This window comes from Acinetobacter sp. RIT698 (assembly GCF_009668065.1).
GTDB lineage: Bacteria > Pseudomonadota > Gammaproteobacteria > Pseudomonadales > Moraxellaceae > Acinetobacter > Acinetobacter guillouiae.
The window spans coordinates 1-187,919 of the sequence record NZ_WJYH01000001.1; the positions used below are offsets into that span (position 1 = coordinate 1).

Below are 187,919 nucleotides of genomic sequence, written 5' to 3' on the forward strand. Positions count from 1 at the left end.
TCAATCAATACAATTGATTATTTATTATTGTTTTTGATATTCATGATTCCATGCCCATACATGATCTAAGTACCCATTAAAGATCTTTCATAAATCAAAAAATGACCATGTTGAGTGAATCAGATTGGTATTGAAAGTCCCTTCTCCCTTTGGGAGAAGGCTAGGATGAGGGGGATTTTATGATGATCTATGGCTTTAAAAAGGACTAACGTAAGAAGTCTATTGTTAATGACGCTATAACCAAGAATATAGCTTGATAATCAAAACAATTTAACCATCACTAAAAATAGTGATTATTAAAACACCATCAGGAAACACAGCAGGGATTAAAAAAATTCACCCAATACGCATTTTTATAATCCCTAAATGCTTTATTTTTGTGGTGGAACAGAATAAGTTCCTGTCACATGTGCAACAGGATCATCCGAACCTAAAGAATAAATCCAGACCTCACCTACAATTAAAGCTTTACCCACTTTCATCAATTTACACACGCCACGAATATCAACACCACCCGTTGGCTTGCGTAAAAAATTAATATTCATATTGGTCGTAACCGTCAAACCAACTAAACCAATTTCACCCATAATCGCAACATAGAGTGCAAAATCGGCCAAGGCCATCATGGTTGGACCTGAAACAGTTCCACCTGGTCGTATATCTTGATCACTGACATGCCAAACCAAAGAAGCCCCTTTTTCGGTTACTTCTTCAATTTCACAACGTTGTAAGCTAGGTGAAAAAAATTGCTGTAAGAATTCTACGATTTCAGCTTTCGAGCTTTTCATAATTAAAGTCTTTATATCCTTGACCTAAAACAATATAAAGACTTTTTCGGTCCAAAACATTAACGCTATCATTCAAATCAACAGAATAAATTGCTCAATTTCACTTATGTAGAGGATTGATTGGTATTTATTTTAAGTAGTTCAACGCCTCAGCAAATACTTGCTCTGGTGCTTGAGTCGCATCTAAACGTTTCATTCGTTGAGAATCACGCAAATGAATTTCAGAAAAACCACTGCGTACCGATTCAAAAAACACCACTTTTTCTTGTTCAAAGCGATCTAAGGCACCACGCGCACGTGCACGGTTCATTCCCAATTCAATTGGCGCATCCAACCAAAAAGTAATATCTGGCATTTTAGAGACAAAATTTTCATTGAGCAGTTGTAACTTCTCTCGACTTAACCCGCGACCAGCACATTGATAAGCAAAGCTTGAATCGACAAAACGGTCACACAGTACAATCTTGCCCTCTGCCAAGGCAGGTAAAATCACAGCTGCCAAATGTTGTGCTCGTGCTGCATACATCAGCAATAACTCAGTGTCATTACTCATCTGTTCTTCATGATTAACAGACAGCAATAATGAACGGATTTGTTCAGCTAAAGGCGTACCGCCAGGCTCACGTGTTAATACAACCTGTTGACCTTGTTGTTGAAAGTAATCAAATAACTTTTGAATGAGCGTGGTTTTTCCTACACCTTCAGTACCTTCAAAACTTATAAACATGCTCATTCCTTAATTCTTAGACCGCATAACTTGAATATATTCTTGCACTGCACGATTATGATCATTCAGATTGGCTGTAAATTTGTGCCCACCATTACCGGTGGCAACAAAGTAAATGTTTTCAGAGTTATCTGGATGCATCGTTGCTTCAATGGCTTTTTTACTGGGTAAAGCAATCGGTGTTGGCGGTAAACCATTGATCGTATATGTATTATAAGCAGTCGGAGTACGTAAATCCTGCTTTGAAATCTTACCCGTATATTTATCACCCATCCCATAAATCACGGTAGGATCGGTTTGTAAACGCATGCCCAGTTTTAAACGACGATAGAACACACCTGAAACCTGACGTAACTCGCTGTCTACACTGGTTTCTTTTTCAATAATCGATGCCATGATTAAGGCTTCATATTTATTTTTATAAGGTAAATCTGGCGCGCGTTTTTCCCAAGCTTCATCTAAAATTTTCATTTGACGTTGGTACAGGTCAGTCAAGATTTGCTTATCAGTTGCACCTTTATCAAAGAAATAAGTATCAGGTGCAAATAAACCTTCTGGGTGATCATAAGGAATATTTAAGGCTTTCAGCATTTCACCACTCGGAAGCTGAATCACCGATTTTTCAACCAATGGATCTTTTTTTAATGACTGAATTAATTGCTTCGTTGTCGTCCCTTCTATCACCAAAAGTCGACTCATCTGGGCATTTTCAATATTAGAAACCATTTCTAATACTTGGCGTACATTCATACCTTTAGTGACTTCATACACACCAGCTTTCATGGTGTCATGAATGAAAATTTTCCGATAAAGCTTAAGAATGATTGGAAAACTGACCTTATCTTCTTTGGCCAATTGATCAATAAAACCGGTATAGGTTTCACCATTTGAAATAGACAGCTTTTGTTTTAGACCCGTCACTGGATACGCTTTAAAAATACTCATTTTTAAAATGATTGCAGTAATAATCAAAAAAACAACCAGAACGATCGCAATGCCTTTATAGATGTTATTGCTCACTTGGGCTTGAGTTTTCTTTTTAGATTTTGGCTTAGGTTTGGTTTTAGGCATGAGAATTAAACTGACTTAAATTTAAAGTATTAAATAACTCAACACAGGATTGAGTGTCTAGATGTTGATGATTCAACGTTTCGACCACTTTCATTGGACTGAGGGCATTGCAAAAGAACAGGCTTTGAAAATGTCGAATTTCATCCATATCGATAAAACGCTGTTCACAGGTGACACCATAATAATGCATCCGTGACAAAATTTCGGCACGCATCACACCATGTACGCCATTATAACGAAGTTCAGGCGTAATCCATCTATTGTTTATCCGAATAAAACAATTACTGCTCACACCTTCAACAACTGAACCTTGTACATCTGTGACTAATGCTTCTAACCAGCCTTTTGCTTGAGCTTCTTTTTTTAGTAACACTTGTTCTAAACGGTTTAAGGTTTTTAAACCCACCAAATTCGGCATCAATAAACCAATTGCTTGATCTAATACACCACTGTGAATTAATTCAGGCTGGAAGCATGCAGTTGTTTTTGGATAATAAACCACATAAAGATCGGCCTCATGCTCAGGCATCGCATAACCACGATCACCATCACCCCGACTAATGATAACCTTCAATGTGCCATTTAATATTCCATTTTTTTGTCTTAAACATTCCAGAGTCTGATCCAATAACTCAAAATTCACATCTAAAAATAAACGTTCAGCCGCCAACTTCAATCGAGCACGATGTAAAAGTTCCAACTCCATAACATCTTGATGTAATCGTACTGTGGTAAAACAACCATCTCCATAATGAAATGCTCGATCTAAAAGTGAAATAGAATCAACAAATTGAGCATTTTTAAAACAGATCATTAAGCAATTTCCTATGGCTTTGCACGAATACTATAAGCAATATAAGCATTTTCTTTTTCTCTTTTATTCATATAAAATTCGTTTTTTATTATTTTTTATGGATAAAGACTAGCGTTATGCTCACTCCATCTTACCGAACTTCAGAATTAAATGGGGCAAAAAAATGCAGTTCTCTAAACTTAAATTCGCTGTGGCAGCAGTACTGATCTCAACCACATCTTTCAGCGTTGCTGCAAAAGATTTTTTAAATGTATCTTATGATCCAACACGAGAATTGTACGATAATTTTAACAAACAATTTGCAACGTTTTGGAAATCTAAAACTGGTCAAGACATCCAGTTTAAACAATCACATGGTGGCTCTGGTAAACAAGCGCGTGCGGTTATTGATGGTTTGCAAGCAGATGTTGTGACTTTAGCATTGGCCGCAGATATCGATGCGATTGCACAAAATACAAATTTATTGCCAAAAGACTGGCAGAAGAAATTCCCACAAAACTCTACACCGTACACATCAACAATCGTTTTCCTCGTCCGTAAAGGTAACCCGAAAGGCATCAAAGACTGGGGCGATTTGGTAAAACCAGGTGTAGAAATTGTAACACCAAACCCTAAAACTTCAGGTGGAGCACGCTGGAACTATTTAGCAGCATGGGCTTGGGCAAAACATAAATATGGTTCAGACGCAAAAGCACAAGAGTTTGTACGTCAAATTTATAAACAAACTAAAGTACTCGATTCTGGTGCACGTGGTTCTACGACGACATTTGCAGAACGCGGCATTGGTGATGTGTTATTGGCTTGGGAAAATGAAGCGTATTTATCTACACGTGAACAACCAGGTAAATTTGAAATCATTACCCCATCACTATCGATCTTGGCAGAACCACCTGTCGCAATTGTTGAAAAGAATGCTGAAAAAGACGGTAACTTAAACTTAGCAAAAGCATATTTAAATTATCTGTATTCACCTGCTGGTCAAGACATTGCAGCGAAAAACTTCTACCGTCCGCGTAATGCAGCAATCTTGCAAAAGTATTCGACAACATTCAAACCGTTAAAATTGGTCACAATTGATAAAGAGTTTGGCGGTTGGACTAAAGTTCAAAAGCAACATTTTGAAAATAATGGTGTTTTTGATCAAATCGTAAAAGCCAATGCAAGCAGCAAATAACTGTTTAAAATAAACTTAAGCGAAAGGAAACAGGAGCATAGACATGATTCATACAATTATTGTTCCAGGCGTTGGTGGTAGTGATTACGATCACTGGCAATCTAAATTACAACGTGAACTCATGTCTTGCTCGCGCGTACAACAACAGGATTGGAATTTACCTATTCTTAAAGACTGGATTGCCCAATTTGTTGCGACTGTCGTCAATGCTACGCAACCTGTTCAAATTGTTGCACATAGTTTCGGATGTTTAACCACGGTTGCTGCTTTGGCTCAGCATCCTGAAATTGTAGCTAAAGTAAGAAAAATTATTTTAGTTGCACCAGCTAATCCAGCACGTTTTGGTGAGGCTGGTTTTGCTCGAAACAGTATCAGTGACTATGAAGCTTATTTTCATGAGTTGAAAATTACGGTCCCTGCTGAAATGATTATTTCTGAAAATGATCCTTGGTTAAATTTTGAAGATGCACAGAAGCTTGCGAAAGCGTGGAAAATTAGGCCTCGAAATTTAGGTCAGGTTGGGCATATCAATGTTGCATCAGGCTTTGGACACTTTCCTGAAATTTATGATCATTTAATTTTTGATAAGCAAAACTTCTTTATCAGTAATACTGATGACAACAAGTTGTTATTTAAATTTGCAATTTAATCATTGCCTTTTAAGCTTGCAAAATCGTTTTAAATTTGCTTATTGATTTCAATAAGCTTTCTCTCTTTTGAGGAGTCATCATGTCGCAGCGATCCCGAGTGCTGCCAGGTTTTGGTCTTTCACTAGGCTTCACCCTAGCGTATCTATCATTAATCGTACTGATACCACTGTCTGCCGTATTCATAAAATCATTAGGCGTAGGTTGGGATGGTTTATGGGAAATCTTGAGCTCTGAACGTATTTTAAAATCATTACAGCTCAGTTTTACCACCGCCCTGATTGCAGCCTTGATCAATGTCATTTTCGGCTTTTTATTGGCTTGGTGCTTAGTCCGTTATTCATTTCCTGGTAAACGTATAGTAGATGCATTGGTGGACTTACCCTTTGCATTACCTACAGCGGTCGCAGGTATTGCGTTAACCTCTTTATATGCATCAACAGGTTGGATTGGTCACTTGCTCGAGCCTTTAGGGATTAAAATTGCCTATACCTCACTAGGTATTACGCTTGCTTTAATTTTTATTGGTATTCCTTTTGTGGTTCGTACAGTACAGCCAGTTTTAAGTGATCTTGAAACTGAGCTAGAAGAAGCCGCTTCTGCATTGGGTGCAAATCGTTTTCAGATCGTGACAAGAATCATTTTACCGATTTTGTTTCCGGCCTTACTGACTGGCTTTGCATTGGCATTTGCTCGCGGTGTGGGTGAATATGGTTCGGTCATCTTTATTGCAGGCAATATTCCTTACGAAACTGAAATTGCTCCGTTAATGATCATTACCCGTCTTGAAGAATATGATTATGCAGGTGCAACGACAATTGCAGTGGTGATGCTGGTGATTTCTTTCTTTATCTTGTTCCTGATTAACTTGGTACAAGCTTGGGCAAGTCGCCGTACTGGGAGAACCGCACGATGAGCTTAAATACCAACAGCAATGCTTTGGCTGAAAAACTGCAATCTCGTGATGCGACACGTGAACCTGCCTGGGTACGTAATACCCTACTAATTATTGGTCTGATTTTCTTTTTAGGCTGCTTAATTCTACCGTTGGTGCTTATTTTTGTTGAAGCATTTAAACAAGGGATTCAAGTCTACTTTGCTTCACTGGTTGATCCTTATACCCTATCTGCGGTCAAACTCACATTATTGACTGCAGCCATTGCAGTACCTTTGAATGTGATTTTTGGTGTTACAGCAGCATGGTGTGTTGCCAAGTTTAATTTCCGTGGAAAATCATTCTTAACCACCATTATTGATACACCATTTTCAGTCTCACCCGTCATTGCTGGTTTAATGCTGGTTTTGATCTTTGGCTCACAAGGTTGGATTGGATCATGGTTAATTGAACATGATATTAAAATCCTCTATGCGACACCGGCCATTATCCTCGCAACTGTATTTATTACTGTTCCTTTTGTTGCACGTGAATTAATTCCATTGATGGAAGCACAAGGAACAGAAGAAGAAGAAGCTGCAATTGTGCTCGGTGCTTCGGGTTGGCAAACCTTTTGGAAAATTACCATTCCAAATATTAAATGGGGTCTCATTTATGGCGTGATTTTGTGTAATGCACGTGCCATGGGTGAATTCGGTGCAGTATCTGTGGTTTCAGGCCATATTCGTGGTGAAACCAATACCTTGCCGTTGCATATTGAAATTTTATATAACGAACCAAATTCGATTAGTGCTGCTTTTGCCGTCTCAACATTGTTAGCATTTTTGGCCATCATTACCTTGATTTTAAAAACATGGGTTGAATATCGCCAAGAAAAACAAGATCGCGAAAGTAAAGAATCAACTGTTTCTTAAGGAATTGCACATGAGTATTCAAGTTAAAAATATTGAAAAAAACTTCGGTGCATTCCATGCACTTAAAAACATATCGCTAGATTTTCCAGAAGGTCAATTGGTTGCCCTGCTTGGTCCTTCTGGCTGTGGTAAAACCACATTACTGCGTATTATTGCTGGTTTGGAATCAACGGATAGAGGACAAGTCATCCTTGAAGGTACAGATGCAACCAATATTCACGTGCGTGAACGTCAAGTTGGTTTTGTATTTCAGCATTACGCACTGTTCCGTCATATGACTGTTTATGACAATGTTGCATTTGGTTTACGTGTTCGTCCAAAGGCGACTCGACCAAATGAAACTGAAATCAAAAAACGTGTTACCCGTTTATTGGATTTGGTACAACTTGGTTTCTTAGCAGATCGTTATCCAGCGCAATTGTCTGGTGGTCAACGTCAACGTATTGCATTGGCACGTGCCTTGGCTGTTGAACCACGTGTATTGCTCTTAGATGAACCTTTTGGTGCATTGGATGCCAAAGTACGTAAAGAATTACGCCGTTGGTTACGGACTTTACATGATGAATTACATATCACGTCAATCTTTGTAACCCATGACCAAGAAGAAGCCTTAGAAGTTGCTGATCAAATCGTGGTGATGAACAAAGGTGATATTGAACAAATTGGTTCACCGCGTGAAGTTTATGAAAAACCAGCAACTCCGTTTGTATTTGACTTTTTAGGTCAAGCAAACCGTTTTGAAGGTGAAAACCATCAAGGCATCATTCAAATTGGTGAAGATCGCATCCAACTGCCTTCGGCTACACAAACTGCCAATGGTAAAGTGATTGCCTTTGCCCGCCCAAATGAATTAAAAATTCACACGCAACCGACTGAAAATACAATTCAAGCAACCTTCTTACGTGAGTTGTGGATTGCGGGTAAAGTCATGGCAGAGTTACAAGATCGTCAAGGACAACTGATTGAAATTGCTTTAAATCCTGATGAAGCAAAATTACATCAATATCGACCAAATCAAACAGTTTGGGTAAGTGCATCTACACTTCACCTATTTGAAAATCAAGTCGCGTAATCGACGACAGGATGAATATTACCCCTATTCATCCACATTTGAGGTATCGAACATCATGAACTTTCAACAATTACGAATTATCCGAGAAACAGTTCGTCAAAATTACAACTTAACCGAAGCCTCTGCTGCACTTTATACTTCACAATCTGGTGTCAGTAAGCATATTAAAGATTTAGAAGATGAATTGGGTGTACAGCTGTTTGTTCGTAAAGGCAAACGGTTATTAGGTTTGACAGAACCTGGTCAAGCATTGTTGAGTATTGTTGAACGCATGCTTATTGATGCTGACAATATTAAACGTCTTGCTGATGATTTTAATAAAGTTGATGAAGGTACGCTTACAATCGCAACAACACATACACAAGCACGTTATGTGTTACCACCGATTGTCAATTTATTTAAAAAAGCATTTCCCAAAGTTCATTTGATTTTGCAACAAGCCAGTCCTGTTGAAATCTCTGAAATGTTATTGCTTGGTTTGGCTGATATCGGTATTGCAACTGAATCACTAACCACTGAAGATAATTTGGGCAGTGTATCTTTCTATAACTGGAAACACAGTATTATCACGCCACAAGATCACCCACTGACTAAGCTTAATCCTAAAGAGATTACCTTAGAAAAATTGGCTGAATTTCCAATTATCACCTACCACGGTGGTTTTACAGGACGTTCTAAAATTGATAAAGCATTTGAAGATGCCAATTTAGATGTAGATATCGTCATGTCAGCACTGGATGCCGATGTGATCAAAACCTATGTTGAACTGGGAATGGGTGTCGGTATTGTCAATGATGTCGCTTATGACACAGAACGCGATAAACGTCTAAAACAAATCGATACTGATATTTTTGGTTTAAATACGACATGGATTGCGGTTCGTAAAGGGCACTTACTTCGTGGCTATGGCTATGAGTTTATTTCACTCTGCTCTCCAGAAGCCGATATCAAAGCATTGAAAAAAATTGCGTATCCTGATGATTAAACTTTGAGATAAATGACTAAGAAAAAAATTAAGTCATCGAGGAATAAATCGTCAATAAATAAACCATCGAATAGTCATGACGATCAAAGATAGAGAGCTACGGCTCTCTTTTTTATCATTTAAAAATAAAACACAAACTCTTAAGAATAATTAATCTATTTGATTTTATTTAATATTTTACTATAAGCATGCCTTTTTAGTATAAAATTTAGTCTTATCTTTATCACTGATCAATTTATTTCGGGGGGAATGAATGAATTCTATTGCTTGGGGCTTAACCCTTGGAAGTTTTGTTCCTCTTTTTAGCCATGCCGCAGGTATGGAGAAATCAGACCAGTCTATCCTTGCTTTTTTAGAACCGAATCATTATGTAGAATTGTCTTATGCAGAGCTCTATGCAGATGTTTCAGGGCAACTACCTCAACATGAGCAATTCAAACAACTCGGCGTTGAAGATTTTTCAACGGGAAATCTTGTAAATAACTACCATTTTGTCAATGCTGCTGCAAAACTACAAATTGCCCCACAACTTTCATTTGGGCTGATTTATGATCAGCCTTATGGTGTGGATCTTAGTTATGAATATCGCCCGCAAAGCTATGCTGGAAAGCAGCTTTTAGAAGCTGGTCAATTTAATTTTAAAAGCCAAAATCTTTCGATGTTATTGGGTTATCAGCCTAGTGCGAATTGGAATATATATGCTGGTGGCATTTATCAACAGTTCGAGGGTGAACTCAAAGTCTTTGGAGCAAACTATTCAGCGATGAGTGGCTATCATGCACAGCTAAAACAAAGTTCAGGTCATGGTTGGCTTGCAGGTTTAAGCTATCAAATTCCAGAGTATGCAGTAAAAACTGCGATTACCTATCGTTCCAAGATCAATCATCAATCTGCAATCACTGAGGATGTTTCAGCGCAAGCTTTAAGTATTATTCCTTTTGCTAAAACACAAATCACCACGCCTCAATCCGTCAATCTGGATCTTCAGACAGGTTTAACGTCATCGAATATTCTTTATGGCAATTTGAGGTGGGTCAATTGGAAAGATTTTGAAATTCAACCTAGACAATTTGGTGCAGTGGTTAAGATTGCTGCAGAACAATACCCTGAACTCATCAAACCTTTTAATCTGATTGATTATAACAAGGATGAATGGTCTGCAAAGCTTGGATTTGCGCATATATTTTCACAACAATGGGTTGCCACTACAGATATTTCATGGGACTCAGGCAATGATAATCCCGCTGGAACCTTAAATCCTTCTGATGGCTTTTATGCTTTAGGCTTGGGTGCTTTATATAACATCAATCCTCAGAGCTTTATTTCTTATGGTGTTAAATATTTTAAATTCAATAAAGCAAAAGTTAGCAACTTAGATGCCAATACTTCAATTGTCCAAAACTCAACTTTATCTGAAGTGGGCCATAATGATGCTTTTGCACATGGAATTCGAGTTGGCTATCGCTTTTAATTCATCTAAAAATTCAGCTATCAAAAATACCAAGTTCAAAATAAAAAACGAGCCGAAGCTCGTTTTTATTACATGATAATCAATAAATTACCAGTGGTAGCTTACACCCACTTTACCAACTGGTAACCATTTATATTTGTCATCATTTGAAATTTTATTTTCTTCACCACGGATAGCATCACTTAATCGATCGCCATTACCATTTACTTGGTCTGTACCACTTATTTGTTGCAGTGAAACAGTAGGATTACCTGTATAGTATGCACCTACTTCACCAAATACACCGAAGTTCTTGTTGATTTTTGGAGCAAAACCAAAACCTACATATGGTGCAAATTGGTTATCGTATTTTTGCTTACCTTTTATCTGAACATCTGATGCAGCATTAAAATCAGTATTATTCACAGAGAAATTACGACCCTGAGAAATACGACGCTCTAATCCATATTCATTATCTACATAGCCTACACCAGTAGCAACATATAGACCTTGAGCCCAAACATTTTGGCTTGCACCCCAAGGACGAATTTCAGCATTTAAATACGCTAATTTGTTGTCCATGTCTAAGTCATACTTAGATCCATTGATTTTTAAATCATCAGACCAAGAAATATCACCACCGTTATAACCCAATGCTAAACCAACATAAGGGTTAGCAGTCCAAAGTAAAGCACCACCGTAACCAGTTGTACCGACTTCAAGACGAGCGCCTGTAGGGATTAATTGGTTTGCTTCAAATGCATAACCTTGGTCAACAACAGACCCATCAGCCATTGCTAAACCAGAAGCAGATAATGCAGCTGTAACAGCCAATAATTTTAACACTTTCATTTATGTCTCCTCAAAAAAATAGAGTTTGTTCTTTAATCATTAATGTGTTGGACTCGAAACGATCATATGTGATTCTCTCCGCACAATTAATAGGGAAATTGATTACTTTTTGTTATTTTTTGATACAATTGGATATTAATTGTTGTTTTTAAACGAAATAAATTAAATAAAAACTTAACAATTCATTTATTTGGTTGTTTTATTTTAAATTATAAGATTAGTTTTTTCGATTGAAACTAGATTTTATATCTAATCTGAGTCCAATTTGGTGTAGAATCTTTTAAAATTTTTTGGGAAGGAAGATCATGTCTCAGCTTTCAACGATCATTGAACAAGCGTTTGAAAACCGTGCCAACTTTACAGCAGTAGATTGTCCTGCTGAAGTACGTCAAGCTGTTGAAGAAGCCATTGCTGGCTTAGATAACGGCACACTTCGTGTAGCTGAAAAAATTGACGGTGAATGGATTGTTCACCAATGGTTGAAAAAAGCTGTTTTATTGTCTTTTAAATTAAACGATAACAAGCCAATTGAATCATGTGATCTTCGTTTCTATGACAAAGTAGAGACTAAATTTACTGGTTGGACTGAAGAACAATTTAAAGCTGCTGGTGTACGTGTTGTACCACCTGCTGTTGCGCGTAAAGGTTCTTTCCAAGCGAAAAATGTCGTATTGATGCCTTCTTATGTAAACATTGGTGCTTATGTAGATGAAGGCACAATGGTTGATACATGGGCGACTGTAGGTTCATGCGCTCAAATCGGTAAAAATGTTCACCTTTCAGGTGGTGTAGGTATTGGTGGTGTTCTTGAACCACTTCAAGCAAACCCAACAATCATTGAAGATAACTGCTTTATTGGTGCACGTTCTGAAATCGTTGAAGGCGTGATTGTTGAAGAAGGCTCAGTTATTTCAATGGGCGTATTCATTGGTCAATCGACTAAGATTTTTGACCGTGAAACAGGTGAAATCCATTATGGTCGTGTACCAGCTGGATCTGTCGTTGTTTCAGGCAGCCTACCATCTAAATGTGGTACATATAGCTTATATGCTGCAATTATTGTCAAGAAAGTTGATGCTAAAACGCGTGCTAAAACAAGCTTGAACGAATTGCTTCGCGAAGACTAATTTATATTCCCTCGTGGAATTTTAGTTATCTAGCGTAGCAATCGCTTCTCATCTCTACGGTCAATCGTGATCGTAGAGATTTTTCATTTTGTAATCTGTGGTAAATTTCATGAATTCTCTTCGTTCTTCGACTATTCCTGTTTCTGATCCGTCTGCGGGGCTGCGTATCACGGAGATTTTTTATTCATTGCAAGGTGAAGCCAACACTGCGGGTTTACCGACTGTTTTTATTCGTTTAACAGGTTGCCCATTACGCTGTACCTATTGCGATACCACCTATTCTTTTGAAGGTGGCGAACGCCAATCGCTTGACCAAATAATTCAAACAACATTAGATTATAAAACTCCTTATATTTGTGTCACAGGTGGCGAACCGCTCGCTCAGCCCAATGCCTTACCCTTAATGCAACGTTTAGCAGATTTAGGTTGTGAAGTTTCTTTAGAAACCAGCGGCGCTTTAGATGTCTCTAAAGTCGACCCACGTGTTTCAAAAGTTTTAGATTTAAAAACCCCAACTTCGGGTGAGGTTGCACGGAATTTACTCAGCAATCTTGATCATTTAACTCAACATGATCAAATCAAATTTGTGATTTGTAATCGTGAAGACTATGAGTGGTCTAAACAGCAAGTTGAACAATACGCTTTAGCGCAAAAAGTCAGCACAGTATGGTTTTCTCCTGCTTTTGCAGTGGAAAAAGGTGCGGCACGCTTGCCTCAGCTTGCACGCGATTTAGCACAATGGATTTTAGAAGACCATCTCCCTGTTCGCTTCCAGTTGCAATTACATAAATTGCTTTGGAACGATGAAACTGGTCGTTAAATTTATCGTCAATTATTAATATTTGGAGAGTTGGATATGCGCCCTCGTGCCGTAGTCTTATTATCTGGTGGCTTAGACTCAACGACGTGTTTGGCTTGGGCTCAAGCAAACTATGACTGTATTGCCCTAAGTTTTATGTATGGTCAACGCTCTACCACTGAACTCGATGCAGCCCGCGCTTTAACGCAACGTGCAGGTGTAGAACATCGTGTGATTAATATCGATTTAGGTAATTTAGGTGGTTCAGCGCTTACAGACCTTAACATTGATGTCCCTGATCATGAAACAGATGGTATTCCTGTAACTTATGTTCCAGCACGTAACACCATTTTCTTGTCTTATGCACTTGCAGCAGCAGAAGTTTTTGATGCTCAAGCGATCGTGATTGGTATCAATGCTGTTGATTATTCAGGATATCCTGACTGCCGCCCAGAGTTTATCGAGGCCTTTGCTAACATGGCTCGTCTTGCAACGAAAGTCGGTGTAGAAGGAAAACCTCTTAAGTTTGAAACACCTCTGTTACATTTATCCAAAGCGAATATAATACGCTTAGGCATCGAACATGGCGTAGACTATAGTCAAACGGTTTCATGCTATCAAGCAGATGACCAAGGACGTGCTTGTGGCAAATGTGATAGCTGCCGACTTCGTAAAGAAGGTTTTAAGGATGCAGGTATTGCAGACCCAACACGTTATATACCGCAATAACAAGGTACTGTTTATGAAAAATTTAAAATCAAGTCTTATTCTTTCTGCTTTATTTTCAGCTTCGGCTTTAATGGGATCTACGGCTTTTGCTGCTGAATCAAATGCAGTTCAACAAGCCTATAAAAGCGCAAATGTTAAATCTGCACTTATTGGCGTGTGTAAAACAGAAACAGCTAAAGGTGGTAAATTAACGTCTGCTGAAGTAAGCAAATACTGTAGCTGTGCTGTTGAATCTGATGGTAAGTTAACCAACGATCAAAAATGGCAAATCCAAAGTGCCATTAACCAAAAGAAAAGCCCAGCAACACTTGCTTTCGTTCAAAAAAATAACCAAGACCTTCAAACATGTTTTGGTCCTCAGTTAACAGGTAAATTAAAAACCTTAACTGAAGAAGCAATGAAAGCTGCACAAGCGAAGAAATAATTTCTTCTCATTGCAAAGAGCCTGCCCATGCAGGCTCTTTTTACAATTGGATGATACAAAACCATATGCAGGACCAATGGAATACTGTGATACAGCAACAAAAATTTGTTGCTTCATATAGTGGCGGGAAAGATAGTAGCCTGGCTTTATATCACGCTTTGCAAAGTGGGCAAGCCGTAGCTCTCATTGTCATGTTAGAAGAACACGGACAAAGATCTCGTTCTCATGCCATGCCACTTGATATCATTGATGCCCAAGCAGAGCTGATTGGTTTACCTATACTTAAAGCATCAGCCACGTGGAATGACTATGAACATCAATTTGTAAATCTTCTCAATCAAGCCAAACAGTTGGGTGCAGAAGCACTTGTTACCGGTGATATTGATCTGATTGGACATGCGCAATGGAACCAATCTGTCTGTGAGCAAAGCCAATTACAGTTATGCATGCCATTATGGCAAAAACCACGGCTCGACATTGTAGGTGAATTTATTCAACTGGGTTTTGTCAGCATCATTGTGACGATTAATTTAAACCTCGGTATGCGGGTTGAAGATTTGGGTAGAGTTTTAACAGCTGATTTTGTGGATGAATTAATCGAACGTGGGATTGATCCATGTGGTGAAGCTGGTGAATTTCATACCACACTGATAGATGGTCCAATTTTTAAAAAGCCGCTTTTACTGAATAAAGGTGATATTCTCTATCATGAAAATTATGCCTTTTTAGCACTTGAACTTAAACACAACAGCATTTAAGGACAAACAATGACTGAACAAATACAACTTCCAAATCAGAAATTCCCAACGACTACGGGTGAAATCAACCTCACCGAGCTCTCTACAGATTGGTTAGTTTTATATTTTTATCCAAAAGATTCTACACCTGGCTGTACCACTCAAGCGGTTGGTTTCTCTTGTATAAAAGATCAATTTGATGCTTTAAATACCACCATCATTGGTGTATCTCGTGACTCTGTAAAAGCACATCAAAACTTTACGGAGAAGCAAGCATTGACCATTAATCTGATCAGTGACAAAGAAGAAGTATTATGTAAACACTTTGATGTGATTAAAGAAAAAAATATGTATGGTAAACAAGTGATGGGGATTGAGCGCTCAACATTTATTTATCATCAAGGCAAACTGGTTAAAGAGTATCGTAAAGTTAAAGCGGCTGGACATGCTGAACAAGTTTTAGAACACTTAAAAGCACTACAAAAAGCTTAACTGCAAAAGTCCCTACTCGCTCTAAAGTTAACATGACTTTAAACGAGTCAGGGACTTTAAATCTTCTTATTGAGAACATCCTCAAGCCCGATATAGATTGTTCCCTCTTTCCTCATAAAAAGATCATTACTCTGACTTGATCCAACAATACCAATCAAAGCAGCAAAGAGATTGCAATTCCCCACATAACCAATGCAATAATAAAATCTAATATTTGCCATGCGCGTTGATTTTGAAAAACCGGGAGTAAAAAGCGTGCACCAAAACCTAAGCTAAAGAAGAATAACCACGATGCTGTTACTGCACCAATCGCAAAATAAAGTGCGGTAGTTTCAAACTTTGTCGATATAGAACCAATTAAAACCACTGTATCCAAATAAACATGTGGATTAAGCCAAGTTAAAGCTAAACAAATCAGAAGCATTTTCATCAGCTTGGATTCATTTTTTTCACTCGGTTTTAAACCTGTCGATGTTCTAAAAGCTTGTAGAAAATGTTGCGCCCCATAGACCAATAAAAACGTTGCTCCAAAATATTTTGCCCAATCGACAAACTCTGGATGCGTTTGAATGACTTTTGAAAATCCAAGTACACCTAATAAAATTAAAATCGAGTCAGATGCGGCACAGACCACACAAACCCAAAATACATGTTGCTTCTTTAAACCTTGTTTGAGTACAAACGCATTTTGAGCGCCAATTGCAATAATCAGGCTAAACCCAACAGCCAACCCCTGCATATAACTTTGCAACATTTTAAAACTACACTTTTAAAGTTTTGAATGAACTATGCTATTATCCAAACTTATCTCTTTAAATGAGTATTTATAAATAAATATCATCTTAGCTAAGTTTTTCTTAGTTAATCATGATGTGACATTTTTAAAATAACTTATATCTTTATATAAAAAACGCCCATTTTTTTAGAGGATCAGCATGTTACAAAGTAAGCATAGTGAAGCTTTTCTAGCGGTTGCCGAAACAGGTAGCTTTGAGCAAGCTGCTATTCGTTTAAATATAACAGCATCAGCGGTAACACTACGTTTGCAAACTTTGGAAAAACAACTTGGGCAAGTGCTGATCATTCGAGAAAGACCATGTAAAGTCACTCAAGCAGGTCAGGAAGTGTTACTTTTCCTGCAACATCATCGATTGATGGAACAAAATTTAATTCAGAATCTTCAAGGGCAAAGCTCACAATCACAATTTTTTAAATTAAATATCGCGGCTAATGCCGATTCATTGGTGACGTGGCTATTACCCACAATTCAACACACCTTACTCACAGAAAAAATTGTTATAGACTTAAAAATTGATGATCAAACCCAAACCCATCACCTTCTTGAAGCGGGATTGGTCAATGCCTGTATCTCGACCGAATCGAAACCAATGAAAGGCTGTGAGGCGATTCATTTAGGTAAAATGACTTATAGGATGGTTGCTACACCGAATTTTATCCACACTTACTTTCAGCATGGCATTCAACGTGAAACGTTACGGCATATCCCTGCTGTTATTTTTAATGATAAAGACCATGTACATGCCGAAGTTTTACAACACGTTTTTGGCTTAATGCCAAACAGTTATCCATGCCACTTTATTCCTTCTGCAACATCTTTTGTGGATGCAATTTTGCTCGATTTAGGTTATGGCATGGTGCCTAAAATGCAAATTCAAAAAGAATTAGCAACAGGACAATTACTTGAAATCATGCCCAAAGCAAGAACTGATTTACATCTATATTGGCATCATTGGAAACAACAATCTAAACAACTGGAAAAACTCACATTGGATTTAATTAGTAATACTCAATCTATTTTGGATTAAGCTTTATAGCAGCTACGACTTGACCCAAATTAAAGTATCTTATTTTAATAATTTATAATGAAAAACTTTAGAAATAATCCACCAGCGATTTTCACTAAAAACCAATGTTAAAACATCATAAAAATACTTTGGTTCAATGACACATTCCAAGCTTACAACTGCGGTAGTTTCACTCAGTATTTGAATGGAACAAATTTTATCTTTTCTTACTTGCTTTAAAGATGAAGGAGAAATGCGCTTTTCAACAATAGCAAAATATTCAGACATCGTTAAAATAACCAGTGGCTCTTCAACTGCAGAAACATAACATGCTTTAGCGTGAAAAATTTGCTGCAATTTAGCAATATCACAGTTGTATAAACCGTCAAAATACAATTGAATAAGTTGCTGTATATCCTCTAATGTTTTAGCCATAATATACTCTCCATTGTCTTTATGATTTTTGGCGTATATCTGTTACAGTTTGCCCTGCCACCCCCCAATTGTCGGTATGCATTTCATCAATCACTACAAATGTTTTTGCAGGATCCTTATTCAACACATTCACCAACAACTCAGTTGCACCTTGAATCAATTGCTTCTTTTGCGCTTGAGTCACCCCTTCATCTGTCACTTGAATTAGAATATATGGCATGGATGTTTCTCCTAAAGAAGACCTTCAGCTTTCATTGCTTTTTGTACAGATGGATGTTGTTGCATTTGCTCCATAAAAGCTTGTAAAGATTTCAAATGACTTAAGTCCAAATTGATAAATGTTGCCCAACGAGTCACAACAAATAAGTAAATCTCTGCAATGGTAAATCCTTGCCCCAACAGATTTTCTGAATCATGAATTTGCTCATCTACCCATGTGTATTGTTTTAATAATTTCTCTTTGAAAATATTTTTACTCGTATCATCAAACCCTTTTTGAAAAAATGGTGCATACGATTTATGTAATTCCGAACTAATGTAGTTCATCCACTCCAATACTTTATAGCGCTTTAAATCGCCAAATGTAGGTAATAAATCACTACGTTTAGCAGTCTCAGCCAAATACTGGCTAATGATCGCACCCTCACTCAAATGCAAGCCATCATCACTGATTAAAAATGGCACTTGACCTTTCGGGTTAATTTTCAAAAAATCCTGACCTTGTTCCGTTTGGTGATTTTTAAAAGAAACATTCACTAAATTAAAGTCTTGGTTAATTTCTTGTAATACGATATGAGGGGCAAGTGAACATGCACCCGCTGTGTAAAAAAGTTGCATCTGCTTATTCCTTAAGTTGCTTTAACTTCATGCTATTCTTAACATCATGAACAATAAATACTCACAATATCAATTCAGTTATTACATGGTGTATATAATGAACACAACATTAAAACGAACAATGTTGAGTAGTGTTGAAATATTTTGTCTCGTTGCAGAACAGCGAAGTTTTTCCAAGGCTGCCTATCAAGCTGGTTTAACACCCGCAGCGGTAAGTCGATCAATTGCTCGTTTAGAAGGTCGCTTAGGAATTCAATTGTTTAATCGAACAACACGCAATGTTCGTTTAACCCAAGCGGGTGAGGAATATTTCTTAGAATGTCAGCAGGCAATCAAACAAATTGCTGAGGTTGAATTAAGATTAAAAAATAAATCAGCTCAACCTTCTGGAACAATTCGGATGAGTTTACCAACACCTTTTGGTCACTTTAGAGTTCTACCTCTCTTACCTAAATTTCAGCAGCTTTACCCAGAAATTAACTTGGATATACAGCTCACCAATAAAAATGTAGATTTCATTACGGAAGGTTTTGATCTTGCAATTCGGGGGCGTAATGTGCCTGAATCCAATTTAATTGCTCGTTGTTTAGAAAAAGCCGACTTGCTGATTGTCGCCTCTCCTGAATACTTAAAGAAACATGGCACACCTACTGAGATTGCCGATTTACAGCATCATCAATGTATTCAATTTATCTTACCTAGCACAGGAAAAGAAGTGCCTTGGTCTATGCTCATTGAAAATGAAGTTGTAGAGATTCAAACCCAAGGACACTTGAATTGCAGTGAAGATATTTTAGCGACCATTACCTTAGCTCAACATGGTGGTGGCCTATTGCAAACCTGTCGTTTTATTATTGAAAATGATTTAAAACAAGGAAAGCTGGTCGAAGTCCTACAACAATATTCAGGTACTCAACGACAATTTTCCCTGCTTTATCCTAAAAATAAATATGAACAACGACACATCCGCTTATTCATTGATTTTTTAATTGAACATCTAAAATATTAGACTTAAAAAACAGGCTCGAAATAACGATGAGATTAAAAAAATAACGCACCCTGGTCTTTTCTATCTTTGATCTTTTCTAGGTCTGATATTTTCTATTGTGCTTTCCACTGCCCAGACACTTGGATATTCACTTTTTCTCCAACGCCACCCACAGCTTTTTTCATTCCGAAATCACTACGCTTTATGACTGTAGTAGAACTAAAATCCAGCAATTTTGAATTATTTACATTGGGTTTAATTGTCGCATTAAAAGTTACAGGCTTAGTGACATTACGCAAGGTTAAATTACCTGAAATTAGATATTTATTATTAGCAAGCGGTTTAAATGCCGTACTTTTAAAAGAAGCGGAAGGATATTTAGCAGCGTAAAATAAGTCTTCACCCATAATCATGTTTTTCAAGGAAGATTTATTAATGCTTAGGCTATTTACATCCATCACAAATTCAGTAGATGCCTTTTGCGGAGTGCTCGTATCAAAGTTAAGAGAAGATTGAACACGTTTAAACTGCCCTTTGACAATGTTCATACCCAATGAGTCGATATGAAATCCAACATCACTATTGGGGGTCAATGTCCAAGACGCTGCATAGCTTGAAATCGAAATAACGAAGCTACCCAATAAAGCCCCGTTTATAGCGACTGATTTAAACTGCATGCAATACTCCATTCATATTCTATATATTTCTATTCAGTGTATTGCAATGCACACAAAAAACATTAAAGATTTGATTTGTCTTGCGTTTGGTATTTGTACTTTAATTGTTGGTAAATTTCCGTTTTTTGAAATTTCTCTAAAAACTCAGCTGTGCCCAAAGGAAACTCGACCTGATAAATTTCACCACGATAATACGCTTCACGTAGCGGGGTCGCAGAGATAGAGCCGACTAAACTATCCAACTCAACCATTTGCCATTCTGGAAATAGTTTTAAGTAATAAGATGAATCATCTTTAAAGTGACCAATTAAACCAATCTTATCGGTCTCTAGAACAGTAGCATTAACCAAGGACTTAACCAGTTCCACCCATTTAGTATCGTTATAAACATCAATAACATGTACAAATTTGATTCGTTTTTGATCCGCTTCAGAAAAATTAGACAAAATCATTTGTTCCCGTTCTGATGCCAGAAAAGGATTTTTAGTATTCCGTTCATTTTGCGCAGAACCCAAGGCCAAAATTACATATTGGCTTTGTTGTAATGCAATTTTAATGGTTTGCATATGCGCGAGATGAAAGGGCTGAAAACGTCCAATATAAACAAGATAATCAAATTTATAAGTCATAAAAGTAATTTTTTATGAACTCATCAGTTGCAACAGAATTTCAAATATGCGACATAATGAGGGCATAAAATCCAATTAAATTTTAAAGCAAGGATAGTACGATGACACTTAGTTGTATTCAACAGCCACATCAACATTTAAACGCAAATTTAGAGAATGGTGTACTGACTTTAGCAATTAATCGACCAGAAGCAAAAAATGCACTGTATGGTGAATTGTATCTATGGATTGCAAAAGCCTTAGATGAAGCTGATCAAGAGCGTGATGTTCGTGTGGTGATCTTACGTGGTGCAGATGCTGACTTTAGTGCGGGTAATGATATGAAAGACTTTATGGCTTTCATTCAACAACCACTTGAAGGTAAAGAAGGCGATGGTCCTCCATTTGTATTATTAAAATCTGCTGCACGTTTATCTAAACCATTGATCTGTGCAGTCCGTGGTGTAGCGATTGGGATCGGAGTAACAGTACTTTTACATGCTGACCTCGTTTATGCAGACAATACTGCCCTATTCCAAATTCCATTTGTCAGCTTAGGACTTTCTCCAGAAGGTGCTTCAAGTAAACTGTTGATTCAACAAGCGGGATATCATAAAGCGGCTGAATTGCTGTTAACTGCGCAAAAATTTAACAGTGAAAAAGCACTCAATGCTGGCTTAATCAATAGTATTGAAGACGATGTATATGGACACGCTTTGCATCAAGCACAAACTCTTGCAGCACTTCCATTGGCTTCAATCAAGCAAACCAAAGCGTTAATGAAACATAATCTTGAAGAGATTATTCAATGCGTGGATGATGAAGCGGTGATCTTTATGCAACGTGTTAAATCACCTGAAATGGCTGAAGCCGTTGCTGCATTTATGCAAAAGCGTAAGCCAAACTTCTCTCAATTTAATTAATTGAGTGAATCTGACCAAAGCCACTGCATGACTATTATTCAGTGGCTTTGCTCATTTTGCATCCAATAAAACAGTTCATTTAATTATGGGTAAGATCATGTCACAAGATACAACGACCAAGAAGCGCTATTACGAACCCGCTCCACAAGATATCGATATTGAAAATTTCCGTAAAGTCATAGAAAGTCGTCGCTCAGTACGTAAATACACTGAAAAGCAAATTCCTGCCGATGTTTTAGATGCTTGTTTAGATTTAGCTTTATTGGCACCAAACTCATCAAATCTACAGCCTTGGACGTTCTATGTGGTTCAGTCTCAAGCGAAAAAGAATAAATTAGTCAAAGCTTGTTTAAGCCAATTATCAGCAAAAACAGCAGCAGAACTGATTGTATGTGTGGCACGTATTGACCGTATTGATGAAATGGCAAAAAACAATTTAACCCATTTCCCAATGCCTGAAGCGCCAAGAGCAGTAAAACAATATTATAAATTTATCGCATATAACTATAAAACAGGTTATCTGAATGCTTTAGGTAACTTTAAAAAAGTGGCTTTTAAAGTTGCACGCACTTTAGATAAACAACTCCCTGTGACTGCGTTTAACCCAGCTGATGCAAAGCTTTGGGCAAGTAAAACGACAGCCTTGGCTTGTGAAAACTTGGTATTGGCTTTACGTGCTTACGGTTTTGACAGTTGCATGATGGAAGGTTTTGATGAACCCTTAGTTCGCAAGATCCTTAATCTAGGTGATAAAGAATTTCCAGTCATGGTGATTAGTGCCGGTGAACGTGCTGAAGATGGCGTATTCTTCCCACAATACCGTTTTGATCGTGATTTGTTTATTCAAAAAGTTTAATTTTAGCTAATCAATACCCCCTTTTTGTTCAGAAGAGGGTTGAGATTTTTAAACTATTATTCAATATCAATCATTTGAATAAACTCAAAAGCAGGTTCTTCATATGGATGACTTGCTTTTAAAGCGATTGCCACTTGTTTGGCCTTGTGTTCAGGAACGATGGTTTCCACTCGCCATTCAGGCAATTGCTCTAAATGATCTAACTCACCAATAAAAGGCTTTGCACCGCTTAACGGTTTAAATTGCCCTGTTCCTAACACTTGCCAAGCGCAATGTTCATAATCACCAATACCACCCGCTCCTGCTTGAAAAATTGCAAGTTTGGTTGCTTCAAGGTGTGATTCTGGAACGTAGTAGATCAATTTAAGCATTTATTTTATGTTCAAAAACTCGATTATAGCTTTGTTCGCATTTACTTTTATTTATTTTTTATTTGGTTTTCGTTAGAAAAAAACTGTGTATAGTTAGCTCAATTCATAAGATTTAATCAGAACTGTAGATTTTATAAGCTTGATCAGAATACAAAAAGAAGAGCGCCTAAGCGCTCTTCTTATTTCCCTAAAAATTACTCGTCAGATTCAGTATTATCAGACTCAGTTTCACCTTCATCCATAACAGTTTCATCATCAACTAATTTTTCAGAATCAATTAAACTCTCTGACTCTAAAGCAGTCTCGCCTTCGATCGCATCTAACTGATCGATAATCTCATCATCAGCTTCGACAGCTTCAACCGCAACCACACCGACCAAGACTTCTTCATTACCTAGGCGGATCAAACGGACACCTTGGGCATTACGACCTGTTCTCGCTACTTCAGAAGCACGGGTACGAACCAGCGTTCCACCATCAGAAATCAACATCAATTCTTTAGATTCATCGATGGCAACAGCACCAACTAACTCACCATTACGTTCAGATGTTTTAATAGCAATAACACCTTTACCACCACGTTTTTTGGTTGGGAAGTCATCTACTGGCGTACGTTTACCATAACCATTTGCAGAAGCACATAATACTTCGCCAGTTTCTGGTACAACAACTAACGAAACGATTCGGCTAACCACATTGGTATTTGAATCTGCAGTATCTTCATCATCTGAATCTACATCAACTTCAACATCTTCTTCTGTTTGTGCCGCAGCCAATGCCACACGCATACCACGAACACCTTTCGCAGTACGACCCATCACACGAGCATCAGTTTCAGAGAAACGGATTGCTTTACCTTCATTTGAGAACAACATGATTTGCTGTTCACCATCAGTAATTGCAACACCAATTAAAGTATCTTCTTCTTTCAACTCAATCGCACGTAAACCATTTGAACGAACATTACCAAACTGCTCTAATTCAACACGTTTTACTGTACCTGATGCTGTTGCCATAAATACATAGAAGTTTTTACGCACACTTTCTACACGTTCAGCAAATTCAGCAATTAATTCATCATCAAGATCAGAAGCAGAAAGCTCAATACCAATTTCTTTGAGTTGCTTACGTAAAGCATCTGATAAGTCATCTGGATTTTCACCAAGCTCTGCAAACGCAGCTTTTAGTGCTTCATAATGTGAGTCGATAATTGTGTTTTCACGCAGTTGAGCAACGTTGGCACGGACAAAAGTTCTAAACTCAGTTAAACGCTCGGTAAATTTCTTCGGAGCATCAATTACAGGAAGAATCGCTGTAATGGTCTCTTCTGCATCCAGTGGTAATAAGTTCACCATTGGGCGGCCTTTTGCACCGCGTGACGCTTGAGGTACTTCAAATACTCTTAAGCGATAAACTTTACCTACATTGGTAAAGCACAATACAGTTGCATGGTTCGATGTCACGATTAAATGTTGAATATAATCATCTTCTTTCATCGAAGTTGCAGATTTACCACGTCCACCACGGCGCTGTGCAGCATAATCAGACAATGGTTGAGTTTTTGCATAACCTGTTTTTGAAACAGTTAAAACAACTTGCTCTTCTGGGATTAAATCTTCACGAGAAAAATCAATACGTGATTCAACAATGTCCGTTTTACGTGCATCGCCATACTGTTGAAGAACCAATGCAAGTTCTTCACGAATCACATTCATCAAAAGATTGAAGTCATTTAAAATTGCTGTAAGTTCAGCAATTTGAGCTAAAATTTCAGAATATTCAGCTTGTAACTTATCTTGTTCAAGACCGGTTAAACGATGTAAACGTAATTCTAAAATTGCACCAACCTGAGCTGGAGATAAACGATAAAGCTGACCATCCAAACCAAATGGACGACTTGGATCTTCACCTTCGATCTCATCCGGACGAACTGAAATCGCGCCTGCTTTTTCTAGCAATGCAACAACATTTCCACCCGCCCATTCGCCAGCAAGTAAACGCTCGCGTGCTTCAGCTGGATTCGCAGAAGTCTTAATGGTTTCGATGATTTCATCAATATTGGCTAAAGCAACAGTCAAACCTTCTAAGATATGACCACGCTCACGCGCTTTACGTAATTCAAACATGGTACGGCGTGTCACCACTTCTTGACGGTGACGAATAAATGCCGCAATGATGTCTTTTAAATTCATCAGTTTAGGTTGGCCATTGTCTAGGCAAACCATGTTGATACTGAATGAATTTTCAAGTTGAGTATTTAAAAATAAGTTATTGACAATAACTTCAGCGTTTTCGCCACGCTTTAAGTCAATTGCAATACGCATCCCGTCTTTATCAGATTCGTCTCGAAGTTCTGAAATACCTTCAAGTTTTTTCTCTTTTACCAATTCAGCAATACGTTCAATGGTTCTTGCTTTATTGACCTGATAAGGAATTTCAGTGAAAACAATCGTCGTACGACCAGTTTTTTGGTCTTCTTCAAAATGGTATTTACCACGAATATGTAAACGACCTTTACCTGTACGGTAAGCATCTACAATTCCTGATTTACCATAGATAATGCCGCCTGTAGGGAAATCTGGACCAGAAATATATTCCATCAATCCTTCAATTGAGATGTTCGGATTATTTGCATAAGCCAAACATGCATTAACGACTTCTGTCATGTTGTGTGGCGCCATGTTGGTCGCCATACCGACAGCAATACCTGTCACACCATTGATCAATAAGTTAGGAATACGTGTTGGCATAACCTGAGGAATACGCTCAGAGCCATCGTAGTTATCTTCCCACTCGACTGTATCTTTTTCTAAGTCAGCCAACATTTCATGGGTGAGCTTACGCATACGGACTTCGGTATAACGCATTGCTGCTGCGCTGTCACCATCGACAGAACCAAAGTTACCCTGACCATCAACCAATTGATAACGTAGGCTAAAATCTTGAGCCATACGAACAATTGTTTCATAAACAGCTGAATCACCATGTGGGTGATATTTACCGATTACGTCACCAACAACACGCGCAGATTTTTTATAGGCTTTGTTATAGTCGTTGCCTAACTCGTGCATAGCGAACAGCACACGACGATGAACAGGTTTTAAACCATCTCTCACGTCTGGTAATGCACGAGATACAATAACACTCATGGCATAATCGAGATATGAGCTTTTTAGTTCATCCTCAATGGCAATCGGTCTAATTTCCGATACGCTCATGCATACTCCTTATTACAAACAGTGCAAGCAGCAACTGCTCATTTATATAATCTAGCTAGTCAAAATTTAGCTCAAAAAACGTTGAGCCAAAATCTAAAATTCAGTCGCACAGTATAGCATAAAACCAAGCGATTTTGTGCCTATCCGACCACACTATAATCATGATTTTTTGTAGTATTTTTAAACAATTTTAACGATTTATTGACAATAAAAAACCACCTGATTAGGCGGTCAATCAAGCATCGCTAAATTTATAAATGAATGGGTATTTTTATCTCAAAACCTGACCTGTTTTTATCTATCTAATCATACTCAATGGCGTGCTTCATTCACTTTTTTTGCGATGTTTATCAGTAAAAAATAAATCACATCAAACAGTTTTATTTCGGATCGATTAAAACAACTCAAACTTGAAAATTGCCATATAAAATCCGATATGGCAAAAAATATGAGCAAAGCAATACGGAGTCCAACCCCACTGATCAGAAAAATCTAAACACATCCAAATATAGAGTGTTGTAAATTTCTATAATTTATATGGATCTGCCTGAAGCAATTCACAGTGTTGCAGCAAATCATCACTGATTGCTACGCGATAACACTGCCAATCACGAATTTGATTATTTTCAAGCTGTGGAACCATATATATTCGGCTTGCAGGCGCATCAGTGAATTTACCCACTAAAATCCCTTGCTGTGTGATTTCAATTTGATCAAAAATAAAATCACTAAACTGGGTCTGTTCAAACTTTTCAATATCTTTTAGGCTCGTCGCAAAACGATGCTTGGCGTCATAATACTGTACTAAACGCGCTTGATAAGCTTGCATATCAAAATAACGTGCTTGGTATTCGTTAGACACCACCTCTTCACTTGCAGGTAGTGCTTCATCTGTTGTCGCAGCGTCATCTTGATTGGATGACCCAATTACAGACATCACAATAGGGATAACCACACTTGAAATAACCCCAAGCACTGCGGGACCAAACATAAATACGGCTAAAAGTATCCAGACAATTTTAAAATTTTTCTTTTTAGGCTGATTTTGAGACTCTCTTTGTGTATTTACGACTTTCTGCTGCCATGATTCAAGTAACGCACTCGCCTTATCACCTACAGATGTATGCTGATTGCTTTCTGTTTCATTGTTCGGCGGAGTCTGACGAGGTTTTATATTATGCGTGGGATTTGACTGTCCTTGCTTATTTTCACGGCGTACAGAAAATTCAACATTGCTATTGCCTGTCAAATCGTTGGTCTGTTTAACATGTTTTAAACGAGTACCACAAACACCACATTTCATGGCTTCATTGATATTCTCAGCGTAACATTTGGGACACTTCATATTTATAGCTATTCTAGGTGAGATGATATGGAATTGAGCAGTAATGGAAAAGCGCAGCGTCTAAAACGACAGAATCAGCCAGTCTAACGCGCCAATAAGTATAGAATTAAAAAAATGGTCAAAAGCCACTACAGGATTAAATGCGATGTTGTATCTGTAATAGCTGATTTACACTGGAATTTTCTGTATGTCGCCAGTATACGATTGAAAATTTAATTGTGTTTATGCTTTGATCTTATCGGGTTTAAAATTGGACTTCAAGGTATTTATCCACTGATTCTCTCTTGTTCTTTTAGCCAAAGCATTGATCTCCCTACATCAATTACTTATTGATAAAATAATCACTCAAGATACAGCATCTTAAACATAAAAATTAAGATCAGAAAAAATGAAAATAGCATTTTTGATCACTGTTTTATTTTATGACAGCTTATGTTTAAAACCACTTTTATAAATCAAGAAAAGATCATATAGCGCGAATCATATGAGTTTTGCAGGGTTCCTTATCCCTATGAGAAAAAATGACAATAAAGGAACTTTTAAGTTGATTTAGACTATAAAAAGGACTGATGAGAGAAGCTACTCAGAGTTTCTTTATTCGAATAGAGAATAACCCACCATCACGACTTTATTTATCCGTGCACACCATCCATCTATTTATTCAATAAATTTCTAAAATAAAAAAACGCACTTAGGAAATCCTAAGCGCGTTTTTTTGAAACTTAATTCGAGAATTAAAGTTTAGAAACTAATTCTGGAACAACAGTATTCAAATCACCAACTAACCAGTAGTCAGCTACAGCATTGATTGGTGCTTCTTCATCTTTGTTGATTGCAACAATCACTTTAGAATCTTTCATACCTGCCAAATGCTGGATCGCACCAGAAATACCTACAGCGATGTAGAGATCAGGCGCAACGATTTTACCAGTTTGACCAACTTGCATATCGTTAGGAACGAAGCCAGCATCAACCGCAGCACGTGAAGCACCTTGAGCAGCACTAAGCTTGTCAGCAAGAGGATCAAGTACTTTATGATAGTTCTCACCAGAACCAACACCACGACCACCCGATACAACGATACGCGCAGCAGTTAATTCAGGACGTTCTGATTTCACAATTTCTTCAGAAATGAACTTAGAAATACCTGCATCACCTGTAGAAGCCGCTGATTCAACTGCAGCAGAACCGCCTTCAGCAGCAACAGGATCAAAAGCTGTACCACGTACAGTTGCAAGAACAATTGCTTCGTCAGATTGAACTGTAGCAATTGCATTACCTGCATAAATTGGACGTTTGAAAGTTTTAGGACCATCTACAGCAATGATGTCAGTGATCATGCTTGAGTCTAAAAGTGCAGCAGCGCGTGGCAAGATGTTCTTACCTGTAGTTGTTGAAGCAGCAAGGATATGTGAATAACCTTTACCTAATTCAGCAACAAGTTTCGCTACGTTTTCAGCCAATTGGTTTGCATAAGCTGCATCATCAGCAAGCAAAACTTTGCTTACACCAGCAACTTTCGCAGCAGCATCTGCAACTGCTTGAGCACCAGAACCTGCAACCAATACAGTGATATCACCACCGATTTTTTGAGCCGCAGCAACAACGTTTAAAGTTGCACCGTTAAGTGTCTTATTGTCGTGCTCAGCGATAACTAAAATACTCATGATTTTATCCTTCTGTATTAGATCACTTTCGCTTCATTTTTAAGTTTTTCAACAAGCTCGTCTACAGACTTCACTTGTACACCAGCTTTACGCTCTGCAGGTGGTTCAACTTTAACTGTTTTAAGTTTAGAAGTTGCTGTAACACCGAAATCTGCAGGAGTTTTCGTATCAAGTGGCTTTTTACGTGCTTTCATAATGTTTGGAAGCGCAGCATAACGTGGCTCATTCAAACGTAAGTCAGTGGTGATGATCGCTGGAGTATTTAACTCAACAGTTTGTAAACCACCATCAACTTCACGAGTTACTTGAACTTTATCGCCATTTACAGTTACTACAGAAGCAAATGTACCTTGACCAGCGCCAAGTAAAGCCCCCAACATTTGACCAACTTGGTTAGAGTCATCATCAATTGCTTGCTTACCTAAAAGCACAAGTTGTGGTTGTTCTTGTTCAACAACAGCTTTTAGGATTTTAGCAACTTCTAAAGCGCCAAGTTGACTGTCATCAGCCTCAACTAAAATACCGCGGTCTGCACCAAGCGCCATAGCAGAACGAATTTGTTCTTGCGCTTCTTTTGGTCCAATAGAAACAACAACGATTTCTGAAACTGTTCCTTTTTCTTTTAAGCGAACCGCTTCTTCAACTGCGATTTCATCGAATGGGTTAATTGACATTTTAACGTTAGTAAGGTCTACCCCACTATTGTCCGGTTTAACGCGAACTTTAACGTTGGCATCAACCACACGTTTTACAGCAACAAGAGCCTTCATGTAATCCTCGGCTGTTTTAGCAAAAGTAAATGTTAAGAAGAGTTATAATAACGCTTCATTTAAAATTATTTAGGTGTCCTATCTTGCAATGTGATTGGCATTTCGGTCAAGTCACAATTCGCAAAACTGCTGTAAAAAGTCATAAAAAAGCTTGAACGTACAGTTCACATTTTTTCTAAATATTTTAACTTAGACACGTAAGGCTACTATTTCGACAATATTTATATATTGATAAATAACATTATTTGTATAGATTCTGTATAAATAATCAAAAGAATTAAGATAAATTATCAATCAATCAAAGGGATGACACCATCCGTTCATCGATACTGCTACACTCTGTCATTTTAGACAGATTCAGCAATTTTTCTAAGTATGTTTATTGATTAAATTTGTGAACTTTTTGGCATTAAACTTGTAACAAAATACTAAATATACAAAAACGGGCTTCTTTTCAGAATCACCCGTTTGTTTCTGCTTGGATTAATTTGCCAATAACCATGCGGCTGCAATGGTCAACAAAGTCCCTGAACCACCATCAATCCATTTTTGCTTACGTTCATTGATGTGCTGCTCTTTGGTCAATTGAGCAATCAAAAGGCTCAAACCACAATACACCAAGAATATCAAAGCAATAAAAATTGCTGACAAGGCTAAGCCTTGAAACACGGTGTTACCTGATTTATCGATGAATTGTGGCAAAATCGCAAAATAGATCAACATGCCCTTTGGATTCAACAATGCCGTAACAAAGCCTTTGCGAATAGGATTTGAAACTGCTTTCTGCTCAATACGTAATGTCTTTTGGCTAAATACTGATTTAATCAAATGAAATGCCAAATACAATAAATAGGCGATCCCCAAATATCGAATCGTCTCAAACAATACTGGGAATGAAACAATAATTGCAGCAATGCCAAGCGCAACCAGAATCGAATGAACCAGATAGCCAGAACAAATACCGATTGTCGCCATCATGCCTGCTTTCGCATCTTTACCTATCACTTGTGACAGGATAAATAACATATCTGGTCCTGGTGTGAAAATTAACGGAAGTACCGTTAAGGCAAAAAGTACAAATACAGACATCTCTTTTCCCTTTCTGAAGTTTGACTGAGAGAAGAAAACAGTATCTTTTAAAATGCTTAAAATAGGATTTCAAATATTCTATAATGATGATTATTTTTCAAATTAAATTCTAATTTATGAAAATTTCATCTAAGACTATTCTAATTAAGCTAGACCGTATTGATAAAAATATCATTCGTGCTTTACAAGCCAATGGTCGAATCCAAAATAATGATCTTGCTCGTGAGATTGGGCTCTCGCCCTCATCATGTCTAAGACGAGTTCGACTCTTAGAAGAAGCCAAAGTTATCCAAAACTATACAACAGTGGTGGATCCACAAAAAATTGGCTTTCAATTGATGTTATTCTCAAGAATCTGGTTGTTAGGCCAAGATGCTGAAACCATTGATACCTTTATTGAAGCAATGAAAGAACTGCCTCAGGTCATGGAGTGTTATATTATTCTGGGTGAATGTGATGCGATGTTAAAAGTGGTAGTACCTGATTTAGAAAGCTATCGTAAATTTCAGTCGACACATTTGACCAAAAAGAATGGTATTACCAGTGTAAAAACGGATGTCCCAAGTCAAATTATTAAACAAAGCTTTCAGCTACCTCTTGAAGATTTGTAATTCAAAAAAAACTTATTAGGTGAATATGAAAACATTCAATCCCCCCATTCAGTTAGAAACACCCAGACTTATCCTTAGACAATGGCAAGCTCGTGATTTTGAAGCTTTTGCAGATTTAAATGCTGATCCAGACGTTATGCGGTATTTTCCAGCGACCTTGTCAAAAAATGAAAGTGACCTTTTGGCAGGTCGATTTCAAAATTCAATTACCGAATGTGGTTGGGGATTTTGGGCGGTTGAGTTAAAAGAAAATCAGCAATTTATCGGTTTTGTGGGTCTAGCCAATCAAGCGGAAAAATTTACTTTCTCTCCTTGTGTTGAAATTGGTTGGCGATTTGCACAACAATATTGGCATCAGGGCTATGCGACGGAAGCCGCTCAGCAATGTTTAGCATTTGCATTTGAAAAATTAGCTTTAGAACAGGTTGTTTCTTTCACATCTGTACTGAATCAAGCTTCGGAAAAAGTAATGCAACGACTTGGTATGGATTATGTCGAGAACTTTATGCATCCCGCTTTAGAAAAAAACCATGCTTTGGCTGAACATGTACTTTACTGTATACAAAATCCAAAGCTGTAACGCTGGTCAATATGCGGGTTATCTCTGGTGATGCAAAACTTTATATCGTAAAACAAAGATCTGCATATCGAACTAAATGTGACTGAGGCAATACGTTAAAAATTATCGCCCTTTTCTATCTAAGCAGTACTTTGATCAGGATGTTCAATAAAAATGATTTATGAATTATGTACAGATCGTCTTTTACTTCGACAATGGCAAGTTTCTGATTACGATGCTTTTGCAAAAATCACAGCAAACCCTGAAGTAATGCAATTTTTCCCCAAAATTTTAAATCGTGAGCAAAGTGACGAACTGGCAAATCAGATTAAATATTTAATCGAAATCAAAGGCTGGGGACTTTGGGCAGTTGAATTGATTGAAACCCAAGAGTTTATTGGGTGTGTTGGACTACATCAACAACCCTCAAAATTTGAATTTTCACCATGTATAGAAATTGGCTGGCGGCTTGATCCAAAATTTTGGAATAAAGGCTATGCAACTGAGGCAGCTCAAGCTTGTTTAAGATTTGCATTTGAAGAACTGAATTTTCAAGAGATTGTTGCATTTACATCTAAACATAATATTGCTTCGCAAAATGTCATGAAAAAAATTGGAATGAGCTTTTCTCATGACTTTCTGCATCCTGATTTTGATGAGCACCATCCACTACATGAAGAGAAGCTCTATCGAATTCAAAAACAAGATTTTCAATTTGAGTATTGAACTATTTCGCCATGCCTTCTAAAAAATCACGATGAATATGGCTTAAATCAATCAAATCTTGATTTTTGAGCTCCAGCACTTGCCAAATCTCAATAAAGTCTTCTTTTAAATCAATATGATTAGACACTGTTTTTGCCGCTTGCCATTGTTGGTCTGATATCCATAAATAGGTCTGATTGGTTGTGGTATTTACAGCTTGAACTTTACCCTCAGCATTTATACCCAATACTTTTCCTTCTTGCGGTAAGGTTGCCTCAATTTTGGGGAGGCTGAATTCTACAAAATGTTTAATTTGACGTAAGCCATAGCCCTTAAAAATTTCTTTTTGAGCGTCAGTCAGTTGCTTATATTTTTGTTCAAGTTCAGGGATCATTGAAAGACCTAATTTTTCTGCAAAATTGAATCAATAGAAATGTATTGAATAAATACCAAACCTAGATATACATGAGAGCATTTTTAAAAACAATTATCTATTCGACTTTTTTCTGTGCTAAATGTGTTTAAGCACTATGCATTTTATTAAAAAACCAACTGTGCTTTTCACCAGGTCTATTCGCTACAAAATACAAAGGTCAACGCTTAATAAAGCCTTATATTCAAAATTAATTTTTTATTTTTGATGCAGCAGCTCTTGGATGCGCTTGATCATAGACTTGTGCCAGATGGTCAAAATCGACGTGGGTATAAATCTGTGTTGTGGTTAAATTGCTATGTCCTAGCATTTCTTGCACTGCACGCAGATCTCCACTATTGGATAACATATGACTGGCAAAGCAGTGACGTAATAAATGTGGGTGTAAATCAACATTTACCCCTGCACGTAGTGCTTGGTATTTGACTCGATTTTCAATCTGACGTGGGCTAATACTTGTGCCGCGTTGAGTAATAAATACCAAAGATTCAGGGCTAAACTCCCCCTGCCAGATTCGATAGATTTTTAACCATTCAATCAGACTCTCTCTCGCTTTAGAGCCGAAAGGTACAATTCGAGTTTTATTCCCCTTACCCGTGATACGCAATAAATGACGGGTAAAATCAATATCTCGTATGGTTAAACTTTGCACTTCTGCCAAGCGCAAGCCACTCGAATAGAGCAATTCCAGAATAGCCTTATCTCGTAACCACAACTGCTTTTCTATTGGCTTTTCAGGTTCGGGCTGATCCATAATTTGATTGACCGTTTCAATATCAATCATCCCTGGTAATGGTCGAGCTTGCCGCTTTATCTGAAAATCATCCGCTGCATTGATTTCTAAATAACCACCTTGTTTGGCCCACTTCATAAACTGACGAATTGAAGTTAAATGCCGTTGTAAACTACTGGTCGAAAGCTGATCTTTTTCGACACGATAAGCTACATACTCTCTTAAATCAGCAGCTTCGACTTGTTTTAACTCGATCTGCTTGTCATAGCAAAAATCAATAAAGTTGGATACATCTCGGAAATAAGCATCTAAGGTATGTACCGATTGATTCTGTATTTTCCGATCCTTAATCCACATCGAGAGCAATTGCATTGCACCGTATTGCATAAGCTCTCCTTTGATCAAAATAGCAAATGACATAACCTGATTGAAAAATATCAGTCTTGTAAAACTGTATACACCACACCATTGATGACTTCTGCCATCTTATTTAAATTGAGTTTTTCAACAGTATCCTCTTGGGTATGATAATGCTTATTTCTAAAAAAAGCCGTATCTGTGATCATAATAGCAGGGATATCCAAGCGCCAATAATTCAAATGATCTGAGAAATCCACGCCTTGTACAAATGATGGCGCTATCAATCTTTGACAATCAAGGCGTTTTAACGCTTTCATGGCATCACAATATTTTTCGCCCAAACCACGTGAAGTGAAATTACTCACTGCGCCAATAAAATTTCCATGTTTGGGATAAAATAAAGCTAATCCCGATGGATAATCCTGAACATTTTTATGGTCAAAATATCCAATCATTTCCAAAATATACACCGCTTGAATTTGATCTTTTTGTTTTAAAATGGATTGTGCATGGATATAACTCCCCATATGTTCAGTACGGAAATACGGAGGTTCTTCCAATGTATAAAAGACAAAATCAACATTCTGTTTAAGACTGGCCTTATTGGCTGCTAAAATTCGCGCAATCTCTATTAGCCCCACCACACCAGAAGCATTATCATCAGCACCTTTGAAATTCCCATAAACATCATAATGTGCACCAACAATCACTTTTTTGGCATGACCCATTTGTAAGTGACAGATTACATTTCGATAGGTTTTGCCTTTGACTTGATAAGGCTGGTATTCACAAGGAATCGCAAACTGTTCAAGTTGTTGTTTAATGAATGCCGCAACTCGATCGAGCTCTTGAATATTTTGATAATTTCGAAACGCTTGGGGGTGAATCACTTGTTGTAAATAACTGTTTAAACGATCAGGTTCAGCTTGCTGATCATAGCGTTGTTCTGCTGCGACACTCCATGTTGAAAGCCCACAGCTGAGCAATATAATAAAAAGATAGTTTAAATTTAAAAAATTTGGATAAGCTATTTGCATGTATAAATCCAATTTAAAAGCGTGTTGGTATAGCTATAATTTAAAAAAACAGCAATTAGACATTCAGTTCTTGTTGTACACCTGAGAATAACCAATATCACGCTATAATGATGCAATTACCACGTTAGAAATTGTTAATATGAAAATCCGTATTCTGACCATTGGTCAAAAAATGCCTGCTTGGGTATTAACTGGTTTTGAGGATTACTTCAAAAGAATCCAACCTTTTGTACAGACGCAAATTATTGAACTCCCGATGGCAAAGCGTGGCAAAAATGATTCCGAAGCAGATATTTTAAAATATCGCCAAATTGAGGGCGATAGTATTCTCAGCCAACTGAAACACAATGAAGTATTGATTGCACTTGAAGTAGGCGGACGTGAATTTAGTACTGAAAAGCTGGCTGAAACCATGAAAGGCTGGATGCTTGAGGGTTATGATGTTGCACTGGCCATTGGCGGACCAGATGGGCATTCTGAAGCCGTGCGAAAAGCTGCTGCTTGGCACTGGTCACTGTCAAAACTAACTCTGCCCCATCCATTGGTTCGGGTTATGCTGATTGAACAACTTTATCGTGCGATGAGTATTAACCATAATCATCCGTATCATCGTGCAGGCTAGTCATGTAATTGCGCAAAAGTTGTATTGATGAAACAGTCTGTTGAAATAAAAGGCTTATTGAGAGCATACATTTTAGCTAGAATGGGCAATTCACGCTGTATTTAATGATCATTTAGGCACAAAGATATGAACTTACAAACACTCCCAGGTTTATTCATTTCACATGGCTCTCCCATGCTTGCGCTAGATCCTGAACAAGTCGGTCCTGCACTACATCGTCTTGGTCTAAATTTACCAAAACCACAAGCCATCGTGGTGATGTCTGCCCATTGGGAAAGTGAGGCTTTAGAAGTCAATACAGGTGTACGCCCTGAAACATGGCATGACTTTCGTGGTTTTCCTCAAGCGCTGTATGAGATTCGCTATCCCGCACCAGGAAATCCTGAATTAGCGGAAGAAATTTTGCATCTCTTGGCCGAAGCACATCTTCCTGCACATGCAAATAGTACTCGACCACGTGATCATGGCGTATGGATGCCTTTATTACATATGTACCCTGAGGCAGATATTCCAGTCATTGAAATTTCTTTACCGATGAATATGCATGCTGATCAAATCTACCAAATTGGTCAAGCACTTGCCCCACTCCGTGAAAAACAAATTTTATTGATTGGTTCAGGTAGCATCACTCACAATTTAAGAGAATTGTCATGGAACGGCAAAGATGAGAATGTGCCTGAATGGGCATCTACATTTAGAAATTATGTGGTGAGCAAACTCAACCATAGTAATTATGATGCTGTATTGGAATGGGATAGCATTCCTTATCTACAGAAAAACCACCCAACACTTGAACACTTTGCGCCTCTTTTCTTTGCAATGGGTACAGGCCATCGCTTTAGTATTGTGCACAGTAGTTTTTCAATGGGCGCGCTAGGTATGGATATTTATCGTTTTGACTAAATGATTTAATTGATCATCATTCAGCACAAATGATAACAATTTGTTAATTATTGTTTAACTTTTAGTTATATGGATACATATTGAAACCGAATTAATAAATTGTATCCATATCTTTTAGTGTTTCATGGTTTATCCTATGCATAGTTTTTTAAAACGTGAATAGAATATGAAATTCAAATATTTAGCATTAGCTGTACTTCCTTTAGCCCTAGCGGCTTGCCAATCTGGCGATATTCAAAAATTGGGTGATACCGCTGTGAAAGTATTACAACAACAAGGTAATGCAGAGCAAACATTAAATGCTTATCAATGGTCTTATCAACCAGCAGATACCAAACAACCCATCGTACTCAATTTTGCAGACCAACGTTTAAGTGTTGCGACTGGCTGTAACCAACTAATGACCAGTGCAAAAGTTGAAAACGGTTTATTGGTTACTGGCAATATCGCATCAACCAATATGATGTGTTCTCCTGAATTAATGAAACAAGAAAGTTTTGCTGCGGCATTGTTCCAATCAAATAAAACAGCATTTGTACTCGACACAGCAAACACTGAAAGCCCAACGCTTACTTTGGTAAACGCGACAGGTGGTAAAGTTGTATTTACAGGTAAAATGACACCTGAAACTAAATACCAAAGCCAAGGTGAAACAATTTTCTTAGAAATCAGCCCAGAAACTAAAGAATGTTCTGCTGGTGTAAGAAAAATGCAGTGCTTACAAGTACGCGAAATCAAATATGCTGACAATGGTGTAAAAACCCAACTAGATAAAGATTGGACATATTTCTATGACCAAATCGAAGGCTTTACTCATAGCCCTGCTGAGCGCCAAGTGGTTCGTGTAAAACGTTATGAGATTAAAAACCCTGCTGCTGATCAGTCTAAATACGCTTATGTACAAGACATGATTATCGAACGTGAAACTGTAAAATAATTGTATAGAAAAGCTGAAGTTGAACTTCAGCTTTTCTTTGTTTAACTATTTATAAACACCTAGATTTAAATCAGTTTTATGCTTTTCCAGCCAAATAATCAAAATATGTCTATTTTAAGGTTTGCGCCTCAATTTTAATCGATGCAGAACATTCAACACTGCATAATAATTAAAAAAAAACAGTGAATATAAACATTCAATAATACAAACTTAAGCAATCCATAGTGATTGCAGCAAAGCTCATTTTTAATACAGCAAGATCGATATAGGTAAAATCATGAATCACAAATTAAGCATTGCACTACTCTTACCCTTGCTCGTCATGGCATGTAGCCAAGAATCCACAACTCAAAAAGTTCCAACGCCTGCATCTATAGAGACCCAAGTTTCAAATACAGCAACTCAACCACAAATTATTTTTTTAGAGGTCAGTCCTGAAACTCGACCTTGTACTGGTGTTGCACCACAAACCTGTCTTTTAGTCCGTGAATTAACCTTGAGCGAAACTGGTCAAAAGAATTATACTGAGAAAGAAGCGAGTTATTTTTATGACTCTATTGACGGCTTTACCCATAATTCAAAGTCTACTCAAATTATTAAGGTCAAACGCACAGAAATTGCCAATCCTGCAGCTGATCAGTCTCAATACCAATATGAACTCGACTCAATTGTTGAAACCATTCCGAGCAAATAATCTTGTTGCTGTTTTTCAAATTACTCAAATAAAAAACCGATGCAAAAGCATCGGTTTTAAGTTCAAAATCAAACTGAGATTAGAACACGCCTTGCGCTAACATTGCATCGGCAACTTTAACAAAACCAGCAATATTTGCACCATTTACATAGTTCACTGTGCCATCAGCTTGAGTACCGTATTTCACACAGTTACGATGAATTTCTTTCATAATTGCATGTAGGCGCTCATCCACTTCTTCAAATGTCCAACCCAAACGAATCGAATTTTGTGACATTTCAAGACCAGAAGTGGCAACACCACCTGCATTTGACGCTTTACCTGGTGCATAAAGGATTTTTGCTTCTACAAATTTTTCTACAGCTTCTAGTGTTGAAGGCATATTGGCACCTTCTGCAACACAGATTACACCATTGGCAAGCAGTACATCTGCATCTTCTTCATTTAATTCATTTTGAGTTGCGCATGGCAATGCAATATCACACTGAATTGACCAAGGGCGTTGACCTTCTAAATATTCAAAACCGTGTTTTGAAGCAAATTCAGAAATACGTCCACGTTTTACGTTTTTAAGTTCCATCACTTCGGCAAGAAGCTCATTGGTAAAGCCGTTTTTTACATGTACCGTACCATTTGAGTCAGACAATGAAACCACTTTCGCACCTAAGTACATGGCTTTTTCTGCAGCAAACTGCGCAACATTACCCGAACCTGAAATCACCACAATTTTATCTTTAAAGCTTTCACCGCGAGTTTTTAGCATTTCTTCAGCAAAATAAACTGTACCAAAACCTGTTGCTTCTGGGCGAGCCAAAGAACCACCGAATGATGAACCTTTACCCGTAAATACACATGAAGTGTCATTACTGAGCTTTTTCATCATACCTGCCATGTAACCTACTTCACGACCACCCACACCAATATCCCCTGCTGGAATATCGGTATTAGAACCAAGGTGACGGTAAAGTTCGATGATTAATGCTTGGCAAAAACGCATGATCTCGCCGTCTGACTTGCCTTTCGGATCGAAATCAGAACCACCTTTACCACCGCCCATAGGCAGTGTGGTCAATGCATTTTTAAACGTCTGCTCAAAACCTAAAAACTTTAAAATAGAAAGATTTACAGATGGGTGAAACCGCATGCCGCCTTTAAATGGACCAATAGCAGAATTATATTGAACACGAAAAGCACGGTTAACTTGAGTTTGACCCTTATCATCTACCCATGAAACACGGAATTGAATCGCTCGTTCTGGCTCAACAAGACGTTCAAGCAAACCGTGCTCAACATACTCTGGGTTTTTCTCAATAAATGGCCACAAACTGGTCATAACTTCTTCCACAGCTTGTAAAAACTCTGGTTGATTTGGATCACGTGCTTTAACGTAATTTAAAAAGTCATTCAGGCTATTATATTTCAACGCTCATTCCTCAGCAGAAAATGATACAAAAAAGGTCAACCCTTTTAATAAAATGATAAATTTTGGCGCAAAGTATTTAATCCCTTTTGTATATAATCCACAACCTTTTTTCAAATGTTTTTTCAAATAATATTTAAATTCAATATGATAATTTCTAATCAACCCTAAATAAAATGTCAATTTGTTGGCGTTTTTAACCAAAAACATATTCGATATTTTGATCTAAATTAGCGCATTTTTAGCGCCAAATTAGAGCAAAGATTTTCACTACAAAACATGCTAAAATTGCAAAATATTCTTCGCTTTTACCAAGCCTTTGTTCATTTTTCTTTAAAGTTTTATTCACATGAATTCATCGCTTTCCTTCATTCAGCAAATAGATGCCATTTTGCCACAAACACAATGTGGACTCTGTGGTCACCGTGATGGGTGTCTACCTTATGCAAAATCTATTGTAGAAAAAGGCGAAGCAGCCAATAAATGTGTGCCAGGTGGGCAACCAGTTGCAGATGCGCTTGCTGATATACTCAATCGTAATAAACTCATTGCTGAACCAAGTGTCTGGCCAATTCAAAGCGATGGCCGTCCACAACGCATGAAAGCCATTATTCGTGAAGATGAATGTATTGGTTGTACCAAATGCATCAGTGCTTGCCCTGTAGATGCCATTATTGGTTCTGGTAAACTGATGCATACCGTACTTACAGATCTATGCACTGGGTGTGAACTATGCATTGCTCCCTGTCCAGTAGATTGCATTGATTTAGTTGAAGACATTCAGCCTATTCCAAATGAACAACAACGTCTTTTAGAACAAAATGACTTACGTGGTCGTTACTATGCACATATTCAACGTGAAGAAAAACAACGCATGCATCGTAAAGGTCCTGTGGTTCGTGCAGAAATCGACACTGAACTCTTTGCGCAGATAACACAACAGAGTCAGGCTTTACCTACAATTGAAATCAATCAGCCCACAATAAAAAATCCAATTGTTACAGATGCGAAAACCACCATTGAATTGGCTAAGCTGCGGACTCAAATTAAAAAACTAGAGAAACAATTGAGTGTTCGAGCAGATGAAAATAAGCAACATCAATTAAATGAATTGATTCAACAGTTATCTGTTTTGCAAGAGGATGCATCATGACTGTAAAGAATATGACCAAAAAGCAGATTCAGATTTTCTTTGAACGATTACGTGAGCAACGCCCAAATCCTAAAACAGAACTCAATTATTCAAACCCGTTTGAGTTACTTGTCGCCGTTACCTTATCGGCTCAAGCCACAGATGTAAGTGTCAACAAAGCCACTGATAAGTTATTCCCTGTCGCCAATACTCCTGAACAAATTTATGCATTGGGTGTAGACGGTTTAAAGCAATATATTAAAACCATTGGTTTATATAATGCCAAAGCTGAAAATGTGATTAAAGCCTGTAAAATTCTGATTGAGAAGCACAATAGCCAAGTTCCAGACAATCGTGCTGATTTAGAAGCTTTACCAGGTGTAGGTCGCAAAACTGCCAATGTTGTGCTGAATACCGCCTTTGGTCAGCCCACAATGGCTGTAGATACGCATATCTTCCGTCTTGGCAATCGTACTGGACTGGCAGTAGGTAAAAATGTCCTTGAGGTCGAACATCGTTTAATTAAAGTGATTCCAAAAGAATTTATTATAGACTCGCATCATTGGTTAATTTTACATGGCCGCTATTGTTGTATTGCACGTAAACCCAAATGCAATGAATGTATTGTGTCAGATGTTTGTAATTGGCCTGATAAATATGAGTTTGGTGCTGCACGTGAAGGTCAAAACAAAATAAGCGGCTGAGCAATTTAAAATATAATTTAACTTTATCTATATACATTCATTCGTTTTAGCTGCACTAAAACGAATGAAAAATCTTTGGTATTTGTTATAAAGCCCTTTTCATAAATCATCAGTTCAATTCCATAGAAACTCATGATTCTAAAGTTAGAATTGAGTTATTTTTCTTTATTCTCTAAATCTTTCTTTAACTTTTCAAGCCGTTTCCACTCTTCAGCCACCTGTGGATGCACTTGGTAATTGCCTGATTTTCTCATTTCACGGCGTTGCTGAAGCTCTTCTTTTTGTGCTTTGCGTAACAATTTAAAGCTCATATACAATAAGCCCAAAAGAAGCAATATACTCAAAATGACCAAGGCAATTAATACAAACTTCACTCTCTACGCCACTCTTGCAAAAAAAAGAGACCTAATATGAATCAGGTCTCTGTTATTGTCAAAGCTTAAAAAAATGCTTTGAATGCGGTCTTATTTATCTAAAATCGCAAATAAATCTTTTTGGACATCTTCTATTGGACGTAAACCGTTCAATTTATTATAAGTCGGTGCATTTTCCCCAGAAGCTGCACGTCCTTGATAGAAACCAACAAGCTGTTCAGTTTCATTATGATAAGAGCCTAAACGCTTACGAATCGTTGCTTCTTCGTCATCTGGACGTTGCACAAGATCTTCACCAGTTTCATCATCTTTACCTTCCACTTTCGGTGGGTTATAAATCGTGTGATAAACACGACCAGATGCTGGGTGCTGACGACGACCAGAAAGACGTTTTACGATTTCTTCGTCTGGTACTTCAATTTCGATTACATGGTCAATGCTAATCCCTTCGTTCTCTAAAGCCTCAGCTTGAGGAATCGTACGTGGGAAACCATCGAAAATACAACCATTTACACAATCAGGTTGTGCAATACGTTCTTTCACTAAACCGATAATAAGCTCATCAGATACTAAACCACCTGATTCCATTACACTTTTAGCTTTAAGACCTAATTCAGTACCTTCACGAATTGCAGCACGGAGCATATCACCGGTTGAAATTTGTGGGACATTGTAGCGCTTACAGATCAACTGAGCTTGTGTACCTTTACCTGCTCCAGGTGGTCCGAGTAATATAATGCGCATAAAAAAACATCCTCATTTAAAACAATATGTATGATACCGTTTGCCATGACAAATTAAAACTTATCATCGTAATGGCATCAAATTTATAAGAAAGCCACAAATAAATGTATTAGACCAGCAAAAAATCCAGTCACACCACCAAGTACAATCAAAATCCATTCGTCTTCCTGAAATGCAGGACGTAACAGGTTTTGAAACTCTTTTGGGGTTAACTCTCTAATCCGCTCTTTAAACATCTGAAAAATTTTCTGTGCACGGCTCGCATTAAACGCAGGGTCGCAAACAGGCACCATCGTAATTTCAATTGACCGATCAATCAAGTCTGTCTTGAGTTTTGCATACTCTTTTAGTCCTAAAGACAATTGTAAAGAGGTCCGAACCAATGGAGTTTCCATAATTTCGTTAATATGACGCTTTACAATACGACGGGTTTTTTCTTTCTTAGGACCATACATCATTTCAGTCATGATTGATTTTAACGTAATCAAATCTTCAGTCACGACACTTGCAAAAACATCTGACACTTCTTCTTGGCGTTTCATAAACGCACCCTGAACATTATAAGTGCCAATTCTTGGAATAACAGGTTTAATCCATGGAAATTTTCGATCTTTTGTACGTTCAAAAAATTGTGGATAGCGTACGTAATGTGGCTCTACTGGATTGAAAACCATCCAGATTGCAATCCAGTTGGTTAAAAAGCCCCAAACGGCTGCAAAGAAAGGTACCGTCCAATGTTGTGGTACAAAGACATAAACAAACATTTGGAAAATACCAAAGAAACTCCCGATTACAGCACTAATATGCCAAATAAAGTTAATTTCTTTTTGCCCAACTTTTAAAAACATACGAACCATCAAACGGCGATCGCCTTCCATTTGAGTAACGACCATATCCCGCATGTTGACCAGTGACTCGACGTTCATGGTCAGTTCGGTCACGAGTTCTCTTAAGACACCCGGCAATTGTTTATGCGCTTGACCATAAATTCGACGTTTAATCGAATAAGGTAAGTTTTCCCACAAAACAGCATTACGATCTAACATCACCTCATCAATCAAATGTTCAAGCTCAAAACCGACTTGTTCACCGATAATCCGAGCCATATCTTCAGGATCCATTGCATCTAAAAATTCACGCAAAGAACCCAGTTTGGATAATGTATTGTCTGTGATGATGCCTGAAATTCGCCCAGCTTTGCGTGGCACAATCCCTTGCCAACCCACGGGTAAGGGACCAATATGAAATCCCCAAAACGTGATTGGATAAAATACCATTTTCAGTGCCATCCAAACGTGTGCCCACGTTACAAAGGCCGTCACTGGGATGATACTTAAAATGGCAAGATGATCAGGTCGAGCTGTAAAAGCGTGCCACAAACCATTAACGTATTCCAACATGCATGACTCTCGTATTTATTTCTATTTGCGGTCGAAGGATATGGATAAAATCATAAAAACTTTAGAACCCGACACTTAAGGTATAAGCAAATTGTATTTGTGGACGAGTTTCCAGGACCATATCTCCATTTTTATTATGAAGTTCACTACCTGCACCCATCCCCACACTAAATGTACTTATACGCTCTTTATTCAATAAAACATAAGATAAATCGGCACCACCACCATATTGGACTTCATCACTTCCGTCCACTTTTTTACTTTTAAGTGTTCCGCCATAGACCCCAACATAGAATCCATTTTTATCTTTACCATTTAATACTACAGGAATTCTATAGCCGACTTGACCAGCAAATTCATGGTCGCCATTATAAAAAACACCTAATTTAGTATACGCAATTCCATAAGGATTTACCCATTCACCATTCGCATGGACCATCTGTTGCGTTACACCCGCACCAATATTCCATTTAGAAGCATCTTCAGGCTTAAACTTTGCCTCTGGTAAAATTCCCTTCATATCTGGCAAATAATCTTTAACATCAGCATGCGCGAAATTTCCGACAGCAACTAACATTAATAAGGGAAAGATTTTTTTCATTATTTTCTCCATTATCCCTAATCTTAACTTAGGTCGAATCTATTTATCCTTAAGGCTCGACTTTAACAGAATTATTTTGGCACTCATATACAAAACGCTATAAATTTAATGTCGCTAAGGTCAAATCCATATAGGCTCTGTTGACAATTCATCAATGTTTACAACGATGCGTATTTTTCAGGTGAAATGTCAACGGACCTGCATTCGGCATAACAAATTTGTTGCAGAGACTGAGTTAAAATATATTTTGATGAGTTATTTGTGTTTTTTAATTTTTAAGACTCAATCTGGGGTAAAATGTTTGACCCCTAAATTCACCCATCTTTAAGTACTAAAGCCGACGACGTATGAAGCAGCAGTTTCCTCTAAAAAATGTCCAACAAGAAAAACGCATCTTTCGTAGTCGTGTCTTTTTTGCGATTGGTATTGTTTCATTTTTTATGTGCCTTCTGGTTGCACGCTATGCTTATCTGCAAATTTTCCATCACCAAGAATTTAGTGAAGCATCAGATAAAAACCGTATTCGACTACAGCCTATCGCACCAGCACGTGGCTATATTTATGATCGTAATGGGATTTTACTGGCAGATAACTACCCTGTTTTTACTGCAACCCTCAGCAAAGCCGATGTCGAAGATATAGATGATACGGTTAAGCGTTTAATTCCAATTTTAAATCTGAATCAAGAAGATATTGACCGTTTTAATAGCCGGATTAAAGCCTCTAAAAAAACAGAACGAGTCACCTTAAAGCTAAACCTAACAGAACAAGATATTGCACGCTTTAGTGAAATCAAGTTTCAATTTCCGGGTGTTGATATCGAAACACAAATGACCCGCTATTATCCACATGGTGAGCTATTTGCCCATGTTATTGGCTATGTGGGTCGTATTAACGATAAAGAACTCAAAGCAATTGATAAAGATAGTTATGCTGGAACCAACCTGATCGGGAAAATTGGTGTAGAAAAATCCTATGAAGATTTACTACATGGTGTTCCTGGTTATGAATCGATTGAAGCCGATGCACATGGTAATGTCTTACGTCATTTAGGCCGTAAAGAGTCAACTCGAGGCAATGATTTATATCTTTCACTCGATTATGGTCTGCAAACCATTGCAGCAGAACAACTTAAAGATCGTCGTGGTGCAATCGTCGCAATTGATCCACGAACTGGTGAAATATTAGCACTGGTTTCAAGCCCAAGTTTTAACCCGAACTTATTTGTAACAGGTATTGGACACGCAGATTATACAGCCTTGCGTGACAACCTAGATCAACCACTCTATAACCGTGCGGTCCAAGGAACTTACCCTCCTGGCTCTACCATTAAGCCGATGGAAGGCTTAGGCGGTATTCACTTTAAAACGGTAGATTGGGGAACTGCAATTTCCGATCCTGGCTATTTCCATTTACCTGGCGATTCACATAAATTCCGTGACTGGAAAAAGACTGGACATGGCTCAGTCAACTTACATAAGTCCATTGTGGTTTCTTGTGATACTTACTTCTATATCTTGTCTTACCAGATGGGTATAGACCGCATGAATGAATGGATGCGCCAATTTGGTTTCGGTGAAAAGACAGGGGTAGATTTACCAAGCGAAAGTACAGGTTTATATCCAAGTCCTGAATGGAAAATGCGTACCCGAAAAAGCAAATGGCTCAAGGGTGAAACCATTTCTGTCAGTATTGGTCAAGGTGCGTTTACCGCGACTCCATTACAACTGGCGATGGCAACAGCAATTACCGCCAACCATGGTGCACATGTCACACCACACGTATTACGTGAATCTAAAGGGGCGAAAAAGCATGAAGTACTCAATGCCCCGACAGGAAAAATCAACTTCAGTGGTACAGATGAAGACTGGATTAAAATGCGTGATGCAATGGTTGATGTTATTCAAACAGGTACAGGTCGTGGTATCCGTACACCAATGTACCAAATCGCAGGTAAAACAGGTACAGCACAGGTGAAGAGTATTGCCCAAGGCAAGCGCTATAACGAAGCTGCACTGACATCAAGACAATTAGACCACGGTTTATTTGTTGGTTTTGCACCTGCTGAAAACCCTGAAATTGCCATTGCGGTGATTTGGGAAAATGGTAAGCATGGTGGTTCTGCTGCCAAGATTGCTCGTCCTGTGTTTGATTACTGGTTGCTGACTCGCAAAAAGAATCCAATTGTACCGCTTAACCATCAAGTCAGTGGTGGCTTAATGACAGCTGGCATCAAACCGGGTGAACTGCCAAGTGGTGATGTTTCTCTTGCAGCAGATCCAAATGCCTTGCCTAAACCGAAGCCAAATACGCAGACCAATACGGCTACCCAAAACCGTATACCAACTCAAGGTCATAGTACGACTTCGACACAACCCACTCCCCCACATGTACCTGAGGCTGATATCAGTGAATAATAAAGTGAAAAACCAATTACGTATTATTGGTGGAGAATGGAAACGTCGAGTTCTTCCTTTTGCTGATATCGATGGTTTACGTCCTACCCCTGATCGAGTGCGTGAAACATTGTTTAACTGGCTGATGTGGGATATTCAAAATGCCAAAGTCTTAGATCTTTGTGCTGGTTCAGGTGCTTTAGGATTTGAAGCACTTTCACGTGGTGCAAGGCACGTGATCATGATTGAACCCAATGCCACGCAAGCTAAATTTTTAAAAGACAATATTCAGTTGCTTAAAGCTGAAAACTGTCAGCTGAAAATTCAAACAGCACAACAAGCCTTATCCAATTTAAATGAACAGTTTGATTTAATGTTTTTAGATCCACCCTATAGTTTAAATTTATGGGATGAATTGGCTCAAAAAGCTGATCAATACTTATCTGATCAAGCATTGATTTATGTAGAAGCAGATCGTGGCTTAAATCAACTGAATTTACCCTCAACATGGCAATTACAGAAACAAACCAAAGCTGGTGTAGTACAAGCAGGTTTATTTAAAAAAATAATATAGGGTATTGTTCTCGTGTGGCATGCCCTACAAAAAATACGCTATTGCCTACACAAATATATTTAAACTTTCAATGTAAAATGCGGCAGTGCCACCCTACAAAGATATAAATTAGTTTTTAAAAAAATATATGAGTTACTTCATTCATATATTTTCAAACAACAATATAGAAAAAATGGGCATGCATTGCCCATTTTTATATTTAAGATAAAGAATTAACGCCCTTTCCAATTCCAGTCACGATCATTGCGATCTCGGTCATAACGATGTCGATCACCATCACGACGCTGATCCCAGCGATGATCCGAATCATGTCGCTGATCATAACGACCATGACCACCTCGATGACCATCATCAAATGGTGCAACAATACAGCCGGTTAATGAAATAGCAACTACACCCAACACAATAACTTTGTTTAACATGATGACTCACCTCTTCATCTCATTTTGTTTAAGTTAGTCTGTTAATGTGTAGTGCTAAACAAGCTTATGTTTCAAGTTGTAGTATTTCCCCCATGATTTCTTCATGGAAATAAAAAATGATCGATAAAATATTTATGGTTAATAGGTCAGCGTTCTAATCCAAAACAGACGCAATAATTGCCCACGATCATAAGGAAAACTAGAGATGTACTCATAACCCACTTTGTTTAAAGCATTGATCTTAAATTCAATACCATAACCAAAAGAAAGATAAAGCTCACTTGATGCAGGATTATCATTTGAAGGGTTGAGTAATGATGTCTTTAATTGTTGTACATTGTAAGCAGTATAATTAAACACCCGAATACGCTCATTTTCATAAAATTTATTGGTTAAAATTGAATAATCTGCCAATTTATGCTCATGCTGTTCTGCTAGCTTTTTTTGCAATTGGTCTTGTTCAAAAAAAATATCCTTTCGCTCAGTGCTCATTTCAGTATCACTTAGGCTATTTTCTTGATTTTCAATTTTAAATAATTGCTCATCTTGCAATTGATCTGGTTGTCCTAATAACTCATCTTGATATTCCACAATTTGATTTTGTGCCTCTTCTGCCATAAGTGCCAGATCATCAAAAGCATAAACATTTGAATTTATAAAAAATATAAAAATGACCATTAAATTGAGCGGGTAAATAGGTCGCATGTTTTGCCTAATCAATTCATCATTTTTATCGGAGTTATACCAATCATAAAACAAGATGGTTGTCTCCTCTGTTTGTTTATACGTCACTTAAATGTTCAGTCTAATTGTAGCCTACATATAGATCAGAATGGCTGAAGCACACCCAATATCAAATGCGTTTCGTTTTAATTATAAATAATATGATCAATATGTTAAACCAATTAACTATCATTCTGAGCCATCATTTTATCAATAGGATTTAAAAAGTTTAATTATTTGAATATTCATATGTAATCAATCCACTAAGATACTTAAATTTCTCTAGATGTTTTTATATTTTTCATCTTGAGTATGTGCAATTGATAAACTTTGTAACTCATCTCTCAATCTAAGAGTCTCATCGATAAAAGTGCTAAAATTAAATTGATATCAAATGAGTTGATTTGAACATGGAAATACGAGATCAAATTATTCTAGTGACTGGTGGCGCACGTGGTTTAGGACTTGCAATTACCCATGCTTTGATTCGTGAAGGCGCAAGAGTCGTTGTAAATTATTTCAATAGTGAAGAATCCGCACAACAACTTGCCAAGGAACATGCCGAACAGGTTTTTATTTACAAAGCAGATGTAACTGATGCAGATCAAGTCAACACGATGTTTAAAAAGGCAAAACTGCATTATGGACATGCAATCACCTCAGTGATTAATAATGCGCTATTGGCATTTAAATTTGATGGTGATCTACGTCCAAAAGTTGAAACGTTGAGCTGGCACAGTATGCAACAGCAATTGGACAGTGCAGTAAAAGCCGCTTTAAACACCACCCAAGCTGCACTAGAAGATATGAAAAAAGATCATTTTGGTCGAATCATCAATATTGGAACCAATCTTGTGCAGAATCCTGTGGTTCCTTATCATGATTATACTGCAGCTAAAGCAGCACTTTTGGCCTTTACCCGCACAACGTCACACGATTTAGGTCAATATGGCATTAATGTAAATATGCTTTCAGGCGGACTATTACGTAAGACTGATGCCAGTAGTGCAACACCTGATCAAGTGTTTGATTTGATCGCTGCTTCTACGCCCTTACAAGAAGTCACCACACCTGAGCAGTTTGCAGATGCCGTGCTGATGTTTTTATCACCGTGGTCACGCGCTGTAACAGGACAAAACTTGATTGTGGATGGTGGTTTAGTCAAAGGCTAATCACAGATCCCCCATCTCATATAAATTCTCGTTTTTCTATCTTGATCACAAGGTTAAATGCTAACAATCAAGAAGCTACAACCAATACTCTTCAACCAATAAAAATGGGAGCCGATTGGCTCCCATTTTTTAGCTTAAAAATTTAAACTTTAAATTAAACCAAGCCTTTCTTTTTTAAGACATCAAACATAGTTGAACCAAGTTCAGCTGGGCTACGCGTATATGCCATACCCGCTTTTTCAAATGCAGCAAACTTCTCTTCAGCAGTACCTTTACCGCCAGAGATAATCGCTCCTGCGTGACCCATACGCTTACCTTTAGGTGCTGTTACACCCGCAATATAACCAACAACAGGTTTAGTCACATTAGATTGAATATATTCAGCAGCTTCTTCTTCCGCACTACCACCAATTTCACCAATCATGATGATTGCTTCTGTTTGTGGGTCTTCTTGGAAAAGTTTTAAGCAGTCAATTTGGTTCATACCTGGAATTGGGTCACCACCGATACCAATACAAGTAGACTGACCTAAACCAAGCTTAGTCGTTTGCGCAACTGCTTCATAAGTCAATGTACCAGAACGAGAAATGATCCCGATTTTACCTGGTTGATGAATATGCCCTGGCATAATCCCAATTTTACATTCGCCCGGTGTGATAATACCTGGACAGTTTGGACCGATTAAACGTGCATTATTACCATAAGTTTCAAGGTAACGTTTCGCTTTTAACATGTCTAAGGTTGGAACACCTTCGGTGATCACCACGATTAACTCAATACCAGAATCGACTGCTTCAACAATAGAATCTAGTACAAATGGTGCAGGTACATAAATTGATGTTGCATTTGCACCCGTTTCTTTTACTGCTTCACGCATTGTATTGAAAACAGGTAGACCAATATGAGTTTGACCACCTTTACCCGGTGTTACCCCACCAACTACTTTTGTACCGTATGCAATTGATTGCTCAGAATGGAATGTACCATTCTTACCTGTAAAGCCTTGTACCAATACTTTTGTGTCTTTATTAACTAATACGCTCATGATTGATACTCCTTACGCTTTCACAGCAGCAACAACTTTTTCTGCAGCATCAGCTAAGCCGTTCGCAGAAATTAATTTTAGACCTGATTCATCAAGTAATTTAGCACCTAATTCTGCATTGTTCCCTTCTAAACGAACAACTACAGGTACGGTTACATTTACTTCTTGAACCGCTGCAATAATCGCTTCAGCAATCATGTCACAACGTACGATACCACCAAAAATATTGATCAATACACCTTGTACAGATGAATCTGAAAGAATAATTTTAAATGCTTCAATTACGCGATCTTTAGTCGCACCGCCGCCAACATCAAGGAAGTTTGCTGGCTGACCACCATACAGTTTGATGATGTCCATTGTTGCCATCGCAAGACCAGCACCATTCACCATACAACCAATATTACCTTCTAAAGCAACATAGTTAAGGTCAAATTCAGATGCTTTTAACTCACGCTCATTTTCTTGAGATTTATCACGCATCGCTGCAATTTCAGGCAAACGATAAAGTGCATTTGAGTCAATACCGACTTTAGCATCTACACATAAGATTTCGCCATTTTCACGAACTGAAAGTGGGTTAATTTCAAATAGTGCAAAGTCATTTTCAACAAATGCTTTGTACGCGCCTGTCATGATGGTTACAAATTGGCTGATTTGCTTATCTTTTAAACCTAATTGGAAGCCAACATCACGCGCTTGGAATGGCAATAAACCAACCAGTGGATCTACTTCGACTTTAATAATTTTTTCAGGTGTTTCTTCAGCAACTTTTTCAATTTCTACACCACCCTCTGTAGACGCCATGAATGTCACACGACGACTAGAACGGTCAACCACTGCACCTAAATACAATTCACGTTCTACAGGATAAACATCTTCACAAACAAGGATACTATTTACCGGCTGACCATTGGCATCCGTCTGATACGTGACTAAACGAGTACCTAACAGGCTTTTTGCATATTCAGCTGCTTCTTCTTTTGACTTAACAACTTTTACGCCACCCGCTTTACCACGACCACCTGCATGGACTTGGGCCTTCATCACAGCGAATTTGCCACTAATTTGCTCAAAGGCAGCAGATGCTTCTTCGGGCGTAGTGATTAAAATGCCTTCTTGAACTGGCATACCATATTTTTTTAACAGCGTTTTCGCTTGATACTCATGTAGATTCATGTTTTACCTTTTACTACTTTTCACATTGTTATGACACACCAATAATTAGACTTCCATCGCAATAACTATCGGCATTTATTAAAGTTTGTTCTTTTATTTTTAGATGATTATTCAATTAAAAACAACCATCAAAAGTAAAAAGAGCGGTCGAAACCGCTCTTTTTTGTGTTATTTACGTTTACGCTGAATCGCGTGAATCGCACGCCCATCAACAGCAAGCGCTGCTTCATGAACGACTTCAGAATAAGTTGGGTGACCGAAAGTCATCAATTGTAAATCTTCAACTGAAGATACAAATTCAAGTGCAATCATACCTTGGTGAACAATATCAGAAGCACCTGGACCAATGATATGCATACCCAATAAGCGATCCGTTTTTGCATCTGCAACAAACTTCACAAATCCAGCAGATTCATTGGCAGCTAAAGCACGACCATTTACCGCAAATGGGAATTGACCGGTTTTAACGTCGTGACCTTTCTCTTTAGCTTGCTCTTCAGTCAATCCTACCCACGCAGCTTCAGGGTGTGTATAAATCACTGAAATAATAGTGTCATAATTCACTTGAGCAGCATGACCATGCATACGCTCAACTGCCATTACACCTTCTTCCATTGCTTTATGCGCAAGCATTGGACCACGTACCAAGTCACCAATTGCATATACACCGTCAACAGACGTTGCACACCAATCGTTCACTTCAACCAAACCACGTTCAGTTAATTTAATGCCTGAATCTTCAGCCAATAAACCTTCTGCATAGGCTTTACGGCCAACACAAACGATTAATTTATCAAAAGTTTGAGTTTTATCTTCGCCTGCTTGGTTATATTGAACAGTCACTTCACGACCATTCACTTCAGTACCTGAAACTTTAGCGCCAATACGAATATCTAAACCTTGTTTTGTTAAAAGTTTTTGATAATCTTTTGCCAACGCTTTATCCGCCATTGGTAAGAATGCATCTAATGCTTCAAACACAACAACTTCAGAGCCAAGACGACGCCATACTGAACCAAGTTCTAGTCCAATTACGCCTGCACCAATTACACCTAAACGTTTAGGCACTTCTTGGAATTCTAATGCACCTGTTGAATCAACGATAAGGTCTTCATCAACTTTTGCTACAGGAATATTTACAGGTACAGAACCTGTTGCAAGAATTACGAATTTAGGTTCTAAAACTTGAACATCACCACCTTCTAATGGTGTGAATTCAACTTTTTTACCAGCAAGTAATTTACCCGTACCTTGTAACCACTCGATACCGTTGCCTTTCAGCAATTGAGCAACACCACCAGTTAAGTTATCTACAACTTTGTCTTTACGAGCAAGAAGCTTTTGAAGATCAAGTTGGACATTTTCAACTGTAATACCGTGAACATCTAAGCCATGAAGAGTGTCTTCATAGTGATGAGAAGAATCCAAAAGTGCTTTAGAAGGAATACAACCTACGTTTAAGCAAGTACCACCTAAAGATGGCTTACCTTTGTGTACACGTTTTTCGATACACGCAACTTTGAAACCAAGTTGAGCAGCACGAATTGCCGCTTCATAACCACCTGGCCCACCGCCGATTACCACTAAATCAAACTGAGACATGCTTATCTCCAAAAACGAGTTTAAAGGATCACTCTAAACTCGTGTTGTTATTCTAAAGAATTAAAGGTCAAGGATTAGTTTAGCTGGCTCTTCAAGTAACTCTTTAACAGTTACCAAGAAACCTACTGCTTCTTTACCATCAATCATACGATGGTCATAAGAAAGCGCTAAGTACATCATTGGAAGAATTTCAACTTGACCATTTACAGCCATAGGACGCTCTTGGATTTTATGCATACCTAAAATAGCAGTTTGTGGTTGGTTCAAAATAGGTGTTGAAAGTAATGAACCGAAAGTACCACCGTTGGTAATTGTGAAAGTACCACCAGTCATATCTTCAATTGCTAATTTACCTTCACGTGCTTTTGCAGCATATGCACCAATACCTGATTCAACTTCAGCATAGTTCATACGGTCAGTATTACGTAATACTGGAACCACTAAACCACGATCAGAAGAAACCGCAACACCGATATCATAGTAACCATGATAAACAATATCATCACCGTCGATTGAAGCATTTACCGCAGGATAGCGTTTAAGTGCTTCAGTTACAGCTTTAACGAAGAATGACATAAAGCCTAAACGTGCACCATGACGTTTTTCGAAAGCATCTTTATATTGCTTACGCATTTCCATCACAGGTTTCATATTGACTTCGTTAAACGTAGTCAACATTGCAGTTTGCTGTGTAGCAGCAAGAAGACGTTCAGCAACACGCTTACGTAAACGTGTCATTGGAACACGTTTCTCAATACGCTCACCAACAGCGACGCTTAATGGTGTTACAGCTGCAGCAGCTGGTTTAGTTTGATGATTCGCAACATCTTCTTTGGTGATACGACCACCACGACCAGTACCATCTACATCCGCAGCAGCAATACCTGTTTCAGTTAAAGCTTTACGCACTGCAGGTGCTTGATCTTGTACTTGAGCACGTTCAACAACAGGTGCATTACCCGCTTGAGTTTGTGCCGCAGCTTGTTCTACTTTCTCTTCAGATTGAACTGCTTGAGTTTGAGTAGCGCCAGAAACAGCACCTTCTTCAAATGTTGCAATAACTTCAGAAGAAAGAACTGTGTCACCTTCATTTTTGATGATTGCAGAGATAGTACCATCAGCAGGAGCAACAACTTCTAAAACAACTTTATCCGTTTCAATATCACAGATGACTTCATCACGTGATACCGCTTCACCTGGTTGTTTGTGCCAAGTTGCAATTGTTCCGTCAGCAACTGACTCTGGGAACACCGGTGCTTTAATTTCGGTTGCCATTATTTAGATTCTCCTGATTGTTCAGCTACGATCGCAAGTGCGTCATTCACGAGCTGAGCTTGTTGTTTTGCATGCAAATATGGTGAGCCACATGCAGGTGCAGCTGAAGCTTCACGTCCTGCATAGCTAATTTGAACTTGTAGAGCAGACTTCATTACACCTTCGTATAAACGAGGAGCAATGAATAACCATGCGCCTTGGTTCTTCGGTTCTTCTTGACACCAAACAAGTTCTTTTATGTTTGGATATGTCGCAAGCACTTCAGCAAGACGTTTTTCTGGGTATGGGTACAATTGTTCAACACGTACCACCGCAATGTTCAAGTTTTCTTCACGACGTTTTTCAAGTAAGTCGTAATAAACTTTACCACCACAAAGTACAACACGTGTTACATCTTGTTTGTTGATTTGATCCACTTCATCAATCACAGTCTGGAATGTACCAGTTGCAAGCTCTTCCAAAGTTGAAGTTGCAAGTTTATGACGAAGCAATGACTTCGGTGAAGTCACGATCATTGGCTTACGAATTGGGCGAATTGCCTGACGACGCATTGCATGGAAAATCTGTGCAGGTGTCGTTGGTGTAATCACTTGCATGTTTTCTTCAGCACATAACTGTAAGAAACGCTCAAGACGTGCAGATGAATGCTCAGGACCTTGACCTTCATAACCATGTGGAAGAAGTAATGTTAAACCACACACACGTTCCCATTTGGTTTCACCAGATGAGATGAATTGATCAATTACCACTTGCGCACAGTTTGCAAAGTCACCGAACTGAGCTTCCCAGATTACCAAGCTTTTTGGCAATGTTGTTGCATAACCATATTCAAATGCAAGCACAGCCATTTCTGACAATAATGAGTCATAAATTGCAGTACGTGGCTGGTTTTCTTTGATATGACACAGTGGAATATAAACCGAACCATCAACTTGGTTATGTAGCTTGGCATGACGGTGTGAGAATGTACCACGACCAACATCTTCACCAGTCAAACGCACCAAGAAACCATCATCAAGGATAGAAGCATAAGCTAAAGTTTCTGCTGCACCCCAGTTTAATGGCATTTCACCAGTTTGCATTTTCAAACGTTCATCGATCACTTTAGACACTTGGCGTTGCATCACGAAACCTTCCGGTAATTCGCGCATTTTTGTACCAATTTCTTTTAAGCGTTCGATTGGGAAAGTCGTATCCCAAACATCTGTATATTCATGACCTAGATACGGTTTCCAGTCCACAAACATTTTGTCATTTGGTTCAAGCACTAAAGCATTGGCAACATGGTTACCTGCTTCAAGATCTTCACGATATTTTTCAACTAAAGCATCTGCATCAGAACGATCTAATACTTTTTCTTGTACCAATTGATCCGCATAAAGCGTACGTGTAGTCGCTTTTTTATTGATCACTTGATACATCATTGGTTGTGTTGCTGCTGGCTCATCTGCTTCGTTATGACCACGACGACGATAACAGAACATGTCAATCACAACATCTTTACGGAATGTATGACGGAAATCATGTGCCAATTGCGCAACAAACAATACAGATTCTGGGTCATCACCATTGACATGGAAAATTGGCGCCTGAATCATTTTTGCAATGTCAGTACAGTATTCTGTAGAACGTGCATCACGTGGATCAGATGTAGTAAAACCAACTTGGTTGTTGACTACGATATGAACCGTACCACCTACGGTATAACCACGCGTTTGTGACATTTGGAAGGTTTCTTGGTTGACACCTTGACCAGCAAATGCAGCATCACCATGTACGATTACAGGCAATACATCATCACCACCAATGTCTTTACGACGTACTTGGCGTGCACGAACTGAACCTTCAACCACAGGACCCACAATTTCTAAATGCGATGGGTTAAATGCCAAAGCCAAGTGAACTTCACCACCAGGTGTCATCACATTTGATGAGAAACCTTGGTGATACTTAACGTCACCTGAACCTTTTTTAGCTAAAGTTTTACCTTCAAACTCACCAAACAAATCAGCTGGGTTTTTACCCATGATGTTCACAAGTAAGTTTAAACGACCACGGTGTGGCATCCCAATTACGACTTCTTTACAACCTACAGAACCTGCACGTTGAATAAGTTCGTTTACCATTGGAATGAAAGATTCACCACCCTCTACACCAAAACGCTTCGCACCAACATACTTATTACCGAGGAATTTTTCTAAGCCTTCAGCAGCAGTTAAACGTTCAAGTACGTGTTTCTTTTGATCTGCCGAGAAACCGAACTGACCGCGTGCACCTTCAAGACGTTGTTGAATCCAGCGTTTTTCTTTGGTGTCAACAATGTGCATATATTCAGCACCAATAGAAGCACAGTATGTTTCCTCCATTGCGCTAACCATCTCACCTAAAGTTGCTTCAGTTTTACCAATCGCCAAATTTCCAGCATTGAAAACTGTATCTAGGTCAGACTTGGTTAAACCATGTGCAGCAAGATCTAAATCTGGCACATCTTCACGTTTAGCCAAACCTAGTGGATCAAGCTTGGCTTTTTGATGACCACGGTTACGGTATGCTGCAATCAGTTGCAAAACACCGATTTGACGACGTTCATGCTCAGTACTTACTTCACTTTGCACAACAGGCTGAACACGACTTGAATTACGACCTAATAATAAGAATTGCTCACGAATGTTTCCGTGTGGTTGGTCACCTTTAGGGAATTTATCGAAATATTGACGCCAATCCTCACCTACTGAGGTTGGAGAAGAAAGGTACTGTTCGTAAAGCTCTTCAATATACGCTGCACTATCAGCGGAAAGTTCAGTATCAAGACGCAATGCGTCAGCAACTTCTTGCATTTGTGGACCCATTTCCTATTGCAAAAACATTAGAGGGTGCTTTTTAAGCACTCCCATGATTGATAATGCCAAATCGGTAAATTGACATTCACCCATCAGATACTCATGACCAAGGGGCGTTATAAACATTAGCTTTTACTAATGCATACAATGAATCATAACGCCCTCAATGGCATCATCACTCACTTATATACTCAACCGAAGCTGAGCAATTTTTTGCAAATCGACTTAGAAAAAACAAAGGCTTTTTTGCTTTTTCTAAAGCGGTTCTAATCTTTGCTTATAAAATTATTTATAAACTGATCTGGATCACACTTATGTAGAAAAAATGTACCAAAAACATGGTGTGTTTTTCACATATAGTGGTTTGTTAAATCGTAACATGATCTGTCACTTCAATTGATTTTTTTGACACATACCACCTATAAATTAGCGAAATACATACAAGAAATAATCTATTATTATCCATCCATTTATATCGGGTCTGTTGATATTTTTTCAATGCTTAAAGCTTAGATCCCATTCACTCGAACAAAAAACAACCATCTCATTAAAAATCCAATAAAAAAAGAGCGCACATCCCAAGATGTACGCTCTTTTTTCACATCGTATTAACCCGCTTGATCGAGCAACATGCTACGGATATGACCGATCGCTTTTGTTGGATTCAAACCTTTCGGACATACAGACACACAGTTCATAATCCCTTTACAACGGAATAATGAGAATGGGTCATCAAGACGTGATAAACGATCTTGTGTCGCAGTATCACGAGAATCAATAATGAAACGGTATGCATTCAACAATGCTGAAGGACCTAAGAATTTATCTGGGTTCCACCAGAATGATGGGCATGATGTTGAACAACATGCACAAAGAATACATTCATACAAACCATTTAAGTGCTCACGCTCTTCTGGAGATTGTAAACGCTCTTTTGGTGGTGCAGGTTGATTATTGATTAAGAATGGATGAATTTTGTCATACTGATCGTAGAACTGATTCATATCCACAACTAAATCTTTCACTACTGGCAGACCAGGTAATGGACGAATGACGATTTTTTCAGGTAAATCGTTCAGGTTCCATAAACACGCAAGACCATTTTTACCATTGATATTCACACCATCTGAACCGCAAATACCTTCACGGCAAGAACGACGGAATGTTAATGATTCGTCTTGAACTTTTAATGCTAAAAGCGCGTCAAGCAACATACGATGCTTATCCGTCAACTCTAGTTTAAAAGTCTGCATATACGGTGCTTTATCCTTATCAGGATCATAGCGGTAGATTTCGAATGTACGTGTACCTCTACTCATCTTATTTCTCCCGATTAGAATGTACGTGGTTTAGGTTCAATTGGGTCTACAGACAATGGGCTGTAACGTACTGGCTTGTATTCAAGATGGTTATCCGCTGAATACCATAAAGTATGTTTCATCCACTCATCGTCACGACGACCATATGAATAGTGCTCATCATCAGCAGGCAATTCATAATCTACAACAGTATGTGCACCACGACATTCTTTACGTGCAGCAGCAGAAATCAATGTTGCTTTCGCTACTTCGTATAAGTTTTCAACTTCCAAAGCTTCAATACGTGCAGTATTAAATACTTTAGATTTGTCTTTTAAATGAATGTTACGTACACGTGGTTCAATCGCAAGAATCTGCTTAACACCCTCATCAAGCAAGGCTTGAGTACGGAATACACCCGCGTGGTCTTGAACGATATCACGAATTGCATCCGCAACTTCTTGTGCATTTTCACCAGAAGTAGAATCATCTAAATGATTGATACGTTTCAACGTGTTCACAAGTACATCATTTGGAAGTGGTTGGTATTCATCACCGTGATGTTTAGTCACGTAATCGATGATGTGTTCACCAGCAGCTTTACCAAATACAACCAAGTCAAGTAATGAGTTTGTACCTAAACGGTTTGCACCATGTACAGACACGCAAGAACACTCACCAATTGCATAGAAGCCTTTTACAGGCACTGTATAATTCATTGTACCGTTGGTTGTGTATTCATTTGCAGCTTTATCAAAACCTGCATAGAAATCTGCTGCATTTTTCGCTGTTTCAGGAATAACCACTTGACCATGAATATTGGTCGGAATACCACCCATTTGATAATGGATTGTTGGTACAACTGGAATTGGTTCTTTGGTGATATCCACGTTTGCGAATTTCTTACCAATCTCAAATACAGATGGTAAACGCTTCATGATGGTATCCGCGCCCAAGTGAGTCATATCAAGTAGGATATAATCACCTTTAGGACCACAACCACGACCTTCTTTGATTTCTTGGTCCATAGAACGTGATACAAAGTCACGAGGAGCCAAATCTTTCAAAGTTGGTGCATAACGTTCCATGAACGGTTCGCCATCTTTGTTACGAAGGATTGCACCTTCACCACGACAACCTTCTGTTAACAATACGCCTGCACCAGCAACACCCGTTGGGTGGAATTGCCAGAATTCCATATCTTGTAATGGAATACCCGCACGAGCAGCCATACCAAGACCATCACCAGTATTGATATAAGCATTGGTAGATGCACGGTAAACACGACCAGCACCACCTGTAGCAAACAATGTTGCTTTGGCTTGGAATACAGCAATTTTGCCTGTTTCTTGGTCAATTGCTGTTACACCGAGTACATCCCCTGCTTCGTTACGGATTAAGTCTAATGCAATCCATTCAACGAAGAATTGAGTACCCATTTTCACGTTACTTTGATAAAGCGTATGAAGAAGTGCATGACCTGTACGGTCGGCAGCAGCACAAGCACGTGGAACTGGTTTTTCACCATAGTTCGCAGAGTGGCCACCAAATGGACGTTGGTAAATTGTACCATCAGCATTACGGTCAAATGGCATACCTAAGTGTTCAAGCTCATAAACAACTTTAGGCGCCTCACGACACATAAATTCGATTGCATCTTGGTCACCTAACCAGTCAGAACCTTTTACCGTGTCATAGAAATGATAGTGCCAGTTATCGTCTTGCATGTTACCAAGCGATGCACCAATACCACCTTGAGCCGCAACAGTGTGAGAACGTGTTGGGAATACTTTAGTTAGCACTGCAACTTTCAAACCTGCTTGAGCAAGTTGATATGAAGCACGCATACCTGAACCACCACCACCAACGATGACTGCATCGAAGAACTGGCTTGGAATATTTGAATAATCTTCTTTAGGGGTTAAAGCGCCCATGACATTTTCCTATCAATTCGCCCAAAAAATCTGGATTGCCCAGATCGCATATGCAATAACAGCAATAATCACTGCTGAAGTTAACACGATGCGTAAACCTGAAGCTGAAGGACCCATCTGACGAGTAGTCACATAGTCAGTGAATACTTGCCACATACCAATCCAAGCATGCGCAACAAGAGATAAGACTGCCAATAAAGATAAAATCTTCATCGGAAGTGTCATCATAAAGCCAAACCATTGCTCATAGTTAAATCCGCCATTGCACAGAATCCAACCTAATACCACAACAGTATAAACAGCTAGAACTACAGCACTTACGCGTTGGATATACCAATCACGAGAACCTGAACCCGTTAAACCTGTAGCACTTTTCATTAGAGAACGATCCATACAAATGAAGCGATAACTGATATCGCAGCCAAGATTAATGCAATAGTTGCTGCTACGCGACCACTTTGCAACTCTTCAGCAAAGCCTAGGTCAGCAAGTAAGTGCTTAATACCCATAATGAAATGGAATAATAAACCAGCGACAAATACCCATACGATAAAACGTACAATGAAGCCACCAAAGATTGCTTGAACTTGAGCAAAGCCTTCAGGCGAAGACAAAGACTTGTCTAAAAGCCACAAAAGTACCGGTACGAGTAAAAATACGATGACACCTGATAGACGGTGTAGAATTGATGCAATAGCCACAGGGGATTTTAAGTTTACATCTAAAACTTGACCCATGGACAAATTGACAGGTCTGTTGCTTTTCACAGCGGGCATCCTGTAAGTAAAAACTCCATCCGGAGTTTGTTGGAATTAATTCGAAGGAAAGCTAGCATTGTCAGACAAATTTAATTGCCTGAACTTTAAACGACACTGAATTATAAAACGTGCACTGTCAAAATACAAACCATCGAAATTGGCTTTTTCTTTAAAAATCACTCAAATAAGAATCATTTACACCCATTTGAAAAATAAAGCAGATCACCCATCTCTGTTTTTCAAGGCTATCTCGTTATTTTTTATGACATTTAAACATATTACTTTTACACATAATTACGACTTATATTATTTTTATAAATTTAGACTAAAGCACAACATTACGGACAAAATCGTCCTGTGGTTAATTTCTCCCTGCTGTTTTATTTTTCATCAGCTGGTTAAGCTTTAGTAGATACCCAACATGTTATTTTAAAATAGTCCTTTATTCCTATTTTAAATGGGTGCCATTTAATTCAGTGATTTGACTGAAAGCTTTATAATAAGAAAGAAAGACTTAGTTTGTGAATAATTCATAATTTAGCTGCAAGATTTTATGGTATTTGATTATTCCTAAGGCAACTAAATGCCTATTTTTATACTGATTCGATTATTTTTTATCCTTTAAAAGCTTCAATAAAAACTATTTTTTAATCAATTAAGCATTAAAATGAAAATAAATATTTCATCAACTCATTTGGATGTTTTTTACACAAAAATAATGGCAAAAGCTATGTAAGTCGTGAAATTCAGATGGTTTTAAAACAGCAACAATGCATTTCGCAACTTACAAAAGCCACAAAATATTGGTCAAAAATGCCATTTCCTGTCTAGCAATCACAATTATTTTTCTGCACCTTCTTTAGAATTTACCTTATTATACTGACCGACTCTGAAATTTAATGATCAATCTTACTGGTTAAAGTTAGACTAACTACTGATGAAAACATTGTTTTTTCATCCATAAGTATAATTGACAAAATTTCAGTACTCACTAAGCTAAATAGCAATTTTTGATCCGTCTGACTTGTACATTACAAGATGACTCAGCAAGTTAGATAAAATATCCACCAGGACAGGAGATCTATTGAATGTCTGCAGCAACTGGCAAGAAAGCCGTTCTAGAGCTTGATGGCAAAAAAATTGAATTACCAATTTACAGCGGCACATTGGGCCCAGATGTAATCGACGTTAAGGATGTGTTGGCTTCAGGTCACTTTACTTTTGATCCTGGTTTTATGGCGACAGCTTCTTGCGAGTCTAAAATCACTTTCATTGATGGTGATAAAGGCGTTCTTTTACACCGTGGTTATCCGATTGCTCAACTTGCAACTCAAGCTTCTTACTTAGAAACTTGCTATTTATTGTTAAGCGGTGAGCTTCCAACTGCTGAACAAAAAACAGACTTCGAAAACAAAGTCCGCAACCACACAATGGTTCACGATCAAGTTAGCCGTTTCTTCAATGGTTTCCGTCGTGATGCTCATCCTATGGCGGTTATGTGTGGTGTAGTGGGTGCGTTATCTGCGTTCTATCACAACGGTTTTGACGTTGAAAACGTAGACCACCGTGAAATCACTGCAGTTCGTTTAGTTGCTAAAATTCCTACTTTAGCTGCTTGGACTTACAAATATACAATCGGTCAACCGTTCGTATATCCACGTAACGATTTAAGCTATGCTGAAAACTTCCTGTACATGATGTTTGCTACTCCAGCAGATCGTGATTACAAAGTTAACCCTATTCTTGCTAAAGCAATGGATCGTATCTTTACGCTTCATGCTGACCATGAACAAAATGCATCAACGTCTACAGTACGTTTAGCTGGTTCTACAGGCGCTAACCCTTATGCATGTATTGCTGCGGGTATTGCTGCACTTTGGGGACCTGCGCATGGTGGTGCAAACGAAGCTGTTCTTAAGATGCTCGATGAAATCGGCTCTGTAGAAAATGTTGCACCGTTCATGGAAAAAGTAAAAACTAAAGAAGTTAAACTTATGGGCTTCGGTCACCGAGTTTATAAAAACTTCGATCCACGTGCAAAAGTAATGAAAGAGACTTGTGACGAAGTGTTAAGTGCACTTGGTATCAATGATCCACAACTTGCGCTTGCAATGGAACTTGAACGTATTGCATTAAGCGATCCGTACTTCATCGAACGTAAACTTTATCCTAACGTAGACTTCTATTCAGGTATCATCCTTAAAGCGATTGGTATCCCAACAGAAATGTTTACGGTAATCTTTGCGCTTGCACGTACAGTTGGTTGGATCAGCCACTGGTTAGAAATGCACAGCGGCCCGTACAAAATCGGTCGTCCTCGTCAGCTTTATACTGGCGAAACTCAACGCGATATCAAACGTTAATTCGTTACGCGTTCAGATCGAACAAGAGACCACCCTTTCGGGTGGTTTTTTATTACATATTCATACCAATTTTCATACCAACTGGTATAATCTAGTTATTTTAAAATTCATTTAAAATCAAAACATAATAATGCCAATATAAGCATAGAAAACTGAAATTTATATTTTTACTATAAAACTTACAAATCACTACTTTAAAAAACACCCAACAAATAACTTTATTTTATATATTGTTTAAAATTTTTTTATTAATACATTTTCAAAGGACTTGAAGATGCCTCAACATTTATCCAAACAAGTGCACGACCCAGATCAAGCTTTTTTTGGTCACCCTAAACCATTAAAAGGTTTATTTTTTACCGAGCTTTGGGAACGTTTTTCCTATTATGGTATTCGCCCTTTATTAATCCTCTATATGGCGGCTTTAGTTGCTGATGGCGGTCTCGGTTTAGATCGCCCAACAGCATCAGCAATTGTCGGCTTATTTGCAGGCAGTATGTATTTAATGACCGTATTGGGTGGATGGGTTGCTGACAATTATCTCGGTCAGGAGCGCGCTGTGTGGTACGGCTCACTGATCATCGCATTTGGACATCTATCCATTGCATTGGCAGCTTTATTTGGGCATTTCTTTTTTTATTTTGGTTTAGTTTTGATTGTGATCGGTTCTGGTTTATTTAAAACCTGTATTTCCGTCATTGTTGGCACTTTATATCAGGCTCAAGATTCACGGCGTGATGCAGGATTTTCCATTTTTTATATGGGAATTAATCTAGGTTCGTTGATTGCCCCACTATTGACTGGTTTATTGGTTAAAGAACATGGTTGGCACTGGGGATTCGGAATCGGTGGCGTTGGAATGTTAATCGCCTTACTGATTTTTAAGTTAATAACTGTGCCTCAATTAAAACAATTTAATCATGTGCAAGGCAATGAAAATAACTGGGCTCGTCCTGTACATTACAATCCTAAAGCACCCCAAATGATCATAGGTTTTATTGCAGTTGTTGGCTTGATTATCGGTCTAGTTTCTCTTGGCGTAATTAACATCAATCCAATTCAGATCGCCACATATTTCACAATCACAATCTGTATTTGTATTGCCTTATATTTCAGCTATCTATTGCTCTTTGCTGGTTTGAATAATACTGAGAAAAAACAAATCATCATCTGTTTTATTTTACTCATCACCGCTGCACTTTTCTGGTCAGCATTTGAACAAAAACCAACATCTTTCAATCTTTTCGCCCAAGACTTTACAGATCGCCAATTCTTTGGCTTTGAAATACCCGCAGTTTGGTTTCAATCGATTAACCCGCTTTTCATTATTATTTTCGCACCGATCATCGCATGGCTTTGGGTTAAATTAGGCAAACAAAATCGTGACCCTAGCTATATCACCAAATTCATTATTGCTTTACTTCTCGCTGCAGGTGGTTTCCTCGTGATGAGCATTGCCAGTTACTTGATCACCCAAAATGGTGGAACTGTTTCTGCATTGTGGATCGCATCAAGCCTCCTGCTTTTAACACTAGGTGAATTATGCTTAAGCCCTGTTGGTCTTTCAACCATGACTAAACTCGCTCCGACCATCATTCGTGGACAAGTGATGGGGCTTTGGTTTACAGCATCTGCTTTAGGAAACTTGATGGCAGGTTTAATCGGTGGTCATGTTTCTATCCATGAAGTTGACCAATTACCCTTGCTATTTGTGCGATGTGTCATCGCTTTACTTCTTGGCGCACTCGTTCTATGGTTAATGAGAAAACCGATTCGTAAATTACTCAATCAAACATCGACCCCCTCTCAAAAATCTATTGATATGCAATTGGAAAAAGTATGAACAGTTTGTCACCTGCCAACAAATTAGAAAACCTTCGTACAATTATGAAGAAATATCAGCAGGATGCTTTTATCGCCATGAGTGCAGATCCACATATGTCAGAGTATCTACCTGATTATTGGAAAATACGTCAATGGCTAACAGGCTTTACAGGTTCAGTCGGCACAATTGTAGTTACTCAAAACTTCGCAGGTTTGTGGGTAGATGGTCGATATTGGGTACAAGCTGAACAGCAACTGGAAAATACAGGTTACGTTTTACAAAAGCAGACACATGATGCTGCTTCAACACATTTGGCTTGGCTTTCACAACATTTAGCCAAAGATGCAAAAATCTCTGTCAATGGAAATACCATTTCAACTCAACAATACAGCGCATTATCAGCGCTTGCGATAGAACACAATTTCGTCATTCAAACAGACTTAGATTTAATTGATGAAATTTGGACTGAACGGCCAGCACTGCCCCTACAACCCATTTGGCAAATGGCAGATGATTTAAATGCGCAAACACGCTTAGAAAAAATAACTGCGATCCGTCACAAACTTATTCAGAAAAAAGCAACGGGGCATTTTATTTCTGCACTCGATGATATTGCTTGGATTTTGAATTGTAGGGGGCGTGATGTTGAATATAATCCCGTGTTCTTAGCACACTTATATATTGACCATTCTCGAACTGTGCTTTTTATTGATGATGCAAAACTTTCAACTGAAATGCAGCAAAGATTTGCTTTGGATAACATTGAAATCTTAGCTTATAACGCAAGCATCAAGTTTTTGCTCGAACTTAAACAACAAAATATTTTAATTGATCCTGCTAAAGTCTCAATTTCATCTGCACAGGCCATTGAGCAGCAAAGTCATTTAGTCCAAGACATTAATCCAAGCAGTTTATTTAAATCACGTAAACATCCTTCAGAAATTGCACATGTGCGCAGTGCAATGACCAAAGATGGTGTTGCCCTATGTCATTTCTTTCATTGGCTAGATAACGCATTGGCTGATAAAGAATCGATCAATGAACTCACCATCGACGAAAAAATTTCAGGCTTTCGCGCACAACAAGCAGGTTTTATTGGATTAAGCTTCTCGACAATTGCAGGCTTTAATGCCAACGGCGCATTACCCCACTATCGTGCCACCGAAGAAAGCTTTAGCGAGATTAGTGGTGATGGTTTGCTGCTGATTGATTCAGGCGCACAATATGATGAAGGAACCACAGACATTACCCGCGTTGTTCCCATAGGCACAGCAAGCGCTGAACAAAAATGTGATTACACTTTGGTGTTAAAAAGCCATATTGCACTTGCACAAAGCGTTTTCCCTGAAGGCATTGCATCACCACTATTAGATGCAATTACCCGTCAAACGCTATGGAAATACGGATTAGATTATCGTCATGGTACAGGTCACGGTGTAGGCTATGCATTGAATGTTCATGAAGGCCCACAAGTGATTTCATATTATGCCCCAGTCACACCATCCACCAAGATGCGCGAAGGGATGATTACTTCCAATGAACCTGGTTTATATCATCAAGACAAGTACGGCATTCGGATTGAGAATCTTGTCGTCAACAAAATTAAGCATTTTGAAGATACGACCTATGGTCAATTTTTGGAATTCGAAACACTAACATTGTGTCCGATTAACCTGACGTGTATCGTTTTAGACCTACTCAGTCATGATGAAAAAGCATGGTTGAATCAGTACCATCAAATTGTCAGAGAGCGATTAGCACCTCACTTAGAAGGTGATGTTTTAAACTGGCTAAATGAAAACACCCAAGCTATTTAACATTTTCCGTAAAATTTAAAAAGCTCAAAGTACCTGACTTTGAGCTTTTTAAAGCAAAAATAATGATATAAATCAAATTAAAATGCTTTTGCTTTAGCTATCATTTAAACCAGATATGATCAAAATATTGATCAACGACCCCATTCCATTTTCGCCATATACGGGCGAATTTTTTTAATACGCTGGATATTGGTCTTTTCAATCTGAGTTAATTGATTTTCAACATTGGTACTGCATGGCATATACCAATTATCGTTAGCAAATTGAGAGGCAATCTCTTTATTGGCAAATGAATAACCATGACGCGCATAAATTTCATTACGCATCCAGTCCAGTTCTTCAGGAGGAATTTGTAGATCCTCATCTTTTAATAAACGTTGTGATGCAACTGGATAATCACCGACATCTTTTTGATAGCGACACTGTTGCGGCTTTAAATCAAAATATTTTGGTTTAACCTTAGCCGTTGTAGATTCCCAACTAGATTCCAACACATTCGGCTGATTCTGTTTTACAGTAAACGTAAACACACCACTACTTGCTTTAGCACCGCTTTCTGTTGCGGTAATTTTATAGCCTTGTGAAGTTGTCTGTACTTTTCCTGAGAAATTTTGTTTATTTTTACCAAGAACACTATAGCCTTTGATCTGATTACGATCGATAGATTGGATGAAAACAGCAATTTTCTGATCATCATATTTTCCAGACCAAGATTTTTGCAACTGTTGAATATCCAGTGCATAGCTATTCTGGAAACCAATCATTCCTAATCCGACGAGTGCGATTAAACTTTTATTCATTGTTATACCTATTTGTTATGAAGATATTGGATGCATTTTCACATTGATTTTAGATTAAATTGTTTGCTTTGTGATCTACTTTAAGATAAATAAATCAGGATTCTCTGTGGTTTATTTTAAAATCTATGCCATACCCAAACATAAATATGCTGTTTCAACCTATGTTCCACTATAATTTCTCAATCACCATTCCATTATAAGCAGTGATGAACAAAACAAAAACTAACTTGGCCTATTCAAGCTTGAGTCTAATTTCACTCGTGATCTATGCTTATTTATGCTATCTCATGGTGGCAATATGTCTACAATATTTCCCATGGCAAACTGATCAGCATTTTCTATTGTTAAAGCAAGATGTAGTCAATACTCAACCTTGGCAGGCGGCTTTTAAAATCCATGTGATCAGTAGTAGTTTTGTACTCATCGCTGGATTTACACAGTTTTTCCGTGTCTTTCGCACGCGTTATCCCCGAATTCATCGCTGGAGTGGTTGGCTCTACATCATCACCATTTTGGGGCTGTCTTTACCCAGTGGCTTAATTTTAGCTTTTTCAGCGGCTGGAGGGTTATCCACACAAATCAGCTTTGTCTTATTAAGTTCACTCTGGGCGATCACCACCCTATCCGCTTTATACTTTTTATTGAAAAAGCGCTGGATTTTACATCGTGACTGGATGATCCGTAGTTTTGCACTAAGTCTTTCAGCGCTAAGCTTAAGGACATGGAAAATCGTGCTTTATGAGTTACAACCTTATTTTGATTGGTTAACCCCAATTCACATCTATCAGTTAGAATCTTGGTTAGGTTGGGTGGTCAATCTAATCCTAGCTGAAATCATTATTTTTGGATTACATCATCGCACAAGACAAAAAAATAAAAGCCCTAAATCAATTTAGGGCTCTCATAAAAAGTGTTCAGCAATTGAACACTAAACTTATTTTTTACTCACACTATAATGGTTTAAATCTAGTTGTTTTAATTGGTTACGTAATTGTTGCAATGACCATGGCCATGCTGCAAAGTTACGACCATTTTCATCCAGATAATAGGACTTACACCCACCCGCATTAAATACAGTGGTTTTTAAATGTTTCTGCAAACGTTTATTATGCTGGGCAAGCACATCCGCTTTGATTTCAAAGCGAGTGAATTTTTGCTCACGCATTTTTAACAAGCCATCAACAATATAACCGACTTGTGCTTCCGCGATACCAATAAATGAGTCATATACCAGAATGTTTGGACCAAGGACCAAGAACGCATTCGGTACATGTTCAATACTGGCACCCAAATATGCTTCAGGTGAACTATTTTTCCAACGCTCAGCAAGGACTTGACCATTGCTGTCATAAACTCGTTTACCAATTGGAGGATGTGAAACTTCAAAGCCTGTTCCCCAAATAATCACATCCACTTCATGACGTTCACCATTTGCTGCAACCACTGTATTTCCATCAATTTCAACCAAACCATGTGCAATCAGACTCACATTATCTTGTTGTAGAGCTGGATAATAATTGTTTGCAAACAATAAGCGCTTACATCCAATAGTAAAGTTCGGTGTTACTGCTTTACGCAAGGTCTCATCTTTAATTTGCAGTTTGAGTAATTGCTTACTCAGGAAATTAACGGGTTCCAATACTTTAGGATTACGCAATCCAAAGTTAATTCCATTTAAAATCTGTGCAATGCTATTACGCCAAGTTTGTTGAATGATTGGGAATCGAGAAATGATCCCTTTAGCCGTTTCGTTTAACTCCATATCCGCCTTGGGTAGTACCCACGGTGCTGTACGCTGGAATACGATTAGCTGTTTCGCTAAAGGTTGTACTTGCGGGATAAACTGAATTGCAGAAGCCCCTGTACCAATCACTGCAACACGCTTACCGGTTAAATCATAATCATGATTCCAACGTGCTGAATGGAACATTTCACCTTTAAAACTTTCAATTCCTTTTAATTTCGGCAAAGCAGGTTCAGTAATTGGTCCTGTCGTAAAGATCACTGTCTTTGCTTGATATTGACCTTTTGATGTTTCTAAGTGCCAAATATGTTGTGCTTCATCCCATTTGGCACTGATTAATTCATTATTAAATTCAATTTTCTCACCAAGATCATATTTTTCCACCACTTCTTCTAAATAGCTTAGAATTTCTGGCTGCTTGGCAAATAAATGACTCCATTTATGGCTTGGTGAGAAAGAAAATGAATAAAGTGCTGAGGGTACATCACAACCGCAGCCCGGATAATTATTGTCGCGCCATGTTCCCCCCACACGACTGGCTTTTTCAAGGACCACATAATCGTTATAGCCTGCTTGATTCATTTTATAAGCAGCAGCAATCCCTGAAATACCAGCACCAACCACAATGGTGTCATAGATGTGCAGAGCTTCTTTGTGCTGAATCGTCGGCGCTTTTTCCTCAGCCGATTGTCCAAGCTTTTCAGATTGAGCACTTATTTGTGTTTCAACTTTTACCTCAGGCTTATTTTTAGCTTTAGCCGGAGTTTGGACTTCAGCTTTAGCAGTATTTACTTTCGCTGGCTTTGTAACAGTCTTTGCCCCAACTTGCTTCTCTACGAGCGCTTTTTCTTTAAGCTGTTTTGCTTCAAGCGATTTGTCTTGCACAGTATTCTGTTGAGTCACCTGTTTAATGTCTTCGACTGTAGTTTGGGTTGAGTTTTGCTCTACGCTTTTCTCTTTAGGCAGCGTAGCTAAAGTTGTTTCTGTTGTCATCTTGATTTACTCGCAGCTTATTTGATGTATTTGTTAAATAATGGATACCCGATACCTAGCGCTTTGGCATATAAGGTGGGTGATACACGTTTTAATATCCAAAACAGTTTTGCGTCTGGCTGAGGAATGGTGTACAGCTTGCCTGCATCCAAGTTATTTAAGGTTTTAATCACCACCTGATCACTGGTGGTAAATGCATGATTCATCAGTAAATCATCTGCTAAACCCGCATAATGACCAGGCAAACGACCATTTTTCATAATATTTGTAGGCACTAATGTTGGACACAGCACATTCACTCGAATGTTGTCACCGCGAAGCTCTGCTGAAAGGGTTTCTGACAATGCCAGCACACTGGATTTTGTTACGTTATAAGCAGTCATTTCGGGAGCTGCTGTATACCCCGCAGCTGAAGCAACATTGATAATTGCTCCATAACCTTGTTGCTTAAACTGAGGAACAAAATAATGGCAACCATGAATAACCCCCCAAAGGTTGACATGCATACACCATTGCCAATCTTCCAGTGACACTTCATCAAACTTACCGCCCAGTCCTACACCCGCATTATTAATGATCAGGCTTACAGGATGATTCATTAATTTTTCGGCTTGTTCTGAAAGTGCTTTTACTTGCTCTTTCACACCCACATCACATTGCACAGCAAATGCTTTAGCTGAAGTTTGTGATTCAATCAAACTGACAGTTTCTTTGGCTGCATCCAGATTTATGTCAGCACAAACAATTGTTCCTCCGCGTTTTGCAAGTTCCATTGCAAAACTACGTCCAATGCCACTGCCTGCGCCAGTCACGACCGCATAAGCATTTTGGCTCGGCTTAACTTTTTTAGAAAAAATACCCATAAACTTTAAATCCATCTCTTTTAGGTTTTTATGAACGCAATGCAGGATAAAATTCTTTCGTCAAATATGGCGTAAGAAGACCTGTCTTTGGATTCAGCAGTTTCTCTTTGTAATAGTCCAAAAATTCAGATGTATCATGATCATTTGGATGAAAATCGGGACGAAGATAATCAAAAATATGTTTAAAGCTACTGCCGTAAACACCATCTTTTAAGCCAAAGATCAGGCGAAAATTATATGGAATCTCTTTCCAATAACGTAAGCTAATCAGGTTCTTAGGATTGCGATAAAAAGGAACTAAAAATGATGCAGCTGAAATCAGCACCAAAATCGTGATCAATGCGGGAAAGAATCCAGCAATACGTAATAAATAGTTATTAGATAATTCTTGAAACACATCGAAAGCAATATCCTTATGCTCTGATTCTTCAAGCATATGCCACATCCAGATTGCCCGTTGTTTTTCATCTTGCGAACGGAAGAACACTTCTTCATGATTCATCATGTATTCTGCAAGTACCGCAGTAAAATGTTCGATACCAGCCATCAACGACAATTTCATCGGTTGTGGAAGACGCTCAAACCCATATTCAAAAGCCCAGCCAGCCCAAGTACGAAACAGCTTTACTGGCAAATCACGAATTAAATAAGCGTCATTTAACTCTTCATGCATTTTTGAATGAATCGCCTCTTGACCAATCAATGAAGTAACACGTTGCTTCAATAATGGATCAGTAATGAAATCACGATGATAACGAGCAGTATCAATCACAAGATCTTCACCACGAGTTAAGAAAATCGACAATGACGCAAAATATGCACTTGCCAATTCTGCATCCATATAAAATCGGTGATCTACTTGCGCTGGATCAAAATCAAACTTCATATGACGAATTGGAATAATCGACGTTTGATTTTCCAGACTGAATGGTGCCGCAGCAAAAACTTTAGCAACGGCTTTCTTAATTGGCTTAGCGAACATAGCTGGTACTCTTTATTCATTTAATATGGCAATCCATTTCATCGTCTTTACGCTGATGAGCTACAGATCGCCTTTTGAGTAAAAACTCTACTTTGATGGCTAAAAATTACGACATGCTTTGTCAATTACCATTGGCACATGCATTCATTCGGTTTGCAAATTATGACAACCTTAGATAATTGTCAGACAATCACTTTTAAGAGTTGCCTCCACTGATAAAGAATGTCCCTTAAAAACAATTTTTATAAAGTGCTTGGTTAAAATCACAGCTTTTAAAAAAAAGCTTTTCCTTCAAAAATTGATGGAAAAGCTCAGTATCGATCTACAACATCGTTTTTATATTGAATAGAAAATTTGAATGCTAAGATTGAATAAAATTACATCCGTAAAGCAGGGGTAAACTCTTTAACAAAATAAGGGGTGAGTGTGCCTGTTTCAGGATCAAGTAATTCTTTTTTGAAATATTCTAAAAGCTCAGTTGTATCATGATCATTAGGATGAAAGTCTGGACGCAAATAATCAAAAATATGGCCTAAACTGCTACCAAAAACACCATTGTCTCGACTAAATAATAAATCCCAACTACCCTTTGCCTCTTTCCAAAAACTTAGACTAAAGCTATTCATTGGACGTCGTAAAAATGGCAACATCAATGCGCCAGCACCTACGCCTAGACCCAAAGTAATCAACGCAATAAAGAATCCTGAAATTCGTAATGGATAATTTGCAGAAAGCACTTGATAAGTATCATAAGCAATATCTTTATGCTCAGACTCTTCCAGCATATGCCATAACCATAAAGCACGTGTTTTTTCATCAAGAGAATGATTAAAGATGTCTTGATGCGTCATGGCATATTGAGCAAAGACAGCGGTGAAATGCTCAATCCCAGCCATCATTGAAAGCTTTAAAGGTTGTGGGAATTTTAAAAAAGTATGATTAAAAACCTGTTCTGCTAAAAATCGATACAACTGCACAGGCAAATTATTTGGAATCATGGTTTCATTGTATTCTTCATGGACTTTTGAGTGAATTGCCTCTTGCCCAATCAAACTGGTTAGACGCTGTTTTAAAACAGGGTCTTGTATTTGATCACGATGATGTCGTGCGGTTTCGATCACCAACTCTTCACCATAGGTCAAAAAAATTGACAGTGCGGCAAAATAAGCAGTCGCCCACTCTTTTTGCATAAAAAATTTAACATCCAACTCATCTGGGCTAAATTTAAAATTGAAGTGACGAATCGGGATATTCGCAATCTGATCTTTTAAATTAGGCAATCGACTTGGAAAAGCTTTTGCAAACACTTTTTTGACAGGCTTAGCAAGTAACATATGAAGCACCTATTGTTTATTTAGGGATCAAGGATTTGACTGAAAACCAGTTCAAATTCACATTTCAAGTAAAAAAATCCTATTTATGTTGGAAAAGTAAGTCATCTGGATTCAAATACCACTGACATTTCAGGTCAATCCATTGGCAATTTATGACTATTCAATAAAGTGTCTGACAAATAAGGCCTGAGCTTGCCTCTACTGATAAATAATGACCTTTGCGGACAAGTCATCAGCTTTGGCTTAAATCATGATTTAAATCTTAGGTATGCCAACCCTTAACCACGGATGCTCTACATTACTGAAATCAGGCAACAAGAAAAGGTTCATGTCAGCACATATAACAATAGAGAGCTTTTTTATCGTGGTGTATCTGGGCCACAGTTAATCTTTGGGTCACACTGAATCAGTGCTAAACTTCATGATGTACTTTTTACACAGCACAAAATAAAACAATGTTCAATTTCATTTGGCGCTTTGTACAGCTTCTTCAATTGGATCAATTCAAGTATCGAAAATTGACGGAGGGTGAAATTCGTATTAGCCAAAGTGTATTTGGAGATTTAATTGACTACAGCCAAGTCAAGGTGATGAATCATCCTTATTTACCGTGGCAGCCTGTTGGTATTTTGATGGCGCCCAATGGTTATATTCACTTAAAAGATGCAGACTATTGTGAAGACTTTTCCTGTATGAGCTTGGGTTATCAAGCTGTTTTTATTCATGAAATGGCCCATATTTATCAATATCAGCGTCATGAAAATGTATTACTGAAGGGGGCGATTTTACAGTCCGCACTTTACCTGAGTTTTGGTAAATATAACCCTTATCGCTACACCCTCATTCAAGGAAAAGCTTATTTCGATTACAATATTGAGCAACAAGGCGATATTGCCAAAGATATTTATTTAAATCGAATTGAAAATATTATTCTGGATAAAAATGCAGTCAATCATTCTATTTAAGTCCCTTGTTTTGATGCTAATTTAAACAATTTAAGTGATGTATTTCACAAAAATAAATTAAAGCTAATCCTTTCCAATATAAAATTCAAAAAATAATGAAAAATCACTAGTTTCTATAAAAAAAATACACTAAATTCATGAGGTCATTGATGGTGTATTGAATAAACTTGATGAATTACTAGCTTCTGACGTTTTTTTAGTTAAAATACTCAATGTCTGAAATTTTTGCCTTGCAAGAAAATAAAGATTTTGATGATTTTTTAATGATTTTATAGTTTCGCCCTTTGGCAATTTCTGTGATATCTATATACATATGTTGAATAACTACATTTTAAAAATCAACAATTTGTGTATAAATTACCCTATTGGAATAGGATTTGGTTTAAATGAAAAGTTTTAAAATTGCTCTCGCGCAATTCTCTCCATTCATTGGTGATATTGAGTCGAATGTTCAAAAAATGATTGAACAAGCCAATGATGCAAAAAAACAGAATGCTGAAATTGTTGTTTTCCCTGAACTTTCTATAATCGGTTACCCTGCCGAAGATTTGCTTTTACGCCCAAGCCTAGCAAAGCGTACTGCACAAGCTTTCGAGAAACTGTCTACTGTTAAAGACATTGTGATGGTATTTGGTTTTGCCAACCTTACTGACGATGGTCAACGCTACAATGCTGCTGCAGTGATGAAAGATGGTCAAGTTTTAGGTGTTTACAACAAACAAAATCTTCCTAATTACAGCGTTTTTGATGAAAAGCGTTATTTTAATGAAGGACATCAACATCTTGTATTTGAGTACTTAGGTCATAAGTTCGGTGTACTGATTTGCGAAGATGTATGGTCTTTAAATACAGTTCAACAGCTTGCTCAACTCAATGTGGAAAGTGTTCTGGTCTTGAATGCTTCACCTTATGAAGTCGGTAAACCGCAACATCGTATCGAAACATTAAAAGAGTTGGCAAAACAGCTCCACCTCAATGTGGTTTATATCAACCAAGTGGGTGGTCAAGATGATCTCATTTTTGATGGGACCAGTTTCGTCATTAACCATTCAGGTGAAGTTGCACTACAAGCACCAAGCTTTAAAGAAGATCTCTACTTTGCTGACTATCAAATAGAAAATAAAGCCTATCAAGTGGTTGAAGCTGCGCCAGCATTAAACACTATGGCTGAGATCTATCAAGCTTTGGTTTTAGCAACACGCGACTATGTACAACGCTCTGGTTTCCCTGGTGTGATTTTAGGACTATCGGGCGGTATCGACTCAGCTTTAACCTTGGCAATTGCAGTTGATGCGATTGGTGCAGATAAAGTTCAAGCCGTGATGATGCCTTATACTTACACATCACAAATTAGTGTGGAAGATGCAACTGAACAAGCAAAACGCATGGGCGTTACTTTTGGTATTGCCGAAATTCATCCTATCGTAAATAGCTTTATGCAGACCTTATTCCCATTCTTTGGTAACTCACCTGCGGATACAACTGAAGAAAACCTTCAAGCGCGTGCACGTGGTACATTGCTTATGGGCTTATCTAATAAGTTTGGTAACCTTGTGCTTGCAACAGGCAATAAGTCTGAGCTTTCTGTAGGTTACTGCACACTGTATGGCGATATGGTAGGTGGTTTTGCTGTACTCAAAGATGTTTATAAAACTATTGTTTTTGAATTGGCTAAGTACCGTAACAGTATTTCTGAAACGCCTGTGATTCCTGAACGGGTTATTTCTCGTCCACCATCAGCAGAACTTCGTCCTGATCAAAAAGATCAAGACTCTTTACCTGCTTATGATGTACTTGATGCCATTCTATATGCATATATTGAGGAAGAACAAAGCCAAGAAGACATCATTGCCAAAGGTTTTGAACGTGCAATCGTGGAAAAAGTCATTCAGCTTGTCGACCGCAATGAATACAAACGTCGTCAAGGTTCAATTGGACCACGTATTAGCTCACGCGCATTTAGCCGTGAACGCCGTTATCCGATTGTAAATGGCTGGAAAGCAGGTGTATAAGCCTCGTGAATGTGAATAATTCACCTCCACCTTCGAGCTTTGCTCAGGAACTTGCTCAAGCATTATTGCTTGAGCAAGTTCGCTTTATTAAAAAACAACTCTTAGATCAAAAAAATCCGCAATTTATTCAAAATTTTATTTCCCAAACCTATCAAAATGCAGACAAAATCCTTTTAAAAAATGTGATTCAACTTGAGCAACTCCAGTCTGTAGTGCAAAAATATGCTTTTGAATTGAATTTAGGCGCAGATATTCTTGAATTTATCGGTGTCGTCGCTCAAAAAATTCATCAATATGCCATTCATAGTCAAACCATTTTCAATGATCTACTCTCAGATGAATCTTTTGAACTGTGGATGTTTAAAATCTTAGAATTAGAACAATTAAGAGACTATATTCAAGAAAACTTACAGCACAACCCGCAGATTCAACAGGTTAGCCTACAGCTTGCCAATCAGATTTTAGAAAGCAACACCCCTTGGCTCAACCAGCTACGTCAATACACTGTGAAACATAACCGTATTGGCGCTAAAGTCATCAGCTTTATTCAAGATCAACAACACAATATTGAGCTTAAATTAGAACAACAACTCGCAACTGCTATCCGTAGCCAACTCAGCAATATCATTCTACTGCCTAATGAAGACCTGGCAGATATCGCTACACATGTTTGGAATGAAGTTAAGCAACGCTCATTAAAAGAGGCTTTCTCTCAAGTTCAATCCATTGATTTTGAGGAATTCTTTATTCTTGTTTATGAAACTTGGAAAGAATTACGTCAAACAGAATATATGCAACAGGTCATTTTAAATGTTGTCGAAGCATTTTATGAATACTTTGGCGAATATAGCTTACAAGAATTACTACACTCTGTTGGCTTAGATCAAAACGATTTATTTATCGAAGCAGATCGCTTTATTCCACATACACTAGGTGCTTTGGATCAACATGGCTTATTGGATGAGATCATTCAATCCTTGATTGCGCCATTCTACCTTGACACGCAAACACAAAGATTTATAGAAAATTATTTAGCAGAAAAAGCTTAGGGTCTGTTGACATTTCATAAATGGCTTGCGTTGTAGGTTAAAATTGAGCAGGCAAGGCATGAAACGAAGAGAATAGCGAGACTATTTTCGAGTTTCATAACGAAGGCTGAGATAATTTTAACCACAACCCTGAGCAAGAACAAAGCACTGCTTTGTTTGCAGCGCAAGGCGCAGCGGGGGACTAGCGTGTTTTTTGTCGCTACGTGTTACCTTGCGAAACGATGTTTCTCATCATTTAGAATGACTAAATTTCGTATTTCGTGCCTAGTATCGCCTAAAAAACACACGTAGTCGCAAACGTAGACGAATTGTCAACAGACCCAAATAAACATTCAACTGGATTTTTTCAGTGTTCTAAATATTCATACATGATGATAATTTTTATCTGTATCTACTGATCTTTTGATGATGCACAAAAAAAGAGACCATGCAGTGAGCATGGTCTATAAAAATGGTGGCTATGACGGGACTTGAACCTGTGACCCCCGCATTATGAGTGCGGTGCTCTAACCAACTGAGCTACATAGCCATAAACTGTGTGCGCATTATCTAAAGTTATCTACCCTACGTCAAGCATTGAAACACACCAATGATCATACTTTAAGCAATTGATATTTAAATGTTTAAAATTAATACATATTTATGTTTTTATCGAAAAAATCAGCTTAATAAGTATCGTAAATAAGTAAGGAATTAAGCTCTCTCCCCTATTTATCTCTAAAAATCGATAGCAAAAATAGAGAGTGGCTTACCACTCTCTATTTGCAACAAGCTCTTCCATTTCAATATCAAGATACCCTTGGTCTTGTACCACCATCATCATTGCTTCAGCAATATAATCAGCTGCAGTACCATCCAAAGAAGAATCAAGATCCTCAAACTGTGGCTTCATTTCATTAATTTCAGTCACAGTCAGTTTTGCCATAGAATAAATTTCTGCATCACTGAAGCTGGTTTTTGCCACTTTTTTAGCAAAATTTTCAATAAGTTGCTTAACCTCAGCAACTAGAATATCTGGATAATATTCATCATCGAACATTGGGAGAAGTAGATCGTTAAACATTGCAACCTAAAATAAAACAGCAATTCACGCGCTTATATAACACAAACCATACAATTCACCAAATTGATCAGGCAATTTAACTGATTAATTTTTCAGATGTAGATGATCTAAATTTTAAAAAAAAGATCAAACAATATTAGAGGCTATTGATCATTCATCATTAAATTGCAGAGCGCATGGCTTGCCATACTTTAATTGCATCCGACATTGCTTTTACATCATGTGCACGCACCATACACGCGCCTTGTTGAATACTGAGCAAGTGTGCAGCAACACTACCTACAGCACGATGATTGGCATCTGCACCATCTAAAGCTTCACCAATGAAGCGCTTACGTGATAAGGCTGATAAAATTGGATAACCCATGTTGTTCAGTTGATAAAACTCATTGAGAAGCTTTAAATTTTGTTGCGCATTTTTAGCAAAACCAAAACCAGGATCTATCATGATATTTTTAGGGTGAATTCCTGCCTGTAGTGCATCATCTACGCGTTGCTGTAATTCAGCAACTACCTCTTGAGTAACATCTTCATACTGGTCAAGATGATTCATTGTGGTTGGCTCGCCTCGCATATGCATAATAATCACAGGGATATTGAGCTCTGCAGCAGTCTCTAAGGCATGTGGACGAGTTAAGGCACGGACATCATTCCAAATATGTGCACCAGCCTTAACCGCCTCACGAATGACTTCGGGCTGTGAGGTATCTATTGAAATAATGACATCCAATTTGGCTAATTCAGCAACCACAGGAACAACACGACGTATTTCTTCGGCAATCTCGACTACAGATGCACCCGGGCGTGTAGATTCACCGCCAACATCAATCACTGTCGCACCATCAGCAATCATTTGCTTGGCATAAGCAACAGCTTGATCTTTTTGATCATGCTTCCCACCATCGCTAAATGAATCAGGAGTGACATTCAAGATACCCATGACATGTGCTTGTGATAAATCCAGACTTAAACGCCCACATTGCAAAATTTGCTTGGGTAGTGGCATCAGTTGCATGTCAATTCTCCGTATTCAATTCAGGCTAGTTTAACAATTCAAATCAATAGCACAGTGATTTTTTTTCATCTGTGAATTTTTTCGTGTAAAAAAAGAGCCTCGATTGAGGCTCTTGTTTATTCACTGACTGATCAGGTTGCTGGTAATGGTGGTGGTGTTGATGGACCATCTGTAGGTGTTACATCAAGCACTGGATTTTCAGCCACATAAACCTTAGGTGGCTGAGGATCACGACCTTCCATGATGTCACGGATTTGATCACGATCAATCGTTTCCCATTCCATCAAGGCTTTTACCATTGCATGTGCAATATCTTTGTTATTTTCAAGGATATCACGCGCAACACGATACTGTTCATCCAAGATACGACGTACTTCTTGGTCAACCTGTTGTTGTGTTGCTTCAGAAATCGTACGGCTACCGACATTTCCGAAGAAACCATTCTGGTTTTCATCTTCATAGACCATCACGCCCATTTTGTCTGACATACCATACTTGGTCACCATCGCACGTGCCATTTTGGTTGCACGCTCAAAGTCGTTAGACGCACCCGTTGACATTTGATCAATGAAAACTTCTTCAGCAATACGACCACCGAATAAGATTGAAAGTTCATTCAACATCTTAGACTTGTAATGGCTAGTTTGATCATGTTCTGGCAACTGCCAAGTTACACCCAAAGCCCAACCACGTGGCATAATTGTTACTTTATGCACAGGGTCAGTCCCTGGAAGAATTTCTGCAACAATGGCATGACCTGCTTCATGATATGCAGTCGCACGACGTTCTTCTTCACGGATCACCATCGACTTTCGCTCAGGACCCATGTAGATCTTATCTTTTGCATCTTCAAAGTCATGCATATCGACGGTGTTCTTGTTACGACGAGCAGCAAACAATGCAGCTTCATTCACAAGATTCGCCAATTGCGCACCAGAGAAACCAGGTGTACCACGTGCCAATACTTTAAGATCAACACCTGTTACCGAAGGAAGTTTCTTCAAATGCACGGCCAAGATCTGTTCACGACCTTTAATATCTGGCAGACCCACCATCACTTGACGGTCGAAACGCCCCGGACGAAGTAATGCTTTATCCAATACATCCGCACGGTTTGTTGCAGCAATGACGATAATCCCTTCATTACCTTCGAAACCATCCATTTCAACAAGCATTTGGTTTAGTGTTTGTTCACGTTCATCATGACCACCACCTGTACCTGAACCACGATGACGACCGACTGCATCAATCTCATCAATAAAGATAATACATGGTGCATGGCGTTTCGCCTGTTCGAACATGTCACGCACACGAGATGCACCAACACCAACGAACATTTCAACGAAGTCAGAACCTGAAATACTAAAGAATGGAACTTTGGCTTCACCAGCAATCGCTTTCGCAAGTAAAGTTTTACCTGTACCTGGAGGACCAACCATCAATACGCCTTTAGGAATTGTTGCCCCTAAGCGTTTGAATTTTGCAGGGTCTTTCAAGAAATCAACGATTTCCACAACTTCTTGTTTTGCTTCATCACAACCAGCAACATCGGTAAAGGTCACTTTGATTTGGTCTTCTGAAAGCATTTTTGCTTTAGATTTACCAAAACTCATTGGACCATTTTTACCACCTGCACCACCACCCATGTTACGCATAAAGAACATGAACAATAAAATAATTAAAAGCACAGGAAAGCTTGCGATGAGAAGTTGCATCAATAAACCTTGACGTTGAGGTGCAGTACCTTCAACAACAACGTTATTTTTGATGAGTGTAGGCATCAATTCAGGATCTTGAACTGCTGGGCGAATACTTTCAAAGTTCGAACCGTTCTTTTTTTCGCCGCTTATTCTTTCACCATCAATTGTGACTTTACTAATTTGACCAGCATTCACCGCTGTGACGAATTCTGAATAATTCATCGCAGAAGGCTTACTGCGGTCACTGAGATTGCTGAAGATTAAGATCAGCACACCCAGTATGACCAGCCACAATACGGCATTTTTGAAGTAATCGCTCAAAGCTTTATTCCCATATATAACTATTTTGATCAGGCTCAATCTTGCTTGATCGTAACAAAAAGCGAGTAATGAATTTCGCAATAAAGGTTAAAAAGGTACAAAATGCACAATTTTTAACAACTTGGCAAGCATTTGTTGGCAATTCATTACGAAGAATGAACATACCTCAAAAACACCACCTATTGCGAAACTTTTTTACGGCCCTGTCCAATTAAAAAAACTTCTTTTGAACGTGCACGTGAAGCAGCTGGTTTTGCTGTTTTTAACACATCAAAACTATCCACGACTTGCTTTCGGAACTCATCAAAACCAGTTCCTTGGAAAACTTTAACTAAAAACTGCCCTTTTGGTCCAAGAACCTTGTTGGCAAAATCTAACGCAAGTTCACACAAGTAAATCTGGCGAGGTTGATCTACAGCCCTATTACCTGATGTATTGGGGGCCATATCTGAAATTACAACGTCTACAGTGCGTCCATTTAAAATATTTAACAATTTTTCGAAAACTTCTTCTTCTCTAAAGTCACCTTGTAAGAAAGTAACATCAGGTAAAGCATCCATTTCTAAAATATCTGAAGCAATCACTAAACCTTTATCACCGACCAGTTTACCTGCGATTTGCGACCAACTTCCTGGCGCAGCACCCAAGTCAACCACGGTCATCCCTGGTTTAATCATTTTGTGTTTTTCTTGAATTTCAAGAAGTTTATATGCAGCACGAGCGCGGTAACCTTCTTTTTGTGCTTTTTTCACAAAAGGGTCATCTAAATGCTCTCTCATCCACGCACGACTACTTTTGGATAACTTCTGGTTGGTAATGCGTGTAGCCATAACTCTCTTGATCTAAACCGATAACTAACTTCTGATTGTACGTGAAAAAAATTCTCATTGCAGTATTCATATTGATTTAAATCGACAGATATTGATATGTTTTTTTGAATAAGCTTCATCGATTATTTCTACAGAATTTACAGCGTAGTGATATGGCTTTTGTTATACTAAGTCGTTTCTAAAATTAGGTTATCTTTTATGGCGGCTCTATCTATCCAAGAACGTAAACGTTTACGTCAAATCGGACATGCGTTAAACCCTGTTGTAATGCTTGGCGATAAAGGCTTGACTGAAAGTGTCGTTGAAGAATTAAACCGTGCTTTAAATGATCACGAGTTAATTAAAGTCAAGGTTACAGGTGAAGACCGCGAAGCACGTGCTGCAACGATTACTGAAATTGCCAATGTCACTGGTGCGGAAGTTGTTCAAACAATTGGTAAAATTGCATTGCTTTATAAAAAAGCTGCGAAACAAAATCCAAAATTGTCTAATTTAGTTCGCCACGCTCATCTTTCAAATTAAGATTTATTTTCATGGCAAGTTTCGAACTGAATGCATTTGATCGTCGTTTTCAAAGTATCTCCCTAGTTGGTGCGATTGAACAAATTAGCCCATATACACTCAATGTCGGTTATTGGTTAAGAGATCCCAATCAATTCATAATTTATCCTGAACTGGTTACAGCAAATCCACGTCAGGATTTCCTTTGGGAAAATACCTGTTTTGAGATTTTTATTGGTGTGCAAGGTGAAGATTATTATCGTGAAATTAATCTATCCCCTTCTCAAGCTTGGCAAGCTTACCAATTTGAAGAATATCGTTATCCTGAAAATATGCCGCCAGTCGCTGCTTATGACATTGAATTAAATCAGTTAAAGCGTACGCATTATGGATTAAATGTCAGCATAGATCTTAGCGAGTTCATGCTTGCCAATAAATTAAAATGGTCAGACTTATTTTTAGGTTTAAGCACTGTTTTAAATACCACGCAAGGTCAACATTTCTTTGCTATGCAACACAGTGGCCAACAGGCCGACTTTCACAATAAACGTGATTGGTTACATACATTTTAAAATACGCTTATGTAAACTGTGATTGAAAATAAAAAAGTGAGGCAACTAGCCTCACTTTTTTATTGCCATTTTTCTTAAAAATGGCTTTCCTCAAAACATAAGCTTTACATATCTTATTGTTTTGTTGTTACTTTATTCCAAACTTCTAAAGTATGATCTTTTGAACGCTTTAAAGTTTCAGTTAACTGTACTTTATGTTTGCTCGAAATTTGTGAAACATCTTCACGAATTTCTTTACCAACTTCAGTTAACTCTTTCACTAAAATGCTTAATTCAGATTTTAAGAAATCAGCCAATTCAACCAAATCTTTTTGTGAAGTTGAAAATTGTGATTTGATCACATCAAGACGTTGCACCAAATCTTGTTTAAAGTTTTGTACTTGATCTTGAACTTGCTCAGTTAATTGCTCTGATTCTGCTTCAAGTTTAGTTTTAGTTTCGGTAACCGCTTCAGCAACTTTTTGCTGTGCTTCTTTACCTAACTTCTCTAAATTTTCTGTAGTTTCAGTTACAACTTCTTTCAAAGCCGCAGTCTCTTTTGTTACTTTATTTGTAACAGTTTCTTTAGATATAGTCATATTGATTCCCCCTGGAATGTGAGTCAATAAGATACATTGAAAGGATAAATTTTAGATTTTGATTTGTCTGACAATATTTAAATACTTACAATTTCAAACAATTCACTTTAAAAGCAGAATTAATGCTAAATAGCAAGGTATTTATCTTAGATTATCCCTCGAAATAAAATAGACTTTCGAGTGGCTCATGCGTATAATGCGCTGTTAAGTTACAAGCGAGCAGACAAGAGGAGGGTAGGATTTAGTAAGCCTTCCTTTTTTTTCGTCTACTCGCTTTTTTACAGCCCTATTTTTGTGGTTTTAGTTCAGGAGCTATGGTTTGAGCACCCCCGCCATTTTAGCCCTTGCTGACGGTACTGTTTTTAAAGGTACATCGATCGGCGCTACGGGAAGTACGACTGGTGAAGTCGTTTTTAACACTGCCATGACTGGTTATCAAGAAATTTTGACCGACCCTAGTTATGCACAGCAACTTGTAACTTTAACTTATCCTCATATCGGTAATACTGGTTGTAATGAAGAAGACGCTGAATCAGGTCGAATTCATAAAGTTTGGGCGAATGGTTTAATCATTCGTGACCTACCGTTATTACACAGCAATTTCCGAGCTACTCAGTCTCTTGGCGAATATTTACAACAACATAATGTCGTTGCCATTGCAGATATCGATACTCGTAAATTGACACGTATTTTACGTGACAAAGGCGCACAAAACGGATGCATTCTTGCCGGCGATAATATTACTGAAGAAGAAGCTATTGCAAAAGCACGTGCCTTTGGTGGTCTAGATGGTTTAGACCTTGCGAAAGAATGTTGTGACCCAGAAGGTTTTGAATGGACCGAAGGCTCATGGACATTGGGCCAAGGCTTTTCTCAACCAGAAGCAAAATTTCATGTTGTTGCATACGATTACGGTGTCAAAACCAACATCTTACGTATGCTTGCAGACCGCGGATGTAAATTAACTGTTGTTCCTGCACAAACACCTGCTGAAAAAGTATTGGCGTTAAACCCAGATGGCGTATTTTTGTCAAATGGACCTGGCGATCCAGCAGCATGTGATTATGCAATTGCAGCAGTAAAAACCATTGTTGAAACTACAAACCTACCTGTTTTCGGTATTTGTTTGGGTCATCAAATTCTAGCTTTAGCTTCTGGCGCTAGAACTGTGAAAATGCCACATGGTCACCACGGTGCAAACCATCCTGTACAGAACCTTGAAAATGGTACAGTGATGATTACTTCTCAAAACCATGGCTTCGCAGTAGATGCAGAAACTTTACCTGCAAACCTCAAAGCTACGCATAAATCTTTGTTCGATCAAACCTTACAAGGTATTCATCGTACAGATAAACCTGCGTTTAGCTTCCAAGGTCACCCTGAAGCAAGCCCTGGTCCACATGACTGTGCCCCATTGTTCGATCATTTCATCGAACTTATTGAAGCATCTAAGAAGTAATTAAGGAAGCGATCATGGCTAAACGTACAGACATTAAAAGCATCTTAATTATTGGTGCGGGTCCGATTGTCATCGGGCAAGCATGTGAGTTCGATTACTCAGGTGCGCAAGCATGTAAAGCCCTTCGTGAAGAAGGCTACCGTGTTATTTTGGTGAACTCTAACCCAGCCACCATTATGACTGATCCGACTATGGCAGATGCAACGTATATCGAACCGATTACGTGGCAAACTGTTGCACAAATCATTGAGAAAGAACGCCCAGATGCGGTTCTTCCAACAATGGGTGGTCAAACGGCATTAAACTGTGCATTGGCACTAGATGCCAACGGTATTTTAGAAAAATACAATGTTGAATTGATTGGTGCGACCAAAGAAGCCATCGAAAAAGCGGAAGATCGCAAACTTTTCGATATCGCAATGCGTAAAATTGGTTTGGAATGCCCACGTGCTGATGTTGCAGAAAGCATGGAACATGCGCTTGAAATTCAAGCCCGTTTCGGCTTCCCTGTGATTATCCGCCCATCATTTACGATGGGTGGTTCAGGTGGTGGTATCGCCTATAACAAAGAAGAATTCATTGAAATCTGTGAACGCGGTTTTGATCTTTCTCCAACCAAACAATTATTGATTGATGAATCATTAATTGGCTGGAAAGAATATGAAATGGAAGTTGTTCGTGATAAAAACGACAACTGTATCATTGTATGTACCATTGAAAACTTCGATCCAATGGGTGTGCATACAGGTGACTCCATTACTGTTGCACCTGCACAAACTCTGACAGATAAAGAGTTCCAATTACTGCGTAATGCTTCTTTAGCAGTGCTACGTGAAATTGGTGTAGAGACAGGCGGATCAAACGTTCAGTTCGGTATCAACCCGAAAGATGGCCGTATGGTTGTGATCGAGATGAACCCTCGTGTATCTCGTTCTTCTGCGCTTGCGTCTAAAGCAACAGGTTTCCCTATTGCCAAAATTGCAGCAAAACTTGCAGTGGGTTATACCCTTGATGAATTGAAAAATGACATCACTGGCGGTACAACGCCTGCGTCATTTGAACCTGCAATCGACTATGTTGTAACCAAGATTCCTCGCTTTAACTTCGAGAAATTCCCACAAGCTGATGCAACACTCACTACACAGATGAAATCTGTGGGTGAAGTCATGGCAATTGGTCGTAACTTCCAAGAATCTGTACAAAAGGCACTTCGTGGTCTTGAAGTCGGTGCTTGTGGTTTCGATGAGAAAATTGCGGTGGGTACTGAAGGCGCGAAAGATAAAATCTTGGTAGAGCTTAAAGTGCCAGGTCCTGAGCGTATTTGGTATGTTGCTGACGCATTCCGTCATGGCTTCACATTAGATGAAGTATTTGCTGCAACCAATATCGATCGTTGGTTCTTGATTCAAATCCAAGACATCATTCAGTCTGAAGAGCAAATCAAAACTTTAGGTTTTGGTGATTTGAACGCTGACAATATCCGTGCATTTAAACGTAAAGGTTTATCTGATTTACGTATTGCAGACTTGATGGGCATTTCGCAAAAGCAATTCCGTAAGCACCGTTGGAACTTGGGTGTATACCCTGTTTACAAACGCGTAGATACCTGTGCAGCAGAATTCGAGTCAGATACTGCTTACATGTACTCAACTTATGATGACGAATGTGAAGCAAATCCATCTAACCGTGACAAGATCATGGTGATCGGTGGTGGTCCTAACCGTATTGGTCAAGGGATCGAGTTCGACTATTGCTGTGTTCACGCTGCCCTTGCAATGCGTGAAGATGGTTATGAAACCATTATGGTTAACTGTAACCCTGAAACGGTTTCAACTGACTATGACACATCTGATCGTTTGTACTTCGAGCCGATCACTTTAGAAGACGTTTTAGAAATCGTACGTACAGAAAAACCAAAAGGTATTATCGTACAGTACGGCGGTCAAACACCTTTGAAATTGGCTCGTGCTTTAGAAGAAGCAGGTGCACCAATTATCGGTACGTCTCCAGATGCGATTGACCGTGCAGAAGATCGTGAACGTTTCCAACAGATGATTCAACGTTTAAATCTTCGTCAACCAAGCAACAGCATTGTTAAATCTGCTGAAGAAGGTATGGCTGAAGCATCTAAAGTGGGTTATCCGTTGGTTGTACGTCCATCTTATGTCCTTGGTGGTCGTGCGATGGAAATCGTATACAACGACGACGAACTTAAACGTTACTTGCGTGATGCTGTACAAGCGTCTAACGAAGCACCTGTACTGCTTGACCATTTCCTTGATGATGCAACAGAAGTCGATGTTGACTGTGTATCTGACGGCAAAGATGTGGTGATCGGCGGTATTATGCAGCATATCGAACAAGCAGGTATTCACTCTGGTGACTCAGCATGTTCAATTCCGCCTTACTCTCTTTCTGCAGAGATTCAGGATGAAATGCGTCGTCAAACCGTTGCTATGGCGAAAGAGCTTGGTGTGATTGGCTTGATGAACGTACAGTTTGCTGTTAAAGGCAATGACGTTTATATTCTTGAAGTGAACCCACGTGCGTCTCGTACAGTACCGTTCGTTTCTAAATGTATCGGCGAATCATTAGCAAAAGTTGCAGCACGTTGTATGGCGGGTCAATCTTTAGAATCTCAAGGATTCACAAAAGAAATTATCCCAACGCATTTTGCTGTGAAAGAAGCAGTATTCCCGTTCAACAAATTCCCAGGTGTAGACCCGATCCTTGGACCAGAAATGAAATCTACTGGTGAAGTGATGGGTGTTGGTACAACTTTTGGTGAAGCTTTCTATAAAGCTGTGTTAGGCTCTAATGATCGCTTACCGGGTAAACCAACTGAAGGTGAAGTGAAGCACGTATTTATTTCAGTACGTCATTCAGATAAACCTCGTGCCGCGGGTATTGCGAAACAATTGGTTGATTTAGGCTTCAAAATTATCGCAACTGGCGGTACTTATGATGTCATTAAAGAAGCTGGTATTGAATGTGAACGTGTGAATAAAGTAACAGAAGGTCGCCCAAATATTGTCGACCGCTTGAAAAATGGCGAGATTCACCTCATTATTAATACTACAGAAGGTAAACAAGCTCAGCAGGATTCATTCTCAATCCGTCGCTCTGCGCTTCAAGGTAAAGTGTATTACACAACAACCTTGAATGGTGCTGATGCTGTATGCCAAGCTTTAGCAATTAAATTGCCAATGGATGTATATCGCTTGCAAGATTTGCAAACACTAGGTTAATTCGTTTCCGATAAGTCCCGCCATCTTATCGGTGGCGGGCTTTTTTCATTTTATAAACCTGTATTTTTAAAATACTGAACTGAGGGACAACAATGCAACGTTATCCTATGACTCCTGAAGGCAAGGTCGCCTTAGAGAAAGAATTGCAACAGCTAAAATCTGTTGATCGTCCACGTATTATTGCTGCAATTGCAGAAGCACGTGAACATGGGGATTTAAAAGAAAACGCAGAATACCATGCAGCGCGCGAGCAACAAGGTTTTTGTGAAGGTCGTATTCAAGACATCGAAGGTAAACTTGGTGCTTGCCAAGTAATTGATGTTAAAGGACTTGAACAAACAGGTCGTGTGGTTTTTGGTGTGACAGTAACCATTGAGAATTTGGATACTGAAGAAAAGAAAACCTATAAAATTGTAGGTGATGATGAAGCTGACTTTAAGATCAATAAGATCTCAGTGAACTCACCTATTGCGCGTGGTCTTCTTGGTAAGAATGAAGGCGACGAAGCCAAAATCACCACACCACAGGGTGAAGTGGAATATGAAGTGGTGAGTGTGGAATACATCTAATTCACCTGAGTGAATTGCCACGGAACTCTTCATAAATTGAAGAGTTCTTTTGTTTCAAGCATATGATTTATAAATAGAATAATAATAAATTCAGTAATTAAAGCTCTCCCCTTCTTATTTAAAAACGTATTAAACAACCATTGATCATAAAAACGGAATTTAAGTTAAGAATCATTTGATAATGCTATTGATTATAATTATCATTAACAAAAATAAACATTATGCATATTTAATAGGTATTCCCTTATGCAGCAAGTTGTACGATTCACAAAACATCCACTCTCCCTTGCCTTACACTTGATGCTAAGAGGTACTAAAATTGCCTTACCCGTATTATTACTCTCAGGGCAAGTTGCTCAGGTCATGGCTGAACCAATTGCATCAAGTCATAACGATGTCATAAATGAACAAGTAGAAAAAAGCACCTTACCTACCATTACCGTGATCGCCAATGACGATAAATCGACCTCCTATATAACGAAAAAAATAGCAATCGGAAAAACACCACAATCCCTAAAAGAAACACCGCAGTCAGTTTCAGTAGTTACTCGTCAACGTCTAGATGACCAAAATATTTCCACCATTGATAATGCTATGAAATATGTCACTGGCATCACTGTTGCACGCTATGATGCAGCAGGAAATTACAATGATTTTTATGCCCGTGGTTATGGCAGTGATACCTACCAAATGGATGGCACAACCTTAAGAACCGATTCTAATGGGACTTATCTAGATCTGTCTGTATTTGACCGTATCGAAGTATTACGCGGCGCTTCTGGTATGTTCAGTGGCGCAGGTGAACCAGGGGTTTCTATTAACTTAGTGCGAAAACGGGCGCTGGCTGATTTTGCTTTAACAGGTAAAGTAAGTGCAGGTTCATGGGAAAATTATCGTGGCGAGGCTGATATTACAGGGAAGCTCACTCAAGACGGCGCATTACGTGGCAGATTGGTCACTGCAGTACAAGACTACGATACCTTTATGAATGGGATTGATGGTAATAAAAAACTCGTCTACAGCACATTGGAATATGACATTCAGGACAATACCACGCTTTCCCTAGGTGCAACATATCAAGATATTAATACTGTATTGTCACGTGGTTTACCGTATGGTCCTGATGGAAAGCTACTGAATATTTCACGCAAAACCAGCTTTGTACAGGACTGGAATAAGCAGGACTTGACCAATACAGAATTATTTGCAGAACTGGAACACCATCTCAACAATGATGGACTGATTAAAGCCACTGTTCGTCAAAGCATACGTGACAATCATGCTAAATATAGCGACCCATCTCAGCCAGATGCCAATGGAGACATGTCCAAATTTAGCGCACTGGCATTTAAGCGACAAGATAAAGACTTAAGTGCAGACATATTTTTCAATACCCCTTTCCTGTTTGCTGGACAGACCCATAATTTCCTGATCGGGGCAGATTACCTGAAAGGTCATTCCAAAACCAATTATTCATCTTGGGGAACACCTCTCACAGGTACCATCAATATTTATCATGACAACCAACATCAGTTCGCTGAACCTGATTTTGACTACGATACCAATGTGAGCAAAGATGAAATAGAAAATTATGGTATTTATAGTCAACTCAGAATCAAACCCTTTGAGCATTGGACACTGGTCGGAGGTGGTCGTGTCAGCTGGTGGAAATCGATATCAACCACCTTGCGTGATAATGGTGTAGATAGCACCAATCCTGCAGCTAAATATGATGCAAAAGCAGAGTTTACCCCTTATGCCGCAGTGCTTTTCGACCTAAATCCGAATCTATCTTTCTACACTAGCTATTCGGAAATCTTTAAACCGCAAAATAACTTTACTTATGATCCTGTGACAGGTGGTAAAGGTAAACAAATTGATCCACGTACAGGCACTCAAATTGAAGCTGGGATGAAAGCGGCTTTCTTCGATGAGCGTTTAAACCTTTCTTCGGCTATCTATCAAATCGAAGATAAAAACCGTGCAATAACCGATCTTTCCGCGCCTGAAGGATATTCCGTAGCAGCAGGTAAAGCGCGTAGCCGTGGTTTTGAGATCGAAGCGAATGGGCAGATTACCGATAATTGGCAAATTACAACGGGCTATAGTTTCAATCAAAACAAAAACTTAGATGAACCGGATCTAGAAGGTCAACCTATTAGTACATTCACGCCGAAGCATACTTTTAATTTATGGACCACCTATAAGCTGCCTGCATCTTTAGTCGAGGGTGTAAATGTTGGGCTTGGGGTACGAGCAGTGAGTAGTTACTACGATGGCTCTGGTGCAGAACGTGTGCAACAAAATGGTTATACTTTGGCTTCTGCAAGTCTAGGCTATCAAATCAACCCACGTTATAAGTTTGCAATTAATGTGGATAACCTATTTGATAAAAAATATTATGAGAAGGTTAACTATTGGATTCGTCAGAATATGTATGGTTCACCACGTAGTGTGACTGCCAGTTTAAGCTTTAAATATTAATTGCTTTAGAAATAGACTCAACCAAGGTGAAGTGGAATACGACGTGGTCAATGTTGAATATATTTAACACATACTAGGGCTGATGATTCAGCCCTTTTTATTGGGCTAAATATATAAAATGAATAACAAAAAACGAATCACTTGTATATTCGGTCATCAATCATTGACTAAGACAAACAGACTCAAATATTTTTTTCAAAAACTCAAGATATATAGTCAAACCACCTCATTATTAATACAAGTGAAGGGTGACTATAGATAAAAAAATTTAAAGACAGTCAGATCAGAATAACCCTGCATTCACCTAGAAAATAACACTGATCGCATATCCATTTAATCAACATCAAGCATCATCCATACATCGCTCAGATCTTGCGCCAAGCTAAATAAGATGCCTCAGCCATATAGACACCAAGAAAACTAGCAATTATCACCAACTGTTCAAAGTAAATTGCCATTGTTAAATATTTTCTATGCATTACATTGAGGAAAAATTAAAATTCATTGAGGACGAGGATGAAAGCAGGACGAGCAAGTAAAACTGCTGAAGCGGCAGCAGCAATTAGGGCCAATCACCATTTAAATGCCAACGATCCAGTATTCTCTGACCCTTATGCATTTGAAATGACCAATTCACAATGGCGCTTACTTTTAAATAACGCCCTTCTACGTAAAGTGTTAAATTCCAATTTGTTGAATCAAACTTTTGGTAAATTGACTGGACAAGTGGTGGGGCGTTCTCGTTATACGGAAGATCTTTTAAAGCATGCAATTGAACATGATCATATTCAACAGTATGTATTGGTTGGCGCTGGTCTAGACTCTTTTGTATTACGCTTGGCCCAGCAATACCCTCAACTCAAAATATTTGAAATTGATCATCCTGATACACAAAGAACCAAATTAGAAAAATTACAAAAGCTCAGTAAGGCTGGTGAGCTCCCAAGCAATGTGGAATTTGTCGGGATTGATTTTGAAAAAGAAAAACTGTCTGATGCTTTGGTACGTAGTGGATTTCAAAACACCCAAGCCGCATTTTTTTCATGGCTGGGCACAACCCATTATTTAACCCCACAAGCAACCTTAGCAACCTTACACAACATTGCATCCTTTACTGGAAAAAGTAGCCAAGTCGTGATGGATTATTCGATTGATTATAGAGCCTTACAAGGTATTGAGCGTTTGGGTAGCTTCGCAGTGTCACAGTTTACCCGTTTCTTAAAAGAGCCTTTGATTGGTGCGTTTGCTTCGCAAGCATTGCATCATGCAGTTGAAATGATGGGTTATCAGGTGGTTGAAGATTTATCAGGAAAAGACATTACCCATCGTTACTTTAACCATCGTGCTGATCATATTCGTCATACCCATGCCACGCATTTGATCCATTTAAAAATAGGTTAATACTTAAATACCAGCCAAGGAATAGCTGAAGAATTGAGGTTTAAACCCAATACACTGAATATTTTTTAATTGCTGATCAAGATCTAAGTTCAATCTAAGGTTACAATGCCCGCTCTAGCCTTTGCACTTAAGCTTTTGTACTCCCATGACTGACGCTATTCACTCCCCCGTAAAACACTGGTGCGAATTTGAGTTTATTTCTAAGACTGTGAAAAATCCCAATATTCATATTAAAGGAAATTATTCTTATTATTCGGCATATTGGGATCAGGGATTTGAACGTTGCGTGGTGCGTTATTTGCATGATAAGCCATCAACTGTAGAGAAACCAATTGACCAATTATATATTGGTAACTTTGTTTGTTTTGGGGCGGAATGTGTGATCATGATGGGTGGAAATCAATTACATCGCCCTGACTGGATCTCTACATTTCCTTTTGATACCCGTAGCTTTTTACCCGCTGGGGATACGGTGATTGGCGATGGTTGTTGGATTGGCAGTCGTGCCATGATTATGCAAGGGGTAACACTAGGTGAAGGTGCCATCGTTGCTACAGGTGCCGTCGTCACTCAAGACGTGCCAGCGTATGCAATTGTCGGTGGTGTACCGGCAAAACTCATTAAATATCGGTTTTCTCAGGATCAGATTGAAAAATTACAATCAGTTAAATTGTATGATTTAGATGAGAAGCAGATTTTAAAAATTCGTGAACAATTACAAGGTGATGATATCAATCAATTGATTGAGTTTTTAAAAGCAGCAGAATAATATCCTTGGTATAAGTTAATAATCACACAAAAAGCAAAAAGGGCTAAATATCAATTTAGCCCTTTTTGCAAAGATTAAAATCTTTAGCTATACATCAGAATTTAACACAACATTTTGCTGTGCATTTTTTAACTTTCGTTGTTTCAGATAATAAGCAAGCATCAAACAAAGAATCCAAGCTGGAATCATCATCACTGCAATACGCATATTCTCGGTGAATGACATTACCACCAGAATACCCAACATAAATATAATGCAAAGATAATTACTGAATGGATAAGCAATACTTGGAAACTTGGTGGTCTGCCCTTGTGTTTGCATGGCTTTACGGAACTTTAAATGCGTCCATGAAATAACCACCCAGTTAATCACAATTGCAGCAACCACCAACATCATCAATAAACCAAATGCTTTTTCTGGAAATGCATAATTGAGTAGTACACATAAAACTGTGACAAAAGCTGAAACATAAACCGCATTGGTTGGAATACCACGCTTATTAATATGCTTAAGGAACTTCGGTGCATTACCCTGTTGCGCCAAACCAAGTAACATGCGACTACTACAATAACTGGTCCCGTTATACACCGAAACAGCTGCAGTAAGGATGACAAAATTCAGTAAGGTCGCAACACCATGACTATCCAGTGAAGCAAATACCATTACAAATGGACTACCGCCTTCTGCCATTTGGTTCCATGGAAAAAGTGCAAATAAGATAAACAGTGTTGCAATATAGAAAATCAAAATACGGTAAATAATTTGATTGACTGCTTTAGGCAGAGTTTTATCAGGATCACGCGCTTCTGCTGCGGTAATACCAAATAACTCAATCCCACCAAAGGCAAAAATAATCACAGCCATTGCCATGACTAAACCTTCCACACCAAATGGGAAAAACCCACCCAATGCCCAAAGGTTACTAATGCTTGCCTGTGGCCCTGCTGTACCTGTTGCAAGTAAGTAGGAACCAAAGCCGATCATGGCTAAGATTGCCAAAATTTTGACAATAGAGAACCAAAACTCCATTTCGCCAAAAAATTTAACATGCAATAAGTTGATACCGTTGATTAAAACAAAAAACACCAATGCTGAAATCCAAGTCGGAATTTCAGGCCACCAATATTGAATATAAAGACCAATTGCGCTCAGCTCTGCCATACATACCAAAACATTGAGTACCCAATAATTCCAGCCAGACATAAAACCTGCAAATGAGCCCCAGTATTTGTAAGCAAAGTGACTAAATGAACCACTGACCGGTTCTTGAACCACCATTTCACCTAACTGTCGCATCATTAAAAACGCAATAAATCCAGCAATCGCATAACCGAGTATGACTGAAGGACCTGCAAGCTTAATCGATTGTGAAATACCCAGAAACAATCCTGTACCAATAGCACCACCTAGCGCGATAAGCTGGATGTGCCGATTGCTTAAACCATGTTTCAGGTTTCCTTGCTCATGTTTTGACATATGATTATTCTCATCCTTGTCTCGTAATTTTTGTATTCAAAATTACGTATATCATAAGTTAATCAAAAATGCCTATATCTAATCGAAAAATAATTGATTTACTTTTCTCATAACCGCGCATATAAGCAGAAAATTCAACAAATAACAATTATTATGAATTGTGTAATCAAATTATGTATTGCGTAATCAAATATTTTCAGTATGATAGAAATGATAAGACACCGACAGCTTGCTTGAGTCATTTGAACAAGGCATCTAAATAACTTTATATTTATTTGTTTTTTCAAATACTTAAGAAAATATATTAAAGATTTTGATCACCCCTAACAAAATTAAAGACAAGGAAAGCAAATCATGAGCTCACATTTAACTTGTTTTCTTGAAATCGACTCACAATCAGATTTCACAATACATAATTTGCCCTACGGTATTTTTAGTGAAACACCCCAAGGCACCAAACGAGTAGGTGTTGCCATTGGAAATTGGGTCATAGACCTTGCCCACTTAGAGGCACATGGACTATTAACGATCAATGGACATCAAGATTGTTTTAATCAAGCGACACTGAATAAATTTATAGAAACGGGTAAACACAACTGGCAAAAGGTTCGTACGACATTACAAAGTCTACTCTCTGCTGAAAACCCAACACTTCGTGATGATGTGGTTTTACGCCAAAACGCATTGTTTAAGCAAAATACAGTCACTTTGCACTTACCTATTCAAGTCTCTGGCTATACAGATTTCTACTCGTCCAAAGAACATGCCACCAATGTCGGAACCATGTTTAGAGATCCTAAGAATGCGTTGCTTCCAAACTGGAGCGAACTTCCTGTGGGATATAATGGTCGTGCAAGCTCTGTGATTGTCAGTGGCAAAGATATTGTTCGCCCTTCTGGGCAAATCAAATTACCAGATCAAGAACGCCCTGTTTTCTCAGCAACACGTAAACTCGATTTTGAATTAGAAACCGCCTTTATCGTTGGTAAAGCAACTGAATTGGGTGAGCCTATCGCGATTACAGATGCTTGGGAGCATATTTTTGGTATGGTCTTACTCAATGACTGGTCGGCACGTGATATTCAACAATGGGAATACGTACCATTAGGTCCGTTTAACGCCAAGACTTTTGCAAGTGCAATTTCACCTTGGGTAGTGACCATGCAAGCACTGGAACCATTTAAAGTCAAAGGTCCAGAACAACAGCCTAAACCACTTTGCTATTTAGAAGAAAATATTGCCAACAGCTATGATATTCATCTCAGTATTGAAGTTCAAAGCCCTCAATCAGCACAAGCTGATGTGATTTGCCAGACCAACTTTAAATATATGTATTGGTCAATGGCACAGCAACTCACCCACCACACGATTGCCGGTTGCAATGTCCAAGTCGGTGACTTGATGGGTTCAGGCACAATTTCAGGCCCTACAGAAGATGCTTATGGTAGTTTGCTTGAACTGACATGGAATACCACCAAACCGCTCACCCTCTCGAATGGCGAAAAACGTGGTTTCTTACAAGATGGTGACCGTGTTGTGATGAAAGGCTATTGTGAAAAAGCAGGGATCCGAGTGGGCTTTGGTGAGGTTGCCAATAGTATTTTGCCAGCTCGCCAGTTTAACTTTCATCAAACAGAAGACTTGAGCTATGAAACTGTATAGTTATTTTCGTAGCTCTGCAGCTTATCGGGTTCGAATTGCACTGAACCTCAAACAACTGAGTTATGAAATACAGCCCGTGCATTTGGTCAAGAATGAGCAACTGCTAGAGCGTTACCAAGCACTTAATCCAAGTCAGTGTGTTCCAACTTTAGTGGATGAAGATCAAAGCTTTTTACAGTCACTCAGTATTTTGGAATATCTGGAAGAACGTTATCCAGCAATTTCATTGTTGCCTGACAATATCGTCACGCGCAGTAAAGTACGTGCTTTTGCACAAGCGATCGCCTGCGATATTCATCCGTTAAATAATTTAAGAGTCTTAAAGTATTTACAAAATGATCTCAGTCTCAGTGACGAGCAAAAAAAACACTGGTACCAGCACTGGATTGTAGAGGGCTTTAACAGCTTAGAAGCCCAACTACAAGATTCAAATGGGCAATTCTGTTTTGGTACACAACCGACATTTGCAGACTGTTGTTTGATTCCTCAAGTCTATAACGCCAAACGCTTTAAAATTGATTTAAGCGCTTTTGCAAAGATTGAGTCGATTAGTCAACACTGTTTAACCCTTCCTGCCTTCTTCAATGCAGCCCCAGAACAACAACCAGATTGGGAATAAAGATAAAGGAGTTTTATCATGAGCTTTGCGATTAAAAAAATTCACCATGTGGCTTATCGTTGTAAAGATGCCAAAGAAACCGTGGAATGGTATAAAAAAATGCTCAATATGGATTTTATTTTGGCCTTTGCTGAAGACCATGTGCCTTCGACCAAAGCCTTTGATCCGTATATGCATTTATTCTTAGATGCTGGACAAGGCAATGTATTGGCATTTTTTGAACTGCCTACTCAACCCGATATGGGGCGTGATGAAAATACCCCTCAATGGGTTCAACATATCGCATTTGAAGTCGAAGACCTCGATACGTTATTGATTGCAAAAGAACATCTTGAAACACATGGTGTTAAAGTTCTTGGTGTCACCAACCACGGCATTTTCCACTCGATTTATTTCTTTGACCCCAATGGTCATCGTTTAGAACTGACCTATAACGATGTGCATGCAGATGCAAAAATCGCACGAATTACCGAAGAAATGAAATTAGAAATGCTAGATGAGTGGAGCCGTACCAAACGTGCGCCTCAGCATACTCACTTTTTGCATGAAGACGAGTTGGGAGCATAACCATGCTCAGTTGAGTATGTCTGGGTGCCAAAGCCAACTTAGTACTTACTAAGTTTATTAATCGAATGATTCGTGATTTGGCATCCTAGATCTAGTTGAACACGATATTAAGCAGCATTAACAGCACACAATGCTAGTTTTGCTGAATCTTAAGCAATAACAGCAATCAGCATTTAAAATATTGCTGTGAGACAATTGTGGATCTAATCGGTATTGAAGCGTTGTGACTCCAATACCGATTTTTATCGGCTTAACTTTAATGGTCTAGATCTTTTGATGATGTCCTGTTGTTTAATAAATCATATGCAGCACTTCAAAAACAATTGTATGCTGATAACATTCACTGAGGCTCTTTTGAGATTTCATTTAAAAAGATAAGTTCTATTTTGTACAATGCTCAGGCACTATGTGTTAAATATGTAAATCAAATATCGACAGCACATCAACACTGCTAGATCGTATACAGATTAAGGGTTATTCAATGATTGAAGAAAAGTTGTCTGGTGGGGTTCAATCACTTGAGGTGGGCTTAGCCGTTCTCAATGCCCTTTTGGAACATAATAAGCCGATTATTTTAAAAGAGTTGTCGAGTAAACTTGATATGCATCCAGCCAAGGTACATCGTTATCTTGTCAGTTTGATTCGGATGAATTATGCAAAACAACTTGAGGGTGGTCAGTATGCGCTTGGTGATCAAGCTTGGCGTTTAGGTTTAAACTGTATCCAACACACCGATGTTTTACAGCTTGTTCAGCACCTTATTTATGAATTACAAAGTAAAATTGGTTGCGGGATTCAAATCAGCAAATGGTCACCTAAAGGCCCATTAGTTGTACAGTCGATTGAATCAAATCATCCGATTTCAATTGTGACCAAAGTCGGTTCGATCATGCCTTTAGTAAATTCAGCTGCTGGGCGGGTTTTTGCCTCCTATTTACCCGAAGCGCTAATCAAACCATTGATGCACTCTGAATGGGAAAAAGCAACGCTGAACCATAGTCAAGTCAAACCCACCAATTGGGACGAATTTCTTGTTTTAAAAGAAAATACTTTACAACAAGGTATGGCAATTGCCCAAGGTGACTTACTTGTTGGTATCAATGCTGTGGGTTTACCTATTTTCAACGCTCATCTTGCAATGGAATTTTGTATTGTTGCATTAGACAGTGAAATGTTTTTACCAGTCAACGCGGGTAGTGAAAAACTTGAACTATTTAAACGTGAAGTTGCTGCGATGAATCAATACATACAAACACGTTAATTTTTTAGTGAAAGATCGCAAAAAGCCAAGAATTAAATTCTTGGCTTTTTGTATTGAGTACGATTTTGTTATTTGGCTTCTAATACGCCACGGCGGATTTGGTCACGTTCGATTGATTCAAACAATGCCTTAAAGTTGCCCTCACCAAAACCATCGTCGTCTTTACGTTGAATAAATTCAAAGAATACAGGTCCAAGCATATTTTCAGAGAAAATCTGTAATAACAGTTTCTTCTGACCGTCTTTGGTATTGCCATCTAACAGAATACCGCGCTTTTGCAACTCTTCTGTCGGCTCACCATGATCAGGCAGACGATCTTTTAACATTTCATAATAAGTTTCAGGAGGTGCCGTCATAAACTTCAGCCCTAAACCTTTTAACTTATCCCATGTTGAAATTAAGTCATCGGTAATAAAAGCAATATGTTGAATGCCTTCTCCGTTAAAGTCAGCCAAAAACTCGGCGATTTGTCCATTGCCTTTGTCTGAGTCTTCATTCAAAGGAATACGAATCATCCCATCAGGTGCAGTCAGCGCCTTAGAAGTTAAACCCGTATATTCACCTTTGATATCGAAATAGCGAATTTCTTGGAAGTTAAAGATTTTTTCATAGAAATTTGCCCAATAATCCATGCGTCCTTTATAGACATTATGGGTTAAATGATCAATTTCATTTAAACCAGCTCCACGTGGATTTCGATTTTCGTCATCAAAGAATACAAAATCATTTTCATAAATATCACGATCGACCAAGAAAATTGGCATACCGCCTATTCCTTTAATCGCTGGGATATTTAATTCCATTGGTCCTGCTTGCGAATACATTGGCTCTGCGCCAAGTTCAATTGCATTTTTAAAAGCTTTAGCTGCATCACGCGTTCTAAAACCCATTGCACATGCTGATGGGCCATGTTCTTTAAAGAAGAATGATGCATAAGATTCAGGTTGATAATTCAAGATAATATTAATATTACCCTGACGCCATAAATAAACTTTTTTTGATTTATGCTTTGCGACTTTAGCAAAACCAATTGCTTCAAAGATTTGATCTAATCCATTTTCCGTCGAAACAAACTCAATAAATGCAAAGCCACATAGTTCTAATGGGTTATCTAAAATATCCATCTAGTTTCCCTTATTTGAATAAATTCATCCGTTTTTTAATGCCGAGAAAAGATCACAGGTATTTAGGTCAATCAACAAAATATCCTGATTTGAACTCTTCCTTTCCATAATTTAGTCCATGTAAAGCGCTAACCTTAAGCTGCATTTACACTGACGCTTAACTCTAAATTTATCCTACAAGAAAGCTTAAATTTATGCAATACATAATCAAATTATGTTATGTGTAATTTTTATTTCTTGTTCTAATAACCTCGAGCATACTATTCTCGCGCAAATAGCATTACATTATTATGAGACTTTTCTACTAGCTTTGATGTTTCAGGTTGAAAAGCGTCCCAACTTAAATCGTTATTTATCGTCCTTTAAAATTTGGCTTATCTTTCATTAAAAAAGCGCGAACACCTTCTAAAAAATCTGCTGACTGCCCTGCCTGTCTTTGCAAATCCTGCTCAACTTTAACTTGGCTAGTAAAATCATTTTGCATGCTGACCCGCATCGCTTGTTTAATCAAGGCAAAACTCAGGCTGGCTTGGGTTGCCAAATACTCGGCTAAAGTAACAACCTCTATCTGTAACTGATCATCTTCTACCACTTTATAAATCATTCCCAATCGTTCCGCTTCATCTGCACTGATTTTTTCGGCAGTCAGCATCAACGCTTTGGCTTTGGCAAAGCCGATCATACGCGGCAATAACCAAGTTGCACCACAGTCTGGAATTAAGCCAATTTTGCTAAAAATTTGTGAAAAGCTTGCAGACTTTGCCGCAATCACGATATCACATAACAAGACCAGGCTCGCTCCCGCACCAGCTGCAACGCCATTTACAGCACAGATAATCACTTTTGGTAGTGTATTGATGAGCGCTAATAAGGGATTAAAGTATTTTTCCAAGACCAAACCCAAGTCTATAGCACCACCACCAAATAAATCTGGGCTTATCGCCTGACCTGCACAAAATGCTTTTCCAATCGCAGCAATCACAATAATGCGGATTTCGGTATCATCTTTCCATTGTGTTAAGACCTCTACAATTTCAAGGCACATTTGCGGTGTAAAGCTATTGAATTGTTCAGGCCGATTTAAGCTCAAATATCCAACTGCATTTTTTTCTTCGACGATAATTGTTTGATATTCCATTGTCTTTTCCTTTTAATCCATGGTTTAAATTGTAATGTCCTATTATTTTCAGTATTTATATTTAAAACATTTTAAAGGAAGAACTGGATTTACAATTTGCCAATTGTTTCATTCAGCCTCTATATTTTCTCAATTGTGTATGGCTTTTGTTTAAACAATTTAAAGCTTTATTTTGATCATGCTTGATTGCATCTCGATCTTTATTTTATTGATTGATTTATCTTTTTATTCAGCTGCATTTGCAAGTAAAAAAACGATGTAACTTGATGCCAATGCTTTTAATTAAATTTATGATATTTATATGAATTATCCCTACACATTTACTCGGTTTTATTCATCTCATATTCACGTTATGATGACTCTATAGACTTAGAATTGTAATAAATATTCAACTCAGCTTTTCGGTAAAATAAGGAAAATAGACATGGCTTATCAAAATATCCTCGTTCCTGTTGATGGTTCAGAAACCTCATTATCTGTTGTGAAACATGCAGTTGAATTTGCCAAAGCATTTAACAGTAAAATCACGGTTGTACAGGTGATGACTTTAGACCCTTATATTGCATCAGAATATTTGGCGCATGGTCAAAGCAATATGCTGATTGAGCGTGCTCGTGAATTTATTCAATCCAATATCAATGTGGCAAAAGATCAATTTGCCGCAGAAGGCGTGCAAGTTGAAACACGTTTACTCGAAGGCGAAAATATTGCACATACTTTAAATCAAGCTGTGCAGGATTTAAAAATTGATTTGGTCATTCTCAGTTCACATGGTCGTACCGGACTGAAAAAAATTATTATGGGCAGCGTAGCGCAAAGCTTATTAACTGAATTACAAATCCCTGTTTTAGTAATTAAATAACTTTCACCTTTTGTTTTAAACATTCCTCACTATCTTTATAGTGAGGAATCAGGGTGTCCATTGATATTTTTTTAGATTTATTTTGCCATCAATAACCATAACATCCTCAGCCAATAACTTTGCAGTCTGAATACACATTCCCTTCTCATCCAGCTTTTTTAAGCTGATTCGCCCTTGTGAATTAACCACTCGATACCAAGGGATATCATGATCTTCAGGTAACTGTCCTAATACACGCCCAACCAACCGTGCATGTTTGGGTAAGCCTGCATATTTGGCAACTTGACCATAACTGGCAACTTTACCTTGGGGAATTTGTATGATGACATTTAAAATCATCTGAGCGAGTTCATGATTTGACATTTTTTAGATCAATCAAATAATAAAAAATAATATTCATAAGCATCTTGGCAAACGGGGTTAAATTGACTTTGAAAATAGGCTTTAAACATTTTAGGCAAATGTAATTTGACTGTACATAATCTAATCTTAAATCGTACCTCAAATACAACAACAAGAGTATTCAAAGATGAAAGGAATCTTCAACAAACTGATTTTATCGACGGCATTGGCAATAGGTTCTGTGGTAACAGTAGGCTTATCGACCACAAGCTATGCTGCTCCAGCGATTGACATTCAAAGTGTGCTTCAACAAGAACGGGCATGGGCGGGCATGGAAACCAAACGTGTAAAAGTCGGTGATATTGATTGGGCTTATAGTGAAGGCGGACCAGCTGGCAAACCTACCATTATGCTCGTTCATGGCCTAGCTGGAAGTCGTGACAACTGGAATCGTGTGGCACGTTACTTAACGCCTTATTACCATGTGATTATTCCTGATCTTCCTGGTCAAGGTGACAGTAAAGTCCCTAACGATTTTGATTATTCATTGCCCAATCTCACTGAAAAATTACGTCGTTTTGCTGAAGCCATTAAAGTAGACAATGGCTTAAATGTCGCTGGTCACTCGATGGGTGGCTCGATTTCCTTACTTTACGCAGCACAATACCCTGTTGATACCAAATCTTTATTTTTAATTGATAGTGCAGGTGTATTTAAATCTGCCAATACTCCTTATTTAAAAGATCCAACAACTTTACGTAATATGATTGTCAGCAAACCTGGCGATTTTGATCGTTTAATGAAAATTGCAACCAGTCTACCGCCTTTTATTCCTAAAGAATTAAAAGATGCTCAAGAGAAATTGATGATTAGCCAATCGGCAAACACCACCAAATTGGTTGAGCAACTGATTGTCATGTCTAAATTATTTACTCCAGATTCTTTTGCCATTGCAGCACGTTCGATTGACCAGCCGGTATTGATTGCATGGGGAGATAAAGACCAAATTATCAATGTTGAAGCTGCGGCTGAACTCAAAGGCTTATTGAAAAATGCACAAGAGCCAATCATTCTAAAAGGAGTCGGACATTTACCGATTTTAGAACAAGAGCAACTTTTGGTGAAACCTTACCTCGATTTCTTAGGCAAAAACGCAAAATAACAGCTCCAATAAAAAAGCCAGTATTGTTACTGGCTTTTTTATTGCGATAGACGTCTAAGAATATTGAAGTTTTAGCCTCTCAATTTTACACCTTAACTATTCATCTGACTTAATGCGCTGCATTTAGAAGTTACCAGGATTTTCCAATCGCTTCATTTCTTGCGCTTTTTCAGGATGATGTACGGAGGCCACACCATCTGCAGCTTTCTTGTCAACCAACGCTTCTGGGTTATAAATGGTAATGGTTTCATGCCCTTCATTATCTTCACCCACAATATATTTGATGCCTTTACGGTTCATTTTATTGCACATGCGCTGATACCAACCTTTGAAACCTTGGGTTTCTTCATTTGGATTGTAATAAAAGGCATTCATGACTGCAGGTAAACCCAAACCACAGACGACACCTGAAAGTAATACGCTGATAAAGGTATAACCAATTAGAATACTACTGTAGTCACGTAACTCAGGGACGTTTGCCACAGCAAGGATCAATGCAAGTGAAATTCCCCCACGAACCCCTCCCCAAGAAAGAATAGCCAGACTACCGTTATAGCTCTTTTTGCGGAACGATGGGAAAAATGCAAAAGCTAAGAAATTTGCGGCAAAACGAGAGAGATGCAAGGCAAAGAAAGCAAAAATACCACCAAGAATCAAACTTGTGCTTAAATCTAAAATAAAGATTTCTAGACCAATCAAGGTGAAGAGGAAAGAGTTAATAATCCCTTCTACCGTATGCCAAAAATGATTAACCTCACGAATTTCACGATCCTGTAAAATTTCTTTCCATTTATTACCGACAATTAAACCGCCAATCACACAGGCAATCGGAGCGGATGCATGGGCAAATAATGCAACCAGATAAGAGCCACATGCCAATAATGCAGTGGTAAGAATCAAAGACTCCATCTCGTGTTTACCACGTAATAAACGCAAGATTCCCAGACCAAAAGCCCAACCAATGATGACCGCAACCACAATCTCATATAAGAAAGTTTGTAGCGTTGCCATTAAACTAAAATGCTCTCCTTCGAGGACATTCAATAAAGTCATGAAGACTGCGATACACATTGCATCGTTAAATAAAGACTCGCCTTCCAACTTAACAATCAGATGATGGGGCGCACGTACTGAACTGAGGACACCTTTGATCCCAATCGGATCTGTCGCACCTAAGGCAGAACCCAATAACAATAAAACTAAAATTGGAACAGGATTGCCAATCAAGAATTGGAAACCAAACACCAATCCTGCAAAAAATACAGCACAGAGCAGTAAAGCAATCGTTGCCAAGATACTGATCGGCTTCCAATAAACTTTTAAATCTGAAACCTTAAATTTAAGTGCTGAAGAAGTCAGAATGAAGCAAATGACACCATTGACTAAAAAATCATAAAAATCGACATGCCGTACAGCTTCTTCAATGTTATGAATATTAATCGAGATAAATTGATTGCCATTGAGTAAGCTGGCACCCCATTGCAAAATAAAGACAAAAATTGCTGAAACAATGGGAACACCAATGGCTTGAGGGAAACCTAATATTCGCTTATTAAAAATTGTAGTCGCGATAGAAAGCGCAAAAATGACTGTAAAGACCTGAAGAAAGAAATAGTTACCCATCCGAAACCTGTTTTAGATTTTTAATTTAAATGCACATCAAACACTCAATCATTTTTTTATAAAATATAAAATAAGAGACCATTTAACAATCTGGATAATTGTACAAAAAAAACTGAAATATGATGATTACTGGTTATATTTTTTAACATAAAAAGCGCTTAAAAAAAAATTGATTGAGAAAAAAAGAGAACATGATGTTCTCTTCTTTAACTCAACAATCTATAGCTGTCTATTTAAAGGTATCACACGCATTGATATCACCAGAGTTCATACCAATGTTAAACCATTGCATACGTTGCTGACTGGTGCCATGAGTAAAGCTGTCTGGTACAGCATAACCACGTGCTTTTTTCTGCAAGTAGTCATCACCAATTTTTTCAGCAGCATCCATCGCCTCTTCAATATCACCCTGTTCTAAGAACTGGGTGCGTTGTTGAGTACGATTGGCCCAAACCCCAGCCAAACAATCCGCTTGTAATTCTAAACGTACTGAAAGTTGATTGCCCTGAGTTTCACTGGCACGTTGACGAGCTTGCTGAACCTGAGACGATATTCCCAATAAATTTTGTACATGGTGCCCAACTTCATGCGCAATTACATAGGCTTGTGCAAAATCACCTGCTTCATCTTTAGCTGAAAGCTCAGATTGATTTTTTTCCCCAGAGATGCCCATCTGTTGGCGCATATCTTTAAAGAACTGGGTATCGATATACACTTTTTGGTCTGCTGGGCAATAAAATGGCCCCATTGCAGACTCAGCCGTACCACAGCCTGATCGTATCGCACCACTAAACATCACCAGCTTAGGTGAAACATACTGTACACCTTGTTGTTGGAAAATCGGTTTCCAAGTATCTTCGGTATCTGCCAAAACAGTTTTAACAAAAGATGCCGTTTCCTGCTGTTCAGGTGTTAAATTGGTGGGTGTAGAATTTTGGCTTGCACCAGCCGAAGTCACCTGTTTGGTCGCTTGATAGGCTTGCTGTGGGTCAACACCAAAGAACTTCCATGCAACAAAAGCGACGATTAAGCCCAGGATACTAATTCCACCCGCTTTTACGCCACCACCGCCACGGCGATCTTCGACATTATCACTTTCTCTACGTCCTTTCCAACGCATAGATCGGTCCTTTTTATTTTAAATTGGCTATCGTTTAGGATGTGCTTTGCATTTAGGCTGTTGTTGATTTACCACGAACTTTTTGAATAAGTCCAACAACCAATACCACGGCTAAGCCTGCGACGATACCAATCAGTAAATTGATTAACGTTGGTGTTAATGCACCAATAACACTACCAACGGTTGGAATATGTTGAATATGATCAACGGCTTCTTCTGACCAATGATGCAAAGTTGAAACAGCATGGGTGATGATCCCCCCACCGACAAGGAACATTGCAATGGTTCCAACAATCGTTAATGTTTTCATTAACTTTGGTGCAAATACCAGTAAACCACGGCCAATGCTTTGTTTAACATTTGATGTTTGTTGGGTTAAGTACAAACCTAAATCATCAATCTTTACAATCATAGCGACAAAGCCATAGACACCGACGGTCATTAAAATTGCGATGACAGATAGCACCATCACTTTGGTACCAAATGTTGCAGCCGCAACAGTCCCTAAAGAAATCACCACAATTTCAGCAGAGAGAATAAAGTCTGTGCGTATCGCGCCTTTAATTTTATCTTTTTCAAATGTGGCTAAATCAGTTTCGATTTGTTCAAGTTCCTCTTGTGCAGCTTCACCGGTTTTGGCTTTTTTATGCTGCAAACTATGTAGAACTTTTTCAACACCTTCATAGCAAAGAAACAGACCACCAATCATCAGCAATGGGTTAATCAACCATGGTGCAACCACACTGATCAGCAAAGCCAAAGGCACTAAAATTAATTTATTGATAAATGAGCCCTTCGCGACACCCCATACCACAGGAAGCTCACGCTCTGCTCTTACACCACTCACTTGTTGTGCGTTCAGTGCTAAATCATCACCTAAAACACCCGCAGTTTTTTTAGCCGCCATTTTACTCATGACTGCAACATCATCGAGCACTGCTGCGATATCATCTAATAATATTAATAGACTACTTGCCATTTTTTATCCAAAATTTTAGTTATCCTGTCATTTTAAAGTGAAAATTCATTTTTCTATATAAAATTTTGTAGATTTTCACATTTATTGATAAAAATTGGTTCTACACCATTTTTCGCTGACATTAAAATAAATTATCTCGTACAATAGTGCCCATTCATAAAACACGACTGTCTATACAAAGACTTTGGAAGCGATAATGACGAATCAAGATAATCGTCCTGTGATTTTGACAGGCGACCGTCCTACTGGACAACTACATTTGGGACATTTTGTAGGTTCTTTGCGCTCACGAGTAGGCTTACAAGATTCTCATCATCAACACCTCCTTCTCGCAGATGCTCAGGCTTTAACAGATAATGCGGATAACTTTGAAAAAGTTCGTCGTAATATTCTTGAAGTAGCAACAGACTATTTAGCAGTCGGCATTGACCCAACAAAAACCACAATCTGTGTTCAATCTTGCTTACCCGCGTTGAATGAACTCACCATGTTGTATTTAAACTTTGTGACGGTTTCTCGTTTAGAACGTAACCCAACCATCAAAGCTGAAATTCAATTACGTGGTTTTGAGCGTGATATTCCAGCAGGTTTTCTTTGCTACCCTGTTGCACAAGCTGCCGATATTACTGCATTTAAAGCCACTGTCGTGCCAGTTGGTGAAGACCAAATTCCAATGATCGAACAGACCAATGAAATTGTTCGTCGTTTAAACCGTCAAATTGGACAAGAAGTTTTACCTGAGTGTAAAGCGCTTTTATCCAATATGAGCCGTTTACCTGGCTTTGATGGTAAAGCCAAAATGTCGAAATCATTGGGCAATACCATCGTGTTAGATGCAACAGATAAAGACATCAAAAAAGCAGTCAATGCAATGTATACCGATCCAAACCATCTGCGTATTGAAGATCCAGGCCAGGTTGAAGGAAATATTGTCTTTACTTATTTAGATGCTTTTGATCCAAATAAAGAAGAAGTTGAAGAACTTAAAGCACATTATCGTCGTGGTGGTTTAGGCGATGGTACTGTGAAAAAACGTCTTGAAGGTGTGTTAAAGGAGTTGATTACACCAATCCGTGAACGTCGTATGGAACTAGCAAAAGATCCAGATTACATCATGGATATCTTAAAAACTGGTACGGAAAAATGCCGTATCATCACTCAAGATACTTTAGACGAAATCAAAAATGGTTTAGGCGTATTTCATTTCTAAAATGCGCTGATTATCTAAGTAAAAAAAGCCACTGAATTCAGTGGCTTTTTTTACAACATCTTTTATAACATCATAAATTAATTTTTATGACGCATATGTGGGAATAAGATCACATCGCGAATACTTACTGCATTGGCAAATAACATCACTAAACGATCGATACCAATACCTTCACCTGCTGTAGGAGGTAAACCGTATTCTAATGCTTCAATAAAGTCAGCATCGAAATGCATTGCTTCATCATCGCCCGCATCTTTTTCAGCAACTTGCGCTTGGAAGCGTTCAGCTTGGTCAATTGGATCATTTAATTCCGAGAAACCATTTGCCAACTCACGACCACCGATAAAGAATTCGAAGCGGTCTGTGATATGTGGATTATCATCATTTCGGCGTGCTAACGGCGAAGTTTCCGCAGGATATTCTGTGATAAATGTCGGCTGACGTAATTGAGTTTCAACAGTTTCTTCAAATACGATGGTTTGTAGTCGACCTAAACCAAAACCTGGTTTAACTTGCTCTTTTAACTCTTCACGAATAAATGTTGCCAAGAATTCACGATCCGAAACATTTTCAGCAGTGAAATTTGGATTATGCTCAAGAATCGCATCAAACATCGAGATTTTCTTAAATGGACCTTTGAAGCTATACACTTCTTCACCATAAGGAACATCTGTTGAACCCAAGATGTCGATTGCTAATTTTTCAAGCATCCCCTCTGTCAAAGCCATGAGATCTTTGTAATCAGCATAAGCTTGATAGAATTCAATCATGGTGAATTCTGGGTTATGACGCGTTGAAACACCTTCGTTACGGAAGTTACGGTTAATTTCAAATACACGCTCAAAACCACCAACAACCAAACGTTTTAAGTAAAGCTCAGGTGCAATACGCAAGAATAATGGCATATCTAATGCATTATGGTGTGTTTCAAATGGACGCGCTGACGCACCACCTGGAATCACATGCATCATCGGAGTTTCAACTTCCATAAAACGTTCATTGATGAGATAGTTGCGAATACCTGACACAACTTTTGCACGAATTTCAAAAGTTTTACGTGTTTCTTCATTCACAATTAAGTCTAAATAACGTTTACGGTATTTTACTTCTGTGTCATTCAAACCATGAAACTTGTCTGGAAGTGGACGAAGCGATTTCGTCAATAATTCAAAATGTTCAATATGAACATATAAATCACCTTTGCCAGAACGACCGATATAACCTTGAACAGCAATAATATCGCCAAGATCTAGACTTTTCACAGTTTCTAGAACTTCAGGTGCAAGCTCTTTACGTGGCACATACAATTGAATACGGCCCGTCATGTCTTGAATCACGATAAATGAACCACGGTTCAACATCACACGACCCGCTACAGATACGTGAACTTGCTCGCCTGCTTCAATTTGTTCTTTAGATTGATCTGCAAATTGTTCTTGTAGATCTTGCGCATAATGCTCACGCTTAAATGTGTTTGGCCATGGGCTAACACCGGTTTCCTTGGCGTGATCTTGAATTTGCTTTAACTTGGCATGACGCTGTGCAATTAAATCGTTTTCGGAAATGTGTTGTTCAGAAGTCGATTGAGCGTTATGTTGCGTCATCTCTGCCTCGATTATATTAAAAAACGGAAGTTGCATAGCATAGCAGATTTACAACATAATGCGTATGAATATAACTCTACGAACCATGTAAAAATTAAAAATCATGAATAAATACTGGCAAGGATTCGCCCAAAGTATCATTCTTTTCAATGTTTTGTGGTTTTCAACTGTGGTTGATGCCGAGCAAATCGTTGTTATGAGCAATACTCAAAAAGATCTTCCTATAAAAATTGAAAGCACCAATCTCAATAATCAAGATTATATTTGGCAATTAGAAATCGTTCCAAATCGAACCAGTTTACAAAGCCTAGTCAAATTAATGAATCCACACCCTACTCAAAAAGCACTCAATTTAAGGGCTTTAGAACTGGCAAAAAAACTTACTCTAGATCAATTACCGCAAGTCAGTAATGATTTTAAAAATAAAACCCTCAATTTTGATGAACAAAACATCGCAAAAATAAAATATTATTATGGGAAATACATTCTGTTTATTAAATTTCCAGCCCGCGTCCAATACGCCATAAAACCCAACTTTTCACAAGTACAAAGCGCTTTAGAACCCTTTTGTGACCAAAGTAAGACACCCTCTCAGAATAAAATTAAATTTGATCAACAAGGTAATATCTCGCTCTCAGCAAAATTTTTGGTAGATGCACAAGGGCAAATCCTAAATATCCGTTACACCCCTTTAATTCACGAACAAATGAAATCGATACTGCAACCTTTACTAGAAAAAATTCGCTTCCAACCGCGTAATGAAAATGGTGTGGCAAAATCATTTTCTATTGAACAACCACTGATTATTCAATGCCATTAAACAATAATGAAAGTGCTAAGTTTCTCAATGGTCTTGTTCAGCCAATGATTTGACTATTGCAAACCCTTGCTGGAAAGCACGATCCATCATGTCCTTATATTCCTCAGAGGTTTCTATTTCAGCAGATAATGTGGTTGTTTCACCCTGTTCATTTAAGAAATATTTTTCTAAAGAGCCACTCCAACTTTGAACATCTGCACTTGTTGAATCTAAAACACCATTTTTCAAAACACCCAAATGTTTAAATACCACTTTTTTAAACTGCTCCAACTCTACAATGGTGGCGACCATACCATTGCCACTGGCATCCTGAAATAAGGTTTCCCCGCCAATTTTCCAGTCAGACTGCATCTGCGAAGTTTCCGAAAACGGTTGGGTCCATTTGGAATAAGTATGGGTATCCCACAGGATATTCCATACTGTTTGTGCATTCGCTTGAATGACAATGTCATAGCTTAAAGTCATCATTTCTTTCTCTTATTTTATTGATCCAATCTATAGCTTAGTACAATAAAAACCCAGAATGATTAATTTTTGTTAATAAAAATCCATCACCTAAAAAATTTAAACCTAAACATTCAATATGTTAAACAATAAATAACAAGCATGTTGATCTGTTACACAACACTCTTAGACCAAAATCTAAGTTTTTAAAAAAGTGCAGCTAAGTAGAATATTTGAATATAAAAATAGTTAAATGGAAAATTTTAAATCCATTGATAACTTTTTCTAGCTTTGTTCAATTTCTACCTTTGCTCAATAAAGAAAGACCATATGAAAACGATAACAATGAAGAGTATTCATTCTAAAATCTTATTTTTACATGGACTAGATTCATCTAAAGAATCGACAAAATTCCATGCCATAAATGCTGAAAAAAAATATTGTATTAACGTGGATTATCGTAATCTTAACTACAAAACGGTTGAGTGTTTTTATCACGATATTATCGAAAAGATTAAACCTGATTTACTGGTAGGTCATAGTTTAGGTGGATATTGGGCATTAAAAATGTCACAGCAACATCGAATTCCTGCAATCCTTGCCAATCCAAGCTTAAATCCAGATTTCCGTGAAGACTATGCAGCGATTGATGAACATGATTTAGACCATGACATTCCACAAATTGCTTATCTGGAACTGGGTGATGAGGTTTTAGATATGTATAAAGTGCTTGAACAACTAGAGTCATATATGCAGATTGAAGCTGTTGAAGGTGGACACCATCGTTTAGTCCAACCTGAAAATTTAAATCATTTAATTGAATATATGGAACAAACCTTTATTGCTTGAAATAAAATCATCAAAGTACAGTTCGTTGCTCTCCAACTAAAAAGCCTTGTATTTACAAGGCTTTTTTCACGTCGAGACAGACAAACAAATGATTTAAGTATTCAATCACAAGAATGTAGCCCGAAAACTTAAATTGTTATTTTGTCTTTAAGCAACCGCTTTTCCAACTGGCTTGGAATGCTCATCGAGCACTGACCAAACCTTTAAACCAAGATCTTGATGTAAATCAGGTAGGTCAAGAAAAATACTTGCACCCAATACCGTATGTTGGCATTTATGCATCAATTGATGGACTGCTTTTAAAGTACCACCTGTAGCCAAGACATCATCTACAATAATCACTTTTTGTGCTGCGATATCCGCTGACATTTCCAAGCGATCTAAACCATATTCTAAGCTATAGCCCACACCAACCACTGGAGGTGGCAACTTACCTGCTTTACGAACCAACAATAAGCCTTTGCCGGTACGTTGTGCCAATAAGCTGGCTAAAACAAAACCTCGTGCCTCAACTGCAACAAAACTATCCACTGCATCCAATTGCTCTACAGGAATACTCGCAATCAATGCATCGGTTAACTCCACAAGATTGTTCATAAACAATGGGGTTAAATCATAAAAACAAATACCTGGTTTTGGGAAGTTTTGGACAGTACGAATACTTGACCACAAAGCAGTAGACATGTTCATCATGGGGGAGATTTAAAAAAAGATAAATAATACGTGAATTTTAACGTTTATTAGCCAAAATTGACAGCAGCTCGCTACCTATTCAATATTATGGTCCGCTAAGCTGTTGAATTTATTAAGTCCATTTTCACACAAAATGATGGCTATAGAATGAGCTAATTTTAGCTTAATATTTTTGGCTAAAATATTCATCTAGACCTTTGTCTAAATTCAAATATTTTTAAACTTTTATATCAGCGCTCAACCCTTGTTATGACAGGATTGTAATTAAAATTGTCTGACAAAGTTGGCATAATAAACATCGCTTTTGTCCTGAGCTGCCATTCAGCTTTGAGATTAGTTAGATAAACTCCGATATTTACTTTACTTTAGATACAGAACTGCGTAAGAATTTAGAGGAATATGTACACATTTTATTTGCATATTATTTGAGTCAAGCAGCAGAAGGAATTTTACTGACAGAAAAAACAATGCATCTGTCAGATATCGGAGAATCAGATGAAGAAATATCAATGCATCGTTTGTGGTTGGATTTATGACGAAGCAGAAGGTTGGCCACAAGATGGCATCGCAGCAGGTACCAAGTGGGAAGACATTCCTGATGACTGGACATGCCCAGACTGCGGTGTTTCTAAAGCAGACTTTGAAATGGTAGAAATCTAAGATATTGCGTAAAGACCATGTTTACATGGTCTTTTTTACATTTATTTTCAACAATACAAAATTATTCAATTCACCTCTAAATTTGAAACAGGTATGGAGAAAGATATGCAACCGATCATCATCATAGGTTCTGGCATGGCGGGTTATACCCTTGCAAGAGAATTTCGTAAGTTAAACACCGAACAGGAATTGGTGATGATTTGCGCAGATGATGCGGTGAATTATGCAAAACCTACCCTATCTAATGCATTGGTTGGGAAAAAAGCACCTGAACAAATTGGTTTAGGCAATGCTGAAAAGATGAGCACCCAACTGAACATGCGGATTGAAAAAGAGACATGGGTTAAAAATATTGATGTAGAGAAACATGAATTAACCCTTGAAAAAGATGGACAACCTTCAACTCAAGGCTACTCAAAACTTATTCTTGCCGTGGGCGCAAATCCGATTCGATTAGCGATTGCTGGTGATGGGAGTGATGATATTCATGTGGTTAACTCACTAATTGACTATCGTGCATTCCGTGAAACTTTAGACAATTGCAGCACGGGTGAATGTGGCAACAAACGTGTGGTGATTTTAGGCGCGGGCTTAATTGGTTGTGAATTTGCCAATGACTTACAAAATACTGGGCATCAGGTTACGGTGATCGACTTAGCACCACAACCTTTAGGGCGTTTATTGCCTAATCATGTTGCTCAAGCATTTAAAGACAATCTTGAACAATCAGGAATTAAATTTGCCTTGGGTACCACTGTAGAAAAAGTTTCTAAATCTGAGCGTGGTTATATCGTTTCATTGGCCAGTGGTCAGTCCTTGCTCGCGGATGTTGTGCTTTCTGCAATTGGCTTACAACCTAATATTGCCTTGGCTAAAGCTACGGAAATCAACACTAGTCGTGGTGTCATTACCAATACCTTGCTCGAAACCAGTCAAGCAGATATTTTTGCCATCGGTGACTGTGCCGAAGTGAATGGAACACTCTTGCCATTTGTCATGCCAATCATGCAACAAGCGCGTGCATTAGCCAAAACCTTGAGTGGACAAACCACCACTGTACACTACCCTGCAATGCCAGTCGCGGTGAAAACCCCAGCTGCACCTTTGACTGTACTTCCTGCTCCAATTGATGTAGATGTTACATGGGAGAATGAAGAGTTTGAAGATGGGATGTTATCTAAAGCAACAGATGCTGAAGGTACCTTACGTGGTTTTGTATTGTTAGGTGCAACTGCTGGAAAACAGCGTTTAACATTAACAAAACTGGTTCCAGACTTGATTCCTGCATCCGTTTAAGGTTTTAATAGCAAGGATATTTTTTAATCAAAGAATATCCTTGCTTAGGAAAATAACAATGAATAGCGCACTTCAATTTCAAGTTTCACCTTATGCCTCGTTCATGAATGAAACCAAAGTCGATTTAGGTAATGGTATTCAACTTCATGTTGAAACTGGAGGGAATCCACAACACCCGACCATTCTGTTGATTATGGGTTTGGGTGCGCAAATGTTATTTTGGCCTGATTTTTTTTGTAAATCACTGATTGATCAAGGCTTTCATGTGATTCGCTTTGATAATCGTGATATTGGCTTATCTTCAAAAATTCGCCACCAAGGTCCACGTTTAAACTCTTATAAGCTGATGGGTCGCTTTGCTTTGGGCTTACCAAATGACGGCGCGCCTTATAACTTATTTGATATGGCGGATGATGTTGCATTATTAATTGATCGTTTAGGCATTGAAAAACCACATATTTTGGGTGCTTCAATGGGTGGTATGATTTCTCAAATTTTAGCTGCAAAATATCCTGAGAAAATTGATAAAGTCGGCTTACTCTTTACCAGTAATAATCAACCTTTGCTACCTCCACCATTTCCAAGACAACTCTTTAGTCTCATTGGTAAACCTGAATCACGTGATGAAGAAGGAATTGTGAATCATTCCTTGAAGGTTTTTCATATGATTGGTTCACCTGGTTATATCAACCAAGTTGAAGCAATTCAAACTGCACGTAAATTATATCGTCGTAGTTATCACCCAGCGGGTGTACTTCAACAGTTTTTAGCAATATTATGTACAGGTTCCTTACTTAAATTGGATAAGCAGATCAAAAAGCCAACTTTAGTGTTACATGGCTCTAAAGATCGGTTACTACCTCCAAGTCATGGTAAGGCAGTTGCTAAAGCAATTTCAGGCGCTAAATTTGAATTAATTGAGGGAATGGGGCATGATATCCCACCGCATTTTGTTCCTCAACTTAGCGGGTTATTTGCACATCATTTTAAATCATAAGCATTAGGACACTATGGCTGCATTACCATCCCTAAGACAGTTGTCATATTTAGTGACACTGTCTGAGACGCTGCACTTCACTGAAGCAGCGCGCCGTTCGTTTGTAACTCAATCTACTTTATCTGGTGGAATCATGGAGTTAGAACGTTTATTGGGTGGCGTACTCGTAGAACGTGATCGCCAAAACGTACGTTTAACTCCTCTAGGTGAGCAAGTTGTTGCCCGAGCCCGTGTTCTACTCGCCGATGCTCAGGACTTGATGCGGTTAAGTCGAGAAATGAGTGAACCGTTAACTGGTGATTTGCATTTAGGGATTATTCCAACCATCGCCCCTTTCATTTTGTCGCAGCTTTTGGAAGAAGTGCATAAACAACTTCCAAAAATTCAGTTGCATCTGCATGAAGCACAAAGTGAAAAAATTGTTGAAAAACTTGAGCATGGCAATCTAGATGTGATCATGCTGGCTTTACCATTCGACACACGTGGTTTGAAAGTTGCTGAAATTGCGAAAGAAGATTTATTCTTAGTCTGCAATAAAGCAGATCAAAATGCGATGAATGCAAGAAGCTTAGATGATTTAGATCTTTCTCATCTCATGCTCCTTGAAGAAGGTCATTGCTTACGTGATCATACCTTAAGTGTTTGCCCAATCGGTGAGCGTAAAAATGATCACCGTTTAAAAGCGAGCTCATTGCCAACTTTAGTGGAAATGGTCAGTTCAAACTTAGGCTATACACTGCTTCCTGAGATTGCAATTCATGCACATATGCTGAAAAACAATGATCAGATTGTGGTTAAACCTATTGAGAATGCACCATCACGCACTTTGGCTTTAGTTACACGTAAAAGTACACCGCTACAAAGTGAATTTGATGTGTTGGTACAAATTCTTCAAAAAATCACGCCAAATTTACGTTAATTTTCCGATACTAAAAAGGAGTCATGATTGACTCCTTTTTTATTGAAATGTCTAAAAAGACTATAGATCACATCAGCATAAGCAAAATTACAACGATCTTGTTTTTACTAGATCAAGAATGATAATATTTGAGCAGTACAAAATACTCGCTTATTTTTGTATGTATTGTTACGATAAAAATCGCGAAAAATCGACCTATCCTCAGCTTGTTTTTTAAAAGCATGCATCCATCTCGTCGACACATATCCAATTCTTCGCATTGGTCAGCGTTCCACAGGGCTTGAATCTTTCAAGCATCGTTAACAGGTTTCCACAGTTTTCTGTGCCTGAATTTTCGATAGGACGCGTATGAACCGACCTTTATATATTATTTTTTCAACGATTGTCTTAGATGCAATTGGCATTGGCATCGTATTCCCTCTGCTTCCCTCACTACTGAAAGACCTGAGCCATCAGCATAATGTTGCCTTGTTAATGGGGGTTTTCCTAAGCCTGTATGCGCTTATGCAATTTATTTTCTCCCCGATCTTAGGTGCTTTGAGTGACCGTATCGGTCGAAGACCTGTTCTGCTGATTTCACTTGCGGGTTCTGCAATCAACTATTTGTTTCTTGCTTGCTCATCCTCTCTTAGCTTGCTGTTCATTGGACGGATCATTGCTGGAATAAGTAGTGCCAATATGCCCGTGGCTTCAGCCTATATCGTTGATACCACGTCAGAAGAAAATCGAGCAAAATACTTCGGTTTAATGAGTGCCATGTTTGGTATTGGATTTATTATCGGTCCTATACTCGGTGGATTATTGGGCGGGTATTGGTTACGGCTACCTTTTTTCGTTGCGGTAATTTTAACAACCGTTAACTTGCTTATCGCATTCTGGCTACTCCCTGAATCCCGAAGCAACAATCCACTCCTAGCCCCCCCTCAAGCTTCTATTTCGCAACGTTCGAGTTTAAAAATAAATCCCTTGAAAAGTTTTGGTTTTATCCTTGCTCAAAAAGGTATATTACCGATTTTGCTGATATTTTTTCTGTTTAGCGCCTGCGGTGAAGCTTATGGTGTCTGCTGGGCACTTTGGGGACACGATACCTTTAAATGGAATACATTTTGGGTTGGTCTTTCTTTAGGCACTTTTGGTTTATGCCAAGTACTGGTTCAGTCATTTATACCGCAACATGCCGTCCGATATTTTGGTGAAAGAAATACCGTGCTGATCGGTCTGGCATGTATATGTATGGCATTAATCATCATGGCTTTTACCCAACACGCTTGGATCATTTTTGCAATCATGCCGATCTTTGCCCTAGGAAGTATCGGCACTCCTGCACTACAAGCTGTTGTTTCACAAAAAATCCCAGCTGCGCAGCAAGGACAGTTTCAAGGTGTTATCGCATCAACCATCAGTCTGGCCTCGATTATTGCCCCATTGTTGTTTTCTACACTTTATTTTCATTTCCAAACACGATGGACTGGCGCTATATGGTTGGTTGTCGCGATGATTTATTTAATTACATTACCTGCTGTTTTATCGAGTTTAAAACCACAACAGTTTAAATCATCCTAGTATTTAAGAACGTCAATGCTTTATTAAAAGCGTTGATTGCTGATTTAAAAAAGCTTAAATCTAAAATAACCAAGTCATTCAATTTCATTAAAATCCGATTGACTGATACAAAAAAGCCCGATTAATTTTAATCGGGCTTAAGATAATCAAATTATCTTGGTTTAACCATTTACAAAGTGCTCAAGCAAATTTTGTTGAGCATTGTAAATTGCCTCGCCTTCTTTAGGTTTCACACGAGTCCAAGTCCCATCGCCTTGCAACAGCCAAGCGCGGATATTGTCTTTTAAGTAATTGACTAAACCTTGCTGATAAATGCGTTTTTTTAATGCTGGATCTTCGATCGGGAAACACACTTCTACACGATTAAATAAATTACGATCCATCCAGTCTGCACTTGAACAGTAAATACGTGGATTGCCATTATTTCCGAAATAATAAACACGGGTATGTTCTAAGAAACGCCCGACAATTGAACGAACTCGAATATTTTCAGACAGATTTGGTAACCCAGGACGTAAACAGCAAATTGAGCGAATAATCAGATCAATTTGTACCCCTGCTTGCGAAGCTTCATATAATTTATTGATCAATTGGACTTCAGTTAACGCGTTAACTTTAACAATAATTTGTGCAGGCTTGCCCGCTTTGGCATTGGCAATTTCATCATCAATAAAAGCAATTAACTGAGCATGTAGAGTAAACGGCGCATGTAACAGTTTTTTCAACTTTGCCATTTTCCCCATACCAGTCAATTCTTGGAAAATACGATGTACATCTTCGCAGAGCTCTTTATCTGTAGTGAGCAAACCATAATCAGTATAGATACGAGCATTTGTTGCATGGTAGTTACCCGTACCCAAATGCACATAACGTACTAACTTATTATTTTCACGGCGTACCACCAAGATCATTTTGGCATGCGTTTTATAGCCCACGATGCCATAAACTACAACAGCGCCTGCTTCTTGTAATACATTGGCAACGGCGATATTCGATTCTTCATCAAAACGCGCCCGTAACTCAATCACAGCAGTGACTTCTTTACCATTACGTGCCGCTTCTGCAAGTACCTGAACAATTTCAGAGTCAGCACCACTACGATATAAGGTTTGTTTGATCGCTAGCACTTGGGGATCACGTGCAGCTTCACGCAACAAGTTAATAACTGGTGCAAATGATTCAAATGGATGGTGTAAGAGAATGTCTTGTTTTTGCATTGCTGAAAAAATATTTTCAGACTTTTTCAATACTTTTGGAATCGCGGGTACATGCGAATCATAACGCATATGTGGACGTTTAAAATTTGACACAAGACGTGCCAGATTTACTGGCCCATCCACTTTATAAAGTTGTTCTTGTTCTAGATCAAATTCTTCAAGCAAATATTCATAAATATGCTTTGGACAGTTTTCTGTCACTTCTAAACGTACTGCACGGCCAAAACGACGTGAACTCAATTCGCCTTTCAATGCTTTGGCTAAGTCTTCTACATCTTCATTCAGCGCCAAATCCGCATTACGTGTGACACGGAACTGATAACAACCTGTAGCTGTCATCCCAGGGAACAAATCCGATACATGCTCATGAATAATCGCAGACAACATCACAAAATGTTCTTTACCGCCTGTAAGCTCATCAGGTAAACGCACTACACGAGGAAGCGAACGTGGTGCTGGTACAACAGCTAAATCAATTTGTCGACCAAATGCGTCTTTCCCTTCTAGAGTCACAATAAAGTTTAAGCTTTTATTGACCAGTCGTGGGAATGGATGTGCAGGATCAAGGCTAATTGGGGTAAGTACTGGTGCAACTTGTTCTTGGAAATATTTTTTAATCCACACAGATTGTGCAGGCGTTAACTCGCCACGACGTAAAAAACAAATGTCTTCTTCACGTAACTTAGGAAAAATTTCCTCATTGAGGATACGGTACTGACGCTCAATCGCTTCATGTGCAGTTTTAGAGATTTGGTCTAAAACTTGTTTTGGCGTCAAACCATCTGGTGAACGACTTTCATTCCCTAAAGTTAATTGCTCCATCATTCCTGCAACACGGATTTCAAAAAATTCATCCATATTACGAGAAAAGATCAACAAGAAATTCATACGTTCAAGCAAGGGGTGTAAAGGATCAACGGCTTGCTCTAAAACACGTAAATGGAAATCTAAAATTGAAAGCTCACGATTTATATATCGTTCATTATAAGAATATTCTGTAGGCGTTGTTGTCGTCACTGCGGTATTCATGCAATAAACCTGCATCAAAAAAAATGTCTTAATTCTAGTATGCTTCAAATTTGTGACAATTTCATAAAAAAAGCATCGCTTCATAAAAAAAGCACATCAATTTGTGCTTTTTTAAATTCATTTATTTAGTGTCAATCTGGAATACGGGTATAACGCATATACTTCAAAACCAAACGCTTACGGTATTGAAGCTTAGAATCATCACGATTTTTTTGATAATACTTCGGATTGGTTAAAATCACTGCTAAAAATGCGGCCTGTTCACGACTTAAACTTGCCGCGCTCTTAGAAAAGTAATGTTGTGATGCAGCTTCAACACCATAGATATGATCACCAAATTCAACAGAGTTCATATAGACTTCTAAAATGCGCTGTTTAGTCCACATCCGCTCCATCATGGTGGTGGCAATCGCTTCCTGACCTTTGCGAATAAATGAGCGACGATTATAGAAGAATAAATTTTTAGCCAATTGTTGAGAGATCGTTGAACCACCGGCGACTACTTTGTCTTTTTTAAGATTACGTTGTAGTGCATTTTCAATACCATCCCAGTCGAAACCATGATGATCGAGAAATTTGGCATCTTCAGCTGCGACAATTGCATGTTTAAAGTTATCACTGATCTTGTCATAGTCGCGCCATTGATGTTGAATCGGCTCAAAATCAGACAGATATGTCCAACGCATAAACATGGTGGTTTCTACATCATGAGTACGCCAATAAATTAAACTTGAGAAAATCCATAGCTGAATCATGATCAAAATACTGACCACAATTAACAAAGCACGAACAATAAAAGCTTTCATGTCAGCTGCTTACTCCGAAAATTCTGACGTTTCATGTTAAGCTGAATCTATCTATAAAAAGCTAAGCAATAGCATGTCTAAATATCAAGATCTTTCAACTTATAGCCAACCCAATTCTATTGGTAAAATAACCTTATTGCTGATTGTCATCAATGTCGGTTTATTTGCCATCCAAGTCTTATCAGGTGTCAATATTACTGACCCGACAACATTGGACGCGTTGCGTTGGGGTGCTGATTATGCACCTTTAACCTTCTTAGAGGAACCATATCGCTTATTCAGCAGTATGTTTTTTCACTTCGGTATCCTGCATCTAATGATGAATATGTGGGCACTGTATATTTTTGGTGATGTTGCTGAAAAAACTTTAGGAAAGTTTTATTTCCTTGGACTTTATATCCTTGCTGGACTCATGGGAAGTTTATTAAGTGGTTATTTGGATATTCGAAATAGCTACGAACTGCTGCAAAATTTTGATCAAAAACTCTTTCCTCATGTATCTGCAGGTGCATCGGGTGCTGTAATGGGACTTGGTGGTGCACTGACACTACTATCGTTGTTCCCACCTACCCCGAATCAAAGATTCATTTTAGATAAAAGATCACTTTTAACCGTACTTGCGATCAACTTAGCTTTTGGCTTTTTAGCCTCTGGAATTAACAATGCTGCCCATATCGGTGGGATGTTAATGGGTGCGGTCATGGCTTTGGCTTGGTATGCAACACAACGTGCCAAAATGGGTAAAGCTGCCAATATTATCATTGTGTTTTTAGGGATTGCAGCAACCTATGGCGTTTATCTCTATTGCCAGCATCTCGTTGGACCACTTAGCCCACTTTGGCAACAAACCATTGCACAAATGCGTGAGCAATTAAACTTTTAATCTCTAAAATAGCTTGTCTATGCCGTAATAAAACATTGCAGAGTACACTCAATTCAAGAAGCATAAAAAATGGCGGCCTATAGGTCGCCATTTTTTAATTTACTGTCTTCACTGGGCAGTCTTTTAAAGACTCAACTGAAATTAAACAGCCAGATAAAACCACTTAAACAAAGCGGTTTAATTCAACTCTCGTAGACTTTGCAATGGTGGAATTTCAGATAAATAGCTCAATCGGTAACGCCCAACCAATGCACACAACACTGCCATCGAAATTGGTAAAATCAGCCAAATTTCCCAATGTAATTGCATCACCATTTCCATACGATAACTGGCAACGGCACTAATCACCTCTGCAAAGAAACAGGAAACGATTCCCGCCAATAATCCAATAAAGCCGATTTCAAAACTCATCATATTTTTTAACTGGCGCTTTGAACTACCAAAAGAGCGTAGCAATGCCACTTCTTTTTTACGTTCATCCATCAGCAAATTGATACAGGCAATCAGTACCAAAAAGCCAGATAAACTTACCAATACTGCCAAAACCGTAATGATTTTAACCAACACAGAAACCAAGTTTTTAATTTCATCAAAAATTAAAGAGACGTCAATAAAGACCGTATTGGAAAATTGTTGAATCAGATTAACCATCTTGATTTTTTCACTCGGCGGCACATAAAAACTCCCTAAGTAGCTGCCTGCGTTTTCATCCAACGTCTTTGGGGTAAAAATAAAGAAAAAGTTTGGACTAAAGCTTTGCCATTCCACGGAACGCAAATTCACTACTCGCGCGTCCAAATTTCCCTCAGGCAAACTAAAGGTTAAACGATCGCCAATTTTAATACCCAATTCTTCAGCCAATTTGGCCTCTACAGACACCTGCCCAATTTGAGTTAATTGGGCATCTCCAGCAACAATAATATTGTCTTGTGGATAATGATCTGCTTGGGTGAGATTTAACTCACGACGTAAAGAATTATTGGTTTTCACCAATTGGGCAGGAAAAGCTTGGCCATTTTTTGCCAATAAGCGCCCTTTTACATTGGGATATAACGGTGTGCTTTTCCAGTGTTGCTGTGCCAATTGTTGTTTAAAAGCATCCAGTTCAAATGGTGGTAGACCATAAATAAACTGGTTAGGCGTTCCTTCAGGCAATTGTTGCTGCCAACGCTCTAATAAATCAGTTCTCAATACAGCAAGTACCGTGATCAGACTTAAACCCAATGCCAAAGCGGTAATTTGCAATGCGGTTTGCGAAGGGGTTCGGATATAGGCTGAGAGCCTATTTTTCATTGATTTTAAAGTCTTTAAAATCATCCAAACCACTGCATATAACAAAGCTGTTAACACAATGACTGCACCCATTACCAACGCAGTAAGTATCAGATTTTCGGTCAAGACTAAACTAAAAATAATCAAGCTCACTAAACCTGTAGCCATCATCCACAACATTGAACGTGCCGACTTTTCTTGTTGGCGTATCACCCGAATAGGCGGTGTATTTAACAGTTGCCACAAGCTCGGTAAAATAAATCCAATCAATACAATTGCACTGGTAAAAATTGCAATAGGCAAAGGACCAACCAGCATCTGCAACATTGAAAATTGCAACTCTAGGTTCGGAATCATCTGCAACATCAATTGCAACAATGAATAACCTAAAATCAGTCCTAAAATACTGCCAATGACAATGGCGATTAAAATAACAACACTCAGCAACCCGAGATAGGTTTGAAAAATCTGCCGTTTCGTTGCCCCCATACAACGCATCAGTGCAATATGATCTTGGTTCTGCTGTACGTAACGCTGACTGGTTAAAGCGATGGCTAAACCACATAAAAGAATCGTCAGAATATTGGCCAATTGTAAGAAAGTATCGAGGTTTTCAATCGGTTTAAGTAAGCGTGAATTGCCCTCATCTGCATTACGTAGTCTTAAATTACTTTGTGCATCTAATTCATTATCCGCATTTTGTTGATCTTGTATGGATTGATCTGTTTGTGAGTGTGTTGTTGGCTGCTTTTCAGTCAATGTGTTTTCAGTCAATGTATTGGCACTTGATGCACTTAAAGCTGAATCTGCATCCGAATTTTGTGCAATCTTTGGATTCACATTTTGCTTTTCTTGCGCTTTAAATGTCTTAAAAAATTGCTGATATGTTGCAATCGACTCCGCATCCCCTGCCATCAACAAACGATATTCAATCCGACTTCCAACTTGAATTGCACCCGTTTTTGCAACATCTGCTTGAGAGATAATCACGGTTGGCGAAAAGGCAGAAAAGCCTAATTCTTGATTTGAATCATGTTCAATGATGCCAGTAACTTTAAACTGACCATTGGCAATTTGAACGCTATCGCCTAGGTTTAATTTTAATAATTCTTGTGCGCGTTTGCTTAGCCAAACCCCGCCACTTTGTAAGGCTTGTTTTGGCGCAATCCTTAATTCACCACGTAAGGGAAATGCTGTGTCAATGGCTTTCACATTGACCATAACAAACTGATCCTGTGTAGAGGCCATTGAACCAAAAATGGTGACATGGGACTGTTTTAATTTTAAATCATCAGCCTGTTTGATCCATTGTTGGTCAATTGGATCTGTATCACTAAGTTGTAAATCTGCAGCTTGCATTTTGGCAGCTTGTAAGGTCACTGCTTGTTTGACTTGATCATTGCTAAACTTTAATGCAGTAGTCGCACTAATGGCTAAACTCAATGCAATAATCAGCAAATATATGCCTGAACTGGCAAAACTTTGCCTAAATAAGGGGTTAAACAAGGTCAACATTACACCACCTCATTCGATTGAGGCGTTTGAGCATGTTCAATCAATTGACCATCTTTTAATTCATAATGACGTTGGCACTGTGCTGCCAATTGCGAATCGTGAGTGACAAGCACTAAAGTTGTACCGAGTTCTTTATTTAAATCAAATAAGAGTTGTTCAATTTCAAATGCAGTATGTTCATCTAAATTGCCTGTAGGTTCGTCAGCAAAAATAATTTTGGGGTCAGAAATTAAAGCTCGTGCAATGGCAACCCGTTGTTGCTCCCCACCAGACAATACTTTCGGTGTTTGTTGGCTTTGTCGTTCTAAACCAACTTTGGCCAATAAACTTAAAGATTTTTGTTCTGCGTGTGCATAATTAAAATTCTTCTGTAAACGTAATGGTAACATCACATTTTCTAAGGCAGAAAGATGTGGGAGCAACTGGAAAGATTGAAATACAAAACCAATATATTGAAGTCGAATCAATGCACGTTGTTCTTCATTTAAATGCTCAATTGATTCACCACAAACACTGAGTTGACCTGCACTGGCTTGATCGAGAGTAGCAAGGATACCCAATAAAGTTGATTTTCCTGAACCAGAACGTCCAGTAATCGCGACCTGTTCACCTGTATAAATATTAAGATTTAGATTTTCAAAAATTGTAAGCGTTTGATGAGGTAATTCTATCTTTTGTGTAAGTTGCTGTGCAGAAATTATCACTTGTGGCATGATGGGAGAAGTTGAATCATCCTGAACCTTAGACATCATAAAGTACCTTATATGCAAATCAAAAAATTGTTAAATTTGAAAATGATGAAAAACCTAATTCATTGTTTATTTTTTAGCATAATCTGTCTGTTGCCCGTTAGTAGTTTTGCAAAAACGATCATGATTTTAGGTGATAGCTTAAGTGCGGGTTATGGTATTAGCCCACAACAAGGCTGGGTTTTCTTGCTACAGCAACGCTTAAACCAACAATTTCCTAAACAACATAATGTGGTCAATGCCAGTGTAAGTGGTGAAACCACCAGTGGTGCGTTGGCGCGTTTTCCAAAACTTTTACAAAATCATAAACCTGATATCGTGGTGATTGAGTTGGGTGGCAATGATGGTTTACGTGGTCAACCGCCACAAATGATTCAGAAAAATCTTGCGCAATTAATTCAACAAAGCCAGAAAAGCCAAGCCACGGTCATTTTATTGGGAATGAAAATTCCACCGAATTATGGTGCAGCTTATAGCCAAGCTTTTGAGAAAAACTACCAAACCCTAAGCCAACAATACAAAGTTAAAATGCATCCGTTTTTTATGAATGGAATTGCAGGCAATAAAAGTTTGATGCAAAAAGACTTAATCCACCCCAATGCAACGGCACAGAAAATTCTGCTAGATAATGTCTATCCATTGATTCGAGGCGCGCTTTAAGTTTTTCTCAAAGCCGAAATGATTGCACCTGTTTACTACTCAAAATCGGATGTCGTGTTTTTAAAGACATCCGCAAAATTAAACAAACGTGCTAATAAATGGTGAATATAGTCCAAACTCGATTCTTGTTCGGTAAATAGAATCCGATGCAACATGGGTGCAATCACAATTTCAATAATCAGTTGATTATCGATGCTTGTTTCATTTCTTTGCTGGGCACGTTGCTGAATAATGTCTAACTGTTGAATCAAAAAGTCATAACACTTACCAGAGGTTGGCGAATCATTTTCCGCCACAATATCGCTTAAGATTGTACGCCCAACGGGTGAGGCATATTCCTCAAAATATTGCTCCATCCATGCATATAAGTCTTGCTTAAAACTACCAAGATCCGCAGGTACACTGTCTGGATGTAAAATATTAAAGGCAACATCTGCAAGCAGTTGAGATAAATCTCCCCACCGTCGATAGATCGTAGAGGGGGTGACTCCTGCATATTCAGCAATCATCGGAATCGTCAAATCTGCCACAGCTACATTCTGCTGTAATGTTTGCACCGCATTATGAACTGCGGCTTGTATTCGTGCACTGCGTCCACCGGGACGCAAACCTGTAATCACTTTCGTCATCAGCAAATCACTACAAATCTATAAATGAAAATCTATCAATGGGTTAATGATTGAAGAACAGCTTTAATCAAAAATCATCTTAGCTAAACCTTTGTGTTTAATCCAAAATACGGTATAAAAGCTAATTAATAGCTTTTATGTACATGTTGATTATGCGCAACTCTAATTTTAATCGTCAAGTGACTTCCTATAAATTAAGCCATAATGCTGCACTGTACACACATACTTTTACCCTAATGGCCTTTTTGGCAGCCTCAAGCGCACCAACACCGTTATATCGCTTGTATCAACAACACTTTAATTTTTCTCCTGTTTTATTAACGCTTATCTTTGCCACCTATGCGTTTGCATTGCTATTAACCTTATTGGTGGCAGGATCATTGTCTGATTATATTGGACGTAAGCCGGTTATTTTTGTGGCTTTGATTTTAGAAATTCTGTCCATGGGCTTTTTCTTGTTTGCATCCAATATCGAAATGCTGTTTATCGCACGAGGTTTGCAAGGTATTGCCACAGCTTTAGCCGCATCTACGTTTGGAGCAGCTTTGCTTGATCTGAGTAAAACACAGGGTTCCTTAATTAATAGTATTTCACCAATGCTTGGTATGGCTGCGGGTATGCTGATGACCTGCATTGTTTTAGAGTTTTCGACTGTTCCATTGACACTGATTTTTGAAATACTCATCTTTCTGTTTGTATCTACCAGCTTTATCGCAATTTTTAGTCCTGAAACCGCAACTAAACGTGTGGGTGCTTTGGCATCATTAAAACCGCAACTGACTGTTCCAGTACAAACCCGAAAAGCCCTCTTAATCGTAAGTCCAATTAATATCTCGTTATGGATGGTCAGTGGGTTCTTCCTCTCGTTAATGCCTTCATTGCTGGCTCAAGCTTTCCATGTGCAATCGGCATGGTTGAATGGCATGATGTTTATTACCCTATCAGTTTCAGGGGCTGTTGGGATTTTAACCCTGCGCAATGCGCCAACATTTAAAATTTTAGTCACTGCTGCAATTACGATTGTCTTGGGCTCAAGTGTTATTTTACTTGGCATTCATCTGGTGCAACCGATCTTATTGTTTATTGGTGCTGTGGTGACTGGGATTGGCTTTGGTACAGGTTTTATGGGTGCAATTCGTGCTGTTATGCCCTTAGCTTTACCTGAACAACGTGCAGGTTTAATGGCCGCATTTTTTGTTGAAAGCTATTTGGCCTTTAGTATACCTGCGATTATTGCTGGATACTTTGTCAATAAAGTGGGCTTAATTTTTACTGCAGATGTCTATATTTGTATGATTATCTTGTTGGCCAGCTTGGCGTTTGTTTTTGCGTTTAAAAATAAACAGAACATCCACTAAAGTGTGTTAAAAATCAAAGCAAAACAAAAGGCGCATTGAGCGCCTTTGGATTTAAATCTTAGATTAAGCTGGAATATCACGAATAGATGCTTTACGAATTGCTTCTTTAAGCGCGTCATAACCATGAATTGGCGGGAACTGTGGAAATTCACGAATCACATTTTCAGGCGCGTCAAATAAGAAACCATGATCAGCTTCACCCAACATGGTTGTATCGTTATACGAATCGCCTGCTGCGATCACACGGTAATTTAGACCATGTAAGGCTTTTACAGCTTCACGTTTTTGATCAGGTTGGCGCAACTTATACGCAGTGATCATACCATTTTCATCAGTTTCTAATTTATGACAGAAAATGGTTGGCCAACCTAACTGTTGCATCAACGGATGTGCAAACTCATAAAATGTATCTGAAAGAATAATCAACTGAAAATGGGTACGTAACCATTCTACAAACTCTTTTGCACCCGGAAATGGCCCCATGTCTGCAATCACAGCTTGAATGTCATTTAAACCTAAACCATGCTGTTTAAGAATATTTAAGCGTTGAGTCATCAACACATCGTAGTCAGGAATATCACGAGTTGTTGCTTCTAATTCTTTGATTCCTGTTTTTTTAGCAAAATTGATCCAGATTTCTGGTACCAATACACCCTCAAGATCAAGACATACGATTTCCATGGGTTCTCCCAAATGTCAGTTAAAAATTTTGGGCTTATCATAGCACTAAAGTTTAAAAAGAATGCTGAAAGTTTTTACAGCAAACCCATTTCATTTGGTTATGCATAAGACTTGTGAATATTTACAAATCTGTTTTATTCATAAGCATTTTAATTAATCTGCTAAGTAGCATATTTCATTTACTTTAAAATATCTGGATCGTCAAAAGCAGCAATTCACATAAGTTGAATTGACCTAATTTTTGCCAAAATGCTTAAATTCAAATATCTTTTGAACATGTTTACGAAAATTGTAGCTTCAAGCTAACTGCCAGGAGCAGATATGACCGCCATTCCAACCATAGATCTTGTGGACGCACTTGCGACTGAGTATGCCGACAAATCACCTTCTGAAATTTTAGAACTTGCGCTTTCTCAGCAAGGTGAAATTGCAATTTCATTTTCTGGCGCAGAAGATGTTGTTCTTATCGATATGGCACACAATTTAGGTAAACCATTTCGTGTTTTTAGTTTAGATACAGGTCGTTTACACCCTGAAACCTACCAATTTCTTGAAACCGTACGTAAGCACTATGGGATTAAAATTGAGATTTGCTTTCCAGAAGCCAATGCCGTTCAACAGTTGGTCAATGAAAAAGGTTTATTTAGCTTCTATCAAGATGACCATAAAGAATGCTGTGGTATCCGAAAAGTTCAGCCACTACGTAAAAAATTAGCCACTTTAGATGGTTGGATTACTGGGCAACGCAAAGATCAAAGTCCAGGTACACGTACGGAAATTCCAGTCATTCAAGCGGATAGCGGTTTTTCTGGTGAAGGCAAACAACTGATTAAATATAACCCATTGGCCAATTGGTCAAGTGCGGATGTATGGAACTATATTCGTATGATGGAGATTCCTTATAATCCATTACATGAAAAAGGCTTTATCTCAATTGGCTGCGAACCATGTACCCGTCCAGTATTGCCAAATCAACATGAACGCGAAGGTCGCTGGTGGTGGGAAGAAGCAACACATAAAGAATGTGGCTTACACGCAGGCAATTTAAAAAAGTAATATCAGGAAAACTCATTAAAACTCATGAATTTTTATTAACTTAACGTTCATCGAAATGCTTGGATTTTACGCTTAGAAAAGTTTTATACTAAGGTTTGTTGATATTTCATCTATAGCTTGTGTTATAGGCTAGAGTTGAGTAGGCAAAGGCATGAAAAAATAGTGAGACTATTTTCAGGTTTCATCACTCAAACTGAGAAATTTTAGCTATACCCAGAATGCCAACAAAGCGCTGCATTGTTGGCAACACAAAATGTAACGATGTACCTGATGTTTTCTAACATCACATCGTTGTAAACATGGACGAATGATCAACAGACCCAAGTTACACGGTTCTATAATTCTAACAATTCACCAGCTCATAAATGAGTTGTTGTAGAAATTGCAGTGAGGCAATCCAAGACTATGCGCCCATTACACCCTATTGATTTTATTTTTTTAAATTTAGAAAAACGTCAACAACCCATGCATGTTGGTGGGTTATTCTTATTTGAAATACCAGAACATGCGCCTTCTACCTTCATTCAAGATCTTGTTGCAGATATTCGTAATTCAAAATCTATTCCTGTCCCACCCTTTAACAACCGCTTAAGTGGCATGTTTTGGGATGAAGACGAAGAGTTTGATATCGATCATCATTTCCGTCATATCGCACTACCTCATCCGGGACGTATCCGTGAGTTATTGGTTTATATTTCACAGGAACACAGTTCGTTGATTGACCGAGCTAAACCGCTTTGGACCTGTCATATTATTGAAGGGATTGAAGGCAATCGCTTTGCCATGTATTTTAAAATCCACCATGCCATGATTGATGGTGTGGCTGGTATGCGTCTGGTAGAAAAATCATTTTCAAAAGATGCTGACTCCAAAACCATTATTCCGCCTTGGTGTGTCGAAGGTAAACGGGCAAAACGTTTAAAAGAAACTAAACTGGATAAAGCTAAAAAAATATTCTCTGCCTTAAAAGGACAAGTTGAAGCAGCACCTAAGGTCACTCAAGAGCTGTTCCAAACTGTATTTAAAGAAATGGGGAAAAACCCCGATTATGTTTCAAGCTTTCAAGCGCCGAGTAGTTTATTTAATCAACGGGTAAGTTCATCACGTCGTTTCGCTGCTCAGTCTTTTGAACTTGATCGTTTTAGAGATATTTCCAAAGCCCTTGGTGTTACGATTAATGATGTGGTGCTTGCTGTTTGTGCAGGCGCGTTACGTGATTATTTAATCACACAAGAAGCTTTACCGAAAAAACCACTGATTGCGATGGTTCCAGCCTCATTACGTGATGATGACTCAGATATGAGTAACCGTATCACCATGATTTTGGCAAATTTAGGTACACATAAAGAAAGTCCTTTAGAGCGCTTAGACATTATTAAACGCAGTGTACAAAATGCAAAAAATCGTTTTAAACGTATGAGCTCTGATCAAATCTTAAATTATAGTGCTTTCGTTTTTGGTGCAGCAGGCGTGAATATTGCATCAGGACTTATGCCAAAACGTCAGGCGTTTAACGTAATCATTTCCAATGTACCTGGACCACGTGAACCTTTGTATTGGAATGGCGCTAAATTAGACGCCCTCTACCCTGTTTCTATTGTTTTGGATGGTCAGGCACTAAATATCACCATGACCAGTTATTTAGATAAATTAGAAGTCGGTTTAACGGGTTGCCGTAAATCTCTGCCTAAATTGCAGAATCTTCTCACGCATTTGGAAAATGAAATCCAAAAGTTTGAGCAAATTATTGCAGAGAAAAATGCAGTAGAACTTGCCGACAAAAAGCCAAACGCTCAAGCCAAGGCAAAAACGGATACTCAAGATGTAGCGAAGGAATCTGTTGCAGCACGAAAGTCAGTATAGGATTTTATAATTGTTTTGATTTTAGTGTTGATTTAGAGATAAAAACTTAAATTGATTCAAAAATTAAGGGGCTAATATATGCCCCTTAATCTTTAACATTACGACACTTATTTAACAGTTGATGACAGACATTAACCACCATGTCTTTGGTGATTTTCACTTCTTGACCATTGTCATCTAACATAACACATGTATTTTTAGGCTGGCTTTCCAACACATGTTTGATACTACGACTGATTAATTGTTCACTTACACTCATTTTATGACCTCACTTGCTAAGACTGTGAAAGGGAGAAAGTCTTTGGCTACCTTTGTAATCTAGTATTGTGAAATCAGTTCAAAAAGTAAAATTTCAGATGTAACAACTGTTTAACGACATCCTGTTACAATTTCAACTCAAAATGATATCGTATTGCTCTTGCGTGTATAAATTTTCGACTTGGAATTTAATCACGCGATTAATAAAATGCTCTAAATCCGCGACAGCTGGGGCTTCCGCAGTTAATAGGCGATCAATCACCGATGGATGACCGATAACAGTAAAGCCACTCTTAGACTCATAAGCACGGGTATATCTTAAGATTTCTCGAAAAATTTCGTAACACACTGTCTCTGCTGTTTTCACAAATCCGCGCCCTTGACAGGTCGGACATGATTCACACAACAAATGCTCTAATGATTCACGGGTACGTTTACGTGTCATTTCAACTAAGCCAAGTTCAGAGACTTGGGTAATCTTGGTTTTTGCATGGTCACGTTCCAGCATTTTATCAAACTGGTTCATGACCTCTTCACGATGTACAGCTTCCTGCATATCAATGAAGTCAATAATGATAATGCCACCCAAATTACGTAAGCGTAATTGGCGCGCAATCACCTGTGTCGCTTCCATATTGGTTTTAAATACGGTGTCTTCTAGCGTACGACCGCCAACATACGAACCTGTATTGACATCAATTGTGGTCATCGCTTCAGTCTGATCTATCATTAGATAACCACCTGACTTCAAAGCTACACGGGTTTGTAATGCTTTTTGGATATCTTCTTCAACATTGTACAAATCAAAAAGTGGACGCTCACCAGGATAGTGCTGCAAGCGGCTTTCCATACTCGGTACAAATTCACAAACGAACTCTTGCAACTTGGCATGTATTTCTCGTGAATCGACATAAATCGTTGCCGTATCATCATTGGCTAAGTCGCGAATAACACGTTGTGGTAAAGGAAGTTCTTCAAAAATCAGCGAAGGTACTGCAATAATTTTTTGTTTTTTCTGAATAAATTCCCAAAGCTTGGCTAAATACGCCATATCTTGAGCAATTGAAGCCTCTTCAATTCCTTCAGCGGCTGTACGTACAATCACTGAACCCGGCAACTTATGCTCGCTTTGAATTCTTTCAATCATCGAACGTAAACGGTCACGTTCTTCTTCAGACTCAATCCGTTGCGATACACCAATATGACTGCCATATGGCATCAAGACAAGATAACGAGATGGGATAGAAAGATCGGTACTGAGTCGCGCACCTTTAGTGCCCAACATGTCTTTCATCACTTGAACCGTCAGAATTTGACCGGGTTGTAATAACTCAAAGACATTTGGCGTAGGTTGATTACGCGGCCAAATCATATCATTGATGTGTAAGAATGCAGTACGAGATAACCCGATATCGACAAAGGCTGCTTGCATCCCTGGAAGTACACGGACAACTTTTCCTTTATAAATATTCCCGACTAACCCGCGTTTAACAGTTCGTTCAACAAACAGTTCGTTGACCGTACCATTTTGAATTAGCGCCACACGACATTCCATAGGTGTGACGTTAATCAATAACTCGTCAGACATAACTAAACTCAAAACATTATAAAAATTCTTTTCAGCAGTTAATTTAGTGCCTCAACTGCGCTGATCTATACGATCAAGTAACTGTATCGTTTCATGCAACGGTAGCCCAACCACATTGCTATAACTACCATTTATACCTGTCACATACTTTGCCGCAATACCTTGAATTGCATATGCGCCAGCTTTCCCCAAAGGTTCGCCTGTAGCCCAATATTCTTCCATATCATTCAGACTGAATTGTTGGAACTCAACTTCCGTACGAACCACGACACTCAATAATTGATGTGCATTTGCAACGCAAACACCTGTCAACACTTCATGTTTTTGACCTGACAATAATGTCCATATTTCAAAAGCATGCTGCTTAGATGTTGGTTTCCCAATAATTTGATTGGCAAAAACCAAGCTTGTATCTGCTGCAATAACAGTGCTTTGCGGATGCAACGCCAATACCACTTTGGCTTTGCTTTCAGCCAAACGTTGGACATACTGCTCAATCTGTTCGTGTTCCAAGACAGATTCATCAATATCTGGGCTGTGGATGCTAAAATCCAAGCCCACTTGTAAAAGCAGCTCTTTACGCCTTGGCGAGCCTGAGGCCAGAATTAAATGCGCCATCTTCTTAATAAATAATAAAGAACTGGCCAGCAAAAAATACTCGAAACCAATGTTTGCCAATGACGGGTAATCGAAAAATGCGTACCAGCCATCACTTGCGCCATAAAGGTAAAGACCAAATGCGCGAGAATTGCAAACATACTAATAATCCAAAGATTACTAAATGTCAGTACACGTCTTTCTCGAATAAAATAGCGAGTTAAAAATGCAATCAGCACATAGCTCAATGCATTCATCCCCAAAGGTGCATCTAACAATAAGTCAGTAAATAGCCCCATGGTAAATGCAAACCAAATTCCACACCATGTAGGCTGACACAGCACCCAAAATAGCATGATTAAAAACATATACAGTGGCCGCCATCCTGCTAATGCATAGGACATCGGATAAACCACTAAAATTGAACCAATAATAATTGAGACAACAATAATCCATAATGGATCTTTACGTTGCTTTTCAGAAGGTAATTTCTTAGCGATCAACATTTGGCTGCTCCATCGCTAAAGAATCAGAGAAAAGTACCACAACATGATGACCACCTGCTAATTGTGCAGCGGGAACCACATCAATTTGCGCAAACTCACCCGTGTTATGACGCATGACTTTAGATACAGAACCGACCAAATAGCCTGCTGGGAAATGTTGCCCCAAACCTGAACTATAAACTTTATCACCCACTTTGATATTGGCACTTGTTGGAACATATTCCATTTTCAAATGTCCTAAATCACCAGTACCCGTCACGATGGCGCGCATACCTGAGCTTTCTAAACGTACAGATAAAGAATGTTCTTTATCGGAAAGCAACATGACACGGCTACTATGTGGATAGACGTTGATGATTTGCCCCATGATTCCTTTATCATCTAAAACGGTTTGCCCAACTTTTAAATGATTGGCTTCACCACGGTTAATGATAATGATATGACGCAATGGGTCAGCATCGGTTCCAATCACTTCTGCAATTTCCATACGTCCATCGATAATCAATGGCGTATCGAGCAAACCACGTAAACGGGTATTTTCAGCAGAAAGTTCAGAGAGTTTTTGCAGACGTACTTGAGCCTGAAGCAATTCAGCTTGCATCGCGGTATTTTCACGACGTAACTGAGCCTCAGATTTAGTTTGTTGATTTAGCCATTCTTTCGACAATACAGGATAGCTTGCTAAGGCATAAATTGGATTATATGCCGCATACAAGACATCTCTTGCAGGTTGAATCACTTGTGGCATGCGCCAGTTAAAAAACAGCACTACCAAACAAGTGATGACCGCAATGATGAACGAGCGAAAAGATGGCGGTTGTCTTGAAAAGAGATTCGGTTGCACCGCCTCATCCTTAAACTTAATCGAGTATAGTTTAGCCTACAAAAAGCATATCATGGTTTGGATTGTCAAAGAATTCTAAGACTTTACCGCCACCACGCGTTACACAAGTTAAAGGATCTTCTGCTACAACAACAGGTAAACCTGTTTCTTGAGCAAGCAACTTATCTAGGTTACGCAGTAATGCACCGCCACCTGTCAACACAATACCACGCTCTGCGATATCAGAAGATAACTCAGGTGGAGTTTGCTCAAGTGCCGATTTCACAGCAGAAACAATACTTTGTAATGGATCAGAAATCGCTTGGGTAATTTCATCTGAAGTTACCGTAATAGCACGCGGTACACCTTCAGCAAGGTTACGACCACGAACTTCAATTTCTAAAGTTGTGCCATCAGCAACAGCCATGCCCACTTCTTTTTTGATAGTTTCAGCCGTTGTTTCACCAATTACACAACCATGTGCTTTACGTACATAGTTAATAATTTGTTCATCAAAAACATCACCGCCAATACGTAAAGAATCTGCGTACACACAACCTTGTAAAGAAATGATGGCAATTTCAGTTGTACCACCACCCACATCTACGACCATAGAACCACACGCTTGCTCAACAGGCATACCCGCCCCAATCGCAGCAGCCATAGGCTCTTCAATCAAACGTACATCACGTGCACCTGCGTTAAACACAGCTTCACGAATCGCACGGCGTTCTACCAATGTTGATTTACATGGTACACATACCACTACACGAGGTGCAGGTGGAAATAAACGTTTTTCATGCACTTTACCAATAAATTGATTTAACATGGTTTCAGTAACTTCGAAATCTGCAATAACACCATCTTTCATCGGACGGATTGCAGAAATATTGGCTGGGGTACGACCAAGCATTTGCTTAGCATCTAAACCCACAGCTGCAACAATTTTCTGCGAACCACTGTGACGAATCGCCACAACTGTCGGTTCGTTTAATATAATGCCCCTTCCTGGTGCATAAATAAGTGTATTTGCAGTACCTAAATCAATGGCTAGATCTGGCGAAAACAAGCCAATTAGTCGTTTTAGAATCACGGGTCGTTCTCAGTTTAAACTTTATATGGACGCAAGATGGCAACTTTAACTAAATGTGATGATTTGAACAAGTCAATCGCTTATTATAACGCACGATATTTTGAATTTTTTTAAAACTGATTAGGTGAGACATCATGTCAAGTTCAGATGTTCAGCATTCTGCAGAATTAAATGCACAAACTGTATCGCAAATCGCCAATCTTGCTCGATTGTCGCTGAATGATACGCAATCTGCTGAATATGCTCAAAGTTTAAATAAAATCTTAGGGATGATGGAGACCTTAAAAGCGATCAATACCGATGGTGTTGAGCCACTTAAGAGCCCATTTGATAATCCGCAACCACTTCGTCCAGATGTCGTGACTGAAGCGAACCATCGTGAAGAATATCAAGCCATTGCTCCTGCAACTCAGGATGGTTTGTACCTCGTTCCGAGAGTGATTGAATAATATTTGATCAAATGAACTTATTTTAAAAAATTAATCGTAAAGAATTGTACTCATGACTGATTTACACCGTTTATCGATTCGTGAAATGACAGAAGGCTTAAAATCTGCCCAATTTTCATCTCGTGAATTGACTCAGCATTATTTGGACCGTATTGCGAAAATTGATGATCGTGTCAAATCGTATGTAACGGTCACTCCCGAACAAGCATTGGCTCAAGCTGATGCTGCTGACAACTTACTAAAATCTGGAACTGCTGGCGTATTGACTGGTGTTCCACTGGCGCATAAAGATATTTTCTGTACCCAAGGGATTAAAACCACTGCGGGTTCAAAAATGCTGGACAACTTCATTTCACCTTATGATGCAACTGTGGTGGCGAAAGCCAAAGCAGCTGGCCTAGTGACTTTAGGTAAAGTGAACATGGATGAATTCGCAATGGGTTCAACCTCTGAAAGTTCATTCTACGGCGCGACTAAAAACCCATGGAACTTAGAACATGTTCCTGGTGGCTCTTCTGGTGGTTCTGCGGCTGTTGTTGCGGCTGATCTTGCACCGCTTGCAACAGGTACCGACACAGGTGGTTCAATTCGCCAGCCTGCTTCTTTCTGTGGCTTAACCGGTCTTAAACCGACCTATGGCCGTGTCTCTCGTTTCGGGATGATTGCATTTGCGTCATCACTGGATCAAGGTGGCCCAATGGCACGTTCTGCTGAAGACTGTGCCTTTTTGATGAACACCATTGCTGGACATGACCTCAAAGATTCAACCTCAATCAACAAAGAAGTGGATGACTATGTTGCAAACTTAAATGCAACAGCAGTGAAAGGTTTACGTATTGGTATTCCAAAACAATACTTCAATGTTCAAGGCCTCGATGCAGAAGTTAAGGCACGTGTTGAAGAATCTTTGAAAAAATTGCAAGACATGGGCGCGACATTGGTTGAGATTGACCTCAACATGACTGAAGCCTATGTACCAACTTATTATTTGATCGCGCCTGCGGAAGCGTCTTCTAACTTGTCACGTTATGACGGTGTTCGCTATGGCTACCGTTGTGAAAACCCAACGGATATTTTAGATCTCTATAAACGCTCTCGTTCAGAAGCATTTGGTGCAGAAGTACAACGTCGTATCTTGATTGGTACTTATGCGCTTTCTGCTGGTTATTACGATGCTTATTATGTGAAAGCACAAAAAGTTCGTCGTTTAATCCAACAAGATTTCTTAAAAGCTTTTGAGAATGTCGATGTCATTGCAGCACCATCTGCACCTACGACAGCATACAAAATCGGTGCGAACTTGAGTCCAACCGAAATGTATTTAGGCGATATCTATACACTTGCGGTGAACTTGGCCGGCTTACCAGCCATTAATGCACCTGTTGGTTTTGATACGAATAATCTCCCAGTAGGTTTACAGTTAATTGGTAACTATTGGTCAGAATCACAATTGCTTTCAATTGTGCATCAATATCAACAAAATACAGATTGGCATACTAAACGTGCGGCAATTGCTGAGGAGAATGCATAATGACTGAAGCTCAAAAGTTAGCACCATCCGTGTCAAAGCTGATTGACGGTTGGGAAGTCGTTATTGGTATTGAGATTCACACACAGCTTGCAACTCAGTCTAAAATCTTTTCAGGTTCATCAACTGAATTTGGTCAAGACCCGAATACTCAAGCCAGCCTTGTCGACTTGGCAATGCCGGGTGTACTTCCTGTGCTAAACCAAGAAGTGGTTGATCTTGCAATTCGTTTTGGTTTGGGGATTGATGCCTATATCGACCAAGCCTCTGTGTTTGCGCGTAAGAACTACTTTTACCCAGACTCGCCAAAAGGCTACCAGATCAGCCAGATGGACAATCCTATCGTCGGGCTAGGCCATATCGACATCCAGCTTGAAGATGGCACAGTGAAGCGTATAGGCGTGACTCGTGCGCATTTGGAAGAAGATGCAGGTAAATCGATTCACGATCAATTCGAAGGCATGTCTGGCATCGACTTAAACCGTGCTGGTACACCTTTACTGGAAATCGTGTCTGAACCTGATATGCGTTCAGTTGAAGAAGCCGTTGCTTATATCAAATCGATTCATACATTGGTGCGTTGGTTAGGTATTTCTGACGGTAACATGGCTGAAGGTTCATTCCGTGCTGACTGTAACGTATCGTTACGTCGTCCGGGGCAACCATTTGGTACCCGTTGTGAGTTAAAAAACCTCAACTCATTTCGTTTTATCGAACAAGCCATCAATGTTGAAATTCAACGTCAAATGGACATCTTGGAAGATGGCGGTCGTATTGATCAAGAAACCCGTTTGTTCGATCCGAACAAAATGGAAACACGTTCAATGCGTTCTAAGGAAGAAGCCAATGATTACCGTTACTTCCCTGACCCTGACTTGCTTCCAGTGATCATTGCAAATGAGCAAATTGAAGCTGCACGTGCTGCACTTCCTGAGTTACCTAAAGCACGTCGTGCGCGTTTTATCGCAGACTTTGCAGTGACTGAATATGATGCACATGTACTGACCCTGTCTCGTGAATTGGCTGACTTCTATGAAGCAGTTGTTACTGCTTCTGGCGGCGCGGCTCAAGGTAAAGTTGCTGCAAACTGGGTGATGGGTGAGTTCTCTGGTGCTTTAAATAAAGCCAGCCTTGAACTTCAAGACTCTCCTGTTTCGGCAGAACAACTGGGTGGGATGATCGCACGTATTGTTGACAATACCATTAGCGGTAAGATTGCTAAGCAAGTGTTTGGCTTTATGTGGGAAGAAGGCAAAACTGCAGATGACATCATTGCTGAAAAAGGCTTGAAACAGGAAACTGATACAGGTGCCATTGAAGCCATTATCAAAGAAGTACTTGCTGCCAATGAGAAGATGGTTGAAGAGTATAAATCTGGTAAAGAGAAAGCATTCAACGGTCTAGTCGGTCAAGTAATGAAGGCCTCTCGTGGTAAAGCCAACCCTGCTCAAGTCAATGAATTGATGAAGAAATTGATTGGTTAAGCTGATTTAATTTTAAAAGAAAACCCGCTTTAGAGCGGGTTTTCTTTTAAGGCATTGGTATGTTTAGCTTTTAAAAATTTGGTTATATTCAAATCTATTGTTTTATTTCAAAATTTTTTATATGGAAAAACACCCTCACCCCAGCCCTCTCCCAGAGGGAGAGGGGGCATCATTGCGAATTTTATAATGGTTTAAATTGCATCATGAATAGTCCCTCTAGTTTAAAGAGATAAGATGCGCTGTTTCACAAGGATTAGGGATTAAAATAATTTTTTCAAAATTATCAAAACAAGAATCTCACAACCCCTTAAGCTGAGCGTCACACCCTGCCCATTCATTCACATTATTCAAATATCGAAGTGGTTTTAACTCAACTCTGTCCCCATTTGGCATGATTTCATTAATTTCCAAAGAGCACTTTATACCACCAGAATTATCTAATAACTCATAATTCTTATTTGTCGCAAACTTATAAACAGCATTAACACTGCAACCACGCATTTCTGAACCTGTGTGATAACTCTTATACGCACTCAACGCTAAAAAACGTTCTGAAGGGATCTTAAACTCAGCAAACTGAATGTCTTTAGGAGGAAAAGACATATTTAACAGTTTAGTTTTATAACGAATTTGTCCACCCAAAATATTGATATTTTCAACTTCTGGCGACATCAAAAATTTAGGTTGCATCGAGGTCATACATCCATTTGGATATATCCTTACGCTAAAGTTTTCACCTTGTTGAATACGAAGATGGCTAGTCAAATTTTCAGTTGAATCTTGATATAATTTGTGCCCAACTATTTTTTTCGATTGATTGACAACACCAGCACTACATCCAGCTAAGCTCAATACTAAACACCCAATAACTATATTTTTCATATCTTAAATAAAGCGAATAAAATTAACGTAGATATTAACAAATATAAGATGCTAGGCCATAACTATAGAGCCATCTCTAAATTAAATATTTTAAATTTCATATCTTTAATTTACACTTTTCATTCAACTACAAAATCTTGTTTGTATAACGTATATGGTAAAAGAACTTTAAAACATGAAAAATCAACTTATCTTACTAGTAACCACAATCTTTTTAACTTCTATGAGCTGTGCCAAATCAAAGCCTGATATTCCCTCTAAAGATTCAAATTTAATTTTTAAAGCAGCAGGTTTTGCAAAAACAAAGCATGGTTGGGAAGGAAAATGCGAAACAGGTGAAATTACTGTATATCGGGATTTAAATAAAAATGGGCTAAATGATGCTGTTATTTCAGACTACAGCAGCATGTGCTACGGTAATACAGGCGTGGGATACCACCTTATTGCACAACAGAAAAATGGGAAATGGAAAACTATTTTTGAAAACGCGGGTATACCGACTTTTCTAAAAAGCACAGGCAAAGACGGCTGGCCTGATATTGAAAATGGAGGTCCAGGTTTATGTTTTGCGGTATATCGTTGGGATGGTAAAAGTTATGAGGTAAATCGCTATGAGTATCAGGGTAAAGCCTGCTCATTAAACTAAGCCAACCTTACTTTAAGCCAAAGCATTAAAAAAATATTGATTGGTTAAGCTGATTTTATTTTAAAAAGAAAATCCGTTTTAGAGCGGGTTTTCTTTGTTTAAAGGATTTATATGTTGAGTTTTTAAAATTTGGGATACATTTAAATCTATTATTTTTCTCAAAATTTTTTATCTGGCAAAATACCCTCAGCCGATAAAAGCACTCGGTAAAACAACACTTATTTCAGCAAATTTATAATCCTGAATATTTCTCGTCACGATTTTGCTACAACCAAAACTCAACGCAGAAAAATATTGAATTGCATCTTCAAAATCAGAAAACTTAGACACCAACGCTTGAGAAATCCCAACATGATCAACAGGGATAATCACCAAGAATTTTAAAAGTTGTTGAATAAAAAGACGCGCTTTCTCATCACCTCCCAACTTATGCAAAATATAATAAATATTGGCAACACTGTTCGAAGAAATGCACCCTGTAAAATGCCCTTTCTCACACAACGCTACAACAGTTTGACTTGCCTCAACAAAAGGCTGACGCGCTAAAGCCACATCCAAAATTACATCAGAATCAATAAATATCCGCTCGCTCATTTATGTTTTTCCATACGAGCTTCAGAAAGCAATGCCTTATAATCTTGCCCTTGGTCTTGAATGGCAAACATCCCAGTCAAACTTCTAGTAATAGGCGCTTGAACATCACTCGAAATTTCAGTGTGTGCTGAAATACGATCTAAATAAGCTTCAACCAAACTCGAAACACTCTGCTCATGTTCCTGAGCATAAAGTTTCGCCCGTTCAATCACTTTTTTATTTATAGACAAGGTCAATTTCGCTTGCATAAGATTTCACCTCATACGTATCATTTAATTAATTATACGTATTGGTTAATTTTTAACAATTAAATTTTAACCAAATTAGACAACGATTGATTTCACAATACCTAACTTATTTCTAATATCAGAAAACAAAAATCATCTGTTATTTTTAAACTATCAAAGCGCTCTACGCTCAGGTTCATACTGATGAATAAAGACCGTATATGTATGGGCAGAATGATACTATTCAAGAGCAATCTTATAGTTCATAAAATATATACCCTTAGTTTTTAAAATCTCTCCCAGATATCCAAATAGATTATTTCTTTTCGATGTCATTTTTTGTGAGAAGGTTCCCTCACCCCAACCCTCTCCCAGAGGGAGCTTCATATGATCTTAATCATGCTATTCATCCAATAATGAATGTTCTCCCTCCGTTTACGAGATGAGGAGCGCTACTGATCATTTATTTTTAAACCAATAATCCCATTTCTCACGATCAACGCCAAACTGTCCTTGCCACCATCGTGTTGGATAGTTCACATCATCATTTCTAATCGGTCGGTGCTCTCTTTCTGGATATGTCACATATTTATCTGTATAGCCAAAATGCTTGTCATCATGCAAAATACCAATCACCCCAAAAATCTCTAAAAGCCCCAAACGCTCATCGTCATTGGACTTGAGTGCTTTAGAAATACTCTTTTTAAGTTGAGCTATTCTGTCATTGGGTTGAGCTGTTTCTATTATCGTTTTGAGTTCATTGAGAATATTGTAATCTTCATCGCTTGGTTCAACGACAGGAAATTTAAGAAATTGTTCCAAATCAAATAAAATAGAAATCAAATTATCTGTACAGCTTCCATGTTTGTATTTAAAGAAATTGAGTGTATTAAACTCAATGAGTCTTTCAAACTCATATGTATATAGCCCACAAACTGCACATATATTTGAGTTTGGTTCTGGACTGGAAACAAAGTCATGTTCAATCAAACTTTTACCAATACAGTAACTTGATAAAAAAGATCGATACTCCAATCGTCTTGTACTTAGACTGTAAATAAATGCATCCACCACAGATTGCTTTTCAATTTGATTAACTGCTGTTTTTATTCTTCGACAGATTTCATTGTGACTTATTTTTTCTTGCTCAAACATAACGGAATGGCTTTTTGCATATTCAAACTCATCTTCAGTAATGAATTGCATGTATGTATCCCAATAAAACCAACGCTCTAAATTTTGATCCTGCGAGCTTTTAATGGTTTTAAGTAAAATTGTGACTGCTTTCTTGTCCATGTTTATTTATCTATTCACTTAAAGTTTTTAACTCAACATCTTACATATATCATGATAACGATTTATCCCACTCTACGTTCAGGTTCATTTTGATGAATAAATACTGTATATGTATCGGCAGGATGAACCACCTGAGCATGATGTAAAGCATGCGCGATATTGCCTCTATGGTATGTCCCATGATTGATGATATGAAAGAGGATCTCTTCTATTGAAAGACTGCCTGTTTTTTTATCTATAAATTGAAAATGAATAATTTCTACAAGTTGATCCGATTGAATATTTTGTACAAATTCAATAAACCATAAATGTGATTCAGCAATTCGTTGTTTAATTTCATCTATGGCGGGTAAAAATTCAGTATTGGTTTGGCTGTGCAACGCTTTTTTGTTTTCTAGCCGAGATCTAAATAACTCTTCGACAATGATCATATGATTGAATTGTTGCTTGGCAAAATTATAATCTTCTAAATATTGCACTTGATCAATTTGATCTATGGCTTTAAATAAACGCTGATCTGACCATTGTTTATATAAAAAGAGTTTTTCAAAATTCATTAAATTGACCTAAGCTTTCTTTGAATCAAATCATCAAGATAACATGCAATCACTGAAAAAACCTGATCTTTTAAATACCCTCAATCACCAATTTTTTACAGACCAAAACTCAATTTAATTTTAACAATGTCACTTTAAACAAGCTTTCTTGATGCATTCACTCCACTCCCCAAACCCTTTCAATAGTAAGAGGAGCTTCTTTGAGATTTCTATAATGACTTCAATTGAATCATGAATATTTCGTCTCCTTTGAACAGATAAGAAGTCTTGCTCCGTAAAGGTAAAGTGATTTATGGACGAATCACACCCAACTTATTCCAAATATCAGGGGTTAAAAAAGTCATCACCAATTTATTTAAGTCGACATATCGCAATACACCCTGTAACTGTTTTTTCACTTCAGGGTTTTTAATAATATCTTCACCTGTCGTACGGCCTAGCTCTTGGAAACTGTCACCTACTGCTTGCACACCTTCAGCTGCAATCACTGCTTTGGTCTGTGCGGAACACTGCTCTACAATTACCCGTTGTAAAACCTGAGCAAACTTTTGATCGAGTTGTGTTCTTTGCGCATCACTTACATTACTCAATGCTTTTAGATCGGGGTGTGTAGATAGTGCAGCAAAGGTCCACTGCAATACTGTAGTTTTATCTGTTGCTGTAGTTGCTTTTACCAAGCAATCGCTAAGTTGATCGACGGTCGGCCCTGCGACAGCAAATTGTGCTGTTCCCATTAATGCCGTCGCCATTAACACAGAACGACCCATATGGGAAAATTTAGAATGCATTGAGGAGAAAATTTGGCGTGACATAAACAAAGTCCAATTCGAAATTAAATCCTTTGTATCACAAGCGCTACCTATTCGCCTGTTATGACTCTGTAACTTGAATTACTTCTCATTACAACAAGATAAAATCAAATACTGGATAAATGGAAAAACTGAACTTTCCATAATCATCCGATAGAGGCAGATGACAATCCTCACCTAAAAGAGTGAAATCATCGCGCCTTAACATAATTAAAAATACAGTTTAGAATAGGTCCAAACTTTATATTCAAAATTAAAAACAACGTTCAATGACAATTCTACAAATTACGCTTTCTTGCTTAGGTATTTTATTCTGTATTTGGCTCTATGCGCTTATTTTCTACGAAAACGTACTTCGCCTTAACCTGACAAAACTACAAAAATGGTGGCAGTCGAATAAACGCAATCCTTTCATGGCAATATTCAATTTCATTTGTAGAAATATCATAGCTTTAATTCAATGGGTCGCCTATATTCTTAAAAAAATATGGAATTTTCTCAAAGAATTTATTGCAGAAATAATTGGTCAACTAATTATTCGATCTATTCTCAATATAATTAAAGCAATATTTCACTTAATTGCTCGAATTTTTGACTAGATAAATTTGCTATAAAATAGTGGCTCATTTGCTGTGCTAAACTCGATTCAATATTTATGTTGTATTTAAAAATAGAAAGCATCTCAAATTTCAAAAATAAAATACTTTCTTAATCCATCATCTAGCTCAAACTGATTAAAGATCTAAAAGACCAATATCTCAGATCTCAATCGATAATCTATATTCAAAAACCTACATTTGTTGGATTTTTTGACATAAAAAACAATCCTCATGGTCATTAGTTCATCAATAGCACATACGTTTTAATAAGATATGCCATAACTGTTTATAGGGAAATATATATGAAAATGGTTCAAACTCTTACAATAACTACTTTATTCGCACTTTCGATGCCTGCTTTTGCAAAGCAAGTTGTATGTGTTTTTGATCCGGTTGGTAAAGCAGGTGATGCATATGCCCTAGCTAAAGATTATGCACTTGAAGCAAAAAATTGGGGTGCGGATATAGATTTAAGAGCTGTTACTGACGAAAGGCTCGCCGCAGAAGACTTAAAAGTGGGTAAATGTGATGGTGCAATTATCAGTGGTTTACGTGGTCGCCAATTTAATAAATATATTGGCTCCTTAGATGCGATCGGTGCATTAACGGATATGAAAACAGCCATTTCAGCCTATAAATTATTGTCTTTACCTCGAGCAGCGGAAAAGATGATCAATGGCCCTTATGAAATTGCAGGATTAGGTACAATTGGCCCAGCATATCTATTTGTAAATGACAAAAATATCAACACATTAGCAAAAGCTGCTGGTAAAAAAATTGGGGTGTTCCGTTATGACGAAGCGCAACCAAAATTGGTTCAACAAGTGGGCGCACAAGCTGTTTCTGTTGATGTCACCAGTGCAGGCGCTAAATTTAACAATCATGAAATTGATATCCTTCCTGCACCTGTTGTTGCATTTAAACCTTTTGAGCTCTATAAGGGCCTAGGAGAAAAAGGCGGCATCGTAAAATTCCCACTGACTCAAATTTCGGCCAATTTTATTATTCGCAAAGACAAATTCCCTCAAGGGTTTGGACAAAAATCTCGAACTTGGGTCGCAAGTCAATTAGGCAGAACATTTAACATTGTAGCCAAATATGAAAAAGAAATTCCTGCAAAATATTGGATGAATATTCCTGCCAATGAACAACTGAACTATATCAAAATGATGCGTGAATCTCGTATTGCACTGACTAAATCAGGTATTTATGATCCACAAATGATGAATTTCCTCAAAAAAGTTCGTTGTAAAGAGAATCCGAGTAGTTTTGAATGTTCATTGAATGATGAATAACGCTTTTAATTTATTTGGGTGTTTCACTTCGTTGAGGTAAAACCCCCTATTCCCTCACTTAATCTGTTTTAACATATGTTTGGCAACTGCATGATTTTGATTACCCGCCAAATTCTGCAAAATTCGTTTGGCTCGATCTTGCGGATTAGAAAAGCGCTGACTGTAACTTGGCACATTGGTCAAACATCTTGCCACCAATACACCTGATTCAGCATAGACATTAATTCCACTTGTTCCATGCAAGCGCCCATAATTATAAGCACGTTCAGCATTGTTACAGGCATTGATCTGATTTTGCCCACGCCCTAACTCTTTGCGCGCAGAAATATATAATTGCATCTGTTGTGACTGCGGTGTCTTTATTGTTTTTTCAGGCTGAGGCTTTTCTTTCATTTCCTCTGTAACTGCGGCGACTAGCTTTCTTTCTTCCACGACTTTAACAGGGGCGGTTTTTGCTACGCTGTTAACAGTAGCATTTTTTGAATTGTTCGTTTTTATATCAGTGCTTTTTGCATCACTGCTTTTTGAATAACTATTTTTAGATTTCTTTTCTTGGGCAACTGCCGCCATATTGCTTTTGTTATTATAAAATTTATTAAGCTCATCCAAAGATAAAACCTTGGTTTGTAAATTTACAACTCTGGTTCCTGTTTGATCGAGTTTATGTTCAGATAAAGGTTCGATGGATACATACCATTGCTGACCATTACTTTCAGTACATTGGTATGCACCGATCCCCTGTTTAACACTGCTATAAGTATTTAATAATTTTTTTGCCCAAATATCCTTAACAGAACTCATTGTGCTTTTTTGCACTTGAGAAAAATGACCACCTTTGGCACTACAATAACGGCTTAAGTAACTTTTCGGTGTTAAAGACTGCACCTGCTGATCGCTTTGTTTTGATCCCCAATCATAAACATATTCTTTAGATGCACTATTGTTTTCATTAATATTGTGCTTATCAATGAGTTCTTGAGCAGAAGCATATTGTTTAAAAGCGTCTGATGTTGATGTATTCATGGTTGTACAACCCTGCAATACAAAACCTACCCCACCCAACAATAAGAATGTTTTTAAATTCACCTGACATTTCTCAATTATATTTATGCATAAAAATATCTTAAAATGCTCAAAACAACAAACTTATTACATTGAATTTATTGACTATTTATCGAAATAAAGTGATAAGAAAATCACAAAAAAAATGATTAGAGATAATCAATTAAGTTAAAACTTAAAAAGCTCTATCTAGACATCTATTCCACTACCATTTATTTATACAACATGTGAAAAAAATATAAAAAAGCCTGCCAAGTCTTGATACAGCTTGGCAGGCTTTTAGCTCAGATAATTACCAAATGGTCACGCGTTTATTGGCAGGTAAATACATTTTATCGCCCTGCTGGATATGAAAAGCATCATAAAATGGTGCTTGATTTAGCAAGGTGGCATTGCCACGAACTTTATCAGGTGAATGCGGATCTCTTTTTAAGAATTCAACTTGCATTGCATCAGTAATTTTAGAACGCCATGCTTGTGCCCAACCAATATAAAAGCGTTGTTCACCTGTTAAATTATCCAACACTGGTGCAGCCTTGCCATTTAAAGACAGTTGATAAGCTTTATAAGCAATTGCCAATCCAGAATTATCAGCAATATTTTCACCTAAAGTTAACTCACCATTGACATGATAACCTTTGATTGGCTCATAAGCGTTATATTGAGCAACCAATGTATTGGTTTTTTCTTTAAATTTTCGATGGTCTTCTGCCGTCCACCAATTTTTCATATTGCCCAATTCATCAAACTGACTGCCTTGGTCATCAAAGCCATGACTGATCTCATGTCCGATAATTGCACCAATCGCACCATAGTTCACCGCATCATCGGCATCCATATCAAAGAATGGAGGTTGTAAAATTGCTGCTGGAAAGACAATTTCATTTAATGAAGCATTGTAATACGCATTGATGGTTTGCGGTGTCATGCCCCATTCATCACGATCAACAGGCTTGCCCAATTTATTCAAGGCATATTGATGTTCAAATTCACGTGAACGGATCACATTACCAATCAAGTCATTATTTTTGATTTCTAAAGCTGAATAATCACGCCATTTGTTTGGATAGCCAATTTTCACCGCAAAACTTGCTAACTTTTTCTGCGCCTGAACTTTCGTGGTTGGGCTCATCCAATCCAGTTTGTCTATGCTTTGAGAATAAGCTTTCATTAAGTTTTGCACCAAGACTTCCATGCGTTGTTTTTTCTCAGCAGAAAAATACTTTTTCACATAAATTTGGCCCAAACTTTCACCTAAAGTTCCCTCAACCAATTGCACACCACGCTTCCAACGTGGTTTCTGCTCCTTAATTTCTCTGAGCTGTTTGCTATAAAAATCAAAGCTATTGTCTACGAAAGCTTGACTAAGCAATGATGAAAAATCACTAACTAAATGAAATTTAAAATAAGCTTTCCAAACCTCTAGTGAGGTATTGTCAACAATTGGGCTTAACCCTTTGAAGTAACTTGGTTGAATGACTTGTATGGTTTTAATCTTATCGGACAACTCTTGTTTTTCTAGATAAGTTTGCCAATCAATTTTTGGACTAAGTTTAGCTAAGTCTTGCGTTTTATAAATATTATAGAGTTTTGTTACATCACGGTTTTGAACATTACTCCATTGTATCTTGGCGATTTGCGTTTCTAATTTTAAAATCCCTTGCGCATGCTGGGCGGCTTGCTTGTCTCCAGCTAGGGTTAAAGTTTTTTCAATATACTTTAGATATTGCGAACGGATTTTCTTAAATTTGGCATCATTTTTTAAATAATAATCACGATCAGGTAACCCTAAACCACTTTGCCCAAGCATTGCCACCATTTCAGTTGAGTTTTTCATGTCTTGGTCAATACCCACATCAAAAGGGCTGGTTACACCAATACGTGAAAAATGTGCGGCCAATTGCGCAATATCTTTTTTGCTTTTCAATGCATCAACATTGGTAATTTCCGCTTGAATCGGCTGAATACCCAATGCTTCAATACTTTTTTCATCCATAAAATTGGCATATAGACTTGCCACTTTTTGCTCTGAACTTCCTTCCACCAATTGCTGTTTTGAAAGCTCATCGACAATATCATGCAATTGTTTTAATGATTCTTCATGCAAAATATCAAAAGTTCCCCAACGTGATTTATCTGCAGGAATTTCGGTATTTTTCAACCATCCTCCATTTACATGTTGATAAAAATCATCATTTCCTTTTACATTTTGATCAAAATATTGATGATCAATCCCCGATTTTTTTTGATCTTTCACAATAGCTGAAGTGGTTTGAGTGATTTGCCCTGTTGTTTCAGCCCATACTGGTGCAGATGACAACATGATTGCAGATGCTAAAACACTTTTTACAAATCCAAGTTTCAAAGCGATATCCTCAATTCTATTTCTAAGGTTTGATTTTAAAACAATAATAGTAATCTTGAGCTCAGGCTTTATGTGTAGCAAAAATGCAATGATTCACTGATTTTGTTTTAAAGATAGAGTTTCAAAGCATAAATTATTCCAAAACAGCTCAAACATTCAAAATATATAAATCCACTTATTTAGTTGGAGCTTTAGCAAGTCAACCTATAAATTAAACGAGCAAATTTAAAATATGTTTTAAACGGATATTTTCTGCATCCTGCTTATAGACTGCATAAATTGGTGCAATACACGGCGTATCCGCTTTAAGCGCTTTGTAAATAATTTGCTTGTTCCAAAAATCTCGAATGGCCTCTGGAACAATCGACAAACCAATCCCTGCTGCAATCAAATTTAAACTCGACGTTAAACGTGGGGCTTCTTGAACAATCTTTGGACTAAATCCAGCCTGATAACAGCTAGCCAAAATATTATCAAACAAGTCTTGTCCTGCTAAACGGCGATACAGTACAAAATCATAAGGCTCTAAATCAAGTAATTGGATGGCATCAGGATGTTCGGTTAAGGGATGGTTATTGGGCAATGCCACAATTAAAGGCTCATCAAGTACGTGCAAACTGGTGAGTCCCAAACCAATCGGCGCAGGCTTACGCAAAAAAACGATGTCATTCTTTTCATTGATAATCGAATCAATCAATGAGCTACTGCCATCTTCTTCCAAATGAATAGATACCGCTGAAAATACTTCACGAAAATTACGCAGTAAAGCAGGCAAAAAGGAATGTAAACCGACTGAGTTGGTAAAACCAATATTGATTTGCCCTTCCAAACCTTTAGAAATATTTTGCACGCGTTTGGGAATAGCCTGTGCATGCGCAAGTATGGTAAGTGCCTCTTGGTATAAGGCCTTACCCGCTTCAGTTGCTTCTACGCCACGCGGTAAACGCTTCAATAAATCTGTGTCTAATTCATCTTCTAAGTTTTTGATAATCCGTGTTAAAGGCGGTTGCTGCATATTCAGACGTACCGCTGCCCGAGAAATATTACTTTCCTCAACCACAGCCACAAACGCATTAAGCTTATGAATATCAATCATCTTTTCGCCTCAATATCGATCTTTTCATTTTTATCGTGCTAATTCATGTTTAAAGCATACTTTTTAGGTATGAATAACAGCAAAAATAGCATTTTTCTTTATAACTCAACAAGCAGATAATCATATTCAAGCCAAGTACATCACAGCAAATTGAAGAGGTCTAAATGAATACTGAAGCAATCCCAATGGAACAATCCATGACCACACCCAATTGCAAAGCATTATTTTTAGGCTTTATGAAACTTGGCCTCATGGGATTTGGTGGGGTACTCCCTCTAGCACATCGTTTAATTGTAGAAGATCAGAAATGGTTAACATCTGAAAAATTTACCGACTTGTTGGGTGTCTGCCAAATCTTACCCGGTGGAAATATTGTAAATATGGCAGTGGCAATTGGTTATGACTTTGCTGGTGTAAAAGGTGCGATTAGTGCGGTATTTGGTCTTATGCTGGCCCCGACCATTATTGTTATCTCGTTGTACCAGTTATACAGCAGTTTTCAAGATATCCCAATGGTGCAGCACATGATTCAAGGTTTAGCTGCTGCTGCTGCGGGTCTACTGTTTGCGACAGGTTTTAAGATGTTAAAACCAATTATGAAAAGTAAGCTGACCTATTTCACCATTATCTTGACCATTATTTTTATGCTGTTGATTAAATTGCCCTTGGCACTGACGCTGTTGATTTTAGTCACCGTGAATATGGCAGTTTTAGCATTTAATCAAACTAAAGTGACTCAGGAGTAAAATAAGATGTATGTTCTCATCGCACTGACTTTAGTGTTTACTCAACTGTCTTTATTGGCCTTTGGTGGCGGGAATGCCATCTTACCTGAAATGCAACATCAGGTGGTTGTGATTCACCAATGGATGACTGCTGAGCAATTCAGCTCTATGTTTGCAATGGCGCAAGCTGCACCAGGTCCAAACATGATGATTGTTCCCTTGGTGGGATGGCATGTCGCAGGGCCTATGGGACTGATCGTGACGTCTTTTGCAAAGTTTGGTCCGTCTTCAATCATCACCATTTATGCACTTAAATTTTGGAATAATTTTAAAAGTCATCCACTTCGGGCGAAATTTGAAAAGGCGTTAAAACCTATTACAGTCGGTTTGGTTTTAGTCAGTGCTTGGATTATTGCCCAAGCCTCTGCTCAAAATATTTTACTGATCGCAATCGTCGCCATCACCATTTGTCTAAGTCTGTTTAAGAATGTTCACCCAGTTTGGTTAATGGTGATTGGTGCTGGTACAGGTGCTTTAATTCTGTAGATATTGATCAAGACCACCTACGCAGGTTCATTCATAAAAATTCAGTCAAGACATCTCCCCCCCCTCTATGCCGTGTATCACACAAAGCAAAGAGGGGGAACTTATAATGTAATCTGAGATTTAAATCGCGACTGCTCTATATAGCTTGATTTATCTATTTTACTGCTGGTTTTCTAAATCACGTTCTCGGCAAGAAAGCTCATAATATTCTGCTGTTGGTAATGCTTTCAGTTTAAAACCATAATAATTACTGGCATCTGATTCTACTTTGCTTAATGAACACTGGTTGGTTTTGGCAAATTGAGTCAAGAGTTTCATATCACTCTTTTTAGCTAAAACAGCTCCCCAACCCTCACTGACACAACATCCAGCATACTGTGTCATATATTCGTCTGATAGCAGTGCAACCGTTTGCCCCATAAATTGAAGCGGTTTTTTTAATTTATATACATCATTATAGTCATTTCTTGAAATATCCGGTTTTTTATTGATTAGCCCCTGCTTTTGCATCTTTTTAAAGCTTGGAAACTGTGCAGATGCCTCGCCCATTCCTCTATACACTGTTTCTTCTACCGCAGCATGGCTACTCATGGCAGCCGCCGCAATCACTAAACCCAATAGATACTTTTTCATATTTTTCTCATTCATCACTGAATACAATTTTTATTACAGTTAGGTCTGTTAAATTAAGACTAAAGCCGTATAAATTCAACTTAAAACTGCAACTAGAGCATGTTATTTTACATGAAATAAATCATAAAATTTGAACAAAAGGTGTAAAAATGTCTAAACAAATTTTAATGTTAGTGGGTGATTATGTTGAAGATTATGAAACCATGGTTCCTTTTCAGTTCCTCACTGGATTGGGCTATAGCGTTCATGCAGTTTGCCCTGATAAAAAAACTGGCGATACAATAGCAACAGCGATTCATGATTTTGAAGGTGAGCAAACCTATAGCGAAAAGCGTGGTCACAACTTTGCAATTAACTATGACTTTAACCAAGTCAACAGCGAAAACTACGTTGGATTAGTGATTCCAGGTGGTCGTGCACCTGAATATTTACGTATGAATGATCGAGTAATCGAAATTGTTCGCGAGTTTGATGCGATTAAAAAACCAATTGCCGCTGTTTGCCATGGTGCACAACTGCTTGCCGCAGCCGATGTATTAAAAGGACGCTTATGTTCCGCTTATCCTGCATGTGCCGCAGAAGTTAAACTCGCAGGCGGACAATATGCAGATATTGCGGTCACTGAAGCAGTTACAGATGGACACCTGGTAACAGCGCCAGCATGGCCAGCACATCCTGCTTGGTTAGCCCAATTTGTTAAAGCGCTTGGTGCAACGATTACTTTATAAAATTTAAAACTGTCTAAGCTAAGTTTTCCGCTGAGAGAAAACTTAGCCTTATACAACAGTGAAACTTTAAAAATGTTTAGGCTACATAAAGCCCCATCAATGTTGCGTTTTTTAACGCTGTATCTCAGCAAAGCGCTTTGCGCTGTGCAATAATTATTTATAGAATTTTATGTTCAAACAATAGGTTAGTATAAAAGTGGAAATCATTGAATTACTCCAACCCCTTACCTTAAATAAAGATGATTTAGAACCAATTACTATTGAAACAGGGACTTTATTAAAGGTACTGATGGTGAATCCATCCTCATATCTTGTTGGTGATGAATCAGGTGTTTCGTTTCTGGTTAATTTCTCAGAAGAAAATCGACAATGGAAGAAGATATAAGCTTTCAATTCGGAATCTGGATAATGCTCAGTCAATAATTAATCATCGTGATAAATAAAATACAAGCTTATTATTTTACAGTTTATTAGTGTAAATTTATACTCAAATATAACGCCAATTTTACACAACTTACAATTTAAAATCATACACTTAAATCCACAACCCCACCTAAACCTTATATTTATATCACCCATAAAAAAGTTTAAAAATTATGTTTTATTTGTATCTTTTTGTATATTAATTGATAATAATAATGATTCTTATTTACTAATTTCTATTCTTATGGACAATCTACGTAAACAAACGGCATTAAACATTGCAATAAAATCAATTCTTATTTGCAGCGCTATTTCCCATAGTGCTTTTGCACAAGAGCAAAAAAGTAATGAAGCGAATGCTTCGGTACTCCCCACCATTACAGTTAAAGCAGATGCTCAGGATGAAAAAACTGAGGGAAGTGGAAGTTTTAAAGCAAAATCCTCAAGAAGCTCATCAAAATTAAAATTATCTTTAAAAGAAACACCACAATCTGTAAGCGTCGTCACCCGTGAACAAATTGAACAACGCGGGCTGACCATTCTGGATGATGTTCTTGCCGCAACACCAGGCGTTACTGCCACTAAAAATGACAGTGAACGTTCTAACTACTATTCCCGTGGTTTTCAAATTACCAATAGGCAAATTGATGGTATGCCTGTAGGAGACAATGCTCCCCGCTTTGATAGTTTTTTCTTTGACCGAGTTGAAGTGATCAAAGGTGCTTCTGGCTTAACTGGTTCAACAGGCAGCCCTTCTGCAACCATCAATATGGTACGTAAGCGTCCTGAAAAAGAGTTTAAGGGCAATGTCAGCACAACTTATGGCTCATGGGACAATACCCGTGTTGAAGCAGATGTATCCATTCCACTGACTCAAGATGGCAGTGTTCGAAGTCGATTCATGGCAGCGTATACCGATAAAGAATCCTATATGGATCGTTATAAGCTCAAGTCAACAGCCGCAATGGGGATCATCAGTGCAGATTTAACCCCAACAACAACAGCCTCAGTCGGGTTTCAATATCAAGACAACGACCCTAAAGGCTCAACGTGGGGAACAGTACCATATTTCAATGCTGATGGAAGCAAAGCAAATTTTTCGCGAAACTTTAGTTTATCTGCGGACTGGAGTTCAATTGCCAATACCGATAAAACCGTTTTTGCCGATATTGAACATACTTTTACCAATGACTGGCTGGTTAAAGCAGCGATTGCCCACAGTACCTCGGATAATAGTTGGATCGTGGCTTATGGTGGTAGTGGCTTTCCAGACCCAAACACAGGTAAAGGCTTAAGTCTATGGAGTATGGTCAGCCCTTATGCTAAAAATAAAAAACTCAATTTAGATCTTTATGCAACAGGGCCATTTCAATTGTTAAATCGCCAACATGATTTAATTATTGGCTATAGTGGTTTTAAAGGTGAAAGCACTTCATTGGGTGTGAAAAGTGATCTTAATGACTCCCCACCTCCTTATCCTGCAGCTATTCCAGATTATCGAGAATGGACTGGCAATATTAAAAAACCCACTTATGAAAAAAATGGTGCAGGTAGTACCAATACCACAGAGCTTTACGGGGTATATTCAACTTTACGTTTAAATCTAGCTGACCCGCTTAAGTTAATTTTGGGCGCACGTTATAGCTCATATGATTACAAAGTCGATAAATGGGATCCTAAAGCCCCGGTTTCTCCTACAAAGCCACGTAACTTTGATCAATTGGTGCCTTATGCAGGGATTTTGTACGACATTAATGATACTTATACAGCCTACACTAGCTACACCAATGTATTTAATCCATCCACTAAACGAGATCGTTTCGGCGATTATCTAGATCCTGAAATGGGAAGCACTACAGAATTAGGGATTAAAGCAGATCTATTGGATGGTAAGTTATTGACCAGTGCTGCTTTATTTTGGTCAAGTGTCAAAGACCTTGCTGTAGAAGATGTTGAATATCGTGAAGGTGTAAAAAATGGCACTATTCCAAAAGTAGATGAGATGGATACTGCATATATGTCATCGGGCAAAGGACTTAAAGTCAATGGCTTTGAGTTAGAAGCCATTGGAAAGTTACAGGAAAATTGGAATCTTAGCTTTGGCTATACTTATGTCAATAGTGTGAGTTCTGCAAATGCCGATGCTTTAAGCAATATTCCTCAAAACCAAGTAAAGTTATTTAGTAGTTATACCCTTCCAGCGAACCTCTGGGCAGGTTCAGAAAAGCTAACATTAGGTGGTGGATTGAATTGGCAAAGTGAAATCTCACAAGAATGGGGGGGAGCTCCTGCAAATGCCTATAACGATGGTGTAGTCACACAAAAGGCCTATGTATTGGCCAATGCTTTTGCCAGTTATAAGTTAAGTGATGAACTGACTGCAAGTGTGAATATCAATAACTTATTTGATGAAAAATACTATTTAAATGTAGGTTTCTATAATGGTGTTTATTGGGGGGAACCACGTAATGTGACTTTCACCTTAAGAGCGAAATTTTAATAAAATATAAAGCCAAGCATGAGCGTATAATTAAAAGCGCTCATGCTTGCAAGTATTTTCAGCAATGCTTTGGCTGAATTAAATGGATCATAATGAATTAATGGCTAGTGATAGAATCAGTCCACCCACTAAAAGGATTTTCAAACTCTTGCCATTTTTCTGCGCCTAACGCCATTTCATCATCGTTTAATAAACAATCATCAAATTGACGAATAAGTTCAGATTGATCCATCTGCATCCCAATCAACACGATTTCTTGTCGTGCATCACCTGTTTGAGCATCCCAGCTTTGTTGAATTGCATCTCGACTTTGTTGATCCGTAGGCCAATGTTCGTCTGGCACTGCTGCCCACCAATATCCAGCAACACCATGGCGTGCCATCGCCCCTGCTTGAGACCAAGATCCAGCAAACTCGGGATTTGAGGCTAACCAAAAAAAGCCTTTGGAACGGATTACGCCTTTCCATTCGGAGTTGATAAAATCAAAAAACCGTTGTGGGTGAAAAGGTCTGCGCGCTCGATAAACAAAATTATTGATTCCATATTGCTCTGTTTCAGGCGTATGCTCACCTCTTAATTCCTTTAACCAACCCGGAGCTTGTGCCGCTTCGTTAAAATCAAATAGTTGGGTATTTAACACCCGATCAAGATTCACCTTGCCAAACGCAGAAACTTCAATTTTTGCTCTTGGGTTTAAAGACTGCAAAATTCCAAATAATTTTTCCAGCTCGTCTTGATCAATCAAATCTGTTTTATTCAATACAATCACGTCACAAAACTCAATTTGATCAATCAGTAGATCAACAACATTTCGCTCATCTTGTTCACCTAATGATTCACCGCGCGCTTGTAAGCTATCCAGCGAACTATAATCTTTTAAAAAGTTATAAGCATCGACCACAGTCACCATTGTATCTAAGCGGGCAAACTCATTGAGAGAAATCCCATTTTCATCTTCAAAGGTAAACGTTTCTGCAACAGGGAGTGGTTCAGAGATCCCTGTAGATTCAATCACCAATTGATCAAAGCGCTGATCCTGTGCTAAACGACGTACTTCAACCAGTAGGTCTTCTCTTAAAGTACAACAAATACAGCCATTACTCATTTCAACTAACTTTTCATCCGTTCTTGAAAGCTCAGCACCGCCCTCTCGAACTAAAGCGGCATCAATATTGACCTCCGACATATCATTCACAATCACTGCAATTTTTCGGCCTTCACGATTGTTTAAGATATGATTGAGTAAGGTGGTCTTTCCAGCCCCTAAGAATCCAGAAAGCACGGTGACGGGAAGTTTTTGCGGAGTGGCTAAAAGAGTATTCATTGGCATTCTCACTTTATATTTTTGTGTTTTCATATCGAGATCGACATGAAAATACTGACTGAATAACTCCAAACAGATCGCTTTAGAGTTAAATTTTAGCTGTGCTTGCACATACATTTTCAACACTGCAATTTGATGATTCGGTTTTAATCATTCGGTGATGATTACAGCGTTTTTCAAGATCCTATAAATCTAAGCTGAGGATTAAAAAACATCAGAATTTAGATTGTTTAGTGGCAGATAAACATGTGTCGCTTGAATTTCTCGTATTAAAAGTTGTCTGATGTCACGGATGAAATTTAACTTCATGGCGATTCACTCACTTTTTTATTGTTGCCAATTAAAGCGTTATTGATACATGGTGATGAGCTATAGCGATGGTCTGCACCCCAAGTACGAAAACCTGCACTATCAATATGAATCTGTCCTGATGCATAGACGCCTAAGCCCATGTGAAGTTCCTCACCAGAATCCAGCCAAAATTGACATAATTTTGCTTTGCGCTCTTGAATCATCAGCTGTTGGTTTAAGTCCGGATTTTCATCACCAATACGAAAATCTAATGCAGCATTAAAAATATGTTTGGAGGAAGGAGCGCCTTTTGCACACTGATTAAGCTTGAAATTTCGATAGACAGAAGTCACGCTAAACTGGGTTAAAATTTTTTCATCCACAAGACGATTTAAAATTTTTAATGTTGGCACAATATTGCCCCACAGCTCTTGTGGCGGAACTTCAAATTCAGATGCATCACATTGTTGCCAATCTCTGGCTGTCTGTAAAAATTCAAAAGTAGGAATATAAGCAGAAATACCTTGTTGCTTTAAAAAGCGCTGATAAGCCTGAACGCTTTCAGCATTTGTCGGCTCACTGAGCCATTTTAAATAAGCAGGCGGCAGATTTTTCTCTTGTTTTAAAATACCTTGCTGCTGAGGAAAGTCTGCTTTTAATGGCACTTGTGGTGACGTTTGCTGAACTGTACGCATAGCATGAATTGTATTTGAGTTGTTTTGACTACATGCAGAAAGGCAGAGTATGAATCCGATCAAATATTTTTTGTTCATCTCAATTTGCAATGATCTCATAGCGTAAATTTAACTCAGATGAGTAGTGTTGATTAATATTGTTATGTTATAACATAACAATATATATTTCAACTTAAGCTATTCCCCCTATGAATCTTGTTCTTCCAGATGTTTCGGCTGAATCCTCACTCACAAGAAACTATTACTACCCACTCGATTGGGTCGGTATGGAAAAAATCGCGCTTCCGCTTTATCTCGAAAATAGTCTTTGCCAAAGCCAAGTGAATGCTTATGTCAGTTTGGATGATGTGTTTGCCAAAGGTATTCATATGTCGCGCTTGTATACCCGACTTTTGAAATTGAGCACGATCAAAAATTTAGCGCTACTTGATATTAAAGACGCTTTATTGGATTTCTTAGCCAGCCATAAAGATTTATCAGCACATGCCAAAATCGAAATTCATAGTGAGCTTTATCTCGAGCGCCCAGCCTTAGTCAGCCAATTGTCTGGCTGGAAAAGCTATCCTTTTGTGTTGTCCTGTCAGCTTTTAAAAGATGATTTTTATGCTGAATTAAAAATCGAAATTCCCTATTCATCTACTTGTCCTTGTTCCGCAGCACTTGCCAGAAACATCATCCAACAAAGATTTGCATCCGCATTGGAAAATCAAGAGATTCAGTTAGACCCACAAGAAATCCTCAGTTGGCTAAATAGCACAGATGCAATTGCAGCAACGCCTCATAGTCAAAGAAGTTTTGCTCAGTTAAATTTCAAATTAGATCAAAACATTCAATATATTCCACTGATTTTATTTATTAATCAGGCTGAACAAGCCTTGATGACACCCGTACAAACAGCGGTAAAACGTATTGATGAACAAGCCTTTGCTATTGCGAATGGTCAAAACCTGATGTTTTGTGAAGATGCATTAAGACGCTTGTATGCCACATTTATCCATCATCCCAGCATTCTAGGCTTTAATTTTAAAGTGATTCATGCGGAAAGTTTACATGCCCATGACGCAGTTGCTCAGGGCGCTTGGCAATGGTAATGCCTTATCCTAACCACCCTCATTGTTTAACTTATTTAAAATGGTCTAGTCATGCTTAGAAAAAACCCATCTGGAGATCTCCCTGTTATAGATCAATCAGCCTATGTTGACCAAACAGCGATTATTTGCGGAAAAGTCATTATCCATGCCAATGTATTTATTGGGCCTTATGCAGTGATCAGAGCAGATGAAACCAATGACGCGGGTGATATGGAACCCATCATCATTGGTGCAAATTCCAATATTCAAGATGGAGTGGTGATTCATTCCAAAGCGGGGGCAGCAGTGATCATTGGTGAAAATTCTTCAATCGCGCATCGCTCTATTATTCATGGTCCCTGTGAAATTGGACATCATGTTTTTGTTGGCTTTAACAGTGTGTTATTTAATTGCACAGTGGGTCATCACAGCGCGATTCGTCACAATGCAGTGGTTGATGGTCGTGATTTACCCGATCATTTTTATGTACCTGCAATGAGTTATATCAATCCCAAAACCGATTTAAAGCAATTTCCACCCATTGATATTTCAATCAGTGAGTTTTCAGAAAGCGTTGTCAGCACCAATATTAAACTGGTTCAAGGCTATAAGGCATTGCACAATGAGTTTTAAAAATCCGCCCAATCTTATTATTCGTAATGCCAATATTGTCAATGAAGGCAAGCAGTATTATTCCGATGTACTGATTCGACATGGACGGATTGAAAAGATTCATCCCAATATTACAGGGGCTTATCATGCGAAAAATATAGATGCTGAAGGTTCGTGGTTAATTCCTGGCATGATTGACGACCAAGTTCATTTTAGAGATCCTGGCGCAGCGCATAAAGGCAATATTGCTTCGGAATCAATGGCAGCAACGATTGGTGGAATCACCAGCTATATGGATATGCCAAACACCAATCCAGCCACCTTAACCCTAGACGCTTTGACCCAGAAAAAGCAGATTGCAAAACAACATAGTCGGGCCAATTATGCTTTCCATTTTGGAGTCAGTGCGCATAATTTAGATATTATTGAACAGCTTGATCCCAAATCAATCAGTGGTGTTAAAGTTTTTATGGGTGCTTCTACGGGTGATATGCTCGTCGATGACCCTAAAGTTTTGGAACGTTTATTTGCAAATGTTCCAACAGTTTTATTGACCCATTGCGAGTTTACCCCTGCCATTAAAGCCGAAGAAAATTTCTATTTTCAAAAATATGGGGAAAATATTCCAGCAGAAATTCATGCGCAGATTAGAAATAAACATGTCTGCTTTGATAGCTCAAAATTAGCTGTATCTTTGGCCGAGAAATATGCCACACAGTTGCATGTTTTACATATCACCACCGCGAAAGAACTGTGTTTGTTTAAAAATCTGCCTTTAAATCGAAAACATATCACAGCAGAAGTGTGTATCCATCATCTCAGTTTTGATGATGCTGATTATGCTGCTTTGGGCCACTTAATTAAATGTAATCCCGCCATTAAAACCCAGCAAGATAAAGATGCTTTGATTAATGCCCTTTCGAATAGTAATCGCTTGGATATTATTGGTACTGACCACGCCCCACATACTTGGGATGAAAAACACCAGTCATATTTTTATGCCCCTTCTGGCCTGCCTTTAGTACAACATGCGTTACCTGCACTGATGGAGCTGGTTGCAGCAGGTAAACTGAGTATTGAAACACTGGTTCAAAAAACTGCACATCAAGTGGCAGACTTATTTAGGATCAAAGACCGTGGTTATATTCGAGAAGGTTACTGGGCTGATTTAGTGATCCTTCGAGAAAATCAGCAACACATTGCAGTGAAAGATCAAAAAAACTATATGAAATGCAATTGGACACCATTTATGCATAAAACATTTGCTTATGAGGTCAGCACCACAATTGTTTCGGGGCAACTTGCTTGGCATCAGCAACAGCTGTTTTTGAATTGTCAGGGACAACAACTTGAAATTAATCGTTAAAATTGCACGTAACAAATAAATGGTATGAATTTATTGCAAACTATTGATATTTAAATGGATCATTATTTAATTTCAATATAGCTCATCACAACAAATGTTTAATGATTTTGATTCAATGGGAGAATTTCCACCGAAAGGACTCCCAATATTCGTTTAAACCTGATTGAGCTCAGCTTTAACGTTATTTTTCATCTTGCTTTTACCCGACCATAAGTCTAAAGTTAACTTTAATGTCAAGCGGAAGTCAGTAAAATGAACATTAGCGAGTTATCCAAACAAAGTGGTTTAAGTACCCCAACGATTCGTTATTATGAACAAATTAAACTGCTTCCTAAGGCAAAACGTAAATCTAATGGTTATCGTGAATATAGTGACAATGACCTCAAACAATTATTTCTAATTCAGCAAGCGCAACAAGTTGGATTTTCATTGGCTGAAATCAAAGCCTTTCTACCGTCAAATGTAGGCAAGTGGGATCATGATATTCTGATTGGACTACTCGAAAGTAAAATCAAAGACATTGAAGATCTAGAACAAAAGTTGTTGATCAGTAAGCAAAACCTACGCAGCATGATCACTGCAATCAATAGTAAGCCTGACGAAATCACCTGTGAAGAAAACGCCAACCGTTTACTGAATCTTTATTATGCCAATGATAAATGTTAAAAATTTCCATGTTATCGGAAAATCATAAAAACGATTGAGCTTAAATCTCACTTTAAGCTCAGAATTGTGCATAAGTCATTGATAAATTATCTATGATGCTCAAACATTGGAGTCGTCAAAACTGCTTGATCAGTATTCTCATCATTACTTTAATCGGTGATCATACCTAAGCATTAGGGAAATCCTCTTTGAGCCACAGCCGCAGTACAGTCTGTCAGATCTAATCCGACATCTGAACAAAGCACGGTACTTAAGCTGAATGTGAATACTGACGCATACGTTTTTTATACTGACGTGTGCGGCATGTCGTTTCTGTCTGCTGTAATATCAAGGCCCATAAAGGTGAAACCTTAGGATTCGATTTTTTCCCATGACTAAGTTTCTGTAACTGGAATTTGACTGTTGCCATATTGGCAAGTGAAGCTAAGGTTTTATTTTCCCAGTGAATCGGTTTCAATTCAGGTGCGATATTCTGACCTTGTTTCCATGCATTGGGTAAGTTAGGGTCGATTGCTAAGGCTGTTGCAATCCCCACCATATCGATCCCACTGTCAATGACTTGTTCTGCAATGGGTTTGCGACGAATACCACCAGTCACCATAATCGGCATATGGGCAACCTTGCCAATTTCTTGAGCAAATTCTAAGAAATAAGCTTCACGTGCCAAAGTCCGTCCATCTCTGGCTTGGCCTTGCATAGCAGGTGCTTCATAACTCCCCCCTGACAACTCAACCAAATCAACCGACAAATCATTTAACATTTTAACTACTTGCTGCGCATCCTCAGCACTAAAACCACCACGTTGGAAATCGGCAGAATTCAGTTTAACAGCAACTGTAAATGTTGATGACACCACTGCACGTACTGCTTTGACAATCTCAATCAAAATACGCGCACGGTTTTCCAATGAGCCGCCCCATTGATCTTGACGTTGGTTGCTTAAAGGCGAAAGGAACTGACTGAGTAGATAGCCATGAGCTGCATGAATTTCTACACCAGTAAATCCCGCCTTTTCACCTAAACGTGCGGTATTGGCAAAACGTTGAATCACTTCGTCAATCATGGCTTGAGTCATTTCAATTGGAGTATTAAAACGATCTGACATTTTACCTAAATCTAAAGCCACAGCAGAAGGTGCCCACGTTGGCTGACCTAAATTTGACTGCATTTGGCGACCTGGATGGTTGATCTGCAACCATGCTTGCGCGCCTTGAGAACGTGCGATTTTCGCCCAACGTTTGAAGTGCGCTAAATGCTGTTCATCTTCCAAGACCACACCACCCGGTCCTGTCATCGCACGACGATCCACCATCACATTACCTGTAATGATTAAACCGACACCACCATCTGCCCATGCCTGATACAAACGCATGAGCTCTTCTGATGGTGCATGATTGAGATCTGCCATATTCTCTTCCATCGCAGCTTTTGCAATACGATTTGGAATCTGAGTACCATTGGGTAAAACTAATTTTTCAAAGACGTTCATTTTTATAGCCTCATAGAGTATGGACTTACTTTAAGATTAAAGTTCACTTTAATGTCAATCCTTTTTTCGCATTTAATTTTTATTATTTTAAGAACTAATTTTATTCAAAGACTTACATCATAATAAGATAATAACGATCTGATACTTTAATAAAAAAAGAGGCCGCAAGGCCTCTATTGATATTCTGTTTTTAAATCAAACGACAACTATTCACTCGCGAATAAACGCCAATAAATCTGGATTAATCACATCGGCATTGACGGTTAACATACCGTGTGAATAACCTTTATAGGTTTTTAATCGGCCATTTTGAACCAGTTTGGCAGAAAGTACCCCTGAGTTTTCATAAGGTACAATTTGATCATCATCCCCATGCATGACTAAAACAGGCACTGAGATTTTTTTCAAATCTTCGGTAAAGTCAGTCTGTGAAAATGCAACAATTCCATCATAATGCGCTTTTGCTCCACCCATCATGCCCTGTCGCCACCAATTCAATACGACAGGTTCTGAAGGCTGAGCATCTGGTCGATTAAAACCATAAAACGGTCCCGCAGGTAGATCATGATAAAATTGAGCACGATTTTTAAAAAGCTGATTCTGTAAGTCATCAAAGACTTCTTTGGCTAAGCCTTGCGGATTTTTTTCCGTTTTCAGCATAATTGGAGGTACAGCACTGACCAATACGGCCTTGGATACATTTTCCTCGCCATGACGTGCAATGTAGTGAACAACCTCACCACCACCAGTGGAGTGACCAATATGTACTGCGTTTTTAATGCCCAAGTGTTTGACCACTTCTGCAACATCATCGGCATAGTGGTCCATATCATGACCATCCCAGACCTGACTTGAACGTCCATGTCCGCGACGATCATGTGCAACCACACGAAAACCTTCATTTAAAAAGAACAATAACTGAGAATCCCAGTCATCCGAGCTTAATGGCCATCCATGATGAAAAAATAATACTGGGGCATCTTTCGGTCCCCAATCTTTATAAAAAATATCAACACCATCTTTTGTCGTAACATATGCCATGTTAATTTCTCCTGTGTATGATTTACACTTTGAATAACTTATTGCTGTTCTCATTTATGTCAGTAAATTACAATGTTTGATACGATTCGTATGGACCGTCATTCTATACTAAGGTTAAAGTTAACTTTAAGGTCAATGCTTTTGGTGATTTTCTGATAGCAGAAATGTAAATCTATAAAAAATAAAAATACACAAATATCAGGATTTATTATTGAAAGAAAACATCTTTATTTTTTTATATAGGATTGTTGACGCTTTATGTCGTTACATGATTTAAACCATTACAGGTTTTCTGTTCAAAGCTTCAACGACAACCCACAGTCTTTTTATTAAGATAAAAATGGATATAAAAAGCCAAGACTGGTTTAAAAATCTTGGCTTTAACGTGTTGCAATGGGCTTAGACAATATGAAGTTGGGTGTTGGTTTTTATTTCTTTTTAGGTTTCAATATTTTTCGCAATAATTTAACCCATAAACTCCACTCACTATTTTTCTTGTCAGCTGTAAAATGATTCTCAACTTTATCAAATGCGTCTTCAATATAGGCATCGTGCAACCAACGAATTGCTAAGGCCCATTTTAAAGTCGCTAAACCTGTTGTTTTCATATCAATAATATGTGAAATTTCTGTTTTGTTGGGTTCTAATTCATTGATGCTAAATCTGTGAAAACCATTAAAACCCGTTAAGTCAAACTGAAAAGTGATTGATTTTTCGGGCTGATAATCTGCCACAGAATATCTGATTGGTCCATGTCCACCTTTTGAACCCACACTTAATCCATTGTCCAACTTCATGGGTGGCCATTTATCTGTTGCTAACATCAAATCATTATCTGTTGACAACGTCCTGAATAACTTAGCAATTTCAGCCTTTGATTGCTGAACTTCTCTTTTATGGATATTAATTACTTTCATTTTTCCTGCTCAATGGTCATGTTAGTTTGTCAGGTTATTGTTGTTGATAAAATGAAGCACAACTATCAAATATACGAAACTGTGTAAAAAATGCAAGTAAGCATTAATATTCACTTATTTACTTATAATCAGTATAGCTCTTACGAAATTAAGCTTCGGAATGATTTTTAAATGTGGTTAAGCTTTATCAGGAATCAAACTTTGATCATTGCATAGAAAGAAGAGTATGAAAATCAAGTTTACACTGCCACGCTTTGTATTTTTTATTGGTATAAAAAAGCCAAGACTGGTTTAAAAATCTTGGCTTTAACATGTTGCAATGGAAGTTAGGCGATACGATATTTTGCCTCTTCAGAAATACGCTGTAATGCCTGACGCTGTTTTTTGAAATAAGGTAAAACATGTTCGCCAAGGCGATAAGCTTCTTCTAAATGTGGATAGCCTGCCAAGAAAAACAGATCAATCCCAATACTGTTATATTCTTGAATCCGCTCGATAATCTGCGAATAACTTCCCACTAAAGCAACACCTGGTGGAATACCAATATAGCCAAAGCCTGACCAAACATTGGGATGAATAAAGAAATCATCGACGTTTTTACTGCCTGCTTTTTCACTATATTCTTTTTCAAAACTCAATACACGTGCCGATCTCAAACCTGCATGTGCAGCAGACGCATGTAGGCGTTGTTTTTCAGCAGCTTCATCCAAATAACGTTGTGCCTCTGCCAACGCTTCTTGTTCACTACGGCGTGCAATCGTATCAATGGATAAGCCGAATTTAATATTATCCCGCCCATATCTCGCAGCACGTTTGCGCACATCTGCAATCAATTCAGCAATTTCACTGGGTTTTTCAGCACGCATTAAATAATAATCAGCATGCTTCGCACCAAACTCACGGGCAGCCTCAGACGATCCTGCCGTACAAATGATCGGTAGTTCAGCTTTATTGAGGGGATATTTTAAACCACCACCTTCAGCAGAATAATATTTGCCCTGGTAATGGAATGATTCATTATACCAATAGCCTTTCACCACATCTAAAAATTCAGTCGCACGGATATAACGGTCATCATGCGGAGTAACATCCCCAACTTGGCGCTGAATAACCTCAGAGCCGCCGTTGATAATATTCCAAACCAACCGATTCCCTGTGGCACGCTGATACGTTGCTGCACTTTGTACTGCATTATAAGGACTAAAATGATAAGGCTGGAATGCAGTCACAAAGTTTAAACGCTTGGTTTCTCTTGCCAATAAGGAACACACTGTCCACGGTTCTTCACCTGTAGGTGCATTCACCATCAGCGCACCTGCAAAACCATTGATTTCAGCCGCACGAGCCACTTGGCTAAGATAGTCGATATAGGTAAAGTCATCACCAACTTGGTAATTCGATGTTGCACCAGTATTGTCTACACCTGCGACACGTGACCAATCACCACGATTGCGTGGATCACCTGCTAAGTACTCTGCTTCACCATGCAGTGGTAGACGGGTAAAAAATTCAATTCCCATGATGTTCTCCGTATAACTTAGAATTTAGCAGTAAGAGAAACACCAACTTGACGTGGGTTTCCATAAGTTAAAACATATTGTCCAGCGGGACCATTTGGACGGCCATGTACTTGATATTCTTCATTCAATAGGTTTTTAACGTAAGCATTGACTTGGTATTTGTTATTTGCGCTATGGTAGCCAACATTGGCATTCCATAAGGTATATGCTTTTTGGCTTAAGATTGGATCTACCGAATAGTCTTGACGGTTTACGAGGAAAAACTCACGGTCACGGTAGCTGGCATCTGTACCTACAACAACACGAGCACCATCATTGAGATTAAAGGTATATTCTCCACCCAGACCGACAGTGTATTTTGGCGAACGGACTAGACTGTTGCCTGTATTATCTGCATTAACTACATTGGTTACCGGGTTTTTATCGACGAAATCGGTATATTCGCTGTCAAGATAAGCACCAGCAAAACGTAAACGTAGATTTTCAGTCACTGAATAATCTAATTCTAATTCAGCACCTTTAACTTCAGCTTTTGGTCCATTGGCGAGAACCGAGGTCACCCCACCACCTTGTCCCTCTGTTGCAACCAGTAAATTGGTTTGAATATCTTTATAGTCATAATAAAAAATATTGGCATTTGCGATTAAATCTCCGTCCAATAACGTAGACTTTAAACCAAGTTCATAACTATTTAAGTATTCAGGATTCACGTCGGCAAGTTGGGTTAAACTGCTGGATAAACCAGTGTTAAATCCACCTGAGCGGAAACCGCGTGCGAATCTAAAATAAGTATTTAAATTAGGATTAATTTCATATTCTGGGGTGATGTCATAGGTCAACTCATTCCAAGTTTTATTGCGACTTGTTGACCCATTTGCATTTGGAGTTGGGTTATAAACTGCATTGCTATAGCCATCTTTTTTCCACCAACTGCCTTTTGTATAGTCTCCCGTTGTGATCTGAGTCAGATTGAGATCAATATCTTTTTCTTCACTGGTCCAACGTAAACCACCTGTCACTTTAAATTTATCTGTAAATTTATAGGTACTGTTACCAAAAAGTGCAAAGCTTTGAGTGGCTTGGTTATAGGTTATATCTCTAAATGCTGGCGTAGACGCAGTTTGAGAAGCAGCGCCATTTGGCAATGTTTTATTGACACGTGCACTGACTCCAGTGGAATCTAAATCCTCATTGAAATAATGAAATCCTGCAATCCAGCTTAAGCGTTTTTCAGCATCAGAAGCGATGCGGAACTCTTGGCTATATTGACGCCATTCATTATCACTATAGCTTCGTGCGACATCATAAGGGGTGTAATCACCATCTGAAATCGACTTTTGTGTGGTCTTATCAAAAGCAGTGATCGAAGTAAAGCTATATCCGCCCCCCAAATCTCCAGTTAAGGTTAATGACGCGCCATCATGCTGAATCTTATTGTTTTCATCTAAATCTAAATTGGTGTCTCGTCCTTTAGGTCTTTCATAAATACCCCAGTATTTACCCACGCTTAAGGAACCATTACTGCCTAAACCATTATAAGTTTGGCTGTGTAGATTGACCAAGGCATCCCATTCATCATTGATTTTCCCTAGCACTTGGAAGCGAAAAGATTTTTTATCCACGTTGCCATAATCTTCACCATTGGCAATATTCTTTGCATATCCGTCACGGTCTTCAGAGTAAAAAGCCCCGCGCACCGCAACATTTTCCGAAATTTTGCCGTTTGCAGCACCTTCAAATGTTCGTAGGTTATGATCCCCTAAACCAATGGTTGCATATCCATTGGGTTTATCTGAAAAATTAGGCTTTTTAGAAATATAATTGACTGCACCCGCAGTGGTGTTTTTCCCATAGAGCGTACCTTGTGGACCACGTAAAACTTCTATACGCTCTAAATCAAACAAGTCACCTGCACCTGCAACTGGCGCATTTAAATAAACCCCATCTGCATACACGCCAACAGGAAATACTGTCGATGCAGCCACATCTCCCGTACCTAGGCCACGAATATACCAACGTGGACGACTATCCCCATCTGGGTTTTCAGCTGCAGCATTTGGTGTATAGGTTAAAACATCCCCAATAAAAGTAGAGCCTTTCGCAGCCAAGTCCTTACCCGAAACAGCAGTAATTGCAGTTGGAACTTTTTGAATATTTTGCGCCCGATATTGTGCAGTGACGATCACATCACTTAATTTTTTGACATCTTTGGCTTTTTCAACCTGTGCTTGTTGTGCTGGTGTAGTCTCGATCTCTTCATTTGCAATAGCCAGTGTTGAAACACTCGCCGTTACGCCCCACATAGCAGTTAAAATACTCTGCCTAATTTTTGTAACCTTAAACATGCTGACTCCATTTAAATAAATCTATTCTTGTTATTGGCAACTTTTGTGCCATTCTATTTATTTAAATATTTTCAAAGTGTTATATAAAAAATCATAAAAAAAATATTTTTTTTTGCTGATAGATAGACATTTCTGATTGTCGTATTGTTGTTATTTCAACATTTTGCTGTTTTTTATTTTTAATGATATCTACTAAGAATAAATTTATAAAAAAGCCATACAAAAGTATGGCTAATGCAATCAAAAATAAAAATCTGTTTAATTTAGAATTTATAGCTAAATTGTCCTTGTACCGTCAATGGACGCATTGGCTGTAAAAACTCGCTATTTGCACCAGCTAAACCATTTACGAAATTACGCTCATTGGTCAAATTAAGAATATTTAAGCCTACTGTCCACTGCGGTTGACGATAATAAAGTCCCAAATCTAAATTATAATTATTGGGTACCTTTACGGTCTGACTTAGATTGGTATACCAGTTACTTGTCCACCAGCCCGATAAGTTTAGTCCAAAACCTGACTGGTGCTGATAGTCCACATAAGCACTTGCAGAATATTTAGGAATGCCTGCTGCATCATAACGTCCTGCTTTGCGTTGGTTTAAAGCATTGCTATCGCCCCATACCGTCGCATTGTCTGCATGGAAACCAAAAGGTGAAAAACCAGCCGGAATAATGGAAGAATATTCAGCATTGAGATAGGTTAAGTTTGCCCCGATCGCGATATTTTTTTGTAGCTGCCAACGTAATGATGATTCAAGGCCTTTGATTTCAAAACGCGCCATATTGCCATTGGTATCAGGTGATAAATCGCGCTTCTGTTCAAAACCACTGAGCGTTAACAGAAGTTGATCAGTGATCGGCTCGTATTTCACTCCCACTTCTTTTAATTCACTTTGGCTGTCAAAAGCCAAAGGATTTAGCTGATTTCCAGCGCCCCAAATTAAAAATGGACCAAATACACCCGTATTCAATGCTGTACTTTTATCATAAGTAAAATATAGGGTACTTTTTTCAGTAGGTTTAATAAAGGTACTGGCTTGATAGCTGAGCAAACTATATTTATTGGAATCTGAGCGGACATCTGTAGGGACTAAAACCAGTGGATTCTCTAATTTTGCTTTTATAGAACTGTGGTTAATTCCCAGATTAATCCCAAAAAAATCATTAAAGGTAAAATTTTGCTGTGTAAATACGCTGTAAGTGTCCCAAAAGCCTGTTCCTGTATAAACGGCACCACCTCCATTGGGAGGAAAACCGCCTTTTTCAGCATATAAGCCATGACCCACAGGGTACATTCGAGGTAGATTTAAATAGCCAAAATACTGCGAATACTGTGGAACACCAGCCTGCCCAATCCAGCTTCCAGTCGAACCGCCATGATTGACCAACCCCAATAAATCTCCAGGGTTTTTCTGTGATGGATCATTGGTTAAATCATAAGGATTGATATTAAAACTATTGTTTGCTGCGAGAGAGGTAAATTTCTCATGCCGATAAGCGCCACCTGTGCTGCTTTTATTGTTGATTTTGACACCCAATAGCTCAAAGTCATGATCGCCTAAAAACTCTAAGCGGTTGTCCAATAATTCATGGTCCAAATCAGTAAAGAAACTCCCAACGGAGTCACCTAAATCACGACTCTTTTGATATAGCGTACTATTGGCCACAGACCAATTTTCATTGATATCTTTGACCAGTTTAAATTGTGTGCTAAAGCGCTTTGCACTGTTTTTATCTTCGCTCCGACCAGAAACATCATCATCTAATTTGACTAAGCCATTGCCTGCGATTGATGGATCATAGACCCAGCCTCGAATTGTACCCGCTTGATCAGCAGTGGAACTTGGCAAAGGAGAAGTCTGTACTGGACCTACAGCAATATATTGATTTTTGTCATTCTTCTGCCGAGTTTGCCAACCAATCACTTTAGAGTGAGCTGCACCAGACTCAAAGACTGGAGACCAAAAGTTTGAACCGTTTTGAATAATCGGGGTCGCTCTGCCTTTATAGTAAAGCCCTTGATCAACGGATTGTTGTGTCGCTCTGTTCCAACCATGCGTCACATTAAAATCTGAATAATCGTCATAACTGATATTCCAGTCAACCCGTAGACTGTCATCTGGACGCCAAGCCAAAGCACCATAAAATGCATTAAAATTATTTTTTACATTATCATAATAGTCATCTGTTCGTTGTGCTGTTGCACTGACACGAAATGCCAATTCTTTAGAAATAGGTGCAGTATGATCAATACTGACTGAGAAATTAGGCTCAGCACCTTGCCCTGCATAAATTGAACCCACTGATCCCGAAATCGTGGTTTGTGCTTTATTAAAATTCGGTTTTTTGGTGAGATAATTAATATATCCCCCTGAACCTGACGTCGGTGCAAAAATTACCCCCGTTGGTCCTGCAACAATATCAGCAGCTTCATAGGCATTTAAGTTGGTCGGATGTCGGGTACTGTATATTCGTTGGCTATCTTGAAAAACTTCGGAGTTTTGCCCTCGTATCTGTGGCGCGAAATTGGCATTTTGCCCACCTCCTCTGGTGATACTTGGAGCATACTTAACCAAATCATCTGCACTACGAATAACATCTTCACGAAACTGTTGTTCTGATACTTGTGAAACGACACGTGGGGTATCTAATACAGAACTATCCGTCCCATAAATCGAAGTGACTTTACGCTTGGGGAGAATGGTGGCTTTTTTATTTGCTCCTGTCACTACAACATCGGCTAAGGTAATTACATCACCATTAGAATCCTTGGCTTGCTCTGAGGTTTCTTCAGCAAAAATAGCGCATGGAAAGATTGCCCCAAATAGCCCTAGCGCAATCACCAGTGGCTTTAATTGAAAGTTCTGTTTCATATCACACTCAGTAAAATACATTTACACTGCGTTACGCAAAGCCTATGCCAATCTTTAAATAGGCAAAACTCAAATATAAAACATTGATTTTTATTACTTTTAAATAGCCCTCATTGATATACAGATTTTATTCATGTTTATTTTTTCAACAGAAATGCTGAAAAAGCAACAGTGACAAAAAACACAACGCTTATAATCAATTGATAAATATTAGAAAAATATAAAAAAGAATTGGCATTCATTGTGCAATCTCCTCTGAATACGTTCTAACTGAGTATTTTTAATGACACATGAAACCTTGTTACTCTCACGTCGAAAATTTTTAACCCAAAGTCTAACTGCACTCGGTGGCGTTTCTTTAATCAGTGGTTTATCTGCTTGTGGACAATCTCCACAACCTAGCGCTGACTCCCAAAGTTCACTTTCCAGTACCCCTAAGCATGGTGGAACAATTCGATTAGGGCTGATTGGTGGACAACAATCAGGTAGCCTTGACCCTCACCTTTCAGCTTCAGGAAGTGGGATTACCCGTGGATTTGCGATTTATAATAAGCTCTGGGAATGGGACGAAAACATGCTTCCTCGTCTTGCTTTGGCTGAATTTGCAGAACCTAATCATAATGCCAGCGAATGGACCATACGACTGCGTAAAGGTTTAGAGTTTCATCATGGTAAAACCGTCAGCGCAGATGATGTCATTTTTTCATTGCAACGATTAACAGATCCAAAGCTTGCCTCACCTTTTCGGAATCTTGTGCAATGGATTGATCGTGATCGTATCCAAAAATTAGATCAATATACAGTACGCATCCCTTTTATTAGTTCAATTGCTGGCTTTGTGGCGCTGCCTGAAACTTGGGTCAATTTTGGCGGTATTGTCCCCACTGATTTTGATCCCATTCATAACCCTGTGGGCGCAGGTCCTTATAAAGTCAAAGAATTTATCCCCGGTCAACGTTCAGTCTTTACTCGGTTTGAAAACTATTTTAAAGCAGATCGGCCTTATGCAGATCGTTTTGAAGTAATTGACTTTAAAGATCAAGTTTCTCGACTAAATGCATTATTGGCAGGACAAATTGATCTTGCAAATGCGATTTCACCTGAATACATTAAAATTTTAGAGCAAGCAAAACATATTCAAACGGTTCGTTCTCAAACCAATACCCACAATAGTTTTGACTTTAATACTCAACAGGCACCATTTAATGATCCCAAAGTCCGCCAAGCATTTCGTTTAATCGCCGATCGTCAAGAGCTGATACAACGGGGTTTAAACGGTCAGGGACGCATCGCCAATGATCTATATTCTCCACAGGATCCAGCATTTCTAAATTTGCCACAACGTCAACAAGACATTACAGAAGCCAAGAACTTATTGGCTCAAGCGGGCTTTAAAGATGGCTTAAGCGTTGAACTGATTACCCCCGTTGGCAACGCCCAACCTGCCCTGATATTTGCAGAACAAGCAAAGAAAGCCAATGTCAGTATTCGGGTCAAACAAGTTGATTTAGCTACCTTTAATGGACCTGATCGAAGTAAATGGCAATTCTCCAGTAATGCAACCAACGTGGGTACACCGTATTTATCCACTGCTGTAGTGAATGATGCGCCAATTTCAACAACCAATCGTGTCAACTTTAAAGACCCAGAATATAGTGAGCTGTTTTATAAAGCACTGGCTGAACCCGATTTAGCCAAGCGTAAAGTGTATTTGGCTCAGGCACAAAAAATTCAACATGAACGCGGTGGAATGCTGATTTGGGGTTTTAGCCATAGCATAGATGCTGCATCGAAACAGATCGGAGGATTAGCGGCAGAACACACTATTTTCCCAACGTGGCGTTTTGAGAAATTATGGAACAATCAAGCCTAAAATAAAATTTGCAGAGCCTTAACACAAGCAAGCATCTGCTGTAGTCAGCGATCTTCTGACTTTTCAAGGATGAAAAGTCAATCCACTATGGGGCTCTGATGATGCATCCCGACTATTACTGCCCAACACAACGACCTTTATGTTGCTGATCAAAATCGTAATTAACACATTCATTTTGTACACATTCAGTTTATAAAAATCAGGCTTATATAAATCATGCTTATACAAAGCAATAAAATTTGAACGCTGTTTTAATTTTAACTACTCATATTTTTAGACACTAAAAAAGCTGCCGCAGCAGCTATTTCATTCAGCATCCAAAGACTACTTGGGTACGGTAATCACAGATAATTTTTCTACCCCTACTCGCTCAATACTGGCAAGTAATTTTGCAACTGTTCCATAAGGAATGGTCTCATCGGCATTTAAATTCAAAGCCAATTTAGGGTTACTGTTTTTACGTGACTGAATCTCTTTTTCAAAACTTGCCAAAGTTACTTTATCCTTGTCAAGGAAGATTTCTCCTTGCGGATTAACACTAATGACAACCGCTTTATTCTGATCCGTTGACTGCGTCGGTGCAGCCTTGGGTAAATTTACTTTCACGGTATTGGTTAACAGGGGTGCTGTAACGATAAACACGATGAGTAAAACCAGCATCACATCAACCAATGGCGTAATGTTAATTTCACTCACCACATCATCTTCTTGGGAGGTTGAAACGGCCATTATGCAAACACTCCTTTTTCTTTGACTTCTTTACTGGATGCATCATGATTGACTACAGTATTTCCAGTGGTATTTTTTGGCTTAGCGACAGGTAACTGAAAGCCCGCTTTTTGATTTAAACTGACAAAATCAGTAGCAAAATCATCGAGGTCTGCACCGATGGTTTTAACTTTACGTATGAAATAGTTATAAGCCAACACAGCGGGTACCGCCACAGCAATACCAATACCTGTAGCAATCAAGGCCTCACCAATTGGCCCTGCAACCACATCCATACTTGCATTACCTGAATGTGCAATGGCCTGTAAAGCATGAATAATCCCAAACACTGTTCCAAATAGTCCAATGAACGGTGCGTTATTGCCAATCGAAGCCAATAATGCAGAACCTTTTTCCAATTGACGACGTTCAGTTAAAATTTGCTTGCGTAAATGACGCTCTAATAAATCCTGCCGACTCCAACTGTTTTGCAAATCTTGATGAGTCTTTTCATCTGCCTCAATCAAGGTTTGAAAACCGGCATTTGCAACACGGGCTGTAGGGCCTTCACCTTGTTGTGATTGAGTCACTGCCTCAGGCAAATTTTTGGCTTTCCAAAAGGCTTCGACAAAGACCTTACTTTGCTTGCTGGCTTTCTGTGTCTGTACCACTTTAACCACGATCAACACCCATGTGACGATGGAGAAAGTAACCAATAACCAGATTGTGCCGTCATGGATCAATGAATTTATGTCTGTCATGTAGATATCCTCTTAATTTAAAATAGGTTATTTCGGTAATTGATAATGAATTGGAACATCAACCCAACCTTCGACAGGTGTTTTACCTTTTAAGGCCGGTGAAAATTTCCATTGCTTTACTGTTCTTACAGCCGCGCTATCTAAAAGTTTTTTGCCGCTACTTTGTTTGACCGTTACGCTATCTGGGCTACCGTTTGGCAATACTTTGACCCTTAAAATCACCGAGCCTTCCCAACCACGTTCTAAGGCCTGTTCTGGATACTCTGCTGCGGGGTTGCTTAGATAACCTGCATAACCCTTGGCTTCTGTCACAGGTAAATTGTCATCAGCAGGCTTCACTGGTTCTGCTGTTTTTGGAGCAGGTTCAGTACTCAGTTTTTTGCTTACAACAGGTTCCTCAGTTTTTTGAACTGTGTCTTGCGCAATGGGTTTTACAATCGGTTTGGCTTGCTCCACAGTTTTTTGAACAGGTTTCGGCTGTTCGATAGGTTTCGCAATCGGTTTTGGTTTTTCGACCACAGGCGGAATTTTGGGTTTTTGCGTCACTGGTGGAATTTTAGGTTCAATGACTTTAGGTGGTTCCACTGGTTTGACAATTTCAATCACCACGGGTTCTGGCTTTGCAATGTCCAAAGCTGGTGTCGGTAATTGTTTTGCGATATACCAAATACCCAAATGTGCTGCAGCAACCGCAATGATCGCGATCCACAATTTATTCAATTTTGCTGGAGGTGATTGACTCACATCCAAATGATGTCGTGTAAATGGGTCTGATATGCCAGTTGCAGTTGAAGCAGATGCATATTGCCCAAATAGCAACGCCCGCTGATGGGGATTAAATATTCGTTCACTCATGGCAATTTAAACTAAAAAATAAAATACTGTATTGAAAATTGCACAAGTCATGCCAACAATATAAGCTACTAATTTTTATAAATTTAATTAAAAACACTCTTCGATTTGTCAGCAAAGCTGTTGGTTTTAAGACAGTTCTATGCTGTTGAAACAACAAGATCCCTCTGATATCTCAAAGGGATCTAAACTTATTATTTTAATTTATATCCAACCAAGGGTAAGACTTCTTCAGCAACCCGATATGCTTCTTCCAAATGTGGGTTACTGGCGAGAATAAAATGCCCAACACCAATGTCGATATATTCTTGTAAGCGCTGTGCCACTTGTTCATAGCTCCCCACTAAAATACAGTTTGGACCACCCCTTACATTTGACATACCAGCCCAAACATTTGGACTGACAAATAAGTCTTCAAAACGATTGCCTTGTGCTAAGGCCTGCTGACGTTTTGCACCAACCGACTCAGTATCTTTACGTTCAAATGCATTGCCATCAACAGCGATGGTTTCATACATCTGTTTAAGTTCTTGAAACGCTTGTTCCTGTGTGGGGCGTGCCAAAATATCAATACGCATACCAAACTTTACCTTATGGTCTGGGGTATTTTGTGCAAGGAAGGATCGCGCCTGTTCAATCACTTTTTTCTGCTGTTCAACAGGTTCCCCCCATGTTAAATGGATATCGGCATGCCGACCTGCAACTTGCAGTGCCGCTGGACTTGCTCCCGCTAACCACAAACGAGGAACGTCATATTGATTCATTGGGTATTTCAAACCACCTTGTTCAACGTGGAAAAACTTTCCATCATAGTCAAAAGGTGCCTGATGCGAATACCCTTTTACAAACTCTAAAAATTCATTGGTTCGCGCATAGCGCTGATCATGTTCAATAAAATCACCATAGGCTCGTTGCTGTGCCCCACCGCCACCTGAGATCACGTTCCATTCAACTCGTCCGTGACTGAGACGCTGCAAACTTGCTGCCATTTGGCTTGCGTATGCAGGATGGATAAACCAAGGTTGAATCGCAATCAATAATCGGAGTCTTTTGGTTTCTCTTGCCAATGCCGATGCCAGCACCCACGGTTCTTCAGTATGTGGAAAAGCAGGAATCAATGCGCCGTGAAAACCTACGATATCTGCGGCTTTTGCTACCTGTTGTACATAATCATAGTAGGCAAACAATTCATCTTGATGTTGAGGTGCCACACGTTGAGGGGATTGTACTGCTGGGCTCAGCTGGTTCCATTCACCTCGTGTATGTAACTGATGTGCTCGACGACCATCCCCATGCACAGGGATTCTCCATAAAAATTCAACAGACATAATACTTCTCAATAATTTAAAGGTTTTACACGCTATCGTGAGTGATACAACTCATGAGCAGAAACCATGCCGTTTTTTATTCAATATTGAATTCATCTATATTGTTGTTTTATCTAAATATTATAAAAACCCAGCTAAACATGGTGTTGAAATTTCAACACTTATCCATCCAATACTGTCGGTTTCACAACATAACCTGTTTGATCCATTCAAATAACACCAATCATAAAAACATAACAAACTGATTTATATAAAATAATTATTTTGGCTTGGTTCTTGCTCTATCCCCTTATATTTCTAGATTTTTATGATGATATGCGTATTTTTTCTGGTCTTTTTTTAAGTTTTAGTCTTTTAGGATTGGTTGCTTGTGGCGTACACAAAACCGAAGATCCAAACCAAAGTAAAACCAGTCAACAACAGCTTCGTATTGCGGTTGTGGCCAATGGAACTTCTGGCGGTCTGGACTTTATTGGTGTACCACAACTTATTGCACAGGACCCCATTTTTCTAAAAGCATTAAAGCAGAAAAATATTGAATTAAAGTGGGAACCTGTAACCACTGCGGCTGTGGCCACCTTAGTCAATGAAAGCTTTATCAACAATAAAATTGATTTTGCTTTTTATGGCAATCTTCCTGCGGTAGTACTCAATGCCACTGGTGTTAGAACACAAATTGTCGTCCCTGGCGGAGTCGGTAATAATGTTTATTTGGTGGTTCCAGCGGATTCACCCATCAAAACCATTGAGGACCTCAAAGGTAAAAAGATTGCCTTACATCGTGGTCGTCCTTGGGAAATTAATTTTGCTCAATTGATACAGAGCAAAGGTTTAAAGCTTAAAGATTTTCAAATCATCAATCTCAATCCACAGGCGGGAGCTGCTGCTTTATCCGCTAAAAGCGTCGATGCATTTTTTACCTTAAGTGATGCGCTCACTTTACAAGATCGCCATCTTGGCAAAATTATTTGGTCATCGCAAAGTCTACCCGCTGACTGGAAAATGCGTGCTGAACTATGGGGACGCAAGACTTATCTGGATCAACATCCAGACACAACCCAACTACTTGCTGATGCGACAGTACGGGCAATGCAGTGGATTTCACAGCATCAAGATGAATTCCAACAAAGCCAAACCAAATTTGGTCAGCCTCTAAGTGTGATTCAACGCGAAAGTCAAAATACCAGCAGTAACTGGCAACAAGATTGGTCACCTGAGTACCAAGTGGATTTTCTTAAACAGCATTATGCAAAAGTCATCGACCATGCTGTAAAAAACCAATTGATTCAAACGCCAATCAAAGCTGAAGAGTTGCTCAATGCTCAGTTTACCAGTCAAGCCATTCAAAATTTACAAACACTTGATATTCAACATAAGCAAGGAAACTAGGTCATGAAAATCCTCGTAAATCCGCTTATCGAAAAAAAAATCGTGGCGATCAAAGCACCATTATGGAGGCGATTGTCTTCTGAGCAGGTCTATCGCTTGCTCTCATTCCTTTCACCCATCTTGGCGTTACTGGTTTGGCAATTGATTAGCTATTTACAGATTTTTCCAACCCAAATTTTAGTGCCACCTATAACGGTATGGCAGACATTTCTTGCCTTGTTGCAAAGTGGTGAACTACAACTGCATTTAAAAGATAGCCTTTCTCGACTGCTGATGGGTTTTTCAATTGCGGCCACCTGTGCGATTTTGTTTGGCATTGCCTATGCATCTCTCACCTCTTTCCGAAATTACACTTATATTTTGTTCAATATCCTTTATCAAATTCCAATCTTTGTGCTTATTCCTATTTTTATTTTGGTTTTTGGAATTGGTGAACTATTTAAAATTTTACTGATTATTAAAGCCTGTTTTTTTCCAATCGCACTCACAACAGCTGATGCTGTTAGAAATATTCCTAAAAAATATATTGAATTGGGCCAGATCTACAAACTAAAAACTCCAGCATGGTTGAGATACATCATCATCCCTTGCATCCTCCCACCATTAATCGGTGGACTGCGGATTGCTCTAGGTCGTGCTTGGTTGATTTTGGTGGCCGTTGAATTACTTGCTGCAGGCACTGGCATTGGTCAAATGATGGAGCTCGGACGACAAATGTTACGTTTAGACGTTGTCATGGTCGGAGTTTTTATTACAGGAATCATTGGTTTTGCTTTAGATAAAACTTTACGTCAGCTCGAACAATATCTTGTATCACCTGCATTGAGTTCAAGGGGGAAATAATGTCACAGCATCCACTGAACTTAAAAAGTGCTTTTGCGCAACCACTGATCTTGATCAAAGGTCTGCTACTCCCGCTCCTTTTACTGGCTTTATGGCAATACAATTCAAGTTTAGGTGCCAGTCATGCCTATGCATTTGTGCCTTTACAGAAGGTGTATTTTGCTTTTATTCAGCTGCTTGAAACAGGTGAATTATGGTTAAACACATGGGGAAGTCTTAAAAAAGCTGGATTGGGGTTTTTACTTGGCTCGACAACAGGGCTACTACTCGGTGCCTTACTTGCCTATTCAAAAATTTTAAATGCCTTGGTTTCACCATTATTTAATAGCATTCGCCAAGTACCCTTACTTGGTTTAACCCCATTGATTGCACTGTGGTTTGGTAATGGTGAGCAGGCAAAAATCTTTATTATTGCGCTTGCTTCTTTTTTCCCGATGGTGATTAACAGCTTTCAAGGGCTAAGTCATTATGACCAGAAATACAGTGAAGTCGCTCGTATTTACAAATTATCTTTTTGGCAGGAATTTAAAAAAATCCGTTTCCCTCAAGCTCTCCCATATATTTTAACGGGGTTGAATTTAGCGGTGCCTTTTACATGGATTACCACAACTGCCAGTGAGCTGTTATTCAATGCTGGTGCAGGCTTAGGCAATTTAATGATGAAAGCTGAAATCAATGCCGAAATGGATATTTTGTTGGTGTGTGCAATCACGGTCACCCTCAGCGGTATTGGCATGACGCTTTGCATTCACTTGATTTCTAAACGACTACTGCAATGGCGTGTTTAACTGAATCACCCATCTCATCAGGATATTGATATGAGCTTTTCCTTACTCTCGATTAAAAAACTCAATAAATCATTTTATCGAGATCAACAAACTTTCACCGTATTAGATGGTATTCATCTCGATATTCAACAAGGAGAATTTATTTCTATTGTCGGAAGCAGTGGCTGTGGTAAATCGACCTTGTTGCGCTTAATTGCAGGATTAGATAAAGACTATCAAGGCGAGATTTTACTGAATCAAACACCAATACAAGGGACAGATTTAAAACGAGGTTTAATTTTTCAGGAGCACCGTCTATTGCCTTGGCTCAGTGTTTCCGAAAATATTCATTTAGCGCTCGAAGAAACCGACTTAAGCCGTGCCGAAAAAAATGCCCGTGTGGCAGAACATCTTACAATAGTGGGTTTAAAAGGTTTTGAAAATGCTTATCCACATGAGCTATCGGGTGGTATGGCGCAGCGGGTAGCGATTGCACGAGGCTTGGTTAATCAGCCTGATATTTTACTTTTAGATGAACCCTTTGGTGCTTTAGATGCAATTACACGTAGCCATCTGCAAACTGAATTACAACGTATTTGGCAAGATCAAAAGATCACCATGATTCTAGTTACACATGATATAGAAGAAGCGGTTTATCTGGGTGATCGCGTGATCGTAATGTCTGCTCGACCAGGAAAAATTAAAGAAATCATTCAAGTTCCTTTGACCCATCCAAGACATAAAGACAGCGAATTATTATTTAACTATCGTAATCAAGCACTCAATATGCTGGACCATAGCGCATAATGAAATCGAATATTCATCGATATAAATATTATTTAGAAAATATATTCAAGCATGATATTTATATCAACAAGTTTTAAATTATTAAGGAAATATGAAATGGGTTTATCAATTTGGCATATATTATTATTTGCCGTGATCGTTATTTTATTATTTGGTACATCAAAACTTAAAAACTTAGGTAAGGATTTAGGTGGTGCAATTAAAGATTTTAAAGACTCGGTTCATTCTGATGATCAAAAACTGTCTGAAACAAATCAGCCTAAAGAAATCCATCATCTCGATTTAAATAAAGAAAAAAACACTAACCGGTGAGTACTAAATCATTATGTTCAATATCAGTTTTGGTGAACTCTTGGCTTTTGCTGTTATTGCACTGATTATATTGGGACCTGAAAAGCTCCCTCAAACATTAAGGGTGGGATTACTTAAATATAGAGCCCTTAAAAATAATCTTAACAAAATCCAGCTAGAGTTAGAAAATGAACTGGAATTGCTTGAACTAAAAAGGATCATGCAAGAAGAGCTGCTCAAAATAAAACAAAACGAAGAGCTGCTCAAACAGCAGCTTGCACAAATGCAACACGAAATCCAAAGTGTACATAGCGCTGTTGCTATAGCACATCAAGCGCCCCCTTATCCCACACATGATTATGTTTATCAAATCTCTGCGCGTGAATTAAAAGTACCCTTTTTAATTTACACAACATCATCCATTATCTTGCGTGAGGATCAAGCTGCATGACCGAACAAATACTCAGTGAAACACTCACTGAAATGAAATATAGCGAACATTTAAAAGAGCTTAGAAAGCGTTTGATCTATAGCATTGCTACAGTCTTAACTATTTTTTTACTATTATTGCCCCTTGCACAACACAATTATCATTTTTTGGCTCAACCCTTAATATCCCGATTGCCTAAAAATTCAACCATGATAGCTACAGATGTGATGAGTACATTTTTAGCGCCCTTTAAACTCAATATTTATTTTGCAATTTTATTGGCGATTCCCTTTATTCTTTATCAATTCTGGCGCTTTATTGCACCTGCTCTATATCAAAGTGAAAGAAAATTTGGCATGGCGCTTGTGCTCTCCAGCATCGGTTTATTTTATCTTGGCATCTTATTTGCCTATTATTTGATTCTGCCTTTGGCGTTAAACTTCTTTGTCTTAGCTTCACCAGATAATGTTTTACCGATGACTGATATCAACAGTTATCTTGATTTCTGTCTCAAGCTTTTTCTGGCTTTTGGTATCGCCTTTCAAATCCCTGTACTGACCTACATTCTTATTTTTATTGGTATTCTTTCTATTCAACAATTGGAACATTACCGTAAACACATCATTGTTTTGTTTTTCTTTATCGCAATGTTTATTACACCCCCTGATATTTTTAGCATGCTTGCACTGGCAGTACCAATGTGGCTTTTGTTTGAACTTGGTTTATGGATCACAAAAATGACCAGCCCAAAATAAAACATCCATGGGTAAAATGGATGTTTCTATTGCACAGCCCAATTAAACAATTTCATTTTTATTTGGTAATAAATTATATCTTGATAACAAATTACGTAAAACATTGCGCGACAGTCCTAACATTTTTGCAGTCTTAACCTGATTATTCCAGCAACTTGAAAAAGCGGTATTGACGATTTTATCTTCAATGATGTGCCATGCTTCACCATCATATTCTTGAAATAAACGCTTGAGTACATCCTCAAACTCTTGAATCAAATCATTATCTGGTAAAACGCTTGAGCCACCCTCCTCTGAAAACCTTAAATGTTCAATATCAATGGTTTTGCCACTACTGATGAGCAGTGCATAATGGATATTATTTTCAAGCTCACGGATATTTCCCGGCCAACTATAGTTGAGTAGTGCATTTCTGGCGCGATCACTGATGTTGGGTTTCGGCGTAATCATCTTTTGCGAATAGGAGTTTAAGAAAAAATCCACCAAAGGCAAAATGTCACCCTTACGCTCTCGCAATGGTAAAATATTTAGCACAACCACATTTAGGCGATAGTATAAATCTAAACGGAATTTATTTTCCGCGACAGCTTTACGCAAATCAACATGTGTACCAGACAAGATGCGTACATTAATCGGGATCGGTTTACGTCCACCGACCCGAACAACTTCCTTTTCTTGCAATACACGTAACAGTTTTACTTGCAAAGACAACGGTAACTCACCCACTTCATCCAAGAACAAAGTTCCGCCGTCGGCTGTTTCAAAAATACCAGGGCGTGTCTTATGCGCACCCGTAAATGCGCCTGCTTCATAACCAAACAATTCAGATTCTGCAAGTGTTTCAACTAAAGCACCACAATTGACAGCAAGAAACGGCTTATTTTGGCGATCACTTTTCAAATGAATTTCACGTGCGATTAATTCTTTACCTGTACCTGATTCACCTTGGATGATCACACTGGCAGAACTTGGTGCAATGGTTTCAACTTGGCTTAATAGCTTACGAGAGTTTTGATCAGAAAATATAATCGCTTTTGCTCTTATTGGCTTAATTGGCACACCATTATCAGGCAAGGTAATTACTTTATAATCATTATCCAAATAGGATTTCATAATTAACCCTTTAAATAGCTGAGGAGGATATTAAAATAGAATA

At 38.5% G+C, this 187,919-nt stretch carries 176 protein-coding genes, 1 tRNA gene and 1 pseudogene; 85 read left to right on the forward strand and 93 right to left on the reverse strand.

Features of this window, described 5'->3' with window-relative positions:
- Positions 1 to 371: 371 nt before the first annotated feature.
- From GJV03_RS00005 to pabC, 4 genes are all read right to left on the reverse strand, one after another.
- On the reverse strand, positions 372 to 788 hold the full coding sequence (locus GJV03_RS00005) for a PaaI family thioesterase (RefSeq protein ID WP_004717165.1): 417 nt from the start codon (positions 786 to 788) through the stop codon (positions 372 to 374).
- 127 nt (positions 789 to 915) lie between these two features.
- Positions 916 to 1,515: a dTMP kinase gene (gene tmk, locus GJV03_RS00010; protein WP_004717166.1), complete on the reverse strand. Its 600-nt coding sequence runs from the start codon at positions 1,513 to 1,515 to the stop codon at positions 916 to 918.
- 9 nt (positions 1,516 to 1,524) lie between these two features.
- Positions 1,525 to 2,586, reverse strand: a complete 1,062-nt coding sequence (gene mltG / locus GJV03_RS00015; protein ID WP_151957148.1) for an endolytic transglycosylase MltG — start codon at positions 2,584 to 2,586, stop codon at positions 1,525 to 1,527.
- Complete coding sequence (gene pabC, locus GJV03_RS00020; protein WP_154129186.1) at positions 2,579 to 3,400, reverse strand: aminodeoxychorismate lyase; 822 nt, start codon at positions 3,398 to 3,400, stop codon at positions 2,579 to 2,581. Before pabC ends, mltG begins: the two co-directional genes overlap by 8 nt.
- A gap of 163 nt (positions 3,401 to 3,563) precedes the next feature.
- Between pabC and GJV03_RS00025 the strand changes: the two genes are divergently transcribed.
- From GJV03_RS00025 to GJV03_RS00055, 7 genes are all read left to right on the forward strand, one after another.
- Positions 3,564 to 4,574: a sulfate ABC transporter substrate-binding protein gene (locus GJV03_RS00025; RefSeq protein ID WP_004717173.1), complete on the forward strand. Its 1,011-nt coding sequence runs from the start codon at positions 3,564 to 3,566 to the stop codon at positions 4,572 to 4,574.
- A 43-nt stretch (positions 4,575 to 4,617) separates the two neighbouring features.
- Positions 4,618 to 5,223 carry an alpha/beta hydrolase gene (locus GJV03_RS00030; RefSeq protein ID WP_154129187.1) on the forward strand — a complete coding sequence of 202 codons (606 nt, stop codon included), beginning with the start codon at positions 4,618 to 4,620 and terminating at the stop codon, positions 5,221 to 5,223.
- Between the two features lie 80 nt (positions 5,224 to 5,303).
- Positions 5,304 to 6,137: a sulfate ABC transporter permease subunit CysT gene (gene cysT, locus GJV03_RS00035; protein ID WP_004717179.1), complete on the forward strand. Its 834-nt coding sequence runs from the start codon at positions 5,304 to 5,306 to the stop codon at positions 6,135 to 6,137.
- The gene (gene cysW / locus GJV03_RS00040; protein WP_004717181.1) at positions 6,134 to 7,030 is read left to right on the forward strand and encodes a sulfate ABC transporter permease subunit CysW; all 897 of its coding nucleotides are present in this window, start codon (positions 6,134 to 6,136) and stop codon (positions 7,028 to 7,030) included. Before cysT ends, cysW begins: the two co-directional genes overlap by 4 nt.
- A 10-nt stretch (positions 7,031 to 7,040) precedes the next feature.
- A complete protein-coding gene (locus GJV03_RS00045) occupies positions 7,041 to 8,102 on the forward strand; it encodes a sulfate ABC transporter ATP-binding protein (protein ID WP_004717183.1) in 1,062 nt (353 codons plus the stop codon).
- Positions 8,103 to 8,157: 55 nt separating this feature from the next.
- On the forward strand, positions 8,158 to 9,087 hold the full coding sequence (locus GJV03_RS00050) for a CysB family HTH-type transcriptional regulator (RefSeq protein ID WP_004717184.1): 930 nt from the start codon (positions 8,158 to 8,160) through the stop codon (positions 9,085 to 9,087).
- A 253-nt stretch (positions 9,088 to 9,340) separates the two neighbouring features.
- Positions 9,341 to 10,558 carry an outer membrane protein transport protein gene (locus tag GJV03_RS00055; protein ID WP_154129188.1) on the forward strand — a complete coding sequence of 406 codons (1,218 nt, stop codon included), beginning with the start codon at positions 9,341 to 9,343 and terminating at the stop codon, positions 10,556 to 10,558.
- An 87-nt stretch (positions 10,559 to 10,645) separates the two neighbouring features.
- Here GJV03_RS00055 and carO read toward each other — a convergent pair whose 3' ends face one another.
- Positions 10,646 to 11,389: an ornithine uptake porin CarO gene (gene carO / locus GJV03_RS00060; protein WP_004717188.1), complete on the reverse strand. Its 744-nt coding sequence runs from the start codon at positions 11,387 to 11,389 to the stop codon at positions 10,646 to 10,648.
- Between the two features lie 305 nt (positions 11,390 to 11,694).
- Between carO and dapD the strand changes: the two genes are divergently transcribed.
- The 6 genes from dapD (at position 11,695) to GJV03_RS00090 (ending at position 15,697) form a co-directional block, all read left to right on the forward strand.
- Positions 11,695 to 12,516 (forward strand): 2,3,4,5-tetrahydropyridine-2,6-dicarboxylate N-succinyltransferase, encoded by an 822-nt coding sequence (dapD, locus tag GJV03_RS00065; RefSeq protein ID WP_034612558.1) that lies wholly within the window; start codon positions 11,695 to 11,697, stop codon positions 12,514 to 12,516.
- A gap of 109 nt (positions 12,517 to 12,625) precedes the next feature.
- Positions 12,626 to 13,336 carry a 7-carboxy-7-deazaguanine synthase QueE gene (gene queE / locus GJV03_RS00070; RefSeq protein ID WP_004717192.1) on the forward strand — a complete coding sequence of 237 codons (711 nt, stop codon included), beginning with the start codon at positions 12,626 to 12,628 and terminating at the stop codon, positions 13,334 to 13,336.
- Positions 13,337 to 13,372: 36 nt separating this feature from the next.
- Complete coding sequence (queC, locus tag GJV03_RS00075; RefSeq protein WP_004717194.1) at positions 13,373 to 14,044, forward strand: 7-cyano-7-deazaguanine synthase QueC; 672 nt, start codon at positions 13,373 to 13,375, stop codon at positions 14,042 to 14,044.
- A gap of 13 nt (positions 14,045 to 14,057) precedes the next feature.
- A complete protein-coding gene (locus GJV03_RS00080) occupies positions 14,058 to 14,468 on the forward strand; it encodes a hypothetical protein (protein WP_004717195.1) in 411 nt (136 codons plus the stop codon).
- 65 nt (positions 14,469 to 14,533) lie between these two features.
- Positions 14,534 to 15,226, forward strand: coding sequence for a diphthine--ammonia ligase (locus tag GJV03_RS00085; protein WP_004717197.1), 693 nt, complete (start codon positions 14,534 to 14,536; stop codon positions 15,224 to 15,226).
- 9 nt (positions 15,227 to 15,235) lie between these two features.
- Complete coding sequence (locus GJV03_RS00090; protein ID WP_154129189.1) at positions 15,236 to 15,697, forward strand: peroxiredoxin; 462 nt, start codon at positions 15,236 to 15,238, stop codon at positions 15,695 to 15,697.
- A 154-nt stretch (positions 15,698 to 15,851) separates the two neighbouring features.
- Here GJV03_RS00090 and GJV03_RS00095 read toward each other — a convergent pair whose 3' ends face one another.
- Positions 15,852 to 16,451 (reverse strand): LysE/ArgO family amino acid transporter, encoded by a 600-nt coding sequence (locus GJV03_RS00095; RefSeq protein WP_151957152.1) that lies wholly within the window; start codon positions 16,449 to 16,451, stop codon positions 15,852 to 15,854.
- A 181-nt stretch (positions 16,452 to 16,632) separates the two neighbouring features.
- Between GJV03_RS00095 and GJV03_RS00100 the strand changes: the two genes are divergently transcribed.
- A complete protein-coding gene (locus GJV03_RS00100) occupies positions 16,633 to 17,523 on the forward strand; it encodes a LysR family transcriptional regulator ArgP (protein ID WP_004717203.1) in 891 nt (296 codons plus the stop codon).
- A 39-nt stretch (positions 17,524 to 17,562) separates the two neighbouring features.
- On the opposite strand, the gene GJV03_RS00105 is transcribed toward GJV03_RS00100, so the two are convergent.
- The 3 genes from GJV03_RS00105 to gstA are packed head-to-tail and all read right to left on the reverse strand — an operon-like array spanning position 17,563 to position 18,774.
- Positions 17,563 to 17,937: a nuclear transport factor 2 family protein gene (locus tag GJV03_RS00105; protein ID WP_154129190.1), complete on the reverse strand. Its 375-nt coding sequence runs from the start codon at positions 17,935 to 17,937 to the stop codon at positions 17,563 to 17,565.
- A gap of 19 nt (positions 17,938 to 17,956) precedes the next feature.
- On the reverse strand, positions 17,957 to 18,157 hold the full coding sequence (locus GJV03_RS00110; protein ID WP_154129191.1) for a 2-hydroxymuconate tautomerase family protein: 201 nt from the start codon (positions 18,155 to 18,157) through the stop codon (positions 17,957 to 17,959).
- 11 nt (positions 18,158 to 18,168) lie between these two features.
- The gene (gene gstA, locus GJV03_RS00115; RefSeq protein ID WP_105713604.1) at positions 18,169 to 18,774 is read right to left on the reverse strand and encodes a glutathione transferase GstA; all 606 of its coding nucleotides are present in this window, start codon (positions 18,772 to 18,774) and stop codon (positions 18,169 to 18,171) included.
- 97 nt (positions 18,775 to 18,871) lie between these two features.
- Between gstA and GJV03_RS00120 the strand changes: the two genes are divergently transcribed.
- On the forward strand, positions 18,872 to 19,783 hold the full coding sequence (locus GJV03_RS00120; protein WP_004717212.1) for a LysR family transcriptional regulator: 912 nt from the start codon (positions 18,872 to 18,874) through the stop codon (positions 19,781 to 19,783).
- A 92-nt stretch (positions 19,784 to 19,875) separates the two neighbouring features.
- On the opposite strand, the gene GJV03_RS00125 is transcribed toward GJV03_RS00120, so the two are convergent.
- Together GJV03_RS00125 and GJV03_RS00130 are read right to left on the reverse strand one after the other, a co-directional pair.
- Positions 19,876 to 20,439 carry a YceI family protein gene (locus tag GJV03_RS00125; RefSeq protein WP_004717213.1) on the reverse strand — a complete coding sequence of 188 codons (564 nt, stop codon included), beginning with the start codon at positions 20,437 to 20,439 and terminating at the stop codon, positions 19,876 to 19,878.
- A 62-nt stretch (positions 20,440 to 20,501) separates the two neighbouring features.
- On the reverse strand, positions 20,502 to 21,068 hold the full coding sequence (locus GJV03_RS00130) for a nicotinate-nicotinamide nucleotide adenylyltransferase (protein ID WP_034612542.1): 567 nt from the start codon (positions 21,066 to 21,068) through the stop codon (positions 20,502 to 20,504).
- A 101-nt stretch (positions 21,069 to 21,169) separates the two neighbouring features.
- Here GJV03_RS00130 and GJV03_RS00135 point away from each other — a divergent pair, with 101 nt between their 5' ends.
- Both GJV03_RS00135 and GJV03_RS00140 read left to right on the forward strand, forming a co-directional pair.
- Positions 21,170 to 21,970, forward strand: a complete 801-nt coding sequence (locus GJV03_RS00135; RefSeq protein WP_105713602.1) for an enoyl-CoA hydratase-related protein — start codon at positions 21,170 to 21,172, stop codon at positions 21,968 to 21,970.
- Between the two features lie 97 nt (positions 21,971 to 22,067).
- Positions 22,068 to 22,826, forward strand: a complete 759-nt coding sequence (locus GJV03_RS00140; RefSeq protein ID WP_105713601.1) for a nitroreductase family protein — start codon at positions 22,068 to 22,070, stop codon at positions 22,824 to 22,826.
- A 56-nt stretch (positions 22,827 to 22,882) separates the two neighbouring features.
- Here GJV03_RS00140 and GJV03_RS00145 read toward each other — a convergent pair whose 3' ends face one another.
- The 6 genes from GJV03_RS00145 to GJV03_RS00170 all read right to left on the reverse strand — a co-directional run bounded on the left by GJV03_RS00145 (position 22,883) and on the right by GJV03_RS00170 (position 31,286).
- The gene (locus GJV03_RS00145; protein WP_004823167.1) at positions 22,883 to 23,197 is read right to left on the reverse strand and encodes a hypothetical protein; all 315 of its coding nucleotides are present in this window, start codon (positions 23,195 to 23,197) and stop codon (positions 22,883 to 22,885) included.
- Between the two features lie 194 nt (positions 23,198 to 23,391).
- Positions 23,392 to 26,415, reverse strand: a complete 3,024-nt coding sequence (gyrA, locus tag GJV03_RS00150) for a DNA gyrase subunit A (RefSeq protein WP_004717223.1) — start codon at positions 26,413 to 26,415, stop codon at positions 23,392 to 23,394.
- A 526-nt stretch (positions 26,416 to 26,941) separates the two neighbouring features.
- A complete protein-coding gene (locus tag GJV03_RS00155; RefSeq protein WP_228129004.1) occupies positions 26,942 to 27,760 on the reverse strand; it encodes a zinc ribbon domain-containing protein in 819 nt (272 codons plus the stop codon).
- A gap of 734 nt (positions 27,761 to 28,494) precedes the next feature.
- The gene (locus tag GJV03_RS00160; RefSeq protein ID WP_154129192.1) at positions 28,495 to 29,427 is read right to left on the reverse strand and encodes an FAD-binding protein; all 933 of its coding nucleotides are present in this window, start codon (positions 29,425 to 29,427) and stop codon (positions 28,495 to 28,497) included.
- Positions 29,428 to 29,444: 17 nt separating this feature from the next.
- On the reverse strand, positions 29,445 to 30,197 hold the full coding sequence (locus GJV03_RS00165; RefSeq protein ID WP_004823176.1) for an electron transfer flavoprotein subunit beta/FixA family protein: 753 nt from the start codon (positions 30,195 to 30,197) through the stop codon (positions 29,445 to 29,447).
- Between the two features lie 483 nt (positions 30,198 to 30,680).
- Entirely contained in the window at positions 30,681 to 31,286 is a 606-nt protein-coding gene (locus GJV03_RS00170) for a LysE family translocator (RefSeq protein ID WP_056518144.1), read from the reverse strand.
- A gap of 116 nt (positions 31,287 to 31,402) precedes the next feature.
- Here GJV03_RS00170 and GJV03_RS00175 point away from each other — a divergent pair, with 116 nt between their 5' ends.
- The 3 genes from GJV03_RS00175 (at position 31,403) to GJV03_RS00185 (ending at position 33,182) form a co-directional block, all read left to right on the forward strand.
- Positions 31,403 to 31,897: an Lrp/AsnC family transcriptional regulator gene (locus tag GJV03_RS00175; RefSeq protein WP_004717233.1), complete on the forward strand. Its 495-nt coding sequence runs from the start codon at positions 31,403 to 31,405 to the stop codon at positions 31,895 to 31,897.
- Between the two features lie 25 nt (positions 31,898 to 31,922).
- The gene (locus tag GJV03_RS00180) at positions 31,923 to 32,477 is read left to right on the forward strand and encodes a GNAT family N-acetyltransferase (RefSeq protein WP_154129193.1); all 555 of its coding nucleotides are present in this window, start codon (positions 31,923 to 31,925) and stop codon (positions 32,475 to 32,477) included.
- 153 nt (positions 32,478 to 32,630) lie between these two features.
- Positions 32,631 to 33,182 (forward strand): GNAT family N-acetyltransferase, encoded by a 552-nt coding sequence (locus tag GJV03_RS00185; RefSeq protein ID WP_154129194.1) that lies wholly within the window; start codon positions 32,631 to 32,633, stop codon positions 33,180 to 33,182.
- Position 33,183: 1 nt separating this feature from the next.
- Here the strand turns inward: GJV03_RS00185 and GJV03_RS00190 are convergent, their stop codons facing one another.
- From GJV03_RS00190 to GJV03_RS00200, 3 genes are all read right to left on the reverse strand, one after another.
- Complete coding sequence (locus tag GJV03_RS00190; protein WP_154129195.1) at positions 33,184 to 33,555, reverse strand: hypothetical protein; 372 nt, start codon at positions 33,553 to 33,555, stop codon at positions 33,184 to 33,186.
- Positions 33,556 to 33,784: 229 nt separating this feature from the next.
- Positions 33,785 to 34,684: a tyrosine recombinase XerC gene (locus tag GJV03_RS00195; RefSeq protein ID WP_162242547.1), complete on the reverse strand. Its 900-nt coding sequence runs from the start codon at positions 34,682 to 34,684 to the stop codon at positions 33,785 to 33,787.
- Between the two features lie 80 nt (positions 34,685 to 34,764).
- Positions 34,765 to 35,724: a M28 family peptidase gene (locus GJV03_RS00200; RefSeq protein WP_154129196.1), complete on the reverse strand. Its 960-nt coding sequence runs from the start codon at positions 35,722 to 35,724 to the stop codon at positions 34,765 to 34,767.
- Positions 35,725 to 35,863: 139 nt separating this feature from the next.
- Here GJV03_RS00200 and rlmH point away from each other — a divergent pair, with 139 nt between their 5' ends.
- From rlmH to GJV03_RS00220, 4 genes are all read left to right on the forward strand, one after another.
- Entirely contained in the window at positions 35,864 to 36,346 is a 483-nt protein-coding gene (rlmH, locus tag GJV03_RS00205; protein WP_004717243.1) for a 23S rRNA (pseudouridine(1915)-N(3))-methyltransferase RlmH, read from the forward strand.
- Between the two features lie 126 nt (positions 36,347 to 36,472).
- A complete protein-coding gene (locus tag GJV03_RS00210; RefSeq protein ID WP_004717246.1) occupies positions 36,473 to 37,249 on the forward strand; it encodes a class III extradiol ring-cleavage dioxygenase in 777 nt (258 codons plus the stop codon).
- A 166-nt stretch (positions 37,250 to 37,415) separates the two neighbouring features.
- Positions 37,416 to 38,186, forward strand: a complete 771-nt coding sequence (locus tag GJV03_RS00215; RefSeq protein WP_154129197.1) for an META and DUF4377 domain-containing protein — start codon at positions 37,416 to 37,418, stop codon at positions 38,184 to 38,186.
- Positions 38,187 to 38,463: 277 nt separating this feature from the next.
- Positions 38,464 to 38,880 (forward strand): DUF4377 domain-containing protein, encoded by a 417-nt coding sequence (locus GJV03_RS00220; protein WP_004823181.1) that lies wholly within the window; start codon positions 38,464 to 38,466, stop codon positions 38,878 to 38,880.
- Positions 38,881 to 38,959: 79 nt separating this feature from the next.
- Here GJV03_RS00220 and gdhA read toward each other — a convergent pair whose 3' ends face one another.
- Positions 38,960 to 40,303: an NADP-specific glutamate dehydrogenase gene (gene gdhA / locus GJV03_RS00225; protein ID WP_154129198.1), complete on the reverse strand. Its 1,344-nt coding sequence runs from the start codon at positions 40,301 to 40,303 to the stop codon at positions 38,960 to 38,962.
- 346 nt (positions 40,304 to 40,649) lie between these two features.
- On the opposite strand from gdhA, the gene GJV03_RS00230 reads away from it, so the two are divergent.
- Together GJV03_RS00230 and nth are read left to right on the forward strand one after the other, a co-directional pair.
- Positions 40,650 to 41,453, forward strand: a complete 804-nt coding sequence (locus GJV03_RS00230; protein WP_154129199.1) for an RnfABCDGE type electron transport complex subunit B — start codon at positions 40,650 to 40,652, stop codon at positions 41,451 to 41,453.
- Positions 41,450 to 42,136: an endonuclease III gene (gene nth / locus GJV03_RS00235; RefSeq protein ID WP_004717256.1), complete on the forward strand. Its 687-nt coding sequence runs from the start codon at positions 41,450 to 41,452 to the stop codon at positions 42,134 to 42,136. Before GJV03_RS00230 ends, nth begins: the two co-directional genes overlap by 4 nt.
- Positions 42,137 to 42,291: 155 nt before the next feature.
- Here nth and GJV03_RS00240 read toward each other — a convergent pair whose 3' ends face one another.
- The 4 genes from GJV03_RS00240 to GJV03_RS00255 all read right to left on the reverse strand — a co-directional run bounded on the left by GJV03_RS00240 (position 42,292) and on the right by GJV03_RS00255 (position 45,255).
- The gene (locus GJV03_RS00240) at positions 42,292 to 42,510 is read right to left on the reverse strand and encodes a hypothetical protein (protein WP_004717257.1); all 219 of its coding nucleotides are present in this window, start codon (positions 42,508 to 42,510) and stop codon (positions 42,292 to 42,294) included.
- Between the two features lie 90 nt (positions 42,511 to 42,600).
- The gene (gene adk / locus GJV03_RS00245; protein ID WP_004717260.1) at positions 42,601 to 43,254 is read right to left on the reverse strand and encodes an adenylate kinase; all 654 of its coding nucleotides are present in this window, start codon (positions 43,252 to 43,254) and stop codon (positions 42,601 to 42,603) included.
- An 83-nt stretch (positions 43,255 to 43,337) separates the two neighbouring features.
- Entirely contained in the window at positions 43,338 to 44,654 is a 1,317-nt protein-coding gene (locus GJV03_RS00250; protein WP_004717262.1) for a hypothetical protein, read from the reverse strand.
- A 61-nt stretch (positions 44,655 to 44,715) separates the two neighbouring features.
- Positions 44,716 to 45,255 (reverse strand): hypothetical protein, encoded by a 540-nt coding sequence (locus GJV03_RS00255; RefSeq protein ID WP_004717263.1) that lies wholly within the window; start codon positions 45,253 to 45,255, stop codon positions 44,716 to 44,718.
- A 347-nt stretch (positions 45,256 to 45,602) separates the two neighbouring features.
- Between GJV03_RS00255 and mrdA the strand changes: the two genes are divergently transcribed.
- Together mrdA and rsmD are read left to right on the forward strand one after the other, a co-directional pair.
- A complete protein-coding gene (mrdA, locus tag GJV03_RS00260) occupies positions 45,603 to 47,672 on the forward strand; it encodes a penicillin-binding protein 2 (protein ID WP_154129200.1) in 2,070 nt (689 codons plus the stop codon).
- 4 nt (positions 47,673 to 47,676) lie between these two features.
- Positions 47,677 to 48,225 carry a 16S rRNA (guanine(966)-N(2))-methyltransferase RsmD gene (rsmD, locus tag GJV03_RS00265; protein WP_035371214.1) on the forward strand — a complete coding sequence of 183 codons (549 nt, stop codon included), beginning with the start codon at positions 47,677 to 47,679 and terminating at the stop codon, positions 48,223 to 48,225.
- Between the two features lie 212 nt (positions 48,226 to 48,437).
- Here the strand turns inward: rsmD and GJV03_RS00270 are convergent, their stop codons facing one another.
- Positions 48,438 to 48,647 carry a hypothetical protein gene (locus tag GJV03_RS00270; RefSeq protein WP_004717269.1) on the reverse strand — a complete coding sequence of 70 codons (210 nt, stop codon included), beginning with the start codon at positions 48,645 to 48,647 and terminating at the stop codon, positions 48,438 to 48,440.
- A gap of 138 nt (positions 48,648 to 48,785) precedes the next feature.
- Positions 48,786 to 49,265, reverse strand: a complete 480-nt coding sequence (locus tag GJV03_RS00275; RefSeq protein WP_252720663.1) for a hypothetical protein — start codon at positions 49,263 to 49,265, stop codon at positions 48,786 to 48,788.
- A 515-nt stretch (positions 49,266 to 49,780) separates the two neighbouring features.
- Here GJV03_RS00275 and GJV03_RS00280 point away from each other — a divergent pair.
- Positions 49,781 to 50,542 carry a 3-oxoacyl-ACP reductase gene (locus tag GJV03_RS00280; protein ID WP_004717273.1) on the forward strand — a complete coding sequence of 254 codons (762 nt, stop codon included), beginning with the start codon at positions 49,781 to 49,783 and terminating at the stop codon, positions 50,540 to 50,542.
- 154 nt (positions 50,543 to 50,696) lie between these two features.
- Here the strand turns inward: GJV03_RS00280 and sucD are convergent, their stop codons facing one another.
- From sucD to sdhC, 10 genes and pseudogenes are all read right to left on the reverse strand, one after another.
- The gene (sucD, locus tag GJV03_RS00285) at positions 50,697 to 51,587 is read right to left on the reverse strand and encodes a succinate--CoA ligase subunit alpha (protein ID WP_004717274.1); all 891 of its coding nucleotides are present in this window, start codon (positions 51,585 to 51,587) and stop codon (positions 50,697 to 50,699) included.
- 12 nt (positions 51,588 to 51,599) lie between these two features.
- Entirely contained in the window at positions 51,600 to 52,766 is a 1,167-nt protein-coding gene (gene sucC / locus GJV03_RS00290) for an ADP-forming succinate--CoA ligase subunit beta (RefSeq protein ID WP_004717276.1), read from the reverse strand.
- A 168-nt stretch (positions 52,767 to 52,934) separates the two neighbouring features.
- The gene (gene lpdA, locus GJV03_RS00295; protein WP_004717278.1) at positions 52,935 to 54,368 is read right to left on the reverse strand and encodes a dihydrolipoyl dehydrogenase; all 1,434 of its coding nucleotides are present in this window, start codon (positions 54,366 to 54,368) and stop codon (positions 52,935 to 52,937) included.
- A gap of 60 nt (positions 54,369 to 54,428) precedes the next feature.
- Positions 54,429 to 55,643 (reverse strand): 2-oxoglutarate dehydrogenase complex dihydrolipoyllysine-residue succinyltransferase, encoded by a 1,215-nt coding sequence (gene odhB / locus GJV03_RS00300; protein WP_004717280.1) that lies wholly within the window; start codon positions 55,641 to 55,643, stop codon positions 54,429 to 54,431.
- Positions 55,643 to 58,480, reverse strand: coding sequence for a 2-oxoglutarate dehydrogenase E1 component (locus GJV03_RS00305; RefSeq protein ID WP_154129203.1), 2,838 nt, complete (start codon positions 58,478 to 58,480; stop codon positions 55,643 to 55,645). Before GJV03_RS00305 ends, odhB begins: the two co-directional genes overlap by 1 nt.
- 138 nt (positions 58,481 to 58,618) lie before the next feature.
- Positions 58,619 to 58,721, reverse strand: a pseudogene (locus GJV03_RS21370) (hypothetical protein); the annotation flags it as partial.
- A gap of 370 nt (positions 58,722 to 59,091) precedes the next feature.
- Complete coding sequence (locus GJV03_RS00310; protein ID WP_004717284.1) at positions 59,092 to 59,802, reverse strand: succinate dehydrogenase iron-sulfur subunit; 711 nt, start codon at positions 59,800 to 59,802, stop codon at positions 59,092 to 59,094.
- Positions 59,803 to 59,816: 14 nt separating this feature from the next.
- Positions 59,817 to 61,715, reverse strand: a complete 1,899-nt coding sequence (locus GJV03_RS00315; RefSeq protein WP_004717286.1) for an FAD-dependent oxidoreductase — start codon at positions 61,713 to 61,715, stop codon at positions 59,817 to 59,819.
- A gap of 12 nt (positions 61,716 to 61,727) precedes the next feature.
- Positions 61,728 to 62,093: a succinate dehydrogenase, hydrophobic membrane anchor protein gene (gene sdhD, locus GJV03_RS00320; RefSeq protein ID WP_004717289.1), complete on the reverse strand. Its 366-nt coding sequence runs from the start codon at positions 62,091 to 62,093 to the stop codon at positions 61,728 to 61,730.
- The gene (gene sdhC / locus GJV03_RS00325) at positions 62,093 to 62,491 is read right to left on the reverse strand and encodes a succinate dehydrogenase, cytochrome b556 subunit (RefSeq protein ID WP_126606943.1); all 399 of its coding nucleotides are present in this window, start codon (positions 62,489 to 62,491) and stop codon (positions 62,093 to 62,095) included. Before sdhC ends, sdhD begins: the two co-directional genes overlap by 1 nt.
- Positions 62,492 to 63,561: 1,070 nt before the next feature.
- On the opposite strand from sdhC, the gene gltA reads away from it, so the two are divergent.
- The 3 genes from gltA to GJV03_RS00340 all read left to right on the forward strand — a co-directional run bounded on the left by gltA (position 63,562) and on the right by GJV03_RS00340 (position 68,478).
- Positions 63,562 to 64,836, forward strand: coding sequence for a citrate synthase (gltA, locus tag GJV03_RS00330; RefSeq protein WP_004717293.1), 1,275 nt, complete (start codon positions 63,562 to 63,564; stop codon positions 64,834 to 64,836).
- A 274-nt stretch (positions 64,837 to 65,110) separates the two neighbouring features.
- Positions 65,111 to 66,679 (forward strand): peptide MFS transporter, encoded by a 1,569-nt coding sequence (locus GJV03_RS00335; RefSeq protein WP_154129204.1) that lies wholly within the window; start codon positions 65,111 to 65,113, stop codon positions 66,677 to 66,679.
- Positions 66,676 to 68,478 carry an aminopeptidase P family protein gene (locus GJV03_RS00340; RefSeq protein WP_154129205.1) on the forward strand — a complete coding sequence of 601 codons (1,803 nt, stop codon included), beginning with the start codon at positions 66,676 to 66,678 and terminating at the stop codon, positions 68,476 to 68,478. Before GJV03_RS00335 ends, GJV03_RS00340 begins: the two co-directional genes overlap by 4 nt.
- A 131-nt stretch (positions 68,479 to 68,609) precedes the next feature.
- On the opposite strand, the gene GJV03_RS00345 is transcribed toward GJV03_RS00340, so the two are convergent.
- Entirely contained in the window at positions 68,610 to 69,278 is a 669-nt protein-coding gene (locus GJV03_RS00345; RefSeq protein ID WP_096734804.1) for a YARHG domain-containing protein, read from the reverse strand.
- A 206-nt stretch (positions 69,279 to 69,484) separates the two neighbouring features.
- Between GJV03_RS00345 and GJV03_RS00350 the strand changes: the two genes are divergently transcribed.
- Positions 69,485 to 70,174 carry a DUF2306 domain-containing protein gene (locus GJV03_RS00350; RefSeq protein WP_154129206.1) on the forward strand — a complete coding sequence of 230 codons (690 nt, stop codon included), beginning with the start codon at positions 69,485 to 69,487 and terminating at the stop codon, positions 70,172 to 70,174.
- Between the two features lie 38 nt (positions 70,175 to 70,212).
- Here the strand turns inward: GJV03_RS00350 and GJV03_RS00355 are convergent, their stop codons facing one another.
- The 4 genes from GJV03_RS00355 to GJV03_RS00370 form a co-directional block, all read right to left on the reverse strand.
- Positions 70,213 to 71,739 carry an NAD(P)/FAD-dependent oxidoreductase gene (locus GJV03_RS00355; protein ID WP_224965541.1) on the reverse strand — a complete coding sequence of 509 codons (1,527 nt, stop codon included), beginning with the start codon at positions 71,737 to 71,739 and terminating at the stop codon, positions 70,213 to 70,215.
- Positions 71,740 to 72,032: 293 nt separating this feature from the next.
- Positions 72,033 to 72,878 carry an SDR family NAD(P)-dependent oxidoreductase gene (locus GJV03_RS00360; protein WP_154129208.1) on the reverse strand — a complete coding sequence of 282 codons (846 nt, stop codon included), beginning with the start codon at positions 72,876 to 72,878 and terminating at the stop codon, positions 72,033 to 72,035.
- Between the two features lie 28 nt (positions 72,879 to 72,906).
- Positions 72,907 to 73,860 carry a metal-dependent hydrolase gene (locus GJV03_RS00365; protein ID WP_154129209.1) on the reverse strand — a complete coding sequence of 318 codons (954 nt, stop codon included), beginning with the start codon at positions 73,858 to 73,860 and terminating at the stop codon, positions 72,907 to 72,909.
- 377 nt (positions 73,861 to 74,237) lie between these two features.
- Positions 74,238 to 75,194 carry a metal-dependent hydrolase gene (locus GJV03_RS00370; protein ID WP_004717307.1) on the reverse strand — a complete coding sequence of 319 codons (957 nt, stop codon included), beginning with the start codon at positions 75,192 to 75,194 and terminating at the stop codon, positions 74,238 to 74,240.
- Positions 75,195 to 75,649: 455 nt separating this feature from the next.
- Here GJV03_RS00370 and GJV03_RS00375 point away from each other — a divergent pair, with 455 nt between their 5' ends.
- The 3 genes from GJV03_RS00375 (at position 75,650) to GJV03_RS00385 (ending at position 79,220) form a co-directional block, all read left to right on the forward strand.
- Positions 75,650 to 76,159 carry a hypothetical protein gene (locus GJV03_RS00375; protein WP_056518112.1) on the forward strand — a complete coding sequence of 170 codons (510 nt, stop codon included), beginning with the start codon at positions 75,650 to 75,652 and terminating at the stop codon, positions 76,157 to 76,159.
- A gap of 386 nt (positions 76,160 to 76,545) precedes the next feature.
- Positions 76,546 to 78,171, forward strand: a complete 1,626-nt coding sequence (locus tag GJV03_RS00380; RefSeq protein WP_004717311.1) for an NAD+ synthase — start codon at positions 76,546 to 76,548, stop codon at positions 78,169 to 78,171.
- Between the two features lie 5 nt (positions 78,172 to 78,176).
- Entirely contained in the window at positions 78,177 to 79,220 is a 1,044-nt protein-coding gene (locus GJV03_RS00385) for a hypothetical protein (protein ID WP_004823222.1), read from the forward strand.
- Between the two features lie 452 nt (positions 79,221 to 79,672).
- On the opposite strand, the gene GJV03_RS00390 is transcribed toward GJV03_RS00385, so the two are convergent.
- The 5 genes from GJV03_RS00390 to rlmE all read right to left on the reverse strand — a co-directional run bounded on the left by GJV03_RS00390 (position 79,673) and on the right by rlmE (position 84,149).
- Positions 79,673 to 79,749: transfer RNA gene (locus GJV03_RS00390), tRNA-Met, on the reverse strand.
- A gap of 219 nt (positions 79,750 to 79,968) precedes the next feature.
- Entirely contained in the window at positions 79,969 to 80,283 is a 315-nt protein-coding gene (locus GJV03_RS00395; RefSeq protein WP_004717317.1) for a DUF5713 family protein, read from the reverse strand.
- A 160-nt stretch (positions 80,284 to 80,443) separates the two neighbouring features.
- The gene (gene folP, locus GJV03_RS00400; RefSeq protein ID WP_154129211.1) at positions 80,444 to 81,298 is read right to left on the reverse strand and encodes a dihydropteroate synthase; all 855 of its coding nucleotides are present in this window, start codon (positions 81,296 to 81,298) and stop codon (positions 80,444 to 80,446) included.
- Positions 81,299 to 81,429: 131 nt separating this feature from the next.
- A complete protein-coding gene (gene ftsH / locus GJV03_RS00405) occupies positions 81,430 to 83,319 on the reverse strand; it encodes an ATP-dependent zinc metalloprotease FtsH (protein ID WP_004823226.1) in 1,890 nt (629 codons plus the stop codon).
- 179 nt (positions 83,320 to 83,498) lie between these two features.
- On the reverse strand, positions 83,499 to 84,149 hold the full coding sequence (rlmE, locus tag GJV03_RS00410; protein ID WP_004717323.1) for a 23S rRNA (uridine(2552)-2'-O)-methyltransferase RlmE: 651 nt from the start codon (positions 84,147 to 84,149) through the stop codon (positions 83,499 to 83,501).
- Positions 84,150 to 84,347: 198 nt separating this feature from the next.
- Between rlmE and yhbY the strand changes: the two genes are divergently transcribed.
- Both yhbY and GJV03_RS00420 read left to right on the forward strand, forming a co-directional pair.
- A complete protein-coding gene (gene yhbY, locus GJV03_RS00415; RefSeq protein WP_004717326.1) occupies positions 84,348 to 84,671 on the forward strand; it encodes a ribosome assembly RNA-binding protein YhbY in 324 nt (107 codons plus the stop codon).
- A gap of 11 nt (positions 84,672 to 84,682) precedes the next feature.
- On the forward strand, positions 84,683 to 85,222 hold the full coding sequence (locus GJV03_RS00420) for a DOMON-like domain-containing protein (protein WP_154129212.1): 540 nt from the start codon (positions 84,683 to 84,685) through the stop codon (positions 85,220 to 85,222).
- 113 nt (positions 85,223 to 85,335) lie between these two features.
- On the opposite strand, the gene GJV03_RS00425 is transcribed toward GJV03_RS00420, so the two are convergent.
- The gene (locus tag GJV03_RS00425) at positions 85,336 to 85,800 is read right to left on the reverse strand and encodes a hypothetical protein (RefSeq protein ID WP_154129213.1); all 465 of its coding nucleotides are present in this window, start codon (positions 85,798 to 85,800) and stop codon (positions 85,336 to 85,338) included.
- Between the two features lie 319 nt (positions 85,801 to 86,119).
- On the opposite strand from GJV03_RS00425, the gene carA reads away from it, so the two are divergent.
- From carA to GJV03_RS00455, 6 genes are all read left to right on the forward strand, one after another.
- The gene (carA, locus tag GJV03_RS00430; protein WP_004823230.1) at positions 86,120 to 87,259 is read left to right on the forward strand and encodes a glutamine-hydrolyzing carbamoyl-phosphate synthase small subunit; all 1,140 of its coding nucleotides are present in this window, start codon (positions 86,120 to 86,122) and stop codon (positions 87,257 to 87,259) included.
- A gap of 14 nt (positions 87,260 to 87,273) precedes the next feature.
- The gene (gene carB, locus GJV03_RS00435) at positions 87,274 to 90,507 is read left to right on the forward strand and encodes a carbamoyl-phosphate synthase large subunit (RefSeq protein ID WP_151801998.1); all 3,234 of its coding nucleotides are present in this window, start codon (positions 87,274 to 87,276) and stop codon (positions 90,505 to 90,507) included.
- 92 nt (positions 90,508 to 90,599) lie between these two features.
- A complete protein-coding gene (greA, locus tag GJV03_RS00440) occupies positions 90,600 to 91,076 on the forward strand; it encodes a transcription elongation factor GreA (protein WP_004717337.1) in 477 nt (158 codons plus the stop codon).
- A gap of 246 nt (positions 91,077 to 91,322) precedes the next feature.
- Positions 91,323 to 93,560 (forward strand): TonB-dependent siderophore receptor, encoded by a 2,238-nt coding sequence (locus GJV03_RS00445; protein ID WP_154129214.1) that lies wholly within the window; start codon positions 91,323 to 91,325, stop codon positions 93,558 to 93,560.
- A 516-nt stretch (positions 93,561 to 94,076) separates the two neighbouring features.
- A complete protein-coding gene (locus tag GJV03_RS00450; protein ID WP_154129215.1) occupies positions 94,077 to 94,961 on the forward strand; it encodes a class I SAM-dependent methyltransferase in 885 nt (294 codons plus the stop codon).
- Between the two features lie 145 nt (positions 94,962 to 95,106).
- Entirely contained in the window at positions 95,107 to 95,730 is a 624-nt protein-coding gene (locus GJV03_RS00455) for a CatB-related O-acetyltransferase (protein ID WP_154129216.1), read from the forward strand.
- A gap of 87 nt (positions 95,731 to 95,817) precedes the next feature.
- Here the strand turns inward: GJV03_RS00455 and GJV03_RS00460 are convergent, their stop codons facing one another.
- Positions 95,818 to 97,206, reverse strand: coding sequence for an amino acid permease (locus GJV03_RS00460; protein WP_004823234.1), 1,389 nt, complete (start codon positions 97,204 to 97,206; stop codon positions 95,818 to 95,820).
- 354 nt (positions 97,207 to 97,560) lie between these two features.
- Between GJV03_RS00460 and fahA the strand changes: the two genes are divergently transcribed.
- The 4 genes from fahA (at position 97,561) to GJV03_RS00480 (ending at position 101,315) form a co-directional block, all read left to right on the forward strand.
- Complete coding sequence (gene fahA / locus GJV03_RS00465; protein ID WP_154129217.1) at positions 97,561 to 98,868, forward strand: fumarylacetoacetase; 1,308 nt, start codon at positions 97,561 to 97,563, stop codon at positions 98,866 to 98,868.
- A complete protein-coding gene (gene maiA / locus GJV03_RS00470; protein ID WP_154129218.1) occupies positions 98,855 to 99,487 on the forward strand; it encodes a maleylacetoacetate isomerase in 633 nt (210 codons plus the stop codon). The genes fahA and maiA overlap by 14 nt, the downstream gene beginning before the upstream one ends.
- An 18-nt stretch (positions 99,488 to 99,505) precedes the next feature.
- Positions 99,506 to 100,054 (forward strand): VOC family protein, encoded by a 549-nt coding sequence (locus tag GJV03_RS00475; protein ID WP_004717353.1) that lies wholly within the window; start codon positions 99,506 to 99,508, stop codon positions 100,052 to 100,054.
- A gap of 481 nt (positions 100,055 to 100,535) precedes the next feature.
- The gene (locus tag GJV03_RS00480; protein ID WP_056518097.1) at positions 100,536 to 101,315 is read left to right on the forward strand and encodes an IclR family transcriptional regulator; all 780 of its coding nucleotides are present in this window, start codon (positions 100,536 to 100,538) and stop codon (positions 101,313 to 101,315) included.
- Between the two features lie 68 nt (positions 101,316 to 101,383).
- Here the strand turns inward: GJV03_RS00480 and hppD are convergent, their stop codons facing one another.
- A complete protein-coding gene (gene hppD / locus GJV03_RS00485; RefSeq protein ID WP_004717360.1) occupies positions 101,384 to 102,439 on the reverse strand; it encodes a 4-hydroxyphenylpyruvate dioxygenase in 1,056 nt (351 codons plus the stop codon).
- Positions 102,440 to 102,791: 352 nt separating this feature from the next.
- Entirely contained in the window at positions 102,792 to 103,577 is a 786-nt protein-coding gene (locus GJV03_RS00490; protein WP_151956207.1) for an enoyl-CoA hydratase-related protein, read from the reverse strand.
- Between the two features lie 424 nt (positions 103,578 to 104,001).
- On the opposite strand from GJV03_RS00490, the gene GJV03_RS00495 reads away from it, so the two are divergent.
- Complete coding sequence (locus GJV03_RS00495; protein ID WP_004717364.1) at positions 104,002 to 104,439, forward strand: universal stress protein; 438 nt, start codon at positions 104,002 to 104,004, stop codon at positions 104,437 to 104,439.
- 48 nt (positions 104,440 to 104,487) lie between these two features.
- On the opposite strand, the gene GJV03_RS00500 is transcribed toward GJV03_RS00495, so the two are convergent.
- A complete protein-coding gene (locus GJV03_RS00500; protein WP_154129219.1) occupies positions 104,488 to 104,802 on the reverse strand; it encodes an MGMT family protein in 315 nt (104 codons plus the stop codon).
- Between the two features lie 166 nt (positions 104,803 to 104,968).
- On the opposite strand from GJV03_RS00500, the gene GJV03_RS00505 reads away from it, so the two are divergent.
- Positions 104,969 to 105,943, forward strand: coding sequence for an alpha/beta hydrolase (locus GJV03_RS00505; RefSeq protein WP_154129220.1), 975 nt, complete (start codon positions 104,969 to 104,971; stop codon positions 105,941 to 105,943).
- A 123-nt stretch (positions 105,944 to 106,066) separates the two neighbouring features.
- Here GJV03_RS00505 and GJV03_RS00510 read toward each other — a convergent pair whose 3' ends face one another.
- The 3 genes from GJV03_RS00510 to GJV03_RS00520 form a co-directional block, all read right to left on the reverse strand.
- Positions 106,067 to 107,566 (reverse strand): cation:proton antiporter, encoded by a 1,500-nt coding sequence (locus tag GJV03_RS00510; RefSeq protein WP_151956205.1) that lies wholly within the window; start codon positions 107,564 to 107,566, stop codon positions 106,067 to 106,069.
- A 229-nt stretch (positions 107,567 to 107,795) separates the two neighbouring features.
- Positions 107,796 to 108,686: a neutral zinc metallopeptidase gene (locus GJV03_RS00515; RefSeq protein ID WP_151956204.1), complete on the reverse strand. Its 891-nt coding sequence runs from the start codon at positions 108,684 to 108,686 to the stop codon at positions 107,796 to 107,798.
- Between the two features lie 52 nt (positions 108,687 to 108,738).
- Positions 108,739 to 109,665: a DUF808 domain-containing protein gene (locus tag GJV03_RS00520; RefSeq protein WP_151956203.1), complete on the reverse strand. Its 927-nt coding sequence runs from the start codon at positions 109,663 to 109,665 to the stop codon at positions 108,739 to 108,741.
- A 196-nt stretch (positions 109,666 to 109,861) separates the two neighbouring features.
- On the opposite strand from GJV03_RS00520, the gene trpS reads away from it, so the two are divergent.
- Entirely contained in the window at positions 109,862 to 110,875 is a 1,014-nt protein-coding gene (trpS, locus tag GJV03_RS00525; RefSeq protein ID WP_004717376.1) for a tryptophan--tRNA ligase, read from the forward strand.
- Between the two features lie 77 nt (positions 110,876 to 110,952).
- Here trpS and lysS read toward each other — a convergent pair whose 3' ends face one another.
- Positions 110,953 to 112,479 (reverse strand): lysine--tRNA ligase, encoded by a 1,527-nt coding sequence (gene lysS, locus GJV03_RS00530; RefSeq protein WP_154129221.1) that lies wholly within the window; start codon positions 112,477 to 112,479, stop codon positions 110,953 to 110,955.
- 103 nt (positions 112,480 to 112,582) lie between these two features.
- Between lysS and GJV03_RS00535 the strand changes: the two genes are divergently transcribed.
- The gene (locus tag GJV03_RS00535) at positions 112,583 to 113,299 is read left to right on the forward strand and encodes a hypothetical protein (protein WP_004717380.1); all 717 of its coding nucleotides are present in this window, start codon (positions 112,583 to 112,585) and stop codon (positions 113,297 to 113,299) included.
- Positions 113,300 to 113,323: 24 nt separating this feature from the next.
- On the opposite strand, the gene GJV03_RS00540 is transcribed toward GJV03_RS00535, so the two are convergent.
- A complete protein-coding gene (locus GJV03_RS00540; RefSeq protein WP_154129222.1) occupies positions 113,324 to 113,767 on the reverse strand; it encodes an SRPBCC domain-containing protein in 444 nt (147 codons plus the stop codon).
- Positions 113,768 to 114,088: 321 nt separating this feature from the next.
- Here GJV03_RS00540 and GJV03_RS00545 point away from each other — a divergent pair, with 321 nt between their 5' ends.
- Entirely contained in the window at positions 114,089 to 114,592 is a 504-nt protein-coding gene (locus GJV03_RS00545) for a YqiA/YcfP family alpha/beta fold hydrolase (protein WP_004717385.1), read from the forward strand.
- A gap of 147 nt (positions 114,593 to 114,739) precedes the next feature.
- Here the strand turns inward: GJV03_RS00545 and GJV03_RS00550 are convergent, their stop codons facing one another.
- Positions 114,740 to 115,285, reverse strand: a complete 546-nt coding sequence (locus GJV03_RS00550) for an adenine phosphoribosyltransferase (protein ID WP_004717387.1) — start codon at positions 115,283 to 115,285, stop codon at positions 114,740 to 114,742.
- A gap of 495 nt (positions 115,286 to 115,780) precedes the next feature.
- Between GJV03_RS00550 and rubA the strand changes: the two genes are divergently transcribed.
- The 5 genes from rubA to GJV03_RS00575 all read left to right on the forward strand — a co-directional run bounded on the left by rubA (position 115,781) and on the right by GJV03_RS00575 (position 120,720).
- Positions 115,781 to 115,945, forward strand: a complete 165-nt coding sequence (gene rubA / locus GJV03_RS00555) for a rubredoxin RubA (protein ID WP_004678010.1) — start codon at positions 115,781 to 115,783, stop codon at positions 115,943 to 115,945.
- Between the two features lie 105 nt (positions 115,946 to 116,050).
- Entirely contained in the window at positions 116,051 to 117,241 is a 1,191-nt protein-coding gene (locus tag GJV03_RS00560; protein WP_154129223.1) for an FAD-dependent oxidoreductase, read from the forward strand.
- Positions 117,242 to 117,299: 58 nt separating this feature from the next.
- The gene (estB, locus tag GJV03_RS00565) at positions 117,300 to 118,238 is read left to right on the forward strand and encodes an esterase EstB (RefSeq protein ID WP_154129224.1); all 939 of its coding nucleotides are present in this window, start codon (positions 117,300 to 117,302) and stop codon (positions 118,236 to 118,238) included.
- A gap of 13 nt (positions 118,239 to 118,251) precedes the next feature.
- On the forward strand, positions 118,252 to 119,157 hold the full coding sequence (oxyR, locus tag GJV03_RS00570) for a LysR family transcriptional regulator OxyR (RefSeq protein ID WP_004717396.1): 906 nt from the start codon (positions 118,252 to 118,254) through the stop codon (positions 119,155 to 119,157).
- Positions 119,158 to 119,505: 348 nt separating this feature from the next.
- On the forward strand, positions 119,506 to 120,720 hold the full coding sequence (locus GJV03_RS00575; RefSeq protein WP_154129225.1) for a TCR/Tet family MFS transporter: 1,215 nt from the start codon (positions 119,506 to 119,508) through the stop codon (positions 120,718 to 120,720).
- 161 nt (positions 120,721 to 120,881) lie between these two features.
- On the opposite strand, the gene ppk1 is transcribed toward GJV03_RS00575, so the two are convergent.
- Together ppk1 and mtgA are read right to left on the reverse strand one after the other, a co-directional pair.
- Positions 120,882 to 122,966, reverse strand: a complete 2,085-nt coding sequence (gene ppk1, locus GJV03_RS00580; protein ID WP_056518076.1) for a polyphosphate kinase 1 — start codon at positions 122,964 to 122,966, stop codon at positions 120,882 to 120,884.
- Positions 122,967 to 123,097: 131 nt separating this feature from the next.
- Positions 123,098 to 123,772 (reverse strand): monofunctional biosynthetic peptidoglycan transglycosylase, encoded by a 675-nt coding sequence (gene mtgA / locus GJV03_RS00585; protein ID WP_004717400.1) that lies wholly within the window; start codon positions 123,770 to 123,772, stop codon positions 123,098 to 123,100.
- A 73-nt stretch (positions 123,773 to 123,845) separates the two neighbouring features.
- On the opposite strand from mtgA, the gene GJV03_RS00590 reads away from it, so the two are divergent.
- Positions 123,846 to 124,655 carry a rhomboid family intramembrane serine protease gene (locus GJV03_RS00590; protein WP_151957616.1) on the forward strand — a complete coding sequence of 270 codons (810 nt, stop codon included), beginning with the start codon at positions 123,846 to 123,848 and terminating at the stop codon, positions 124,653 to 124,655.
- A gap of 177 nt (positions 124,656 to 124,832) precedes the next feature.
- Here GJV03_RS00590 and GJV03_RS00595 read toward each other — a convergent pair whose 3' ends face one another.
- Together GJV03_RS00595 and GJV03_RS00600 are read right to left on the reverse strand one after the other, a co-directional pair.
- A complete protein-coding gene (locus GJV03_RS00595) occupies positions 124,833 to 127,442 on the reverse strand; it encodes an FtsX-like permease family protein (RefSeq protein ID WP_154129226.1) in 2,610 nt (869 codons plus the stop codon).
- Positions 127,442 to 128,191 carry an ABC transporter ATP-binding protein gene (locus GJV03_RS00600; protein ID WP_035372018.1) on the reverse strand — a complete coding sequence of 250 codons (750 nt, stop codon included), beginning with the start codon at positions 128,189 to 128,191 and terminating at the stop codon, positions 127,442 to 127,444. The genes GJV03_RS00595 and GJV03_RS00600 overlap by 1 nt, the downstream gene beginning before the upstream one ends.
- A 48-nt stretch (positions 128,192 to 128,239) precedes the next feature.
- On the opposite strand from GJV03_RS00600, the gene GJV03_RS00605 reads away from it, so the two are divergent.
- A complete protein-coding gene (locus GJV03_RS00605) occupies positions 128,240 to 128,851 on the forward strand; it encodes an arylesterase (protein WP_252720664.1) in 612 nt (203 codons plus the stop codon).
- Between the two features lie 35 nt (positions 128,852 to 128,886).
- Here GJV03_RS00605 and GJV03_RS00610 read toward each other — a convergent pair whose 3' ends face one another.
- Complete coding sequence (locus tag GJV03_RS00610; RefSeq protein WP_056518069.1) at positions 128,887 to 129,480, reverse strand: TetR/AcrR family transcriptional regulator; 594 nt, start codon at positions 129,478 to 129,480, stop codon at positions 128,887 to 128,889.
- A gap of 152 nt (positions 129,481 to 129,632) precedes the next feature.
- On the opposite strand from GJV03_RS00610, the gene GJV03_RS00615 reads away from it, so the two are divergent.
- Complete coding sequence (locus tag GJV03_RS00615) at positions 129,633 to 130,838, forward strand: MFS transporter (RefSeq protein ID WP_216070491.1); 1,206 nt, start codon at positions 129,633 to 129,635, stop codon at positions 130,836 to 130,838.
- A gap of 63 nt (positions 130,839 to 130,901) precedes the next feature.
- Here GJV03_RS00615 and thrH read toward each other — a convergent pair whose 3' ends face one another.
- Entirely contained in the window at positions 130,902 to 131,519 is a 618-nt protein-coding gene (gene thrH, locus GJV03_RS00620) for a bifunctional phosphoserine phosphatase/homoserine phosphotransferase ThrH (protein ID WP_004717409.1), read from the reverse strand.
- A 321-nt stretch (positions 131,520 to 131,840) separates the two neighbouring features.
- Between thrH and GJV03_RS00625 the strand changes: the two genes are divergently transcribed.
- Both GJV03_RS00625 and GJV03_RS00630 read left to right on the forward strand, forming a co-directional pair.
- Positions 131,841 to 132,575 (forward strand): phosphoadenylyl-sulfate reductase, encoded by a 735-nt coding sequence (locus GJV03_RS00625; RefSeq protein ID WP_154129227.1) that lies wholly within the window; start codon positions 131,841 to 131,843, stop codon positions 132,573 to 132,575.
- A gap of 405 nt (positions 132,576 to 132,980) precedes the next feature.
- Positions 132,981 to 134,438 carry a wax ester/triacylglycerol synthase family O-acyltransferase gene (locus tag GJV03_RS00630; protein WP_154129228.1) on the forward strand — a complete coding sequence of 486 codons (1,458 nt, stop codon included), beginning with the start codon at positions 132,981 to 132,983 and terminating at the stop codon, positions 134,436 to 134,438.
- Positions 134,439 to 134,523: 85 nt separating this feature from the next.
- Here the strand turns inward: GJV03_RS00630 and GJV03_RS21375 are convergent, their stop codons facing one another.
- The 6 genes from GJV03_RS21375 to GJV03_RS00655 form a co-directional block, all read right to left on the reverse strand.
- A complete protein-coding gene (locus GJV03_RS21375) occupies positions 134,524 to 134,697 on the reverse strand; it encodes a PA1571 family protein (RefSeq protein WP_004717412.1) in 174 nt (57 codons plus the stop codon).
- Positions 134,698 to 134,829: 132 nt separating this feature from the next.
- Positions 134,830 to 136,284, reverse strand: coding sequence for a ribonuclease G (rng, locus tag GJV03_RS00635; protein ID WP_004717413.1), 1,455 nt, complete (start codon positions 136,282 to 136,284; stop codon positions 134,830 to 134,832).
- Positions 136,285 to 136,335: 51 nt separating this feature from the next.
- The gene (locus GJV03_RS00640; protein ID WP_096734838.1) at positions 136,336 to 136,902 is read right to left on the reverse strand and encodes a Maf family nucleotide pyrophosphatase; all 567 of its coding nucleotides are present in this window, start codon (positions 136,900 to 136,902) and stop codon (positions 136,336 to 136,338) included.
- Positions 136,890 to 137,387: a rod shape-determining protein MreD gene (gene mreD / locus GJV03_RS00645; RefSeq protein ID WP_004717415.1), complete on the reverse strand. Its 498-nt coding sequence runs from the start codon at positions 137,385 to 137,387 to the stop codon at positions 136,890 to 136,892. Before mreD ends, GJV03_RS00640 begins: the two co-directional genes overlap by 13 nt.
- Positions 137,374 to 138,231: a rod shape-determining protein MreC gene (mreC, locus tag GJV03_RS00650; protein WP_004717416.1), complete on the reverse strand. Its 858-nt coding sequence runs from the start codon at positions 138,229 to 138,231 to the stop codon at positions 137,374 to 137,376. The genes mreD and mreC overlap by 14 nt, the downstream gene beginning before the upstream one ends.
- Before the next feature lie 31 nt (positions 138,232 to 138,262).
- Positions 138,263 to 139,303, reverse strand: coding sequence for a rod shape-determining protein (locus tag GJV03_RS00655; protein ID WP_004717418.1), 1,041 nt, complete (start codon positions 139,301 to 139,303; stop codon positions 138,263 to 138,265).
- Between the two features lie 134 nt (positions 139,304 to 139,437).
- Here GJV03_RS00655 and gatC point away from each other — a divergent pair, with 134 nt between their 5' ends.
- Genes gatC through gatB form a run of 3 tightly spaced genes read left to right on the forward strand, consistent with a single transcriptional unit; the run spans position 139,438 to position 142,764 of the window.
- The gene (gatC, locus tag GJV03_RS00660; protein WP_004717422.1) at positions 139,438 to 139,752 is read left to right on the forward strand and encodes an Asp-tRNA(Asn)/Glu-tRNA(Gln) amidotransferase subunit GatC; all 315 of its coding nucleotides are present in this window, start codon (positions 139,438 to 139,440) and stop codon (positions 139,750 to 139,752) included.
- Positions 139,753 to 139,804: 52 nt separating this feature from the next.
- On the forward strand, positions 139,805 to 141,283 hold the full coding sequence (gene gatA / locus GJV03_RS00665; RefSeq protein ID WP_004717425.1) for an Asp-tRNA(Asn)/Glu-tRNA(Gln) amidotransferase subunit GatA: 1,479 nt from the start codon (positions 139,805 to 139,807) through the stop codon (positions 141,281 to 141,283).
- Complete coding sequence (gene gatB, locus GJV03_RS00670) at positions 141,283 to 142,764, forward strand: Asp-tRNA(Asn)/Glu-tRNA(Gln) amidotransferase subunit GatB (RefSeq protein WP_004717427.1); 1,482 nt, start codon at positions 141,283 to 141,285, stop codon at positions 142,762 to 142,764. Before gatA ends, gatB begins: the two co-directional genes overlap by 1 nt.
- A 297-nt stretch (positions 142,765 to 143,061) precedes the next feature.
- Here gatB and GJV03_RS00675 read toward each other — a convergent pair whose 3' ends face one another.
- Positions 143,062 to 143,616, reverse strand: a complete 555-nt coding sequence (locus GJV03_RS00675) for a hypothetical protein (protein ID WP_354666817.1) — start codon at positions 143,614 to 143,616, stop codon at positions 143,062 to 143,064.
- A gap of 205 nt (positions 143,617 to 143,821) precedes the next feature.
- Here GJV03_RS00675 and GJV03_RS00680 point away from each other — a divergent pair, with 205 nt between their 5' ends.
- Complete coding sequence (locus GJV03_RS00680) at positions 143,822 to 144,292, forward strand: hypothetical protein (protein WP_154129229.1); 471 nt, start codon at positions 143,822 to 143,824, stop codon at positions 144,290 to 144,292.
- Between the two features lie 186 nt (positions 144,293 to 144,478).
- On the opposite strand, the gene GJV03_RS00685 is transcribed toward GJV03_RS00680, so the two are convergent.
- The 5 genes from GJV03_RS00685 to GJV03_RS00705 form a co-directional block, all read right to left on the reverse strand.
- A complete protein-coding gene (locus GJV03_RS00685; protein ID WP_154129230.1) occupies positions 144,479 to 144,886 on the reverse strand; it encodes a PIN domain-containing protein in 408 nt (135 codons plus the stop codon).
- Positions 144,883 to 145,134: a DUF6364 family protein gene (locus tag GJV03_RS00690; RefSeq protein ID WP_151956350.1), complete on the reverse strand. Its 252-nt coding sequence runs from the start codon at positions 145,132 to 145,134 to the stop codon at positions 144,883 to 144,885. The genes GJV03_RS00685 and GJV03_RS00690 overlap by 4 nt, the downstream gene beginning before the upstream one ends.
- Positions 145,135 to 145,572: 438 nt before the next feature.
- Positions 145,573 to 146,409, reverse strand: coding sequence for a hypothetical protein (locus GJV03_RS00695; RefSeq protein WP_154129231.1), 837 nt, complete (start codon positions 146,407 to 146,409; stop codon positions 145,573 to 145,575).
- A gap of 62 nt (positions 146,410 to 146,471) precedes the next feature.
- Positions 146,472 to 146,966: a DinB family protein gene (locus tag GJV03_RS00700; RefSeq protein ID WP_154129232.1), complete on the reverse strand. Its 495-nt coding sequence runs from the start codon at positions 146,964 to 146,966 to the stop codon at positions 146,472 to 146,474.
- A gap of 290 nt (positions 146,967 to 147,256) precedes the next feature.
- Positions 147,257 to 147,778 carry a hypothetical protein gene (locus tag GJV03_RS00705; RefSeq protein ID WP_154129233.1) on the reverse strand — a complete coding sequence of 174 codons (522 nt, stop codon included), beginning with the start codon at positions 147,776 to 147,778 and terminating at the stop codon, positions 147,257 to 147,259.
- A gap of 898 nt (positions 147,779 to 148,676) precedes the next feature.
- Here GJV03_RS00705 and GJV03_RS00710 point away from each other — a divergent pair.
- Entirely contained in the window at positions 148,677 to 149,669 is a 993-nt protein-coding gene (locus GJV03_RS00710; RefSeq protein ID WP_154129234.1) for a putative solute-binding protein, read from the forward strand.
- 54 nt (positions 149,670 to 149,723) lie between these two features.
- Here GJV03_RS00710 and GJV03_RS00715 read toward each other — a convergent pair whose 3' ends face one another.
- The 3 genes from GJV03_RS00715 to GJV03_RS00725 form a co-directional block, all read right to left on the reverse strand.
- The gene (locus GJV03_RS00715) at positions 149,724 to 150,755 is read right to left on the reverse strand and encodes a hypothetical protein (RefSeq protein ID WP_151956353.1); all 1,032 of its coding nucleotides are present in this window, start codon (positions 150,753 to 150,755) and stop codon (positions 149,724 to 149,726) included.
- 268 nt (positions 150,756 to 151,023) lie between these two features.
- Complete coding sequence (locus GJV03_RS00720; RefSeq protein WP_105713554.1) at positions 151,024 to 153,096, reverse strand: M13 family metallopeptidase; 2,073 nt, start codon at positions 153,094 to 153,096, stop codon at positions 151,024 to 151,026.
- A gap of 211 nt (positions 153,097 to 153,307) precedes the next feature.
- Positions 153,308 to 154,192, reverse strand: a complete 885-nt coding sequence (locus tag GJV03_RS00725) for a LysR family transcriptional regulator (RefSeq protein WP_154129235.1) — start codon at positions 154,190 to 154,192, stop codon at positions 153,308 to 153,310.
- Between the two features lie 164 nt (positions 154,193 to 154,356).
- Here GJV03_RS00725 and GJV03_RS00730 point away from each other — a divergent pair, with 164 nt between their 5' ends.
- A complete protein-coding gene (locus GJV03_RS00730) occupies positions 154,357 to 154,938 on the forward strand; it encodes a chromate transporter (RefSeq protein WP_004823356.1) in 582 nt (193 codons plus the stop codon).
- A 6-nt stretch (positions 154,939 to 154,944) separates the two neighbouring features.
- A complete protein-coding gene (locus GJV03_RS00735; RefSeq protein ID WP_004823357.1) occupies positions 154,945 to 155,463 on the forward strand; it encodes a chromate transporter in 519 nt (172 codons plus the stop codon).
- A 159-nt stretch (positions 155,464 to 155,622) separates the two neighbouring features.
- Here GJV03_RS00735 and GJV03_RS00740 read toward each other — a convergent pair whose 3' ends face one another.
- On the reverse strand, positions 155,623 to 156,096 hold the full coding sequence (locus GJV03_RS00740) for a hypothetical protein (RefSeq protein ID WP_154129236.1): 474 nt from the start codon (positions 156,094 to 156,096) through the stop codon (positions 155,623 to 155,625).
- 149 nt (positions 156,097 to 156,245) lie between these two features.
- Between GJV03_RS00740 and GJV03_RS00745 the strand changes: the two genes are divergently transcribed.
- The 3 genes from GJV03_RS00745 to GJV03_RS00755 all read left to right on the forward strand — a co-directional run bounded on the left by GJV03_RS00745 (position 156,246) and on the right by GJV03_RS00755 (position 159,747).
- Positions 156,246 to 156,824 (forward strand): DJ-1/PfpI family protein, encoded by a 579-nt coding sequence (locus tag GJV03_RS00745; RefSeq protein ID WP_216070492.1) that lies wholly within the window; start codon positions 156,246 to 156,248, stop codon positions 156,822 to 156,824.
- A gap of 196 nt (positions 156,825 to 157,020) precedes the next feature.
- The gene (locus GJV03_RS00750; RefSeq protein WP_252720665.1) at positions 157,021 to 157,209 is read left to right on the forward strand and encodes a hypothetical protein; all 189 of its coding nucleotides are present in this window, start codon (positions 157,021 to 157,023) and stop codon (positions 157,207 to 157,209) included.
- 282 nt (positions 157,210 to 157,491) lie between these two features.
- Entirely contained in the window at positions 157,492 to 159,747 is a 2,256-nt protein-coding gene (locus GJV03_RS00755) for a TonB-dependent siderophore receptor (RefSeq protein ID WP_154129237.1), read from the forward strand.
- A 97-nt stretch (positions 159,748 to 159,844) separates the two neighbouring features.
- Here the strand turns inward: GJV03_RS00755 and zigA are convergent, their stop codons facing one another.
- Both zigA and GJV03_RS00765 read right to left on the reverse strand, forming a co-directional pair.
- Positions 159,845 to 161,071: a zinc metallochaperone GTPase ZigA gene (gene zigA, locus GJV03_RS00760; protein ID WP_154129238.1), complete on the reverse strand. Its 1,227-nt coding sequence runs from the start codon at positions 161,069 to 161,071 to the stop codon at positions 159,845 to 159,847.
- Positions 161,072 to 161,376: 305 nt separating this feature from the next.
- The gene (locus GJV03_RS00765) at positions 161,377 to 162,135 is read right to left on the reverse strand and encodes a D-Ala-D-Ala carboxypeptidase family metallohydrolase (RefSeq protein WP_171501817.1); all 759 of its coding nucleotides are present in this window, start codon (positions 162,133 to 162,135) and stop codon (positions 161,377 to 161,379) included.
- 110 nt (positions 162,136 to 162,245) lie between these two features.
- On the opposite strand from GJV03_RS00765, the gene folE2 reads away from it, so the two are divergent.
- The 4 genes from folE2 to GJV03_RS00785 all read left to right on the forward strand — a co-directional run bounded on the left by folE2 (position 162,246) and on the right by GJV03_RS00785 (position 165,771).
- A complete protein-coding gene (gene folE2 / locus GJV03_RS00770; protein WP_154129240.1) occupies positions 162,246 to 163,148 on the forward strand; it encodes a GTP cyclohydrolase FolE2 in 903 nt (300 codons plus the stop codon).
- A 51-nt stretch (positions 163,149 to 163,199) separates the two neighbouring features.
- Positions 163,200 to 163,760, forward strand: coding sequence for a hypothetical protein (locus GJV03_RS00775; protein ID WP_004717461.1), 561 nt, complete (start codon positions 163,200 to 163,202; stop codon positions 163,758 to 163,760).
- Positions 163,750 to 165,105, forward strand: a complete 1,356-nt coding sequence (locus tag GJV03_RS00780) for a dihydroorotase (RefSeq protein ID WP_154129241.1) — start codon at positions 163,750 to 163,752, stop codon at positions 165,103 to 165,105. The genes GJV03_RS00775 and GJV03_RS00780 overlap by 11 nt, the downstream gene beginning before the upstream one ends.
- A gap of 252 nt (positions 165,106 to 165,357) precedes the next feature.
- Positions 165,358 to 165,771, forward strand: a complete 414-nt coding sequence (locus GJV03_RS00785) for a MerR family transcriptional regulator (RefSeq protein WP_004717464.1) — start codon at positions 165,358 to 165,360, stop codon at positions 165,769 to 165,771.
- 250 nt (positions 165,772 to 166,021) lie between these two features.
- On the opposite strand, the gene GJV03_RS00790 is transcribed toward GJV03_RS00785, so the two are convergent.
- From GJV03_RS00790 to GJV03_RS00815, 6 genes are all read right to left on the reverse strand, one after another.
- Positions 166,022 to 167,260, reverse strand: a complete 1,239-nt coding sequence (locus GJV03_RS00790) for an NADH:flavin oxidoreductase/NADH oxidase family protein (RefSeq protein WP_154129242.1) — start codon at positions 167,258 to 167,260, stop codon at positions 166,022 to 166,024.
- Between the two features lie 210 nt (positions 167,261 to 167,470).
- Positions 167,471 to 168,301 carry an alpha/beta hydrolase gene (locus tag GJV03_RS00795; RefSeq protein ID WP_004717468.1) on the reverse strand — a complete coding sequence of 277 codons (831 nt, stop codon included), beginning with the start codon at positions 168,299 to 168,301 and terminating at the stop codon, positions 167,471 to 167,473.
- Positions 168,302 to 168,729: 428 nt separating this feature from the next.
- Positions 168,730 to 169,218: a hypothetical protein gene (locus GJV03_RS00800; protein WP_151956363.1), complete on the reverse strand. Its 489-nt coding sequence runs from the start codon at positions 169,216 to 169,218 to the stop codon at positions 168,730 to 168,732.
- Between the two features lie 326 nt (positions 169,219 to 169,544).
- Complete coding sequence (locus tag GJV03_RS00805; protein ID WP_056518018.1) at positions 169,545 to 170,738, reverse strand: LLM class flavin-dependent oxidoreductase; 1,194 nt, start codon at positions 170,736 to 170,738, stop codon at positions 169,545 to 169,547.
- Between the two features lie 17 nt (positions 170,739 to 170,755).
- Entirely contained in the window at positions 170,756 to 173,083 is a 2,328-nt protein-coding gene (locus GJV03_RS00810; protein ID WP_056518017.1) for a TonB-dependent receptor, read from the reverse strand.
- A gap of 263 nt (positions 173,084 to 173,346) precedes the next feature.
- Complete coding sequence (locus tag GJV03_RS00815; protein WP_154129243.1) at positions 173,347 to 175,959, reverse strand: TonB-dependent receptor plug domain-containing protein; 2,613 nt, start codon at positions 175,957 to 175,959, stop codon at positions 173,347 to 173,349.
- 283 nt (positions 175,960 to 176,242) lie between these two features.
- Here GJV03_RS00815 and GJV03_RS00820 point away from each other — a divergent pair, with 283 nt between their 5' ends.
- Positions 176,243 to 177,832 carry an ABC transporter substrate-binding protein gene (locus tag GJV03_RS00820; RefSeq protein WP_151956366.1) on the forward strand — a complete coding sequence of 530 codons (1,590 nt, stop codon included), beginning with the start codon at positions 176,243 to 176,245 and terminating at the stop codon, positions 177,830 to 177,832.
- Positions 177,833 to 178,156: 324 nt separating this feature from the next.
- On the opposite strand, the gene GJV03_RS00825 is transcribed toward GJV03_RS00820, so the two are convergent.
- The 4 genes from GJV03_RS00825 to GJV03_RS00840 all read right to left on the reverse strand — a co-directional run bounded on the left by GJV03_RS00825 (position 178,157) and on the right by GJV03_RS00840 (position 181,481).
- Positions 178,157 to 178,561 (reverse strand): biopolymer transporter ExbD, encoded by a 405-nt coding sequence (locus tag GJV03_RS00825; RefSeq protein WP_004717481.1) that lies wholly within the window; start codon positions 178,559 to 178,561, stop codon positions 178,157 to 178,159.
- The gene (locus GJV03_RS00830) at positions 178,561 to 179,301 is read right to left on the reverse strand and encodes a MotA/TolQ/ExbB proton channel family protein (RefSeq protein ID WP_056518013.1); all 741 of its coding nucleotides are present in this window, start codon (positions 179,299 to 179,301) and stop codon (positions 178,561 to 178,563) included. The genes GJV03_RS00825 and GJV03_RS00830 overlap by 1 nt, the downstream gene beginning before the upstream one ends.
- Before the next feature lie 27 nt (positions 179,302 to 179,328).
- Positions 179,329 to 180,156: an energy transducer TonB gene (locus tag GJV03_RS00835; RefSeq protein WP_154129244.1), complete on the reverse strand. Its 828-nt coding sequence runs from the start codon at positions 180,154 to 180,156 to the stop codon at positions 179,329 to 179,331.
- 191 nt (positions 180,157 to 180,347) lie between these two features.
- Entirely contained in the window at positions 180,348 to 181,481 is a 1,134-nt protein-coding gene (locus tag GJV03_RS00840; RefSeq protein ID WP_154129245.1) for an LLM class flavin-dependent oxidoreductase, read from the reverse strand.
- Positions 181,482 to 181,796: 315 nt separating this feature from the next.
- Here GJV03_RS00840 and GJV03_RS00845 point away from each other — a divergent pair, with 315 nt between their 5' ends.
- The 7 genes from GJV03_RS00845 to tatC all read left to right on the forward strand — a co-directional run bounded on the left by GJV03_RS00845 (position 181,797) and on the right by tatC (position 186,763).
- The gene (locus tag GJV03_RS00845) at positions 181,797 to 182,870 is read left to right on the forward strand and encodes an ABC transporter substrate-binding protein (protein WP_056518007.1); all 1,074 of its coding nucleotides are present in this window, start codon (positions 181,797 to 181,799) and stop codon (positions 182,868 to 182,870) included.
- 3 nt (positions 182,871 to 182,873) lie between these two features.
- The gene (locus tag GJV03_RS00850; protein ID WP_004717490.1) at positions 182,874 to 183,713 is read left to right on the forward strand and encodes an ABC transporter permease; all 840 of its coding nucleotides are present in this window, start codon (positions 182,874 to 182,876) and stop codon (positions 183,711 to 183,713) included.
- Positions 183,713 to 184,501, forward strand: a complete 789-nt coding sequence (locus GJV03_RS00855) for an ABC transporter permease (RefSeq protein WP_004717492.1) — start codon at positions 183,713 to 183,715, stop codon at positions 184,499 to 184,501. Before GJV03_RS00850 ends, GJV03_RS00855 begins: the two co-directional genes overlap by 1 nt.
- A 30-nt stretch (positions 184,502 to 184,531) precedes the next feature.
- Positions 184,532 to 185,287: an ABC transporter ATP-binding protein gene (locus tag GJV03_RS00860; RefSeq protein WP_154129246.1), complete on the forward strand. Its 756-nt coding sequence runs from the start codon at positions 184,532 to 184,534 to the stop codon at positions 185,285 to 185,287.
- A 96-nt stretch (positions 185,288 to 185,383) separates the two neighbouring features.
- Complete coding sequence (locus GJV03_RS00865; protein ID WP_004823388.1) at positions 185,384 to 185,599, forward strand: Sec-independent protein translocase subunit TatA; 216 nt, start codon at positions 185,384 to 185,386, stop codon at positions 185,597 to 185,599.
- A gap of 13 nt (positions 185,600 to 185,612) precedes the next feature.
- A complete protein-coding gene (tatB, locus tag GJV03_RS00870; protein ID WP_154129247.1) occupies positions 185,613 to 186,029 on the forward strand; it encodes a Sec-independent protein translocase protein TatB in 417 nt (138 codons plus the stop codon).
- Positions 186,026 to 186,763: a twin-arginine translocase subunit TatC gene (gene tatC, locus GJV03_RS00875; protein WP_105713536.1), complete on the forward strand. Its 738-nt coding sequence runs from the start codon at positions 186,026 to 186,028 to the stop codon at positions 186,761 to 186,763. The genes tatB and tatC overlap by 4 nt, the downstream gene beginning before the upstream one ends.
- A 42-nt stretch (positions 186,764 to 186,805) precedes the next feature.
- Here the strand turns inward: tatC and GJV03_RS00880 are convergent, their stop codons facing one another.
- The gene (locus GJV03_RS00880) at positions 186,806 to 187,876 is read right to left on the reverse strand and encodes a sigma-54 dependent transcriptional regulator (RefSeq protein ID WP_154129248.1); all 1,071 of its coding nucleotides are present in this window, start codon (positions 187,874 to 187,876) and stop codon (positions 186,806 to 186,808) included.
- Positions 187,877 to 187,919 lie beyond the last annotated feature (43 nt).

Bases quoted from the DNA above. Each gene is read 5' to 3' on its own strand.
- GJV03_RS00680 (WP_154129229.1), top strand. From the start codon at position 143,822: ATGAAAAATCAACTTATCTTACTAGTAACCACAATCTTTTTAACTTCT.
- GJV03_RS00805 (WP_056518018.1), bottom strand. From the start codon at position 170,738: ATGGGAATTGAATTTTTTACCCGTCTACCACTGCATGGTGAAGCAGAG.
- dapD (WP_034612558.1), top strand. From the start codon at position 11,695: ATGTCTCAGCTTTCAACGATCATTGAACAAGCGTTTGAAAACCGTGCC.
- thrH (WP_004717409.1), bottom strand. From the start codon at position 131,519: ATGGAAATCGTATGTCTTGATCTTGAGGGTGTATTGGTACCAGAAATC.
- GJV03_RS00145 (WP_004823167.1), bottom strand. From the start codon at position 23,197: ATGCTTAAATTGATCTACTACGTTCCAGAATCACACCTTGAAGCAACC.
- cysW (WP_004717181.1), top strand. From the start codon at position 6,134: ATGAGCTTAAATACCAACAGCAATGCTTTGGCTGAAAAACTGCAATCT.
- tmk (WP_004717166.1), bottom strand. From the start codon at position 1,515: ATGTTTATAAGTTTTGAAGGTACTGAAGGTGTAGGAAAAACCACGCTC.
- GJV03_RS00380 (WP_004717311.1), top strand. From the start codon at position 76,546: ATGAAAAGTTTTAAAATTGCTCTCGCGCAATTCTCTCCATTCATTGGT.
- GJV03_RS00055 (WP_154129188.1), top strand. From the start codon at position 9,341: ATGAATTCTATTGCTTGGGGCTTAACCCTTGGAAGTTTTGTTCCTCTT.
- sucD (WP_004717274.1), bottom strand. From the start codon at position 51,587: ATGAGCGTATTAGTTAATAAAGACACAAAAGTATTGGTACAAGGCTTT.
- GJV03_RS00455 (WP_154129216.1), top strand. From the start codon at position 95,107: ATGACTGACGCTATTCACTCCCCCGTAAAACACTGGTGCGAATTTGAG.
- GJV03_RS00270 (WP_004717269.1), bottom strand. From the start codon at position 48,647: ATGTTAAACAAAGTTATTGTGTTGGGTGTAGTTGCTATTTCATTAACC.
- GJV03_RS00545 (WP_004717385.1), top strand. From the start codon at position 114,089: ATGAAGAGTATTCATTCTAAAATCTTATTTTTACATGGACTAGATTCA.
- ppk1 (WP_056518076.1), bottom strand. From the start codon at position 122,966: ATGAATACCGCAGTGACGACAACAACGCCTACAGAATATTCTTATAAT.
- gatB (WP_004717427.1), top strand. From the start codon at position 141,283: ATGACTGAAGCTCAAAAGTTAGCACCATCCGTGTCAAAGCTGATTGAC.
- GJV03_RS00085 (WP_004717197.1), top strand. From the start codon at position 14,534: ATGCAGGACCAATGGAATACTGTGATACAGCAACAAAAATTTGTTGCT.
- GJV03_RS00800 (WP_151956363.1), bottom strand. From the start codon at position 169,218: ATGAAAGTAATTAATATCCATAAAAGAGAAGTTCAGCAATCAAAGGCT.
- greA (WP_004717337.1), top strand. From the start codon at position 90,600: ATGCAACGTTATCCTATGACTCCTGAAGGCAAGGTCGCCTTAGAGAAA.
- gstA (WP_105713604.1), bottom strand. From the start codon at position 18,774: ATGCAACTTTTTTACACAGCGGGTGCATGTTCACTTGCCCCTCATATC.
- GJV03_RS00815 (WP_154129243.1), bottom strand. From the start codon at position 175,959: ATGAAACAGAACTTTCAATTAAAGCCACTGGTGATTGCGCTAGGGCTA.
- sdhC (WP_126606943.1), bottom strand. From the start codon at position 62,491: ATGCCCGCTGTGAAAAGCAACAGACCTGTCAATTTGTCCATGGGTCAA.
- GJV03_RS00590 (WP_151957616.1), top strand. From the start codon at position 123,846: ATGTCTAAATATCAAGATCTTTCAACTTATAGCCAACCCAATTCTATT.
- GJV03_RS00685 (WP_154129230.1), bottom strand. From the start codon at position 144,886: ATGAGCGAGCGGATATTTATTGATTCTGATGTAATTTTGGATGTGGCT.
- GJV03_RS00155 (WP_228129004.1), bottom strand. From the start codon at position 27,760: ATGAAGTGTCCCAAATGTTACGCTGAGAATATCAATGAAGCCATGAAA.
- GJV03_RS00775 (WP_004717461.1), top strand. From the start codon at position 163,200: ATGCTTAGAAAAAACCCATCTGGAGATCTCCCTGTTATAGATCAATCA.
- GJV03_RS00500 (WP_154129219.1), bottom strand. From the start codon at position 104,802: ATGTCAAATCATGAACTCGCTCAGATGATTTTAAATGTCATCATACAA.
- GJV03_RS00690 (WP_151956350.1), bottom strand. From the start codon at position 145,134: ATGCAAGCGAAATTGACCTTGTCTATAAATAAAAAAGTGATTGAACGG.
- GJV03_RS00615 (WP_216070491.1), top strand. From the start codon at position 129,633: ATGCGCAACTCTAATTTTAATCGTCAAGTGACTTCCTATAAATTAAGC.
- gatA (WP_004717425.1), top strand. From the start codon at position 139,805: ATGACTGATTTACACCGTTTATCGATTCGTGAAATGACAGAAGGCTTA.
- lpdA (WP_004717278.1), bottom strand. From the start codon at position 54,368: ATGTCTCAGTTTGATTTAGTGGTAATCGGCGGTGGGCCAGGTGGTTAT.
- carB (WP_151801998.1), top strand. From the start codon at position 87,274: ATGGCTAAACGTACAGACATTAAAAGCATCTTAATTATTGGTGCGGGT.
- mltG (WP_151957148.1), bottom strand. From the start codon at position 2,586: ATGCCTAAAACCAAACCTAAGCCAAAATCTAAAAAGAAAACTCAAGCC.
- GJV03_RS00210 (WP_004717246.1), top strand. From the start codon at position 36,473: ATGAACTTACAAACACTCCCAGGTTTATTCATTTCACATGGCTCTCCC.
- GJV03_RS00745 (WP_216070492.1), top strand. From the start codon at position 156,246: ATGTCTAAACAAATTTTAATGTTAGTGGGTGATTATGTTGAAGATTAT.
- GJV03_RS00845 (WP_056518007.1), top strand. From the start codon at position 181,797: ATGCGTATTTTTTCTGGTCTTTTTTTAAGTTTTAGTCTTTTAGGATTG.
- GJV03_RS00835 (WP_154129244.1), bottom strand. From the start codon at position 180,156: ATGAGTGAACGAATATTTAATCCCCATCAGCGGGCGTTGCTATTTGGG.
- GJV03_RS00360 (WP_154129208.1), bottom strand. From the start codon at position 72,878: ATGGGTATTTTTTCTAAAAAAGTTAAGCCGAGCCAAAATGCTTATGCG.
- GJV03_RS00445 (WP_154129214.1), top strand. From the start codon at position 91,323: ATGCAGCAAGTTGTACGATTCACAAAACATCCACTCTCCCTTGCCTTA.
- sucC (WP_004717276.1), bottom strand. From the start codon at position 52,766: ATGAATCTACATGAGTATCAAGCGAAAACGCTGTTAAAAAAATATGGT.
- yhbY (WP_004717326.1), top strand. From the start codon at position 84,348: ATGGCGGCTCTATCTATCCAAGAACGTAAACGTTTACGTCAAATCGGA.
- pabC (WP_154129186.1), bottom strand. From the start codon at position 3,400: ATGATCTGTTTTAAAAATGCTCAATTTGTTGATTCTATTTCACTTTTA.
- GJV03_RS00140 (WP_105713601.1), top strand. From the start codon at position 22,068: ATGTCACAAGATACAACGACCAAGAAGCGCTATTACGAACCCGCTCCA.
- GJV03_RS00280 (WP_004717273.1), top strand. From the start codon at position 49,781: ATGGAAATACGAGATCAAATTATTCTAGTGACTGGTGGCGCACGTGGT.
- GJV03_RS00535 (WP_004717380.1), top strand. From the start codon at position 112,583: ATGAATAAATACTGGCAAGGATTCGCCCAAAGTATCATTCTTTTCAAT.
- GJV03_RS00255 (WP_004717263.1), bottom strand. From the start codon at position 45,255: ATGAAAAAAATCTTTCCCTTATTAATGTTAGTTGCTGTCGGAAATTTC.
- GJV03_RS00510 (WP_151956205.1), bottom strand. From the start codon at position 107,566: ATGGGTAACTATTTCTTTCTTCAGGTCTTTACAGTCATTTTTGCGCTT.
- GJV03_RS00865 (WP_004823388.1), top strand. From the start codon at position 185,384: ATGGGTTTATCAATTTGGCATATATTATTATTTGCCGTGATCGTTATT.
- lysS (WP_154129221.1), bottom strand. From the start codon at position 112,479: ATGACGCAACATAACGCTCAATCGACTTCTGAACAACACATTTCCGAA.
- GJV03_RS00100 (WP_004717203.1), top strand. From the start codon at position 16,633: ATGTTACAAAGTAAGCATAGTGAAGCTTTTCTAGCGGTTGCCGAAACA.
- GJV03_RS00475 (WP_004717353.1), top strand. From the start codon at position 99,506: ATGAGCTTTGCGATTAAAAAAATTCACCATGTGGCTTATCGTTGTAAA.
- GJV03_RS00305 (WP_154129203.1), bottom strand. From the start codon at position 58,480: ATGCAAGAAGTTGCTGACGCATTGCGTCTTGATACTGAACTTTCCGCT.
- GJV03_RS00705 (WP_154129233.1), bottom strand. From the start codon at position 147,778: ATGTCACGCCAAATTTTCTCCTCAATGCATTCTAAATTTTCCCATATG.
- fahA (WP_154129217.1), top strand. From the start codon at position 97,561: ATGAGCTCACATTTAACTTGTTTTCTTGAAATCGACTCACAATCAGAT.
- GJV03_RS00600 (WP_035372018.1), bottom strand. From the start codon at position 128,191: ATGTCTAAGGTTCAGGATGATTCAACTTCTCCCATCATGCCACAAGTG.
- gyrA (WP_004717223.1), bottom strand. From the start codon at position 26,415: ATGAGCGTATCGGAAATTAGACCGATTGCCATTGAGGATGAACTAAAA.
- mrdA (WP_154129200.1), top strand. From the start codon at position 45,603: ATGAAGCAGCAGTTTCCTCTAAAAAATGTCCAACAAGAAAAACGCATC.
- GJV03_RS00780 (WP_154129241.1), top strand. From the start codon at position 163,750: ATGAGTTTTAAAAATCCGCCCAATCTTATTATTCGTAATGCCAATATT.
- GJV03_RS00250 (WP_004717262.1), bottom strand. From the start codon at position 44,654: ATGTTGGAATACGTTAATGGTTTGTGGCACGCTTTTACAGCTCGACCT.
- GJV03_RS00050 (WP_004717184.1), top strand. From the start codon at position 8,158: ATGAACTTTCAACAATTACGAATTATCCGAGAAACAGTTCGTCAAAAT.
- GJV03_RS00335 (WP_154129204.1), top strand. From the start codon at position 65,111: ATGCCTCAACATTTATCCAAACAAGTGCACGACCCAGATCAAGCTTTT.
- GJV03_RS00630 (WP_154129228.1), top strand. From the start codon at position 132,981: ATGCGCCCATTACACCCTATTGATTTTATTTTTTTAAATTTAGAAAAA.
- GJV03_RS00605 (WP_252720664.1), top strand. From the start codon at position 128,240: ATGAAAAACCTAATTCATTGTTTATTTTTTAGCATAATCTGTCTGTTG.
- rubA (WP_004678010.1), top strand. From the start codon at position 115,781: ATGAAGAAATATCAATGCATCGTTTGTGGTTGGATTTATGACGAAGCA.
- hppD (WP_004717360.1), bottom strand. From the start codon at position 102,439: ATGGATATTTTAGATAACCCATTAGAACTATGTGGCTTTGCATTTATT.
- GJV03_RS00105 (WP_154129190.1), bottom strand. From the start codon at position 17,937: ATGGCTAAAACATTAGAGGATATACAGCAACTTATTCAATTGTATTTT.
- GJV03_RS00520 (WP_151956203.1), bottom strand. From the start codon at position 109,665: ATGGCAAGTAGTCTATTAATATTATTAGATGATATCGCAGCAGTGCTC.
- GJV03_RS00030 (WP_154129187.1), top strand. From the start codon at position 4,618: ATGATTCATACAATTATTGTTCCAGGCGTTGGTGGTAGTGATTACGAT.
- GJV03_RS00830 (WP_056518013.1), bottom strand. From the start codon at position 179,301: ATGACAGACATAAATTCATTGATCCATGACGGCACAATCTGGTTATTG.
- GJV03_RS00230 (WP_154129199.1), top strand. From the start codon at position 40,650: ATGAATTCATCGCTTTCCTTCATTCAGCAAATAGATGCCATTTTGCCA.
- GJV03_RS00490 (WP_151956207.1), bottom strand. From the start codon at position 103,577: ATGGAATATCAAACAATTATCGTCGAAGAAAAAAATGCAGTTGGATAT.
- GJV03_RS00370 (WP_004717307.1), bottom strand. From the start codon at position 75,194: ATGTTACTTGCTAAGCCTGTCAAAAAAGTGTTTGCAAAAGCTTTTCCA.
- GJV03_RS00165 (WP_004823176.1), bottom strand. From the start codon at position 30,197: ATGAAGGCTCTTGTTGCTGTAAAACGTGTGGTTGATGCCAACGTTAAA.
- GJV03_RS00175 (WP_004717233.1), top strand. From the start codon at position 31,403: ATGAAAATTTCATCTAAGACTATTCTAATTAAGCTAGACCGTATTGAT.
- GJV03_RS00595 (WP_154129226.1), bottom strand. From the start codon at position 127,442: ATGTTGACCTTGTTTAACCCCTTATTTAGGCAAAGTTTTGCCAGTTCA.
- GJV03_RS00880 (WP_154129248.1), bottom strand. From the start codon at position 187,876: ATGAAATCCTATTTGGATAATGATTATAAAGTAATTACCTTGCCTGAT.
- GJV03_RS00170 (WP_056518144.1), bottom strand. From the start codon at position 31,286: ATGTCTGTATTTGTACTTTTTGCCTTAACGGTACTTCCGTTAATTTTC.
- GJV03_RS00345 (WP_096734804.1), bottom strand. From the start codon at position 69,278: ATGAATAAAAGTTTAATCGCACTCGTCGGATTAGGAATGATTGGTTTC.
- GJV03_RS00820 (WP_151956366.1), top strand. From the start codon at position 176,243: ATGACACATGAAACCTTGTTACTCTCACGTCGAAAATTTTTAACCCAA.
- GJV03_RS00625 (WP_154129227.1), top strand. From the start codon at position 131,841: ATGACCGCCATTCCAACCATAGATCTTGTGGACGCACTTGCGACTGAG.
- mtgA (WP_004717400.1), bottom strand. From the start codon at position 123,772: ATGAAAGCTTTTATTGTTCGTGCTTTGTTAATTGTGGTCAGTATTTTG.
- GJV03_RS00450 (WP_154129215.1), top strand. From the start codon at position 94,077: ATGAAAGCAGGACGAGCAAGTAAAACTGCTGAAGCGGCAGCAGCAATT.
- GJV03_RS00350 (WP_154129206.1), top strand. From the start codon at position 69,485: ATGAACAAAACAAAAACTAACTTGGCCTATTCAAGCTTGAGTCTAATT.
- GJV03_RS00825 (WP_004717481.1), bottom strand. From the start codon at position 178,561: ATGGCCGTTTCAACCTCCCAAGAAGATGATGTGGTGAGTGAAATTAAC.
- GJV03_RS00550 (WP_004717387.1), bottom strand. From the start codon at position 115,285: ATGATGAACATGTCTACTGCTTTGTGGTCAAGTATTCGTACTGTCCAA.
- GJV03_RS00755 (WP_154129237.1), top strand. From the start codon at position 157,492: ATGGACAATCTACGTAAACAAACGGCATTAAACATTGCAATAAAATCA.
- zigA (WP_154129238.1), bottom strand. From the start codon at position 161,071: ATGAATACTCTTTTAGCCACTCCGCAAAAACTTCCCGTCACCGTGCTT.
- GJV03_RS00160 (WP_154129192.1), bottom strand. From the start codon at position 29,427: ATGAGTATTTTAGTTATCGCTGAGCACGACAATAAGACACTTAACGGT.
- GJV03_RS00575 (WP_154129225.1), top strand. From the start codon at position 119,506: ATGAACCGACCTTTATATATTATTTTTTCAACGATTGTCTTAGATGCA.
- tatB (WP_154129247.1), top strand. From the start codon at position 185,613: ATGTTCAATATCAGTTTTGGTGAACTCTTGGCTTTTGCTGTTATTGCA.
- GJV03_RS00460 (WP_004823234.1), bottom strand. From the start codon at position 97,206: ATGTCAAAACATGAGCAAGGAAACCTGAAACATGGTTTAAGCAATCGG.
- GJV03_RS00315 (WP_004717286.1), bottom strand. From the start codon at position 61,715: ATGGGCGCTTTAACCCCTAAAGAAGATTATTCAAATATTCCAAGCCAG.
- GJV03_RS00540 (WP_154129222.1), bottom strand. From the start codon at position 113,767: ATGATGACTTTAAGCTATGACATTGTCATTCAAGCGAATGCACAAACA.
- GJV03_RS00310 (WP_004717284.1), bottom strand. From the start codon at position 59,802: ATGAGTAGAGGTACACGTACATTCGAAATCTACCGCTATGATCCTGAT.
- GJV03_RS00420 (WP_154129212.1), top strand. From the start codon at position 84,683: ATGGCAAGTTTCGAACTGAATGCATTTGATCGTCGTTTTCAAAGTATC.
- GJV03_RS00810 (WP_056518017.1), bottom strand. From the start codon at position 173,083: ATGTTTAAGGTTACAAAAATTAGGCAGAGTATTTTAACTGCTATGTGG.
- GJV03_RS00480 (WP_056518097.1), top strand. From the start codon at position 100,536: ATGATTGAAGAAAAGTTGTCTGGTGGGGTTCAATCACTTGAGGTGGGC.
- GJV03_RS00395 (WP_004717317.1), bottom strand. From the start codon at position 80,283: ATGTTTAACGATCTACTTCTCCCAATGTTCGATGATGAATATTATCCA.
- trpS (WP_004717376.1), top strand. From the start codon at position 109,862: ATGACGAATCAAGATAATCGTCCTGTGATTTTGACAGGCGACCGTCCT.
- gltA (WP_004717293.1), top strand. From the start codon at position 63,562: ATGTCTGCAGCAACTGGCAAGAAAGCCGTTCTAGAGCTTGATGGCAAA.
- sdhD (WP_004717289.1), bottom strand. From the start codon at position 62,093: ATGAAAAGTGCTACAGGTTTAACGGGTTCAGGTTCTCGTGATTGGTAT.
- GJV03_RS00515 (WP_151956204.1), bottom strand. From the start codon at position 108,686: ATGCGTTGGAAAGGACGTAGAGAAAGTGATAATGTCGAAGATCGCCGT.
- GJV03_RS00200 (WP_154129196.1), bottom strand. From the start codon at position 35,724: ATGCAAATAGCTTATCCAAATTTTTTAAATTTAAACTATCTTTTTATT.
- folP (WP_154129211.1), bottom strand. From the start codon at position 81,298: ATGCAACTGATGCCACTACCCAAGCAAATTTTGCAATGTGGGCGTTTA.
- GJV03_RS00090 (WP_154129189.1), top strand. From the start codon at position 15,236: ATGACTGAACAAATACAACTTCCAAATCAGAAATTCCCAACGACTACG.
- GJV03_RS00785 (WP_004717464.1), top strand. From the start codon at position 165,358: ATGAACATTAGCGAGTTATCCAAACAAAGTGGTTTAAGTACCCCAACG.
- GJV03_RS00740 (WP_154129236.1), bottom strand. From the start codon at position 156,096: ATGAAAAAGTATCTATTGGGTTTAGTGATTGCGGCGGCTGCCATGAGT.
- GJV03_RS00185 (WP_154129194.1), top strand. From the start codon at position 32,631: ATGATTTATGAATTATGTACAGATCGTCTTTTACTTCGACAATGGCAA.
- GJV03_RS00730 (WP_004823356.1), top strand. From the start codon at position 154,357: ATGAATACTGAAGCAATCCCAATGGAACAATCCATGACCACACCCAAT.
- GJV03_RS00215 (WP_154129197.1), top strand. From the start codon at position 37,416: ATGAAATTCAAATATTTAGCATTAGCTGTACTTCCTTTAGCCCTAGCG.
- GJV03_RS00135 (WP_105713602.1), top strand. From the start codon at position 21,170: ATGACACTTAGTTGTATTCAACAGCCACATCAACATTTAAACGCAAAT.
- rlmH (WP_004717243.1), top strand. From the start codon at position 35,864: ATGAAAATCCGTATTCTGACCATTGGTCAAAAAATGCCTGCTTGGGTA.
- GJV03_RS00365 (WP_154129209.1), bottom strand. From the start codon at position 73,860: ATGTTCGCTAAGCCAATTAAGAAAGCCGTTGCTAAAGTTTTTGCTGCG.
- GJV03_RS00045 (WP_004717183.1), top strand. From the start codon at position 7,041: ATGAGTATTCAAGTTAAAAATATTGAAAAAAACTTCGGTGCATTCCAT.
- oxyR (WP_004717396.1), top strand. From the start codon at position 118,252: ATGGCTGCATTACCATCCCTAAGACAGTTGTCATATTTAGTGACACTG.
- GJV03_RS00025 (WP_004717173.1), top strand. From the start codon at position 3,564: ATGCAGTTCTCTAAACTTAAATTCGCTGTGGCAGCAGTACTGATCTCA.
- GJV03_RS00095 (WP_151957152.1), bottom strand. From the start codon at position 16,451: ATGTTGCAAAGTTATATGCAGGGGTTGGCTGTTGGGTTTAGCCTGATT.
- GJV03_RS00195 (WP_162242547.1), bottom strand. From the start codon at position 34,684: ATGTGGATTAAGGATCGGAAAATACAGAATCAATCGGTACATACCTTA.
- carO (WP_004717188.1), bottom strand. From the start codon at position 11,389: ATGAAAGTGTTAAAATTATTGGCTGTTACAGCTGCATTATCTGCTTCT.
- GJV03_RS00130 (WP_034612542.1), bottom strand. From the start codon at position 21,068: ATGACTTATAAATTTGATTATCTTGTTTATATTGGACGTTTTCAGCCC.
- nth (WP_004717256.1), top strand. From the start codon at position 41,450: ATGACTGTAAAGAATATGACCAAAAAGCAGATTCAGATTTTCTTTGAA.
- GJV03_RS00850 (WP_004717490.1), top strand. From the start codon at position 182,874: ATGAAAATCCTCGTAAATCCGCTTATCGAAAAAAAAATCGTGGCGATC.
- GJV03_RS00220 (WP_004823181.1), top strand. From the start codon at position 38,464: ATGAATCACAAATTAAGCATTGCACTACTCTTACCCTTGCTCGTCATG.
- rng (WP_004717413.1), bottom strand. From the start codon at position 136,284: ATGTCTGACGAGTTATTGATTAACGTCACACCTATGGAATGTCGTGTG.
- GJV03_RS00120 (WP_004717212.1), top strand. From the start codon at position 18,872: ATGAACACAACATTAAAACGAACAATGTTGAGTAGTGTTGAAATATTT.
- GJV03_RS00375 (WP_056518112.1), top strand. From the start codon at position 75,650: ATGTTCAATTTCATTTGGCGCTTTGTACAGCTTCTTCAATTGGATCAA.
- odhB (WP_004717280.1), bottom strand. From the start codon at position 55,643: ATGGCAACCGAAATTAAAGCACCGGTGTTCCCAGAGTCAGTTGCTGAC.
- GJV03_RS00275 (WP_252720663.1), bottom strand. From the start codon at position 49,265: ATGGCAGAAGAGGCACAAAATCAAATTGTGGAATATCAAGATGAGTTA.
- GJV03_RS00840 (WP_154129245.1), bottom strand. From the start codon at position 181,481: ATGTCTGTTGAATTTTTATGGAGAATCCCTGTGCATGGGGATGGTCGT.
- adk (WP_004717260.1), bottom strand. From the start codon at position 43,254: ATGCGCATTATATTACTCGGACCACCTGGAGCAGGTAAAGGTACACAA.
- cysT (WP_004717179.1), top strand. From the start codon at position 5,304: ATGTCGCAGCGATCCCGAGTGCTGCCAGGTTTTGGTCTTTCACTAGGC.
- GJV03_RS00795 (WP_004717468.1), bottom strand. From the start codon at position 168,301: ATGGCATATGTTACGACAAAAGATGGTGTTGATATTTTTTATAAAGAT.
- GJV03_RS21375 (WP_004717412.1), bottom strand. From the start codon at position 134,697: ATGAGTGTAAGTGAACAATTAATCAGTCGTAGTATCAAACATGTGTTG.
- GJV03_RS00725 (WP_154129235.1), bottom strand. From the start codon at position 154,192: ATGATTGATATTCATAAGCTTAATGCGTTTGTGGCTGTGGTTGAGGAA.
- GJV03_RS00110 (WP_154129191.1), bottom strand. From the start codon at position 18,157: ATGCCATATATTCTAATTCAAGTGACAGATGAAGGGGTGACTCAAGCG.
- GJV03_RS00180 (WP_154129193.1), top strand. From the start codon at position 31,923: ATGAAAACATTCAATCCCCCCATTCAGTTAGAAACACCCAGACTTATC.
- GJV03_RS00860 (WP_154129246.1), top strand. From the start codon at position 184,532: ATGAGCTTTTCCTTACTCTCGATTAAAAAACTCAATAAATCATTTTAT.
- GJV03_RS00640 (WP_096734838.1), bottom strand. From the start codon at position 136,902: ATGGCGCATTTAATTCTGGCCTCAGGCTCGCCAAGGCGTAAAGAGCTG.
- GJV03_RS00005 (WP_004717165.1), bottom strand. From the start codon at position 788: ATGAAAAGCTCGAAAGCTGAAATCGTAGAATTCTTACAGCAATTTTTT.
- folE2 (WP_154129240.1), top strand. From the start codon at position 162,246: ATGAATCTTGTTCTTCCAGATGTTTCGGCTGAATCCTCACTCACAAGA.
- gatC (WP_004717422.1), top strand. From the start codon at position 139,438: ATGTCAAGTTCAGATGTTCAGCATTCTGCAGAATTAAATGCACAAACT.
- queC (WP_004717194.1), top strand. From the start codon at position 13,373: ATGCGCCCTCGTGCCGTAGTCTTATTATCTGGTGGCTTAGACTCAACG.
- rlmE (WP_004717323.1), bottom strand. From the start codon at position 84,149: ATGGCTACACGCATTACCAACCAGAAGTTATCCAAAAGTAGTCGTGCG.
- GJV03_RS00505 (WP_154129220.1), top strand. From the start codon at position 104,969: ATGAAAGGAATCTTCAACAAACTGATTTTATCGACGGCATTGGCAATA.
- GJV03_RS00790 (WP_154129242.1), bottom strand. From the start codon at position 167,260: ATGAACGTCTTTGAAAAATTAGTTTTACCCAATGGTACTCAGATTCCA.
- GJV03_RS00695 (WP_154129231.1), bottom strand. From the start codon at position 146,409: ATGGACAAGAAAGCAGTCACAATTTTACTTAAAACCATTAAAAGCTCG.
- GJV03_RS00495 (WP_004717364.1), top strand. From the start codon at position 104,002: ATGGCTTATCAAAATATCCTCGTTCCTGTTGATGGTTCAGAAACCTCA.
- GJV03_RS00560 (WP_154129223.1), top strand. From the start codon at position 116,051: ATGCAACCGATCATCATCATAGGTTCTGGCATGGCGGGTTATACCCTT.
- GJV03_RS00340 (WP_154129205.1), top strand. From the start codon at position 66,676: ATGAACAGTTTGTCACCTGCCAACAAATTAGAAAACCTTCGTACAATT.
- GJV03_RS00190 (WP_154129195.1), bottom strand. From the start codon at position 33,555: ATGATCCCTGAACTTGAACAAAAATATAAGCAACTGACTGACGCTCAA.
- GJV03_RS00765 (WP_171501817.1), bottom strand. From the start codon at position 162,135: ATGAACAAAAAATATTTGATCGGATTCATACTCTGCCTTTCTGCATGT.
- GJV03_RS00735 (WP_004823357.1), top strand. From the start codon at position 154,945: ATGTATGTTCTCATCGCACTGACTTTAGTGTTTACTCAACTGTCTTTA.
- GJV03_RS00425 (WP_154129213.1), bottom strand. From the start codon at position 85,800: ATGACTATATCTAAAGAAACTGTTACAAATAAAGTAACAAAAGAGACT.
- GJV03_RS00710 (WP_154129234.1), top strand. From the start codon at position 148,677: ATGAAAATGGTTCAAACTCTTACAATAACTACTTTATTCGCACTTTCG.
- mreD (WP_004717415.1), bottom strand. From the start codon at position 137,387: ATGTTGATCGCTAAGAAATTACCTTCTGAAAAGCAACGTAAAGATCCA.
- GJV03_RS00855 (WP_004717492.1), top strand. From the start codon at position 183,713: ATGTCACAGCATCCACTGAACTTAAAAAGTGCTTTTGCGCAACCACTG.
- GJV03_RS00125 (WP_004717213.1), bottom strand. From the start codon at position 20,439: ATGCAGTTTAAATCAGTCGCTATAAACGGGGCTTTATTGGGTAGCTTC.
- GJV03_RS00700 (WP_154129232.1), bottom strand. From the start codon at position 146,966: ATGAATTTTGAAAAACTCTTTTTATATAAACAATGGTCAGATCAGCGT.
- GJV03_RS00080 (WP_004717195.1), top strand. From the start codon at position 14,058: ATGAAAAATTTAAAATCAAGTCTTATTCTTTCTGCTTTATTTTCAGCT.
- tatC (WP_105713536.1), top strand. From the start codon at position 186,026: ATGACCGAACAAATACTCAGTGAAACACTCACTGAAATGAAATATAGC.
- maiA (WP_154129218.1), top strand. From the start codon at position 98,855: ATGAAACTGTATAGTTATTTTCGTAGCTCTGCAGCTTATCGGGTTCGA.
- queE (WP_004717192.1), top strand. From the start codon at position 12,626: ATGAATTCTCTTCGTTCTTCGACTATTCCTGTTTCTGATCCGTCTGCG.
- estB (WP_154129224.1), top strand. From the start codon at position 117,300: ATGAATAGCGCACTTCAATTTCAAGTTTCACCTTATGCCTCGTTCATG.
- GJV03_RS00610 (WP_056518069.1), bottom strand. From the start codon at position 129,480: ATGACGAAAGTGATTACAGGTTTGCGTCCCGGTGGACGCAGTGCACGA.